The organism is Pseudovibrio sp. SCP20 (assembly GCF_057774105.1).
The window spans coordinates 285,563-497,857 of the sequence record NZ_JBYMDH010000005.1 but is presented as its reverse complement, the minus strand read 5'-3'; the positions used below and the strand labels follow the sequence as shown (position 1 = coordinate 497,857).

Annotated in this window: 165 protein-coding genes (1 of these 165 running past the window's edge); 72 read left to right on the top strand and 93 right to left on the bottom strand. The window is 50.7% G+C overall.

Annotated features, from left to right (window positions below; genetic code table 11):
* Positions 1-2,910 (top strand): calcium-binding protein (locus AC3CB2_RS20390; protein ID WP_488393239.1); only part of this gene is annotated, 2,910 nt, incomplete at its 5' end.
* 505 nt (positions 2,911-3,415) lie between these two features.
* On the top strand, positions 3,416-3,682 hold the full coding sequence (locus tag AC3CB2_RS20385) for a hypothetical protein (protein WP_352935160.1): 267 nt from the start codon (positions 3,416-3,418) through the stop codon (positions 3,680-3,682).
* Positions 3,683-3,796: 114 nt separating this feature from the next.
* Here the strand turns inward: AC3CB2_RS20385 and AC3CB2_RS20380 are convergent, their stop codons facing one another.
* The 9 genes from AC3CB2_RS20380 to AC3CB2_RS20340 all read right to left on the bottom strand — a co-directional run bounded on the left by AC3CB2_RS20380 (position 3,797) and on the right by AC3CB2_RS20340 (position 14,571).
* Positions 3,797-4,519 (bottom strand): helix-turn-helix domain-containing protein, encoded by a 723-nt coding sequence (locus AC3CB2_RS20380; protein ID WP_352935162.1) that lies wholly within the window; start codon positions 4,517-4,519, stop codon positions 3,797-3,799.
* Positions 4,520-4,691: 172 nt separating this feature from the next.
* Complete coding sequence (locus AC3CB2_RS20375; RefSeq protein WP_352935164.1) at positions 4,692-5,273, bottom strand: tyrosine-type recombinase/integrase; 582 nt, start codon at positions 5,271-5,273, stop codon at positions 4,692-4,694.
* A 138-nt stretch (positions 5,274-5,411) separates the two neighbouring features.
* Positions 5,412-5,831, bottom strand: a complete 420-nt coding sequence (locus tag AC3CB2_RS20370; RefSeq protein ID WP_352935165.1) for a hypothetical protein — start codon at positions 5,829-5,831, stop codon at positions 5,412-5,414.
* A gap of 319 nt (positions 5,832-6,150) precedes the next feature.
* On the bottom strand, positions 6,151-6,639 hold the full coding sequence (locus AC3CB2_RS20365; protein ID WP_352935167.1) for a MerR family transcriptional regulator: 489 nt from the start codon (positions 6,637-6,639) through the stop codon (positions 6,151-6,153).
* A 135-nt stretch (positions 6,640-6,774) separates the two neighbouring features.
* Positions 6,775-7,944 carry a glycosyltransferase family 2 protein gene (locus AC3CB2_RS20360; protein WP_352935169.1) on the bottom strand — a complete coding sequence of 390 codons (1,170 nt, stop codon included), beginning with the start codon at positions 7,942-7,944 and terminating at the stop codon, positions 6,775-6,777.
* 56 nt (positions 7,945-8,000) lie between these two features.
* Positions 8,001-10,109, bottom strand: a complete 2,109-nt coding sequence (locus AC3CB2_RS20355; protein WP_352935172.1) for a glycosyltransferase — start codon at positions 10,107-10,109, stop codon at positions 8,001-8,003.
* 13 nt (positions 10,110-10,122) lie between these two features.
* Positions 10,123-13,167, bottom strand: a complete 3,045-nt coding sequence (locus AC3CB2_RS20350) for a glycosyltransferase family 4 protein (protein WP_352935174.1) — start codon at positions 13,165-13,167, stop codon at positions 10,123-10,125.
* Complete coding sequence (locus AC3CB2_RS20345; RefSeq protein ID WP_352935177.1) at positions 13,157-14,137, bottom strand: NAD-dependent epimerase/dehydratase family protein; 981 nt, start codon at positions 14,135-14,137, stop codon at positions 13,157-13,159. The genes AC3CB2_RS20350 and AC3CB2_RS20345 overlap by 11 nt, the downstream gene beginning before the upstream one ends.
* An 11-nt stretch (positions 14,138-14,148) precedes the next feature.
* Complete coding sequence (locus AC3CB2_RS20340) at positions 14,149-14,571, bottom strand: Rossmann-fold NAD(P)-binding domain-containing protein (RefSeq protein WP_352935179.1); 423 nt, start codon at positions 14,569-14,571, stop codon at positions 14,149-14,151.
* Positions 14,572-14,773: 202 nt separating this feature from the next.
* Between AC3CB2_RS20340 and AC3CB2_RS20335 the strand changes: the two genes are divergently transcribed.
* The 5 genes from AC3CB2_RS20335 (at position 14,774) to AC3CB2_RS20315 (ending at position 23,054) form a co-directional block, all read left to right on the top strand.
* On the top strand, positions 14,774-16,108 hold the full coding sequence (locus tag AC3CB2_RS20335; protein ID WP_352935181.1) for a methyltransferase domain-containing protein: 1,335 nt from the start codon (positions 14,774-14,776) through the stop codon (positions 16,106-16,108).
* Positions 16,109-16,171: 63 nt separating this feature from the next.
* Positions 16,172-16,792 carry a hypothetical protein gene (locus AC3CB2_RS20330; protein ID WP_352935183.1) on the top strand — a complete coding sequence of 207 codons (621 nt, stop codon included), beginning with the start codon at positions 16,172-16,174 and terminating at the stop codon, positions 16,790-16,792.
* 12 nt (positions 16,793-16,804) lie between these two features.
* Positions 16,805-17,173: a hypothetical protein gene (locus AC3CB2_RS20325; RefSeq protein ID WP_352935186.1), complete on the top strand. Its 369-nt coding sequence runs from the start codon at positions 16,805-16,807 to the stop codon at positions 17,171-17,173.
* A 1,240-nt stretch (positions 17,174-18,413) separates the two neighbouring features.
* Positions 18,414-19,340 carry a LysR family transcriptional regulator gene (locus AC3CB2_RS20320; protein ID WP_352935188.1) on the top strand — a complete coding sequence of 309 codons (927 nt, stop codon included), beginning with the start codon at positions 18,414-18,416 and terminating at the stop codon, positions 19,338-19,340.
* Positions 19,341-19,511: 171 nt separating this feature from the next.
* Entirely contained in the window at positions 19,512-23,054 is a 3,543-nt protein-coding gene (locus tag AC3CB2_RS20315) for an HYR domain-containing protein (protein ID WP_352935190.1), read from the top strand.
* Between the two features lie 450 nt (positions 23,055-23,504).
* Here the strand turns inward: AC3CB2_RS20315 and AC3CB2_RS20310 are convergent, their stop codons facing one another.
* Together AC3CB2_RS20310 and AC3CB2_RS20305 are read right to left on the bottom strand one after the other, a co-directional pair.
* On the bottom strand, positions 23,505-24,176 hold the full coding sequence (locus AC3CB2_RS20310) for a response regulator (protein WP_352935192.1): 672 nt from the start codon (positions 24,174-24,176) through the stop codon (positions 23,505-23,507).
* On the bottom strand, positions 24,166-25,638 hold the full coding sequence (locus tag AC3CB2_RS20305) for an ATP-binding protein (protein WP_352935194.1): 1,473 nt from the start codon (positions 25,636-25,638) through the stop codon (positions 24,166-24,168). The genes AC3CB2_RS20310 and AC3CB2_RS20305 overlap by 11 nt, the downstream gene beginning before the upstream one ends.
* A 283-nt stretch (positions 25,639-25,921) precedes the next feature.
* Between AC3CB2_RS20305 and AC3CB2_RS20300 the strand changes: the two genes are divergently transcribed.
* The 3 genes from AC3CB2_RS20300 (at position 25,922) to AC3CB2_RS20290 (ending at position 33,961) form a co-directional block, all read left to right on the top strand.
* Positions 25,922-29,137 (top strand): autotransporter outer membrane beta-barrel domain-containing protein, encoded by a 3,216-nt coding sequence (locus AC3CB2_RS20300; protein WP_352935196.1) that lies wholly within the window; start codon positions 25,922-25,924, stop codon positions 29,135-29,137.
* Between the two features lie 648 nt (positions 29,138-29,785).
* Positions 29,786-30,901 carry an efflux RND transporter periplasmic adaptor subunit gene (locus AC3CB2_RS20295; RefSeq protein WP_352935198.1) on the top strand — a complete coding sequence of 372 codons (1,116 nt, stop codon included), beginning with the start codon at positions 29,786-29,788 and terminating at the stop codon, positions 30,899-30,901.
* A 9-nt stretch (positions 30,902-30,910) separates the two neighbouring features.
* The gene (locus tag AC3CB2_RS20290) at positions 30,911-33,961 is read left to right on the top strand and encodes an efflux RND transporter permease subunit (RefSeq protein ID WP_352935199.1); all 3,051 of its coding nucleotides are present in this window, start codon (positions 30,911-30,913) and stop codon (positions 33,959-33,961) included.
* A gap of 18 nt (positions 33,962-33,979) precedes the next feature.
* On the opposite strand, the gene AC3CB2_RS20285 is transcribed toward AC3CB2_RS20290, so the two are convergent.
* The 3 genes from AC3CB2_RS20285 to tssM form a co-directional block, all read right to left on the bottom strand.
* On the bottom strand, positions 33,980-34,531 hold the full coding sequence (locus AC3CB2_RS20285; protein ID WP_352935201.1) for a TetR/AcrR family transcriptional regulator: 552 nt from the start codon (positions 34,529-34,531) through the stop codon (positions 33,980-33,982).
* Between the two features lie 107 nt (positions 34,532-34,638).
* Positions 34,639-36,006, bottom strand: coding sequence for a TssA family type VI secretion system protein (locus AC3CB2_RS20280; protein WP_352935203.1), 1,368 nt, complete (start codon positions 36,004-36,006; stop codon positions 34,639-34,641).
* 62 nt (positions 36,007-36,068) lie between these two features.
* Positions 36,069-39,470 (bottom strand): type VI secretion system membrane subunit TssM, encoded by a 3,402-nt coding sequence (gene tssM / locus AC3CB2_RS20275; RefSeq protein WP_352935205.1) that lies wholly within the window; start codon positions 39,468-39,470, stop codon positions 36,069-36,071.
* Positions 39,471-39,926: 456 nt separating this feature from the next.
* Between tssM and tssB the strand changes: the two genes are divergently transcribed.
* From tssB to AC3CB2_RS20210, 13 genes are all read left to right on the top strand, one after another.
* A complete protein-coding gene (tssB, locus tag AC3CB2_RS20270) occupies positions 39,927-40,436 on the top strand; it encodes a type VI secretion system contractile sheath small subunit (RefSeq protein WP_008549395.1) in 510 nt (169 codons plus the stop codon).
* 97 nt (positions 40,437-40,533) lie between these two features.
* On the top strand, positions 40,534-42,027 hold the full coding sequence (gene tssC / locus AC3CB2_RS20265; protein ID WP_008548882.1) for a type VI secretion system contractile sheath large subunit: 1,494 nt from the start codon (positions 40,534-40,536) through the stop codon (positions 42,025-42,027).
* A gap of 9 nt (positions 42,028-42,036) precedes the next feature.
* Positions 42,037-42,495 (top strand): type VI secretion system baseplate subunit TssE, encoded by a 459-nt coding sequence (tssE, locus tag AC3CB2_RS20260; RefSeq protein ID WP_352935208.1) that lies wholly within the window; start codon positions 42,037-42,039, stop codon positions 42,493-42,495.
* 18 nt (positions 42,496-42,513) lie between these two features.
* Positions 42,514-44,301, top strand: a complete 1,788-nt coding sequence (tssF, locus tag AC3CB2_RS20255; RefSeq protein ID WP_352935210.1) for a type VI secretion system baseplate subunit TssF — start codon at positions 42,514-42,516, stop codon at positions 44,299-44,301.
* Positions 44,302-44,309: 8 nt separating this feature from the next.
* Positions 44,310-45,299 (top strand): type VI secretion system baseplate subunit TssG, encoded by a 990-nt coding sequence (gene tssG / locus AC3CB2_RS20250; RefSeq protein WP_352935213.1) that lies wholly within the window; start codon positions 44,310-44,312, stop codon positions 45,297-45,299.
* Between the two features lie 8 nt (positions 45,300-45,307).
* Positions 45,308-46,807 carry a type VI secretion system-associated FHA domain protein TagH gene (tagH, locus tag AC3CB2_RS20245; protein ID WP_352935215.1) on the top strand — a complete coding sequence of 500 codons (1,500 nt, stop codon included), beginning with the start codon at positions 45,308-45,310 and terminating at the stop codon, positions 46,805-46,807.
* Positions 46,808-46,872: 65 nt separating this feature from the next.
* Positions 46,873-47,433 (top strand): type VI secretion system lipoprotein TssJ, encoded by a 561-nt coding sequence (gene tssJ, locus AC3CB2_RS20240; protein ID WP_014284558.1) that lies wholly within the window; start codon positions 46,873-46,875, stop codon positions 47,431-47,433.
* A 29-nt stretch (positions 47,434-47,462) separates the two neighbouring features.
* The gene (gene tssK, locus AC3CB2_RS20235) at positions 47,463-48,812 is read left to right on the top strand and encodes a type VI secretion system baseplate subunit TssK (RefSeq protein WP_352935218.1); all 1,350 of its coding nucleotides are present in this window, start codon (positions 47,463-47,465) and stop codon (positions 48,810-48,812) included.
* A complete protein-coding gene (gene icmH / locus AC3CB2_RS20230; RefSeq protein ID WP_208998124.1) occupies positions 48,812-49,630 on the top strand; it encodes a type IVB secretion system protein IcmH/DotU in 819 nt (272 codons plus the stop codon). Before tssK ends, icmH begins: the two co-directional genes overlap by 1 nt.
* Before the next feature lie 15 nt (positions 49,631-49,645).
* Positions 49,646-52,351 carry a type VI secretion system ATPase TssH gene (tssH, locus tag AC3CB2_RS20225; protein ID WP_352935221.1) on the top strand — a complete coding sequence of 902 codons (2,706 nt, stop codon included), beginning with the start codon at positions 49,646-49,648 and terminating at the stop codon, positions 52,349-52,351.
* A 10-nt stretch (positions 52,352-52,361) separates the two neighbouring features.
* Complete coding sequence (locus tag AC3CB2_RS20220; RefSeq protein WP_352935223.1) at positions 52,362-53,927, top strand: sigma 54-interacting transcriptional regulator; 1,566 nt, start codon at positions 52,362-52,364, stop codon at positions 53,925-53,927.
* 2 nt (positions 53,928-53,929) lie between these two features.
* A complete protein-coding gene (locus tag AC3CB2_RS20215; RefSeq protein WP_352935225.1) occupies positions 53,930-54,787 on the top strand; it encodes a type VI secretion system-associated protein TagO in 858 nt (285 codons plus the stop codon).
* 30 nt (positions 54,788-54,817) lie between these two features.
* The gene (locus AC3CB2_RS20210) at positions 54,818-55,717 is read left to right on the top strand and encodes a pentapeptide repeat-containing protein (RefSeq protein WP_352935227.1); all 900 of its coding nucleotides are present in this window, start codon (positions 54,818-54,820) and stop codon (positions 55,715-55,717) included.
* Positions 55,718-55,757: 40 nt separating this feature from the next.
* On the opposite strand, the gene AC3CB2_RS20205 is transcribed toward AC3CB2_RS20210, so the two are convergent.
* The 12 genes from AC3CB2_RS20205 to AC3CB2_RS20150 all read right to left on the bottom strand — a co-directional run bounded on the left by AC3CB2_RS20205 (position 55,758) and on the right by AC3CB2_RS20150 (position 67,826).
* The gene (locus AC3CB2_RS20205) at positions 55,758-56,135 is read right to left on the bottom strand and encodes a hypothetical protein (protein ID WP_352935229.1); all 378 of its coding nucleotides are present in this window, start codon (positions 56,133-56,135) and stop codon (positions 55,758-55,760) included.
* On the bottom strand, positions 56,125-56,415 hold the full coding sequence (locus tag AC3CB2_RS20200) for a PAAR domain-containing protein (protein WP_075698272.1): 291 nt from the start codon (positions 56,413-56,415) through the stop codon (positions 56,125-56,127). Before AC3CB2_RS20200 ends, AC3CB2_RS20205 begins: the two co-directional genes overlap by 11 nt.
* Positions 56,416-56,529: 114 nt before the next feature.
* The gene (locus AC3CB2_RS20195; RefSeq protein ID WP_352935232.1) at positions 56,530-56,934 is read right to left on the bottom strand and encodes a hypothetical protein; all 405 of its coding nucleotides are present in this window, start codon (positions 56,932-56,934) and stop codon (positions 56,530-56,532) included.
* Positions 56,935-56,938: 4 nt separating this feature from the next.
* Positions 56,939-57,748 carry a PoNe immunity protein domain-containing protein gene (locus tag AC3CB2_RS20190; RefSeq protein WP_352935235.1) on the bottom strand — a complete coding sequence of 270 codons (810 nt, stop codon included), beginning with the start codon at positions 57,746-57,748 and terminating at the stop codon, positions 56,939-56,941.
* Complete coding sequence (locus AC3CB2_RS20185) at positions 57,749-59,263, bottom strand: hypothetical protein (protein WP_352935238.1); 1,515 nt, start codon at positions 59,261-59,263, stop codon at positions 57,749-57,751.
* Positions 59,263-59,634, bottom strand: coding sequence for a hypothetical protein (locus tag AC3CB2_RS20180; RefSeq protein ID WP_352935240.1), 372 nt, complete (start codon positions 59,632-59,634; stop codon positions 59,263-59,265). Before AC3CB2_RS20180 ends, AC3CB2_RS20185 begins: the two co-directional genes overlap by 1 nt.
* A gap of 8 nt (positions 59,635-59,642) precedes the next feature.
* Entirely contained in the window at positions 59,643-61,793 is a 2,151-nt protein-coding gene (locus AC3CB2_RS20175; protein WP_352935242.1) for a type VI secretion system Vgr family protein, read from the bottom strand.
* 75 nt (positions 61,794-61,868) lie between these two features.
* Positions 61,869-62,372 carry a hypothetical protein gene (locus AC3CB2_RS20170; protein WP_352935243.1) on the bottom strand — a complete coding sequence of 168 codons (504 nt, stop codon included), beginning with the start codon at positions 62,370-62,372 and terminating at the stop codon, positions 61,869-61,871.
* A 2-nt stretch (positions 62,373-62,374) separates the two neighbouring features.
* Positions 62,375-63,235 (bottom strand): hypothetical protein, encoded by an 861-nt coding sequence (locus tag AC3CB2_RS20165; RefSeq protein ID WP_352935244.1) that lies wholly within the window; start codon positions 63,233-63,235, stop codon positions 62,375-62,377.
* Positions 63,235-63,531, bottom strand: a complete 297-nt coding sequence (locus AC3CB2_RS20160) for a hypothetical protein (protein WP_352935246.1) — start codon at positions 63,529-63,531, stop codon at positions 63,235-63,237. Before AC3CB2_RS20160 ends, AC3CB2_RS20165 begins: the two co-directional genes overlap by 1 nt.
* A 111-nt stretch (positions 63,532-63,642) precedes the next feature.
* The gene (locus AC3CB2_RS20155; protein ID WP_008549198.1) at positions 63,643-64,158 is read right to left on the bottom strand and encodes an Hcp family type VI secretion system effector; all 516 of its coding nucleotides are present in this window, start codon (positions 64,156-64,158) and stop codon (positions 63,643-63,645) included.
* A 362-nt stretch (positions 64,159-64,520) separates the two neighbouring features.
* Positions 64,521-67,826, bottom strand: coding sequence for a capsular polysaccharide export protein, LipB/KpsS family (locus AC3CB2_RS20150; RefSeq protein WP_352935248.1), 3,306 nt, complete (start codon positions 67,824-67,826; stop codon positions 64,521-64,523).
* Positions 67,827-68,240: 414 nt separating this feature from the next.
* Here AC3CB2_RS20150 and AC3CB2_RS20145 point away from each other — a divergent pair, with 414 nt between their 5' ends.
* Positions 68,241-69,545, top strand: coding sequence for a radical SAM/SPASM domain-containing protein (locus AC3CB2_RS20145; protein WP_352935251.1), 1,305 nt, complete (start codon positions 68,241-68,243; stop codon positions 69,543-69,545).
* On the opposite strand, the gene AC3CB2_RS20140 is transcribed toward AC3CB2_RS20145, so the two are convergent.
* From AC3CB2_RS20140 to AC3CB2_RS20110, 7 genes are all read right to left on the bottom strand, one after another.
* A complete protein-coding gene (locus tag AC3CB2_RS20140) occupies positions 69,538-70,443 on the bottom strand; it encodes a sugar kinase (RefSeq protein WP_352935254.1) in 906 nt (301 codons plus the stop codon). The genes AC3CB2_RS20145 and AC3CB2_RS20140 overlap by 8 nt on opposite strands.
* A gap of 128 nt (positions 70,444-70,571) precedes the next feature.
* Positions 70,572-71,990: a glucuronate isomerase gene (gene uxaC / locus AC3CB2_RS20135; protein ID WP_352935256.1), complete on the bottom strand. Its 1,419-nt coding sequence runs from the start codon at positions 71,988-71,990 to the stop codon at positions 70,572-70,574.
* 41 nt (positions 71,991-72,031) lie between these two features.
* A complete protein-coding gene (locus AC3CB2_RS20130; RefSeq protein WP_352935259.1) occupies positions 72,032-73,501 on the bottom strand; it encodes a tagaturonate reductase in 1,470 nt (489 codons plus the stop codon).
* Between the two features lie 27 nt (positions 73,502-73,528).
* Entirely contained in the window at positions 73,529-74,995 is a 1,467-nt protein-coding gene (locus AC3CB2_RS20125) for a UxaA family hydrolase (protein ID WP_352935261.1), read from the bottom strand.
* A gap of 110 nt (positions 74,996-75,105) precedes the next feature.
* The gene (locus AC3CB2_RS20120) at positions 75,106-76,407 is read right to left on the bottom strand and encodes a TRAP transporter large permease (protein WP_352935263.1); all 1,302 of its coding nucleotides are present in this window, start codon (positions 76,405-76,407) and stop codon (positions 75,106-75,108) included.
* A complete protein-coding gene (locus AC3CB2_RS20115; protein WP_054784166.1) occupies positions 76,407-76,952 on the bottom strand; it encodes a TRAP transporter small permease in 546 nt (181 codons plus the stop codon). The genes AC3CB2_RS20120 and AC3CB2_RS20115 overlap by 1 nt, the downstream gene beginning before the upstream one ends.
* Positions 76,953-77,046: 94 nt before the next feature.
* Positions 77,047-78,039: a TRAP transporter substrate-binding protein gene (locus AC3CB2_RS20110; protein WP_352935265.1), complete on the bottom strand. Its 993-nt coding sequence runs from the start codon at positions 78,037-78,039 to the stop codon at positions 77,047-77,049.
* A 607-nt stretch (positions 78,040-78,646) separates the two neighbouring features.
* Here AC3CB2_RS20110 and AC3CB2_RS20105 point away from each other — a divergent pair.
* Positions 78,647-79,372, top strand: a complete 726-nt coding sequence (locus tag AC3CB2_RS20105; protein WP_352935268.1) for an FCD domain-containing protein — start codon at positions 78,647-78,649, stop codon at positions 79,370-79,372.
* Between the two features lie 83 nt (positions 79,373-79,455).
* Here the strand turns inward: AC3CB2_RS20105 and AC3CB2_RS20100 are convergent, their stop codons facing one another.
* The 3 genes from AC3CB2_RS20100 to AC3CB2_RS20090 form a co-directional block, all read right to left on the bottom strand.
* Positions 79,456-81,486 carry a methyl-accepting chemotaxis protein gene (locus tag AC3CB2_RS20100; RefSeq protein WP_352935271.1) on the bottom strand — a complete coding sequence of 677 codons (2,031 nt, stop codon included), beginning with the start codon at positions 81,484-81,486 and terminating at the stop codon, positions 79,456-79,458.
* Between the two features lie 199 nt (positions 81,487-81,685).
* Positions 81,686-83,272, bottom strand: coding sequence for an acyl CoA:acetate/3-ketoacid CoA transferase (locus tag AC3CB2_RS20095; protein ID WP_075701157.1), 1,587 nt, complete (start codon positions 83,270-83,272; stop codon positions 81,686-81,688).
* Positions 83,273-83,292: 20 nt separating this feature from the next.
* Entirely contained in the window at positions 83,293-84,033 is a 741-nt protein-coding gene (locus tag AC3CB2_RS20090) for an enoyl-CoA hydratase/isomerase family protein (RefSeq protein WP_352935274.1), read from the bottom strand.
* 199 nt (positions 84,034-84,232) lie between these two features.
* Here AC3CB2_RS20090 and pdxR point away from each other — a divergent pair, with 199 nt between their 5' ends.
* Positions 84,233-85,720 carry a MocR-like pyridoxine biosynthesis transcription factor PdxR gene (gene pdxR, locus AC3CB2_RS20085; protein WP_352935275.1) on the top strand — a complete coding sequence of 496 codons (1,488 nt, stop codon included), beginning with the start codon at positions 84,233-84,235 and terminating at the stop codon, positions 85,718-85,720.
* A gap of 33 nt (positions 85,721-85,753) precedes the next feature.
* Here pdxR and AC3CB2_RS20080 read toward each other — a convergent pair whose 3' ends face one another.
* Together AC3CB2_RS20080 and AC3CB2_RS20075 are read right to left on the bottom strand one after the other, a co-directional pair.
* Positions 85,754-87,367, bottom strand: coding sequence for a BCCT family transporter (locus tag AC3CB2_RS20080; protein ID WP_352935276.1), 1,614 nt, complete (start codon positions 87,365-87,367; stop codon positions 85,754-85,756).
* 155 nt (positions 87,368-87,522) lie between these two features.
* Positions 87,523-88,872 (bottom strand): FAD-dependent oxidoreductase, encoded by a 1,350-nt coding sequence (locus tag AC3CB2_RS20075; protein ID WP_352935278.1) that lies wholly within the window; start codon positions 88,870-88,872, stop codon positions 87,523-87,525.
* A 465-nt stretch (positions 88,873-89,337) separates the two neighbouring features.
* Here AC3CB2_RS20075 and AC3CB2_RS20070 point away from each other — a divergent pair, with 465 nt between their 5' ends.
* A complete protein-coding gene (locus AC3CB2_RS20070; protein ID WP_014290226.1) occupies positions 89,338-89,994 on the top strand; it encodes a GntR family transcriptional regulator in 657 nt (218 codons plus the stop codon).
* Between the two features lie 38 nt (positions 89,995-90,032).
* Here the strand turns inward: AC3CB2_RS20070 and AC3CB2_RS20065 are convergent, their stop codons facing one another.
* The 5 genes from AC3CB2_RS20065 to AC3CB2_RS20045 all read right to left on the bottom strand — a co-directional run bounded on the left by AC3CB2_RS20065 (position 90,033) and on the right by AC3CB2_RS20045 (position 99,599).
* Positions 90,033-91,340, bottom strand: coding sequence for a TRAP transporter large permease (locus tag AC3CB2_RS20065; RefSeq protein WP_352935280.1), 1,308 nt, complete (start codon positions 91,338-91,340; stop codon positions 90,033-90,035).
* A gap of 2 nt (positions 91,341-91,342) precedes the next feature.
* Positions 91,343-91,993 carry a TRAP transporter small permease gene (locus AC3CB2_RS20060; protein WP_352935282.1) on the bottom strand — a complete coding sequence of 217 codons (651 nt, stop codon included), beginning with the start codon at positions 91,991-91,993 and terminating at the stop codon, positions 91,343-91,345.
* Between the two features lie 52 nt (positions 91,994-92,045).
* Positions 92,046-93,056, bottom strand: coding sequence for a TRAP transporter substrate-binding protein DctP (gene dctP / locus AC3CB2_RS20055; protein WP_352935284.1), 1,011 nt, complete (start codon positions 93,054-93,056; stop codon positions 92,046-92,048).
* A gap of 446 nt (positions 93,057-93,502) precedes the next feature.
* Entirely contained in the window at positions 93,503-98,812 is a 5,310-nt protein-coding gene (locus AC3CB2_RS20050) for an autotransporter domain-containing protein (RefSeq protein WP_352935286.1), read from the bottom strand.
* A gap of 349 nt (positions 98,813-99,161) precedes the next feature.
* Positions 99,162-99,599: an RrF2 family transcriptional regulator gene (locus AC3CB2_RS20045; RefSeq protein WP_352935288.1), complete on the bottom strand. Its 438-nt coding sequence runs from the start codon at positions 99,597-99,599 to the stop codon at positions 99,162-99,164.
* A gap of 367 nt (positions 99,600-99,966) precedes the next feature.
* Here AC3CB2_RS20045 and AC3CB2_RS20040 point away from each other — a divergent pair, with 367 nt between their 5' ends.
* Together AC3CB2_RS20040 and AC3CB2_RS20035 are read left to right on the top strand one after the other, a co-directional pair.
* Entirely contained in the window at positions 99,967-100,188 is a 222-nt protein-coding gene (locus AC3CB2_RS20040) for a hypothetical protein (RefSeq protein WP_352935292.1), read from the top strand.
* 272 nt (positions 100,189-100,460) lie between these two features.
* The gene (locus tag AC3CB2_RS20035; protein ID WP_352935294.1) at positions 100,461-103,862 is read left to right on the top strand and encodes a hypothetical protein; all 3,402 of its coding nucleotides are present in this window, start codon (positions 100,461-100,463) and stop codon (positions 103,860-103,862) included.
* Positions 103,863-103,891: 29 nt separating this feature from the next.
* On the opposite strand, the gene AC3CB2_RS20030 is transcribed toward AC3CB2_RS20035, so the two are convergent.
* Positions 103,892-104,188 carry a DUF1330 domain-containing protein gene (locus tag AC3CB2_RS20030; RefSeq protein WP_352935295.1) on the bottom strand — a complete coding sequence of 99 codons (297 nt, stop codon included), beginning with the start codon at positions 104,186-104,188 and terminating at the stop codon, positions 103,892-103,894.
* Entirely contained in the window at positions 104,189-104,887 is a 699-nt protein-coding gene (locus AC3CB2_RS20025) for a GntR family transcriptional regulator (RefSeq protein ID WP_014284597.1), read from the bottom strand.
* Positions 104,888-104,999: 112 nt separating this feature from the next.
* Between AC3CB2_RS20025 and AC3CB2_RS20020 the strand changes: the two genes are divergently transcribed.
* The 9 genes from AC3CB2_RS20020 (at position 105,000) to AC3CB2_RS19980 (ending at position 114,270) form a co-directional block, all read left to right on the top strand.
* Positions 105,000-105,608, top strand: coding sequence for an amino acid synthesis family protein (locus AC3CB2_RS20020; protein ID WP_008549345.1), 609 nt, complete (start codon positions 105,000-105,002; stop codon positions 105,606-105,608).
* The gene (locus tag AC3CB2_RS20015) at positions 105,574-106,380 is read left to right on the top strand and encodes an alpha/beta fold hydrolase (RefSeq protein WP_352935298.1); all 807 of its coding nucleotides are present in this window, start codon (positions 105,574-105,576) and stop codon (positions 106,378-106,380) included. Before AC3CB2_RS20020 ends, AC3CB2_RS20015 begins: the two co-directional genes overlap by 35 nt.
* A gap of 17 nt (positions 106,381-106,397) precedes the next feature.
* On the top strand, positions 106,398-107,315 hold the full coding sequence (locus AC3CB2_RS20010; RefSeq protein WP_352935300.1) for a flavin reductase family protein: 918 nt from the start codon (positions 106,398-106,400) through the stop codon (positions 107,313-107,315).
* A gap of 3 nt (positions 107,316-107,318) precedes the next feature.
* The gene (locus AC3CB2_RS20005) at positions 107,319-108,365 is read left to right on the top strand and encodes an LLM class flavin-dependent oxidoreductase (RefSeq protein WP_008549425.1); all 1,047 of its coding nucleotides are present in this window, start codon (positions 107,319-107,321) and stop codon (positions 108,363-108,365) included.
* Complete coding sequence (locus tag AC3CB2_RS20000) at positions 108,365-109,831, top strand: aldehyde dehydrogenase (RefSeq protein ID WP_352935302.1); 1,467 nt, start codon at positions 108,365-108,367, stop codon at positions 109,829-109,831. The genes AC3CB2_RS20005 and AC3CB2_RS20000 overlap by 1 nt, the downstream gene beginning before the upstream one ends.
* A 104-nt stretch (positions 109,832-109,935) precedes the next feature.
* Positions 109,936-111,609, top strand: coding sequence for a BCCT family transporter (locus tag AC3CB2_RS19995; RefSeq protein WP_014284601.1), 1,674 nt, complete (start codon positions 109,936-109,938; stop codon positions 111,607-111,609).
* 109 nt (positions 111,610-111,718) lie between these two features.
* Positions 111,719-113,170, top strand: coding sequence for an NAD-dependent succinate-semialdehyde dehydrogenase (locus AC3CB2_RS19990; RefSeq protein WP_352935305.1), 1,452 nt, complete (start codon positions 111,719-111,721; stop codon positions 113,168-113,170).
* Between the two features lie 14 nt (positions 113,171-113,184).
* Entirely contained in the window at positions 113,185-113,562 is a 378-nt protein-coding gene (locus tag AC3CB2_RS19985; RefSeq protein WP_352936035.1) for a carboxymuconolactone decarboxylase family protein, read from the top strand.
* 159 nt (positions 113,563-113,721) lie between these two features.
* Positions 113,722-114,270, top strand: coding sequence for a thioredoxin family protein (locus tag AC3CB2_RS19980; protein WP_352935308.1), 549 nt, complete (start codon positions 113,722-113,724; stop codon positions 114,268-114,270).
* 166 nt (positions 114,271-114,436) lie between these two features.
* Here AC3CB2_RS19980 and AC3CB2_RS19975 read toward each other — a convergent pair whose 3' ends face one another.
* The 5 genes from AC3CB2_RS19975 to AC3CB2_RS19955 all read right to left on the bottom strand — a co-directional run bounded on the left by AC3CB2_RS19975 (position 114,437) and on the right by AC3CB2_RS19955 (position 119,370).
* Complete coding sequence (locus tag AC3CB2_RS19975; RefSeq protein WP_352935311.1) at positions 114,437-115,606, bottom strand: hypothetical protein; 1,170 nt, start codon at positions 115,604-115,606, stop codon at positions 114,437-114,439.
* 227 nt (positions 115,607-115,833) lie between these two features.
* Positions 115,834-117,162, bottom strand: a complete 1,329-nt coding sequence (locus AC3CB2_RS19970; RefSeq protein ID WP_014284608.1) for a TRAP transporter large permease — start codon at positions 117,160-117,162, stop codon at positions 115,834-115,836.
* A complete protein-coding gene (locus AC3CB2_RS19965; RefSeq protein ID WP_352935314.1) occupies positions 117,159-117,698 on the bottom strand; it encodes a TRAP transporter small permease subunit in 540 nt (179 codons plus the stop codon). Before AC3CB2_RS19965 ends, AC3CB2_RS19970 begins: the two co-directional genes overlap by 4 nt.
* A gap of 78 nt (positions 117,699-117,776) precedes the next feature.
* Positions 117,777-118,796, bottom strand: coding sequence for a TRAP transporter substrate-binding protein (locus AC3CB2_RS19960; protein ID WP_008549437.1), 1,020 nt, complete (start codon positions 118,794-118,796; stop codon positions 117,777-117,779).
* 43 nt (positions 118,797-118,839) lie between these two features.
* Positions 118,840-119,370 carry a gluconokinase gene (locus AC3CB2_RS19955; RefSeq protein ID WP_008549178.1) on the bottom strand — a complete coding sequence of 177 codons (531 nt, stop codon included), beginning with the start codon at positions 119,368-119,370 and terminating at the stop codon, positions 118,840-118,842.
* 110 nt (positions 119,371-119,480) lie between these two features.
* On the opposite strand from AC3CB2_RS19955, the gene gntR reads away from it, so the two are divergent.
* Positions 119,481-120,479, top strand: coding sequence for an HTH-type transcriptional regulator GntR (gene gntR / locus AC3CB2_RS19950; protein WP_008549262.1), 999 nt, complete (start codon positions 119,481-119,483; stop codon positions 120,477-120,479).
* Between the two features lie 27 nt (positions 120,480-120,506).
* On the opposite strand, the gene dld is transcribed toward gntR, so the two are convergent.
* The 3 genes from dld to AC3CB2_RS19935 form a co-directional block, all read right to left on the bottom strand.
* Positions 120,507-122,192: a D-lactate dehydrogenase gene (gene dld, locus AC3CB2_RS19945; RefSeq protein WP_352935319.1), complete on the bottom strand. Its 1,686-nt coding sequence runs from the start codon at positions 122,190-122,192 to the stop codon at positions 120,507-120,509.
* Between the two features lie 9 nt (positions 122,193-122,201).
* The gene (locus AC3CB2_RS19940; protein ID WP_352935322.1) at positions 122,202-124,268 is read right to left on the bottom strand and encodes a TRAP transporter large permease subunit; all 2,067 of its coding nucleotides are present in this window, start codon (positions 124,266-124,268) and stop codon (positions 122,202-122,204) included.
* 104 nt (positions 124,269-124,372) lie between these two features.
* Entirely contained in the window at positions 124,373-125,437 is a 1,065-nt protein-coding gene (locus tag AC3CB2_RS19935) for a TRAP transporter substrate-binding protein (RefSeq protein ID WP_008549002.1), read from the bottom strand.
* 339 nt (positions 125,438-125,776) lie between these two features.
* Between AC3CB2_RS19935 and AC3CB2_RS19930 the strand changes: the two genes are divergently transcribed.
* Entirely contained in the window at positions 125,777-126,562 is a 786-nt protein-coding gene (locus AC3CB2_RS19930) for a FadR/GntR family transcriptional regulator (RefSeq protein WP_352935325.1), read from the top strand.
* A 95-nt stretch (positions 126,563-126,657) separates the two neighbouring features.
* Here the strand turns inward: AC3CB2_RS19930 and AC3CB2_RS19925 are convergent, their stop codons facing one another.
* Positions 126,658-127,143, bottom strand: coding sequence for a DUF2478 domain-containing protein (locus AC3CB2_RS19925; RefSeq protein WP_352935328.1), 486 nt, complete (start codon positions 127,141-127,143; stop codon positions 126,658-126,660).
* Between the two features lie 177 nt (positions 127,144-127,320).
* Positions 127,321-128,583 (bottom strand): N-acyl amino acid synthase FeeM domain-containing protein, encoded by a 1,263-nt coding sequence (locus tag AC3CB2_RS19920; protein WP_425328962.1) that lies wholly within the window; start codon positions 128,581-128,583, stop codon positions 127,321-127,323.
* 268 nt (positions 128,584-128,851) lie between these two features.
* On the opposite strand from AC3CB2_RS19920, the gene AC3CB2_RS19915 reads away from it, so the two are divergent.
* The 6 genes from AC3CB2_RS19915 (at position 128,852) to AC3CB2_RS19890 (ending at position 135,811) form a co-directional block, all read left to right on the top strand.
* Positions 128,852-129,754, top strand: a complete 903-nt coding sequence (locus AC3CB2_RS19915; protein WP_014284616.1) for a ThiF family adenylyltransferase — start codon at positions 128,852-128,854, stop codon at positions 129,752-129,754.
* Between the two features lie 220 nt (positions 129,755-129,974).
* Complete coding sequence (locus AC3CB2_RS19910; RefSeq protein ID WP_352935335.1) at positions 129,975-130,964, top strand: ABC transporter substrate-binding protein; 990 nt, start codon at positions 129,975-129,977, stop codon at positions 130,962-130,964.
* An 81-nt stretch (positions 130,965-131,045) separates the two neighbouring features.
* Positions 131,046-131,828 carry an ABC transporter permease gene (locus tag AC3CB2_RS19905; protein ID WP_352935338.1) on the top strand — a complete coding sequence of 261 codons (783 nt, stop codon included), beginning with the start codon at positions 131,046-131,048 and terminating at the stop codon, positions 131,826-131,828.
* Positions 131,818-132,630: an ABC transporter ATP-binding protein gene (locus tag AC3CB2_RS19900; RefSeq protein WP_352935341.1), complete on the top strand. Its 813-nt coding sequence runs from the start codon at positions 131,818-131,820 to the stop codon at positions 132,628-132,630. Before AC3CB2_RS19905 ends, AC3CB2_RS19900 begins: the two co-directional genes overlap by 11 nt.
* Positions 132,627-133,817, top strand: coding sequence for an NnrS family protein (locus AC3CB2_RS19895; RefSeq protein WP_352935344.1), 1,191 nt, complete (start codon positions 132,627-132,629; stop codon positions 133,815-133,817). The genes AC3CB2_RS19900 and AC3CB2_RS19895 overlap by 4 nt, the downstream gene beginning before the upstream one ends.
* A gap of 152 nt (positions 133,818-133,969) precedes the next feature.
* The gene (locus AC3CB2_RS19890) at positions 133,970-135,811 is read left to right on the top strand and encodes a hypothetical protein (RefSeq protein WP_352935347.1); all 1,842 of its coding nucleotides are present in this window, start codon (positions 133,970-133,972) and stop codon (positions 135,809-135,811) included.
* Positions 135,812-135,835: 24 nt separating this feature from the next.
* Here the strand turns inward: AC3CB2_RS19890 and AC3CB2_RS19885 are convergent, their stop codons facing one another.
* Both AC3CB2_RS19885 and AC3CB2_RS19880 read right to left on the bottom strand, forming a co-directional pair.
* A complete protein-coding gene (locus AC3CB2_RS19885; protein WP_352935350.1) occupies positions 135,836-138,445 on the bottom strand; it encodes an ATP-binding protein in 2,610 nt (869 codons plus the stop codon).
* Positions 138,442-139,218, bottom strand: coding sequence for a response regulator (locus AC3CB2_RS19880; RefSeq protein WP_352935353.1), 777 nt, complete (start codon positions 139,216-139,218; stop codon positions 138,442-138,444). The genes AC3CB2_RS19885 and AC3CB2_RS19880 overlap by 4 nt, the downstream gene beginning before the upstream one ends.
* Before the next feature lie 313 nt (positions 139,219-139,531).
* On the opposite strand from AC3CB2_RS19880, the gene AC3CB2_RS19875 reads away from it, so the two are divergent.
* From AC3CB2_RS19875 to AC3CB2_RS19860, 4 genes are all read left to right on the top strand, one after another.
* Positions 139,532-140,554 (top strand): ABC transporter substrate-binding protein, encoded by a 1,023-nt coding sequence (locus AC3CB2_RS19875; protein WP_014284624.1) that lies wholly within the window; start codon positions 139,532-139,534, stop codon positions 140,552-140,554.
* Between the two features lie 98 nt (positions 140,555-140,652).
* Positions 140,653-142,860, top strand: coding sequence for an ABC transporter permease (locus AC3CB2_RS19870; RefSeq protein WP_352935356.1), 2,208 nt, complete (start codon positions 140,653-140,655; stop codon positions 142,858-142,860).
* A gap of 23 nt (positions 142,861-142,883) precedes the next feature.
* On the top strand, positions 142,884-143,954 hold the full coding sequence (locus tag AC3CB2_RS19865) for an ABC transporter ATP-binding protein (RefSeq protein WP_075701200.1): 1,071 nt from the start codon (positions 142,884-142,886) through the stop codon (positions 143,952-143,954).
* Between the two features lie 191 nt (positions 143,955-144,145).
* On the top strand, positions 144,146-145,237 hold the full coding sequence (locus AC3CB2_RS19860; protein WP_352935359.1) for a T6SS phospholipase effector Tle1-like catalytic domain-containing protein: 1,092 nt from the start codon (positions 144,146-144,148) through the stop codon (positions 145,235-145,237).
* A gap of 53 nt (positions 145,238-145,290) precedes the next feature.
* Here the strand turns inward: AC3CB2_RS19860 and AC3CB2_RS19855 are convergent, their stop codons facing one another.
* The 7 genes from AC3CB2_RS19855 to AC3CB2_RS19825 form a co-directional block, all read right to left on the bottom strand.
* Complete coding sequence (locus AC3CB2_RS19855) at positions 145,291-145,896, bottom strand: cytochrome b/b6 domain-containing protein (RefSeq protein ID WP_352935362.1); 606 nt, start codon at positions 145,894-145,896, stop codon at positions 145,291-145,293.
* 3 nt (positions 145,897-145,899) lie between these two features.
* On the bottom strand, positions 145,900-146,361 hold the full coding sequence (locus AC3CB2_RS19850; RefSeq protein ID WP_008549133.1) for a c-type cytochrome: 462 nt from the start codon (positions 146,359-146,361) through the stop codon (positions 145,900-145,902).
* Between the two features lie 265 nt (positions 146,362-146,626).
* On the bottom strand, positions 146,627-147,343 hold the full coding sequence (locus AC3CB2_RS19845) for an ATP-binding cassette domain-containing protein (RefSeq protein ID WP_014284631.1): 717 nt from the start codon (positions 147,341-147,343) through the stop codon (positions 146,627-146,629).
* A gap of 8 nt (positions 147,344-147,351) precedes the next feature.
* Positions 147,352-148,527 (bottom strand): FtsX-like permease family protein, encoded by a 1,176-nt coding sequence (locus AC3CB2_RS19840; protein WP_352935366.1) that lies wholly within the window; start codon positions 148,525-148,527, stop codon positions 147,352-147,354.
* Positions 148,524-149,753, bottom strand: a complete 1,230-nt coding sequence (locus AC3CB2_RS19835; protein WP_352935369.1) for an HlyD family efflux transporter periplasmic adaptor subunit — start codon at positions 149,751-149,753, stop codon at positions 148,524-148,526. The genes AC3CB2_RS19840 and AC3CB2_RS19835 overlap by 4 nt, the downstream gene beginning before the upstream one ends.
* A 180-nt stretch (positions 149,754-149,933) precedes the next feature.
* On the bottom strand, positions 149,934-151,616 hold the full coding sequence (locus AC3CB2_RS19830) for a methyl-accepting chemotaxis protein (RefSeq protein ID WP_352935372.1): 1,683 nt from the start codon (positions 151,614-151,616) through the stop codon (positions 149,934-149,936).
* A 12-nt stretch (positions 151,617-151,628) separates the two neighbouring features.
* On the bottom strand, positions 151,629-152,645 hold the full coding sequence (locus AC3CB2_RS19825) for a cytochrome-c peroxidase (RefSeq protein WP_425328963.1): 1,017 nt from the start codon (positions 152,643-152,645) through the stop codon (positions 151,629-151,631).
* Between the two features lie 551 nt (positions 152,646-153,196).
* Here AC3CB2_RS19825 and AC3CB2_RS19820 point away from each other — a divergent pair.
* A complete protein-coding gene (locus AC3CB2_RS19820) occupies positions 153,197-155,926 on the top strand; it encodes an autotransporter family protein (protein WP_352935375.1) in 2,730 nt (909 codons plus the stop codon).
* A 93-nt stretch (positions 155,927-156,019) separates the two neighbouring features.
* Positions 156,020-157,120 carry a TIGR03032 family protein gene (locus AC3CB2_RS19815; protein WP_352935378.1) on the top strand — a complete coding sequence of 367 codons (1,101 nt, stop codon included), beginning with the start codon at positions 156,020-156,022 and terminating at the stop codon, positions 157,118-157,120.
* A gap of 58 nt (positions 157,121-157,178) precedes the next feature.
* On the opposite strand, the gene AC3CB2_RS19810 is transcribed toward AC3CB2_RS19815, so the two are convergent.
* Genes AC3CB2_RS19810 through AC3CB2_RS19790 form a run of 5 tightly spaced genes read right to left on the bottom strand, consistent with a single transcriptional unit; the run spans position 157,179 to position 164,024 of the window.
* Positions 157,179-158,885, bottom strand: coding sequence for a dihydroxy-acid dehydratase (locus AC3CB2_RS19810; protein ID WP_352935381.1), 1,707 nt, complete (start codon positions 158,883-158,885; stop codon positions 157,179-157,181).
* Complete coding sequence (locus tag AC3CB2_RS19805) at positions 158,885-160,333, bottom strand: NAD-dependent succinate-semialdehyde dehydrogenase (protein ID WP_352935384.1); 1,449 nt, start codon at positions 160,331-160,333, stop codon at positions 158,885-158,887. The genes AC3CB2_RS19810 and AC3CB2_RS19805 overlap by 1 nt, the downstream gene beginning before the upstream one ends.
* 2 nt (positions 160,334-160,335) lie before the next feature.
* Positions 160,336-162,210, bottom strand: a complete 1,875-nt coding sequence (locus AC3CB2_RS19800; RefSeq protein ID WP_352935387.1) for a thiamine pyrophosphate-binding protein — start codon at positions 162,208-162,210, stop codon at positions 160,336-160,338.
* Positions 162,211-162,227: 17 nt separating this feature from the next.
* Positions 162,228-163,295 carry a Gfo/Idh/MocA family protein gene (locus tag AC3CB2_RS19795; RefSeq protein ID WP_014284641.1) on the bottom strand — a complete coding sequence of 356 codons (1,068 nt, stop codon included), beginning with the start codon at positions 163,293-163,295 and terminating at the stop codon, positions 162,228-162,230.
* A 3-nt stretch (positions 163,296-163,298) separates the two neighbouring features.
* Positions 163,299-164,024: an IclR family transcriptional regulator gene (locus AC3CB2_RS19790; protein WP_352935390.1), complete on the bottom strand. Its 726-nt coding sequence runs from the start codon at positions 164,022-164,024 to the stop codon at positions 163,299-163,301.
* A 280-nt stretch (positions 164,025-164,304) separates the two neighbouring features.
* On the opposite strand from AC3CB2_RS19790, the gene AC3CB2_RS19785 reads away from it, so the two are divergent.
* The 4 genes from AC3CB2_RS19785 to AC3CB2_RS19770 all read left to right on the top strand — a co-directional run bounded on the left by AC3CB2_RS19785 (position 164,305) and on the right by AC3CB2_RS19770 (position 168,522).
* The gene (locus tag AC3CB2_RS19785) at positions 164,305-165,576 is read left to right on the top strand and encodes an ABC transporter substrate-binding protein (protein ID WP_014284643.1); all 1,272 of its coding nucleotides are present in this window, start codon (positions 164,305-164,307) and stop codon (positions 165,574-165,576) included.
* A 126-nt stretch (positions 165,577-165,702) separates the two neighbouring features.
* A complete protein-coding gene (locus tag AC3CB2_RS19780) occupies positions 165,703-166,584 on the top strand; it encodes a carbohydrate ABC transporter permease (protein ID WP_352935394.1) in 882 nt (293 codons plus the stop codon).
* On the top strand, positions 166,577-167,455 hold the full coding sequence (locus tag AC3CB2_RS19775; protein ID WP_008548945.1) for a carbohydrate ABC transporter permease: 879 nt from the start codon (positions 166,577-166,579) through the stop codon (positions 167,453-167,455). Before AC3CB2_RS19780 ends, AC3CB2_RS19775 begins: the two co-directional genes overlap by 8 nt.
* Positions 167,456-167,466: 11 nt before the next feature.
* Positions 167,467-168,522, top strand: coding sequence for an ABC transporter ATP-binding protein (locus AC3CB2_RS19770; RefSeq protein ID WP_352935396.1), 1,056 nt, complete (start codon positions 167,467-167,469; stop codon positions 168,520-168,522).
* A 10-nt stretch (positions 168,523-168,532) separates the two neighbouring features.
* On the opposite strand, the gene mbfA is transcribed toward AC3CB2_RS19770, so the two are convergent.
* Positions 168,533-169,483 carry an iron exporter MbfA gene (mbfA, locus tag AC3CB2_RS19765; RefSeq protein ID WP_235861777.1) on the bottom strand — a complete coding sequence of 317 codons (951 nt, stop codon included), beginning with the start codon at positions 169,481-169,483 and terminating at the stop codon, positions 168,533-168,535.
* Between the two features lie 369 nt (positions 169,484-169,852).
* On the opposite strand from mbfA, the gene AC3CB2_RS19760 reads away from it, so the two are divergent.
* The gene (locus tag AC3CB2_RS19760; protein ID WP_352935399.1) at positions 169,853-172,156 is read left to right on the top strand and encodes a hypothetical protein; all 2,304 of its coding nucleotides are present in this window, start codon (positions 169,853-169,855) and stop codon (positions 172,154-172,156) included.
* 76 nt (positions 172,157-172,232) lie between these two features.
* Here the strand turns inward: AC3CB2_RS19760 and AC3CB2_RS19755 are convergent, their stop codons facing one another.
* Positions 172,233-173,132: an AEC family transporter gene (locus AC3CB2_RS19755; protein ID WP_352935402.1), complete on the bottom strand. Its 900-nt coding sequence runs from the start codon at positions 173,130-173,132 to the stop codon at positions 172,233-172,235.
* Positions 173,133-173,236: 104 nt separating this feature from the next.
* On the opposite strand from AC3CB2_RS19755, the gene AC3CB2_RS19750 reads away from it, so the two are divergent.
* From AC3CB2_RS19750 to AC3CB2_RS19740, 3 genes are all read left to right on the top strand, one after another.
* Positions 173,237-174,151 (top strand): LysR family transcriptional regulator, encoded by a 915-nt coding sequence (locus tag AC3CB2_RS19750; protein WP_352935403.1) that lies wholly within the window; start codon positions 173,237-173,239, stop codon positions 174,149-174,151.
* A gap of 311 nt (positions 174,152-174,462) precedes the next feature.
* Entirely contained in the window at positions 174,463-175,836 is a 1,374-nt protein-coding gene (locus tag AC3CB2_RS19745) for an alanine/glycine:cation symporter family protein (RefSeq protein WP_352935405.1), read from the top strand.
* A gap of 203 nt (positions 175,837-176,039) precedes the next feature.
* Positions 176,040-176,516: a GNAT family N-acetyltransferase gene (locus AC3CB2_RS19740; RefSeq protein ID WP_352935407.1), complete on the top strand. Its 477-nt coding sequence runs from the start codon at positions 176,040-176,042 to the stop codon at positions 176,514-176,516.
* A gap of 36 nt (positions 176,517-176,552) precedes the next feature.
* On the opposite strand, the gene AC3CB2_RS19735 is transcribed toward AC3CB2_RS19740, so the two are convergent.
* The 3 genes from AC3CB2_RS19735 to AC3CB2_RS19725 all read right to left on the bottom strand — a co-directional run bounded on the left by AC3CB2_RS19735 (position 176,553) and on the right by AC3CB2_RS19725 (position 178,493).
* A complete protein-coding gene (locus tag AC3CB2_RS19735) occupies positions 176,553-177,314 on the bottom strand; it encodes a hypothetical protein (RefSeq protein ID WP_352935408.1) in 762 nt (253 codons plus the stop codon).
* A 115-nt stretch (positions 177,315-177,429) separates the two neighbouring features.
* Positions 177,430-178,158 carry an RES family NAD+ phosphorylase gene (locus tag AC3CB2_RS19730; RefSeq protein WP_352935410.1) on the bottom strand — a complete coding sequence of 243 codons (729 nt, stop codon included), beginning with the start codon at positions 178,156-178,158 and terminating at the stop codon, positions 177,430-177,432.
* Positions 178,155-178,493, bottom strand: coding sequence for an MbcA/ParS/Xre antitoxin family protein (locus tag AC3CB2_RS19725; protein ID WP_008548976.1), 339 nt, complete (start codon positions 178,491-178,493; stop codon positions 178,155-178,157). The genes AC3CB2_RS19730 and AC3CB2_RS19725 overlap by 4 nt, the downstream gene beginning before the upstream one ends.
* 337 nt (positions 178,494-178,830) lie before the next feature.
* Here AC3CB2_RS19725 and AC3CB2_RS19720 point away from each other — a divergent pair, with 337 nt between their 5' ends.
* Complete coding sequence (locus AC3CB2_RS19720; protein ID WP_352935413.1) at positions 178,831-182,691, top strand: autotransporter domain-containing protein; 3,861 nt, start codon at positions 178,831-178,833, stop codon at positions 182,689-182,691.
* Between the two features lie 127 nt (positions 182,692-182,818).
* Here the strand turns inward: AC3CB2_RS19720 and AC3CB2_RS19715 are convergent, their stop codons facing one another.
* The gene (locus tag AC3CB2_RS19715; RefSeq protein ID WP_352935416.1) at positions 182,819-183,349 is read right to left on the bottom strand and encodes a YcnI family protein; all 531 of its coding nucleotides are present in this window, start codon (positions 183,347-183,349) and stop codon (positions 182,819-182,821) included.
* Between the two features lie 159 nt (positions 183,350-183,508).
* A complete protein-coding gene (locus AC3CB2_RS19710; RefSeq protein WP_352935419.1) occupies positions 183,509-184,798 on the bottom strand; it encodes a DJ-1/PfpI family protein in 1,290 nt (429 codons plus the stop codon).
* Between the two features lie 94 nt (positions 184,799-184,892).
* Between AC3CB2_RS19710 and AC3CB2_RS19705 the strand changes: the two genes are divergently transcribed.
* Complete coding sequence (locus AC3CB2_RS19705) at positions 184,893-185,441, top strand: TetR/AcrR family transcriptional regulator (RefSeq protein ID WP_352935421.1); 549 nt, start codon at positions 184,893-184,895, stop codon at positions 185,439-185,441.
* Between the two features lie 171 nt (positions 185,442-185,612).
* Here AC3CB2_RS19705 and AC3CB2_RS19700 read toward each other — a convergent pair whose 3' ends face one another.
* The 6 genes from AC3CB2_RS19700 to AC3CB2_RS19675 all read right to left on the bottom strand — a co-directional run bounded on the left by AC3CB2_RS19700 (position 185,613) and on the right by AC3CB2_RS19675 (position 190,101).
* Entirely contained in the window at positions 185,613-186,290 is a 678-nt protein-coding gene (locus tag AC3CB2_RS19700; RefSeq protein ID WP_352935423.1) for a type 1 glutamine amidotransferase domain-containing protein, read from the bottom strand.
* Between the two features lie 92 nt (positions 186,291-186,382).
* Entirely contained in the window at positions 186,383-187,414 is a 1,032-nt protein-coding gene (locus AC3CB2_RS19695) for an NADP-dependent oxidoreductase (RefSeq protein WP_352935426.1), read from the bottom strand.
* A 46-nt stretch (positions 187,415-187,460) separates the two neighbouring features.
* Complete coding sequence (locus tag AC3CB2_RS19690) at positions 187,461-187,874, bottom strand: Ohr family peroxiredoxin (protein ID WP_083417307.1); 414 nt, start codon at positions 187,872-187,874, stop codon at positions 187,461-187,463.
* A gap of 51 nt (positions 187,875-187,925) precedes the next feature.
* On the bottom strand, positions 187,926-188,519 hold the full coding sequence (locus tag AC3CB2_RS19685; RefSeq protein WP_008549271.1) for a TetR/AcrR family transcriptional regulator: 594 nt from the start codon (positions 188,517-188,519) through the stop codon (positions 187,926-187,928).
* 149 nt (positions 188,520-188,668) lie between these two features.
* Positions 188,669-189,277: a TetR/AcrR family transcriptional regulator gene (locus tag AC3CB2_RS19680; protein ID WP_054783666.1), complete on the bottom strand. Its 609-nt coding sequence runs from the start codon at positions 189,275-189,277 to the stop codon at positions 188,669-188,671.
* Between the two features lie 197 nt (positions 189,278-189,474).
* On the bottom strand, positions 189,475-190,101 hold the full coding sequence (locus AC3CB2_RS19675; RefSeq protein WP_352935430.1) for a class I SAM-dependent methyltransferase: 627 nt from the start codon (positions 190,099-190,101) through the stop codon (positions 189,475-189,477).
* 270 nt (positions 190,102-190,371) lie between these two features.
* Here AC3CB2_RS19675 and AC3CB2_RS19670 point away from each other — a divergent pair, with 270 nt between their 5' ends.
* The 3 genes from AC3CB2_RS19670 (at position 190,372) to AC3CB2_RS19660 (ending at position 192,966) form a co-directional block, all read left to right on the top strand.
* Positions 190,372-191,295 (top strand): alpha/beta hydrolase, encoded by a 924-nt coding sequence (locus AC3CB2_RS19670; RefSeq protein WP_352935432.1) that lies wholly within the window; start codon positions 190,372-190,374, stop codon positions 191,293-191,295.
* 12 nt (positions 191,296-191,307) lie between these two features.
* The gene (locus tag AC3CB2_RS19665; protein ID WP_352935435.1) at positions 191,308-192,237 is read left to right on the top strand and encodes a nuclear transport factor 2 family protein; all 930 of its coding nucleotides are present in this window, start codon (positions 191,308-191,310) and stop codon (positions 192,235-192,237) included.
* 69 nt (positions 192,238-192,306) lie between these two features.
* A complete protein-coding gene (locus tag AC3CB2_RS19660; protein ID WP_008549196.1) occupies positions 192,307-192,966 on the top strand; it encodes an SDR family NAD(P)-dependent oxidoreductase in 660 nt (219 codons plus the stop codon).
* 6 nt (positions 192,967-192,972) lie between these two features.
* Here AC3CB2_RS19660 and AC3CB2_RS19655 read toward each other — a convergent pair whose 3' ends face one another.
* On the bottom strand, positions 192,973-193,968 hold the full coding sequence (locus tag AC3CB2_RS19655) for a UDP-glucuronic acid decarboxylase family protein (protein WP_352935437.1): 996 nt from the start codon (positions 193,966-193,968) through the stop codon (positions 192,973-192,975).
* Between the two features lie 276 nt (positions 193,969-194,244).
* Here AC3CB2_RS19655 and AC3CB2_RS19650 point away from each other — a divergent pair, with 276 nt between their 5' ends.
* Positions 194,245-195,441, top strand: a complete 1,197-nt coding sequence (locus tag AC3CB2_RS19650; RefSeq protein WP_352935439.1) for a benzoate/H(+) symporter BenE family transporter — start codon at positions 194,245-194,247, stop codon at positions 195,439-195,441.
* 2 nt (positions 195,442-195,443) lie between these two features.
* Here AC3CB2_RS19650 and AC3CB2_RS19645 read toward each other — a convergent pair whose 3' ends face one another.
* The 6 genes from AC3CB2_RS19645 to AC3CB2_RS19620 all read right to left on the bottom strand — a co-directional run bounded on the left by AC3CB2_RS19645 (position 195,444) and on the right by AC3CB2_RS19620 (position 201,301).
* Positions 195,444-195,851 (bottom strand): GFA family protein, encoded by a 408-nt coding sequence (locus AC3CB2_RS19645; protein ID WP_352935442.1) that lies wholly within the window; start codon positions 195,849-195,851, stop codon positions 195,444-195,446.
* 133 nt (positions 195,852-195,984) lie between these two features.
* Entirely contained in the window at positions 195,985-196,845 is an 861-nt protein-coding gene (locus AC3CB2_RS19640; RefSeq protein WP_352935444.1) for an ATP-binding cassette domain-containing protein, read from the bottom strand.
* Between the two features lie 2 nt (positions 196,846-196,847).
* Positions 196,848-197,702, bottom strand: coding sequence for an ATP-binding cassette domain-containing protein (locus AC3CB2_RS19635; protein WP_008549061.1), 855 nt, complete (start codon positions 197,700-197,702; stop codon positions 196,848-196,850).
* Between the two features lie 11 nt (positions 197,703-197,713).
* The gene (locus tag AC3CB2_RS19630) at positions 197,714-198,643 is read right to left on the bottom strand and encodes an ABC transporter permease subunit (protein WP_008549445.1); all 930 of its coding nucleotides are present in this window, start codon (positions 198,641-198,643) and stop codon (positions 197,714-197,716) included.
* An 11-nt stretch (positions 198,644-198,654) separates the two neighbouring features.
* Positions 198,655-199,578, bottom strand: coding sequence for an oligopeptide ABC transporter permease OppB (gene oppB, locus AC3CB2_RS19625; RefSeq protein ID WP_037036634.1), 924 nt, complete (start codon positions 199,576-199,578; stop codon positions 198,655-198,657).
* Between the two features lie 94 nt (positions 199,579-199,672).
* Positions 199,673-201,301 carry a peptide ABC transporter substrate-binding protein gene (locus AC3CB2_RS19620; protein WP_352935448.1) on the bottom strand — a complete coding sequence of 543 codons (1,629 nt, stop codon included), beginning with the start codon at positions 201,299-201,301 and terminating at the stop codon, positions 199,673-199,675.
* A 498-nt stretch (positions 201,302-201,799) separates the two neighbouring features.
* On the opposite strand from AC3CB2_RS19620, the gene AC3CB2_RS19615 reads away from it, so the two are divergent.
* Positions 201,800-203,278: a UbiA family prenyltransferase gene (locus tag AC3CB2_RS19615; RefSeq protein WP_352935451.1), complete on the top strand. Its 1,479-nt coding sequence runs from the start codon at positions 201,800-201,802 to the stop codon at positions 203,276-203,278.
* Positions 203,278-203,718 (top strand): GtrA family protein, encoded by a 441-nt coding sequence (locus tag AC3CB2_RS19610; RefSeq protein ID WP_352935454.1) that lies wholly within the window; start codon positions 203,278-203,280, stop codon positions 203,716-203,718. The genes AC3CB2_RS19615 and AC3CB2_RS19610 overlap by 1 nt, the downstream gene beginning before the upstream one ends.
* Here the strand turns inward: AC3CB2_RS19610 and AC3CB2_RS19605 are convergent.
* The gene (locus AC3CB2_RS19605) at positions 203,715-204,956 is read right to left on the bottom strand and encodes a hypothetical protein (RefSeq protein WP_352935457.1); all 1,242 of its coding nucleotides are present in this window, start codon (positions 204,954-204,956) and stop codon (positions 203,715-203,717) included. The genes AC3CB2_RS19610 and AC3CB2_RS19605 overlap by 4 nt on opposite strands.
* Before the next feature lie 274 nt (positions 204,957-205,230).
* Between AC3CB2_RS19605 and AC3CB2_RS19600 the strand changes: the two genes are divergently transcribed.
* Positions 205,231-206,493 carry a multidrug effflux MFS transporter gene (locus AC3CB2_RS19600; RefSeq protein ID WP_352935460.1) on the top strand — a complete coding sequence of 421 codons (1,263 nt, stop codon included), beginning with the start codon at positions 205,231-205,233 and terminating at the stop codon, positions 206,491-206,493.
* A 29-nt stretch (positions 206,494-206,522) separates the two neighbouring features.
* Here the strand turns inward: AC3CB2_RS19600 and AC3CB2_RS19595 are convergent, their stop codons facing one another.
* The gene (locus AC3CB2_RS19595) at positions 206,523-206,909 is read right to left on the bottom strand and encodes a hypothetical protein (RefSeq protein WP_352935463.1); all 387 of its coding nucleotides are present in this window, start codon (positions 206,907-206,909) and stop codon (positions 206,523-206,525) included.
* A gap of 643 nt (positions 206,910-207,552) precedes the next feature.
* Between AC3CB2_RS19595 and AC3CB2_RS19590 the strand changes: the two genes are divergently transcribed.
* Positions 207,553-209,124 (top strand): cache domain-containing protein, encoded by a 1,572-nt coding sequence (locus AC3CB2_RS19590; protein WP_352935466.1) that lies wholly within the window; start codon positions 207,553-207,555, stop codon positions 209,122-209,124.
* Between the two features lie 32 nt (positions 209,125-209,156).
* On the opposite strand, the gene AC3CB2_RS19585 is transcribed toward AC3CB2_RS19590, so the two are convergent.
* On the bottom strand, positions 209,157-209,510 hold the full coding sequence (locus tag AC3CB2_RS19585) for a VOC family protein (protein WP_008549331.1): 354 nt from the start codon (positions 209,508-209,510) through the stop codon (positions 209,157-209,159).
* Between the two features lie 131 nt (positions 209,511-209,641).
* On the opposite strand from AC3CB2_RS19585, the gene AC3CB2_RS19580 reads away from it, so the two are divergent.
* Entirely contained in the window at positions 209,642-210,208 is a 567-nt protein-coding gene (locus tag AC3CB2_RS19580) for an invasion associated locus B family protein (protein ID WP_352935470.1), read from the top strand.
* Positions 210,209-210,225: 17 nt separating this feature from the next.
* Here the strand turns inward: AC3CB2_RS19580 and AC3CB2_RS19575 are convergent, their stop codons facing one another.
* Positions 210,226-210,546 carry a hypothetical protein gene (locus AC3CB2_RS19575; protein WP_352935473.1) on the bottom strand — a complete coding sequence of 107 codons (321 nt, stop codon included), beginning with the start codon at positions 210,544-210,546 and terminating at the stop codon, positions 210,226-210,228.
* A gap of 238 nt (positions 210,547-210,784) precedes the next feature.
* Between AC3CB2_RS19575 and AC3CB2_RS19570 the strand changes: the two genes are divergently transcribed.
* Positions 210,785-212,295, top strand: partial view of an ABC-F family ATP-binding cassette domain-containing protein gene (locus AC3CB2_RS19570; protein ID WP_425328965.1) — the 5' portion only. Its footprint extends 229 nt past the window's final position; the window shows 1,511 of its 1,740 coding nt (coding positions 1-1,511); the start codon lies at positions 210,785-210,787; its stop codon lies beyond the right edge, outside the window.

Below are 212,295 nucleotides of genomic sequence, written 5' to 3'. Positions count from 1 at the left end.
CACCTGACGGGTGATGGTGGTAACAACTTCCTTGAAGGCAATGCAGGCAATGATGAACTCCACGGCGGTGGAGGGTACGATATTCTTGTTGGCGGTCTGGGTAATGACACCTTGTACGGTGGTGTCGGGGACGATTCACTGGATGGTGGGTCCGGTGCAGATCATCTTGATGGTGGTGAAGGCAATGATGCAGCCAACTACTACAACGCTTCCACAGGTGTTCGTGTTGATCTGACTGATACTTCTCAAAACACAGGAGATGCATCTGGTGACCAGTATGTCTCCATTGAAAACCTTATTGGGAGTAACAATGGAGATGATCACCTGACGGGTGATGGTGGTAGCAACTTCCTTGAAGGCAATGCAGGCAATGATGAACTCCACGGTGGTGGAGGAAATGACACCCTCATCGGTGGAATAGGTAATGACACCTTGAACGGCGATGATGGTGATGACTTCCTCCGTGGAGGTGCCGGAGCTGACCATCTCGATGGTGGTGCAGGGGAAGATTGGGTCAGCTACACAGAGTACGGTGATACCGGGGAAACCTCCGTCATCAATTTGAGCACCGGTAAAGGTGAAAGTGGTGTTGCCGTCGGAGACACTTACCTCAATATCGAGAACGTAAATGGCAGTGATGGCTCCGATCACATATTTGGTTCAAATCAAGCCAATATTCTCGGAGGGCGTAAGGGTGATGATACTCTGGTCGGCTATGATGGCGATGATAAGCTGTATGGTGGTGATGGAGACGACTTCCTCCGAGGAGGCAATGGAGCCGACTATCTTGATGGCGGTGCAGGGGAAGATTGGGTTAGCTACACAGAGTATGGCAACACCGGGGAAACCTCTGTCATCAATTTAAGTACCGGTAAAGGTGAAAGTGGTGTCGCCGTCGGAGATACTTACCTCAATATCGAGAATGTGAATGGCAGTGATGGCTCCGATCACATAACAGGCTCAAATCATGCCAACATTCTTGGTGGTCGAAAGGGCAACGATACTCTGATTGGTAACGGAGGGGATGATACTCTTGTTGGCGGTCAGGGTAATGACACCTTGTATGGTGGTATCGGGGACGATTCATTGGATGGTGGATCCGGTGCAGATCATCTTGATGGTGGTGAAGGCAATGATGCAGCCAACTACTACAACGCTTCCACTGGTGTTCGTGTTGATCTGACTGATGCTTCTCAAAATACAGGAGATGCATCTGGTGACCAGTATGTCTCCATTGAAAACCTTATTGGGAGTAACAATGGAGATGATCACCTGACGGGTGATGGTGGTAACAACTTCCTTGAAGGCAATGCAGGCAATGATGAACTCCACGGCGGTGGAGGGTACGATATTCTTGTTGGCGGTCTGGGTAATGACACCATGTATGGCGATGATGGTGATGACTTCCTCCGTGGAGGTGCCGGAGCTGACCATCTCGATGGTGGTGCAGGGGAAGATTGGGTCAGCTACACAGAGTACGGTGATACCGGGGAAACCTCTGTCATCAATTTGAGCACCGGTAAAGGTGAAAGTGGTGTTGCCGTCGGAGACACTTACCTCAACATTGAGAATGTAAATGGCAGTGATGGCTCCGATTACATAATTGGTTCAGATCATGCCAACATTCTCAGTGGCCGAAAGGGCAACGATACTCTGATTGGTAACGGAGGTGATGATAAGCTTTATGGTGGTGATGGAGATGATACATACATCTTCAACCGTGGGTTCGGCAAAGACACTTTAATTGAAACCTCAGGGACGGATACCATCCGCTTTGGCGATGGCATTACTCTTTCTGATCTGAAACTTAACAGTACTAACGGTGAGCTTAAGGTCTATCTGATCGATCCTACGAACTCAGACCAATCTCTCAATGGTGTTGCTGATGTTCTCACAATCAGCAATTGGTCCAGTAATGCTTCGCCTATCGAGCGATTTGAATTTGCCGATGGGACAATTCTCTCCGAGCTCGATGTTGATACTGATGGTCGGATGCTGCTGCGAGGAGCTGGCCAAGTTTATGGTTCTGATGCTTCTGACGTTATCTATGGATCCCATTATCTTTATGACAATCCAGACGGTCTTCTAGGAAACGATGAACTACATGGCCTTGCAGGTAATGATAAGATCATTGGGGACTACGCTGCTATTACTGACCCTTACAGGAAATCGATCACAGCGAACTTTCGGGCTATATCCGAGTCGAAAGACAAGCTCTACGGTGGCGAAGGAGATGACATTCTTGATGGTGGTCTATATGACGATGAGCTCTATGGCGGATTTGGAGATGATATCCTGATCGGTGGCAGCGGAGCCGATGTCTTAAATGGAGGCTCTGGGTCTGACACTGCGGACTATAGGGGACACTCAGATGGTGTTCTCATCAACCTTGAAGATGGACTTCATTCTGGAGCAGCTTCTGGCGATACGCTACTAAGCATCGAGAATGTACGTGGTACCTATCGTGATGATGTCATCATTGGGAATAGTCAGGACAATGTCATCACTGGCTTTGGTGGTAACGACACTCTGACTGGCGGTGCAGGGAATGACACCCTGATTGGATCGGTCACCATTGACGGTGCTCAACTTGCAGGTGGGCCTGGTATCAGTGGTCCTATTGTCTACCACGGTGGCAATGATATGCTGACTGGCGGCCTTGGTACTGATGTCTTCGTATTTGGTGGTACGCGTTTTGGCAACGATACAATCACTGACTTCGAAGCTGGAGCAGGTTCAGGCGATACTATTCAGTTTAACAGTGAGACTTTCGCAGACTTCGATGCTGTAATTGCTGTGGCAAGAGAAGAGGGAAGTAGTGTCGTGATCACACTAGATGATGACAATTCTGTCACTCTGAACAACGTGTCAAAGTCAGAACTTCATGCTGATGACTTCCAGTTTGTCTAAATGACCAAAGGCCACGCTCGTCTAAGTTAAAACGAGCGTGGCTTTATTTCTTTATGAACTCTCTGGGTCCTTCCCAGCCCTTTCTCGTCCTGCGGGGAGTTCAGCAGGGCAGGGCTTGCGCTTGTGTGGGGTTTGCGGAGGCTTGGTGTTTATGTTCATGTTGTTGTTCTTATGTTCTAACCCCGCTAATCCTATGGGTTTATAGGATTTTTCACCTTCATCTCATTGACAGTTTAAACAATCCATCGCATGGTTTAAGCGAGGCTTCGAAACCTCGTAGAGCGGTCACCGCTGCCGTTTTGTTTGGCGGTCTTTTTGTGTCTGGAGTTAGGTCTTCAAACGCAAACTCTCGCTTATGGGCGGGAGGGCGGTGAATACAATACCCTTTGCGGGGGAATAAACCCGCCTGACTCTACCAGGTTTCGAACCTCCCGCTCGCCAGTGGGTTGTCGAAAGCCTTCCTGCTGAGCGGCTTGTTCAACAAGCCAGTAGAGAGGGCTTACTGATGACTGATACTGGAAAAGAGAAATGTGCCCATACGTCCCTTCGCAATGAAGTGGATCAGCTTCGCTTATCAAGCAATCACCTCAAAAACCTAGTTTATTCCATGAGCGTGGTGATGAGTGAGCGTATGGAACACACTCAGGAATATGAAGCGTTGCTGACGCTGTTTGATACTGTGCGCACTCACATCAATGATGTGCAGGAAAGCGGTGAGAAGATCTCAGAGCTGCTTGATCCCTGTGCACTGGAAATCTCTGAAAGCAAGTAAGTTGGAATGATGAGAGGCTTGCCTCTTAAGGAATATTCTGGCTTGGGAAGCGTAAGCTTCTCAGGCCTTTTTAGTATGTGGCTGATGAGGCAACCAAAGCACTGAGAAGGGCATTCAATGATGGAGCGCTGCTTGGCTGAGTTCTAATCGTTGCCTTTCTTTTGCAACTTCTTCTTTCAAGAACCAATGGCCTGTCTCGCCGTCATGCTTTGAGAGTTTTTGGGATAAGACCTTTTTATTTGAGGTCTTACAAAGAACCTCAAAGAGTGGGTCTGATACTGAGATAAACTTGGATGTTCGATTGAGTATCTGCTTTGCTGCTGCTTTTGCGCTAGATGACACTGATTGAAGTTCACCTGTATTATTATTTGTATATTTATCTTTATTTCGTGGTGCTCTCACGTCACCCTTTAGTTTCTCATTTTGGCACGCTTTTTGGTCTTTTTTGTCACTGCAACGGCGTTCTGGCAGTGAGTTTGGTGCGACCATAGGTGCTCTGCTGTCACGTTTTTCATCCGCTACATGGCAAAAGGCATAATGATTGCTTTGCCCGCGACCACGTGCGCGTTGAGCTTTAAAATATCCAGCTTGTTCTAGCTTCTTCAAAGCCCGGATCACCGTTCTTCTGCTGGTGCCTGCATCTTCTTCTAGGCGAGAGATGCTTGGCCAGGCATCTCCGGTCTTTGTATTAAAGTAATCACACAGCGCGATCCCCACGACCTTTTCTGATGCTGAAAAGTTATGGTCCCGGCACAGTTTGCTAATCCAGACAGCTTTATCGCTGTATTGGATGGTTAAGCTGTTACAATGTTGTATCTTACCAGTTGAGCCACTCATCATTTCCTCCCCCACTTCAGCAGGCGAGAAACCTTTGACAAAATTCGCCCTGTTATTTGACGTTTAAATAGTGGTTTGACGTTTTTTACGGATCTAAGCCATTGAAATTTAGACAAGAGTTCAGGATTGAAAATCCGCGTGTCGGTGGTTCGAATCCGCCTCCGGGCACCACTTATCTCCTTGAAATTGTTTGATAATAAGCCGAGCATTTGCTCTGCTTTTTCAAGGTTTGACACTTCTGCTCTAACTGCTTGCTGAACTCTTCCCCGCGCAGAGTTATTTCCTTCTCAAATCGAACAGCAATATCCGACATGCTTTTGCGCAAATCAGCTCCTTTGGCATAAAGCCGTGCCATCGCTTCTGTCTCATGTCCTAGCGCAGCGGCAAGGTCTCTGTCATTCAGCCCAATCTCCCGCAAAATGGTCGCCACCGTATGCCGCAGACCATAAAGAGTAAGGCCCGGCTCAATCAGGCTCTTGTCTTCTAATTGGATGCGTAGTTTGCGCCATGATGCTCTGAACCCCGAGACAGTCCATGATTGCCCTCTGGAGTTTGCGCAAAGCGTTGGCGCTTCGTGATCTGGCGCTTCATCAAGAGCTGCTTTCAAAGGTGCAATGACAGGCCAAAAGACCGGAGCCCCTGTTTTGGCTCGCCGGGTTGAGATGAAACCATTTTGGTATTGCTGTTTGGAAAGCGTAAGTGCGTCTTGCGGACCAAGTCCCGTATACATCATCAAGGTAAGGGCAGGGACCATTTGAGGAGATGCGTGTTTTAAAACGATCCTGCGCTCGTCATCTGTCCAGGGCCTGTTGGCGATGGGAGCGTTCTTGGGTTTGCGAATGGATTTAACCCCAAAAGCAGGGTTTTCCTTGATGAACCCACGTTCTTTGCCTCAAGAAAACAGAACAGAAAGCACTTGCTTTACATAGTTAGCAAAACGTCTCTTGCGCTGTTCCTCTGCTTTATCTCTGAGTTTGACAATGAAGGGTAAGGTAAAGCGGGTGAGGGGTGTGTTGTTGATTGGCGCCAGATAATCAAAGACCTTCTGGTAGTCCGACTTGGTGCGATCAGCCAACTCAAGAAAGGCAGAGCTAGCGCGATACTTGTCAATCAGATTGCCGAGCGTGCCCGGCCTGCTAGTATCAGTCACTGGCATCAAGCTTGTCAGTCGCTCGCATTCCGCCAGAAAGGCGGCGCTACTGATTGGCGCTTTTTCCAGATTGATCGCCTCTCCAGTCTTGCGATGATAACACCGCAGCTTGCCATGCTGGTTATTGAAGATCTTGAAGCCTTTAACCCGGATTGTCGTCATATCAAGCTCCAAGTTGATTGAGGAGATCATCATCAGGTGGACGGCTGTCTTCCTTCCAGCCTTCAATCCAGCGATCCAGATCCTTGACGTCCCAGACCTTGCGCCCTCCAGGAAGAAGAACAGCGGGAACCGGACAATTGGCCAGGAAGCTGGTTGCACTTAGACCGCAATAAGAAGCCGCAGAGCTCTCTTCAGCATGCGATACGGCTGGATACTCAAGTTCAACTGCGCTCTCGCCATATCGATCCCCTCTCGATCTTCAGGCTATAGATGTTTTGATGCCGATAGCATGGGCCTGTGATTTAATGAGCCAAAGCGATTACTCCCTTTCCTCACGAACCTTTGTGCAAGACACCAGCACTTTCAAAAACAAAGCACCACAATCGACAATATGATAGGCAGGCTGACGTTTTGAGCTTCGCATAATCTGAGTGATCGCCTCCAGAAGCTCTTCCAGTCCGAGATGCATCTCTATCTGAATATTTTCCTCATCCATTGCATTGTTGCAAAGGCAGAAAACACTACTTTCTGTGCCAAGAATACCAGACCATTTGTTGGCGAGCTGCTGTGAGACAGTCCCGGCAATCAGCTCTGCAATCGTATTTGTGCAGTGAGAGCGTACCATGTTGTGGTAGGTGGCAACCGCCATCAGGTCATTAAAAGTATATCGGGTCCAGCCTTGACGCTCGCCCTCAGGCATCAATTGCTTCCGCCGCCTCCAGACCCACAAGGTCTCAATATTCATCCCAACGATCTTGGCAACTTCGGACGCCGTATATGTACGGCTATAGGTGTTACTATCGGTCATCTACCATTTCAATTAACAATTACTACTATTCATCAAGGGTGAAGGCACAAGTTGGCAACCTTAAGTTTCCGATCGACTTCTCAATCTAAAAGCTGAGAAGCTGCATAGTTGTTAAAGGACTAAAGCAGAATGTTGTCAGTTGGGCTTTATGTTGCGTTGTCTAAGTTTGTACCAGAGTACCGCACGATATAATGCTGCCGGTAGTCTAATCAGGCCAGTTAGCAACCACCAAAATGACTCATAAATGGCTATTGTTTGCTCAGCTGATGCTTGCTTACAATTTGTACGTTCTGGGAAATGCTCATGACGCAGCAATCCGTGCCTAAAGAGAAGTGATCGCAGGGGTCTAGTCATTCTCCAGCTTAGAGAATTAGTTATGCGTTCTAGATTTTCTTCTAGTGTACTATCTGTAGCAGTTTTCTTACCTGTGAGAAGATTGAAGTAATGGGCTTTGGAACGGTTAACATCCTTCCACTTTGCAGTGAAGCCCATATTGGAAAGCCAATCGCTTTCCTTGAATGTGTCTTTATTGCGGAGAACCGTCGTATGCTGCGTAAGCAGTTTCTGATTGCGTATGATTGCCTTTGAGATTCGATATACATCAGCATTCATGCGATCTGGGTTTTCAAGTTCTTTTAAAAGGCGTTTCTCAAATCCCGCTCTATACTTGAAGTGAAACAGATGGCCACATGTGTCGCTTAACGGAACCGGGGTACACAAGTGCGTTGACCGAAGATATTGGAAGTCTGATTGCCAGTAAACAAGAGGTATCTTGTAAGATCTTACGCGATAGTTTTTTTTGCCAGACAGTTCCGCTCTGGCTGAAGAACGAAGCTCAAAAAATGGAAAAGCCAGAGACGGTTCTGCATGAAACTTAGAAAAAGGGACATAATTAGGTGTATTAGAAATGAGCTCATCTAGATCCATTGCACATTTGGGCGCACTGGTAAGATCATCACAAAAAAAGTCTATCAGAGGAGTATAAAGTGCAAATGCTAGCTCGTTTTGTAAGATGCTCGTTGTACCATCCATTGTTGGTTGAGGAGGCAGCAGAAACTCATCCGCGTCTACAACTGTTGTCCATTTATCCTTACAGTACTTACAGCCAATTTCATTGATCCAATCAACTCCAGCGTTTGCTTGCGGGTAGCCACCATTTTTTTCATAGAGTTGGACATCACCTTGTTGATGTAAAAACTGCAAAGAACCATCTGAACTCCCTGTATCAATAATGTAAAAGCAAGTAACTCCAATCGAGCGATAGTGATTTAGGAACGCTGGCAAAATATCAGCTTCGTCACGCATTACGCAGATCAACGGAAAATCTGTTTGGGTGGAGCTACTAAAGTGTTTACTGGGTCTCAAATTTTCACCCTAACAAAGTTACGTGCTTTTCGTAGTGCCGAACTTATTTTCCCTGGCCTATAAGACATTCTTGTCGTATTTGCTTTATTACCTATGTGTTGCGATGCATCAGATCGCAGCAAAAAAAGGCTTTTATCTTCAACATCCATATTGTTCAAAAAAGGTAATACCTGCTTAAAATCAGCTTCCTCTTTACTTTGATTTTTTAATTTCATACTGTCTGAACTTTGTCTGTAATAATACAATGGATCAGGGTAATAAGATACTTTCCGGTTATCTAGTATTAGTCGATTGTAAAACTCGATGTCATCTTTTCCTACTCGATATCCTTCAGAGTACCCTCCTGAAGCTGAGAAAACGGTCTTCTTAACAAGACATGTCGCGTCTCCAACGACATTCACCTTCGTCGCCCATGCCTTTGCTGGACCTACAAAGCGTATTTGTGTACCCAAGATACTATTGGCGGAATGAGGTTCCCCTTCACCGCTAAAACGTAGTGAGCTGCAAGTTATGCAATCAAGATCCGCAAAAATTGCTGCATTCACAAGCTTTTCTACCATTTCGGGCATCATGATATTGTCGTCATCGAAGAATAGAAGATACTCGCCTTTTGCAACTTGAGCAGCCTTATTCCGTGCTGCCCCTACGTATCGGTTCTTCTGATAAAGGATGCTCCACGACCTGTCCTTGTATCTTTGGGCAAGGGCCTTAAGTGTTGCACGTGCAAGCTGCGACCGACTACCATCATCAACGACTATCACCTCCACGTTTCGATAGGTTTGACGCTCAATGCTCTCTAAAGCTTGTGTTAGAAGATAGGGCCTCTCAAAATGAGTGATACAGATGCTAACCGGTGGATGGGTGTCTTTCCTTGCTGAGGCTGTCTTTGTTGTCGATTGGCTCTGCTGATGCCAGCCTCTCCAGACGGCTAGCGATCTCTTTAACCTGTTATGTTTCTCTGCTGGAGGAGGGAGGCGTTCTGTATAACGTTCAAGTCGGTCTGCTAACGACAGATGGTGTGGTTTAAACAGGACCGCTTTTTGAGAGTCTTCCTCGATTAGCTCGTGTGTCCCCCCAGTATTTGCAGCAATAAAGGGAATTCGCGCAGCTAAGCATTCATAAACAGCCAATGGAGAGTTTTCCAGTAATGACGGAATTACTGCTAAACGCCCTTCGGCACTTAAGTACTCGACGGCTTGAAGAGCATTATAGTTCGTTTTGAATGTGATTTTGGTTTGCCAATTCTTGCTGTTTTGCAGAATGAATTTTTGAGCATTAAACCTATGAGAATAACCACCAAGGAAAGTGATTGGCGGAACTGAAATACCTTTTGCAGCCAGGGCATTGAGAGCATTGACAAATAGTAAAATACCTTTGCGAGGTTCCAATCGACCAAAAAATACCCATTCACCCACATGAGAGTATTGTTTTCCAGTTACGCTGTTGAGATCTTCCAAAAACACGTTGGGCCAATAAAAACTTCTTGCAGGAAGTTTATAAAAGTTCCGATGCATCCAGTTCAGAAGATGTTGACTGCCGCAGATGAGAGTGTCAGCCATTTCCACGCTCTCTCGTTCCATGAAAACCCAACCAAGTTGACGGTATTCTTCCAGAAACTGCGAGTTTCCCTCCGCAGCCCAAAGTGTTGGAGACGAGCCTTTGACAACGAAGTGTAGGTTAAGGAATGCAATACCAAGTTTCTTAGCCAGTAACGCTACGTAACCCAAGCCACGCCATTCTGAAACATGCACCATGTCAAAATGTTTCTCGTGCTCTCGCAACCATTCATAGGCAGCATACGGAGGCGCCATAGTCTGGGCCATCTCAGTTTTTGCAAGCACCTGAGGAGCTACAGCGGAAAACTCAATGTCATATTCAGAAAAGAAATCGCGTGTGGCCCGCATTTTTTGCTGGTTCTTAGCGTGACCATTCACAAAGCAAATAGTTACGTGGTGCCCGATACGTTTTAAAAACACAGCCAAATGGAAGTATGCGGTACCAATGCCACCATTTTTTATTGGCCCGAAGATATCAGCGGTCACAATGCAAATGCGTTTATTCGTCATTGGGGCAGTCGCATTTATGTCCTGCTGTAGTTCGATCATCCAAGCGGCTTCCTCATTGTGCAACCAACATTTCCGAAAGATATTTTAGCTTACCATTGCGAACTATGCTGCCATCCTCTTTAACTTTTACTGTGACTTCGGCACTTTCATCTCTTGCTTCTTCGGGAACCAACAACATAAAGCCATGCTGAGCCAACTTTTTGTTTCGACTGCCAAATCTCTCAGCATAACGATCTGCTTTGGCTTCAGCCAAGACAACTCCGTTGACTTCCAAAACAACTGACATTTTTTTTGAAGTATCTCTTCTATCCCATGCCCAGCCTTCAACATGGGATGGGTTCAAGGCCAAAAGCTCCTTTGGCGGTATGGATGCTTTAATTGGAGACCCTGAATAACCACGGAGTAAGCGAAGAAATTTTCTCTTAAGTTTAAGCTTAGATAAAACGCGACCAACTGAGAGAAATGGCCTCCTCCTTTCTTGAAAACGCGCAGTTGCCACATCCAGGTTTGGTACTCCATGCTTTTCGGCGTCTAGTTTTGGTTGCAATTTTTTCGCAGCAATGCCTGGAATCTTAAAAAGAGCATCGTGCCGGCTAAACATGCTTTCGGCGGCATCTCGGTCTAAGATTACACCGCCTGAGACCGCCGCAAAAACATTCGTAGATAATTTGATAACTCGAATAAACTGAGTACGTGTTCTATCTTTATTTATTAAATGAAACTTGATGTTGTACCGCTCACCCTCTGGCCAATCCTTTGGGATATCGAAGAAATGCAACGTTGCTTCACCCGCTTGGCTTAGGAGTGACATTTGCTGTTCTGTTCCATTTACCGATAGAAAACGCTCCCCAGGGCCTATCGCTACACAGAGTATTGTCGATGCACTTTCATCCAATCCAAGTGCAACTTTGGACCATCTATTTCCTAGCTTGCGAGATCTATCTGCATGTACGAGCCAGACCGGCTCATCGTCTCTTCGTTTTTTATCCCGGTATAACTTGGGTTGGAACTTGAGGCTTTCACTACTGGTGTGAGGTAAAAGAGCTAACTTGCGATATGCGATATTGTCGTTTTCTATCAAGGGCATAGAGCGCAAGTATGAAGCATGTGCGTTATTTTGAATTATGTTTTCTAATTCAAATGGACTTGTTAATCGACATTCTGGAATAACTAAAAGGTCAATGCCGTGTTCTTTGCTTGCTCGCAGTACATACTCTTGTAAAAGCCCAAAGCGAAGGTCATATGGCTGCAGCCCGCCCAACTGCTTGATAAGATTCTTGGGAACACAGACTACACTTGCACCAACTGAGTTTCCAAACACCACCTCGGATACAACATCGCTTCCGATCGGCATAATAATTTTGTTGTCTGGCAGTTCTACAAAGCTAGAAATGAGTGTGTTTTGTTGGTGCTGGATCGCAACGCGTATATCGGCACAAAAATCTGAGGCAAAATGAACAGCTGTACCGTCACACAAAATACAAGCATCAGCTTCAGACACATCCATCGTGTGATTGAACGCTTCACCAGCCGGAAAGCCGATGAACCTGCATAATTTAGAACTTATGCCTCTATTTTGTAAATACTCGACGACTTCAAAACCCTCGTCTTCAAGTACTGGATCAGTAATCAAAACACTTACTGTATCAGGAGGGTCAGCTAACAGGCTTGTAACGAATGCCATTGCGCTTTCATTTTCACGCAACAGAACGATTACTTCTAAGTTCCCAATTAGGGATTTTTGTCGGTGCTCAGCATTGAACAGTGAGGGATCTATCAGTTTTGCTATGGAGTCATTTACAGATTTTTTATCGAATGTTTCTGCAAGGTAAGCATGAAAACCGTACCAAGTTTTCAAGTTCTCTTGATTACTAAAGCTAGCACGCGGAATTTGATGGCCATCTTTGAGAGCATGTTTCAAACGTTCCGCAAGCTGAAATGCAGTTGGTTCAATCAAGCAACTGGAATGGTCTCGTGAGTCAATAAGTTCAGATGTTCCGCCAACATTTGTCGCAATAAAAGGAACATTGTGCTCAAGCGTTTCATAAACAGCCATCGTAGAGTTTTCGATGAGCGATGGCATAACAGCAATCATGTCTCGAGAGCAAAGAAATGATAGTGCCTCTGGCTGATTGAGATCTGTTATACAGTTGACCTCACAGCTCCAATTTTTTGCTTTTCGTTTAATGAAGTCAGCTACTTTCTCATTATTTTGGTTTGGGAGCGCTTCACCGAATTTGCCGAGAAAGTTAACGGCCTTGGGTGCAATACCTTCTCGCTCTAAGAGATCAAGAGCTGTACAAAATAACTCAATGCCTTTTCGCATCTCCAACCGACCGAAAAACGTCAGTTCTTGAGTGTACACCTTCTCACCAGCCTGTCGTGAGGGCCGCTGATCGATAACATTTACTTCCGAAAAATCTAGAATATTTGGTTGCACATATGTGGATGAAGGAAGCCGGTAACCAACATGCCTCATGAAGCATAATAAATGCGCGCTGCCACCGATTACAATATCACCAAGTTCCACACACTTCTGCTCAGCAAAACTCGCTGGTAAGAGATCTCGTTTGGCAATGGGTTGCATCTGATAGTGGCGATTCCACAGGTGAGGTGAAGAGGTTTTAACGATAAAAAGCGTTTCTTGGAATGCAAGCCCCAGCTTTTTGGCCATCAACGCATAGATCAGGCCACCCCTCCATTCTGATGTATGGACCAGATCAAATTTCTTTTGCGTTTTAAGCCAATTATATGCTGCGTTATAGCGGCTCTGCCAATTTTGAGAGGGGCCAATAATAGTCTTTGCCGTGTGATGCAAGTAATGAAGAGACACACCAAACTCAGCAAAATGCTTAATCCAATGCTGAGGTGTTTCGTTTTCAACCCTTTCACCTTTGAGATAGAGAACGTGTACTTCATGGCCATGTGCTGCCAGCCCTTTGGCCAAATGGTAATATGTTGAAGCGATACCACCGTTTCGGACTGGTCCAAGGATCTCCTCCGTGGCAATACACACACGAAGTTTGCTTGTAGATGTGTAGCCTGCGTACTTTGCTAAGTTAGGAAAGCCCTCTACTGCAAATGCATCAACCTGCATAACTGGATACTCCGTACTCTTTGTTGCTTAGCAAGACTTTGGAGTTCTTTTGAAAATAGTCCCATGTTTCTCTAATGCCTGTGGTCAGGCTTGTCTGTGGTTGAAAGCCTAGATCTCTTTTGGCTTTTGTAATATCCGCGAAATTATGCAGGACTTCGCCCGCTCTAAAGTCACTGTAAGCAACTTCTAAGGTTTCATTCCGGCCAGTAACCCTTTTTAGTATCTGGATAATCTGATTAACGGACGTTGGCTTGCCGCTGCCGAGCTGGAAAGTCCCTTTTTTCTCAGACTTTAAAGCTTGAAAGATACCAAAGCAGAGATCTTTGACGAAGATATAGTCTCTGGTTTGACTACCGTCGCCATAAACATGACATTGTTCGTCGCTCAGAATAGATTTGATAAATGTTGCTATTACACTTCCCTTATGAGCAGAACGAGGTCCATAGACATTCGAAAACCGCAGGGACGTGATATCCATTCCGTAACTTTTTGAATAAGCGGAACAATATGCCTCTGCAGTAGCTTTGGAAGCTCCATAAGGAGAAGCTGGATTAGCGGGCATGCTTTCATGAACTGGTTGAGGCGCATCTCCAACAATTGCACCTCCTGTAGAAGCATTAACAAGACGCTTTATACCGTGTTTGCGCATAGCCTCTAGAACATTCATTGTTCCTATTACATTCACGTCAAAATTGTAAGTTGGGTTTTCAATGGAATCCATCACGCGCGTATCAGCCGCCAAATGTATCACCGCGTCAACACCGCTCATAGCGTCTTCTAGAGTACGTTGATCTCTAATGTCTCCGCGGACAAAATGATGGGGTACGCCTTCTAGAGAACTGGCTTTCCCAGTGACTTCACTATCTAAAACCACGATCTCGTGCGATATCATTTTGGAAGCTAATGTTCTGATTAGGTTCGAGCCAATAAAGCCACAGCCACCAGTTATCAGGATACGTTCGAACATCATTCGAAATCTCTTTAAAGCTGTTTGATGGTTTGTTGTTCTTGGGTATGCTTGGTCCAATAAGAAACGCATTGGATTTTGGAGTGATCAGCCCTATTGCGATAACCCTGAGTGATCTCAGTGACTTCCAAAAACTGCCTATCTTCCATGAGGATAGGCTTCCAGCCAAACGACCGCAGCTGGTCATTCCTGACTACGAAGCCATTCTCTTCTGCTTCATTTCGAGGATCTGGCAAGTAATCTATTTCGTATCCAGTTATTAGCTGAATATCTTTCGCCAAATTAGAAAGAGTGCGAGCCTCGGCCATTTGATTTATTATTGTTGGCCGGACTCCAGTGGCAGGAGGGGGCAAGATAACATCATGCGCGAGTTTACTTAGATGGAGAATAGTAGGGTGTTCGTAAAATTCATCGCCATCTAAAATAAATATCTTCATTTATCAACCTTCTCAAGAGGTTTAACTGAATGAGTAGATGTGTATTTCCTTTGGCTAAAATTCATGGTTGTTCATTATACAATTAATGCACAATAGTTAAGTCATTAAAGCGGATTCAAGTTCTTCGCAACTGTCGGTTTCTAAGGTAATTATTTTTGACATACATTTGACAGCTGCAGCCAAAGCTCCGATGGGGACACTGATGACTATAGAAGTGACTACCAGCTTAGATAAATTTGAGTTGGGTAAAAAAGCAGCTCTTGATGGTGAAATTGATAAAGCAAGAGATTTTCTGCGGCCGATCGCAGATGCTAATCCATATCATCCTGCAGTTTTCTTTTTGTGCCAAGTTGAATCCCGAAAAGGCATACTCAACAATTGCGAGAAGTATTGCCTGACATTTCTCTCCAAACATCCGCAACATGCTGGGATGCGAACAATCTCTGCTTTGCTACACATCGCAAAAGGAGACATAGGGCAAGCAGAAGTTGAGCTCAAAATTGCCTTAAATACAAATCCAAAACATCGGCGAGCTTTGAATATACGCCAGCAAGTAGTTTGGTTGCGAAGGCAAGAGGAAGCGCGCAATGCTCTTGAAAGCATTACTGCAGTCGAGGCTTCAAAACTCACTAAGCTTAAAGCAGCGAGACGTTTAAAAAAAATCTGCCCGGCTGATGATTGGGACAATCACGAGCTACAAGCTAAGGTGGCTTACTTCCATAATAGCATCGATATAAAACAAGCACTTAAAAGATTTGAACCAGAGTTAATCGAGAAAGCCGTTGAACTCGGTTATTGTACTTGGCCTAAAAAAATTCAGCGGCACGTTAAAGGAAAGCGCGTGCTAGATGTTGGTTGTGGCTTTGGCGGGTACGCATTTGGCTACCTATGTGCTGGTGCGAAGAGTTACACTGGGATCGATCCTGCAATGTCACTTAGTGATAAAAGGATGCGTAACAAGCGCATCAGGCAATGGGTAGAAGTCCCAAAGTCAGCACAAGAGATCGCAAGTACTATCGAAGATATTGAGTTACTCCAAACTTCAACACATGAGCTTCTTGGCAAGAACACATATGATGTAATTTGCCTTCACAATGTTACTGAGCATCTGTCGGATATCAGAAGTATATTTTCAGATATTGCAAAACTCTTGTCGAAAAATGGAAAACTCATTTATCTGCATCATAATTTTTATGGTTGGAGTGGGCATCATATGGCACCTCATAACCCTTCAGTACTAGACACCAATAATCCTGAGCACCTAAAGTTCTGTGATTGGAACCACATTAACATCGTCAAAGAATTATCCGAAGACCATTATTTGCATACCAATCTCAATCAACTACGGATTAGCGAAATGCAGAAGTTGACTGGGGACTTTTTCAAAATCAAGACTTGGGAGCTTCGTCCTTCACCTGACAATGTTCTGAAACGTTTAACACCAGAAGTTATAGAAAAAATTCAAGGTGTTTTACCAGATATTACGACAGAAGAGCTGGAGACAAATGTAGTTTTTTGCATTGCTAATGCCAGATAATTAACTTTGGTACCTGCAGGCGGCTTAGGTTGTAGGTGTAAGATTGCTTCAAGGAGAGTAACCTTGGTAAATTTTGCAATAGAAGACGCTTTAGAAAACCATAGAATCTATATTCACCCGAGTACTTCTTTTCTTAATTTGGATATTCCTAAAAATGTTCTTGAAACACCCGGTATGGTCTCTATAGCTGAACGCAAGATGCTCTACCTTCTGGCTAATCAAAACTACTCAGGGCGTGGTGCAGTCATTGATGCGGGAAGTTTTATGGGATCATCCGTTGTTTCACTTGCACAAGGCCTTCGTGATAATCTTAATCTGAAACAACTCATGTCATCTTTTAACCACCAATCCAAACCAATCAATAGCTATGAACTCGGTTATTTGCCGAAACCGGCAAATGGCTCGGACTTTGTGAGAAAATTTGGAGATGTTGAGTATCGCTTCGGAGACTCATTTCTTGGCATTCTGAAAGAGAGTATTGAGTCGTTTGAAGATATAATCGAGTTAAATATTGGTGGTTTCTGCGACTTTGATTGGCCTGATACTCCGATTGAACTTTGCTTCGTTGATCTTTGTAAAACGGCCAAACTCAATAGGCACGTCTCTGCTCATTTTTTGCCAAATCTCATCGAAGGTAACGCCTTTTTCGTAAACCAGGATTTCTTCTTTGATCGACTGCCCTAGATTAAAGTAACAATGGGTTATCTTCACGAATACTTTGAATGGTATGGTCAGGTATTTACCAGTTCAATTTACAAGAGTAAGAAAAAGATACCCAAAGAAGTTGCCGAGTTCGATCCTTTCACGGAAGCAAGCTTGGATGAGTGCCTTCGACTCCATGACCTACATCCCAATGTTCACCTAGAAGACCTAGACAAGTTTAGAATGGCGCTCTCGAAGGCATACTTGATTGCAATGAAAAACAAAACAGTAAACGCACTTGAATATCTTGAGAGTGTCGAAGAAGATTTTGAACACATATTGGATGATGAAGCTACAAATGATCGAGGTAATAAGTTTAGATTGAAGAGAGCAATCAGGCAAATTCAGAGAAGAATTGTTTAGCAGCTGATTTTCAATGAATAAAGATAAAACGAAGAGGATTTTTTGTTCCCAAAAGAGCTACAGGAAAACTATTGAGGTGAGGCTGCCTCAATCCATGATGGAACTACTCGGATGCCCGCTTCTGGCCCAAATTTCTAGTCATTTCTTGCATGTAGCAGCTGACCATTTGCGGACATTCGGGCACCCTAGCGGTATCCATGTTAGGTTTTGCTCTCAACCTTTAATCGTCCGCATTTAGCGGAGTGATGAAAGCAACAAGTGTCACTGTTAGATGAGCTTGAGCCTTTCCACAGATACAGACGAATGTAACTCGCACCTCAAATAGTGGTTGCAAATTCACTCATTCAGAAGACGGAACTGCTGAACCAGCCAATCAATCAACACAGACATCTGCTCTGAGCGTTCTTCATGGATACCTGATGGCAAAATAGTTCCGTACTCTGTACCATCGGGCCCAAAACCGTTAGGTGCGATAAGTCTTTCGTGAGAAATATCATCACACGACAAAATCTTTGGGGACAGAGCGACCCCTAGCCTGCAAGCTGCGGCTTCTACCATCAGGAAATGATGATCAAATAAACGGGTTTCTTTGGCTTAGGAGCATCAGAGTTCGCCCCTAGCCACTCCTGCCATTCATTTGGCGGATATACGCAGCCAAAGTAATATAAGTACCGCTTTCATAACTAGGTAGTTTTTCAAGGTGCACAACTGGTCCATTCTTCTCATCAGCCAGAGGAACAATCTGCCAGTTTGGAGATACAGGAAAATCTAATCCCCTGATTGCTAGCGATATGCCCTCACGCTCAAAATTAAGCGATCCGTCCCCCCACAGAAAGATGCACTGGGATATCTGGGTGTTTATCTTGAAAATTGCTGAGCCGCGGAATGAGCCAACACACAACTTTAACCATCGGTCGTTTTGATTAAATTTTTACTGTCGTTTAATTCGATCTATTTAGTACAATAAAGCAAGTAACCAATCCGCGAAATTGATTCCGATAGCTATGTAGTACTTGTGTGTATAGCTGATTTGTAAAAAGATATTTACGTAAAAAAATGATATATTTAAAGTTTTCATGTATCATGATGTGCAGGTGCAATAATTTGGATCGATACAATACTCGTTAGCAAGTTCTGGTTTGCTTTGACAACTTTGATATCACGTTGACTACCATTGTGTCGGGTAAATTATCTGTTCGACGATATTGATTATCTAAGTACTTTATTTTATTTACACCATATGCATAGTATTACTTTATTAAGATTAGAAATATTTCGCTCCGTTTACGAATCCGCGAGCATAACTGAAGCTGCTAATCGCCTCGGAGTATCTCAACCAACAGTCAGTCGTCAGCTCAAAGATTTTGAAGCAGCCAGCGGTTGTAAGTTTTTTCAGTATATTGGTGGACGCATGCAGCCGACCATGGCAGGCAGGAAACTATATGAAGAAAGCCGCCAAGTACAAGAAGGCATCTCCCGGGTCCAGGTATTATTAGACTCCATTAAATCTGGTACGAGCCAACCTATTGGTATCCGAAGTGTTTCTACTCTATGTGAATACATACTCCCCTCAGTAGTTGAAAAGCGGCTAAGGCGTGACCCACAAGAGCGTTTTGATATCGGTGTTGCTGGTGTTGCCGAGCAGATAAAGTCTTTACGTACATTTCTAATACAAGTCGGCTTTTTCTTCGGAGATGTAATTTGTGATGATTTAGAGAGAACGCTCATTGGGCACGGCTACTATGCCTTAAAAGCCAGAAAAGACCATCCACTTGCTTCATTTAAGCGAGTTTGCTGGGAGGATGTTGTATCTCTTGGTGACAATACACTAGCGCTACCATCCAATGGGCCAGTCTGTCAGCCATTATTTGACGCAGAACCAAGATTGAAATCGATAGGAGAGAAACGACTACTACTTCGCAATGTCAATCTAGCGGAACCATTCGCATCAAAAATGGGAGTTGCACGTTTAATAGATAGTTTTTCAGCTGGTTCTGAGACGAGCAATGATCACACTGTTTTGCCTGTTTATCCGATTGTTAAGTTTCCTGTCTGGGCTATTTTTGACCCTCGTGAAAGAGGAAATCAGCAAATACAATCCTTCATAGAAGAGGTGCGCCTAGCTGTAATGCATGAAACCAACCAGTTTGAATGTCAGTATCTATAACTATTTTGAATACACCTCTAAAAAATATTCGGTTTTTCAATCCGCTACAGAAACATAAGTTGGCTGCATCAGTACATATACTCAATACAATTTGAGTTAAGGGCAGTCAATCTTCTAAAGCTCAACTTCAAGCTTGGAATAGGCCCTTTCAGACTAAAGGTGCTCTAGAAAGTGTTTTGGAAGAAAACGTTGCCTAAATTTTGGGTGGCATTGGGTATTATTTGTAATTTTTCTGCTCCAGCCTTACCGTTCTCTATTATGGATAACGTTATTGACGACAAACCAGTCGGTAAATGTACCTCAACAAGAGTAATTCTTCCATCATTCCCAGAAGGTGGATATTATCGCTCTGCTTATGTGAAAATTGAGGGCGATGACGCGAATGGTCATAGTCAACTCAGGTATGCTGGCGGAAGCCGATTTAATAATAACACGCTTCACTCAGGCAACTCTATTACAAAAGATTATCTAGCTCACTGTCTTGGAGTGTCTGAGAGTAACATTATTGCGCTCAGCCAAAATGGAGCGGATGGCACCTTCATTGATGATCAATATATTGGCTATTCGTATACAATTGGTACTGACGAAAATGGAGTGAGTGCAGGTGTATACACTCACGACTATACGGCTAATAAATATAATGTAATAAATGCAAGTGTAAATGCGGATGTGCCTGCAGGCGTGCAACGGGAAATTGCATTTACTTTTCATGCTTCTGGAGGGCATTGGGATAAGGTTTATTGGATCGCTTATGTTGATCAGCAAAGCGACTGCCCCGGAAATAGAAGTAGCATTTCCCCATTTAGTTCGAAGTATGTACCAATTAATGATGAAAGTAAAAATGGAAAATACATTTGTGCTGAAGCGACAGATACATTTACGAGCGACTACGTTGTTAGTTCAAATAAAGTACTGGTAGACGCTAATGCTCCAACGCTGGCTGTAAACGATGTCGTACGTTCGACAGCGCCAGGACTCGCAGTTGCTTCTATAGATTTAAGCACTCTCGCCAGTGCTAATGATACTGTTGATGCCAGCCCACGCATAGACTTCAAAATTGATGGTAATTCTGTTTCTGGCACTCAAAACTTCCCAGTAGGAACAACCAGTATTTCTGCAAGAGCCATTGATCATGTGAATCGTAAATCTGCGTCTAAAACCTTCACAATTACAGTAGAGGATAATGAAGATCCTGTTTTGAGACTCCCATCGAATATTACTAGTAATACTGATAGTGGTCAGGCAACGGCAATAATTGACATTACGACGCTAGGGGCTACGGCTACTGATAACGCCGACCCCAATGTATCAATTAGCTATCATTTTGGCCCAACGCTAATTGGCGGGCCTTTTGCTTTTCCTGTAGGGCGAAACACGGTGAACGTTCAAGCAGAAGACGCAAGTGGCAATACTGCACATGGGAGCTTCATTTTAGAAGTGTTGGATGTTGAACAACCAACTATTTTGAAGCCCTCAAATATCTTGAGTGACACTGATGCTGGTAAATCAACAGCAGAAGTCAATGTTACAAACCATGCTGTGGTGACAGATAATGTACCGAGCGGAATTATAGTCACTTACAAATTGGGTTCCACAATTTTGACTGGGAACTATAATTTTCAGTTAGGTACAACAACCATTAATGTTGAGGCTAAGGACGCAGCAAACAACAGTGCAATTGCACAAACGTTTGATGTGATTATCAGCGATAATGAAATGCCTCAAATCACACCCCCACCTATGCAGGTATATGACGCTGTTCCACCCGCACAAACCGCAAGCTTAGATGTAACCACACTAGGCACAATAGTATCTGATAATGTAGGTATCGCAACAATTGTCTACCGGGTAGGCAATATTCAACTTACAGGGCCTTACCAATTTCCAATTGGCGATACTATCGTAACTATTGATGCAGTGGATCTCAACGGTAACACTGCCGCGCAAGCACAATTTACGGTACGAGTTCGCGATATAGACCCGCCGATAATTGCTCCCGTCGGAGATTTGTTCTTGCAAGTGGCCACAGGTAATAATTATGTCATCCATGATGTTACAAGTCTTGGCTCAGTAACGGACAACCACAGCAGCAATCTCTCAATCATCTATCGTGTTAACGGCAATATTATAAACGGACCATATACATTCTTACTTGGCTCAACCACTGTCACGATGGATGCAACAGACGGCTCCAATAACAACGCCCTGCAACAAAGCTTTACCGTAACCGTTCAAGACTCTGTTCCTCCAGATATGCCGGAAGTTCCTAATGTCTCATTTTCAACTGATGATGCAATCATTTTGGAGGGAAAGGCTGAACGGAATGCGCAGATTGTTGTCAGGTTTGCAGATGGTAAGCTCGTCAAAACCGTTGCAGATGATAGTGGATCCTATCTTGTCCAATCCGCCAACAATCAACAGAACGGCCAAATCACCATCCAAGCGATTGATGCAGGTGACAATAGATCGGCAATCAGAACTCTTGATGTAATCGTTCGTGGAGAGCCGATTACCGTCAGCTTCTCAGATGTACCAGAAGTCATTTCTGGAGGTGCAAGCTTCATCTTGCAAGTCACTTTCTCTGAAACAGTCTCAGGGTTTGAAGCTTCCGACTTTCTCTCCACCAATGCCCGTTTTTCTATCATTGGAAGCAATGCAGATGCGACTATTTACAGCGTCAGTGTTGAAACTTCAGGCACTGGCACTGTCGCCTTTTATCTGCCGGCTGGTGTTGTAAGCGGAACCCAGCGCAACACCAATCTTTCTTCTAAGCCTGTAAGCCTTTTGGACAGAACTCAAAGCGAAACCGTCAAAGTTGTCACTAGGCATGTATTTGATCGAGCCAATCAGCTACTCAAGCATCAACCTCAGATTTCTCCATTCCTAAGAAACAAAACTGCCGCTGCTAGTGCTAAGGCAACTTTTGATGGAGCCAAAGGTAGTGTCTCGGTTAATAATCTTTACAACATGCCAATCTGGATGCAAATGAGTGGCAGCCTAACGTCGAGTGATAACAGTAAGTCACTGTATTTATTCAATGCAACGGGCGCACATGGTTACATCCACCCAAACATCTTGTTGGGTGGCATGCTTGAACTGGATTACATACAACGTGAAGATGGGGCGGCGCGTTCGCAAGGAGTGGGGTGGCTTATTGGACCTTACTTTGCGGCACAGTTTGCTGATCAACCGCTATACTTAGATGGCAAGATTCTTTATGGCAAAACAAGGAACGAAATCCTACCTTTCAACACTTACTCTGATTGGTTTGATACAACACGGTTTCTCGCGCAAGTGCAGTTGAGCGGGGCTTGGTCTCAGAAAAACTCAACGTGGGAACCATTTTTGGATGCCTCCTATTTCTCTGAATTTGCTCAAGACTATACGGATAGTCTAGGGAATGATGTATACGGCCAAAACATTGAACTCGTTCAAGTGAAAACTGGCTTGAATTATGAGCATAGTCTTTCGGTGCAAACTGGCGAGTTTGTCATTCGTGGAGGACTTTCCGGTATCTGGAGTGCTACAAACAGCTCTCTGGGAGCAACGAGTGTAGTGCCTTCATATGAGGGCTGGCGAGGCTCTACTAAACTTGGATTATCTTATAAAACGGACCGCGATACACAAATCAACTTTGATGCCCAATATGATGGATTGAGTACAAAGGGATATAAGAGTTTGAGCCTAGGTTTGAGTATCAATCAGAAGTTTTGATGCTCACTTCCAATACAATGCCTTTAGGAAGGGGAGAAGCTTTTGTCCCTCTTTTCTTATGTTTCCGAATTACAAGATCTTCAAATGAATCGACTATCATATTGAACGATAAAACTGTCCTAAGCTCGATAGATTGTAGTGAAGGGCTGACCATTGATCCGATCTCACAACTGATCATGATTTATCTCAGTAGTGACCGTTTCCGGTCATTCGTGCACCCTTGCGGTATCCTTAGTCAGAATTTGCTCTCAACCTTTGGTGGCTTTCCTCTAGAAGACTGATGAAAGCACTAGGTGTCACATTTTGAAAGAGCATGAAGTCTCGAGGGCAAAGTTGCCACTTTCTGCACTGTCAAAGGAGAGTGCCTTTAACGGTCATTCGAACGTAAGCTTCCAATGCAGGCAGATAGTCATTCTCAGGAGTTAAAACACGGGCTGGGCATCGTGAGCCTTAGAACACATAGCCAACGCCATAGACTGAGCGAATGAGGTCGCCGTCAGCTCCGGCTTTCCTGAGTTTTGCGCGAACATTTTTAATATGGCTGTCAATGGTGCGGTCAAATATCTCAATGTCATCCGGGAACACGATTTCAATTAACTGAGCTCTCGAGAAGACGCGACCAGGATGGCGGAACAGCGTGTTTAAGAGCTGGAACTCTCTGCGGGTCAAATCGACTAGTTGGCCATTAAAATGAGTTGTCCAACCTTCTTCATTCATTCGCAATCCGTGATCTTGATGTTGCAACTCATGAACTTGAATGCGTCTTAATATTGCCTTTGCCCGTGCAACCAATTCACGGGGAGACCAAGGTTTGCAAACATAATCATCCGCACCCAGTTCAAGGCCAAACAACTTGTCCAACTCTTCAACACGGGCGCTTTCCAGAATAATTGGTACATTGCTCTGCGCGCGAAGTTCACGGCATACTGCCAAACCATCTTTGCCAGGTAACATTATATCAAGGATAACCAGATCCGGGTTTGCCTTCTGCACTTCTCTGACTGCATTTATTCCGCTGTGCAGCGTCGTCACTCGTGCTCCTTCATTCGTGAAGTAGTCTTCGAGAACAGAGGCAAGCGCAGGTTCATCCTCCACAATGAAGATGTGGCGATCATAAAGCATGTTTTGCAGTCCCATTCACAAGCGGCAATGTAACGGTGATGCGAAGCCCACCTAGATCTGAGCCATCACAGGTTATTTCACCCCCGTGGCCATCAATAATAGCTTTGCAGATAGAAAGACCAAGTCCCGCACCTCCTGAAGCACGAGAGCGACTACCTTCAACACGATAGAATCTGTCAAAAAGATGCTGCATTGCATCTGCTGAAGGAGCGGGGTTGCTATCTTCTACAATGAGCACGGCTTTTTCATCTGATCGGGAGAGTGATACATTCACCATACCGGGAGCATTTGTGTATCGCCGGGAGTTTTCTAGCAAATTCCCGAAAAGTTGATGCAGTCTTTTGGGGTCAGCGTCAATAATCAAATCTGTTTCAAGTTGGGTCGTCAGGTTCAACTCGGCATCTTCAAGGTAAGAGCGTGAGGCATTAATCGCTTCCGCAGTAAGTGTGGTCAGGTTCTGATGTTTCAGTAAGCGAACCAGCTTGCCTTCCCGAGCATAGGAGAGCATGCTTAACGCTTCAGTCAGATCTGAGATACGCATCACAGCTGAATGAAGTGTCGAGAAGGCACCAGTACTTGCCTTGCGAACACCGTCCTGAAGAGCTTCTATTTCAGCTCTTAAAATTGCCAGTGGTGTCTTAAGTTCATGAGAAGTATCGGAGATCCACTGGCGCTCCGCTTTTTCTTTTTTTTCGAGGCTTTCGCCAAGTACATTAAAGTCCTCAATAAGCTGGCCTAGTTCATCATTGCGAGACGTGCTCAATCGAATACTATAGTCTCCGTCAGCGAGTGACTGAGTGCTTTCAGCAAGCTTTTTGATTGGTGATGAAAGTTGCTTTGCAAGAATTGAAGCGACACCAGCTGATATGAGCAAAGCGAAAAGAGATGCATAAGTCAGGCTTTCAATTTGACCAGTTAGATAAATCCGGTCTGCAACTTCATTTCGTTTGATTGGTGGACGTATTCCAAGGTATCCAACCACTTTTCCTTTTTTGGGGCCTTTCTGAGCAACAATCGATTCAAACTGAGCTCCGTCACGAGGATCATCGCCACCGGCAATTAGTTCTCGATCTGAGTTTAGCAAAAATAGTCTGGGACCAACTTTGAGTGGATCTCTCGAGGGAGGCTCAAAGGTACCACCTCCAGCTAGAGGCCTCTCAGGCGGACGAGGGGGCAGTCCTTCTTTTATCCTGTGAGCTAGGATGACGCCTTTTGTATAATGCACCCAAGATCCCCCAGTGGGGCTAATTTCTGGCCAACCGCCATACTCAGCGTCATAGTCCTCCCCTAATGCCTCAACAAGCGGAGTGGTCGTTTCAAGCTCTGCATTCAACAAGTAGTGAGTAAATCCTGATCGCATTGACCACGTGACCATCACCACCATTATGAGAATAACAAGCAAAGCTGTCGCAGAAATTGCAACAAAAAGCTTCCCTCTCATCGAGAGACGATTCCAAGTCATTCTTCCAACTTTTGCCTGTTCGACGTGTTTTCTATTTGTTGGTCGACCGCACCCCTGAGCGCCCACCTCTGCGGTCGGTGTTTCAATAACTTATCTCACAATCTATTGAATTGAGGAAGGAGTATGAAGATTGCCCTCACCATGCATGCTGTATGAGTTTCTCTCCATATTCGCTGCACATTCCGAACCTACCCAATATCGCTAATTGTACTTAACCCATTACAAGGGGCGTCCGGTAACGAAAACTCCATTTCGCACAGGACGTATTTGGGCGAGCAGACCTATGAAATCGAAACATTATCTCTTAAGTGGTAGCGCTTCAGTTATTGCGCTGCTTATTGGAACTGGAGTGGCTAATGCGGATCTGACGATTACAACAGATCAGTCCTCTAGCGTTGTTTTTGATGACGATGACAGTATTCTGATAATCGAAGAAGGTGTTACTGTTGAAGACGATGATGAAACAATATCTGTTTCAGGTAAGAATGCTCAGATCATTAACAAAGGAATCTTACTTAGTGAAGAAGCTACACTATACATTGATGGTGGCGGAGACATCCAAGTAAATAACCTGGGAAATATTTCTGCACACGCAATTAATAATGATGAACTCAGAGCAGTACACGTCGATGAAACTGCAGACTCAGTCTTCATCTCCAACAGTGGTTCCATCAGCGTTTTTAATGAAATGGACTACGACGCCTGGGGAATACATATTGAGAATGCTAGTGGCCCGGTAACTATTGAAAATACCGGTGAGATATCCGTAGAGACGGCAGATGATTACTACACCCTGGGCATACACATTGAAAATGAAGGCGGTAATGACATAGGGGCTATTACCGTTTCCAACTCCGGCCGGATTTCTTCCATATCACTCGAAGACGACTCCTTTGGGGTCCATATTGAAAACGGTGAGTTTGGTGACGCTGTTAACAGCCTTGCTCTGATCAGTCTTACTAATGATGCTTCTGGCGAAGTTATCGTTAGCGGCGAAGAGGATGTGTTTTCCTTGCATCTGGAGAATTACTCTCAAACCGATATTCAAGGAATTAAAGTCGAGAATGCTGGCCTTCTTGAAGCAAATAGTCAGCCGGATACAAGTGGAGGAATTGTCTCTAAAGCATATGCAGAGGGTGTGATAGGATTTTCAAGTCTTTCTAATTCCGGAGAAATTTCCGCTTCGTCCTCAAACAAAGCCTATGGCATTTTTTCCGACATCTATGGAGAGTCAGGCACCGGAAAAATTTCGGCCTCAAACACAGGTTGTATAACAGCAACATCCTCCAGTGAAGATGCCCTTGGGATCAATCTCACAAGTGAAGTTTTTGGCAATGTAGATGGGTACTACATTGAAAATACTGGAAAAATCAGGGCGTCAGCAGGTGTAGATGCTTCTGGATTAAAACTGTACAATGAGGTCGATGGCGAAATCGGAGAAGTTGCTATCCTCAACTCCGGAGACTTGCTGATAAACGCAGTAGAAGATGCACAAGGCCTTAGTTCATTCCACCAGACAAACTCCGAACTGGGAAATGTTACCGTCAATAACTCGGGTACTGTTGAAGTTGAAGGCGGAGAGGATGCTCTTGGTCTCAACATGCTGAACTCTGCTGAAGGCGGGATTGGTGATGTTACTCTGACAAACTCCGGTTTCATTGATGGTCATGGGATTGAGGAAGCCTATGGCATTAATTTAATCAACTATACTGAAGGGAATATTGGTGAAATTCAGGTTTTGAACTCAGGTCGGATTTCAACCAGATCTTCCAATGACGCTCAGGGCGTCCAGATAGAAAACGAAACAGAAGGCGACAGTTCTGGCTTTTTGATTGCAAATAGTGGTGAGATTACAGCCCTTGCAAGTGATGATGCTAGAGGGATCATCATCGAAAACAGTGTTCAGGGGGCAAATAAGTTGCTTCAAATCATCAATTCAGGAGCAATTCTAGCGTCTTCTTCTGATGATACCGCTGGAGGAATTGATGTCACCAATGATAATTCTGGTGGAAGTGAAGGCGTTTTGATCACTAATACTGGTTCAATCCTAAGCGAAGCCGATGTTCAGGCCCGGGCTATTAATGTTCGTCATTATGATGAAACTGGTAGCATCTCAATTGTCAATGCAGGAACACTTGAGTCGAACGCCGGAGTTGGTGCTGGAGCAGGTATTGTTGCGATCAGCGATGCGCAGGAAGATGATATCTTTATCTCAAATAGCGGCACAGTGCATGCAACGGGAGAAGATTTCTCTACCGGCATTTATGCTTCACATGTTCAAGATCAGGATCAATCTATAACCTTGGTAAACTCTGGAAGAATTACCGGCGAGGCAGCATTGGAGCTGATCAGCAATGAAGTCAACCTACAGCTCGAAAATGGTTCGGTAATCGACGGCACGTTTTTTGTGAACGCCAATGAAATGGCCGTAAACATTGAGAACGGGCTGAATCTAGCACTTACCTATGAGACCCGTTCAGGAGTTTCTGATCCGGATGTGACCGTCAGCTCTGAAATGCCTGTCGTTCATGATGCGGTGCAGAACAAAATCTATTCTGCTGATCTGACCAGTCTGGCCTTACCGGGATATTATCTGCAAACATTGAGCAATGCTGCTCAAGGAACGGCTGAGCAGGGTATCAACTCAACATCTTCGTCTGAAGAAGATAGTACTCCCTTACTCTGGGGCAAAGCCTTCGGGGGCTATGAAACGCAATCCGCAAATGGTGAGAGTCCCGAAATCACACAGGCCTATGGCGGTTTGCTTTCAGGAGCATTCAGGCAAACGGGAGAACATACATTCGGGATCTTTGCTGGTGGTGTTTACAATACCCTCGAAAATCAACACAAGACACTGAAGCTTGATAGTCAGACAGCTGTTGTTGGTGTGCAAGCCAGAATAAACAAAGAGCGTTTCTGGGTCGATGCAACCATGATTGGTGGATACGCATGGTTCGATTCAGAACGCCAAGTCGCAAACAACACTGTTGCCGGTGGATTGGAAACAGCCAAAGCAGACTATTCCGGCTACTTGCTGGCCCCGTCTCTGGCATTGGGATTAAGGGTATCTGAGAGAGTTTCGCTAAGTACCCGCGGCCAATATGCCGGGCTCTTTGTTGGCGAGATTGATGAAACCGGCAGCGAAGCAAATCTGACTACTGAAGATTACAGTGCACAGGTAGCAAGTATCCGAGCGCAGATGGATGTTCAGGCCTACTCATCTGAAAATGAAAATGGCACATTCGAAAGTGCTCTGCGGTTTGGTGCTGATGCTTTCTTCGACTTGGGTACAAACTCTGAAAGTGTGCAGCTTGGAGGGCTACCTATCAACCTTCCTGATCTAGACCGTGATGCAATTACGGCTGGTTTTGCAGGGGTATCACTCAACTATGCTTCCAAAGATGGACTCTGGAGTGTGGGTGGAGATATTGAAGGACGCTTTGGTTCAGACACCTACGCCGACCTGCGCGGATCGCTGGGATTTAAACTACGTTTTTGATGCGCAATCAGTTGATGAACAGCAGAACGGAGCCCATGAGCGTTCTGCTGTTCAAAATTTAGATACGTTTCTTAGCGACTAAGTCACACAACATGGAAGCCAGACGAAACTGAACTGCATCAAATGAAATATCTGTAGAGAATCATCAAGAGTGCATCGGACTTATGCGAACATCTATAACGGTCATGGTTCAGGTATTGGAATACGAAGCGGTGGAGCATAAGCAGATATTTTGATAGCTCAGTCGCTGACGGAAGAAGCTGCAATTGTTAATTGGACTCCCTTGTTACTCAAATAGCACCACCGAAATCCAACTAGCAAAAATATCTTGCAATAAATACAAATGTATTTATAAAGATCTGTGTTAGCTAGCTCACTTCAGCTCCGGAGCGTCTCCAATCGCGAGGGACTAACAGCAGCTTTCTTGGATGACGGTAAATCCGCAAACCTGATCCAAAAGTACAGCGCCACCTCCTTCCCCAACGTAGGAGGTGGCGTAATTCTTGAGACCTGAGTGAGCTATATGTCATCAGGCGCGCAATTCATCGGTAGCTTTACAAGACAACAAAGCACCAATTTGCGCCGAAATAATAAATACATATGTATTTTATTTCGCTCAGTCCCTTGGCAATGTTAAGAGAGAGAAAGATGACAGTTGCACGCTGGTTTTTCGCTTTACTGGCTATCACCGGTCTCGTCGGTGGGCTTGGCTACATCAAGTTTACCCAAATCACTGAGGCTATTGCTCAAGCTGAGCTAATTCCGGAGCATTCTGAGGCAACAGAGGCGGTTCATCCGCAGAGTACTTTGTATGCACCTCAAACGCAGGTCATAGGTGAAGTTGTTGCGCCCAAGCAAGTTGAGCTACGCACCGAAATCTCTGGCCGAGTTGTAAAGCTAGGATTCAAACCTGGAGATTGGGTTGAGAAATATCAACTCCTCGTGCAGATGGATGTTTCGGAAGAAACAGCAGAGTTAGCTGCTGCAGAAGCAGATGTAGCACTTGCCACGATCAAGTTTGAAAGAGCTCAGAAGCTTCGTTCTACTGGAAGTGGGAGCCAAAGCGCGCTTGATAATGCACGTGCCTTGCTGGATACGTCAAAAGCCAAAGTAGGTCAGATCAAAAGTCGCATTCAGAAGAAGACCATCAAAGCGCCTTTTGCAGGAGAGACAAACACAACTGTCTTATCTGTCGGGGAGTTCTTAGGTGTCAATGAGCTGATAACTCAAGTGGTAGGCGATACTGACGACATCTGGATAGACTTCAAATTGCCTCAACACCAAATGGAACTAGCCATCGGTGATGAAGTTACGGCGATTGGAGCAGACGCTAAGCCGGTCACTGCTACTGTTATTCATCGTGATGCTGCAATATCTACAAGTACCAGAACGCGTGTTCATCGAGCCACTGTTTCTGCATCTGATCTGCAATTGATCCATGGTGCCTTTGTGGAGGTTCTCGTTCCAACAGCTCCTGCAAAGAACTATAGCACACTTCCCAGTTCATCCATTCAGTCTGATAGCTACGGTCAGTTTGTCTATGCGCTTGCGCAGGATGAACAGTCTGCTTATCGGGCGACACGCCAAGATGTTGCCGATCTTCATTATTTGGGTGAAACCGTTTTGGTTGGCCAAGGGGTTTCTCAGGGTGATCTTATCGCGACTGACGGTGGGTTTAAGTTGTCCCCCGGCATGCTTGTTGAGCTGATTACACCACAGACACAACAGCAAATTTCTTCTGTAATCTCTGCTGGCAAACACTAGGAGGGACCTATGGATATCTTTGTTAAAAAGCCCGTCCTAGCGATCGTAATTTCACTTCTGTTTGTCTTGTTGGGATTGGTATCAGCAGCGCGCCTGCCTGTTGTGCAGTTTCCAGTTATAGAAAGCTCTGCCATCGAAATCACAACTCGCTACACAGGTCTGGCCGCAAATGTCGTTCAGGGGTTTGTAACTGAGCCAGTAGAACGAGCAGCCATGAGCGTGCCGGGTGTGGACTATGTGGATTCCAAGACGGTTGCTGGTCAAAGCACAGTGACAGCGTGGCTGAAGATCAATGAGGATCGTACAGCTGCGTTGTCTGAGTTGACTGCTAACCTGAACAAAATCCGGTCTGACTTGCCGGTTGTCGCTGAAGAGCCTGTTATCTCACTCTTGCGAGCTGATCGGCCTTATGCCTCCTTCTATCTTGATGTCTCCTCAGATTACTGGAAACGCTTCGAGATTACAGACTATCTGACACGTAACGTCGTACCAGTGCTGTCTTCGATCGAGGGTGTTCAGCGCGCGAGAGTTGAAGGTGGGCGTGAGCCTGCACTCAGAATCTGGGTCGATCAGGTTCGATTAGCTGGTTACAATCTTTCCTCACAGGACCTGGTCAACGCTCTTGCCTCAAACAATGTCGTTGCGGCGATCGGTGATGTCAAAGGCGAAGAGCAGCAGTTCAACATTATAAGCAACTCAAACCTGAAACTTGCTCAGGACTTTGAGGAGTTGGCAATCAAGGATCTTAGTGGGTACACCCTGAAGCTCAAAGATATTGCCCGTGTTGAGCTCGGTGAGCGGCCTGGTATTGTCGAAACACGCTCAAACTTTGATGAACGTGTATTCCTCTCCGTCTGGCCTCTGCCAGGTGCAAATGAGATTGCCATTGGGGATACGCTCTATGAAAAGCTGGAGGAACTCAACGCCGGGTTTCCTGATGGCTTGCATGTCGGCATCGCATTCGACTCTACACTCGCAATGAGGGATTCCCTCTTTGAAATTGTGAAAACACTTGGTGAAACGGTCTTACTCGTCGGTCTCATCGTACTCATCCTGATGGGCTCCTTCAGAGCTTCACTTGTCCCTCTGACAGCAATTCCTGTCTCCTTGCTCGGGAGTGTTGCTGTGATGTACGCCCTTGGCTTCACGCTTAACATTTTGACGATCCTGGCAATCGTCCTTTCCGTCGGTCTCGTGGTGGATGATGCGATTGTCGTGGTTGAGAATGTTGCGCGGCATCGGCAGCAAGGCTTGTCTAAGCTTCAGGCCGCGCTAAAAAGCTCAAAAGAGCTGTTTTCACCGATCATTGCAATGACGCTGACGCTGGCGAGTGTCTTCTTGCCGATTGGCTTTGTAACTGGTTTGTCAGGAAGCCTGTTCCGGGAGTTTGCTTTTACGCTGGCCGCCGCTGTGCTCATCTCTGGTATTTTTGCTGTTACGCTTTCTCCAATCATGAGCGCCTATGTGGCCAGCCCACGTGGTAAGGAGACACGGTTCGCAGCCTTCATAGGTCGCTTGTTTGCTCGTGCTAGCAACTCCTATGGCAACTTGCTCATCCGGTTGCTGAACTGGCGCGCACAAATACTAACCTTCAGTTTTGTCTTTGCACTTCTCATGATCCCGTTTTTCATGTTCTCAGCCAAGGAGCTTGCGCCAATTGAAGATCAGGGGAACATCAACTTTATCGTACAGGCTCCTCCCGGAAGCACTCTGTCTGAAGTTTCCGAGAACCTGATACCGGCAATCGAAGCTGGAAAGCGCGTAGAAGGTGCAGGCGAAATCTGGCAGGTTCTGACAGCCAATGGTGGTTTTGGTGGCATAGAGCTCAGTGACTTCTTTGAGAGAGAGCAGAGCGTGCAAGAAATACTGCCAGGACTGTTCAATGAGCTCTCTCAGGTTTCAGGTCTGAAAGTGCTGCCTTTGCTGTTGCCTCCGCTGCCAACTGCTGGTCAGTTTGATGTTGAGCTGGTGATCAAAGGGCCTGACAGTTACGAAAACATGCTGAACTATGGCTACCAACTTGTTGGAGAAGCCTATCAAAGTGGCATGTTTATGTATGCTGACACTGATCTGAAAATTGATCGACCGCTTGTTAAGCTGAAACTCAATCACACAAGAATAGCTGATCTGGGCCTAACCTCGAAGAATGTCAGTGATCAGTTGTCTTTCATGCTGTCGGATCAATATCTTAACCGTTTTGATGCTGACGGTAAGGCTTATGTTGTTGTGCCAATGGTTGAGAAGGATGCCCGTTTGGCACCTGATCAGATCATGAACCTGCAGATCAAAGGGCCTGAGAGCACTTACATTCCTTTGTCTTCCATTGCTTCTTTGGAGGTTGCTGCAGCACCAAGGACACTTGGAAAGTTCAACCAGCAACGTTCTTTTAGGATACTCGGATCAGTGGTTCCGGGAACCACCAAAGCGCAAGCACTGGAGTTTATGGAGCAGAAAGCCAAGCAAATTCTCCCGGCTGGATACTCTTTGGATTACGCTGGCATATCCCGGCAGATTAAACAGGAAGGCAACAGTCTGATGTTTGTCCTTCTGGCTTCCATCGCGGTTGTTTATCTGGCCTTGAGCGTGCAGTTCAACAGCTTCAGAACTCCGCTCATCGTTGTTGTCGGCTCTGTGCCATTGGCTTTGTCAGCAGCTCTTGTGTTCACCTTCTTGGGGTTCACCTCCGTGAACATTTACTCACAAATTGGAGTGATCACACTTGTTGGACTAGTTGCCAAAAATGCAATTTTGATTGTTGAGTTCGCAAATGTTTTGGTCGAGCAGGGAAAGGATCTGACAACAGCGATCATTGAATCTGCAAAGACCAGACTGCGCCCTGTTATCATGACAACAGCAGCGACAGTTTTAGGTCACTTTCCTCTGGTGCTCGTTACGGGACCGGGTGCAGAAGCTCGCAACAGTATCGGCATAATTCTGGTGGCAGGTATGGTCATCGGTACAATGTTTACACTGATAACGCTGCCTTACATTTACTTGCTGTTCGCACCCAAACACTCAGCTTTGGCTGGTGTTGAACGAAACGAGCAGGTCGCTGTGTAAGGCTATCTGATGAAACTCTTAGGATGGGGTGTCGTTTTTGAACACTCCATCCAGATCATCCCAGACTTCGTCCCAATCATCTTCAGAAAGCGGTGTCAGTTGCATCGAGTGAATGACAATCATCGCTTCGCTTACAAGCAGGCGGAGACGTTCAAGGCGCTTCTGCTTGTCTTCAGAAGGTATCAAACTCAGCTTGTCCGCCATCCATTCATGAGAGGCTTCACGGTGCGCTTGTGTTTGCATGGTCAAAATCATCATGGCTGACATCTGCTGAGGTTGTTGCTTATGCTGCAACCGGGAGGCTGCAAGAAAAACATCCAGATCGCTGATATCACTGCGCGCGCGAGAACGTACTTCTTGCCTATAGCGCTCAAGGTCTTCATCCCACCGGTCAAACAATGCATCAATCAGCTGAGCCCGGGTGCCAAAGTTGGACTGTATCCCACCACGAGAAACCCCAGCTTCTGCTGCTACTGTGCCAATAGAAAGCGCGTGAGCCCCCTGGTTCTGAATAACCCTCTCAGCAGCATTCAGAAGTTCATTCCTATCAAGCTTTTGATACCGCGACATTCCAATCTCAACACACAGAATAGACCCTAAAAATACCCCTCCTATATGCACTAGTTTCCGGCCCGAAGCAAAACTGAAAGACGATGAATATCTTAAAGATCATACTCTCACCGCCGACTCTTGCGCGTGAGAACAGCTGCTCTTTTGAAGAACTCTGGATCCCAGTCGGTGATTGAGGTTTCTTCTACGGCGGATTGGAGGCGGAGGGTTTGGTCGGAGACGAGGGCGGAGAAGCCGGAGAGGGCGAGGTCTTCCAGCATTGCCAGTTCCATGAAGGCTTTTTGGCGGGGGGAGCGTTGGGATTTGTACTCGCCGTTCCATTTGGTTGCGAGTTTGGGATTGCTGACGAAGTCGGTCAGGCCTTTTTGCTCCTGCGGTGTGCTTAGTAGTTCGGGCGTATCGCTGTTCAGGGGCTTTGAGTTGAGCCATTCGGCTGTTTCTCCTTCGATGAAGGGCGTTCCATCATCAAAGCACAGCTCACGCAACTCTGGGACACGACTAACAAAATTCTGAGTGCTTTCAGTTATCGCGTTTGCGACCTGGTTGTGATCGGCTTTGAGTGCCAATTGTGCGGCGAGATACTGGCCTTCAATCCAAAAGGGCATGGAGAAAAGTGTCGTTTCCAGTTGGTGGATGATCGAAACATCTGGAGTGCCTTGCTTTAAGGCATCCCTATATTTGTCGCAGGTATCGATAGATATTGCCGGGATAATGGTCCGTGGTTCCGAGGTGATTTGCGGAGCACCTGTTATCTCTTGCCAACACGCGTGGCGGCGGAGTTGGTAGATGAAGGGCAGGGACGGGTCTTGCTTAAAGATGAGTGTACAGATCTCAGCTGTGAGGCGCTTAAAGGAACGAGCATCCATTGCTGTCGATGAGCCGATGCTTCCAGAACTTGTTGAATCTGTAGAGGTGCTGGAGCTGGTGGCTTTGCGTGCTTGCTCGTTCTCTTGCTGTTTTTTCTCCAGCTCTATGCGTTCTTGAAGAACTCGAAAATCTTTTACCAATCCATGGTCAAGCAAGAGCTCGTTTTTGATCAGCCGGGCAATACTTTCCTCAAGTTTATCAGCTTCTGATCCGGGTTTGCCGGGCAATGTATCCAGACTGAAAAGACCGCAAATGCGCCTGAGGATGAGCTCAAACCTACGATCTTCTTTGGGATGAAGCTCTGTCTTGGGTGTGGTTAAACATGCGTCGAGCGCTCTGATGCAACTGGCAAGTGCGCCACGTGTTTTCCGCGTCATTCTTGCCAGCAGGAGTGCTTCGAAAACGGCCAGACTCTTTTGCGTGTTTTGCAAAAGCTTGAGGGCTTCTCGCTCCACCAGGCTCCAATCGATCGAGCCATGGGAGAGTGTACCGCGCTTCATTAACTCGTCACTGACGGCATCGAAATCCGGGTGATCTTCAATATCATCTTCAAACCCTTCCGATATGGGCGAAAGGACGGCCTTTGCCAGATCATCATAGGATGTCACGAAGATGGAAGACGCAGCCGGAGCTGCCTCTTCAGAATTTGTATCTGTTGTGGTCATAGGCATCACATCTTTGCTGGCAGGATAAGGCCGGAGAGTGGCTGCTTGCGTGCCAGTGAACTGGCTCCTTTATGAAGCAAGGAGTATGTTGCTTTCTGCCCATTGAAGCTGAATTCGATCAGCGCGCCATTACTATCAAAGCCTTTTGTTGTGGCAAAATCCAGCAGTCGGAAGCCAGACCATGGCCCCTTAAAGGTGGTGGTGTGTGGCCGGCCTCGACCCGCAGGGAAGACTGATAGGCTGCTCTCAGCTTCATTTGTGAGAACATTCGGCCAGATCACCCGGATCGGGCGACGTGGGCCGTGGGAATAAGAGATGATCTGCCCTTCAATGTTCATCACGGCACGGCGGAGTTTTGCGGAAAGAGAGACTGGCTGAATGTTGTATTCCACACCGATCAGGCCTTCTGAGTTAAAGTAGCTTCTGCGCAGATCCAGAATGATCTTGAGATTATCCTGAAACTCCTTCGCGATGGCGAGATGGCGGCCATCAATGGTTTTGGGTTCCCCTGTTGCCTCATCAACAAACACGATCAAGTTCTTTTTGTAGAACGTTTCGATCTTGCCACCAGGGCCGAAGAAGCTTTCAAACTCTTCAAGAGGGATCTCTTGCTCTGCCTGCTTGTTGAAAGGATAGAGCTGCGCATAGTTGAGGTTATAATCTGCGTAGATTTCCTCGTTCCAGCTGCGTTGCAGTTCTTTCTTGGCTTCTTGCAGCAAGACCTTCCAGCTTTGATCAGCCAGTTTTGCGAAGAAGCGATTGAGTGGGCTTGGAAGATCAACGCCGATGCGTTTGAGTGTGTAGATTGGGTCTTCGCCTTGAAGATCAATTCTGGCTTTGGCGCGCGCCAATGCAACTTCGCCAGATCGTTCTCCAGCTTGGCGGATGTCTTTCAGATACTCATAGAGAGTATTAAGGGCCGCATCGAGGTCTTCTAGGTATGCCTTTTCACCCTCTTCAGCTTCCACCAATCCATTGAGATTAGAAAAAGCGCGGCGAACGCGGAGACCTTGTTCTCTATAGATGTCAAAGGGCAAATCAGAATTGACGGCTTGCTCGGCATTGAGCTCGATGAGTTTACTCTCGTAGATTTCTGTTTCACTCTTAACCCGATTGATGAGCCGATTAAGAGGTCTGTCTGGTCCAGTTAGTGTTTCCAGAATATCTACGGCGTGATCCAGATTTCTGAAGTCCGTAATTTCCAAACGGTTTAGAGCGTCATTCCAGTTGGAGATGTAGTTCGTTGCATAGCGGGATGCGATTTTGCGACGGAACTCTTTTAGGTCAGCCTGGGAATATTCCACGGTGTCCCGCTCGTCGGCCACCCAGGCATCTTCTACGGCGACGACGGAAAGGCCATCATTCATTTTGACGAAGTAGTCGAGATAAGCATCCTTTGTGAAAAACTGCTTTACCCCAATTGGTTGGTCGTCATGAGCGGTGTTGCCGGTTCCGCTGAAAACGATGTTGTATGCCGGCCCGATGTCGTTTCTGAAGTTCACGGGTGAAGCTAACTGTCTGTCACTGACTTGCTCGATATTACGGTAGAGACGCAGATCTCGCGGTACTTCTCTCAGATCTCTTTGAGAGGTCTCAACCAGATCTTTGTCCAGCTTCGCTTCTAGCCCGGCAGTTTCGATAGCAAAGACAAGGTGATCGCGCAGCGCTTTTTGTAGTTTGAGGTCGCCTTCAAACTGCTCCTGCCATTTCTGTTCCATCCAGGATTTAACGAGGAGCTCATTTCGCCGGGAAGCATCGCCCAGCATTAGGTAGACGCGCAACGCTTCCAGCCGTTCATTACTGTCTTTGCTGGTTTCGTCATTCCCAAGAGCTGCGATCTCGTTTCGGACATATGCTGCAACCTCTGGCAGGAAGTAGCGGGCCAACATATCGACGTAGGCTTTTTCAACTTCCGGGCCGATCTTATAGCCCTGATAAAGTGAGAGTTGGGATACAAGCCAGTTTCTGTCGCGATAATTTCCAAAGATGTCGCTTGCAGATGTGAGTGCACCAAGAGGGCGAATGTAGTTTTGTCCAGAGGCGTTCAGGTTCTTGTCAGGGCCTTGCTGAAACAATTCTTCGAAGCTCTCGGTTATATCGACGACCGCATCAGCTCGTGCTCGATTGTTTTCATAGCCGATCCAGTAGGTGCTGAAAAAGCCAACATAAAGAAGAGAAGCGGCAAGGCCTGATCCAACGAGAGCAAAGCGTTTGGCACGTTCGATCTTGATGTTGTCACCCGCCAGGCCAGCTTCTTTGAACACGACCTGATCAAAGAGCGAAGCAGAGAAGTACTGTTTGGATGGGCCGCTATGAATGGGTAGGATTGGGGCTGCGATTTCATATTTCTGCGAAGTTGCCAGTAAAACCGGATTTGTGGGAATGGCCTCCTGACGTGCAGAGGAAAAGAAGACACCGCGGATATGAGGAGCAGTTGAAAACTTATCCTGATGGAGGGCTTTCCCCAGAAAAGAGCTCAGTATGTTGCTCAGGCCGGCCATTTCGCGCGTGAACAAGTATAGCTGGCGCCTTTGATGCGCTGACCGCATTTCAGAAAGTCGGTCGACAACGGTGTTGTTGAGGTCATCAAGAAACTTGGCAAAGGCTGAATTGAACTCGTCCAACCACTTATCTTGATCACGGCCATCGTGAAGATCAAATGTAAAGCCGAACGGTTTTGCTCTTTCGGCAGCAGCCAGACATCCAATAAACTCATGGAAGCCATCAATCAGATCAAACTTTGTGAGGACCACGTGTACGGTGTAGCGAGTGCCGAGCACTTCTGTCATTTCGCTCAGGCGAGCGTGAACAAGGGCAGCTTTCGTTGTTCGTTCTTGCGAGCTGAGTGAAAGCAGTTCGGAGAGATCCAGACACAATACGACGCCATTGATCGGTCTGCGTGGCCGGTTATCCCGCAAAAGCTTTAGGAAACGGCGCCATAAACCGGAGTAATGCGTTTCTTTAGAGTCTGGTTGCTGGCCGTTTACATGTTCAACGAACTGGCCTGCGACATCAAAGAGAACAGCGTCATCAGTTACCCAGCAATCGACGTCTTTGGTTGGTTGAACATGTTTTGCATCTTCCTGAGAGAATAGGTGGGCGAGAGGGAACTTTAAGTTCGATTCAACGATCAGGGATGTCTTGCCTGAACTGGGAGAGCCCAACACGACGAACCAAGGAAGTGCGTAGAGGTTCTTTCCTTTCTTCCGTTCACCTTTGCCTGCCCAGTTTCTGCTGATTGTTTGGAGTGCCTGTGTGAAGCCGCGTTCAAACTCGTTCAGGTAGGATAGATCAGGTGTCTTTGGCTTTTCTTTTTTGTCTTTATTTTTACTTAAATCAATCTTTTTCTTCTTTATGCTTACATAAACTAAGTTACTCACGCCCCAAATGACAGAAAATATGGCCATTGCTACTGTTGCATAGATTAATTTTCTTTCGTCTGTTGGTGCGAAAGAGAAGATCGTATCCCTGAATAAAAATACGCATAAAAATAGTAAAATTAGAAATGTTAGGTTGATAAATATATATGACGTAGTTAATTTAATAATCGATAATAGTATTAATTTGATTATTGAAAGAGATCTAGCCATCACTACGCTTCTCTGATTGGTGTTAATAGGCGCGAATCACGTGTTGTGTTTGAATAATCTATTTGTTTCAGAATATTTACTTTGCTAATCAATATGACTAAAGTCTAATAATGCAACTTTTACTTTTCTGTTGTCGATCGTTTTTCTTTCCGATAGGCCTAAAGAAAATTTAGAGTCGAATTGGCGCTAAAGTGTTTAATTTTAGATTTGAGTATAATCTTAGGTAAATCCTAAGTTGTTTTCTGATTTTCTAAGAAGAGATGGGGAAGTTCTATGGCTGGCAAGGAAGGTTCTGTTGCGCCAAAAGAGCGAATTAATATTCGCTATGTTCCGGCAACTGGTGATCAGCAGGAAGAAGTTGAGCTGCCGCTGCGTCTAGTCATGCTGGGTGATTACAACGGTAAAGAAGATGACACGCCTCTTGAAGACCGCGAGCTGCTTTCCGTCGATAAAAATACCTTTGCATCGGTCATGAAAGAAGCTGGTCTGGAGCGTGAGCTGACAGTCAAAAACACCCTTGTTGAAGATGAGGATGCGCAGCTGGCTGTGAACTTGAAGTTCGAAGGCCTCAAAGATTTCGAGCCAGACTCCATTGTTAAACAAGTACCTGAACTTAAAAAGCTAATTGACCTTCGTGAGGCGCTGGTTGCTTTGAAAGGGCCGCTTGGAAACATACCGGCATTCCGTAACCGGCTCGAGCAGATTTTGCAGGACAAAGAGCAAAGGGAAAAGCTTTTGTCAGAGCTGGATGCAGTCGTGTCTTCTCAGGAAGAAACCAGCTGATTTCGAGCTGTTGCAAGTGAAGTTTCTGTAAAGCTGCGGAGCTCCATAGTTTTGATCCGCAAGTACTTTTCTAATTAAAAAACATGGATATGATGACATGGTAGATGTATCAGCCTCTGCCGGCCAGCCGGATGTTGCCGGTGCGGGCGCCGCGATTTCTCTTTTAGATCAGATTATGGAAGAAACGCGCATTCGCCCGGAAGACGAAGAAAGCTATTCCATAGCGCGCAGAGGCGTTGAGGCGTTTATTTCCGACCTCCTTTCCAGTCAGGAAGTTGATCAGCGGATCAATCGCGTTCTGGTCGACCGAATGATCTCTGAGTTGGACTTGAAAGTTTCCTCACAGCTGGACGAAATCCTTCATGATGAGAAGTTTCAGGAACTTGAATCTGCCTGGCGCGGACTGAAGCTGCTGGTTGATCGCACAGATTTCCGTGAAAACATCAAGATTGATGTGCTTTCTGTTTCCAAAGACAAGCTGCTGGAAGATTTTGAAACGAGCCCGGAAGTCGTACAATCCGGCCTTTACAAGCACGTCTATTCCAGTGGTTATGGCCAGTTTGGTGGTGAGCCTGTTGGCGCCATGATTGCGAACTATGACTTTGGTCCAGGTGCTCGCGATGTAAAACTGCTGCAGTTTGCTGCTTCTGTCGGTGCAATGGCACACGCTCCATTCCTTGCGGCTGCTGGTCCAAAGATGTTCGATGTTGACGAGTACGTGGACCTGCCTGCGCAGAAAGATTTGTTCTCCATCTATGAAGGGCCACGGTTCCGTAAATGGATGGGTTTCCGCCAGAGTGAAGACTCTCGTTATGTTGGCCTGACCTGTCCTCGTTTCTTGCTGCGTATGCCATATGACGCAGAAGAAAACCCGGTTAACTCCTTTGTTTACAACGAGAATGTAACTGAGGAGCACGAAAGTTACCTCTGGGGCAATACGTCGTTCCTGATGGCAACTCGTCTGACTGAAAGCTTTGCCAAGTATCGTTGGTGCCCGAACATCATTGGTCCTCAGTCTGGTGGTGCTGTTCACGATCTTCCAGTGCATGTGTTCGAAGCATTTGGTCAGCTTGAAGAGAAAATTCCGACAGAAGTTCTCGTCACAGACCGTCGCGAGTTTGAGCTTGCTGAGGAAGGCTTCATTGCGCTGACCATGCGCAAAGGCTCTGACAATGCTGCTTTCTTCTCGGCTAACTCAGCGCAGAAGCCAAAAATATTCCAGAACACCAAGGAAGGTAAAGAAGCAGAGACCAACTATAAGCTCGGCACGCAGCTTCCTTACATGATGATTGTGAACCGTCTGGCGCACTACATCAAAGTGCTGCAGCGTGAGCAGATTGGTTCCTGGAAAGAGCGTGAAGATCTGGAGCGTGAGCTGAACACGTGGCTTCGCCAGTACGTGGCCGATCAGGAGAACCCACCTCAAGATGTGCGTTCTCGTCGCCCATTGCGTGCTGCTGAAGTGATCGTTTCCGATGTCGAAGGTGATCCGGGTTGGTACCAGGTGTCTTTGAAGGTGCGTCCGCACTTCAAGTACATGGGTGCAAACTTTGAGCTGTCGCTCGTAGGTAAGCTGGACAAAGATAGCTAAGGCTGACCTATGAGAAAGCGCGAAGATACCGTTGTTTGGGACAGTAGACTTCGGACAGCTCGGGGCAGTTTGTTTGAGCGTTTGATTGCTGATGAGGAGGAGGTAGTTCCTCCTCAGAGCGTCGATTTGCTGGAAGCCAAAGTAAACTCGATCAAACGTCACTTGGCCAAACTGTTGAATGCCAGAGCAGGGGCTTCTGCTGCTACTCCGGATTTAGGGCTGGTGGACTTCAACCTGTCCAGTGTCGCGACCAACGATCTGACCCAACACATCGCAGCGTCTATTCGCCAATGCATCGAGAGATACGAGCCGCGGGTGAAGGTGCGATCAGTCCACTTTGTCCGTGATCCTGACAGGCCGTTAGAGCTGCGCTTCAAAGCAACGTTGCTCATGCCCGCCCTTAGCAAGGGAGAGCAGGTGCAAATCGATATCCTCATGAAAGACGGGCATGTCGCCCACATTGATTAGTCAAGCAGGCAACCAGCTGTGAAAGCTTCTTACTTTCAGGACGAACTGACTTATCTGCGCGAGAGCGGTCGGCTTTTCTCCGAGCGCAATCCGCGGCTGTCAAAGTATCTGTCTGATGCCTCCACGGATCCTGATGTGGAACGTTTGCTGGAAGGCTTCGCGTTCCTGACATCAAGATTGCGCGAGAAGCTGGATGATGAGCTGCCAGAGCTCACCCACTCGCTCGTGCAGTTGCTTATTCCAAACTTCCTGCGGGCGTTTCCTTCAACAACACTGATGCAGATGGTGCCCGTAGAAAAGGCGATTACAGAACGTCAGGTTCTACCCGCCGGCTCGCAAATTCTGTCGAAGCCAGTTGATGAGATTGCTTGTCCGTTTCAAACCACAGCAGATGTAACCGTTTACCCGCTTGATATCGTCGAGCAGGACGTTCAGCGCTCACGCGAGAGCACAGTCCTAACGCTTAAATTCCAGACACTATCTGGTTTGCCGTTGTCCCGGTTGAGCTTCCGTGATCTGCGTTTATGGATCGCAGGAGATGAAGTCGCTGCGCAGATGCTTTATCTGTGGCTGGGGCGATACCTTAAAGACATCAGTGTTTGCTTTGACTCCGAAGAAGCAGAGGATGGCGAAGTTACCCGCTATAAGCTACCGATCTCAGCGTTACAGCCGGGCAGTTTCGGGGGATCTGAGGCACTGCTCCCCAATGAGAACTCGGCCTATGAGGGATATCGCCTGCTGCAGGAGTACTTCGTCTTTCCTGCGAAGTTCCAATGCTATGATATCGATGGACTGGAACCGTTTTTCCGAAATCGCGAAGAGACAGATTTCTCTTTAGAACTCACGTTCTCCAGACCTCTGCCACCAGAGGTTAAAGTCCGACCTGGCACCTTCCGTCTTTACTGCGTGCCTGCGGTGAACCTGTTTGCCTATGATGCGGAGCCGATGAAGATCGATCATAGTCAGATGCGATATCCAATCAGGCCAACCGCCAATGGGCGTGGTGCGATCGATATCTTCTCTATCGACCGCATTATGAGTTGGCGCGCTGCAAAGGATCCAACAAGCGGGTCTCATCTGCGAGAATATCCATCTTTTGAATCTTTCCATCACGAAGTTGAACGGGCGGACGGCCTCACTCAGATTTATTATCGCTTGCGACTTCGCGAAGCCTTGGGCAAGCGCGGCATGGAGCATCTGGTTTCTTTCGTGCGCCATGACAATGAGCGCGCGATCCCGGAGCATGAAGTTCTGTCCGCTGACCTGAAGTGCTTCCATCCCAACCATGCGATGGAACTGGGAGCAGGGGATGTGTGTGAACCAACCGGTGAAACGCCAAGCTTTGTAACCTTCAAGAACTTGGGCCAGCCAACAGCGCCAGTTTATCCGCCACTGGATGGATCGCTCTACTGGAACCTCATTTCCAATCTTTCTCTCAATTACGTTTCTCTTCTTGAAAAAGAAGCGTTGAAGACCGTGATTGCGACCTACGATTTTCAGGCGCGCCTGAACCGGCAAGACGAGCGGGTCAGTAAACAGCGCATAGATGGCATTGTTTCGATTGAGACAAAGCCAGTCGACAAGCTATTTCGAGGGCAAGTTGTTCGAGGTTTGAAAACAGTTATGTCCCTCAATGAAGAGGCGTTTCAGAGTGAGGGCGAAATGTTCTTGTTCTGCAGTGTACTCGCAGAATTCTTTTCTCTCTATTCAAGTGTCAATTCGTTCCACGAACTCATCGTGAATGGAACGCAAAATAATGAAGTTTATCAATGGCCAGCGAAAATTGGGCGACAACCTCTGATTTAAGAGGCGACATGCAATTTAATGCTCGCAGTTGGTCCTTCTTCCAAGCTGTTGAGTTGATCCAGCGTTGCTATGACGAAAGCAATGAGGTTGGCACACATCTTTTGCCAAAAGATGAGAAGATCAACTTCAGTGTCATGCATTCTCTCGGCTTTCCGCTCTCTGATATTGCCAGCATCGAGAAACGAGATGAGGCAGAAGATGGTGACGAGTCGATCAGTTATGCTGACTTCAATATGGAAGTCACATTCCTTGGTCTGCATGGTTCAAGTTCGCCGCTGCCCTCTTACTATCAAGAGGTTATAGCCAAGTATGATGCGCAGGGCTCCTTGATGAAGGGGTTCTTTGATTTCTTCCATAACCGGCTTGTCGGCCTCCTGCACCGTTCCATGCGCAAGTATCGCTTTTATGTGCGTTATGAACCTGGGGCGTTGGATCCGTTCTCTCAATGGGTGTTCTGCATCTTCGGGCTTTCAGATCAGGAAGCTCGTCGTAAATCCCCGATCAATTGGGCACGCTTGCTCACATTTGCGGGTGTGTTGGCCTCCCGAAATCGCTCACCGGCTGCCATTGCCAGTGTCGTCTCACACGCCTTTTTTCATAAGGATGTTGAGGTGGAAGAATGGGTCGCGCGTAAGGTGGACATTCCTGCAGCTCAACGTTCTGAGCTAGGGCAGCACAATATGCTCCTGGGTGAAGACACCATTATCGGGGACAGCGTTTCCGATATCTCCAGCAAGTTCAATATCTTTATCAAGAACCTGAGTTTCGAGCGATTTCAGGATTTCCTCCCGCACGGGCGTGACTACAAGGCCCTGCGAGATCTGGTGGAGTTCATGCTGCGCGACCAGCATGCCTACGACATCAAATTGGAGCTCGCGCCCAAACAGGCCGCACCTGTTGAGCTTTCAGATGAATATCAAGGACGGCTGGGTTGGTCGACGTTTCTCGACAAAGGCGATGAGAGTCCTCGCGAAGTTCTCATTTCAGCGCGGTTGTAGGAGGTAAAATGAAGCTGGTTTTAGTCATCAACAACACCTCCACGCTAGAGAACGGCAGTAAAGCCACCGCCACGTTTGAGAAAACCGGCGGAAGCATCGGCTCTGGAGCGCAGTGCCACTGGCAACTGATGGATAGGCACAACTCCGTCTCCCGTGAGCATGTGCGCGTGTTCTTTCAGGATGGTGTCTATTGCGCAGAAGCCGTTGGTGATCAAGGGATCATCGTAAACGGTTCAAACCGACCAATCCCGTCCGGGCAACGCTTTCGCATTTCAGATGGTGATGTCTGGAAGGTTGGAGCGTTTAAACTGACAACCTATGTGGTCGCTGAAGGAAGTGAACTTGAGGACCACAGTGAGCAGTGGGCCGGCAGATTTGCAGCTATTGATACCATCGTGTCAGGGCATTTGCAGGATGAAGACGAACAGTCCCAAAGCAACATTGAATACATCCTGGCTGATCGCCTTGAGAGCGATCTGAGCGAAGACTTTTTCGCAAGCAATCAACGCTCCAACGCGCTTCTTTGTGATCCGGTTGAAGTTCTTGACCAACAGGATGAAGAAGGCCTGCCGGGAAATCAGGACCCTCTCTCCCAACTCAATCACGACAGTGAGCCAGAACAGCAAGAGCAGGATGAAGATCTTCTGGGCACGCTGGGATTGCAACCCGAATACAGCGGGAAGGCGGTGGGTATCGACGACCCTCAAGCACATCACCGCCTCATGATTATGCCCCAAGCAAAAGGAAACCACGCAATGTCCACGACGAGTACAGAGCCGGTTGACCCGGAAATGGATAGTTATCTTGAAACCCTGACGAACTCGGGCGGGCAGGAAATGCTGGTCAGCGATATTCAGGAGACCGAAAGCTGGCACGGATCGGTTTCTTTATCTGAAACGGGCGAAGAAGGCATGGTGGATCATGTAGTGCTGCGTCCACTCCTTTCAGCATTGGGACTACCGATTGGCGATATGAGTTTGCCTGAGGCAAACCGCATTACGCAGGAAGTTGGTGCGGCTTTAAAAACTGCGATTTCCGGTCTGATGTCCATTCACGCTCAGCAGTGGGAAGATCGGTCTTCCATGAACGACACCCACTTGCATCCGGTGGAAGACAACCCAATACGGCTGGCGCAAAGCCCTGAACAGGCAATCGAGGATTTGCTGCTTGTTCAAAGCCCAGTGCACCTGAATGCACCATCCGCCATTGAAGAGAGCCTCATGCAGATTGAATTGCATGAGAAGGCAAGCCGTATCGCTGCTGATGAAGCTCTGGAAGCCGTGCTGTTTGGTCTTTCACCTGAGAACTTGACCAAGCGCTTTGCGCGTTACAAAGGGCATGCGCCTCGTACAGGAGACCTCGATAGCTGGAACTGGCAGATGTACGAGCACTATTACAATGAAATGCGTTCCGGTCGGCAACGCGGACTAACCCGCATGTTTTGGGAGATCTTCCGTCAGGTTTACGATCGTGAGATGCGCAGCCATCAGCTCTGTGCTGCGGAGTAAGCGCGATGGCGGATCAGTACCCTCAATACCTTCAGCTTCCAGAATAAGAAGGCGGCAAGCAGAAAATGAACTGGGGTTGGACACAACACGCGCTCCTGAAAAAGAGCTTCCACTTGGTCTGCATGGTCGCAGCACTGTTGGTGTTGGGGGCATGCGAAGCGCAGAAGATACCTGAGAAGGTTTTCAAGGTGGTCATGGATCCGGGCATTCCAGTGGGAGAGCCTAAAGACCAGCCGAGCCTGATTGATGTCACCATTTTCTCTGAGCCGGGATCAAACAAGAACGATCTTGGTGAGAGTGTTCCCATTGATGTCTGGGTCTTTCAGCTGGGTGATGACGGCAAGTTGCTTCAATCCTCGTTTGAGGAGGCAACGGAAGACTATGAGAACGCTCTTGGAACCACCTTTGTTGACGTGAAAGAAGTTCAGGTCATGCCTGGGGAGTCAAAGGTTGTGACGGAACTGGAGCTGGACAAGGAAACGGTCTTCATCGGTCTGGTTGGTGGATATGCCAAACCTGAGAAGGTCGACTGGCGCGCTGTCGAGAAGGTCAAGCCCAAGGGAGAGACGTACAAGCTACTTGCTGTGATCAGCAGAAAAAAAATTATCACAAACCTGCATCGATAGGTTTGAGAGCAAATAGGTTTATTTAGATTATGTCACTGCGAAATCATGTAATTTGGCGAGATGGCTTGTTTTTAAAGCCCCACCATTTTCAGCAGCAACAGCGATACTTAGAGCATCTTATCCGCTCTCGCAGCGAAGCTATTGATCCTTACCAGCATGGGGTGAGCCGGTTGGAGATCAATAAGGAAAGCCTTCTGCATGGCAAGCTGCTCGTTGATTATGTGCTCGGCATTTTCCCCGATGGCACAACAATTGATGTACCCGGCGAGTCCATGGCACCTGCACCTTTGGATGTGAGCGGTGAAAATGTGGTGGGCCAGACCGTTTATCTGGCTTTGCCACTGCGTTCAAATGGTGTGCCAGAAGTTGAGGATCCACTCAATCCTCAGGACGCGACCAGAATGCGCGCCTTCTCTCAGGATGTGCGCAACAACACCAGCTCAGACACTGAACCTTTCATGGTGGATGTGGCGCAGTATCGTTTACGCCTGATGCTGGAACGCGAAGATCGCTCTGCTTTCACTTGCTTGCCGCTGACACGCATTAGGAACAAAAACTCGGATGGCAGCGTTGTGCTGGATGAGGAGTTCCTGCCAATGGCCTCGACCATCGATGCCCAGCCACGTTTGCGCAAAACGCTTGATGATCTGGTGGGATTGCTGAGGCAAAGAGCAACGCACATTTCAACGCGTATGGGCACGCCCGGTCAAAGGGGTGTCTCGGATGTATCCGACTTTCTCATGCTGCAAACGATCAACCGGCTCTGGCCTGAATTTCGACATACATCATCGCTTAAAGGCGTGCACCCAAGAGAGCTTTACAAGATCTTTTCCGGTGCCGCAGGAGAACTGGCGACATTCACCAATGAACAACGGATGCCGACATCCTGGCCTGCGTATCACCATGAAGAACCTCAGGTTTGTTTTGATCCGGTGATCAGCTCACTGCGGCAATCACTGTCAACGATCTTTGAAGCGAATGCGATTGCGCTGCCGTTGAACAAGCAGAAGTACGGGATCATTACATCTCCGCTCAATGATCGCTCACTGTTGAACTCAGCAATCTTTGTGGTTGCTGTGAAAGCAAGCATGGAGCTCGAAGAGCTGGCAAAATCCTTCCCGGCACAAACCAAAGTCTCTTCCATCGAGCGTATTCGTGAGCTGATCCATCTGCATTTGCCGGGTGTGGTTCTGCAGCGGTTGCCATCTCCTCCGCGGCAACTGCCTTATCATGCCGGGTTCTCTTACTTCCAGTTGGATGCCAACTCAGCAGGCTGGCAATACATTGAAAACGCGAGTGGTTTTGCCTTCCACATAGCCGGTGAGTTTGCTGATTTACAGCTGCAGTTCTGGGCTATTCGCAATGAAAGGACGGCATGATGAGTGAAGTCGCAAATCTGTTTGACGCTAGCGATCCTGAAGTTGCAGAGGATGTGCCTGTTGCAACAGCAGAAAGCGTTCCGCAGAACCTGAAAGATGTTTCTCCGAGGCCCGTTCAACACATCAGCTTTCCGATGCGGGGGCACAGCATCAATAAGATCATTGATGCGAGCCAATCATTGCTGGCATTGATCTCGCGTATCCCGGAAGTTTCAGAAAACAACAAGCTGGATTACCTCCATAAGGATGTTCGGGCAGAGATTGAATCTCTGGAACTTGAACTCCAGCGTGAAGGGTTTGATCGGGCGACTATTCTGGCTCACCGGTATTGCCTTTGTTCCGCAATTGATGAGGCGGTGATGTGCTCTCCATGGGGGCAGAACTCTGACTGGTCAGAGCGCAGCTTGCTGGCGCTGTTTCATAGCGAGACCTGGGGCGGAGAGAAGTTCTTTATCGTTCTTAGCAGGTTGATGCGAGATCCGGTTCGATACATTGAGTTGATTGAGTTCTTGTACGTGCTGCTCGGCCTCGGTTTTGAGGGCAAATACCGGGTCATGCACAACGGCAAGCTGCAACTTGAGGAAATCATGCGGGACGTTCGCCACATCATCCGTCAGGAACGAGGTGAGGGGACTTCTGAACTCGGTCAATCAGAAAATAAAATCATAGAAAAAGCGCATGTTGTTCATTGGCATACGCCTGTTTCCCTTGTTTGGATTAGCCTTTTTATTTTGTGCGCACTGACCTACGTCGGGTTTTATTGGCAGATCGACCAATACACCGACGGCGTTGTCACTCAACTGCGCGAAATGCTTTAGTTTTGGAGATCGGGTATGGCTCGACTGGAAATCAAGGCGCTGATTGAGCGTCTCAACCCGTGCTGTCGGCAGGCAATTGAAGAAGCTGCTAGCCTGTGCGTTTCAAACTCGCATCAGGAAGTAACAATTGAGCATTTCCTCATTTCTCTTGCTTCACAACCTGCGGTCGATTTTAGGCTTCTCGTACAAAGCCAGAATGTAGATGTCGACGTTTTGAACGAAGCATTTCGCGCGACATTCAATCGGTATCGCCGAGTTGAAGCCGACCGGACGCCAACCTTTTCACCGCTGCTTCAGGATTTGCTGCAAGATGCCTGGTTGATCGCTTCAGTAGAGCAAGGTGAAAAGACTGTGCGCTCTGGGGCTGTGCTGATTGCACTGCTGAACGACCGTGGTCGTTACATGCAGATGGACTACTATCCGCTGCTTGAACGCGTTTCTTCAGACACCTTGCTCCGACAGTTTGATGAACTAACTGCCGGTTCATTTGAGAAAGACCATCGTGCCGGGCAGGGTGCTGGCGGTGCGGCAGGTGCAGGCGATACCGCAGAAGGGTTTCTTCATAAATACGGAACCAACTTCACCCAGCTTGCGAAGGACGGGAAAATTGACCCGATCTTCTGCCGGGACAATGAGATCCGCCAGATCATTGAGATCCTGTGCCGTCGGCGCAAAAACAACCCGATTTGTGTGGGCGAAGCAGGCGTAGGTAAAACCGCACTCGCTGAAGGGCTTGCACTGCGCATCGCAAATGGTGAGGTGCCTGAAGACTTTGCCAATGTTGCGCTGTGGGGACTGGATGTTGGTGCCCTGCAGGCAGGCGCATCCATGAAAGGCGAGTTTGAAAAGCGCCTGAAGGGCGTGATCGATGAAGTGCGTTCCAGCGCTGAGCCGATCATTCTGTTCATTGATGAAGCTCATACTCTGATTGGGGCAGGGGGCGACCAAGGTGGTTCTGATGCCGCGAACCTTTTGAAACCAGCTCTTGCCAGAGGTGAGCTGAAAACAATCGCTGCAACAACCTGGACAGAGTACAAAAAGTACTTCGAAAAAGATCCTGCGCTCACCCGCCGCTTCCAGTTGGTGAAGCTGGATGAGCCGACCATTGATGAGGCGATCATCATCATGCGCGGGCTCAAAAAGGCCTATGAAGAAGCGCATGGCGTTTACATCACTGAAGAAGCTATCGGTGCTTCTGTTCGGCTGGCTGCGCGTTACATCACCGGTCGCCAACTGCCAGACAAAGCGATTGATGTTCTGGACACTGCCTGCGCTCGTGTCCGCGCTGGAGCCAACACTCCACCAGTAGAACTGCAGGATGTGGAGCAAAGCCTTCAAACCCTGAGCTGGGAGAGAGAAGGCCTGGAGCGCGATCAGCTCACAGCACCTTTAGAGCCTGAGCAACTGGAGCGTCTGAAGGCAATTGCGGATCAGATCAATGATCTTGAAGAACGCAAGCAGGAACTATCATCTCGCCTTGAAGCGCAGGTGGCGCTGGCTGAAAACTTTATCTCTGCGCGTGAAGACTTGTTCCAAAAACAGCCGGAAACGCTGGAAGAAGATACACTGGAGCAAGGCCGCGCTCTGCTCGCCAATCACAAAAATGCGCTGATAGTGGAAGCCGGTTCTGAGCCTCTCATTTCAGTCGAAGTGGGCTCTGCGGAAATTGCTGCCATTATAAGCGATTGGACGGGCATTCCGGTTAATTCCATGGTTCAGGATGACTACCATCGCCTTCTGACGCTTGCTGAAACCATGAAGAAAGCCATTAAAGGGCAGGACCACGCAATTGATGCCATCGAAGCGCGGTTGCGAGCATCACGGCTTGATCTGCATAAAAAAGGCCAGCCGTTGGGCGTGTTCTTCCTTGCAGGACCTTCAGGCGTGGGTAAGACAGAAACCGCGCTTGAGGTATCGCGCCGGCTGTTTGGTGGTGAGGAGTTCATCACAACCATCAACATGTCTGAGTATCAGGAACGTCATACGGTTTCCCGCTTGATTGGCTCACCTCCCGGTTATGTTGGATACGGAGAAGGCGGTGTCCTGACTGAAGCGATCCGCAAGAAACCATACTCCGTTGTGCTGCTTGATGAAGTTGAAAAGGCTGACCCCAACGTCCTTAATTTGTTTTATCAGGCCTTTGACAAAGGAGAACTGGCAGACGGGGAAGGCCGTCTCATAGATTGTCGCAATGTGGTGTTCTTCCTGACCAGCAATCTGGGCTCGGATCAGATCGAGAACTGGGTTGCAAATGCAGAAGACGGTCAGGTGCCAAGCCATGGCTCTATGCTGAAGTCTCTTACCCCGCTGTTTGCCCAACATTTCAAACCAGCGCTTTTGGCCCGCATGGAGCCTCTGGTTTACATGCCGCTTTCTGAAGAGGTGTTGGCCGACATCGTTCAGATGCGCCTGGATGACCTCATTGAACTGCTGAAAGAAACCCAAAAGATTGCTCTTACAATCACCGAGGCAGCATATGGCCGCGTGACGCAAATGTGCCGGGTCGCCTCAAACGGTGCGCGACTTGTTGATCAGGTCATCCAACGTCAACTGCTCCCCACTCTCTCCATTGAGATCTTGGAGGCAGGACATCGTGGCGAGCATATCGCTTCCATCACCATCGACTCTCCGGAAGAAGAGGGTGGTTTCTCTTTTTCTGCCGTTTTCCAGGAAGATGCGGTCGCTGAACCAACCGATGAAAACACATTGGAAGAGGCATAGAGGTGCGGGTATGGACACATCCTCTACAACAGACGCTCTTATGGCTTTCATGGCATGCAGATCAGAAAATGAGCTGCGTGCAAAGGTCCTGAAGACTATTCTGACGTCTACCAAAGCTCAGGCAGTTGCCGTGTACCTGCCGGATGTCACGGGCCGAAAACTAGTCCCTTTTGCTTGCGATGGTGGCTTGCCAGTGAGCCGACTGCCAGAGCTTGAGAATGAAGTTGGTACGGAGCGTGATGGAGTTCTGGATGCTTTGCAGACTGAGCCCTTTCATGAGGCGAAAACACAAGGCTTGAGCAAAGCCCTGTTTTGCCGACATGGTTCACTCATTGGGCATCGCCTCTTGCTGGAGAGTGCAGAACGAAACAACACGCATCAGCAGGTCTATGTTTTCTTGCTGATGCCTTCAGCAAGCATCACAACGCTTCAAAAAGACCACGCCGCAATGCACGTGTTGTGGCACTCGTATTTCCATCTTTCTCTTCTTCTGAACTCATTGGATACACTGCAGAAAGATGGCGAAACGCAAGCGGTTCAGTCCAAGGTGCAAAAGGGGCAGGTGGATGCAATGCTCTCTGAGAGCCTTGTGGGACGTTCGCCGCAAATTGTTCAAGTCAGAGAGAAGATCGCTCAGTTTGCGCAAACCAAGTATGCGATACTGGTGCAAGGTGAGACGGGGTCTGGTAAAGAAATTGTAGCTCGCTCTTTGCATCGTCTGTCTCAGTTCGCTGATGGGCCGTTTATAGCTGAAAACATCTCGGCATTGCCTGCAAACCTCATTGAAAGTGAGCTGTTCGGTTACAAAAAAGGCGCCTTCACCGGGGCAATGGAGAACAGAGATGGCTTGGTAAAACGTGCCTCAGGAGGCACTCTATTTCTGGATGAGATTGGCGATCTTTCCATGGATCTGCAGGTTAAGCTGCTCCGAATTTTGCAAGAGAAAAAGCTTCGGCCTTTGGGCAGTGACAAAGATGAGCCTGTTGACTTCCGTCTTGTGTGCGCAACTCACGTCAATCTGCGAGAGGCTATTGAGCAGGGCAAGTTCCGCGCTGACTTATTCTACCGCATCTCCCAACTTGCCATAGAGGTGCCACCACTGCGTATGCGTGACGGCGACAGTGTTCACCTTGCCCGCTACTTCCTTCAGGAGATCGCAGTGAGTGAGGGAGATACGCCAAAGACGTTGAGTTCCGAAGCGATGTCACTGCTGGAAGCTGCTGAACTAAAAGGCAACGTTCGCGAACTTCAGAACTGCATGATCAAAGCCGTCTTCCTTGCTTTTGGAACCGATGAAATCACAGGCACCATGCTGCGGCAGGCCATGGATGAGCAGATAACGTGTGCTCCAACTGTTCAGAGCAATGATGCTGCGCCGCAAGGCGAAACTGAAGAACTCATGTTGGCTGAAAAAGGACTTCGAACGGTTCTTTCTGATTTCGAACACCGCCTGTTGAGCAATGCCTACTCTCGCTTTGACGGCGATCGGCGGAAGATGGCTGACTTCCTGCAAATTCCAAAGCGAACTTTGGCGAACAAACTCAGCAGCTTCAAACTATCAAACGGTGGGGTTTGATCATGAAGACGAATAGATTTCACCGTTACTTAGCAAGCGTTGCTCTCGTGGGATTGCTGGTTACAACGCATCCTCTTTCAGCTGAAACCATTCAGATTGAGCAGCAAGCGCTTGAGCAATGCACGATGTCACTGGGGCGCGTTGATCGGCTGTCGTGCTTTGATCAGTTGCTTGGTACGCCTTTGGAAGTGCTTTCTGCGGCTGAGCCGCAAGCGGAGTTTATCGAAAAAGCAAATGCACCCGCCGGCCCTTTAGAACAGCAAGCAAAAGCGATGGAAAGAATGCGGCGGGCTGGTAACTCCAACTGGATGTTCCGCTTCGGGAAAATCGGCTACCCAGCCGTCTTTGAGTGGGAGGATATTCAGGAAGCAAAGCAGCCTGAAAAGACACTCAAGTCTCGTGAAGGTGTCGTGCCAGAAAAGATACAGGTACTCAGCACGAGAGAAGGTCAGCAGCCGGTTATCGAGCCTGGGGCAACCAATGTCTATCTCAGTATGAAAGCGCTGAAGTCAGTTGATGAAAGACAGGACCAACCCTCTGCGATCCTGCTGTTGTCTTGCGTTGAAGACATCACAACGGTTGCCTTGGTGCTGGATGAACCACATGCCAAACGACGGGTTCCGATCCGGGTGTTGTTGAGGGAGCAACGCATCGACAATGATGTGTGGCAGAGCGCGGAAAGCAAGCGCGTTTTGATCAGTCCTCGCGGCTTAACCAGTATCGCGCACATCAACCGATGGGCTCAGGTTGATCGGGTGCAGTTTGATGTTCTGTCGGATGATGGTTCACGCGCCTACCTCTTTGACCTGGCAAACCTTCGCGAAATGCTGCCGCCACTGCGTCAGGCATGCCATTGGTAACATTTGCTTTTTAAAACAGGTTTCATTTCAATGAAGTATAGTTTCCGTATTGCCGTAACGGTGGTCACCCTCGGTTTTCTCACCATCCCGGCCTACCTGATTTGCGACTACCTCAATCTCATCCCCGATGAATACTCGATGGTTCGAAACCTCGTGGTGCTGGCGGGCGGCAAGATTGAGATGTTCCGCGGTGAGTTGCCGGTGCCGAAAGGGGTGCCATACACCCCGATCGAGCAGACCTCAGTGTTCTATAACGTTGCTGCGGGCTTAAGTGCGTTATTTACCGTTTTTGTCGCGATTCCTGCGTTCTTATTGCTCGCTTATATTGCCAGCTCCGCTTTTGCCGCTGTGAAAGCAACACGGCGAAATTACGTTCTGGGCCAATTCACCAAAGCGGCCGAGCTTCTTGAATCGGGTAATGGAGCACTGCGTGAAGCGGGTATTGTAATCCTCTCCGAGATCGCAAAATCCAATCCTAAAGAGCACCATCAGGATGTCCTTCAGCTTCTGGCCGCACATATTCGCAGTGCTAGTTCATCGCAAAGGGCAAACCTGATGGCTGGCAAAGAACACGCCCGGGCGCGTGGGGAGTTGATTGCTTCAATTCAAAAGGTTTCCGAACTAAAGAAACTGCTCAAGAAGAAAGACCAGAGCATCCAGCTGGACCTGAGCGGGGCCTATTTCCGCGGCATGAAAAACAGCGGCCCACTGGCAGGAAAACTTGCCGCCAACGGACCTGACCTGAGCTACTGCTTGCTGGCCGATAGCGTCTTCGACGATGCCGACCTCACCAACGCCAACTTCTCAGATGCAAACGTAAGCCGCGCCCGCGTTGAAGAAAAATGGAAAACCCTGTTCTCAGTCGAACAATGGGCAAGCGTTCAAGTCATCAACGAAAAAGGCAAAGTCATCCGCCCTCCGATTAGTTAAGGGGGAAGGGGCGTGTAGGTGTTTGGGTGCTGCCGAACGATTAGCTCGTTCTGGCAAGACCCAAAGCGCGCTTTTGGCTATCAGTGAGAGCATCTTCAGGAACCGCAAGGGACCACGCCGTTTGAAAGGCCTGCTGTGTGGACCCCTCACACCAGGAAAGAGCGGCCGCGCCTAACGCTGTCCATCCAATCCCATCGCACATCTGTGCCCATCTCTTTGCCGGAAACTGTTCGAGCTGTTTGAGAAGGCTGAGATCGCTCGCATCAATACGGTTCTGGTTCTCCGCGCCACCTTCCATACCAGCTGAGGCGATCCACATAGGCTCACTGGCATGAAGACCCTGCCATACATCCACCGGAGTAAGGCCTTCTCCCAAATCGAAGGCCCCAATGTTAGAGTTCTCTTTATTAGCCGCCAATTTCAACATCTCCGGATCCCGCCGAGGCCGAGCCTCCGCACCCTACAGCATCCCCAACCCGGCACACTGCCTTGCCATTTACAAAGACAGTTCCGGAGCCGGCGCTCATGGAGCGTGGGTGGGGCGGACAGTTCCCGCAGCCATGTGGGATGACCCCGTCTCCGACACGAACAACTGCAATAGAGTTCACAAAGACATCGGGACTTCCAGCGGATGACGGCGTAGGCGGAAAACACCCATGCCCTGACGCAATATCACCTTTTCTATAAGCAGCTGGCATATATAAACCTCAAAATATTTGGAGTATTAAATCTCGACCCTCAACTTGCTTGTCTTTCCTATCGACAAATGGATTTTTCTTTTGGATTTGTGGTAATGGTTGATCGATGAAGCATTACTCACCAAGATTTGGGCGCAGCTTTTCAATCATATCGTCAATGTTCTTGAGAGTAACTTTCCAGCGCATCAGGTCATCATACTCAAAATCAGCTTGTACCTGACCGCTGTCTCTGTTGAACTGAAACAGCATTTTCATGAAACCTTTGTCTGCTTCTTTAGTGATCCAATCTCGATAGGAACGTACAGACGTTTCGATGCTATCTGGATCTATAGAAAAAGCGCAATAGTCACCATTTGGGTCATATGCATAGCCGAAATTCGAGCTGATATCTCCATCATTATCTAACTCGAATACTGCAGAAAATTCAGCCCAATTGAAATCCGGCTTGTTTTCAAGAAAGCTTTCATCTGAAATTATTTTCCGAGCAATGTTCCCAAGGTGCTGAAGGTTTTCACTCATTAAATTATCCTTTGAAATGGACTAGTTCATAAGGATAATCAGGGTGCTCTTTGAGGGGCGCGTCATCAATATTTAAAATCTTCGCAACTGCTGCTCCCATGAAACTCCAGTACCCTTTGAAATACTTGTTGTTGGGATTTTTATGTTCATTCTTGTTGTAATACTTTTCATCCTTCTGGCCTGCTTTTGCCCAGTTGGTTACATAATCCACTAGAGTTTCTTGCTGATGACTTTCATGTCGTGAGAAGCATTCGTAGATTGGGGCTTCAAATGTTTCCATGTAACATTGAGGGGCAACATTTGAAGCAGGAACATCATAGCTAAAGTATTTTGCAAACTCGTTCATCAAAGGAGAAATTCGAATTGGCTCCGGTGCATAATCCGCATCGTCTCCCTCTTGATCATACTCTACGGACATGTCATTTTGCAGTGAAAAATCAATAAAACGAGCACATAACTCCTTGGGTGCATCACCAAGAACCAAGAGTGGAAAGAGCTCGAAGCGATCCATAGATGTTATTATGCATTTTTGATCAAAAGATAAGCCCGTGGATGATGCGTAGTTGAATACATCGACTTTCTTTTGGAGTCCGGAAATAATATATTTAACTACCTGATCAACAGGAGTTCCAATATTATAAAGATTGATCGCAATATCGATGTCATAATCCGCAAACAAATCAGATCTATTTTGTCTGGCTTGCTCTGAGATATCGGCTCTCTTGAGGTAGTTTTTTGCTTTCTCAGAGCGCTCTTGCGAGTTTTGTATTTGCCATACAAAATAGTCTTTGGGTTTATATGAATTTCTCATCATTTATTTTTTCCTGAAGGGAATTTTATCTTTGTTTTCTAATGTTACATGGCCATTTTTATCGATACGTTGAACAACCGCTGCATGGTCAGATAAGACATCTTCCATCAAGTCTTCTGAAATTTCACCATTTTTAACCATAGTATTAAGGTGGTTCTTAATCCACTTTCTTGTGAGCTGGCTATTTCTTAGTTGGCTACCTAGTGCCTTTGCATCCGTAACAAAGTAATCAGGTGGTGGACTTGGGTTTTTGTAGATACCATCAATACCTCGGCCTTTGAAATTATCTCCCGTGATTTGGGTATCATCTCCGTTGACCTTTTCCCAACCTCGGTCCCGAGCATCTCTATCCGCTAAGGTTTCACCCCATTGACCTTTCCAGTTGTTATGTCGATTTCCCTGATTTCTCTTCAAACCAGCTGCTGCTCTTGCGTCATCAATCTTAACTTCATGATCGGAACGAAGGTCTGAAACTGGTTTCCAATCGCCATGCTTGTTCTTAATCATGGCTTCACCGTCAGAGGCGCGTCTCATCCCTTCTGGGTCATCTGGATTGCGATAGGAGCCGTCCTTCCAAACGTCTTCCTTCTTCTGCTGCCCGCTCTTACCGTTTTTACCTCCACCTTTGGGCTCTTCAACAGCAGGAGGTTTTTCTTTAGCTCGGCTAGCAGCATCATCAGATTTAGACCCAACGCCAAGCTTATCTTCGTCTAATACGTGGCGAATAATATCATCATTAATATCCGCATCTGGTAAGTCAAATTCGAGAACTTTACCGCTATCCGGTATAGCCTTTCCTGCCTGATGCAAGACACGAACGACTACACGGCTTGCAACGGCACTTACCCGGCGTGCAACGATTTTGACGCCGAGCATTACCCCACCAGTTGCGGCAGCTAGAACAACATCTATAGCCAACTCAGCAGCAAGAAATGCACCGTCAACCTGAAGTTTTCCGTAAGCGACAAGCAAACCTTTTTCGCGGAAATCGTGCCAAAACACATCCCATCGCTTTTTGCAATCTTCTCCAATTGAGGTAATGAAATCACTGCTGGCGTTAAAGAAGAACTTTTCTGGGTCTGTGTTAAGAAAGGTCTCCCCCGTTGTGTCCCATTGCTTTGCTATGTCGTCGTAACCCGCGGCATCTGCAGCTTCAGCTAAGCCTTTGTGCCAGTAACCTAGCGCTGTAGCAGCCGCATCAAGTGGACTAGTGTTCTCCCACCATGCTGTCCGTTTTGATCTTGCTAGAAGATTGGATAAATAACTCCCTGCCGTTTCAGCAATTGCTTTCCGGTACTCTTCTGTCGGTCCGTCAAGAATCCCTGCAATTACTCCAAGAACCTGTATTTCGGCGCACTTGGCCATTGCTTTTTGATAAATGTGCTCTCCAAGATCTGTTTTTGCTTCAAGCAAAAACTGGCTCAAAGGCATGTCTATGTACTCAGAGCCGCGCATGATTGAGCTTGCTTTGATCCCACTCAATGCTACGCCGCTCGAAGATGCCGAAGTTCCTGTCATTATCTTCGAGACCCTTCGAACTTATATTGATGCAGAAAGAACTTATCGAGGTAACGGGTGTGGTTTTTGTGTACTGATTTAATGTGCCGTGAGGTGCCTGCCATTTGCCCAACACCAAGACCGGTAGCAGCGATCGATTGTGCGAGAAGAGTGAGCATATCCTTATGCTCTGCTCCCATTGCACCATCACGTGTTACTTGCATTAAGCGCGTAACTATTAATCGTTGCGCTTGAGGGGAAAACTTTAGATCATCAGCAGAATGCTTTGGTGATAATGATAGGTCGGCTTCAAATTTTTTTCGAACTTTATCACGAACTGTTCTGCGTTTTTTGGCTCTTGTAGCCCACCCAGCTTCTCCGTAGTTTGTCATATTCCACCTCAGTTCAAGTTGATTTTGCCAGCCTTCATTGTGATCGAGTTCTTTGCCTCAATATTGATCGTTTCCGATGCCTCTATGGTGATTTGCTTTCCAGAAACATTGATGATGCCTTTTTCCGACATCAGAACTTTGGAATCGCCAACTGTGATTTCATAAAGTTTGCCAACTACGGTTGCTTTGTTTTGCCCAACTTCCTCGTATGACCCAATGCCGATAGACTGGTTGTGAATTCCACCAACAACCAACTGATAACCTCCGCCAACAGTGGTCGCTTTGCCTGCACCTACCACTTCGGTTGAGGACACCATCACTGTCTCTGCCTTGTTCTTGCCGACACCGATGATGAGGTTGCCTTCGCCCATGTTGAGACCGAATTTGCCGAGGGCTCCGGCGATGCCGCCGATTTTTTTGCCGAGAGCTTTTTCGACGGCCTGGAACTTCTCTGTGACGAATTTCTGAAGTTTGTTAGGGCCAACCATGAGGGTCATGTTGCCGCCAATCACTTCATGGTGGTTGTTGCCCACCTCGATTGACTTGTTGTGCCCGACGCTCTCTGACTGGTTTACATCAATGCGCTTTGCGCGATTGTTCTCGACGTGAATATCCTGATCTTTTTGCGCGTGGATGTAGATCTGCTCTTCGCCTGACTGATCTTCAAAACTGATCTCGTTGAACCCGTCGCCTTTATGACTGTCCGACCTGATGACCATCTTGGTCTTGTGGTCAGGCAGTTGGTAGGGCGACTTGTTATTGGCGTGGTAGGTTCTGCCGGTGATGATGGGTTGGTCGGGGTCACCTTCCAGAAAGTCCACGATCACTTCGTGGCCGATGCGGGGGATGGCGATGTGGCCCCAGCTGGCACCGGCCCAGTTGGAGGCGACGCGGATCCAGCAGGAGGAGGTGTCATTCTTCTTGCCATGCCGATCCCACGGGAACGAGACCTTCACGCGGCCATGTTCATCACAATAAATCTCTTCACCTTCAGGACCCGTCACATGCGCAATTTGCGGTCCGTCGACGAGTGGCTTTGCGCTTAGCTTAGGTCGATAGGGCAGTCGGGCTGGCATCACTTCAAACCCGGCGCTGTAAGTTGTCGCGCCCGCGCCTGCTTCCTCTCCCACAGCTTGCGGTTGGCTGCCTTGGTGGGAGACTGCGAGCAGATGATACTTGATGTTGTACTGGCCGTTTGGATGGTCTGTGAGGGCGAACTGATGGCCAGCCATTAGGTGAATGGCGTTGGTGGCTCCTTGTCCTGTGGTTGCCTCTACACGAGCCGCTTCCAGCCGGTGTTTTGTAAACGGCTTGCCCACACCGTCGGCTTTGTAGCGGCCAGGGTATTCATAAAGCGCGTAATCTCCAGCCGAGCCGTTATCTTCCCCACGCTGATGAGCATGCTGCTGATTGTAAGGCGGGTTTTTAAAAGTATAGTCACGCTGCATGAAACTGGTGGCTCTGAGCTGCTCTCGCAGAACAAAGCTGTTGCAATAGACACCTTTGACCGCTCCTCCAACTGTGCTGTTGTACTCCAGCGAAGGTTGGTCTGGCAGCTCGGAGACGATCTGCGGATTGTCTATGAAATGCAGCGTGTGCTGACCGTTGGCGCCATAGGTAAAGAAATACCAGATGCCTTCTTCAGCGGTAATGCGATCCAGAAACCCCAGATGACTTTCACGATACTGAACGCAATATTCCCGCGCCTCATGAGGTTCAGTCAGGTTCCACTTTACGTCTTCTACTCCATGCTCCTTCAGCAAAATCTTGGCGATCTCAGGGACGCTCTTCTTCTGAAAAATGCGGCAATCGGAGCCATGTGCCATACGATGCAGGCTGGGAAGCAGAGTGAGCGAGTAACTGGTGCGATGATGACCTTCATTGCCGCGAGCAATCTCAGAAACTACGCCGGACAGATGCCGCAGGCCTTCGTATTTATGATGAATAGTCAGTGTAGCTGGGGTATCCAGCAGCGCATGTAAATCCAAAGCATTGTTGGGGCTGGCTAGCTCAATATGGATCTGCGTAAGACCATTCAGGCGCTCGGAGGCCGAGAAGCCTGTAACCAGCAACTCAGCATCCGGATCAGCAGGAGCTGAAAACGTAAAAGCCAGATCTTGATCCTGATAGAGCTGGGGAATTTGAACAATCGCATTCATAACAATCTCACTGGCAAAAAGAAAAATAAAGCATTTGCAAAAGTACAGAGGTGGCTGAGAAGAGTGGGTGTAGCCCTAGTCTGGTGGGGGATAGGGTTTCCCATTGGAGGATGTTGGGGGGCACAACACGCCTGGGGCTACCAGTATTTCGTTTTCTCGCTGAAAATCATGCAGGAAAGTTCGATCGCAGCTTTGATAGCCCGCAAGTACGGCTTGTCCGCGCGCATAATCAGTGATCGCAATTCCAAGAAAAGCACCGCCGACAGCGACCGTTAAAAACGTGATTGAGAAGCTTTTGATGGATCGCTTTATCCAGTATTGCCCCCACGGGGTAATCGCCAAATGGCATAACGGGATACTCAAACCAGCAAGCGCCCAAGAGTTTTTCCCACGCAAAATCGTTAGAAGATCCGGCTGGATTTCAGGGGCATACAAAGCAGTGATCGTCGTGGAGAGAAAGAACCAGGTAGCCCAGATTCCAACAAGGTCAAAGACGGCCATCATGACGTGCACTCGACGTATATCTTTGCCTATCCATTCTCCTAGAGTAACAACCCTATCAATAAACCAACTAATCATTGTCACCGCCTGTAGATTTGATCATACAGATCTGGTCCATACAGATGCCAGATGGTTTCACGTTCCAGCTGGTGCCTAAAGCGATTGCTGCGGCGTTCGAACTCTTCCACCTTCTGACGCATCGCGACATGAGCGGCATGGATGATCACTCCAACCTCTTGAACTCCGCGCGCAACCGCCTTGCCAGTCCAATAAAGAGCCTCTCCAAGCTTTTCCTTGACGCCAGCGCTGTCAGCTAAGGCCGTCAGTGCAACTCCGACAAACAAACCAACAGCAATCGGGGCTCCCACTGTAGCAAATGCAACTGCAGCTATGCCGACTAGACCCTTTGCAGCTAGCATACCCGCTGCCATCGCGACTGTACCAATTGCAACATTAGTAATGAGACCGGCAAACAGTTCGTGATAGAGCTGCTCATCGCTCATGATGAACGTTATTACATCCAGCACCACGTAACAGGTGATCATTATGATCGCATTGGACCGGCCGGCAGACCTAAGCGCCTCTGGCCCCACTCCCAAAGCAACGACCTTTGGTGAAGCAGACAGGTATCGTGTGCCTTTCAAAGTCTCTCGCAAAGCGGAGTACCCCTTGAACACCACATAGGTCTTGCCGTTGACAGCCTTGGTATAATAGCGCCCGTTCAGGCCGATCTCTTTCAGAAGCGCCTGTCCGCCTTTCAAGTCTCTCAAGAGCACCGGCAGACTTGCCAAATCCAGCGCGCCACCTGTTGCCGCACCCAGATTCTTATGGGTATCGACAACGACCTGCGCAAAGAGCGTTATGTCCAGCACAACCGCTTCTTCCTGTCGCTGGTTTAATCGCTCTTCTGCCAATCTTTGCTCTGCCAGCGGATAGACCATCAGAATATCTCCTTGTGAGGCTTATCTCCTGGCTTGACCATCAGGCGATGGCCGGGAAATTGATCCAGAAAACCTCGGATCTCCAGCTCATCAGACAGATCTTCATTCATAACGTCCGCACTGCGTTTTGGTCGATCCCGACCTGCCAGAACCACATGAGCTGTTCCAGCCGGATCGCTCTGTTTGGGAGCGCCCTCTGCGCTTGATTCAACTTTCTGATGTCGCCACAACAGGTTGCGAAAGAAACTGGAAAGGTAGCCACGTTTTCTGGAGGTTTTGCCTGACACAAACCGCATACTGGAACTCCGCAGAGCCGATCAACAGACCGCCCTTGTAAACTTCACCCAAAGGCAGTGTCCGGGTCAAAGCTGACCCGGATCTGACCTCATACCATTTGGAAAACAGCGTTAAGCTGCTGGTGCACGCCAGTCGTCAGCACCGGAGGTGCCGGAGACGGTGTGTTCCCACATGATCTTGCGGTAGGAAAGTTCAATGGTCAGCAGCTGAGTGAAGTCAGCGTTTTTTGGATCCTGACAATGCGGCAGGTCACACTCGATGTTGGTGACCAGTGCGTCTTCCAAAGTGGTCGTGAAGAAGTGCTCCTGCTTGCCGGAAGAGTTGGTGCGATACCATTTCACTTCACACTTTGGCAGCATCTCACCAGTGCACAGGGCGTTGTACAGCAGAGGGATGGACTTGTTCATGGAGCAAGTGAATTTGAATGGTGTATGCACACGCTGACCTGCAGGCTGACCGGATTGTGGGTCACGCGGAATGATAACTGTATGATCAATCTGCTGCACCATGATTTCATCTTCATGGCCTTCCTGCCATACGTTACCGACTGAATCCTCGGTGAACGCACCTTGAGTAATTGGACCCTGGGTTGACCCTTCAATGCTGATATAAGCGGGAGTTGGCATTACATGCTCCTTAAAATCAATGAATAAACCCCATTCAATAAAAATGGGCAGCCCCGCCATTCCTCACTCAGCGGACGCTTGCCAACACTTCAGCAATTTATGTGCCAATCACAATTGGAGCTTTTATGATTTAATTTCGAAGTCTTATCTATTTGATATATTGGGAATTATTCAAAAAGATGGTTTACTGATCCGTCTAAGTTCAGTGTCTATTAATTGCATTAATTACAGAAGGAAGGCTTGGTTAGACCGTTTTTGGCCTAAGCTGAGCCGAAAATGGTTCTTTGCTAAGTTTCCGTTTTCTTCAAAGGATACTATCCAGGTCGGTTTTCATCCTTTCTCGAGGCAAATATGGTATTCAACTATCGAGGATGAAGTATTCTGCCAATAGCTCGATGATATGGATTCTTCAGGTTACGAAAAAATATGACTGGATCTGCTAGGTAAGCAGTCACGGCGCTTTCTCCACCAATTTTTCTGACGATTGGCGTAGCAATTGGGCAAATATACTGACGTCTCCAGTCTGTATTTCTAATGATATTTGTATGTATAGTATTCTTTGGTTCTTTTATACTTTCTATGGCTGCGTCTGCTTTGGAGTGTTCTCCGATAATTCCATCTATATCTATATTAAGAAGTTCATAAAAATACTTCCTGCCATTCATCTGCTTCTTATAACGTGGCTTGAAAATTATAAAATCTGAATACTTGGAGTGTATTTCTATGCTCAACAAGGTTCCTTGCTTTTCTATTTTGGGTTCCAGAGGCCCTTCAGCATCATAAATGTAGAACTCGCACTTATCATCCACATTGCCTGGTTCGTATTTAAACTGCAAAGTTATCTTTGTTTCATCTCTTTCAATAGGAATAGAAAAGCCACTGCAATAGTGGAAGGACTTAATCTTCCCTGACGATCTCTCCATTCCGAGACCAAGAATGCAAAACCGGTTTAGTTTCTCAAATATCCCAAATCGATTGAAGTTTATTTTTACACCTCCCAAGACCCTCTGCTGTATAGGAACGTGAGTGTTGTATATGTATTCATAAGTTGAATGCATTGTGCTGGGAGATATTAATTTAGAATATTTCGGATTAAGTCGGGATTTCTTTTCCGCAAGCGACTTAACCCATTGTTGCTCCAGTTTCTTCGCAACGTTACCGGCCAAAAAGTGCTTTTCAATTAATGAAAAGCCGCTTTTTCCAACTTGACTTCTCAGGTTTGGGTTGAGGGTTTTTTTCAAAACCTGAAACCATTCATCAGGATCTGATGTGTGAGTGAAAAAACCGTCTTCGTTATCATGGAGTATTTCAGCAAACCCCGTTTTGAAAGTAAATATGGGCTTAGCAAAAACCATGCCCTTAAGTAATCGGGAAGACAATCGATACTTATTGAAGGTGTCTGGAATTCCAGGGGCACATATTACATCACAAATTTTTATATAGTTAATGTACTCTCTGTCGCCTAGACGCCCTAATGATTTGAAGTGCTTGATCTTGCCCTCAAGATTTGTGTCTCCTTCATTTCCGCAAACCAGTAATGCAATCGGTTTAGGACTATATTTCTGAAGTTTTATCATTGATCGAATAAATAATTGATACTCTGCAGAGTACCGGTATACAGTTCCGTTTACAAAATATACGATGCTGTCCTCGGGTATTTTGAGCAACTCCAGTTTTCTTTTGCGGACCTCTTCCGAAACTGGAGACAAGTCAAAATTTTCCATTCTGAGGACAGGGGGTAGAAGATCACAAGGCTTATGAAATTTCCCCTCAAGCCTTTCCTGCATGGGATACCAAATCGCACTAAACCGATCAGCAGAATGGTACATTAAAGATCGTAGACATGGTTCAACCCAACGGTATGCCGATGGACTTGAAAAAGTTTTGATGAAGTTATCGAGATCAAGAAATTTCAGGAACTCAGCAATATCTTTTTCGAAAAGAAAAGGTTTATCTAAGCTATCCATTAAGGAAGGGTTCGGCTCTGGATAGTACTTACTGAATGGTTGAAACTCGTCGTCCTCGCCTTGAACTATAACCAATGGATTGTAGCTCATGATAATCTCAAGAGCAGCCCGAATTGGTTTAGTTCTTACGCCTACTTCAACTAGAATATTTGGCTGCAACTCATTAACAGCGTTTTTTATGGTTTCACTCAACAACTGTCCTTGGAACGATAGCCGCATCCATCGCACACCTTCATCATTTGGGATACAGGTGCCTTCAGATAAAACCAGAACTCTATGTCCTAACTTTACCAACTCTGCAGATAAATCCTGCAAATAGTACCCAGAGCCTCCCCAACTTGGAGAAGGATGTACTATTACAATCCTGAGCTGATTATCTTTTTCAAATTTTGGCGTTGTTGCTATCAGTGAATGCCGTTTGCCCGCGTCAAAGGTTAAATCTGATAGTCTAGGACTGATCTGCTTGGCAGTTTCAAGACTTGACTTGGAAGTATCTACTAGAAGCTTAAAAAGTAAGTAATGTAGAAAGTATAGACAAATTTCTAAATCGTCGTTCTCCAAAGGAGGTAAACTAAGAAAACTAGATAACTCATTTTGCAGGCTATCTGAGTTTTTTAGCGCAGTACAATTCGGCAATATTCCGTAAAACGATTTTCCTAATAGGAAGACATGTTTTCCTTTTGCAGCCATTTCTAAGCCGGATTGTGAGTTAATTACAATGCCAGCCGAGCATGCGTCCATTAAACGATATACATTCTCATTGTTTTCATCTCCAATAAACAGCACTAAATCATGGTCAGCGCATAAATTTTTCAATCGCCTTTTGTACTCTGTTTTATCTCCTGGGTGTGCCTTCACGATTAGCGGTTGTTGTAGCTTAATGCAGGCGTCAATAACTCTGCTGTAAGCTTCTAGGGAACTCTTGAAATGAGGGTTGTCATAGGTGACTACAGTGTCAATGAAACATTGTCCTAGAAGTAGCAGAGGTGTTTTATCGAAAGATGAGATGAAGGAGATCGTGTTTGATGAAAGCTCACTTTTGGGTTGGTTCCGGACTTTTCCTGAATAATTGTTTGTAATCCAGCTCTGAACTTTATGTCTTTCGTGATCTGCAAACTGTTCAATTTGGGAGCCCAACCTAGGCCAGTCTGACACAATAGAGAACTCGTTGCCAATGCGTCCAGCTGCATCGAAGTGAATTCTGTTTTTGTCGAATGAGAATTCTATAGCATAGGCGGGAATGTTGTTTTGTTTTGCTAGAGCTTGAAGTACTCGAGGTTCAATTAGCATCCCCCCCCAAACAACGACACAGCTGGGCCTCGTTCTGCGATAGATATCCATGCATACATCGATGCATGACATTGCCCGAGAATATATTTGTTCAACTTCTACAAGAAGTTCATCCGAGTAGTTTTCAAGAAATGCTGGGCACTCGTATCCAATACTGCCTTTACACAGTTCCCATAAGTTAAAATCTCTATATTCTAAGGAGTAAACAGTGTCTCGATCTAAGCTAACATGATTGTCAGAGAAGTCAGGTTTGTATGGAATATAAAATTCTCCAACAAGCTTTTCTCCAAAAACGCACACATCATATCCGAGTAAAGAAAGCGCGTTATGAACTTCAATCTTTACTGCTCCACCAGGCACAACCGTGTTGTCTAAAAGTATCATCTGATGTTCACCCTTAATCTCGGACATCGTGATTAAAGCTGCTATGTTTTCGGCTTCCAAGCCCTTTGATCTGGAGGTAATCCGGGAGCCGAAGCAAAGAATGAATAAAATTTGCCTTTGAGGGAAAGTCAGAGCGCAATTAGGTAACCAGCAATTATGTATTTAGTAATGCGTAAGCCTAAATTTCTTGACGTCACAAGGATTCAGAGTTTCAGATTATTAAACTGCTTATTTTAATACGGATGGCAAAAATTATTAAGTAATTGCAGAGTGCTCAGAGCATATAAAAAATAATACATGATTTTCAATTGTTGCATATAAAATGAATTGTGAGACTCTTAAGTACTCGGCTTAAGAGGAAATACTTTATCTGTTCTACGTCGTTCGGAAGCTGAGACGAACTCCAAATTTACGCCCTTATGCTGCGAGGAGTACTTTCAAATGTCGAGCGATGTTCTTAGCCAGATTAGTCAAAGCATATCTGATCCTTCATACCTAGATGAGACAAGTAAGCTTGAGAGAGAAGCAGTCAACTTGTTGGTGAAATATGCTCAATACTCACAGTTGGGCGATCAGCAACCGCCGCTTTCAGGTGAGTTGCTTGTTCAGGAAGCTAAGCAGTTTTTAAAGACATTATCAGAGTGGGAGGATGAGTTTGGAGAGTTGGATGTTTTATATAAAGCTGCCCGTAAAGAGATTGGCCTTCTTCGTAGTAAGGTGATGAAAGAAAGATTGCAAAAAGCCAATCTTCAGCGGACAAATAACATATTGAAACAAGCCTTTATACTGTCTACAGAAATGCGCGATGAGCATTTGTCAGAGATTAAGGATTTAGCCTTCGCAAGAGAGCTTTTTATCTCCACTGTAAAGATGGTTGAAATCGAGGTGTTTTCTTATTGCAACCGAGTTTGTTGGTTTTGCCCGAATGCCATTCACGATCGCCGTTCTGCAAACCATCATATGAAACACGAGACTTACATCAAGATTCTAGAAGATTTGCGATCATGTGATTTCGACAAACGAATAAGTTTTAGTCGATATAATGAGCCTTTGGCTGATCAATCTATTGTTGATAGACTTGCCGAAGCAAGAAGTTATCTGCCTAAAGCAATTTTGCATATAAATACAAATGGAGATTATCTTCACGAAGAGTACTTATCTAGACTATATGAGGCGGGTTTGCGATCTCTGAATGTGCAGATCTATTTAAACAATGAAGAAAAATATGATCACGAGAGAGTAAGGCAAAAGTTGGAGAAAAGAGTTTCTGATTTAGGGTTATCAGTAAACGATGTCAAAGATATCCCAAATACTTGGATAGAGGTTGTAGCACCTTACCGAGACATGAAACTTAGAATGTATGGTCGGAATTTTGACGTAAATGGGTGTGATCGGGGAGGTACTGTAGACGTTCAGAGTAAGAGACCACGAATTTCACCTTGTCGCTCGCCTTTCTATCACATGTACATTGATTACAACGGGTCAGTAATGCCCTGTTGTAATGTTAGATCAGATGTGCCTGAGCATAGACAATGCAAGCTAGGTGTAATGAGTAAAGATACTTCATTGTTTGAGATTTATGCAGGATCGAAAGCTGCAAGTTGGCGCCGGGCGATGGTGGGTTTCAGGCCCAAAAAAGGCGTATGCAGGAACTGCAACTTTAAAGAATTTGCAGACTCTATTGAAACACGAAAGGCGCAAGAGAGCATACTTAAAACCGCGCTGGATTTGGAAAAATCTATTTAATAGGTTGCTTAATGCCCCTTTGATTTTCACTCTCTTTTGCAAGCGCCCCTTTAAACTGAACCACTTTAGCCGCGATGGAATGAGCCTCTTTCGCTGCTTCAGATATTGTTCGCTCTAGTAATCTTGCTCCGACATATCCTGCTGCAAACGAGTCTCCCGCTCCGGTGGTGTCGACAGGGATGATGCCGTTTGGTGGGGAGGCGATGGCTTTCTCTCCGTCCTTCAAGATCAAGCAATCATTACCGCCATCTTTTACGACAACCTCTGTTGAACCCCATGAAGACCAAGTGGTTGCGATCATATCTTTTACTGTGTGTTCCCAAAGAGTGATGTGATCTTCCTTTGAGACAAGCGCGATATCAGCTAGCTTTGCGAGTTGTTTGTTGGTTTGGCGGCAAATGTCGTTATCAGGCCACAGGTCCGCCCGGTAGTTGGGGTCGTAGGCGATGAGGCAATGTGGTTTCACAATATGTAGCGCTTCAATCAGATTGTGTCGTTGTACTTCATCCAGAATGGCGAGCGATATACCGGAGAGGTACAGGCTGTCATAGGATACTAATAGCTCTGCAATTCTTGCGGAGTTCCAGCCATCAAACATATGACGGGCGGCAGATGCTGAGCGCCAATAATGGAAGTAACGCTCACCAGAAGCATCGTTTTCGATTATGTAAAGGCTAGGCGTTCGCCCCTCAATGAATTGAAGCGCATTCGTGCGGATGCCTTCGCTTTTAAATGCAGCAACCATTTTTTGACTGTATGTGTCACTTCCTACACCCGTAATATAAGAGACATCCAGTTCGTCGCTAAACAGACGCGCCAGATAAACTGCAGTATTGAAGGTGTCTCCAGCAAAAGACTGCTTGAACAAACCGTTTGCTGTCGGAGCAAGTTCCAGCATGCATTCTCCAATGCAAGCGATGGATTTTCTTTTTGAATTTAACATTAAGAGGCCCGTATGCAACATCAGCAAAAAGGTGGAATATTGAACAGCCAACGATGCCTGTGATCATGTTGGCTGTATCAATGTTAGAGAGCGATATTCAGTTCAAAATAGCGATTTGCATTGTTGAAACTGATATCCTGAACCATGCCACCAAGTAGCTTCATATCTTTTGGTGCTTCGCCATCAATCACCCAGGTGCCGATCATGTTACAGAGGATGCGACGGAAGTACTCGTGGCGGGTGTACGACAAGAAAGATCGACTATCTGTCAGCATTCCTATGAAACGTGACAGCAGGCCAAGTTGGGATAACTGCTCCATCTGACGCAACATGCCGTCTTTTTGGTCGTTAAACCACCAGCCAGACCCAAACTGGATTTTACCTGAGATCCCACCACCCTGGAAGTTACCGCACATGGTTGCAAGCACTTCATTGTCTCTTGGATTAAGCGCATAAAGGATCGTTTTCGGTAAAGCATCTTCTTCATCAAGCTTATTGAGCAGTCTGCTGAGTGGCTGCGCAATCAGGCCGTCATTGATGCTGTCGAAGCCAGTATCTGGTCCCAATAGGCCCAACATACGGGAGCTGTTATTACGAAGTGCACCAATGTGATACTGCATGGCCCAACCGCGGTGTGCATATTCTTTGCCCAGATAGATCAGGACAGCTGTTTTAAATGCTGCGGCTTCTTTTTCACTGACGAAGGAACCGGAAAGGCGGTTTGAAAGGATGTTGTTGAGCTCAGCTTCAGAAGCTTCTTCATAAACAACTGTATCGAGAGCATGATCGGAGATTGTGCAGCCGTGCGCTGCAAAGTGGTCTAGCCGCTTAGCCAGTGCAGCACACAAATCTGCGAAGCTATTGATTTCAGTATCAGACACTTCAGAGAGCTTGGCGAGGTAATCGACATAGCCTGTTGCGTTGATCAGAAATGACTTATCGGGGCGCCAGGATGGGTTCATCCTAATAGAAAAGCTATTGTCTTCCGCTGTTTTCTTATGCGCCCTTAGATCATCAATTGGATCGTCTGTTGTACCAACCATACGCACATTCATTTTTCTCATGATGGAGCGTGCTGAAAACTCCGGTGAGGCAAGCATTTCATTTGCACGGTTCCAGATATTCTCAGCTGTAGCGCCATTTAACAAACTATCATCAATTCCGAAGGGGCGGCGTAGTTCTAAATGTGTCCAGTGATAAAGCGGGTTGCCGATGGTTGCAGGTACAGTTTCAGCCCATTTCTGGAACTTTTCACGGTCAGATATGTCTTTGCCAGTGCAATACTTCTCTTCAACACCATTGGCACGCATAGCACGCCATTTGTAATGATCTCCTTTGAGCCAGATCTCTCCTAGATTTGCGAACTGATAGTCGTCAGCAACTTGCTCTGGTGGCAGATGGCAATGGTAATCAATGATCGGCATATCCTTCGCGAAGTCATGATAAAGCTCGCGTGCAACTTCAGAATGAAGAAGGAAATCGTCAGTTAGAAAAGTGTTCATTTTGATACTTTCAGCTGGAGAAATATCGAGATCTGGAACAGTTAGGAAGATGCAGCACCAGTCCAATCCGCTAGGCGATCAAGCGTGAATGGTTCAGTTTGAAGGAAAGCGAGCGCTTCAAGTATCAAAGCCACTAGAGCATCACTTGCAATAGACTTGCCCCAAAACGCCTCTTCACTGAGAAACGCTCGGATCATGGTGTCTGTGCCTTCTGTAACTTGCAGAGTGTTGAGTGTCTTAAAACGCTCGAGGACTTCGTCAGAGTCACGGGCAGGAAGCTCCTCAGCGTGCTTGAAAGCGCCGGTATAGAAAGTCAGCCACGCAGCAAGAGAAAGTGCCATGTATCGAGGAGGCTTGCCCTTGGCGGCAGTATAGCTTTCAAATTGCGGAAGATTTCGGGTTTGAAACTTTGCAATGCCATTGAGCGATATGTCATGCCAGCGATGCTTGATATATGGGTTGGAGAAGCGGCGCAGGACTTCGTCGCTAAATGCACTCAACTCGTCTTTCGGCAATGAGAGGAATGGGATGATTTCATCCTGCAACATACCTTCCAGAAATGCTCTGCCGACAGGATGTTCGATTGCTGACTGCACGGTTTCAGTTTGAGAAAGTAATGCGAGCGGACAAAAGCCAGTGTGAGCGCCATTGAGGATCGCCACCTTTCGCTCTTTGTAGCCATCTGCATTGGAAGTTATCAGTGTACTGTCGTCATACTCTCCCAAAGGCAAGAATAACTCAGGTTGATCTTCTCGTTTCTCGATAACAAGAAAATGAAAGAGCTCTGCTGTGACCATCAAAGGGTCTTCATAGCCAAGCTCTGCCTCAAATGTCTTCGCCTCATCACGAGGATAACCTGGAACAATGCGGTCGACGAGTGTGTTGTAAAATGCGGAATGTGTTCTGACCCAGTTGATAAACTCTGTAGGCAGATTCCAATCACGAGCATGCTGGAGGACAATCTCTTCAAGAGTGTCTCCGTTCTTTTCTATCAACTCACATGGCAAGAACTGAAAACCAAGCACGTCTGAGGCACCGCAGCTATTGAAGCGCTCCAGGAGTAGTCTCGTCACTTTTGCAGGAAATGAAACAGGAGGTTCATCCTGAAGCTTGCAGTCAGGCAGATAGGTGATGCCTGCTTCTGTAGTGTTGGAGATAACCGTCGTAAAGTCTGAGTTTCTCGCGAGGGCAAGAACCTCATTCCACTCACTGACTGCAGACATTTCTTTTCGAATGCATGCGACCTGACGAACATCAGAAACAGGTTTCCCATCCTGATCAACCCCACGAGTGATTGCGGTGTATGCGCCGTCAGTCTCATTGAGTGAGAATGGGATTCCACCGTCAATGGGCCGGACCACAACAACACCAAAGTCAGTACCTGCGCGTTCATTCATACGATCAATTTTCCAATCCATGAAAGCGCGTAGGAAGTTACCTTCTCCGAACTGGATCACTCTTGGTGTTGGGCGAGGACGACCTGCCAGGTTTTTCTCTGAGATACGGTTCATAAATCTATCTCCTTGTGATGTTTCCGGCTACAGAGTGACGCCCGTCTTGAAGATGACGATCTCTTGCATGCGATTGATTTCATTGAGTGTCTGTTTGCCGCTGGCGACTTGCATTAAGTAGTCTGCAAAGTCAGTGCACAGCTCATCCAAGCTCGTATCGTCGTGAATCAGCGTGCCTGCTGAAAAATCGATCCAGTGCTTTTTTCGATCAGCAAGCTCAGTGTTGGAAGCGACTTTTACGGTTGGAACGACAGTCCCAAGAGGATTGCCGCGGCCAGTTGTAAACAGCACCATATGACAGCCCGCGGCTGCCAGAGACGTGATCGCCGTTCCATCATTTCCGGGAGCTTCCAGAAGGTTTAGTCCGTTCTTGCTTAAGCGATCCTGATAGCGCAGTACGTCTGTAATGATCGAAGTACCTGCTTTCTGCGTGCAGCCAAGAGACTTCTCTTCTAACGTGGTGATCCCACCCTCTTTGTTGCCGGGCGATGGGTTCTCATAAATGGGCTGATCATGGTCGATGTAATACTGCTTGAAGTCATTAATCAGCGAAACGATGTCAGCAAACACGGACTGGTTTTCAGCGCGCTTCATCAAGATGCGTTCAGCACCAAACATTTCAGGTACTTCTGTAAGAACCGTGGCGCCACCTCTGCTGCAAAGCCAATCTGACAAAGCACCCAGCAATGGGTTCGCCGTTATGCCAGAGAACCCGTCGGAGCCTCCGCATTTCAAACCAATCCGCAAACGATCAACACCTACCGGCACACGTTTGTCGGAGCTCAGAATACCTGCAAGATCCTGCAAGTGGCGATATGCTGTTTCGAACTCATTTTCGGTTTCTTGGGCGACCATGCAGCGCAGGCGCGATTGATCGGACATCTCCAGGTTTTCGAGGAACTCGGTAAGCGTGTTGTTCTCACAGCCAAGCCCCATCACCAGAACGCCACCTGCATTCGGATGCATGACCAGATTTTGCAGGATAGTGCGCGTATTGACGTGATCATCGCCAAGCTGGGAGCATCCAAAAGGATGCGCCAATACAGTTACTTGGGTGCCTTCAGGAAGTTCTTCGCTGCGCTCAAACTGACGTGCAACGGCTTGGGCAACACCATTTACGCAGCCAACAAGTGGCACAATCCAAAGATCATTACGAATGCCAATGTCGCCGTTTGCTCGTTCAAATGCCAAAATTTGCGGAACTTTTATTTCACATTCCTGTTGCTCTGGTGCACCTGCGTATGTGTAAGTCTCGTCGGTTCCAAGTCCGGTCTTCAAGTTATGAGAGTGAATATGTTCTCCGCATTTGATTGCCGAGCGCGCACGTCCAATGGAAGCGCCATACTTGATGACATGCTCACCTTCAGCAATGTCAGCTCGCGCAATCTTGTGACCTGCAGGTATATCTTGAAGAAGGCTAACGCCTTCGATAATTTCATTTTTCTTGAATGACTTCAAAGCAACGAGAACAGTATCATCGCGATGAATTTGCATGTGGGATCTCACGGTGACTCCAGACCATGTCTATCCGTGCAACAAACACGGGCTTTTTCGTTGATTTTGAGGGAGGGGTTTGAAGGGTGACAGTGCACCCTTCATGCTGGTCAGTGCATGCCAAACAGACCCGGTAAGAAGAGTGAGAGCTCTGGAATGTAAATGATAGCTAGTAGTGCAATCAGCAGAGCACCAAAGAATGGCAGCATTGGTCGGATCATGTCGTGTAGTTTGACATCTGAAACCGAACAACCGACGAACAGCGCCGCTCCAACGGGTGGAGTGCACAAGCCGATACACAGGTTGGCGACCAACATGATCCCAAAATGCACTGGATCAATGCCCAGATCTTTTGCAATTGGCAGAAAGATTGGAGTGAAGATGAGAACGGCTGGTGTCATGTCCATGAACACACCAACGATCAACAAGATCACATTAATGATGAGCAAGATGACGATAGGGTTCTCAGAGATCGCCAGCAGTGCATCTGTAATCATATAAGGAATGTCGGCGCGGGTCATAACCCAGGACATGCCAATAGAAATTGCGATAAGCACCATCACGATCGATGTGGTGACGACAGCCTCCAAAAGCAGTTTTGGCAACTGATGGAGTTTGATTTCACGATATACGATCACAGAGAGAAAGAACGCATAAACTACCGCGATGGCTGAGGCTTCAGTTGCCGTAAACACGCCGCCCAAAATTCCCCCCATCACAATAATGACGAGCAAAAGGCTTGGTATCGCATCCCACGTCACTTTCAAGGCTTGCTTGAGAGTTGGGCGCTCGGCGACCGGATACCCGCGTCGTTTTGCGATGAAACTACCAACCATCATGAGGCTCAGCCCCATGAGAATACCCGGCAGGTAACCAGCCATAAATAGTGTTGCAACTGACACACCACCTGCAGTGAGTGCGTAAATGATCAATACGTTGGAGGGCGGTATGAGCAGACCAGTAATGCAGGAAGTGACGTTCACTGCAGCTGAATAAGCGGGATGATAGCCGGACTTCTTCTGCAATGGAGCCATCGTGCCACCAACCGCAGCTGCCGCCGCTGTTGCTGAGCCTGAGATCGACCCAAACAACATGTTCGCCATGACATTAACGTGTGCAAGCGAACCTGGCATACGGCCAACCAGGATCTGAGAGAAGTTTATCAGGCGTATAGCAATACCGCCGCTGTTCATCAGCACGCCAGCAAGAATGAAGAATGGAATTGCCAGAAGCGCAAAGCTATCCAATCCAGCGACCATGCGCTGACTAATGACGGCAAGGATTACCTCTAAAGGCATCATCATAGCACCGGCGATGATTGCAGAAACACCGAGAGAAAACGCAATCGGAACGCCTGTAAAGACAAGAAAGAAGAAAGACCCAAACAGAGCTAGAGCAACATACCATTCCATCACGCTACTCCATCCTGCTCGAATTCACGGGAGAGATTATGAGCAGCTATAGTTTTCTCGAAACCAAGTAAGTTCCGCAGTGCTTCAATGGCAAAGTGAAGAGAGTAAATCACGATTACGCCGCCGCTTAAGGGGAGAACAAGATAGATGTACTCCATTGGCAGCAGCATAGCCGGAGACAGTTGGCCCGTTGCCTGCACCTTGAGGAGCAGTCGCATGCCACCAAAAATCATTGTGGCAGCAGCAAAGCCTCCAACAACCAGATTGGAGTATGCCGTAAAGAGTAGCTTTTTGCGACCTGTCAATCGGCCAGTAAAAAGGTCAATCGCCAAATGACGCTGTGCCCCAACACAGTAAGCCCCGCCCAGTAAACCAACCCAAATCATCGAAAACCGAGCGATTTCATCGGTGAATGTGCTTGGTTGGCCAAGTATATAGCGGCTTACAACCTGCCAGGTGACACACACCACCAGCAGGGCCATGACGGATACGCTGAAAGCAGCAATGATCACGTCAATGAACTTTTTGAGTTTGTTTGGAAGCATCACGCCTCTCCAAAACAGGTATAAAGAGAGTGCAACTCAAGCGTTGCTGCTGAAAGATGGAGGGACACAGTGTGCCCCTCCAGGCATGTTGAAGTTATTTGCCAACAGCCTCGATGCGCTCAATCCAGGAGTATTTCTTTGGATCTTTCTTGGCATCGTCATACAGAGGCTGAAGAGCCGCACGGAATGGCGCTTTATCAACCTTGTAGAACGTTGCTCCTGATGCAGCAGCTTTCTCGCGAGAATTCTGAACTTCTTTATCCCAGAGAACTTGCTCATACTTTTCGGACATCTCAGCAGCCTTCATAAGGATTTCACGCTGTTCTTCTGAAAGAGCATCCCAAGTTTGCGTTGCGATCACGAGATAATCTGGAACCGAGGTATGACGGTCTTCAGAGTAGTGCTTTGCGACTTCCACGTGACGAGTTTGATAATAAGAAGGCTCGTTGTTTTCCGCCCCATCAATGACGCCTTGCTGCAATGCTGTATAGACTTCACCAAAAGAAATCGGAGCAGGAGAACCACCAAGTAACTCAATCATTTTATTGGTTGTTGGTGTTGAAACGACACGAATTTTCATACCTTTCATGTCTTCAGGAGACTGAATAGGTTTACCCGCATAAAAGCTACGCTCACCGGCTACGTAACCAGCAATTGGAAGGAAGCCTTTTTCCTTCGGCAGCTGCATCATTTCACGACCAACTTCACCAAAAAGGACTTGATTGAAGTGTTCTTTGGAGCGGAAAAGGTAAGGCATGCTGAAGACGGAGAATGCGCTTTCAAAAGATTCCATCTCACTAGCGGAGCCTTTTGTCATATCCAGTGCGCCTTGCTGAAGCATTTCGAGCGTTTCACGAGGGCCACCCATCTGACCACCCGGATAAATCCGAAGCTTCATTTTACCATCAGACAGCTCTTTCATGTCTTCAGCCATTTTTTCAAGCGTCTGCGCAACAACGTGGCTTGGGTCCAGATTGTGGGCCAGGCGCAAGGTCACTGCCTCCAGTGCATAAGCAGAAACAGAAGAAAATGCGGCAGGTAGAGCAACAACCAGGCCGAATGCTAGCTTTGAGTATTTATTAGTCATGTAATCCCAACTTCTTGGAAGAACCACTTCCCTCATAATGCTTAGCTAAATTGATCTATAGCAGTCCGAAACTAAGCGGATATGTGGTGAAATTGGTTCGACCAAAACCTCCGATACGAATTGGTAGAATTAATTTCCCATTGCGCTTACTCCGTCCAAAGAGTCTGGCGCTGACGGATTTGTTATACCAATAATCCGATGTTAGCAAATATAAATCCAAGAAAATGGGGTTATTAGGTAGTATGTTAAATATTGGTATGACAAATAATATCTATTAAAATCAATATTATATGTAGCAAATTGGTGAATTTTGTCGCAGCGGTTTACAGATTTCTCACAGATGTGGAATTGATGTCTAAAACCCGAAATGTAATACAATGATTTTTTGTTATACCAATTGAAGAGAGGAATGTTTTGTCTTAAAATCGAAGGCAAATTTTAGAGTGAGTTCTTTCCCATTGGCGAGAATGTTGTTTTTTAATCGCTGAATTTGATGAGAGCTAATCCCTGAAAGACAGCGTAAACCATTGGATTCTAGGAGACAGATCTTCGAGCTTATCTAGGGAAGTAAATGCTTCCGCAGTATGATCTTGGATCTGAAGTTTGAATGACAGAAGCTAATAATCGCCTGTACCGTATGATCGGCGAGCAACTCAAAGAAAAAATCAGAAATAAAGAATATGCTATTGGGGGGAAGTTGCCACCAGAGCGTACAATCTGTCAGGAGCTCGGTGTTAGTCGAACCGTGGTACGTGAAGCAATTATTATGCTGGAGATTGAGGGGATTGTCTCAGTACGCAAGGGCTCAGGAATTCATATTCTGAGTGATCAGCCTAAAAGGGTGGAGCAGGCTCCCGAGGAGCTCGATAGCATCCTCTCCCGAGTTTCAGCTGATTTGAAAAGTACTGGTCCTTTCGAATTGCTTGAAGCACGCCAAAACTATGAATGCATGATTGCAGAACTGGCAGCGATCAATGCAACGCAAAAAGACATAGAAGAACTCAGAAGAATCCAAAAAAACGCATTGGCGGAAGATCGCTCTCGCGATTCAAAGTGGGATAAAGAGTTTCACATCGCACTGGCCAGATCATCCTCTAACCCGGTTTTGGCAATGCTGGAGGAGATTCTGTGGCATGACCGCACAGCAAACCCACTTTGGCAAAACCTGCACACGCATATTGATGTGAACGACCTGAACAGCTGGCACCAGGAACACCAGCTAATCCTCGATGCTATCGAAGCCCGTGACCCCAAACGCGCCTACAACGCCATGTGGAACCACATAGAAAGCACCAAAAATACTCTCTACAAAGCCTCTTCTGCGTTGGAGTGAGGTTCGCTTTTCCGGTTTTTCTCAGCAAATGTTGTGGCGCGTTATTGGCGCCACAAATCTAAAGACAACTTTCTGCAACAGCCTTACACAGACTGCACTTTGTACAGGAAGTCGTCGATTTGCTCGCGCAGGCCAATGACTTCTTCTCGTACGGAAGAGGCTGTTTTGGAGACCAGATCAGAGGACTGGTTGGTTTTTTCAGCAGCTTGTGCCACCAGCACCATGTTTTCAGAAACGTTCTGTGTGCCCGTTGCCGCCTGATGTACGTTTTCGGTGATCTCAGCGGTGGCCGCGCCCTGTTGTTCTACAGAAGCGGCGATGTTGGAGGCGAACTCGTTGACCTGTCGGATGCTGGAGGTGATTTCCTGAATGGCTTCAACAGCATCCTTGGAGGAGCCTTGAATCTCAGCGATCTGCTGCGAGATCTCTTCAGTTGCTTTAGAGGTCTGGCTCGCCAGATCCTTCACCTCGGTTGCCACAACCGCAAAGCCCTTGCCCATCTCACCGGCGCGGGCTGCTTCAATTGTGGCGTTGAGTGCCAACAGGTTGGTTTGCTCGGCGATGTCCTGAATGAGGTTCACCACCTCACCAATGCGCTGCGCGGTGCTATCCAGATCCAACACTTTGGCATTGGTTGCTTGGGCTGCATCATTAGTCTTCGTGATCACCTTATTGGTTCGGGAAATCTGTTGCGCGATCTCTTCAATAGAGGCAGAGAGTTCTTCTGAGGCAGAGGCTACAGTCTGCACGTTTGTTGTTGCTTCCTCTGAGGCTGCTGAAGTTGCTGTGGTCTGAGCATTTGTGTCTTCTGCGATTTCTGCCAGTTCTTTAGAAGTCTGCTCCAGCTCGTTGAATCGGGCATGTATGATGCCAAGAGCTGTTTCTGCCATACCGGAAAAGTCCCCAATGAGCTTTGCAACTTCCTTCTGGCGGTTAGCTTCACGCTCGTGTTCTTTCTCAGCTTCCGACTGCAATGTCTGACGTTCCGACACAGCAGTAACGAAGATTTTCAGAGCATTTGCCATCTGGCCGATTTCATCAGAACGGCCAGTGTACTGCACTTCATCCTTCACATTGCCATCTGCCAGAGACTGCATTCTGCAGGTCAGGTTGACGATTGGGCGGGCGATGGAGTTGCCGATGAACCACAGGATGAGGCAGCCGATAAGACCAGCTGCGAATGCAAGGAGCAGGATAATGTTTCTGGTCGTCAAATAGCTTGCATGTAACTCCGCAGTCGTAACCGACATTCCTGCATACCAGTACTGATTGGTGGTTCCTATTCTGAACCGTTCAAGAACAAACTGCCGGTCATTTATCGTCTGCAGGTTCGGCTCATCTGTGACGCCGGCTATGATAGATTCAACCATTGTTCCAACGGGTTCACCAAGCAGTGTTTGATCTGTATGGCTCACCCAAAGGCCCTGTTCACTGATGACCGCCAGTCGACCACTTTCATAAAGATCATAGGCAGCCAACTTGCTTTTGAGCTTATGAAAATCGATGTCGACAATAACACCGCCGATGCTATTACCAGCGGTATCCAGAATTGGGGTTGTGATGGATGCAGACACAGTGTTCTCACCATCAACATCAAAGGTATAAGGCTCTGTAACGTATTGAGATCTTTGTCGGAGTGCAGCTTGGAACCATCGTTGCACCTCTGGCTTATCGATACCAGATACCCTGAAGCCAATCTGGCTATCCTTTAGATAAAAGTAAGGCGCGAACTGTCCGGATGGCGTTGAGTATTTGTCAGCCTGAAACTCAACATCTCTGCCAAGAACATTAGGCTCCAAGACAACGGCAATGCCGAGGACATCAGAGGTGTTCTTGAGTGCGGCGATAGTGAGATCTGCGATTGTATCGCGATCAGCATCACTTCTTTGGATCTGCTGAGCGAGTAATACAGCTAGATTGGTTGAAGTTACTTCCGCTTCACGGGTGACGTCTCTTGCCGTCACTGCCATTCCGTTGGCGAATGAAACGAAGAGCGCTTTGGTTTCCTGCTCCGAATGTTGCGAGTTGAGGTAGGTCGCAGTCGTGATGATCAAGGAAAACGACAAAAGAAGCACGACGACAGAGGCCAGAACGATACGGTAGCTGAGTTTCATTGGAATGGTCTTTGTGTGAAGCAGAGAGTCCAACGCTTCAGCCAGGTCAGCGGGGTTTGTGATGGCTTGGCTGGCTGAAGCGGGGAGAGAGTTTGTGGCACACAGGGGCAGTCAGCAGGGTTTTACAAACTCTCTGGGAGTTCCTTTTGGAAGGTCGGTGGAGTGGGCAACAAGCTTTCCCACTCCACGATGCTTTTGACTACTCGACGTAGTCTTCAGCAAAGAGTTCTGCATCCATGAGTGGGAGTGGCTCTGCAACTCTTGCAGGGGCGTAGTCCATCTGATCCAGAATCTGGGTCTGCAGGTCGATACCTGGTGCGATTTCAACCAGATGCAGACCGTCTTCATGCACTTCAAACACAGCACGTTCAGTGACGATCTTGGCTTGCTGGTTGCGCTTCACCACGCCCTCTTTCACCAGATAGGTGATGTGCTGGGCAGTCTCGACGAACTTCTTGATCTTGCCTTCTTTGACGATTTCAAGCTTGCCGTCTTTAACTGCGGTCTTCAGGCCTGCTGTTGTGAAGGTGCCGGTGAAGACCAGACGTTCAGCGTTGTGCGCGATGTTGATGAAGCCACCTGAACCCGGGTTCACCTTGCCGAACTTACTGACGTTGATGGTGCCTTTGGAGTCGAACTCAGCAAAGGCCAAGGCTGCGAACTTACACAGGCCACCTTCGATGACATCGAACTGAGTCAGGCCATCCACGAGCGCTTCCGGGTTTGCGTTCGCAGAGAACTGCCAGCCCATCATAACCACGCCGCCGTAAGAGCCGTGCTCTGTGGTGAACTGGTAGTCGTAGATTTCGTCGCCATCGAACTTGCCATCTTCAGCCATCACCAGCGGAATGTCGCCGGATGCACCAAAGCCGAGGATGCCGAGTTCGTGCTTCTTGGTTTCCCAGGATGCGCGGCGGGCAATGATCTTGTCGACACAAACAGGAGGACGTGGCAGTTCAGTCATCTCGATGCGGTTGAGGCCGAGGTAGTTGGCATCATAATCGATGTCGGTGACCATAGGCTGCTGAGCGCTATCTACCAGAACCACGTGATCCACCAGAGCGCCCGGCAGCTTCACGATGTTGGTCGGACGGCTGCCGCGGTCTACCTTGTTTTCTACCTGTGCAATGACAATACCGCCGGATGCGCGAACGGCTGTTGCAATTGCGATGTTGGAGGACAGCAGCGCTTCGTTCTCAAAAGACAGGTTGCCGTTGTCATCTGCACTGGTTGCACGCAGCAGGCCAACATGGATTGGGCGGGTTGGGTAGAACAGGTAGTCTTCGCCCTTGAATTTGATCTTCTCGACCAGACCGTCCTGAGAGCTTTCGGTGAACTTGCCACCACATACGTCCGGATCAACAAAGGTACCGATGCCGGTTTTGGTCAGGTAGCCTGGGCTGCGGCGCGCAACTTCGCGGAACCAATGCATGGAGGTGCCCATGGCCCAGCTGAAGCACTCGATCTCATTGTTCTGGATCATCTGCATCAGTTTTGGGCGTTCACCGGTTTCAGGGTGAACAGGGTTGAGCATGGAGCCTGCCATGATACGGCGCAGTAGGCCCTTCTTTGCGATATGGTCCATGCCGCCGATGTGCATGGCGTCGCCGGTGCCACATGGGAAGTAGAAATCCAGATTGTTTGGATGACCGGTTGCTTCAAAGCGATCAGAAATGCCTTTGAGCAGAACGTCTGGTGTGATCCAGCCAATCACGCCGGTGGAGGCAACGGTGTCGCCGTCTTTGATGACAGACAGAGCCTGTTCCAGGGTTGAAAATTTAGTCACAGCTAGCTCCCAGTGTTCTCTTATTTTTCGAATTTCTTGAAGGTTTCTTGCGCAGCTTCCATCTGGCAATGCTGGCGGAAGAGAGAATTCAGCTTGGCGTCTTCGGCCTCTCCATCCGCCAGACAAGCATTCAGATACCAGCGCTTTGTCGCTTGTACTGAAACCGGTGGAAGTGCTGCGAGTTCCTCAGCAATGGTACGGGCTGTCTCAAACAGGTCTTCCAGTGCAACCACTTCATCAACCAGACCGATGCGCAGTGCTTCTGTGGCGGTGATGAACTTGTAACCCCATGCAGCGCGCTGTGCGTGGCGCGGAGCCATACGTGCGTTCAGTGCATGGAAACCCCATGGAGTGATCCAGCCATTTGGCACTTCCATGCCTTTGAATTTCACGTTCTCTGCGGCGACGACCACATCACACGCTGCTGCGAGGAAGGCTCCGCCACCAACTGCATAGCCCTGTACGGCTGCGATGATTGGTTTTGGGCAGAGTGAAATGCGGCGTAGGAACGCTGCTTTGCGCTTTTCAACGTCGCAAATACCATCCAGATCCAATGCACCCAGTTCTGTCAGATCGCTGCCTGCACAAAAGGATGGATCAGCGCCAAAAATTATGGCTGCATTGATGGTATCGCAGGTTTCAACCCGCTCCAGGGCTGCATCCAGCAGATCCAGCATTTCTTTGTTTTGCGCATTGCGCTGTTTAGGCCGATTCAGCTGTATGTAGGCCACTTTGTTTTCGACAGAAAACTCAACTGACATAGTCTGCTCCCAAGTAATCCTGATCCGCTTTGCGCGGTTCAGCTTCCCGTTAATGTCAGAGGAGCTGGAGAGCGTTTGTGGTGCCTCTTAGCCCTTCTGAATTGAGAGGCAGTCTATTTTTGATTGTCATTTTATTTTATATACAGTAACTCTCTTCCATATATACAGTTGAGCTGAATGGATTTGGAAAGAGAAGAAAATGTACGCCAACCTGATCCGAATTGACCGAAATTCATCCGAGAGTTTGCAGACACAGATTCGGCGTCAGTTGGCGATTGCGATTGTTAACCGGCAGTTTCCTATTCATCGCCCCTTACCTTCAATACGCAAGCTTTCCAAAGACTTAGAGGTGAGTGTCACAACAGTTTCACTGGCCTATGAGAGCCTGAAGCAGGATGGGTTTGTGGAGAGCCGGGACCGGGCTGGCATCTACATTCGTGAGGATGCATTGCTCTCCAGTCAGGCTTCACAAGATCTGTATACATCACAGGCCAATAGTAGTGATACAGATGTGATTAAGATGGACTTCAACTCGCATTTTCGCGGGCGGAGTTTCAACATGCCTCGTGTGGTGAAGCCAAGTGACAGTCTCGTCCGGTTTCGCTTCCCGTTCATCTGCGGGCTGATCGATCCAAACCTGTTCCCCATTGCCAGCTGGCGCGAGTGTATTCGCGACTCTGTCAATGTGGTGGAGATGCGAAACTGGGCGACAGATTACTCCTCCATTGATGATGAGTTGCTTGTTGAGCAGCTGATGCAGCGTGTTCTGTCCAAGCGCGGGATCATTGCTCACCCGGAAGAAATTTTAATCACATTGGGAGGGCAGCAAGCGCTTTACCTTGCTGTAAAACTGCTGCTGCGGACAGGTGAGACGATCGGCATAGAAGATCCGGGATATCCGGACATTCTGAACATGGCACAGATGGAAAACCTGAATGTGCGCAGGCTGCCGATTGATAAAGGTGGGATGATCCTGAGTGATGAGATCAACCAATGCAAATGCCTTTACACCACACCGAGCCATCAGTTCCCGACAACGGTCACCATGCCTGTTGAGCGACGGGAAGAACTGCTGCGCATTACGGCGCAAAACCGTCAGTTCATCATTGAGGATGATTACGAGGCAGAGATCGCCTTCGACAAGACGCCGCCGCCTGCTCTCAAGAGTTTGGATCGATGTGGGAACGTGATTTATGCGGGCAGCCTGTCCAAGAGCCTGATGCCTGGGCTGCGCATTGGCTATCTGGTAGCAGACAGAGAGTTTATTCGCGAAGCCAAGGCGTTGCGACACCACATTCTGCGGCACCCACCCGTCAACAACCAGCGAAGTGTCGCCCTGTTCTTGCAACGGGGCTATTTTGACCGGTTCCTCGCAAAAATCTCGAATGAGTACAAAGCCAGATGCAAGACAATGCATCAGTCGCTTGAAGCGCACTTCCCGGGTGCTTCTGTATTGCCGGAGTTTGGTGGGGGAAGCATCTGGTTGAAATTGCCGGAAGACATTGATGCCGGGAAGCTGCAGCAGAAGGTGATGGAGTCCAGCGTTTACTTTGAAACGGGTGGCTTCACCTTTTCCAATCCAAGTGAGAACCTGAACCATATCCGTCTAGGATATTCGGTGATCGATAACGCGCTTATTCTGGAGGGAATTGAGCTGATTGCAAAAGCAGCCTTGAGGGAGAAGTAAAAGAGGCAGCGATTGCTGCCTCTTTCAGGGTTCTTAGAGTTCTGCGGTTTTCACCGTCAAAGATCCATCTTCATGCCGCTCGATGGCAGTGTATTTGGAGCGGAACAAGTGCGGGAAGTCTTTGCGGGCTGCCTTGACCATGCAGTAGGTCGCTAGGAAGCTGAGTGCTACGAGTGGCACCGTCGGCACCAGAGCCAGCGTGACAACCACATCCAGACCACCAACAAGGATCACACCGAAGCTGATTGCAATGATGATTGCGCACCAGATCAGGCGGGAAGACGTTGAAGGCTCAATGTCGCCGCTGATGTTCTTATTGGTCATGGATGCAAGGTTGCGGGTGCAAGCTTCGATCGTGGTGATCACGAAGATTGCCACCATCAAAAGATAGATTGGCACAGCCAGTGCTGGAAGCGGGGTGTTGCTCAATGCCAGCGCTACTGTGGACGGAATGCCGTGCTCATTGAAGTTTGCGGCAAGGTCAACAGTACCGGAAAGCTGAAGCTGAACAGCGAAAGCACCCAGAATTGCGAAGAACACGAAGGCAGACAGGGAGCCATAACCAACGCAGCCGAGCACAACGTTCTTCAGAGTTCTGCCTCGAGACACACATGCCACGAACAAGCCCATCTGAGGTGCATATGCGATGTACCAAGCCATGTAGAACACGCTCTGGTCCTGCGCATAGCCGTTAGACAGGCCATAGGTATCCGTCCAGGTGAACACGTGCGGCATCAGCTCCATTGCATTACCGAAGATGCTGGTAAAGCTGTTCATGATGTAAGCCGTTGGGCCAAACAGGATCATCGCACCCAGCACCACAACAACAAGCCAGCCATTGAAGTCTGAGAGCAGTTTCATCCCTTTCGAAATGGTTTTGGAAAGGGAGTACATGGTCAACGCGCCGAAGAAGAGCAGAACGCCGACTTCCACGAACATGGTGTGCTCGATGCCGATGAACACGGAGAGCAGACCAGCCAGCAGCGGAATAGCGAGACCAAGGGTCGTGCCGATACCACCGATAAGACCAAAAACAGCGAATGCATTGATTGCGGTGCCGATTGGTCCTTCAACCCGCTTTTGACCGAGGATTGGCTCAAAGCAAAGAGCGAAACGCTGAACCTTTGGCTTACGTGCAAACAAGAAGTACGCGAATGGAAGGCCGAGCGCCATGTAGCCTACCCAAAGGAACGGGCCCCAGTGGATCAGACCATAAGCAAGCGCATCTTCAGCAGCTTTTGCAGAGAATGGTTCTGCACCAGCAGGAGCAGAGGCCATGGTAATCATAGGCTCAACCATGGACCAGTTGACCACGCCGATACCGAAACCGGCTGCCAGGATCATGAAAGCCCAGCTTGAATCGTTAAAGGCTGGTTTATCGTCTGCATTGCCCAGCTTCACGTTGGCCAGTGGACCAAAAGCCACCCACGCCAGGAAGAACAGGCCAATGGTGCCATAAGCCATGTATGCCCAGCCAAAGCTGTGCGACACGAAATTATTGATTGCTGTGATGTAAGGATTGAGTGCCTCACCCATCAGGATCATCGGAATGATGATCGCAAGGCTGAAGAGTAGACTTGGCAAGAAAATGGACTTGTCCAAGCTGGGCTTAAGTATCTCCCCCTTATTTGTGGTTGGTTTTGTCATGGGTTCCTCCAAAGCCATAATATCTCTCCCGATGTTTGGCCTTCAGACAAGGGTTTCGGCAGCGTCAGGCCGCACGAGCCCCTTTGCAGGAAGCAGCATCCTTACGGCTACAGCTTCCTACAGTTACTTGTGGTCAGTTTGAATGTGACTAGGTGCTACAATGCGCTGTTATTCACGCGCATTTTCTGGCGGATTTGCTCCGGATCCAGATCTTTGTATTTCACTGCGCTTTCGAGTGAAATTTTGGTTGCGACAGCCGCTGCGTGCCCCATCTCAAAGCACTGAGCAGTCACGCGGGCAGATGCCAGCGCCTCATGCTCTGCGCTCAGGCAACGGCCAGCGACAATTGTATTTTCCAACTCCTCAGGAACAAGCGTGCCCCAAGGGATCTCGTAGTAATCGTTCATCAGCCAATGCAGCTTGCTCTGCTTGCCTGCATGCAACTCGATTGGCCAGGATGAGCGAGCGATGCCGTCCGCTGGCTTTTCGCAGTTCACGACCTGATCGTTTGTCAGTGTCTTGGTGCCACGGATCGTCCGGGTCTGGCGCACGCCGATCTCTGGCGGCATGTCGATCAGCTGTGTTTTCTCAAAGCCTTCAACGTTCTCCTTGAAGAAGGCATGATAGTCACGGGCTGAACGGCGGCCATAGATCTCCGCATAGGTTCGGTCAGCTGGATTGATGACATTCAGCATCCGGCCACCTTGCCCCGCAAGGCGGGTACAGTTCATCAAAAACACACCGTCTTGCGGTGTCGGGAAGACCCAGACCTTGTCCCGCGGCAGATGTCGCTCACCACTTGCGTTGACTTCGCGGATCTTCTCGGTGACCTCAGGCGGCGAAATGGTGTCCTCACCAAAGACCTTGTAAAAGCCTTCGGCTTCCACGTTAGACAGGCGGAACATCATGGTTGGGTTCTGGATGTTACCCTTGTCGCCATAAGAATGCTCGCATCCGGCCTTAGCCAGTACAGCTGCATCACCCGTCGCGTCAATGAAAGCCTTGGCTTTCAGGAAGGCGCTCCCCGCTGAACTTTCCAGTTTGATCGCTTTGATGCGTTGATCCTCTCTCATCACTTCAGTGATGAGGCAGTGATACAAACATGTTACACCAGCTTCTTCCAGCAAATCATCGGCCACCTCGCGCCAACGTAGTGGGTCGAATGTCAACACATGCGTGTTGCCGTAGATCTGGGGCTCTGTAACGCCCTGCTTGCCTTCTAGTCTCTGACGAAACTCTTCTGCAAAACCAAAGACGACCTGCTTAGGTGTTTTCTTGGCGATTTCATCCTGCGTCAGGTACAGGCCGCAGATCGTCCCAGACAAGCCTGCTGTCGCAGCGCCACCACAAAAGCCATTCTTCTCAACAAGGATTGTTTTAAGGCCTTCACGGGCGCTCATCACAGCCGCAGCAACACCTGCCGGGCCGCCTCCACACACCACAACGTCAGCCTCGTCCAACACCGGACTGTCGACTGCGCTTAATGCTAATTCCTTCCAAGCCATATCGCCACTCACATACAAGATAACATATTGTTATATAACGCTAATATGAGAGGATGAGCTGACTTATGAGCCCTCTCTTCCTAACTAACATATTGTGAAACACATCACGAAGAGCGGGCACTGACAAAAGTAGAAGAACGTACATACAGTCAGCTGAAATAGTCACTGACAGTGTTGTGGTGAGCAGTTTTGATTTCTCAATCACACAAAAATTGTCTTTACAAAACAGATAGATAAGCGAGTGATTGTCGGAGCAGTTGTTATGCCTTATGTATACAGATAGAAATTACACAGCAGTCATCTGTACATATACTTGCGCACAGCTAAGCACTATTACCAGATATACAGTTTGAAACTTATCCTAAGTACAAATGTGGAAATAAACAGATTGCTTCACTCGCAGATTCCATTGCTCTAGCTTCACCGCACGAATTTACATGCCAGCTTAAACAAGCGGAGCACCAGGTGTCTGATTTCCAAGCAACAACACAAGCAGCTTTTGCCAAGGCTGAGATAGAGCGCAAAGTCATTTTCAGGGAGCTGGATACAGAGCAGCTTTATTCAGAAAACAAGCTCTCTGCCATGTTACAGCTTGGGCGCACCCCCGTCAGAGAAGCACTTCAGGCTCTGGAACAGGAAGACATGCTGAAAGTGCATGCGCGAAAAGGCGTTGAGTTTCTGGAGATTTCAGCGGCGCAGCAACTCCAGCTTTTGGAAATCCGCAAAGAGATTGAACCCACTTGCATCAAGTATGCGATCCTGCGGGGAAGCAGCGAACACCGCGTTCATATGTTGCAACTGGCGCAAAACATTTTGGAAAGTGCGCAGGGCGATGAAGATGCCAGTCTGCTGGAGGCTTTGAGAGGCATTCACTTCGCCATTACCAATGCCAGCGGCAACCCGTACTTCCACCACGCGCTCGCCCGCGTACAGAGCCAATCCCGCCGGTTCTGGTTTGCCAATAAAACACGCGATGACACTATGGTCTGTAGCCAGTTCCATGCCGACATCATGCGTTCCGTTGCTATTGGAAATGAGATCGCCGCGAAGGAGCAGCTTTTGAAGCTTCACGAGTATCTTGCCGGAAGTGCGCTGAAAGTCATCAAACTCTCAGCTAACTGATCCTCTGCGATGCCAATCACCGCAGAGGATGTGATGGATTATATGTCGATACCCATGATCAGTCTTGGCAGAGCCAGCGACAGTTCCGGGAAGAAGGTGACGATGAGAACCATCGGCAAGTGTCCAAGCAGCAGGAATTTGAGTGTGATGCCCACGTACTTGTCCAGCGTGAGCTTGCTGACCCCGGCGGCCATATAGAGCATGGGCGCGCACGGTGGAGATACATTCCCCAGTCCCAGATTGGTGCCAACAATAGCGGCGAAGTGAATTGGGTGAACGCCAATCTCCGTTGCCACCGGAAGCAACACAATCGCCGCCAGCACACTGCCTGACACATCGTCAACGATCATACCAATGAGCAGGAGAATGAGATTGATTAGTAACAAGATCAGGATCTTGTTTTCCGTCAGCGAGATCAGCACCTCTGCCACCTCACGCGGCACCTGCTGCAGGATCATTGCCCGGCTCATCACAAACAAGAAGAACAACACTGCAATGATGGAACTCGTAGTGATCGCCGCCCGCACAAAGGCCGCAGGAATATCTTTGAAACTCAGCCCTTTATAGATGAACACCCCAACAACAATCGCATAAACCAGTGAGATTGCAGCAGCTTCTGTTGGCGTGGCAATACCGGAGTAGATCACTCCCAGCACCAGCAATGGCATCATCAGCGCCCAGAATGCCTTCAGCCCGCTGCTGGCAACATTCTGCGCCGCTTCCTTGAATGGCAAAGGCTCTTCAACCTGAATGGTATCCACCTTGCGCAGAAAGAAGAAGTTGAGGCCGATGTAAACCAGAGCCAACAAGACGCCCGGTATAACCGTCGACAGGAACGCAGCCCCAACGGACAAGCCACCCGTCACTGCAAACACAATCATTGGAATAGATGGCGGGATCATCAACGCCAGCACAGAAGAACACGCCACCAACGCCGTTGCGTGGCCAACCGGATAGCCTTCCTTCACCATCCGCGGGATCATAATCTGCCCAATCGCCGCAATGGCGGCAGATGACGAGCCTGAGATCGCACCGAATAAAGCACAGGTGATGACAGTCACCGCGCCAAGCCCACCTTTCATACGTCCGACAAACGCATTCACGAAACTGAGCAGGCGATCTGAGATGCCGCCTTCAGCCATCAGCGTTCCGGCCAGCACGAACAGGGGCAGTGCCAGCAGAGCGAAGCTGAGTGTGGTCTGATAGGCGTAAGGGATCAGGAAGGAAACGTTTGAGTCTGACGCAATACCGAACACCAGCGCGCCAACACCAAATGCAAATGCGATTGGCATTTCAGCCAGCAACAACACGACGATAAGCAGAAGAGAGGCAAGAAATATGAACATGATTAGCCCTTCTTCACGACTGACAGTCTTGTTTTAAGATCGATGGTCTGATTGATGGCCTGCAGTGAGAGGTAGATGATGGTGCCTGCAAACCCGATGATCATGGAGGCAGACCACAGCCCCTTTGGCCAGCGCATGTAAGAACTTGCCCGCCCACGCTCTATTTCAAAGATCGCGTACTTGCTGGCGTAGTATCCGAACACCAGACAGGCAGCAATGCTGGCCAGTGTCATAATCAAGCGGATGCTCTGGATTTTTCGCGGGCTTTTGATCAGCAGTGTCACGATACCACCGTGAATATGCTCACCATTGCGGGTCACATAGGCCAGCCCCAGAAAGTAAAACCAGGCCCCCATCAGCAGAGCCAACTCCTCAATGCCGACAAACGGCAGCGCAAACACATAGCGGAGCAGAACCTGCACAAACATGATTGCAGCAAGGCCTATGCCCATCAACACCAGACCAAAATACAGAGATCTTTCCAGAAGCCGCTCCGCTTTCAGCAGCCCAGTCATACCTCTGGATTGCGGACCTTCGGGAATTGCGGTGACATGATCCGGCGGTTCTGTTTCAGTAATTTCCGGATCATAGATGAATGAAGCGACCTGCACCGGCGCACGCGGGTGCTGTTTAGACTCGCGGTTCACGGTCATATGCCTCCCAACCGAAGACCGGAGCACGCTCCGGCCTTCTCTTCAATTATTATTAGTTTGCAGCAGCTTGACGGATTTGGCTCATGATCTCAGAGCCAATGATTTTTTCCATGGCTGGCCATTCCGTTTCATGAGCAATCTTGCGTGCAGCTGCCAGTTGGGCATCATCCAGTTCAACCACCTTGATCCCGGCATCTCTGGCTTTTTGCAGGAACTCTTCACTCTTTGCCTGCGCTTCTCCCCAAGACCACTCAAGTGTGGTGTCGATCGCAGTTTGCAGAGCTTCACGATCAGCTGTTTCAAGGCCTTCCCACCAATCCTTGTTCACCAGCCAGAAGGCGTGCTCGAAATAGTCATTGGTGAGGATGTTGGTTTCCAGGACGTCACGTAGTGAATACGTCTCAACCGCGGTTGAGAATGAACGCGCATCGACCGTGCCAAGCTGAAGGGCGGTGTAAACCTCAGCCAACGGGATTGGCACAGCAGAAAAACCCAGATTGTTGAAGCGTTCCACCGCCATCGGCAAGCCCGGAACACGGATCTTCAAACCATTGGCATCAGCAGGAAAGTTGATCGGAACCTTGCCAACGCCTTTGCGGATCACGACAGAACCAAAATCCGTTGGAATAATCCCGACCGCATGCAAGCCAAGTTCATGAAGAATACCGTTGTAGATATCCAGCATGTCTGAGCCCGGACCATAAAGCTTTTGCGCCTGTTCCCAGTTGGAAACCACATAGCCGAGGTAGGCAAGGTCCAATCGGCCATCAAACTCGGATGCACCCCATGTGAGGCTCATTGGCACCACACCTTGCATGGACTGCTCAAACAGAGAGGTCCAGTCACCAAGATCGCCGCCGGGGTGATAATCAATGTTGATGGCTTTGCCGTCCAGCTCTCCCATAAAACGCTCAGAAAGCGCGTGAAACACGTGATCCGTGTTCATCGCATGCGCCAGGATCAGGCTTTCCTCTGCTTGCGCCTGTCCGCCGGCCAATCCAGCCATGCCAAGTGACAAAGCCAATGCAGTTGTGCGTGAAAATCTCTTAAGTGCCCCAATCATATCCTCTCCCTTTCTAAAAGCAGCTTTTTATGTTGCTTCAGTCAAAGACCGCAGAACGGGAGACACGACACCTCATTTCCGGAAAGGATCCTCCCGGATGAACAAGACAAACATTTGCGAAGGTATGCAGACAGACTGATCCAGCATCAGTGCACTTGCTCATAGCTTAATTGAGCTCACCGACGACAGCCGCTGCGGGGTTTGCGCACTTGCCGACATCACCCCGGATCAGTTCTAGTTCTCTTCACACTCCTGCCACGATTCCCAACCAAAGCAAGTGAAGTGTCCAGCAAAACCAAGGCCCAATGCCTTAACTCCGCTCATCCTCTCCACCCCCAAACCATACCCCGCATCCGCATACCTGCTTATATACAGTTTGATTTTCCATTGGGTGCAACTGGATGGGTAATTTGAAAGTAAGATTCTGCGAGATGATTTCATCCCCTTCAATACTGGACAAACAATCTTGCGTTGGCGCCGTGGTCTACGGCTTCGTTGGAGAGGAGGCCGTAGTAGTTGACGTTGAGCTGGATGTACTCCGTGAGGTTGGATTGGAGGCCGGTTTCGATCAGGGCGACGTTGCGGGCGATTGGGACGCTTGCCACGGTGAACGGGTTGCCGCTGTCGATGAAGCTTTGGGTGTAGTCCAGCGTTTCAGCGGAGGCATATTGCCAGGCTGCCAGTCCGACGAAGCTGGTGTCACCGTAAAGGTAGTTGGAAAGATCAAACTCGCCGCGTGTTCCAAGTGTCAGGAAGGTGAGGGAGTTGGATTGGCTGTCGGCCTTCAGTGCTGCTGCACCGCCGCTTTCGTTAAAGCCAGGACCAGTGAGATAAGCGTAGGCAACACCAGCAAAAGGTTCCAGGTTGCCGTAAGCGCTTTCCAGCGTGTAGCCGAGCTCACCAAAGACCTGAACGGAACCGGCAAACTGATCAGCTGAAAGGGTTTCTTCCGGGAAGAGGGCCACATCGCGATCGGTTGCAATGTTGTACCATGTGCCGGCAACACCGCCGCGCAGTTTGACATCGTCGATCGGATTGGCGCTTGCGTAGCCGCCCACGCTGTAGCTGTCGCTGTCTGAAGACGCATCGATTGAGCTGATGTCGATAGAGGTTCGACCGAAGCCTGCAACCACACCCAGCTGTACCATATCGAAGTAGGTCGCATCAACACCGACCAGAACACCGCCGACGCTTCTGCCTGTGGTGCGGGCGTTGCCGTCTGAGAAGAACTCACCCCAGCTGCCGTAGACCTGACCCCACATCTCAAAGTCACCGACGGTGCGGGTGACCATGTCGTCGTCCACTTTGGAGGCGAAGGCGCTGTGAGCCTTGTAAAGCCGGTCATTGACCGCCTGCCGCAGGAAGCGGCTGTCAGCCAGCAGGATTGCTCGGGTTGAAGCATTGATCTCACCGGAGAGTGGATCAAGAAGCGCCTTGATTTGTGCGTTGTTCATTGGGGCAAGGTGTGTGAACAGATCACCGCTTTCGCTAATGGTATCCAGCGCCAGCGTGACGGAATGTTCGTTACGCGTTGTTGCCAGACCATTGAAGTTGTTGGAACTGCGGATGAACTGGATCGCAACGTCGTTGTCATCACCCGGGATGCCGTAGAGCACGTTGACATCCAGCATGAACATGTCATGGTTTACCGCATCGAAGGTGCCGGTTACGGGTTGGGTTCCCGGAGTTGAGAGATTGTCGATTATGACGAACTCATCGCCGATCTTCACGGGTGTTGGGCCCGAAACACTGATGAGATTTAGGGTCATGTCAGTGACATCAACGGAACCGCCTGCGCTCACAATGATCTGATCTGTATTTGCCGCACCCGTGTCCGGGTCTGAGCCGACCTCCATATCAAGAGTACCGCCGTTGGTAGTTGCACTCAGGCTGCCTACCGTGATTGTACCAAAGGACGCACCGGGAGATAGAACACCACCATCCAGAACGACGTTGTCAGTAACCTCGCCATATCCGGAGAGTGTACCGTCTGAGACGACGGTCAAGCTGCCATCCAGAATAGATGTGTCAGTTGCTGAGGTGCCAATCTGCAGTGTGCCGCCATGAATACGGGCGTTCACCAGTGACTTGGTGCCATCTGAAAGAATAAGAGTGCCAGCACCGTTCTTGACGAAGTTTCCTCCACCTGGCGAGGTGTTACCGGTCCAGGTGAGCGTGGAACCCGTATTGGCCATATCAATGGTGTTGTCGTTGTTTCTGAGCTGTAGCTTGGTCGTGTCGACAGTTTCATTGCCTGTGCCCAGATAGAACAAAGTGCCACCGTCAATGATCACGTCGCCAGAACCGATGGCTGAGGCGGAAAACCCTTCCAGACCAACTGTACCGGAAGCGATCTCGATATCAGCGGTGTAGCCGGAGTTGTCGCCCAGCAGGTTCACTTCACCCGGGCCAATGAATGTCACCTGATCAGAGCCCGTCAGACCGGACATAATGTTGATCTGCCCAACTACATCTGTGGTGCCGACCACGTTACCTGTGCCGGAAAATGCGAGTTCGTTGATGGTGACAGTTCCACCGCCTGTGTAGGTCAGGGTTGAAGAGTTGAGTGTGATACCAACATTGCCGTTGCCGATGTTCTCTGCTGCGTTGAACATGAGTTGGGCATCGGTAATTGAAAAATCACCTGACCAGGAACTGTTGGTCCCTGAAAGAGTAATGATTTCACCGCCGTCGATTGAGAGGTTGCCTGAACCGGAAAGGTTGGATGAGATTTCTAGGTTTACGGAAGCATCATCGATATCGATCGTGTTGCTTGTGCCATTGGCCAGCGCAAGGCGTGAGAGAATGACGTCGGTTACGCCCTGATAAAGCAAGTTACCATTGCTGAGAGTTGTCGTGCCAAGGCCAAGGCGGTCCGCATCTGTAAACTCAATGGAGCTGTTTCCCTGAACGATGAGACCGCCAGAGAAACTGTTGTCGCCCTGCAAGTTGACAGTGCCGCCAGACCCAATGGTGAGCGTACCCGGTGTGGCGCCACCATCGGTGATGTCGCCCGTCAATGTTAGGGTGCGCCCGGACTGTACATCAAGCGTGCCGTCGTTGTGCATCTCAATGTTGTTGGCGATGGTCGAGTTAGAACCGGAAACATAGCTTAAGTCACCGCCATAAAAGAGAACGGTGCCGCTGCCGATGTTGGCTGCTTCTCCAAACTGTGTGGTGCCTTCTGCCAAATCCAAGCCACCACTAAAGCTGCTGCCAGTGCCGCCAAGCACCAGTGTGCCTGCACCCAGCTTTTTCAGACGACCGGTGCCGTTGATGTCATTGCTGGCAGTGAGTGTATCGCCGGAACCAACTGTTATGGCGGAAGTGCCAGTCAGGTCGAAGCCGTTGGCGATCGTTGCGGTGGTGCCGTTAAAGGTGAGATTACCGTTGTCCAGCGTAATGTCGCCCGTGCCAAGATTGCTGGCGCTGGTGAAGCCGACAGTGCTGTTTTCCTGAACGGTCAGGCCAGCGGTAAACGTGTTTGTTCCGCCCAGATTGACTGTGCCGCCAGATCCGATGGTGAGCCCGCCCGGTGTGCCATCACCATCAGTGATATTGCCTGAAATGGTCAGCGTGCGGCCAGACTGCAGATCAATCGTGCTGTCATCAAACAGCTCAAGATTATTCGTGATCGTCGCAGATGTTCCGATGAAACTCAGGTTCCCGCTGTCCAGGCCAATATCACCGGTGCCCAGATCATTGGAGTCTGCAAAGCCAACCGTGCTGTTCTCCTGAATGACAAGACCGCCGGAGAATGTGTTGGATCCACGCAGATTGACTGTACCACCGGATCCGATGGTCAGTGTTGCAGGCGAACCTCCGCCGTCAATAACGTTGCCTGTGATGGTGAGCGTACGCCCGGATTGCACATCTAGCGTACCGTCATTGTGCATCTCAAATGTATTTGCAACGGTTGCATCTGAACCGGATACATAGCTCAGATCACCACCGTAAAAGATGATGTTTCCGGTGCCGATGTTGGCCGCTGCGCCAAACTGAACTGTGCCTTCGGCCAGATCTAATCCACCACTGAAACTGCTGCCCGCTCCACCAAGAACGAGTGTTCCGTCACCAAACTTTTTCAGACGGCCCGAACCGCTGATATCATTGCTGACAGTCAGCGTATCGCCGGTCCCGACGGTCATGGAGGATGTGCCGTCCAGATCAATCAGGTTGCTGATGGTCGCCGTTGTTCCGTTGAAGGTGAGGTTGCCGTTGTCCAGCTCAACAGTGCCGCTGCCTAGGTCATCAGAATCCGAGAAACCAACAGTACTGTTCTCCTGAACCACAAGGCCGCCGGAGAAGGTGTTGGTTCCCTGCAGATTGACCGTACCACCAGAGCCGATGGTCAGCTTGCCGGGTGAACTGCCGCCATTGACGATGTTGCCTGTGATTGTGAGAGTACGCCCGGACTGTACATCAAGCGTGCCGTTGTTGTGCATCTCAAATGTGTTGGAAATGGTCGCATCTGAGCCGGAAACAAAACTCAGATCACCGCCGTAGTAGATGATATGGCCGGAGCCGATACTGGCTGCGCTCCCAAACTGAACAGTTCCGTCAGCCAGATCCAGCCCACCGCTGAAGTTGCTGCCCGTTCCGCCCAGAACGAGGGTTCCGTCGCCGAGTTTTTTCAGGCGGCCTGAACCGGAGATGTCATTGCTGAGGGTGAGCGTATCGCCAGGCCCAACTTCCATGGAAGAGGTGCCGTCTAGATCAAACAGATTGTTGACCGTGGCGGTCGTTCCGTTGAAGGTGAGGTGGCCGTTGTTGAGCTCAATCGGGCCACTGCCAAGATTGGAGGCGCTGGAGAAAACAACCTCTGTGCCATCAATGTCGGCGCCGCCGGTCCAGGTGTTGTTGCCTGTCAGCGTGGTGATGCCATTGCCCTCAAACCGAACCTTGCCGTTGCCGATGATGTCTCCGGCAAGAGTTAGGTTGCTGTTGGAGGTTTCGAATGTGGCGTCATTCAATGCACCCACATTTGTGACTTCAATATCGCCGTTGACCGTTGTGCTGCCAATGGTCACCATTTTGCCGCCGACAAAGTCGAGATCTGCATTTCCTACCGCGTTGGTTCCGGTAAAGACGGCTGTCGCGTTTTCCTCAAAGAACATTTTGCCAGTAAACCGGCTGTTATTATTGGTTATCTGAGTGGTGCCGTTCTCAAAAAGGACTTCGCCTGCACCAGATGAGACAGAGACCAGATCTGCTATAAGATGATTTCCACCGGAGCTGGTGGTGTTGATCACAATCTTGGAGCCGTTCAGCATGTAAATGTCGTCTACCCTGAGGTAACCGGCGGAACGTGCAGCTGAGCCTTCTTCTCCACCAATGTTGATCGTTCCCTGGCCTTCCAAAACAATGTCGCCAGTTGGTGCAAAAAGCTGACCGCTCTCATAGAGATTTATAGTGCCTTCGTTGAAACCGTTTCCAACTTCTATGAATACAAAATTTCCTGACTGAGAGACTGACGCACCCTGATAAACGTTCAGTGTGCCGTTCGCATTTGCAACGCCGATCTCTACCAGTTGCCCGATGGGTACTGTTGTTCCGCTGAACACATTCAGTGTTCCATCAGCCCCGTTTTGACCAATGCGCAACCCATTTGTGCCATTGATTGAGAAGGGAGGATTGTTGATGGTGCCGGTAATCACCGTCTGAGCATCCGCCCGTTCCACCTGGAGGCTGAACAGGCAGGCAAACGCGAGACCCGCAAGAGCAGTTGTTCCGAGAAGACGCTCACTGTACCACATTTCAACCCTCACACATTTGCCAGCAACAGCAGTTCGGAGACAGTTGTTCGGTCGAGCACAGCCGTCACGGAAAGCTGCGCAGAGCAAAACGCAGCCTCAGTGTAAGTAATCGCATTAGTAATCTGTTAAGATTTCTTTGCGCTACACAAGTATGCTGTATTCGACTGAGGAGCCGTGAAGTGATACGCAAAACATTTTTCACAAACTGTAGATTAACTGAATCGAATATAGGTATTAATAGAGTTTTTATTTATTAAATTAGATTTAATTGTGAATTTGATTTGGCGTTGGTGAAATATTCCTACTTTAAAATTAATAGGCAAATCTCGATCTACTTCTGTTAATTTTGCTAGGTGGCCAAAACATCCGGCACAGCAAGTCCGGTTATTGCGCTTTCAATCGTCATTTCATCAAGCACATCCAGAAATGCGATGGAGGCGCGCTGCATCAAAGGTTTCAAGCGGCAAGAGGGCAGGAAGCAGCAATGAATTTCACCGCATTCGCTCTGACGCAAGCATTCAACAACGGCAAAGTCACTCTCAACAGCCCGGACAACATCCCCAACGCTGATATCCTTTGCCAGACGGCCAAGCTTGAAGCCACCGCCGCGGCCACGCAAGGTCTCCAGTATGCCCGCGCGAGAGAGTTGATTAACCAGTTTCATCACATGCCCGCGCGAAAAGCCTTGTTGCTGAACCACCTGATCGATGCGCTGAAGTGCATCTGGTTGCATGGCGCATTGCATCGTGAGTCGCAGAGCAAAATCGCTCGCCTGATTTAATCGCATCGTGAGGCTCCAAAGATATATCCACCGTATATCATATCTCTTCGCGTCTCTGAATACGAAAGATATAGAACCCTCAGCTTGCTGATATCACTCAGGAAATCGCGAGAATTACATGTTCATTGAGACTGAGAAGACAATCTCAGAGCTTAAAAGATGTAAATCATATATTTCATTTAAGCGGTGGTGTGATAAAGATATACGTGAAATAGATATTAAGAATCGCGGTGGAGCAGCTCGCGATGTGCAGCACGTGTCGTGATCTTTTCTGTTCTCAAACTCCCAGGAAAAGCGGCGCGTGCTGTGCTGCTCAGCATGCTCTCGCAACCTCAGCTCCACGCGAGTTTTTGCACATGTTCGGAGGTCAGCCATGTTACCCGCAATTGTTTTAGTGGCCGAAGGTCTTGTCGCTCTCTGGTTCCTGCTGTTTCTGACAATGATCACCAGCACTTATCTGGATGGAAAGGACTACGGAACTGCAATCAGGACCAGTGTTGAACAGGCCTTCTTCAAACACATCCGCAATTTTGTTGTTCTCGGCATCACAACAGCCTGCCTCTTCACCCTCGCCGAAGCCTTCGAGCTCGTCTGACGACGCAAAAGGAGAGCCCCATGAACCTCTACCCCTATCTCCCCGCCATCTTCATCTGGGCCATAGTCCCAGCCCCCCTCTGGATCTGGCTCTGCGTCTCTTGGTTTGTTTGAGAGGTGAGGGGAGGTTCTGCAGAGACGCCTGTCCGCCGAAGCCATCCCACACCCCATTTTATTAAATATTCGCTCGATAGAGGGGCATTAGTGAAACACTATCTCATGGCGTAAGTGATATCCCGCACTTAGGAAATATAGTGCGCCAAGAGGTCTGTTATGGCTGGTTCTGATACCCCTTCCGGTTCAAATGAAGCTACTGGTACTCCAAAACAATCCGGTGATGTTGATGCGTGGGCGAATGCCATGCTCAAGGTTTGCAGCATCGACCCTTCTGAGGCTGGTGTTGAAGCTGTCCAACCGGTTGAGACACCAACTTCTCCCCGTGATCTGAGAGATATTTCTCTGACGGCAATCAAGCAAGCCTTCAAGGATTTTGGTGCCATCACTGACAAGGCCCATCTTATTGTCGACCGTGAAGAGCTCAAAATTTTTGAGAGGTTTGAGCAAGAGGCCAACGATTCCCTGCTGGACGCAGAACAGCTGTTTGACGGCAAGGATTATACTAAGATTGACTATACGGGGATTGATGACAGTCTTCAAAACGCTCATCGCAGTATGGAGGGGATGCGCGCAGCGCTTGAGCGCGGATCTTCAACTGCAAACAGAATAGATGGTTACGTCCAGGAAGTCAGCGATCTGCTCAAAGAGGCTGGTACCTATTACAAGCAGCGTAGTAAGATTCCGTACGAAGAGCAGCTTTCCGACCTCTTAAGCTATCAAACTATGGTCGAGGCGCTCGGGCAGGAAGCCAAGCTGTTTCTCGCTGAAAACCGGGTTGCTGATGCGAAGGTAGCTATCGAGCAGATGAAGACCGCGATTGGCAACATGCCAAAGTGCTTTGATACGCCGAAAAATGCCAAGACTGCGAAGAAAGCAACACCAGATGAAGTCGAGTACGGTCTGGTTTCTGAGAATGCGCGCGCCTTCAAGGATGTTGAAGCCATTGGAGATGTGTTTGAAGAAGAGATTGCGCTCGCAGAGCGAGAAGATGCGATCTTCGCTTTGAACCAGAAGTTGGGAGCTGACCATAAACAGAACCAGTCAGGATGGTCAAAGGAGTCTGTAACTGAGTTTGAAAACACATATTTACTAGCTCAAAAGGCGCTTGATGGAGCTCAGGAGTTGGCGACGACAGATCTCTGGCTGGATTCAGATGTCAAAAAAACTCTGCCGCAGATTGATGCATTGCTTGAGACTGGTCGAACCATGCATATGCGCATGGTGAAAATTGGTCTGGCTGCGCAAGGGCTTAATACAGCTGAAGCTGATGAAGTCATTGCAGCAGATAAAGAATCCCAAGGTGATGTCTTCGAAAACCGCCTCGCCAGACTGACGAGTGATCTTGATAGCTTGAAGACAGCCCTCAATACGAGCAATGCAAACTGGCGGCCGATTTGTCAGGACGTGAATGGGGCAGAGTTTGATGCAATTTATCAGGCGTCAATTGGGCACCTTGAAAATGGAGTGGCCTGTGCGCAGGAGAGTCGAGACGATAAAGAGGCTCAATGTGAGCAGCTTCAGCAATGTGTCTCACAGGTCAAGTCCGGTCTGACGCAGATGCAGCAGCTTTTCGCAAAAGCTCAGGAAATCCGCAAAACGGACATTTCCGATATCAATGCCAGGGCAAAAGAATCTACTGAAAAGCTACAGAGTTTGGTTAAGCGTCGATCTGAGATTGACGCGTGGAGTGTGGATCTCAGTGCTTTTGATCAGGCAGGCACGTCAGCGGCAAAAGCATTGCAAGCTCTCAATGTTGCCGTAAAAGACAAAAGTGCGATCAGGGGAGCTGGCGAGTTGAGTGCGCTCAACAGCCATATTGCTGATCTGCAGGAAGCGTTTGACGCTGCCGCAATCGAAGTCGAGCGTGTCGGTGCGGATGTTAAGTTCCGGTTCAAGAACATCAAAAGTGTATTTGCCGGCCTGGCGGCGCGCAAAGAAGAGCTTAAGAAAAAGCCGAAGGAGTTTGCCGAGTTCTACAAGGCAAACAATGAGGCTTTCACGTTGATCGCACAGGATCAGGCTGTACTGTCTAGACAGGATAAGAAGGGTGCTGATGATCTGCTGGCCGATGTTGAAGTTGTGCTCGGCAAAATGCGGGCCTTGCTTGGCATGCCAGATGCCGGTGAAGGTGGTGTGCAGAATGATGCTTCAGGCCGCAGAGAAGAACTGCTGCAGGCGGTACGTGACAGATACAGCCAGCTGAAGCAGATTGAAAAGTGGGCCCGCGAGAACTCAGATTTGGAAGGCCACTACGCAGACTTTGCCGACACCTATGCTGATGCGGAAGAGCATTCCGACACTTTCAAGGTGGGCCTCATTGAACTTGGCAACATGGATCCTAAGGTCGTTGAAGCCGCCTTGCGTGCTATCGATAAAGACCTGGATAGCATGGACACGATCTTCCAGGCAGCCAAAGAGCAGATGGAGCAGTTTAAAGGCGCTGATGCTGTCGCTGACGAGTTGACTGAAAAAACGGATCTTCTCGAGCGTATCCGAGCTTACAATCCTCGCATCACAAAGTATGAGGACAACGCAGGCTTGTTCCAGGATGCGGGTGAAAAAGAGTTCTACAAAGGCACAATCGCCAACCTTAAAGAATGCTTGCTGACAGCCTCTGATTTTTATTACCGAGACGAGGAAGGAAAAAGTGAAGCTGAACTGGACAAGGTAGAAGTCTATTTTGACAGCCTTGATGAATCTCTAAAGCAAGCTACTGTGACCCGCAGGGAAGTGGATGAGTTCGAGCATATCGTTGATATGGCGAGCCAATCACTGGCTGATCTGAATGCCAGGGAAGAAAATCTAAAAACCCGCCCACAGCGCAATGCGTTCGTTCTGAACAGTGCTGAAGTGAAAAAGCTTATGGCTTTGGTTGATAAACATATCGGCCGTCAGGATATCAAGCCAATCCGAGACATCATTCCACTCCTGCAAGCCGCCGTTCAGAAAATGGAAGAGGACTTCCCGAAATCAAGAGGCGAGAAAGTCAAAGCCGCTCTTGGGAAAAAGAAGAAGGGCACCTTCGAAGACGAGCTGGCCGCTATGCAACAGCGCCAGGCTGCTGCTGAAGCAGAACGTGCCGCAGAAGAAGAACGCCGTGCAAACTCTGATGAGCATCTGAGCGAAGAAGAAAAGCAAGCCAAGGCTATTAAGCAGGCGATCTGGGATATGGAACAGATTGTCTATAAGGCCTGTGAGCTTATGGTCGGTTTGGACAAGAAGTTTGAAGCTTCGCAAAAGCAATTTGAGGTAAGGAAAAGTACTGCTCAAAGCGCAAAAGAGAAGCAGAAACTGGCTAAAGATAGAGCTTCATTGAAACCTTACTATCATGCTAGAGAAGCATTTAAGGCGCTTATTGTAGAGATCGGCCAGCTTCATCGCGATCAAAAGATTGAGGAAGCTTGGGCGCTCATTCCTAAGATCAAAGCAGCTGCTTTGAAGATGGAAGAGGTTTATCCAAAAACCAGATCCGAAAAAGCAAAAGCCGCACTCGGTAAAAAGAAGAAAAAAGACTTCTTCGGTGATGATATCGAGCCCAAAGGCGGCAAGAAGAAGTAACCCTACGATCTTCCAAGAGGCGTAGCTGTCTACGCCTCTTCCATCCCCTCCACGATCATAATATCCGCGAAAGCTGCGTGGGCTCTGTGGGATTTGGCGTGTTGGTATTCGGGGGAGTGGTAGCAGGCGAGGGCTTGGGTCATGGTGTCGAACTCGATGACCACGTTGCGGGGGTGGGCGGTGCCTTCTAGGTGTTCGGTTTTGCCGCCGCGGGCGAGGAAGCGGGCGCCGTATTTTTGGAAGGCGGCAGGGGCGGCCTTCGTGTAGTCGGCATAGGCCTCAGTGTTGGTCACTGTGACGTGGGCAATCCAATAGGCTTTTGGCATTTATTTTTCGCTCTTGCTCAGCTCGGCAGTCAGAAGGGTTTTGGCGATGTTGGCAGCTTCTGTCAGGTGCACCTTGATGGCCGCGGCTGCTGCATCGGCATCATTGGAATCGATCGCGGAGTAGATTTTTTCCATCCGCTTGTACCCGGCTTCATGACGGTCACGGGTTCCCAATGTCATTGCACGTAAGCGGCTGATGCGACCGTTGAGTCGCTGAACAACTTCCCATGCCACGTTCTGTCCACTGATCTCAAAAATACACTGATAGAACAGAGTTGTTGCCTCAAACAGATCATTGGTCTCGCCGCTGCTGTACGCGGATTTGAGCTGACCGAGGGCTTTGCCGAGTTTTTTCTTATCCCCATCTTTGGCCAGTTCTGCGCATTTCTGTGCGGCGCTGGTCTCCAGAAGCATGCGGATTTCATAGATCTGCTGCGCGTTTTCCCAATCCAGTTTTGCAACGATCGGGCCTTTATTTGGCAGGATTTCCACCAGCCCCTCAGCTTCGAGGTAACGGATGGTTTCCCTTACAACTGAGCGACTTACGCCCAGTTGGTCGCACAAAGGGCGTTCCACCAGACGGTCCCCAGACTGGAAGTGCCCGGCAATGATAGCGGCCCGCATTTTCTCAAGGGCCATGTCGCGAAGCGTCATTGTAGGACGCTCAATCTTCAAAGGATTATTTGCAGTCTCGATCATGGTCGCAATCTAGCCCGCGTTTACTTCATTCGCAAGAAGGTATTGACATTCGGTATTATGGTATACCATCTTATCACCATCGATTTTGTGAGTGGAATGAACGGAAGATCAAATGCCGGCAGAAATACGCAAGACGCTTCTTCATGTGGAAGACACGCTGATTGAGGGTGGCAAAAAAGCAGAGGTACCTTTGCGGATGATTGCTGCTGTGGCTGTCATCAAGAACCCATGGGCCGGACAGGGCTTCGTTGAGGATCTTCGCCCGGGCATCCATGATGTTGCGCCGGACGTTGGCAAGCTGCTGACAGACATGATCATCAACTTTGCCGGTTCTGGCGAAGCAGTTGAAGGCTATGGCAAAGCGGCTGTTGTTGGTGTGAACGGTGAAGTGGAGCACGCATCTGCGCTCATTCACACACTGCAGTTTGGCAATTTTTACCGTGAAGCTGTTGGCGCTAAAACCTATCTGGCGTTCTGTAACACTCGCGCTGGTGCCAACGCGCCGATCATGATCCCGCTGATGGACAAGAATGATGGTGGACGTCGGTCTCACTACCTGACCATTCAGCTGGCTATTCCGGATGCACCGGCCCCGGATGAGATCGTGATTGCACTGGGCGCTTCTCTGGCAGGCCGTCCGCACCACCGGATTGGTGATCGTTATCAGGATCTTAAGGAGCTAGGGCATGACGTTGACAACCCTGCAGCTGTCACATCCTAAAGGTACCGTCTGCTACCGCGAAGTAGGCGAAGGCGAGCCGCTCGTGCTGGTGCACGGCGTTGGCATGCAGGACGCCTCCTGGGGTCCGCAGGTCGAGTTCTTCGCTAAAACGCACCGCGTGATTGCTGTGAATATGCCAGGGCACGGAGGAAGCACTGCGCTTCCTCAAGGCTCTCTGCTGGAGGACTACGTAGAGTGGCTCCATGCTGTGATCAGCGCGCTGGGATTTGAGCAGGTAAATCTGGCGGGTCACTCCATGGGCGCGTTGATCAGCGGTGGTTACGCAGCAACGCATCCAGAACGCGTAAAACGCGTTGCTTTGTTGAACGGCGTTTACCGCAGAACACCTGAAGCCCGCAGTGCTGTGCAGGCGCGGGCCAAGGAGATTGCACAGGGCAATATCAACATCGACGGTCCGTTGAGCCGCTGGTTCGGGAACAGCGATGTTGAGTTGATCGCCAAGGAGCAGGTCGGCAACTGGCTGCGGGAGGTAGACCCGGTTGGATATGCGATCACTTACAATGCGTTTGCACATGGTGATGCAACCTATGCAGACAAATGGGAAGAGATCCGGTGTCCCGCTCTTTTGCTGACGGGCGATGGTGATCCGAACTCGACCAAGGAAATGGCCGTGGATATGGCGCAGGCTGCTCAGGACGGCATTGTCTGCATCATTGAAGGCCACCGTCACATGGTCAACCTGACGGCACCGGAAGAAGTCAACGCCGCGATGGCGAGCTGGTTGAAACAACCAATAAGAACAAACGGATAGAAAGGGAGATCTACCCGATGACAGCCATGGACCCACGGAGTTTGAGGAATGCGTTTGGGACATTCCTGACCGGCGTTACGGTAGTGACAGCCCATGGAGGAGATGGTGAGCCGCTTGGTTTTACCGCGAACTCCTTCTCAAGTGTTTCTCTGGACCCACCCTTGCTGCTGGTGTGTCTTGCAAAGAGTTCCAGCAACTATGATGCGCTGACAAATGCGTCCGGTTTCGCCGTTAATATTCTGGCTGAGACCCAGAAGGATGTGTCCAACACCTTCGCAAGCCGCGTTGAAGACCGCTTTGCGACCGTGGACTGGAAGGTTGGTCCAAATGGTGCACCAGTCATCTCCGATGTGGCGGCATGGTTCGATTGCTCCATGCACAATGTGGTTGATGCGGGTGATCATGCGATCCTGATTGGTGAAGTCAAAGCGTTTGATACTGGCGTTGCCAATGGTCTGGGTTATGCCCGTGGCGCCTACTTTACGGCGACGCAGGAAGTCAGCTCCATTCAGGTGGACAGCGAGACCATAATCAGCGCGCTTTTGGAACGAGACGGCAAACTGCTGTTTCTTGAAGATGATGCTGGGCAACTGCGTTTGCCAAGTCGCACGGCCAGCAAAGGCACCCCTACAAAAGAACTTGCTGCGCTCCTGGAAGAAGCCGGGATTCCTTCTTCTGTTGGCTTTATCTACTCCGTTTATGAGGACGAGAGCGCAAATGCCCAGCATCTGGCCTTTCACTGCAGCGCTGGCGAGGGAGACAGCAAAGTCGGGAGCTTCCTGTCGCTGACGGACGACGTGCTGGCACGGGTGAAAGATTCAGCAACGCAAACAATGCTCACCCGATTTGCGAGAGAGGCGCAAAAGGGCAACTTCGGCATTTATTTTGGAAATCAGGAAAGCGGCGAAGTGCGCAAAATCGCACTGGGAGAGTAAGCCATGAAATTTTCACTATTCATCCATCTGGAACGTATTTCAGCAGACGAAAGTCAGCAAAAGCTCTATGACGAGTTTCTGCAACTCTGTGAGATCGCTGACAAAGGCGGCATGCATGCGATCTGGACTGGTGAACACCATGGCATGAACTTCACCATTGCGCCTAACCCTTTCATTAATCTTGTAGACTTGGCACGGCGGACTGAAAATGTACGTCTTGGAACTGGAACAGTCATCGCGCCCTTCTGGCATCCAATCAAGCTGGCTGGCGAAGCTGCTATGGCGGACATCATTATGGACGGCCGTCTTGAGCTGGGTATCGCTCGTGGTGCTTACAGCTTCGAATATGAGCGGATGATGCCAGGTCTTGATGCATGGGAAGCTGGTCAGCGCATGCGTGAGCTGGTGCCTGCGGTCAAGAAGCTCTGGGAAGGCGACTACACCCACGAAGGTGAGTATTGGCAGTTCCCGAAAACCACCTCCGCGCCGCAGCCAATGCAGCAGCCACACCCACCAATCTGGGTGGCGGCTCGCGATCCAAACTCTCATGACTTTGCAGTTGCAAACGGCTGTAACGTTCAGGTGACTCCACTTTGGAATGGTGATGATGAAGTTGAAAGCCTCATGGAGCGCTTCAACGATGCTTGTGAGAAGAGCCCATCCGTTCCACGTCCAAAAATCATGCTGCTGCGCCATACATATGTTGGTGGTGATGATGCGGATGTTCAGCAGGGTGCTGAAGAGATCAACCGTTTCTACAACTACTTCGGTGCATGGTTCAAAAATGAGCGTCCAATCACTCAGGGTCTCATTGAGCCGCTGAGTGACGAAGATATTGCGAACCATCCGTTCTACAGCGCAGAGCAGATGCGTACGAACAACGTGATTGGCACCTCTGAGAAGGTCATCGAGCGCCTCAAGCACTACGAAGACCTTGGCTATGACGAGTACTCATTCTGGATTGATAGCGGCATGTCGTTTGAACGTAAGAAAGCGTCTCTTGAACGCTTCATCAACGACGTAATGCCTGCTTTCCAAAAGGATGCATGATGAAACGCTTCCAGCACTATATCGATGGTCGTTTTGAAGAGGGTTCAGCACAGTTTCAAAGTCTGGACCCGGCAACCGGTCAGCCTTGGGCAGAAATGCCTGAGGCGCGGACAGAGGATGTCAACCGGGCGGTTGCGGCGGCTGAACACGCCTTCTTTGATCCAAGCTGGAGCGGCCTGACCGCAACACAGCGCGGTAAGTTGCTCTACAAACTGGCAGATCTGGTTGAAGCCAATGCACCAAAGCTGGCTCAGCTGGAAACGCAGGATACCGGCAAGATCATCCGCGAAACCTCTGCGCAAGTGGCGTATGTGGCGGACTACTATCGCTATTATGCTGGTCTGGCAGATAAGATTGAAGGTGCTCACCTGCCAATCGACAAGCAGGATATGGAAGTTTGGCTGCGCCGTGAGCCTGTCGGCGTTGTGGCCGCGATTGTGCCATGGAACAACCAGCTCTTCCTGTCTGCAGTGAAGATTGGTCCGGCGCTTGCCGCTGGCTGTACGCTGATTGTAAAAGCATCGGAAGAAGGCCCGGCACCGCTTTTAGAGTTTGCCAAGCTGATTGAGGAAGCTGGCTTCCCGAAAGGCGTAGTCAACATCATCACCGGCTTTGGTCCGGAATGCGGTCAGGTGCTCACATCACACCCATCCGTTGCTCATGTAGCCTTCACTGGCGGCCCTGAAACCGCCAAGCATATCGTCCGCAACTCAGCAGAAAACCTTGCCAGCACTTCGTTGGAACTGGGCGGAAAGTCTCCGTTCATCGTGTTTGAAGATGCGGATATCGATAGCGCGGTCAATGCACAGATCTCCGGCATCTTTGCGGCAACCGGGCAAAGCTGTGTTGCTGGCTCTCGTCTGATTATCGCAAAGAGCATCAAGGATGAGTTTCTCGCTCGTTTGAAGGCGAAAGCTGAAGCTGTTGTCATCGGCCATCCGCAGGATATGGCAACTGAGGTTGGACCTCTGTGCAGTCAGCGGCAACGTGATCACATCAACGCTGTGATTAAAGCTTCTGTAGATGCTGGCGCCAAACTGCTGGCAGGCGGTGCAGATTGTGAGCGGGACGGGTTCTACTTCCCACCAACCATTCTGGATTGCTCGGAGGTGACGACTGCGCCTTGCGTGACAACCGAGTTGTTTGGCCCAGTGCTTTCTGTTCTCACCTTTGAGACAGAGGCTGAAGCTCTGCAGATGGCAAACGACACCAAGTTTGGCCTCGCATCAGGCATCTTCACGAAAAGCCTGACCCGCGCCCACCGCATGGTGAAAGGCATCCGCTCAGGCATCGTTTGGGTCAACACTTATCGCGCTGTTTCGCCAGTTGCTCCGTTTGGGGGGCAAGGCCTCTCCGGCCATGGCCGTGAAGGCGGGCTGCAGGCAGCGCTGGACTACACAACAGTCAAAACAGTCTGGCTGCGCACGTCAGATGATCCGATCCCGGATCCATTCGTGATGCGCTGAGACAAAGGAGAACCCCATCCATAACCCCAGTTAATGGGGCTGTAGATAAGCCGGAGTGGAACCCGGCACGGGCAATACGCCCGAACATAGCCAGGGAGGGAACGATGGCTACCGATAACAAGCAAGCTCAGGGAGAACTGAGTGTTGCTGAAACCGGTCTCTTTAAGGGGCTTCACAACGGAATGTCGATTGCGGCCAAAGCAATGGTCGCAGCATTCGTTGTGTTTACAATTCTGAACGTTGATTATGCTGGCCAGCTGTATGGGGCGGTACGCAGCTGGGTCGAGACAGCGCTGAGCTGGTACTACATCTCTTCAGTCATGATCATCTTCTTCATCTGTATCGGCCTGATGGTCAGTCGCTTCGGCTCCATTCGTTTGGGCGATGATGATGCACGTCCGGAATTCAGCAATTTCGCATGGTTTGCAATGCTGTTTTCCGCAAGTGTATCTATCGGCATCATGTTCTTCGGTGTTGCAGAACCGCTGTTCTACTTCGACAACTCCGCTGGCTGGGGCTACCCGAACAACCCGTTCGCGGATATGGCTGGCCATACTGAGATGAACATGGACCGCGCAGTGGATGCTGTGCGCGTAACCAACTTCCACTGGGGTCTGCATGGCTGGGCCATCTATACCATCACTGGTCTTTGTCTTGCGTACTTCTCATTCCGCAAGAAACTGCCGCTGACGTTCCGCAGTGCTCTTTATCCGATCCTCGGTGAGCGCATCTACGGTCCTGCTGGTCACGCCGTTGATCTGCTGGCAGTTTTCGGCACTGTTTTCGGCATCGCGACCTCCATGGGCCTTGGCGTAAACCAGATGGCAGCCGGTCTGAACGTGCTGTTTGGTATTGATCCTGGCACGCTTACCCAGATTGGGTTGGTGATCGGTATCTCCATCATCGCAACGCTCTCTGCTGTTTCCGGTATTGGCAAAGGCATTCGTATCCTGTCTGAGTGGAACATCGCTCTGACGCTGATTTTGATCCTGTTCTTTGCACTTGCTGGTCCATCTCAGTGGCTTGCGAGCTTCTTCCTGACGTCCGTCGGTGATTACATGTCTCACTTCCTGTCCATGGGTTTCTGGACTGCAAGCGAGCCGGGCGATGTGAAGTGGCAGGGTGGCTGGACCATGTTCTACTGGGGCTGGTGGCTGTCCTGGGCACCATTCGTGGGCATGTTCATCGCACGCATCAGCCGTGGTCGTACCATCCGTGAGTTCATGTTCGGCGCGATGCTTGTCCCAACTGTGATGGCCTTCCTTTGGATTACCATCTTCGGCGGCAACGCACTCTTCATCGAGATGAATGCTCCGGGCGGTGTAGGCACTGCAGGTCTGATTGACACCGTAAACAGCTGGAACCTTGGTGGCGCGCTCTATGGCACCATCGAGCAGATGACCTCCAACGGCACCATCAGCTGGCTGATCGCAGCACTGACCACCTTCCTGCTGGCGACTTGGTTCATCACGTCCTCTGACTCCGGCACTTTGGTGATCACCACCATCCTGTCCATGGGCAACGCACATCCACCAAAACAGCACCGCGTCATCTGGGGTGTTGCTCAGGGTGTTGTGGCTGCGGCCTTGCTTGTTGCCGGTGGTCTGTCTGCCTTGCAAACAGCGGCAATCGCAGCAGCTCTGCCGATCAGTGCACTGGTTGTGTTGATGGCATGGGGCATTGTGAAGTCCCTGATGCAGGACCCGAGTGCAATCGCAGATGAGCACAAAAAGCTGGCGCCGGATGGCACAACGCTTGATCGGGAACTACGAGCCTGACCCGATTTAACGGAAATTGAACAGTATGGGGGCCAAATCTTCTGGTCCCCATTCTTTTACGGCGTGATGAAAACCAGCGTGATTACAAGGAAAGACAAAAGGTGTCACCATGGACCTGAAGCTCAACAACCCCAACCTGCTGCAATCCGGTGCTTATATTGATGGCGGCTTTGTTTCGCGCCAGAAGACGTTCGCGGTCAACAACCCTTCAACGGGAGAGCTGATTGCCAACGTAGCCGATTGCTCCCGCGAGGATGTTGTTGACGCCATCAACGCAGCAAAAGTCGCCCAAAAAGCATGGGGCAAGCGCACTGGCAAAGAGCGCTCCCAGATCCTGCGTCGCTGGTTCGATCTTCTCATTGAAAATGCCGATGATCTTGCTGCGATCCTGACCGCAGAGATGGGTAAGCCTTTGGCGGAGTCAAAAGGCGAGATCCTTTACGGTGCCAGCTTCATCGAGTGGTTCTCCGAGGAAGCCAAACGCGTTTATGGCGATACCATTCCGGGCCATCAGGAAGACAAGCGCATTATGGTTATCAAACAACCGGTTGGTGTTGTTGGGGCGATCACCCCATGGAACTTCCCGAATGCCATGATCACCCGCAAAGCCGCACCAGCTCTGGCTGCTGGCTGTGCCATGATCGTGAAGCCTGCTGACGAAACTCCGCTCTCAGCGCTTGCCCTTGCACTTTTGGCCGAACAGGCAGGCATCCCAAAAGGCGTGCTGAGCATCCTGCCATCAACCGATGCTGTTGCTGTTGGCGAAGAGTTGTGCAGCAACGAGATTGTTCAGAAAATCAGTTTCACCGGCTCCACCAATGTGGGCCGCATCCTCATGCGCCAGAGCGCTGATCAGATCAAAAAGCTCTCACTGGAGCTTGGCGGCAACGCCCCGTTCATCGTGTTCAACGATGCGGATCTGGATAAGGCCGTTGAAGGCGCACTGATCTCCAAATTCCGCAATGCCGGCCAGACCTGCGTCTGCTCCAACCGCATTTACGTGCAGGATGGTGTCTATGAGGCTTTTGCCAAAAAACTGGCAGAAACAGTCTGCAATATGAAGGTCGGTGACGGCTTCGAGCCTGGCGTCACCATCGGCCCACTCATCACAGATGCAGCTGTCGAAAAAGTGGAATCCCACATCCGCAACGCGCTTGAAAATGGTGCAAAGGTCGTTTGTGGCGGCGGTCGCAGCGATAAAGGCGGTACTTTCTTCCAACCAACCGTCCTGTCTGATGTCACCAGCAAAATGGAAGTAGCAAGAGAAGAAACCTTCGGCCCTCTGGCACCTCTGTTCCGCTTTAAGGAAATCGATGAAGCCATTGAAGCGGCCAACAACACCGAGTTCGGGCTGGCCTCTTATTTCTACAGCAATGATCTGTCTACGGTCTACAAAGTGGCAGAAGAGCTGGAGTACGGCATGGTGGGTGTGAACACCGGCCTGATCTCAACGGAAGTGGCTCCATTTGGCGGCGTCAAGCAATCCGGCCTTGGCCGTGAAGGTTCCAAGTACGGCATCGAAGATTACGTCGAAATCAAATACATCTGCATCAGCGTTTAAGAGAGAAAGTGTATATGTCTGACCGGTTTGAAAAAGGCCTTGAGCAACGCAAGGCCACCCTTGGCGCTGACTATGTGGAAGCCAACTTGGCTAAAGCGGACGATTTCAACCGTCCGTTTCAGGAAGCCATGACCGAATGGTGCTGGGGCTTTGGCTGGGGAGATGAAGCCATCGACGCCCCAACCCGCAGCCTGATGAATCTGGCCATGATCGGCGCTCTGGGAAAAATGCACGAATGGGAACTCCACTGCAAAGGTGCTCTACGCAACGGCGTCACCAAAGAACAAATCCGCGCCGCCTGCCACATCGTAGCCATCTACGCCGGCGTCCCCGCCGGAGTAGACTGCTTCCGCAGTGCCAGGAAGGTACTGGAGGAAGCAGGGGAGTTGTGAGCCTTTAGGGTCGTGAGTGACTGAGGCACATTTCGCCGTTCAAACTTATGCTTACGCTCTGCGTTCATTTCCGTACGCAGAGCGTAGTTGACATTCTAGACACAGCTCGCAAGGTTATGAGAAGGTTCCGCAAGACAAACTGCTTAAGAGGACGGTACCGTGCTGCTGAACACGCCGATTTGTGACTTTGGTTGGAAGGCTCCGGATTTCACGCTTAAAGACGCTGACGGGCAGGGTTTTACGATGTCGGAACACATTGATGAGAACGGTCTGTTGATCGCATTTATCTGTAATCATTGCCCTTATGTTCAGGCGATTGGCGATCGGTTGGCAGCAGATACCAAGCTTCTGATGTCAGAAGGCTTTGGTGTACTGGCGGTCATGTCCAATGACTACAAATCGGTTCCGGCAGATTCCCCTCCTAAAATGAAAGAATTTGCGGAGCTCTATGGATTTGAGTTTCCGTACCTGATCGATGAAGATCAATCCATCGGCAAGACGTATGGTGCTGTATGCACGCCTGACTTCTTTGGTTTGAACAACAAAGGCGAACTCCAGTATCGCGGCCGTCTGGATGATGCAGGGTTTAATGACCCCACAGGACGAACACCCGAATTGCTTAACGCAATGCGTTTGGTTGCTGAAACTGGCTCTGGACCTAAAGATCAAGTGCCGAGCATGGGCTGTTCAATAAAATGGATCGATTAGTTCCATAATGTTGATTTTGCGAAATGGAGTCTATGGGTTTGGTTCTATGCAAACCCATAGCCTCTTCTAAAACGAGATCCTCACTAACATTGTCAGGATCTCATAGACGCTACATTTAGATATTGTGGAATCTGAAACAGACTTTTTTGCGTTAGCGAACTACGCTTCAAGCTCTTTTCTTAAAGATCGTTGGTGGCTCATATAGATGATCTTTTTGATCCTTTATAAGCTCTGCAAGAGGTTGCCTCCATGACCTTGGAATGCGCCCATTGATTGTGGGGTTGCCAACTCTTCCAGTAAAAGCAATTTGTCTACCGGGTACTCCATAAGTGCGATGAACTGAGTTTGATAGCTTCTTAGCATATTTGAGTGCCCAAGTTTCAGCGGTAAAAGGCACATTATCTTCAACGAGAGCTGAGAATGCGAGTGGTCCATAACTTGGTTGAAGCGCTAAGCCTTGCTCCTCCGCGGTTAGCCAGAAGCGTTGTAATGCTCGGCCAGCGTTGATGACTTCCACATCACTACGTCCAGTCTTGTCATCTCTCCAATGTAATGAAAAAAGCGCTGCACTGCGAAAGCCGCGCGAGACATCAAGCTCTAATGATGCACTTAACCAACCAAATAGATATCGGTTTAAGACACGAGTTCTCGTCCAAGTCTTGCTAGCCCATGGGATCATCGCTGATATTGGCTTGCTGAAACCTACAGATGAAATTGGCAGGCCCTTCTCCGGGTAATCTGTATCGAAGTGGACTCCTTTTTCTCTCATGATCATGCCTTCATGAATAGAGAAGAAGAGCTTACTTGCCATCATGTTGATAGCAATCACTCGCCATTTTGAACGCCAATCTTCACGCCAGTGGACTTCTACGCAAGAGCTAACTGCATTTGCTAGGTTTTGTTTTTGCTCCGTAGATAAGCGACTGGTTTTGTAAGGAAAGCGATTGGTTGTACGTCGCTCAATGTAATCCGAGAGTTTGTCCGAAACAGCTGATGTCTGCTCAGAAAATAAGACATCGACGTAGGAGTTTTGCCCCTCTGATTGATAGGTGTAAGTTGTTGACCATCCGTATTGAGAAGCCGCAATACTTATCGTTTCAATGAGCGTTCCGATAGCTATTAGTGTTGGGCGCCCTCCATACTCGTAAAGAACCTGCTCTGATGGCGGCGTGATGTGAACGCGAACGGCCTGCTTGCCCAACAACTCAAACTTCCATGGTTGGGCGTTGTCTCCGCTGGGAGCCCATCGTGCTCTATCAAGAATTTTGATGATCGGTGTTGCATCAGATCCGACGCTTGATGGGTTGCGCGAGTTATCATTTGTGCCGGGTAGCATGAATAAATCTCCTAAAGTAAGGACTTAGGAGCACAGTAATTTTGCTATGCTCATGAATGAAACAAAGAATTATTATTCAAATCATTCTGGCTACCAGAGGTATTCATTGCAATTATTGTGATGTATTAAGCTTAACAAATATCGTTAATATAATGTTTCCCACCTCAAAAAACAAAAGAAGCCTGCGCGGGGCGCAGGCTTCTTGTTCAGCGGTGTTATTATTGTTGTTAGCTGACTGCGATACCTGGGAAGATGATCAGCAGGGCTACGGCGACGATCTGGATCATGATGAAAGGCAGCAGGGCCTTGAAGATCTCGCCGAGGCTTATGTCGGGTGGTGCCACGCTTTTTAAGTAGAAAGCGGCGGGACCGAATGGTGGTGACAGGAAGCTCACCTGCATGTTCATGGCGAACACAACACCGAACCAGATTGGATCGTATCCAAGCTGTGAGACGATAGGCACGAAGATCGGCATGGTGAGCAATGCGATGCCAACCCAATCCAGGAACATGCCGAGCACGAACAGGATCAGCATCATGAATAAGATCACGATGGTTGGGTCATCAGAGATGCCAGTGATTAGTGCCTGAACGAAGCGAATGCCGCCCATCAGGTTGAACACGCCGACCAACGCGGATGCGCCTACACCAATCCATACGATCATACCGACGGTAGACAGCGTTTGCTTTGCTGCACCCATGATGAGTTTCAGGGTGAACTCACGGCGGATGATGGTGGAGATTGTTACGCCGAGCACGCCAATCGCAGAGGCTTCCGTCACACTGGCGATGCCGCCATAGATAGAGCCAAGCACGAAGACCACAACGAGGATCGGTAGGAACAGCCCCTTCAGAAGGCGGATCTTCTCGGAAAGTGGGATCTCCCCTGCTTCCGGGATCGGTGCGACTTCAGGGTTGGAGTAGGCGCGGATCAGAATATAGGCCGCATACATGGCTGCCAGCATCAGACCCGGGAAGAATGCTGCGGTGAACAGATCGCCAATGGAAACACTAGCCGTCAGGCCATAGATGATCAGCACGATGGATGGTGGGATCATGGTTCCCAAAGCACCACCTGCGCAGCACACACCGATGGCGAGTTTGCGATCATAACCAAGGCGTAGCATCTGTGGCAGGGCGATCACGCCGAGGAGAACCACCTCACCGCCGATGATGCCTGACATGGCCGCCAGAACAACAGCCACGAGCAGTGTCTGGATGGCGATGCCGCCACGAAGGCGCCCGCCGACCAGACGCATGGCGTCGAACAGATCCCTGGCGATGCCAGACCGATCAAGGATCGCGGCCATGAGCACGAACATGGGAACCGAGACGAAAACAAAAGAGTTCACAAAGCTGAAGATGCGGCTGACGATGAGCGGCACCGCGCCCGGGCCGAACCAGCCCAATGCGAAGATGAGAGCAACCAGCAGTGTGACGAACGCAAGAGGCATGCCCGTCAGCAGCAGGAGAAGCAATGAGCCGAACATCAGAAGCGTAGCCACCTCGATGCCCAGAGCTTTAAAATCCGGGATCAGGAAGAGTAAATCGGTCATTTTTTCTTAGCGTAGTTGACGGCCAGAATTGCAAATTGCAGGCACATAAGAATGAGGATGCCAAGCAGGAACAGTTTCAGTAGCCCTGGTGTTGGCGGGTTCCATGCCGAGCCGGATGTCTCCAAGCGAAAGTCGCCGGAAGGTGTCCAGATTGCGCGCTTCACAACGAGCCAGCCTGCCCAGGAGAACAAGGCACTGGCGAGCGCACAGGCAACGGAAATGGCAACGTTGAAAACGCGCCGCATTTCGGGAGAAAGTGCATCATAAATGAGAACCACACGGATGTGCTTGTTCGTAGATGCGCAGTAAAGACCACCAAACAGGAATGTTGTCGCCGTCAAAAAGATAACGGTTTCATGGGCCCAGGTGGTAGGTGAGTTAAACAGGTATCGCATTGCGACTTCCACAATCAGAATTGCAGCAGACAATACGATTGTGAGTGAAAACAGCGTGCCGAGTCTTGCTATTACGCTCCCGAACAGACCTGCTTCAGGTATGGCCTTCTGGCCTTTGTCCTTATCTTCTTGATCTGACATTCACCTTGCCTCCCCCGCTAGGTACCGAACCGTCGGGGAATTTGACGGTCCGGTATGTTTCACGCGATTAAAATCGGCTTACTCAGCAAGCAGACCTTGCTCTTTCAGGTAAGCAGACAGTACCGCGTAAACGCGTTTTGCGTTCTCAGATTTTTCAGCAACTTTTTCCCACTGAGAGCGTGCGATTGTACGGAACTTAGCACGTTCTTCTGCAGACCAGTTGTGAACGGTGATGTTTGGATCTGCAATAGCTTCTGCCACTGCAACAGCATCACGCATGGAAAGCTGAGCGGTGATGTCACGTGCGTAGTCACGAACGGACATTTCCAGGATTGCCTGAATGTCAGCTGGCATTGTGTCCCATGTTGCTTTGTTCATGGAAACTTCAACCAGTGGCATGGAGTGGAAGCCTGGGTATACTGGATGGCCAGCTACGCCGTGCATGCCCTGCTGGTGGTTGGTGGAGAACACAGTGTAGTCAGCTGCGTCGATCACGCCTTTATCCAGAGCGGTGAACACTTCAGAACCTGGCAGGTTCACAGGTGCTGCGCCAGCTGCTGCGAATACGTTCTGTACCAGACCTTCCGGTGCGCGCATTTTCAGACCCTTGAGGTCTTCAACGCCGTTCAGTGGAACTTTGGAAATGAAAGCTTCAAGACCTGGGGTTGTTGCACCGATGAACTGAAGACCATATGGGTTCAGCAGTTCGTTCATCAGCTGCTTACCACCACCGTACTCCATGAAGTTCAGCATTTCGGAAGGAGAACCGTAAGCACCAACTGGGTTAGCAATCAGACCGAAAGCAGCGTCTTTACCGGTGAAGTAAGAGGTGTCGGTGATGTGACCGTCGATGATGCCTGCAGCAACAGCGTCCTGGGTTTCAGTGTGCTGAACGATGGTGCCTACTGGCAGCATTTCGATGTTCACACGGTCGTTGGTGAGAACGCCAACACGCTTTGCCCAAGCCTGCTGCAGTTCAAAGTTTGGGTTACCAGCTGGGTCAGAAGACTGGAAACGCAGCGAAAAATCTGCTGCAAGTGCCGTGGTTGCGGTGGATGCTGCAATCACTGCTGCAGCTGCAAATTTCAAAAGTTTCATACTCACAGTACCTCCCTGAAGAGTATTCAGTATATTGGTGACCTCAGGCCACAGTTTCCGGCATGATTTGGCGCAAAATTTGATTGATGATTTCAGTTTTAGCGCCACTCACATCGATGTTTATGTGCAGCTCGTCAGATGACGGAGGCTGCAGGATTTCCAGTTGGCTGTCGAGCAGCTCAAGCGGCATGAAATGATCCTGCCGATTCACCATTCTTTCGCGAATGAGATCTTTTGATCCTGAAAGGAAGATAAAACAGGCATGAGGCACGTAACTGCGGATGATATCGCGGTACGACCGCTTAAGAGCGGAGCATGCAACAACAACAGCAGGTGTTGCCTCTTGCTTGGACAGGTCAACAATCGCTTGTGAAAGATCGTTCAGCCAAGGCCGGCGCATTTCATCCGTTAACGGATGCCCCCGGCCCATTGCTTCAATATTGTCTTCAGGATGAAAATCATCGGCCTCGACATAGGTCGCCGGTAAACACGTAGCCAAAGCGCGTGCCACTGAAGTTTTTCCGACGCCACAAACACCCATGACGACAAATACTGATTTTTTATAGTCTTCCACGGCCCTAGTTTTCCTCCTAAGAGAATTTGATCATAAATGATTGCGCAATCATTTTGCAAGGGGTATCTGAAATATCTAAAAAGGCGCTCAGGAATAGGGAGTATTTTTTGATGCCAAAACCGACGCTTGTAGATGTTGGACGAGAAGCTGGAGTTAGCGCAATCACAGTTTCCCGCGCTCTTCGCTCACCGGAAAAGGTGTCGGAGGCTTTGCGCGCCAAAGTTGAAATTGCTGTGAAAAAACTTGGCTATGTGCCGAACCAGTCTGCTTCTACTCTAGCGTCAAATAAGTCCAGTTCCATCGTGGTCATGGTCCCTTCCATCTCGAACAACGTGTTCACAGATGTGCTCGGGGGAATCAGCGACTCACTGTATGGATCGCGCTTCAACATGCAGATCGGTTACACCAACTACGACTCGCTGGAAGAAGAGCGTATCCTGCGTTCGTTCCTGAACCCTACTCCCTCAGGTGTGATTATTTCCGGTATCGAGCAAACCCCCGAAACCAAGCAGATGCTTGAAAATGCAGGTGTTCCTGTTGTTCAGATTATGGACATCAGTGAAGATCCAATCGACAAGATCGTGGGGTTCTCTCACGACAAGGCAGCTGAAACGGCAACGCAGCACCTCATCGATTCTGGCTACAAAAACATCGGCTTTATGGGTGCGCAGATGGATCCTCGTGCTCAAAAGCGTCTGGCAGGTTTCAAGAAGGCGATCAAAGCCAATGGTGAGCTGCAGGAAAAGAGCATCGCGGTAACCAACAAGCCCTCCAATGTACAACTAGGGGGTACATTGTTCGGCAAGCTGACATCGCAATTTCCAGAGTGTGATGCGGTTTTGTGCAACAACGATGACTTGGCGATTGGTGTTTTGTTTGAGTGTCAGCGTCGTGGGATCAAGGTACCGGAAGAGTTCGGCATTTGCGGCTTTAACGACCTAGGCGTCTCATCAGAAACCGTTCCGAGCGTTACATCGGTATCAACAAATTTGCGTGAAATCGGTCGATTGGCCGGTGCAATGGTGATTGGCAAAGAAGATGCGCCGACTGATCCAATTGTTGACTTGAGCTATCATATCTGCGTGCGCGAGAGTACCAGAAGGTCTTAGACCAGAGCAGTCACTCTGGCCCTTTGATCAGTGATAGTGTTTGCAGCGGGATGTTTTACCCAGTCCCGGATTGAAGCTGTTTGTCGGGTCGATTGATTTGTAAAACTCGACCAGATCCGGTTTGGCTTTGTAGATGTGTCCGACATTATGTTCTGCCGGATACTCCGCACCACGAGTGTCCAGAATCTCAAGCATTTCCTGCTTGAGTGCCGCCACATCAACGCCCTTCTTCACGATGTAATCCTGATGAAGCACATGGCACATGAAGTGCCCGTAATAGAGCCGGTGGATCAGTTTGTCTTCGATGTGGTCAGGCAGTTGTTCAAACCAGCTGCGATCATCGCGGCGCAGAGCAATATCCAGTGCGAGAATATCTTCAGCAGCATCACCATGAACGGCTTTGTAGCGCACTGCTGCTCCGGCAGCGGCAAAGCGGTGAAGCGCTGCCATCTTGCCTTCGGTGGCATCACACTCAAAATAGCCCCCTGAGCGAGATGCAAAGAAGTCTTTCAGGAAGCCCCCTGCCTCATCAATCCCTTCATCGCTCATCTTCAGGATGAGATGATGTTCGTAGTCTTGACGATACTGGGTCATGCGCTCTGGCAGCACACTCGGCCAGATTTTCGCCAGCACCTGCATGAAGCGATCTGTCAGGTTCTTTGGCAGGAAGCTGATCTTGTTCAGATAAGCATCCATCGCACCTTTCAGCGCAAAGAACATGGGTAAGCGATCCGTACCAAGATGATTGATCATCACCACGGTGTCTTTGCCGTACTTCTCTGAGATGTCGAAGGCTTCACGGTGCATGTATTCCGCGGAAACCGGCAGGTTCTGGAAATGCGAGAGGATATGGCGGCGCAGTTCAGTCAATTCAGCCGGATCATTGGTGCCGATGTAGAAAGTCTTTTCTGCGCCAGCTTTGGGGAACGTATCCAGACGAACAGCAAACACACCCAGCTTACCTGCGCAACCGCTGGCCTCATAAAGGCGACGCTTGTCAGCGTTGAAGCGGGCTGGGGTTGAGGCATTCACTTCCCGAACACGGCTGTGATACTCGCTATCAGAAGCTTTCTGGTTGGTGTCCTTCACATCTGCGGATGTGTAATTACTGTTTTCCAGATTAGTGAGGATCTCTTCAGCGGAGTCGCCAAGTTCTATGCCGAGGTGATTGACCAGCACCAGCTCACCGTTGGCGTTGAGCTGCGCAAAAAGGGAAAGCTCGGTGTAAGACGGGCCGCGGTTGACCAACGAGCCGCCGGAGTTGTTGCAAACACCGCCAATGATGGAAGCACCGATACAGGATGATCCAATGACCGAATGGGCCTGACGACCGAGTGGTTCCAGCAGTTTCTCCAATTCGAACAAGGTTGAGCCGGGAAAGCTGATGATCTGCTTGCCGCCATCCAGTGGCTGGATTTGGGTCATACGGTTGGTGTTGATGAGCACTACATCGCGCTCGTAGACACCCTTCGGTGTCGAGCCTTCTGTGAGACCCGTGTTGGCCGCCTGCATGATGACGATCTTATCCGCCGCAACACAGGCTTCCAGGACTTTCCATTGCTCTAGCAATGTGCCGGGGCGGACAACTGCGATGGCCTCCCCTTCTCCAGAGCGGAACCCTTTACGGAACCGCTCTGTTTTCTTTGGGTCGCTGAGAACGTGGCGGCTGCCAACGATGATCTCAAACTGCTTGATCAGTTCTGCGTTGGTCATCACGACATCCTAGTAGGCGACGGATGGAAGCCATGTGGCCAACGGAGGCATGTAGTACACCAGCATCAGACCCAACAACTGCAGCAGCACGAATGGAATGATACCGCGGTAGATGTCAGTCAGCTTGATCTCTGGAGGACACACGCCCTTCAGGTAGAACAAGGCGAAGCCAACGGGCGGTGTCAGGAACGAGGTCTGCAGGGTTACTGCCACAAGGATCACGAACCAGATCAGCGCAGGCTCATCAATCACACCATAGCCGCCAATGTCGAGACCAAGGCCGTTGATGATTGGACGCATCAGAGGCAGCACAATCAGGGTGATCTCGATCCAGTCCAGAACGAAGCCGAGCAGGAAGACGATGAACAGGATGAACAGAACCGTTCCGTTTGCACCGAAACCTGTAGAGGCCACCATCTCTTCGATCAGTGCATCACCGCCCATCTCACGCAGCACGTAAGAGAAGATGGTTGCGCCCAGGAAAATCGCGAAGATGTAAGCGGTGGTGTTGAAGGTGGACTTCAGCACGTTGACCAGCTTGCGGAATGTGAGCTTGCGGTAGCCAAGAGCCAGCAGGGTTGCACCCAAAGCACCGATACCGGAGGCTTCAGTCGGAGTGGTCAGGCCTGCGAAGATGGAACCAAGCACAGCGAGGATCAGCAACAGAGTAGGCAGTGCTGCGATCAGAACATCCTTGATCGCATGCCAATCTGGAGCCTTTGCACCTTCTGGCACAGGAGCTGCATCACGCTTCACCAAAGCAATCACGAAGATGTACAGCAGGTACAGCATGCCAATGATGATGCCGGGGAACACCGCCGCCATGAACAGATCACCTACGGACAGAGCCATCTGATCTGCCATGATCACCAGCATGATAGACGGTGGAATAAGAATACCCAGAGTGCCAGATGCAGACACCACACCTGCTGCGAGTGACTTGGAGTACTTCTGCTGCATCATGGATGGCAGAGACAGCACGCCGAGCAGCACAACGGATGCACCGATGATGCCAGTGGAGGCTGCAAGGATGATACCGATCAGCGTAACCGTGATGGCAAGGCCACCGCGCACTGTACCAAACAGCTTCTGCATGGAAGTCATCAGGCGCTCAGCCACACCACTTTCATCCAGCATTAGGCCCATGAAGATGAACATCGGCAGCGCCACGAGCACGGCGTTGGACATGGTCGCATAAACACGGTTCACGGTTGCGCCCAGTGTCAGGTAGTCGAGGCCAGTGAACGTGCTTTCCAGGCCAGTCCACGCCATGTGGTCGTTATCAAACAGGTAAGCTAGACCGCAATAAGCGATGCCGACACCTGCCAGCACCCAGGCAACAGGGTAGCCGGAGAAGAGCAGCGCAATGAAGGTGAGGAACATTGCGATGACGAGCTTCTCTTCGGTGGTCTCCACGAGGAAAGACAGGCCGTAAGCAACTACAGCAAAGCCAAGGAATGCGAGGAGGATGAGGCGGATGCCCTTCCCTTTTCGCTCGCTCTCACTGTTGACCCAGATTGCGTGAACGTCGTGAATAAGGCGGGCGAGCGCTGCAACTCCAAGAAGGACAAAGCTTAAGGGGATGATTGCTTTGAAGGCCCAACGCGCAGGCAAGCCTGTTGGGCTGGAGGAGCGTTCGCCAACGCGGAAACTGTCGTAGAAATAGTCGTAGCCCTGATCCACCATCAGATAGATGAATGGAACCAGCAGCGCCAGAATACCAACAATCTCGATGATGCGCTGAGTACGTGGGCTCAGCTGCATGTGCAGCAGGTCAACGCGTACGTGGCTGTCTGTCACCAGTGCGTAGGAAATGCCCACCATGGTCACCAGACCGTAGAGGTGCCATTGCAGTTCATCGAGCTTAGGGAAGTTGTAGTTAAACAGGTAGCGCATTGTTACCTGAGTGACGATTGCGAGGATCAGGAACAGGTTGGCCCACATAACCACGTGGCCAACGCCCTTTACAAAGTGATCCAGTGCAACGGCTATGGGTTGTTTGTCAGTGTCTTCGTGCTCGAGAATTTCTTCAAAGAGCTCAATTGGATCTGAAGTGTCCTGAGGATTTTTTATCATAGCATTCACTCTTGCAGGTCAACGCCGCAACTATCTGGGCTGGAAGGCTGAGGCCAATAGCAAAAAAGGGAGCGGCAAAAGGGGGAGCCGCTCCCAAGTTTTTATTATTTACGCGGCAGGAACGCGTTTTCTTTCCAGATTTTGTAGTTGTCGCGGAACTGGTTCAGGTCAGCCAGAACCTTCGCGAAGAACGCATCGTTCGCAGCTTCTTCCTGAGCAACTTCGTCCCAGGTTGAGCGGAACACGTCGAGCATTTCAGGAGACCACTGCTTGATCTGAACGCCATTGTTGTTGACGTTGTCGAGCAGAGCTTCATGCTGGATTGCTTCACCTTCTGCAAAGCTGTCAGTCACAGATGCCTTACAGGCGTTCTCGATGATTGCTCTGTTGGTGTCGCTGGTTTTGTTCCAGACGTCTTTGTTGATCAGCAGCTCAAAGACAGTTGCCTGCTGGTGCCAGCCTGGGAAGTAATTATACTTTACCAGTTTGTGGAAGCCGAGGCGTGCATCAATCGCTGGCATGGAGAACTCTGTCGCGTCGATCGCGCCTTTTTCAAGCGCCGGGAAGATCTCGCCACCTGGCAGCAGGGAAGTTGCAACGCCGAGTTTCTGCATCACCTTACCGCCAAGACCGAAGAAACGCATCTTCAGACCTTTGAGGTCTTCTGGGGAGTTGATCTCTTTGGAGAACCAGCCGGATGTCTCAGGAGCGATGATCGCACATGGCAGAACTTTTACGTTGTAGCCAGCCTGATCGTACATTTCCTGGTAAAGGGATAGGCCGTTACCATAGTAGAGCCATGCAGCGTATTCACCAGCTTCCGGGCCGAAAGGAACGGCAGAAAACAGCGGAGCAGCTGGGATTTTACCTGCCCAGTAACCTGCTGTGGTGTAACCGGAGTTGATCTTGCCGGAAGAAACGGCGTCGAGAATTTCGAATGGTGGAACCAGCTTGCCCGGCTCATACACCTTCATTTTGATAGAGCCGCCAGACATCAGCTTCAGCTGGTCAGCGACGCGAGGAATTGGGCTACCCAGACCTGGCAGAGAGGTTGAGAAAGCGATTGGCGTCTTGAGCAGCAGTTTGTCGGCTGCATTCGCAATTGGAGCTGCGAGCACAGATGCAGCGACAGAGGCGGCGAGAGCAAGGCTTAAGACAGATTTTTTCATGTTTCCTCCAAATGGCATTCGGCTGCTAAACGCGCTTTTGCGCTGTCCTCCCAAGCAGCTGATTGCTGGTAAATAATATTGACCTCTAAAATAAATCAAGAAATATATTTTGCGGTTTTAGCCATTTTTCGGGCTTGACACGCGTGTAAATACTAATGGTGCGGTTGCGTATAATTTTTGGAATTTTGTGCTTAAGGAATGGAAATTAAGCGGTAAAACAACGTATTAGTGCGTAATACATGCTTTGATATATCAATATTGTGGCTCTCTGGCCTCTTCCTCTTGAATTGGAAAATAAAATCGACCAATATTGGATTTGTGTCCGGCAGGAAGTGTAAAATGGTGTCTGTAGATAATCTTTTTGAGCCGATCGATCACGATACAGTGGTGGATTCTGTAACTGAACAGATCGAGGGTCTCATTCTGGCCGGTGTGCTGAAAGAAGGTACGAAACTGCCTTCTGAAAGGGACATTTCAGAGCGGATGGGTGTGTCTCGTCCCAAGGTTCGCGAAGCGCTGAAGCGACTGGAAGATTCCAATCTCATTACCATTCGCCATGGAGAAGGATCGTTCATCGCGCCTTTGATCAGCGCGGCAATGAGTCCTGCTCTGATCAACCTGATCAGCCGAAATCAGACGGCCTTCTACGATTATCTCGAATATCGCCGGGTTCAGGAGGGTTTTGCAGCTCGTTTGGCTGCGGAGCGTGCAACGAAACTGGATCTTGAGCGCCTAGAGGTGATCCTCGAAAACCTGCGGGATGCGCAGACTCGGGCGGATGATATCGCCTCAAAAAAGAACGATATCGCCTTCCATCTCGCAATCGTTGACGCCAGTCACAACGCCATGCTCATTCATATGATGTCTTCCATCTATGAGCTGACACAAAAAGGTGTCTTCTATAACCGCGAGTTTCTGCGGTCGATTGATGGTACAGGTGAGCAACTGCTGGAGCAGCACGAGGAAATTGGCCGCGCGATCTTCAGTCGTAATGGTGCTAAGTCAGAAGAAGCTGCGCATCGCCATATCGACTTCGTGGAGACGTCTTTCCGTTTGGGGCAGGATCAGCAACGCCGCGAACTCATCTCTTCAAAACTCTATGCTCTGCAAAGAGGTGAAGAATAATTACCACTGTTACGTATTGGGAAGCTCTGCTGCTCCCCACGCAGTGAAGGATCATTCGCAAGCGTGCCTCACGAATGATCTTGAGGATATGGTGCCTAGCGGTTCTCAATCCATGCTTTCAGGTCGGCAACGTTTGGCTCAACAAACTCCGCCATGCCGCCAGAGAACTCTTTAAAGGCATCGATGTTGATGTCATTCGTGCCGACGAGCACTGATGCACCGCTTTCCAGCGCTTTTACAATCAGATCTCTGAAGCCGCTGCCATTGGCTTCCTGTTCGCCAAACTTGTTCAGGATGAACACATCAAACGGCTGATCAATGCGCTGAGACACCTCGCCGGCTGCTTGCGCAAGGGCGGATGTGTCCAGTCGGCAACCGGAAGATTCCTTGCCGAGAGATTGGGTGATCGAGATCTGTGGGCCATCTGGCAGGACGAGCACGTCCATGTCGCAGCGGTGACGATCTTCATTCACTGTTTCTGCCTGCACGATACCGCAAGTCCGTATGCCGTCTTCCCGAAGTTTCTCAGAAAGTTCTGTCAGCACCAGTTTTCCTTTTGGTAGGGTGTAAGCAATTCTCATCTGGGGTCTTCCTTGCGCTTCTGTTTTTTCAGCTATGTGAAAACTCTCATATCAAACTGTAATAATCCTAGTTTGATCTACGCAAGGTTACCCCTGCGGCGAATGCGCACAATCTTCTTTCCAAGGCAGACTTTGCGCATTCATTGCAGGACGAAAAGTGTGGCTACTGTCTCTAGTCTAGCCGACGTGTGCCAGTTCTGGTGGGTGAAAAGCCTCAGCAAAGATATCTGTCAGGCGTGCTGGTGCCTTTGGTGATGTCGCATTGTTGAGTAGTTCCCTAACTTGTGGGGATGAGTTCGGGTCGAAACGAACAATCGCATTCGGTCCGCCAGTCAGCGTGATGGATTGTACCTTTATAGGCGATTGTGCGTAGGTGCCAAGAAGCAGCCTGAGCTCCTTTGCATTCAGTAGCTCATAAGGCTTGGGCGTGGTCAGGTGAACTCTATCGGTTTCGATGCGCCGCAGGATAACTGGTGTTTCCAAGTTGGATCTGAGGCGTACAAGACCTGCTATGTCTGTGTCTATAAGCGCTGAGGTCACCTCCTGTGCACCGAAAAGGTGATCGTACTCACGTGTAGGGTAATGGTGCCGGAGTAGTTTTAGCTCATCTCGTGTCAGCGAAACTGCGCCCTGGATTGGGCCATGAAGGAAGTGCTCCAACTCTTTTGCGCTCCAGCGATTACCGTCATAAGCTGACGACACTTTGCTTAGCTTTTGAAAGCTGTCGAACTCATATTCCATATAGTATTTGAAGAGGTTGCGCTCATCGGGAGTATCGCCATAGACTCTCTGATAGTCGGCATGCATCTCAGTGAAGTTGAGATAAGCCCCGGTTGCTGTTGTGCCATTCACGTAGTCGAACGCATCAATCACTTCGTGGCTTAAGCGTCGGAAGAGCAGAAGTGCCTCGTAGAAATCCATGTGCTTTGGAGTGCAGGCCATGACTAGATCGTGGATGCCCAAATCCTCTCTTGCAACCTGAAACATGTACTTCAGCAAGGCATGAATGAGTGAGCCTTCCTGAGAGCGGTAATCTGGGTGAACTGTGAGTGAGGATGCTTCAGCGATGCGCCGATCCCACTTCGCGATGTGATCCAGAGTAAAAATCTGCTCAACAGGCAGTTCTTCTTGAGACTTTACGATAACTGTGGTGGTTGCGATGACGGTATCACCCTGTTTTGCGATGAGAGTATAGCTGGATGGGAGGATGTAGTAGGGCGTGAACCTGTAGCCCGTACCGTCCTCCTTCATGTAACCCACCTGGGTATAAGAGTCGTAGAGTAACTTGCAGACCTGGGTGAGCTCTTCAGGTGTATCTGCTTGTTTGAAAATGACGCCTGCGGGAGGGCTGTTTTGCAGCTTTACCCTTCTCCGGAAAATGGAAAACTTTCGCGATCTGGCCGCTTCATGATTTGCGCAGTGCTGATTTGTATTGATCATGCTCAATCACCTTTACTTGAACAATCTCGCTTGTTGCAGAATAAAAATTGAAATTACCTAAAGTTATAATTCTGCAATGCTTTGATGAATCTGAATAGAATAAAAATAATATTAACGTTAATATTATAATTAACATTGACAAATACTTGTTATGACAAAAATATGCTTAGTTGGGTTGTGTTTTAAATTTAAGCGCAATCGATAAATTATATTACTGAGCGCGATGAGCACTTGGATTGAATTCACGTTTTATTTGTGGAGGAAGGCATTGACTGTTTTAGCTGCATCCCAAGTTCATGAGGTATCACCGGTCGCAAATACCGGATTTTCCTATGAAGCTGCATTTTCCAGAAACATCGGATGGGTCACTGAAGAGGAGCAACAACTGCTTCGAGGCAAGCGGGTTGCCATTGCGGGAATGGGTGGTGTCGGTGGTATCCACGCCGTTACACTGGCGCGTCTGGGCATTGGTGCGTTCAGTGTCGCAGATTTTGATCACTTCGATATCGTTAACTTCAATCGCCAGATTGGCGCAACCGTCAGCACACTTCAGGAGCCGAAGGTCTCGGTGATGTCTGAGCAAGTGCGAAACATCAACCCGGAGGCGGATCTTCGCGTGTTTCCTGATGGCGTAACAGATGAGAATATCGATGCCTTCCTTGAAGGCGTAGACATGTTCGTTGATGGGTTCGATTTCTTCGTGCTTGGCATGCGACGCAAAGTGTTTGCGAAGTGTCGTGAACTCGGCATCCCGGCTGTGACTGCCGCGCCTCTTGGTATGGGGACAGCCTATCTATGCTTCACACCGGATGGCATGAGCTTTGAGGACTACTTCCAGTTTGAAGGCGAAGACGAGCTGCATCAGTACTTCAAGTTCCTGCTCGGCCTTGCCCCAAGTGCGTTACACCGTCATTCATTGGTTGATACCTCTCAATTGAACCTGAGTGAGGAACGCGGCCCTTCGACGGCTGCCGGGTGTCAGTTGGCTGCAGGAGTTGTGGGAGCGCAGGCTGTGAAGCTGCTGCTTGGTCGTGGGCCTTTGAAGCCTGCCCCTTGGTACCATCACTTTGATGCCTATGAGGGTAAGTTCGTCACCAAGCGCCTCCCCTCCGGAAATGGCAACTTCTTCCAGAAACTGAAGCTTAAGAAAACGATGAAGCTGTTTTCTTAGGAGTAATCCTCTGAGTTTTGGTGCGCGCAGGTTGAAGCCAATCTTGCGCGCATTTTATTTTTGAAGATTTTGGAGCATTGCGCGATTTAATATGAGTTAAAATCTCATATTATTGACTTTCGTCAAATAAGAACGTCCGGGAACGTGATCTACAGTTCTTGCAACTCATTCGCATTTGCGAACTGCCCGTTTTCTATCCCGTTTCGATGGAAGCCCCGTAATGATCACACGTCGTTCTTTTTTGAGCCATTCTGCTGGCTTTGCTGCCGCCGCCTCAATTGGCGGAACTTTGCCAATTATGGCAAATGCAGCTGCGCCAAGCCTATCCCTTTATGGGCCTCCGGTCGGTCCATCTGTTGTGCTTTCTTACATTGCCAACAAAGGTTTGCTGTCTGAGTACACGTCAAAGGTGGATTTCTCCGTCTATAAGTCACCAGATGTTCTGCGTGCAGGCTTTGTTTCCGGTGATTGGAAACTGGCAGGTACTCCATCTTATGTGGCGGCGAACCTTTCCAACAAAGGTCTTCCGGTCAAGATGCTCAACATCATGACCTGGGGCATGCTCTATGTGCTCAGCTATGATGGCTCTGTGAAGTCTCCGGCTGATCTGGCGGGTGAGAAGATTGGCATGTTCTTCCGGAATGACATGCCGGACCTCGTGTTTGGTCGTGTCATGCAGCAGAACGGCCTGTCTGAAGGCAAAGACTACACGCTACATTATGTCAGCACTCCGTTCGAGGCGCTGCAGCTCCTGCTTTCGGGCCGTATCAAACATTGCGTTCTGCCAGAACCAGCAGCAACTGCTGGTATGGTGAAAGGCAAAAAGCTTGGTAAGAATATCCATCGCTCAATCGATCTGGCGAGTGAATGGGCTTCTGTCACCGGCGGTAAAGGCCGTTTCCCGATGGCAGGGATGATGGTGCATGACGACCTGTTGAATGCACAGCCAGAGCTGATCGAAGGTTTCCATAAGGCCTGCATTGAAGGCACCGAATGGGTTAAGGCAAATCCGAAGGAAGCAGCGGCAGTCGCTGCCGAAAACATTAAGCTTCCCGCACCAGTGATCGCCAAATCGGTGCCGCACACGCACCTGACAGCAAAACGCGCCAAAGACATTCAGGCAGAGCTGGAGCAATTCTACTCCATTCTGGCAGAGAAGAATCCTTCCATCATTGGCGGGAAGCTTCCAAGCGCGGACTTCTATCTCTAGCTAAGTTGGCTCGGCAGGCCGCTCAAAGGTTACGGTCAACTGGTCTGCTGAGCCCTTTAAAGAACAACGAGAAAATGCCTCATGATCCATCACATGCTATCAACGCTGCTCAATAAACTTTGGAGTGGGTGGGGCACACTTGCCGGTGTGTTTCTCATATTTGCGTTGTGGCAGATTGGATTTGAGGCATTCGGCTCTCTGGTACTACCCGCGCCTATGGAAGCACTTGGCCAGCTGATCGATCTGGTCGCATTGCCTTCCGGTTTTGAGTACATTCTGATTACTGCAAAGCGCGCCTTCGCTGGCTTCTTGCTGGCCAGCGCTTTCGGCATCTCCTTTGGATTGATTGCCGGTTGGTCCAACACGCTTTCTCTGCTGTGTAAGCCATTTATCACCGTCGCTCTCGGCGTCCCTCCCATCGCGTGGATCGTCCTTGCCTTGCTGTGGTTTGGAGGGGATGACGGAACACCGATCTTCACCGTCTTCATCTCCACGCTTCCGCTCATTTTCGCGGGAGCTTTGCAAGGCGTGCGGATGCGGGAGAAAGAGCTGGACGAAATGGCACAGAGCTTTCATGTGCCGCTGATACAGCGGTTCTGGCAGGTGCAAGCGCCACAGATCGTTTCCTACCTCTTTCCGGCATGGGCAACAGCGTTGGGGTTGAGCTGGAAAGTGGTGGTGATGGCAGAGCTGCTCTCCAGCACACGCGGGATAGGTGCCGGGCTGGCAGAAGCACGCGTAAACATCGACACCGCCTCCACCATGGCATGGATCGTGGTTGTTGTAGGCCTGTTGCTGGTGATCGAAGGCACGTTGCTTAATCCTGTCAAAGACTATGTGGAGGGCTGGAAGCATGCCGAATGAAACTGCTCCCCTGCTCTCTGTCGTGCCAACCACGTCAGTTGACCCAAAACCATCAGTCCTGTCCGTTACGGTGAAAGACCACCGGTACCATCCACTACAACAAACACTGGCACCATGCACGCTGGAGCTTGCCAAGGGCGAAGTTGTCAGCATCATCGGCCCGTCTGGATGCGGAAAGTCCACTTTCCTTCGCATTGCTGCTGGATTGATTGAAGCCAGTGAAGGCAAAATCTCAAACGCCTCAAAGCGGACAGCCATCCTGTTTCAGGAGCATAGGCTGCTGCCATGGAAGAGCTTGCTCAACAACATCAGTTTCGGATTACAGGGCCAGAAGCTAACTAAGTTTCAGCGTATGAAAAAGGCGCGTGAAGTGGCGTACGCCATGGGCTTCTCTGAGGATGATCTGATCAAGTATCCCTCAGAGCTCTCTGGCGGTATGCGCCAGCGTGGAGCCTTGGCCCGTGCCTTGGCGGTGGAGCCCGATTTGCTGTTTCTGGATGAGCCATTCAGTGTGCTCGATATTGGTCGCCGTCGTGACCTTTATCGGCAGGTGCTGCACGAGGTGGATCAGAAACATTGTTCCGTTTTGATGGTGACCCACGATGTGACAGAGGCACTGGCTTTGAGTGATCGTGTCCTCATTATGGCGCCAGATCCGGGCCATTTTGCCAAAGAGTACGAAGTGCCATTGCCGCGTTCTGAGCGTACACGCCGAAACCTGATGGATCTGGAAGCAGGTCTGCTGGCAGATGACCGCATCGCTAGCCTGTTTAACATGAGCAATTGGGAGAAACTGGTATGACTGATGTCGTGCGTATGCCAGAGCATAAAGCCTCCTTTTTCGATGCTCCTGTGTTTTCAGAAGGGTTTCGGGTTTTCTTCCCGTTAACGGCGCTTTATGCGTTGTTTTCAATCGCTATGTGGGGCCTCGTTCTGGCGGATGTTCTGCCAGTGCCTTTTGATGCCGACCCGCTGTTGTTCCATCAATATGAGATGTTCTTTGGTCTGTTCGCTGGTGCAATGGCAGGCTTTCTGACGACAGCCGTGCCTTCCTGGTCGAACACACCAAAGATAGCTGGAGCTGAACTCGCCGGCCTTGGAGCCTTGTGGCTGGCTGGCCGAGCGGCTTTCTGGACGCTCGATATTTTCCCGAGCGCCATTGTTTTCGGGATTCAGGCTCTCTTCCCTGCAGCCTTGCTTGTCGTGGTGTTGCCAAGACTGCTGCAAGCAAAGATGCGTCACCTCATGTGGCCCGTTTTGATGCTTTGTGCTGCACAGCTTGTTTGTTTTTGGGAGTATACCGAGCTTGGCGTGCTTAATCAGGGGCTTGCGATTGCTGAAGGTGCATTCGTACTGATGGTTTTGACTGCTCTTGCACCGGTCTCCATGGTGATTGTGAATGATGCGCTTTCACCTCGTGAAGATGGTGCGGTGTTTATTCCTCGCCCGCCAATGAGACGCGCGGCGCTGTTTTGCATCACTGCATTCACACTTGCCAAGGCGCTGGGTGTTTCGGATGCCTTGCAAGGATGGTTGGCACTGGCGTCAGCATGTGCCGTTTTGAATATACTACAGGATTGGCATCAGGCCGGATCACTGAGAACGCCATTCTCAAAAGTGCTTTATCTGGTCTACTGGTTCTTCGGAATTGGCTTTGCGTTAGAGGCCGGTGGGTTGCTGGGAGTGCTGTCTGCAGGCTCCTATGTTTCCGGGCAGCATATGATCTTTATCGGCGGCTTGTCTCTGGCGACATTCATGGTTCTGACCATCGCAGGGCTGCGTCACGCAGGTTATTCCTTGCAGCTGCCTAAGGTGTTGGGGGGGGCGATCCTGTCCCTCATTGGAGCCTGTCTGGTTCGCTCTCTCGGACCGCTCCTCGTACCCGATTTGGATGTTATGCAGATTGCCTGGAGCTTGTTCGCATTAGCCTTCGGGCTCTACCTGATCCACTTTCTGCCAATTGTCTTTCGAGAAAACGTTGATGTGTAGGAGGTAACTATCGATGCTTTTGCTAACCAAACTGCTTGAACCGAAGAAACATGGTCTTTTTGAAAGTCCTGTTTTAAATGTCACTTCCCCCCGGCACGATGTCGCTAATGTGTATGGCAAGAACATTAGTATAAATGCCAAGGAACATTTTCATGACACTCGGAGTTTCATCCTCTCAGCACCCGTCGATTACTCCGGCTCAGGGCAACCACAGTTCATCGATACCATCTGGTCAGCAGAACGTTGTTGAGACCGTCTCTCATAAGCAAGCTGAACTTAAAAAAGATGTCGCTCATGTTTTGCACGATGCCAGTAAAGTTTTAAGCGCAGAAGTAATTAAGGAAACCAATCGTACTTCGCCTTCAATTTTTGGTGTGAAAGCGCTTTATAAAATAGTCTCATCTGTCATTAGTAAGATTGAACATTTTCTACACGCTGAGAAAGGCTCCATAGAAGGGAAGATATTTAAAACCTCGGAGTACTTTCAGGATCTGCAAGGACTGAAACAAGATCTCGGGAAACTTAATGATGCACTTCGGGATCTCGACAATCTCACTGCTGACATTAAGCAAGGCACTGTAGATGTTAAGAGCGCGAAAGAGCTGCTCGTTGCAAAACTTCAAGCAATCGAAACCGCTACAGATGCGTGTCAATGCAACATCAGATATGACCATGCGGAGCATGATAATCCGGTGGAGTCTGACAGCAGAGATAAGTTCTTGGGAGAAGTAGTCCGGGTTATTTCTTCAATTGGTGGAACAGCCTTTCAGGAGGCACAAGCTATCTCGGAACAAGAGTTCGCGACTACAGCCGAACTTCTCAGCGCATTGGGGCGGTCTGATTTCTCAGAAGCTTTAAGTGAAGCTATCTCTCATGAGAATGTGAAACTGTCCGATCTGAACGACTACACACTGCTTGAGAACAAAGCAAAGAGCACTTTGCAACAGGCCGAAAAGCTGTTTGAGAACGTTCGTGATGTGTCGTTTGAGGATGCTCCCCCAACCTACCAGTCTCTGCAGCTTCAGGATTTGCGTGCAGCAGCAAACCAACTTGACGACGAAATCCAATTGCAGAACCAGGATCTTTATCGTCAGAAGCTCTATAGTGAAGATCGGCATGAGTACCTGTCTTTACAAACGAATGAGCTGAATGAGCTGATCAGGAAGGTTGAACATAAAATTGAACCGACAACTCCTGAAGAAGTGTCAGCTCCGCCTAAGGAAGATCGTGTGCGTTACGGCTCTGCTCACACGACGGCAACGCACAGAAGTAATGTTGATGCACGTGAGAAACCTGCTGGTGTAAATCCAGATTTCTACTGCGAAAAGCAACAGAACCAATACTGCCTGAAGCATGCTTTGAATGCTTGTCTTGGGTTTGAAGCCGTGACCGTCGATGATCTGGTTGATCAACAAGTGGCAGGCTTCATCGAGGGATACAAGCAGAAGTCTGAAGAGGCTTTCCTCCGGGAAGCTTCCAATTACTTGCGTCGTAAACCTGCAGAACTGCAACGTGAGTTCCATCGTGATCCACTAAAGCTTTATCGGGAAACAGCCGCCGCAGAGTTTGCAATGTTCAATGGGCATTCCCCTGCTGATCATATTCGTCGACATGGGTCGGAGGCTAGCTTTGGGGTCGATATTGTTAATGCAAAACGTGACACACTTGGCGTCCCTGAGTTTAAATCCACTTGGTTAATTGAGCCAAAGGATGAAGCTAAGTTGAATCAGAATGTTGCAAGCCTGACGAAGATTATTGGTGAGACTGACCGATTGGTCTTTGGTCAAGGTGGTCATTTTGTTGCACTTCGCAAAAATGAACACGGTGATTGGTTCGAAGTTGATAGCCTATCTGATGGTGCGAAACGTGTTGATCCTGTTGAGTACTACAAAACTCGCGTTGCACGAGATGGAACGGTGCCGATCCTCCATTTCTCAGCTGAAGTAACATTTCAAAAAGAAGAAGGGTTATCTTCCAATAGATTCTACGCCTGATCACATCAGAAGTACTGATTGATTTCAGTGCTTTGTGAAGCCGCCCATGTTGAAGCGTTGCAGCTGTTGGTGCAGCGCTTCGGCGAGTTCTTCCTTGGTGTAGGGCTTGGCGAGGCGGGTGATTTTTTCGAGGCTCTCGCCTTCTGGTTCCAATGCTTTGGGGAACCGGCCTGACGTGACAACTACCTTTTGGTCTGCGCACGCTTTGATGCTGGCCTCAGCCAGATCCCAACCGGTTTTGCCGTCTTCCAGTTGGACGTCAGTGAACAGGACATCGAAGAACGTTCCGTTATCGATCAGCACCTTAGCTGAGCCATAGCTGTTGGCTTCAATGCACACCAAACCCATCTCCTGCAGCATGGTTTTTGCGCGTAGCAGGGTTTGCAGATCGTCCTCAACCAGCAAAATACGATAGGGCTTGTCAAAGGTGATTGCTGTGTTGGGTACCAACTCCTCAACTGGCGCCTGCGGGATGACGAGGGTGACTGTTGTGCCCTCCCCTTTCTCACTGGTGATGCCCATTTCACCGCCGGATTGCTTGATGAAGCCGAACACCATACTTAGACCAAGACCTGAGCCTGCTGACGTTCTACGGGTGGTGAAGAACGGCTCGTACACTCGGTCCAGCGTCTCTTGATCCATGCCGCAACCATTGTCAGTCACGCTGATGGAGACGCTTTCCATACCGTTGACCTCAACCCGTATGGAGATGGTACCATCCTCTGCAATCGCGTGCGAACTGTTGATGCACAGGTTGAGCAGAGCGCTTTCCAGTTGGCCCGGATCGATGCGGACGTAAGTCTCTTCCTCTGGCAGGTCCGTGGTCAAAATAATCCGCTCATCTACACTGAGGGAGATGATCTCGGCAACACTCTCAATGAGATGGTTGATCTCGATGACTTCCGGCTCAAGGTGCTGTTTACGTGCGAAGGCGAGCAGTCGTTGTGTGAGGTTGGTGGCCATCTCCACAGCGCTGTGAATGCGTTGGATGTTCCCTCTTAGATCAATCAGCTTGTCACTCTTGCGCTCAATGATGCCTACGCTGCCAGAGATGCTAGTGAGGATATTGTTAAAGTCATGGGCCACTTCACCCGTCAGCTGGCCAAGACTCTCCAGCTTTTGCTTCTGTCGCGCCTGCTCCTGCACAAAACGTCGGTCTGTTGCATCCGAGAATGACCAGACAGCCCCACCTTCCGGTAGGGGGCTCTTGCGCACTTCGATCAGGATCCCGTCATCATGGATCAACTCAGCGAACCGGAAGCGGCTGCCATGGGGGCGTACATTCGCGTCTTTCCAGCGAAAGCCTGAGTTCTGGATGAGGATACGGATGTCCTTTGCCGCTTTGATGTCGGTTTCTTTGATGCGGAGAGTTTCTGCAAGGCGCGGATTCCAGGCTGTCATATCCAACGCGTCGTTGGTCAGCACCAGCCCTTCAGCGATGCAGTTAAAGGTTGTCTCGAACAGCTCTGTCTTGCGCTGTAGCTGACCGTAGATGCGTCTCAAACGAATGGAGTTGGCGCGGAAGATCCGGAAGGAGTGCAGCAGCCGTGTGATCTCATCGTCCTGTCTGGCCGGACGCGGCAGTACGGTGGAATGATCCCCCTTTGCCAGATTGGACATGGCGCGGGAGATGCGGTTGATGTTTTTGGTAACGTATCCTGCAATATAGTGCGCTGAGATCAGTGCCAGAATGATGCTGGCTATCCCGGTGACCAGAACGACAAGCTGGGCGCTGGAGATGTAGGAGTAGGTTTCCTGTCGCTGCTTGGCGATCTCCTCACCAGACAAACGTACAAACTCAGCAACAAGCTGGTTGATTGTCTGAGCGCTGGATTTGATTTTGAAAAGAGCGTTGCGCGCTTCCAGTTGCCCAGCCATAGCCAGATGGCGGGTGGCATAAAGCCCGGTTTCATCTTCTGCGATGGCTTTCAGAGCTTGGATTGCTTGCTGAACCTCTGGCGCTGGCATCCCATCAAGATCCGTCATCTGCACGTGATAGCGGCGTCGCAGTTCTCCGAGGCTGAGGAAGTCGGTGACGTGGGCTGCAGAGATCAACAGATTGGCAGCTTGTCCAATCCCTTGCCATGCTTTGCGTTCCTCTGCGCTCTGGTAAAACGTGGAGGAGTTTTTGACGGCCAGACGTTCCATCTTTGTCAGGTCTACAAGAACGCGGCGCACCTGATCTTCAGACTCGCTGATCTGCTGAGCCGCGTTGACTAGCACAGCCACTTGTGAGCGCATGAGGGAGAGGTTCTTCTGCACTTCTGGCAGAAAACGCCCAAGGCTTCCTTCCTGACGAGAGAGCGGAAAGTTGTCGCGATACTGTTGTTCAGCCTTGCTCAGCTCCACCAGCAAGCGGGAGCCTTCGTTTTCGATCTGATAGACGGAGGAAAGGTTTAGAATGAACGGGGCAGAACTGACCAGACCAGCGGATTTGTTGGCAAGCTGGAGGGAGCTTGCAATGGCTTCAATGGTTTTCTGATAATGCCCAACGAGTTTCACATTGGCCTGATCCAGCCAATACCACGCGATGGACCCAGCAAACAAAGTTGCGAAGGTTAGTAGCGTGATGGCTGCAAGTAGGCGTGTTTTGATGGAAAGCAGAGCTTTCACGCGTTGGGGCAGAAAGGTCATGGCAGATCTACAGCCGCATCTTCCAGTGCGAAGACATAACCTTTGCCACGGCGGGTTTGCAAAAACACTGGCTTGGAAGGATTAGCCTCAATCTTTCTCCGCAAACGTAGGATCAGCACATCAACTGTACGATCCATGTAGCGAGAGAGATCACCGCCCAGATGCTCCAGCAGCTCAACCCGATCTATTGGTCGGTTCGGGTTTTCGATGAGGAACTCTAGCAGGCGTAACTCGGAGTTTGTCAGGTTTACTTCCCGCAGGTTCGTATCCAGCAAACGCCGTTCATCGCAGATGAAGGAGAGCTCGCCGAGTGGAATGATCCCAGCACTTGAAGCTTGTGGAGCCGGTGCTGTAGCAACAGTTGGCTTAGGTTCAGCCGGAACGTTGCGTTTGTAACGACGCAGCACCGCACGAATGCGCGCTATGAGCTCACGCGGATTGAATGGCTTCATCAGGAAGTCATCGGCACCGGTTTCCAGCCCAACGATCTTGTCTACCTCGTCGCCGGTGCCAGTCAGCAGGATGATTGGAAAGTCATAGGACGTGCGCAGGCGTTGCGCCAGCATCATGCCGCTCTCACCGTCCAGTTTCAGATCGATGATTGCCAGATCAAGGCTTTCCAGTTCTTTCAGCTCTATAAGGTCTTTGCTCCCATGGCACGGCAGTGCCTGAAACCCATACTCGTGCAGCAACTCCTGCAACACCTCACGGATAGCCGGATCGTCATCGACGACAGCTACCTTTGAGGGTGACCTATCCCAACTCTCGGTCATTGACGTAACCTTCCTCGCAACCCGTACCATGCTCCCAGACGCATACTCGGAGGTCGTTTTTGATTTTCTTCAGATTGCGGCGACAATGCACGGGAAAGTGCCTTGTCATCAATAATTCTAATATTTCATATGTAACTCATTTCTGTAATAAATGTAACATTTAAAATATATATCTGCTAAATGAGAACATACTTAACGGTAAATCATAAGCGTTCCTGTGATGTTTCATGTAATTTTCAAATCAAGTTACGTGATGATGTGGGTGTACTTATAAGTTATTACACTTACATGCGTTTTAACTTGGGAGAAGATAATGAAAAACGCTCTTTTAGGTGGTCTTGCTGCTGTTGGCCTCCTTGCTGCACTTCCTGCAACAGCTTCTGCAGAAGAACTCAACATGGTCTGCGGTGCTGAGCAGGACTGGTGTGAACTGATGGCTCGTGGTTTTGAGGAAGAAACCGGCAATGAAGTTCTGATGGTTCGTAAGAGCACCGGCGAAACCCTCGCTCAGGTGCGTGCAGAAGCAAGCAACCCTAAAATCGACGTTTGGTGGGGCGGCACCGGCGATCCACACCTGATCGCAGCGTTTGAAGGCCTGACACAGGATCCTGGCGTTGACACCAGCGAGCTGCTTGGCTGGGCATCCAACATGCACAAGATCTCCAACGGTGGCACCGTGGGCATCTACGCAGGCGCTCTGGGCATTGCATACAACTCTGAAGTTCTGGAAGAGCGCGGCCTGCCAGCACCAGCTTGCTGGAAAGACCTGACCAACCCAGCATATGCGGGCGAAATTCAGGTAGCGAACCCGAACAGCTCTGGCACCGCTTACACTGAACTGGCAACATTCGTTCAGCTGTTTGGTGAAGACGAAGCTTATCGTCTGCTGACTGAAATCGGCAAGAACGTGAACCAGTACACCAAGTCTGGTTCTGCACCAAGCAAAGCTGCGGCGCGCGGTGAAACCACCATCTCCATCGGCTTCATGCACGATATGGTGAAACTGGCAGGTTCCGGCTTCCCGCTGAAGATCGTGGCACCTTGTGAAGGTACTGGTTACGAAGTGGGTGCTGTGAGTGTGATCAAAGGTGCGAAGCACCCTGAACTGGCAAAACAGTTCGTTGAATACGCACTGCGTCCAGATGTTCAGTCCCGTTCTGTAGAAGTGAAATCTTTCCAGGTTCCTTCCAACTCTAAAGCATCCGTTGCTCCTGAGTCCCCAGATCTGGCAAGCATCAAGCTGATCGACTACGATTTTGCAACATACGGTGAGCGTTCTACTCGTGAACGTCTTCTGAAGCGCTGGAACGAAGAAGTTAAAAACGCTTCTCACTAAGTAAATCAAGCGCTGAAGGGCGGATCCGTCCGCCCTTCCCTTACATGCATTGCTTCGTATTCGCGCTTGCGCCAATACAAAACTCTCGGATCAACATCATGCGAAAGACAATTGCGCTCTGGCTCGCCGCCGGAATAGTGGGATTTTGCATATTTCCCTGGTACTCAGTAGATAGCGGCTTTTGGTCTTTTAGCTGGTTGTTCAGCGAATTCCTCAGCGAAGACGCCGCACCTGCCCTCTTCCAAGCTCTGCTTTATGGCCGCTGGTGGTTTGTTCCATTGGCACTGGCATTCGTGGGCATTGCCCTGTCGTTTGCTGTGCTGAAAGATGAACGTACCCGTGCAAAAGCCCTTGTTATTCTGTCCATTACAGGCATCGTTCTGTTGTTTGCGCAGGGCTTTGCAATTGGCAGAACCGGCCCTGAACTGTTCAATGATGCGCTTAACTTCGGTTCAGCTGCGTCTGGACAGATTGGCTTTGGTGCCGGTGCCCTGCTCACCGCTGGCGCTCTGCTCTTCATTCTCACCACCAGTATTTCAGGTCTAGGTCAGGGCCGCGGTGATGCGTTCATCGTTGGCAGCATCGGCCTCATCATTGCGCTGGTCGTGACTTTCGTCTTCTATCCGGTCTCCCAAATCCTGATCCGCGCTTTTGAAGCATCAGATGGCAGTTTTGATATTACGGCCTTCTTTACCCGCTTCTTCTCCAGCGATATCTGGAGCCTTGCCTGCCTTGCTGGCGGCAAGACCTGCGGACCGGCATGGAACTCTGTTTTCCTCGCAGTGCTCACCGGTGCTGGTACAACCCTCCTCGGTCTCGCTTTTGCGTTGATTGCGACCAAAACCGCGTTTCCTGCGAAAAAGCTGCTGCGCGTTCTCACCATCATTCCAATCATCACTCCTCCCTTTGTGATTGGTCTTGCGCTGATCCTTATGTTCGGCCGTGCTGGTGTAGTGACAGATGTGCTGCATGAGATGTTCGACATCTCCAAGAGCCGGTGGCTCTACGGCTTCTCCGGCATTTATCTCGCGCAGCTGCTTTCCTTTACGCCGATCGCGTTCCTTGTGCTGATTGGAGTGGTTGAGGGCGTCAGCCCATCCATGGAAGAAGCCTCTCAGACGCTGAACGCAACCCAGTGGCAAACGTTCAAGAACGTCACCTGGCCTTTGATGCGCCCGGGTCTGGCAAATGCCTTCTTGCTCGGCTTCATTGAAAGTATCGCCGACTTCGGTAACCCTCTGGTTCTGGGCGGCAACTACAACGTCTTGTCTACCGAGATCTACTTTGCGATTGTGGGTGCTGTGGCTGATCCATCCCGTGCAGCTGTCCTCGCTGTCGTGCTGCTTATGCTCACTCTGTCCGCCTTCATCGCGCAGCGTCTCTGGCTCGGCAAGAAGTCTTACGCAACTGTGACCGGTAAGGCCGACTCTGGTCAGCACTCTCCGCTGAACCCGGCTCTGAAATGGGCTTGCTACGGCTTCGCACTTCCTTGGGCAGCGTTTACCGCAGTTGTGTACTCCATGATTGTGTTTGGTAGCTTCGTGAAGCTTTGGGGTTACGACAACACCTTCACGCTGGATCATTACATCCGTGCGTTCTCCGTCAGCTTCAACAACGGCATTCGCTGGACCGGTGTGGCTTGGGACAGCTACTTCACCACGCTGACCATCTCCACCATCGCAGCCCCACTCACCGCTGTTGTGGGTCTACTCACTGCTTATCTGCTGGTGCGCCAGAAGTTTGCTGGCAAGAACATGTTCGAGTTCAGCACAATGCTCAGCTTTGCAATTCCGGGCACTGTGATTGGTGTGGCTTACATCATGGCCTTCAACACACCACCAATCGAGCTGACCGGTACCAGCATCATCCTGATCATCGTGTTTGTGTTCCGCAACATGCCAGTGGGTGTACGTGGTGGCATCGCGGCTATGTCCCAGCTGGATAAGAGCCTGGATGAAGCGTCCATCACCCTTGGTGCAAACAGCTTTACCACTGTTCGCAAAGTCATCCTGCCTCTGATGGGACCAGCGATCCTTGCTGCACTAGCATACAGCTTCGTTCGCGCCATCACTTCTGTGAGCGCGGTGATCTTCCTGGTGAGCGCGCGCCACAACATGGCAACGTCGTTCATCGTGGGCCGTGTTGAACATGGTGAGTACGGCATCGCGATTGCGTACTCCTCCGTGTTGATCATCACCATGCTTGTAGCAATCTTGCTGCTGCAGGTCGTCATTGGCCAGCGCAAGCTGCGTCGTCAGAACCGTCTGCAAACCTCTAACAAGAACAAAGAGCTGGCTTCAGCTTAATCCTAGAGTTTCTGGAGTAAATCATGTCTATTATGCAAAAAGCAGGCTCTGTACAGTTCCGGGATGTTGTCAAAAAATACGGTTCTGTCACCGCACTGAAGCCTCTCAATCTGGACATTCAGCAGGGTGAGCTTGTCACTCTGCTGGGGCCAAGTGGTTGCGGTAAAACCACCACCCTGCGTCTCATCGCAGGTCTGGAAGCGGCTACTGAAGGCACCATCTACATCGGCGGCAAGGATGTCACTCACCTGACTGCGACCTACCGCAATGTCTCTATGGTGTTCCAGTCCTACGCCTTGTTCCCGCACATGAGCGTTGTCGATAACGTGTCCTATGGTCTGCGCGTCAACAAGGTGCCAGCCAAGGAAGCCAAAGCCAAAGCCGAAGAAGGCCTGGCAATGGTCGGACTGGCTGGCTACGGCGAACGTCTTCCATCCGAGCTTTCCGGTGGTCAGCAGCAGCGTGTAGCGGTTGCCCGTGCTGTGGTGCTGGAGCCAGAAGTTCTGCTGCTGGATGAACCGCTCTCTAACCTTGATGCGAAGCTGCGGCGTCACGTGCGTGAAGAGATCCGCGAGATCCAGCAGAAGCTTGGTCTAACTGCTGTCTACGTGACGCACGATCAGGAAGAAGCAATGGCGGTCTCTGACCGCATCATCGTGATGAACAAAGCAGAGATTGCACAGTCCGGCACACCACGTGAGCTCTACAACCAGCCAAACTCAGCGTTTATCGCTGACTTTATTGGTGACGCAAACGTGGTGGACTGTGAAATTGCAGGTTTCGGCGAAGGCACCGTTTCGCTGAATGTTGGTGGGGCAACTGTTGTGCTGCCTTACTCCGGACCGGCATGTCAGCACGGAAAGCTGGCGATCCGTCCGGAAGGAATCTCCGTATCTCAGAATGCGACCAATGGAATTGCTGCTGGCGTCTCCTATGCAGCTTATCTCGGCAACCAGATCCAGTACTCCCTCAACACTGGTATGGGCAAGCTGTTCGCCATTGATCACAATCTGAGCGCAACCGTGGTTCCAACAGGTACAGAAGCCTTCATCCACCTGAAAGAAGAGGGGCTGGCCTTTTTGCCAGAAGCATAAGGGCTAGGACGGCCACCTCCATCCGAACCCTCTCTTCTCAAACAGAAGCCCGGAGATCCCCCTCTCCGGGCTTCTTTACGTCTGGCTCATGAGAATATGCGGGGTGCATGAGGTGTGGATACCCGCATAAGCTGTACTTACCTGCGATTGCTCGTTAGGTTTATGTGGCCCTGCAGTTTTGGGAGGTGGCGATGGCGAAGAACATAGTGGTGTTTTCAGATGGGACCGGTCAGGAAGGTGGCGATGGTCCGGATACGAACGTCTATAAGCTCTTCAAAATTTGCGAAAACAGAACCAAGCGACAGGTCTTGTTTTACGATCGTGGCCTGGGGACCAAAGCCCATCGCTCTCGCATCACACGGTTTTTGGGCAATGCCACGGGTTTTGGCATCAGCAAGAACCTAAAGGAATGCTATCAGTTCATTTTCGAGAACTATCAGGCGAAGGATAAGATTTACCTGTTTGGCTTCAGCCGCGGCGCCACCACCGTGCGCAGTCTTGCAGGTTTCATCGAGATGTTTGGCATCCTCCCGAAATCCCGCCCCGAACTGATCAACCAAGCCTACAAAATCTATCAGATCAGTGATGGCCACGAACGAAAAGCAAAAGCGCAGGAGTTTCGTGAGAAGCACCACAATATGTGGGCGGAGATTGAGTTCATCGGCGTGTGGGACACCGTTGCGGCGCTCGGCCTGCCATGGAAGCCGCTTTCAGCTGCCATCAACAAACTCCCCGGCTTCAAACACGAGTTCCATGACCTGACTTTGCCCGCAGCGGTGAAGAATGCCTACCACGCTCTGTCAATTGATGATGAGCGTGAGGTGTTTCATCCCGTTTTGTGGAACGAGAGCACAGCTCCCAACCAGATTATGCAGCAGACGTGGTTTGCAGGTGTGCATACGGATGTTGGGGGAGGCTATGAAGATTCCCGTCTTTCCGACATCACCTTCAACTGGATGCTGGGGCATGCGGAGCGCAACGGTCTGCGCATTCACGAAGGCAGCCGCAAAGCAGTGATTGCTAAGATGAACCCGGATGAAACCGGCACCATCCATAACCCGCGTGAGGGTATCTTTGAGTACATCTATAAAGTGAAGCAGCGTGTGTGGCCGAGGCTGGACCTGAACGCCAGAGAGCGTGGGCAGCCACATGTTCACCCAAGTGTGTTGAAGCGGGTTAATAATCCTGAGATGAACTACAAGCCGTGGATGATGGAGAAGAACCCGATTGAAGAGCCTCTGATCAAACGGACGGCTCAGGCGCGAGAAACAGAGGCGACTTAGTCATGAAAAAGCCGGAGCAGATGTTTCCGCTCCGGCCTGAAATTTTGCGTTGATCACTTGGCTTTTCGGTGACCTGTAATCATTGGTGTGACGAGGTCTTCCCTCTTCCAGAAACGGTAGAAGAAGATAGCTGCCACATGCAGGATCACCAGAATAAGCGTTGCGCGGGCCAGAATGCCATGCCACGCCAATGCGGTGCGGGCGCTGTCGATGCCCACCCATGAAGCGAATGGCCCTACATTGATGTAGTCTTCCGGATCCACGAACAATCCAAGCGCCGCCTGTGCTCCGATGACACCCAGCAAAAGGAAAACGAACAGGCCGCCGAGCGGGTTATGTCCTTTCCAGTTGCTTGCCCGCCGTTTTGGCAGTTTGGCGATGTAACAGAACAGTGCTTTGGGGCTATAAATGAAGCTTGAGAAACGGGCTGTCTCTGACCCGATGAAACCCCAAATCAGACGGAACGCAATGAGCGCGAGCACTGCATAGCCAAACCAGAAGTGCAGCGTCATCACGTCAGGCCCGAACTTGCCCAAACCCCACGCGGCGGCCACACAGCCTGCAAAGAGCCAGTGGAACAGGCGCAGCGGCAGATCCCAGATACGGGTGCCTTTTTTCTCCTGCGTTTCCAAAGGATGATCAGTGCTCGCAGTCGTCATTTCTTAAAAGTCCTTCGCACGGAATTCTTTGTGGCAGCCTTTGCAGGTACCGCCCAGTTGGCCGAGTGCTTTGCCCAGTGCAGGACGACCTTCGCCAGCGACTTCGTTGAGTGCGACAAGTGCCTGATAGAAATCTTTTCCTTTGGCCTGATAGCCAGCCATATCTTCCCAGATCACTGGGCGAGCACGGGTTTTGCCTGGCAGGTCAGCGTTTGAGGTGCCTGGCATGTAAAGGCCTGCTGCGTTGTAGCTTGCAACTGTCATCATGTTGCCTGCAGCTGCTTTTGCTTTCTCGGCGCTGTATTCAACTTCGCCTTTGGCCATCGCCGCCAGCGCGCCCATGTCATGTCCAAGCAGAGTGAAGTAAGCACGGCGTGCGTCGACCACGTCTTCCTTGTTGGCATCGGCTGCATAAGCCGTCGTTGCAGTCATAGCGACCAGTGCGGTGATCAATAGTTTACGCATGGATTTCTCCGTGTTTGGTGATTGGAAAGTATTTGATGAGGTTTGGTTGGTTTTGTTTGTCTTATTGGAAATATAGATTTCTTATCTGATTGAAAATCAGATCGGATCTCTTATGTATTCCTGCTGTATCTATGTATATGCCCGTATAAGCCGCGTTTGTGCTTGTCTTCGCTGAGAATAGATGAGCAAAACAACGCTTCAATGGGAATGTTGTAATAGTTTGTCGCAAGGTGTAACGGGCACCTGCAGGTTTTGATTGGCGAGATCATGCCGGCACAGCCTCCTCAACCAGATGCCCTTCATCCATGGTGAGAATACGGTCCGCCAGCTGCAGGATACGGTTGTCATGGGTGACCATTACGGTGGTGATGCCACGCTTATCGCCCAGCTCCTTCAGCAGCTCGACAACCGTCAGGCCGGTGTCCTTATCCAGTGCCGCTGTTGGTTCATCTGCGAACACGATATCCGGAGAGGAAACCAGTGCACGTGCAATAGCAACGCGTTGTTTTTGGCCGCCGGAAAGATGCGCTGGCAGGTAGTCGAGCCGGTCTTCCAGCCCCAGCAAACTCAGCATGTGCCGCGCCGCTTTTTCCTGCTGCGCAGCATCCACGGTCGCCTTCACTCCGCTCTGGTGCACTTGAAGGCCCATCAGCACGTTTTGTGTTGCGGTCAGGCTCTCATGCAGGTTGTGGGCCTGAAAGATAAAGCCGAGCCGACGGCGCAGCATAATCTTCATGGTCTCATCCGCGCCATGCAGCTCATGCCCCAGTAAAGAAAGCTGACCCTTTTGTACGTCGCGCAAGCAGCCCATCAGAGTCAGCAATGTTGTTTTGCCGGAACCTGATGGCCCCATCAGGACTGTCAGGCTGCCCTTTTCGATTTCAAAGTTGACGTCAAAGATCGCCTGTTTACGCGCTTCCCCTTCACCAAACCAATGGCTGAGGCCAGAAACGCTGATCGGGGCATGTGGTGTGTATGTCATGCGGCCCCCTAGAACAGATCAGCCGGATCAGCATGTGCCAATCGACGTGTTGCGATGGTTCCGGAAAGGGCGCAGGCCGCGAGTGTGCCAACAAACACGATCAGCGCACGAGCCAGTGTTAATCCCACAGGCAGTCCAGACTTCAGCGCCAGCATTTTGTAAATGCCCGTTGCTGCCAGTGCGCCGGGGAAGAATCCAAGCACGGCAAGGATCATGGCTTCTTCAAAGATGATGCAGAGGAAGAACCCCTGGCTGAAACCCATGGCTTTGAAGGTGGCGTATTCTTTCAGATGATCAGCCACATCGGTGCTGAGAACCTGATAAACAATAACGATCCCTACAAGCACGCCAATGATGGTGCCAAACCCGAAGATGATGCCGACTGGCTTTTCTGAGGTCTGGTAGGCTTGCTCATCTGCTGCCGCCTTGTCAAAGCTTCTGATTTTCAGCGTATCTATCGGCAGAACCTGCTTCAGCAGCTCAACAGCCCGCTCAACAGAGGCTCCGGGTTGTACTTTCAGCAGGATATGGTCTGGTGCGCCAGAACTGCGTGAGGGAGACAGGCGCAGGACGCTTTGGTCGGACATCACCAGATTACCATCGGCACTAAAACCAGCGCCGATCTGCAAGGTACCGATCAGTTTGATCTGGCGGTTGTTCATTTCAAAGATTGCGGGCGTTTCCGGTGAGAGTGAGTTGAAGAACTCTTCCGTTCCACCCCGGGTCTTACGATCAACCAGCGCCGTATCTGGCAAAGCCAGTTGCAGGAACTGTGGGCGCAGCACAGGTGCCATAAAGTCGATGGCTTCAATAGGAAGACCCACCAACTGCAAACCCGCAATCTGATCTTCCTGCACACGCCAGTCGACTTTGGTGATGTAAACTGGCGCAGCTGAAGCCACCTCCGGCACCGTCAGTGCTTGCAGCATATGCACTCGTGCAACGTTACCGCCTTCAGTCAGAGATTTGGCATCGGAGGCAGAGATGAGAATATCCGCCTCAAACAGCTCGTAGGGCTGCAAGGTAGACCCAGTCAGCGCGCCCATCATGCCGAGTTGCACGAACACCAAAACGTTGGCGAAGGCAACACCCGCCAGAGCCGCAGCGAAGCGCCCTTTATTGTGTGTCAGCTGCAACCAGCCTATGGGCAAACGGCCCAGCAGCCATGTGAGAAAGCGGGTCACTTGGTGTCCCTCTCAGATGCAGGCTGAAAGTAGCCGAGGATTTCCAGATTGGTCAGGTTTGCTGCTAGCTCAGAGGATGTCTCATCCAGTGTGACGACAACCGTCACCACACGTGCATCGGTGTTTGCAGCTGGATCGACGCTGATGATGTTCTGGCGTCCAACAATCAGGCCGATCTCTGTCAATGTCCCACGCAGTTCCTGCGCCAGAGCTTCGGCCCGCAAAACCACCACATCACCAATGTTCAGGCGTCCGATCTGGTTCTGGTAGATCTCCATCTCAGCGGTCATCTCGCGAGTGTTGCCGAACTCGATCAGGCCCGCAGAAGATGGCCGCTCGCCGGGTTGCACCAGCAGGTCAAGAACAGTGCCATCAAAGGGTGCGCGAACGATGGATTTCTCTAGATTCACTTCAGCTGTACGCAGAGCGATCTGAGCGGACTGAAGCTTGCGTTTGGCAAGTTCCACATCTGCCTGAGAGATATCTGCCGTGCTGCTGTATCGCTTGAGCGTCGCTTCTTTGCGGGCTACATCTAGTAACGCGCTTTCTGCTTCCGCCTTTGCGCGATCCAGTTGAGCCTCTGTCACAACCTTGCGGGCAAACAAGGACTTTGTGCGTTCCAGTTCGACGCGTGCCAGATCCGCATTGGTTTTGGCACGGTTCAGGTCTGCTTCGTTCTCAACCTGACTGGCTTTGATGGAAAGCTGAACTTGGCTGAGCGAGGCTTCAGAAACTGCTACCTCAGCTTTTGCTGCTTCAACACTTGCCTCCAAAGACGGACGATTGTCGAGGGATGCCAGGATAGTACCCTTCTCAACCCAATCTCCGACTGAAACAGGAAGGTCCGCAATGCGGGCGTCCCCTGCTCCAAATGGCAGAGCGATTGTCGACACGCCGTCCCGAGGGATCAACTTGCCAAGCGCGACGACAGCACCAGCTTCCAGTGCTTTGATGTCTTCTGGTGTAACGGTTGTATTGATGGGAACAGCGATTTTCTGATCACTTCCCCCTCCCGGTTCAAGGCCCGTCATTTCATAGAACAGGCGCAGGCCAGCGGGTTGGAAGTACATGCCCATGACACCACCAGTGAACATGATGGTGATGAAAACGGGAATGAGCAGAATAATCCGCTTAAACGGTAAGCCCTTGCGTGCCTTACCGGAAATAGAAGAAATGCCAGTGTCTTCCAAAGGCAAATCTTTGTTTGGCGCATTGTGATGGGTCACAGGGCCACCTCTGCTGTGACTTGTTAGTTATTACTTTCTAATATTCTAATATGAAGATCGCGCAACCCAAAAAATGTACAGATTTGTAACACAGGTGGATTTTGGGTTTTGGGAGCGGAAGGGGATGCCTGGAAAGTGCCCGAGCTGTCTTAGTGGACAGCCCGGTTGATCTTAATTCAATTAAGCTGAAGCAGCCTGAAGCGTGGTTTCTTCTTCTGCGATGCGGATGAGGAAGCTGTCGACTTCAGCGGAGAGGTCGTTGGTGACCTGCTCCAGTAGAGCGGAGGACTGGTTGGCTGCACCTGCCTCACTGGTGGTCTCGTTGATGGCACCGCTCACGGAAACAACATTGCTGGCTGCTTTGGCGGTTCCATCAGACGCTGCCTGAACAGCTTCTGCGATTTCCGCTGTCGCCATCTGCTGTTGTTCAACTGCATCGGAAATGGATGAGGTCAGCTCGCTGATCTCCTTTACAGCTGCGGTGATGGAGCCAATGGCCTCTACCGTGCTGCGGGTTGAACTCTGGATGCCGTTGATCTGGGCTGAAATCTCCTCAGTTGCATGGGCCGTTTGGCTTGCCAGTGTCTTCACCTCAGTCGCCACCACAGCAAAGCCCTTGCCTGCATCACCTGCGCGTGCGGCTTCAATGGTCGCGTTCAGAGCCAGCAGGTTAGTTTGCTCAGCGATGTCACGGATCAGGTTGAGTACAGTGCCGATTTGCTCGGCGGACTTAGCCAGTGCAATGACCTCGTTGTCCGTGTTCTGTGCGATCTGAGAGGTGGATGCCACCAGTGTGTTGGCGCGCGTGGACTGGTTGGAAATTTTCTGGATGGAAACAGCCAGTTCTTCCGCTGCTGCAGCCACAGTTTCTACGTTTTGAGAGGCGCTTGCAGAAGCTTCTCCAGCGCTGTTCGCTTGCTGGGTCGCCTGATTGGCCACGTCAAACAAACGTTCAGACGAGCTGCGCATTTCCATGGACTGGTTGGAAAGCATGGAGACGTTCCGCTCCAGAACTACTCGGAACTGCTCGACAACCTCTTCCTTCTTCTGCTGACGGGTCAACTCACGGGAGCGCTCTGTTTTCGCTTGTTCTTCCAGATCACGGCGGGCAATGGCGTTTTCGCGGAATACAATCACCGCGTCTTGCATCTTGCCGATCTCATCTTTGCGGGCAGCCAGATTGAGGTCTACATCCACGGCACCGGAAGCTAGCTCCCCCATCTTAGAGGTCAGGGCCACAATTGGCTTGCTCAGACCATTTGCCAGCCACAGAGCAAAGCCAAGGCCGGCAAGGCCAACAACCAACGCAAAGCTGAGGGAGATGATGTTCACCCGGCGCGCATCCGCATTGGCCTGTGCCAGAGCGGATTGGCTGGCAGAGACGGTGGAAGACACAATCGCATTGATAGAGCCGCGCAGAGCCTGATTGTGGCGCTCGATCTTCTCTTTGGTTGGGATCATGCGGGATGGCGTGATGCCGAGCAGGATCGCAGCGTCCTTGCTCCAGTTTTTAAAAGCTGTTTGCGCAGAGGTCACGGCCTGGCGCATCTCATCATTGAGCGCTACATCAAGCGTCTGCTCAATATCCATACCCAAAGATGCGTTGATATCATTGAACTCGCGGCGGAACTCTTCCGGCTCAATGAAGGTCGTCATAGCCAGTGCTGTATCAACGACTTCCTTGGCGTGCTCAAAGTCATTCACGATGGTGAAGGAAAGCCGCTGTGCTTCCAGTGCTTTGAGTGTGACCCGGCCAAGGTTCTCGCGACCTTCTGCTGCCTGCCAGACGAGGAAGGCCATCAGGGCCATTGCAACGATGATGAGACTGAGGATCGGAATGAAGATTTTGTAGCGAATGGTCATGGATTCCGGCCCTTAGTTCGGCAGCGTTGGCATTGGCGTTTCGGTGCGCTCAGCAGTCAGCGAAACGAGGAAGTTCTTGAGGTCTTCCACTTCCTGCTCAGACAGGTCCAGCGGGCGCACATGCTCGGATCGGGATGGGCGCTCAATGCCGCCAGTATTGTAGTGGGCGATCATGGTTTCCAGATCAGGAATGCTGCCATTGTGGGTAAACGGGGCACGATACGTCAGATTGCGCAGGCCCGGAGTTTTGAAGGCAAACTGGGCTTTTGGATTGTCTTCCTCATAAAGCCCGCGGCCAATGTCTTCTGTCGGTGTGCCGATGTCGTGGAACTTGTTGTCGGTGAAGTTCCAACCGGAGTGACACGGCGCGCAGTTGGCTTTGTCGTTGAACAACTCGAACCCGCGCTTAGCAGAGGCAGAGATGGCCCCTTCATCGCCTTCGACCCAGCGATCAAACGGTGCCCAACCGGAAACCACGGTGCGTTCATATGTTGCGATGGCGGTGAGCACGGTGTCACGCGTGATCCCCTCATTCGGGAATACGGAGCCGAACCATTTGTTGTAGCCCGGAATTTCATCAAGGACCTCGACGATGGTCTCGAACTTGCCGTCCATCTCTTCCGGGTTGGTGATTGGACCGGCAGCCTGCTCTTCCAGCGTTTCTGCGCGGCCATCCCAGAACATAGGCGAAACCCAGGCGGCATTCAGCACAGTTGGAGCTTGGCGTCCCAGATGTGTATTGGCGGATCCAACAGCGGTAGGCACCGGAACCTCGTAGCCAAACGATGGGTTATGACAGCTGACGCAGTTGATGTTTTTGTTGCCAGATAAACGCGGATCAAAGAACAGCATTTTGCCGAGCGTCGCCATCTGCGGTGAGTAAGGCGCGCTGTCTGGAAACGGGATTTCCAGTGGTCGGCGATACTGTTCTTTGAGTGAATTAATGTCTGCAGCACTCAGAGGAGATGCGGTTAGCCCCAACACGACGGCAGCAGACAGACTGCCTACAACTCTTCCTAGAAACAACACAATGCTCTCCCCTAAGCAAATATAAGGGAGATCCCCTAGCTGAAGAGGCGTTAATGAATGCTTTATCGATTGTTTTGATTGGGTACCCTCACCGATATGTGAAGTGAAGTTTAGCTGGCTTTCCACTGAAACTGGAAAACTCCTTGTTTCTATAGGATGTTATACGCTTATCCGGTTTTGAAGTTCACGCGATGGATTTGCTTTCCTGATTTTAATGCTGACGTTAAAGTGCGTGCTGCATGCGTAATACGACAAGATCGACAACGTGATTCAATCAGAATCTCGACTTCGCCTCGTCAGTTGAGTCCAACTGAACCTGTGCCCTCAATTTTCAAAGATTGCGACCTGCCAGATGCATGGTCAGCCTAGACGTTAACTCATTGTTTTTGGAATCGTTTGGCCTGTGCTCAGCGGTGAGCCAGCCGTTGAGCCTGTCTAAGCGATCCAAGCGTAACTGCCCGGCATACATTGCACGATTTGGCGGGTAGAGTTTTGTGCTCGGCGTATTTCGAGAAGTTTAAGTGCCTTAGTTCAGTAGTCTGAGGGTTTAAATGCGCGGCACCGTCACATCAGTAAAGTCACAGCGAGTGGTATCTTCCAGCAGGCTCTACCAGTCCCTCCTCCTCTCCACCGCGCTTATCGCCTTGCCAATTGCAACCACTGTTCCCACAAGAGCGCAATCAGTCTCCCCGCAGCCACAATGCCAGATCAGCGGGACGACGGTGACGTGTTCCGGTGATTTGTCCGTTGGCGTGGATGTTCAGGGTGGCGCAGGTGGAGCCTACACCACCCTGATTATTGAAGATGTGACGAGCAATATCACGCCCTCCTTCTTTCTGCCGGGCATTCAGTTTGATTCCAATGGCAACATCACGATCAACAGTGATACCGGTGATTTTTTCATCGCAACAGATGGCCGAAACGCAATTGAGATAGACCCAGATGGCGGGAACGTCTCCCTCACGCACACTGGTGATATTCAGACAATAAGTCAGTATGCCTCTGGTGTTGAGGTGAGAGACGCTGATGCCGTGACGATTACTCAGAGCGGCGATATTACAACGGACGGCTATTACAGCCGGGGCATTGAAGTTGTTTTGTCTCAAGAGATTACGATCACCCATACCGGTGATATCACCACTACTGGCAACATGTATGCTCAAGGGATTTATGCCACCACGCAAGGTGGCAGTACTGGTGCCATAACCATCTCTCAGACCGGCAATGTCGATACATTGGATACATCAAGTACAGCCTTGTTTGCACGTTCTGATGGGACAGGAGATGTTAGCATCACGCATGTTGGAACGCTGACCACCGCTGGCAACGACTCGCGCGGTATTTTTGCACGTGCTCGCGGTGTTGGGGCCGTTACGATTGACCAGAGCGGCACAATTACAACAAGTGGCAACTCAGCGCACGGTATTATGGTGTATTCAGAAAACACCGCCACTGTAACCCACAGCGGAACGATCAATGCTAATGGGGCGAGCTCGGATGGGATACTTATTTCAGATGGTCTTGCACCTGCGAGTACTTTTCAGGTCAACCTGACCAACAGCACCATCAATGCACAGTCGTTTGGCATCAACATTCAGACAGTCGGTGATACCACCTTCACGCTTACCGGCACCAATGCCATCTCCGGTGTGGTGGACGATATCAAAGGCGGTGCCGGAGATGATACGATCAATAACTCCGGCACGTTGACCTCCACCAATGGCATCGATCTTGATGCCGGGACCAACGCCTTCAATAACCTGAGTGGCGCGCGTTTCAACTCTGGAGACGAAGTCATTTTGGGAGCGGGCAATCTGCTGACAAACGCCGGGATTCTCTCGCCCGGCGGGGATGCCAGTATTCAGGAAACGGATATCACCGGCGATTTCCAGAATGAGGCCTCTTCGACCTACATGGTCACCTTCAATGCGGATATGACGGCGAGTGACACACTGGATGTTTCCGGCACAGCCACATTGAATGGTGGTGTAGTGCAAACCAGTGGGGCAACATTTGCGCCGGTTGGTGCGTTCACCATTGTGGATGCAGCAGGAGGCGTTACGGGAACGTTTGATAGTGTGGTCGATACCTTGTTTATCGACTGGGAGCTGAACTATGGAGCGACTGCCGTCACGCTGACGGCAACTGCACTGGCCAACAACTTCTGCGGTTTGGCAGGCAACGAAAACCAGCGTTCCGTAGCCTGTGTTGGGTTGGACAGTCTGCCGCTTTCAGATCCATTGCCGCAGGCGGTGCTGGGCCTTTCTAACGGAGCTCAGGCACAGGCTGCTTATGATGATCTTTCCGGGGAGATTTATGCCTCCATTCAAGGGGCGTTGGTTGAGAACAACTATCGCCGCATGGCGTTGATCAACAACCGTATACGGAATGCAGATGCTTCTCTTGGCGCGATCTCAGCGTCTCTCGCGCCTGAACAGGATCCGCTTGACCCTGAAAAAGAGCGCCGCAACGGTCTTTGGGGCATTGGTTATGGGGCGTGGTCCAACACATTCAGCACAAGCGACACAGCCTCACTGGACAACAGTCTGGGCGGCTTGCTCTTCGGGTATGATCGTGAGTTCGATGACAATTTTCTGGCAGGTGTTCTGGGTGGATACGGGCGCACCAATGTGAAGCAGGATGCGCGCTCGTCCAGCGGGTCAGCGACCACATGGTCCATCGGGATTTATGGTGAGACTGATGTGAAGGACGTGGGCTTTGTTCTGGCGGGCATCTACAACTGGCACTTCCTTGAAGGGGCAAGGACGGTTGATTTCTCTACGATCGATGAGCGGGAGCATAGCAGCTACAACGGACGCGGCTGGCAGTTCTATGCTGAGGCAAACTACGAGTTTCCTTTGATTGATGCCTTTGTGTTTGAGCCATTCTTTGGTGTGTCTTACATCGATGTGCGCACAGACGGTTTTACTGAGGATGGCGGCATTGCAGCGCTCACGAAACAAGGCGGTAGTTTTGATAGTACCTTCACCAATCTGGGTGTGAGGGGCGCTTACAACGTTTTTGATTGGGTCAACGTCAACGCTTCTCTCAGCTGGCGACATGCCTATGGGGATGTCGACCCGTCAGCGCTGTTGGCCTTCGGTGGCAGCACGGCGTTCGGCGTGGATGGCGCTCCCATCTCACAAGATGCCTTTGAGCTGGAAGCCGGGATTGATGCGCGGGCGACGGAAAACGTATTCCTGAATGCGGAGTACAATGGCCAGTTTGGTGACAACGCGACGATCCATGTGATTGAGCTGGATTTCACCATCAGGTTCTGATGCTCAAACATGTCCAACCCCAAGATCTGCCTGAGGTTTAGGTAGTGCAAAGCCCTTATAGTTGCTTAAGCTCGCAACACATAAGGGGATGAGATGAGCGCTGCATCAGAACAAGCAGGCCAGGCAACGGAAACGCCGGTTCGGTTGGGGCCGGGTGATATCGCCTGTTCACGAGGGTTGGCAACATGGCTCAGTACTCATCAGGTATCGTTGGTGCTTTCCTCTTACCAGACCGGACAGTTGTTTCTGGTGGGTGTGAAACCCAGTGGCGGCATTCACTTTCATGCGGTGGGCACAAATCGTGCCATGGGTCTGTGGGCGGAACCGCAGACGTTGATCCTTGCGACCGCCAATCAGGTCATTCGCTTTGAGAATATTCTGGAAGAGAACCAGCGTATTGGAGATGCAGACAAGTACTATGTGCCCCGTGTCGCGCACACGACTGGTGATCTAGACATCCATGACATTGTGAAACTGAAGGATGGCAGCATCGTCTTTGCCAACACCATGTATTCCTGCCTGTCTACCTTGCATTCGGTACACTCCTTTGCTCCTTGGTGGACACCGGATTTCATCTCAAAACTTGCGGCGGAAGACCGGTGTCACCTCAATGGCATTGCACTTCGTGGTGGTAAACCGGCCTATGTGACCATGGTGAGCCGTGCGGATGTGGTCAATGGTTGGCGAGATCGACGGGATCTCGGGGGCTGCATCATCGATGTGCGCAGTAATGAGGTGGTGACAGAAAACCTCTCCATGCCTCACTCCCCACGCTGGCATCAGGGCAAATTGTGGGTGGTGAACTCAGGTACTGGTCATCTGGGCTGGGTGGACACGGCGAATGGGGCGTTTCAAGAAGTTTGCTTCCTGCCCGGGTTCGCGCGCGGGCTATCATTTCACAATGGTCATGCCATCGTGGGGCTCTCGCTTCCGCGTGATGGATCGTTCAAGGGCCTGCCGCTGGATGATGAGTTGAAGAGAAGGGATGCCGACCCATGGTGCGGTGTGCAGATTGTTAATCTAGATACTGGCGATGTGGTGGAGTGGATCCGTTTCAGCGGTGTGGTGAAGGAAATGCTGGATGTCTGCACGCTGCCAGGTGTCCGCCTGCCATCAGCGGCCTCGCCCACGTCGCCGGAAGTGAGCAACCTTCGGACCATCGCAAGCTCTTCTAAACACGTGGAACCTGCTTAAGGCTCGGTGAGTGAATGTGAGCAGAGATTTCCCTGCTCACTTGCTCTAATCAGTTCGCTTAGACTTTCTGCAAGAAGTCGAAGTCGCAGCCCTTTGTCGCAGGCAGAACTGTATTGTGATACAGCTGCTTGTAGCCGCGGGCTGGTTCCGGGTTTGGTGAGGTGAAGGCCGCGCGGCGACGCTCCAATTCTTCTTCTGACACCAGCAGGTCGATGCTCTTGTTTTGAGCGGACAGGCGGATGCGGTCACCGTTCTGTACCAGAGCCAATGGTCCGCCCAGATCCGCTTCCGGCGTTACATGCAGAACGATGGTGCCGAATGCCGTGCCACTCATGCGGGCATCGGAGATGCGGACCATATCCTTTACGCCAGCGCGGGCCAGCTTTTTCGGGATTGGCAGATACCCTGCCTCCGGCATGCCCGATGGGCTGCGTGGGCCTGCGTTTTGCAGCACCATCACGTCATCGGCGTTGATGTCCAGATCTGGGTCATCAATGCGATTGGCAAGGTCTTCCAGAGAAGAGAACACAACCGCCCTGCCCTCATGCTCCAGCAGTTCAGGCGTAGCAGCCGCGCGCTTCAGGATTGCGCCTTCCGGTGCCAATGAACCTGTCAGTGCAATCAGGCCGCCTTGAGGGTCAACCGGATTATCGGCAGTGCGGATCACACTGTGGTCGATCGGGTCAGCCTTTGGAGTATCCAGACGCTCACCCAGACTTACACCCTCAATATTGATCGGGCTGCGATGTACCTTGTCTTTGATCGCTTCCAGAACCCCGTCCAAACCGCCTGCACTATGGAAGTCTTCCATGTACCCCTGACCAACCGGCTTCAGGTCTACAACAACCGGTGTCTCATCGGAAAGCTGGTTCATGCGGTCCAGTGAGATATCGATACCGAGGCGACCGGCAACAGCGGTCAGGTGGATGATCGCGTTGGTGGAGCCGGACACAGCAAGCAGAACACGCAGGGCATTCTCGACCGCTTCACGCGTCATGATTTTGTCTGGCGTCAGAGCGTTCTCTGAGAGTGCCATTTGAGCTGCCACAACACCTGTTTCTTCTGCATTGCGCAGGCGGTCTGCGTGGACAGCCGGAATGCCCGCGGAGCCCGGCAGGATCATGCCAAGGGTTTCGGCAATCACAGCCATGGAGCTGGCGGTGCCCATCACGGCACAGGTGCCCGCAGTGGTCGCAAGGCGACCTTCAATCTGGTTGATCTCCTGCTCATCTACCGTACCCGCGCGGTACTGCGCCCAGAAGCGGCGGCAGTCAGTGCATGCGCCGAGGCGTTCGCCCTTGTGGCGACCTGTCATCATAGGCCCAGCCACAACCATAGTGGCTGGCTTGCCAGCGGATGCCGCGCCCATCAGCAGGGCTGGAACGGTCTTGTCGCAGCCGCCCATCAGAACCACGGAATCCATTGGCTGCGCAGTGATCATCTCTTCCACGGCCATGGCCATCATATTGCGATAGACCATGGAGGTCGGGCTCAGGAACACCTCGCCCAAGGACATGATCGGGAACGGCACCGGCAGTGCACCGGAGGCGAGTACGCCGCGCTTGATGGCTTCCAGCATCTCAGGGAAATGCCTGTGGCAGTTGTTAAAACCGCTTTCGGTGTAGCAGATGCCGACGATTGGCTTGTCGAGGCTAGCATCCGTGTAGCCCATGGATTTGGCGAAGGAACGGCGCAGGTAGCGGGCAAAGCCCTTGTCGCCATAGTTTGTCAGGCCGTTTTCCAGCCCCTGTACTTTTTTGCTCATCAGATCTCTCGGGAGATTAGCAGGTGGCGGGTGTATTTCGGCACGAGGTAATCCATGATGCCGAGCGAGCCGCCCTCGCGGCCAAAGCCACTTTCCTTGTTGCCACCAAATGGCGCTTCTGCAGTTGCCAGCAGTGTTTCGTTGATACCGACCATGCCTGCTTCCAGCCGCTCAGCGGTTTTGATTGCCAAAGCACTGTCATAGGAGAACACATAGGCCGCCAGACCAAATGGTGTATTGTTGGCGCGTTCGATCACGTCTTCCACGTCGTCGAAGGTGGAGATCGGCGCGACTGGAGCGAAAGGCTCTTCGATCATGATCGCGGCCTCATCCGGCACATTCATCAGAACCGTCGGCTCAAGGAAACTGCCCTCCGGTAGGTTTTCCGGCTGTTGGCCACCTGCGAGCAACTCGGCGCCCTTGGCGATAGCATCTTCAGTCAGGCGTAGTGCATGGTCGACGGCACGCTGGCGAATGAGCGGGCCAGTGGTGACGCCCTCTTCCAACCCATCACCCACCACCAGAGATTTGGCGTAGCGAGCGAACTCTTCTGCGAACTCCTTTGCGATGGAAGAATGCACATAGAACCGGCTTGGCGAAATGCAAACCTGCCCGCAGTTGCGGAATTTGGTGGCGGCCAGTTTCTGTGCTGCTGCGATCGGATCAAAGTCTTTATGGATGACCACTGGTGCGTGGCCGCCCAGTTCCATGGTGACTTTCTTCATGCCATCTGCGCACTGCCGCATCACGTCTTTGCCCACGGGCACAGACCCAGTCAGTGACACTTTGCGGATTTCTGGTGCGTTGATCAGTGCAGGCGCAAGCGTGCGGCTGTCACCTGTCAGGATAGCCAGAGCTCCCGGCATCAGGCCAGCATCCATCAGCGCCTGACCAATGGCAAAGCACGGGCCAGCGGCTTCAGAAGCCGGACGAGCGATAACAGTACATCCAGCGGCCAGTGCTGCCGCGATCTTGCGGGCTGGCAGAAGTGCCGGGAAGTTCCAAGCGGACAGCGCCAGAGACGGGCCAACCGGCTGGTAGTTTACAGTCAGCCGCTCATCTGCGTTGCGGCCCGGAATGGTCTGGCCGTAGATGCGCTTGGCTTCTTCGGCGTACCATTCAAACTGATCCGCCGCTGCTCCGGTTTCGCCAACAGCTTCGGCTAGTGGTTTGCCGGTTTCTGTGCTCATCACGCGGGCGATATCTTGAGTGCGTTCGCGGATCAGGTCTGCGGCTTTACGCAGAACCTTGGCGCGTTCCCATGCTGGAACCGCTGCCCATTTTGGGAAGGTGTCCTTCGCCAGTTTCAGTGCGGAGGCAATGTCGTCTGTGCTGGCCGCGGCGATGGTACCGATGGTTTTGCCGGTGACCGGGCTATGCACATCGCGGGTGTCACCAGTGCTGGCAGCCATCCACTCTCCACCAATAAGAAGTTTCGCATCTGTCATGATTAAATGCTCATTTTCAAATATTTGTCCTGAACGTCATCGCACCAGTTGCCAACGTTCCAGTTGCCATAAGCGCCCATGCCGCCAATCGGGTTTTCGCCGTGATAAACCGGCACATGCACCACGCTGAGGCCATTATGTGCTCTGGCTTTCTCAAGAGCTTCGCTCAGATCTTCCGCGCTGTGACCACCAGAAATAGCCAGCACACCCTCGACCGCATTGGCCATGGCGATGTAATCGACAGCCACGCCGTCATTGGTGCGGTAGTCGTTGCCGTATTGGGCGAGCTGAAGGTGGCTGATGGCGGCCATGCGACGGTTGTCGAAGATGATGACCGTGCCATGCACGCCATGCTCCACGCCATCAATCAGCACTTGCGGATTCATCATGAAGGAGCCATCTCCGGTGAAGGCGACAGAGTATCTGCCCTCCTCCGCCACGCCGCCTGCAATGAGAGCGGAGACGGCAAAGCCCATGTAGGAGGCGCCGGTTTCGGTGATGGTTTCACCAACACGGTCGTCTTCCACCACCTGAAAGCCATTGGCCTGCACATCGCCTGCATCAAAGAACTTGATGGCATCGTGCTTCTTGCAGAAGTCAGCTGCTGCTTTGATGGCCTGAGGCTGGGTCATCACACCGCGATGCCAAACCGGGTCGTCTATCGCGCCTGCGGCATAGCGGTCTGATTTGAAGGCAGTCCACTCGCCCTTCTTGGCAACACAGTCTTTCAGCCACTCGGCTTTGTTGCTGACCCCGCCTTTGGCGAGCTCTGAAAGCAGCAGTTTCACCACTTCGCCAATGTCACCATTCAAAGCCGTGGTGTGGGCGTAGTGCTGCACATCCACCGGGTCGGCGTTGATGTTGATGACGTGTTTTGCATTTGGCCAGCCCATGCCAGAGCAGTCACTCTGGCAAACAGCGCGGGAACCGATGGCAACCAGAAGCTCAGCCTCCTGCATGGCATAGTTGCCACTGATAGAGCCTTTGGAGCCACCCACATGCATGTTCTGCGGATGTGAATCTGGCAGAATACCCAGTGAGCCCGGAGCCTCCACCACCACTGCGCCAGAAGCTTCTGCCAGTGCGCGGACTTGCGAAGCGAACGGGCGAGAACCGCCGCCTGCTTTGATGGCGACTTTGCCAGTGGTCTTCAGCAGTTCCACGGCTTCCAGCAGGTTATGGTCCGCTGCCGGAATGGTTGGCTCATAAGTTGGAATAGTCGGCAGGCTGTCCAGCCGGATATCCAGTTTCTGAGGCTGCGTGTTCAAAGGCAGGTTCAGGTAGAACGGGGCAGCTTTGAACGGATGATAGACGCAGCTGGCGCCCATGCGCAGTGCATTGCGCAGAGCTTCCGGCGTGTGCAGCGTGTAGGCTTGTGACATGGCCGAGGTGATCTGCTGGAACAGGCCTTGCTGCGGTTTTGGCACCTGCTGCATGTTGTAGCCTTCGCCATAGGTCGTCTCATCACCATAGATGTGATAGAGACCAATGCCGTTGGAGGCTGCTGCCAGTGACCCAGCCATGGCCTGAAGAGCACCGGGGCCGATGGAAGTCACCACCGCGCACACCTCGCCATACACCCAGCGCAGTGCTGTGCCGGCATGGGCCATTTCCACCTCATTGCGGAACTGCCATGTGCGCACGAGACCAGCATCCTCATAGATGCGCAGCACCTCACCCAGCTCGGTGGAGCCGTGGCCGAAGATTGCCAGATACTTGGTAACGCCTTGCCGCATCAGGCCCAGAACCAGCGCTTCGGAGAGCGTCATGGTCACCTGCTCTGCAAAATGACCATTGGCGATGGCGGCATCCAGACCGCCCTGACTTTTCAGCCAGTTGGCTCGCTCTTGCATGCTGGTGGGAACAGATAAAGACATGTCTGTACTCCCGCTGCTTAGAAGCTGATTGTCTGGCCTGTGCGTGCAGATTCTTCTGCCGCCAGCGCAAAGCTTAAGACATCACGGCCCTGCCGCGCTGTCAGAATGGGGTCGCCGCCCTCAGTGATGGCATCAAGGTAATGGCGTGTGGAGTTGACGAAGCTCTGCTCCCAGCCCGCATAGATATCGCGGTACTCGGTGACGTTGCCTTCGCGGTAATGCACCAGTGGTGCCGGATCTCCGATGGAACCGTGGCCGCAGTTAATCCAGAGAACGCCTTGCGTTCCGGTGATCTCAACACGGTCATCCTGCGCGTAATGCTTGGTCGCGATCTCCAGCTCAGGGGAGTAAACCACTTCCAGATTGCCGATTTTGTTGCCGGGGAAGCGGAAAGAGACCATGGACGGAGCGTCCAGATAGATGCCTTTGAACACCTCGGTCTGGCCGATGAAGGCGTGCACGTCAGACGGCATGCCCATGAAGTGCCAGGCTAGGGCGAACTTGTGGTGGCCGTCATCAAACACCAGCGGGCCGCCGCCAGCCATGTCTTTCATCTGCCGCCACGCATTGGCTGCTGCTGGCACCTTCCAGGCGGTTTTACTTTTGCCCGGATTGGACTTGATGCGGATGGAAATCGGGTCTCCAATCGCGCCCGCATCCACCAGTTCTTTGGCTTTTAAGACAGGAGGATGGAAGATGAAGTTTTCGAAGATCTTGAAAGGGCGATCATAGCCGTCAACGGCCTCTACCAGCGTGTTGGCCTCTTCCATGTTCATGCACATGGGCTTTTGCAGAGAGACCATTTTGCCAGCGTTGATCGCGTCCAGCGCGGCTTGCAAATGCAAATGGTGTGGCAGCAGAATCTCGACCAGATCGATATCCGGACGAGCCAGAATCTCTTTGTAGTCGTCACTGATGATCGGGTCATCAATGCCCCATGCCTCTGCCTGAGACTGGGCCTGCTTTACGTTTCGATCACACAAGGCAACAATATTGCCTTTCGGGTTCTGCTTATACTCAATGGCATGCAAATCCGAAATGCGACCTGTGCCCAGAATGGCAACGCGAACCGGCTGGTTCCCCATCCCTTACTCCCTCATAAAACACATTTTCTCGACAAGCGCACCGAGCTCCTCAAATCGCTTGTCATTAATTCGAACTGTCGGTCCTGACACGCCGATCGCGGCGATCATCACCCCATGCTCATCAAAAACCGGTCCCGCCACGCAGCGGATGCCGGAGGTAAATTCTTCGTCGTCAATCGCGTATCCGCGATCTCTGCTTTTGGAGATTTCGGCTGCCAGTGCCTTATGGTCGGTCAGGGTTGCAGGGGTGAACTGCTTCAGCTCCTGCTCTGCCTGCGCATCACCAAAGGCCAGAAAGGCCTTGCCAAGGGCGGTGCAGTGCAGTGGGCCAAGAGAACCGATGGGGTGATCGACCTTGAGCGGGAGCTCAGAATCGATTTTATCCACATACCAGACCTGCGAACTGGCCAGAACAGCCATATGCGAGCACTCTCCCGTCTCGCGTGTGAGCTGTTTCAGGACAGGTTGCCACTGCTGCCGTGTTGCGACAATTGCCTCCGCCGTCGGCCCAGATCCTTGGGAACTGGTCATTTTTTCGCTTGCTGCGTAGCGTCGGTCAGTCCCTTGCGTAGCGTAACCGCATGCAACCAAAGTACGCAGAATATGCGTCGCATTGGACTTGTCGACACCAAGGTAACTCGCGATATCCGTAAGCCGCAAAGGTTTAGCCTGCTCAACAAGGTAGTCGAGCGTCTGAAGTCCACGGGATAGCGATTGTAAAAGGCGCAACGTCAATCTCCACTAACACGCTGGAATAAGTTGAAATATGGACAACTAATTACACAAAGTTAAACATAGGGCAACAGAATTCCTGCGTCTGGCTTCAGAATTGACACAGGTTTTACAGGAGTGCAAGAGGCCGTATACGTATTTTTGTACAAAATAAGCTTGACATTTTGCGAAATGCGCGGCGAAATGGGACGTATATTCAGTTTTGTTGCACATATGGCAACTTATTGATGAAATGATTTTGTAAAACATATGCAAACTCTTGGGAGGGGATTGAAATATGAATAAGCGCAGAAGGCAACTTTTGCTTGCTGCGGTGCTTGCGCCTGTTATGGCGACAGCATCCATGGTTCCATCATTTGCAGCAGACGAAGTCACCATTTCTCACTACTTCACCGGTGAGCTGGGCCAGAAAGGCCTGAAAGAGATTCTGGATGGCTTCAAAGCCAAGTCCGGCATCACTGTTAAAGACAGCCCAATCGGTCACGAAGACTTCAAAACCGGTATTCTGGTGCGTGCGGCGGGCAACGCACTGCCAGACGTCTTTTCTTATTGGGCTGGTGCGCGCACGCAGTTTGTCATTGATGCAGGTGATCTGCGTCCAATCGACGGCATGTGGGACAAGGCTGGTCTGGACAACGTGGTCGCCAAGTCTGTTGCGGACGGTGCAACCAAGTATGACGGCAAGCGTTATCTGGTGCCATTCGGCTACCACTACTCCGGTCTGTTCTTTAACAAAGCTGTTATGGAAAAGGCTGGCATCACGGAAGCTCCTAAAACATGGGAAGAGTTCCTCGCAGCCTGTGAGAAGCTGAAGGCAAACGGCGTGACCCCTATCGCGCTGGGTTCCAAGAACCGCTGGCCTGCACAGTTCTGGTTTGACTATCTGATCCTTCGTACCGCGGGTCCTGACTACCGCGCAAAGCTCATGAACGGCACAGCCTCTTATGCCGATCCTGAAGTGAAGAAGGCGATGGATCTCTGGAAGAGCATGGTCGACAAAGGCTACTTTGTTGAAAATGCAAACGCAGACAGCTGGACAGATGCCTCTGACAAGGTTGCCCGCGGTGATGCAGCCATGACCCTGATGGGCACATGGATCACTGGCTACTGGAACTCCATCGGTCTGAAGCCGGGTGAAGACTATGACTTCTACCCATTCCCGGAAGTGACAGCTGGTGTGCCTAACGCCGTGGTTGGTCCGGTTGACGGTCTGGTGATCTCCGCAAATGCGAAGAACCCGGAAGGTGCTGAGCAGCTGCTTGAGTATCTGGTGTCCGATCCGGAAGCACAGGCCAAGTGGGCCAACATTCAGGGCGCTCTGTCTGCTAACGTGAATGTTGCAAAGTCCAACTACAACGCTGTGATGCTCAAAGCACTCGATACCATCGATGCAGCGCAGACCTTCGCGTTCAACTATGACCTGTCCACGCCTCCACCAGTGGCGGAAGTTGGCTTGTCCATGTTTGCTCGCTTCATGGATGACCCATCCAACGTGGATACCATTCTGGATGAAACTCAGGCCAGCGCTGCAAGCGCATTTGCCGAGTAAACATCGCAATCCAAACAGAGCCGGTCGCAACTGGTTTGCGGTCGGCTTGCCTCTATAACATCGAGCATATCGCTGGTCTTGCAGCAGGATATGCGCCATCTGAGGCAGGCTTTTTCTGAGACGGGTATGAATCAAAGCAACACATTCTGGCGCGTTGCCCTTTTGGCGCTCCCCCTCAGCGTATTCGCGCTGATCATCATCTGGCCGCTCCTAAGCTCGTTCTATTACGGCTTTACCAACTGGAACGGTTTCAGTGACACCTATGATTTCGTTGGCTTTGAGAATTTCGGGAAGCTGTTTTCCGATCGCCTCTTCATGTCTGCGGCAATAAATACGATTATCTGGATGGCCATCGCGGTGGTGCTTCCAACGGTTCTTGGCCTTACGCTGGCGCTGCTCATCGACAGCCATGTGCCCGGTGGCCCGATCTTCAAAACCATCTTCTATCTGCCAATTTGCTTGTCTGCCGTGGTGGTTGGTCAGGTCTGGGTCTGGATCTATCAGCCGGACTGGGGTCTTCTGAACACCATCATCGAGTACGTCACCAACGACCGTTTCAACTACGCATGGCTGGCGAAACCGGACAGTGCGCTTTACTCGGTCATCGTGGCCTGGTCCTGGCAGGCAACCGGCCTGTCCATGGTGATCTACCTTGCAGGTCTTACAGCTATTCCGGGTGACTTGCTGGAAGTGTGTGAGCTGGAAGGTGCGACCACATGGCAGCGCATTCGCCACGTTATTCTTCCCTTGCTGACACCAGCCACGGTGGTTGTTGTTGCGCTAAGCGTGATCAACTCGCTGAAGGGCTTTGATATTCTGTACATCATGACTGGCGGCGGGCCGTTCAACAGCTCCGATACGCTGGCCATGCATATGTATAACGAGAGCTTCAAGAAGTACCTGATGGGCTATGGCAGTGCCATTTCCGTCGTGCTGTTCCTCGTCGCGCTGACCATCATTCGCCTCTATTTCAAACAGCTTAAAAAGGTGGACGAGATCTATGGCTGATACGGCTACTCTGGGCAGCACCAGCGGCGATTATGTAGCGCCGAAGCGGTTCAATCCGTGGCCCGTTGTCATCTTCATCTGCCTGTTTACGCTGGCAATCCTGTTTCTTGCGCCAACCTTTGGCGTGCTGCTCTCTTCCGTTAAAACAACGCGGGACATCGCGCTGGGGGATCTTTGGGCGATCCCAAGTAGCATGTACTGGGGCAACTATGTTGAGGTGCTGAGCAATCCGGCCGTGCATGGCTACATGCTCAACACGTTCCTCGTGGCAGCACCGGCAACGGCGTTTTCCATCGCGCTTGGTGTGCTTGCGGGGTACGTGTTTGCCAAGCTTCCGTTCAAGGGCAGTGACTTGGTGTTTCTGCTGGTGGTATCGGGCATGTTCTTCCCGCCGCAGGTGATCCTGATCCCGCTGTTCCGTCTGTTCAACCTGATGGGGCTGATTGATACGCTGTGGCCGATGATCATCGTGCACACGGCGCTGGGTATCCCGATCTGCACCCTGCTGATGCGCAACTTCTTTGCCACCGTGCCGAACCCGCTGCGCGAAGCGGCTATTCTGGAAGGCGCCAGCGAGTGGCAGGTGCTGACCAAGATTGCGCTGCCCATCAGTCTGCCAGCCATTGCGGTGCTGGCGACGCTTCAATTCACCTGGATCTGGAACGATTTCCTCTGGCCGCTGATCTTCACCCAGTCGGATGAGAAACGCACCATCATGCTGGGGCTCGTGTTCATGAAGGGCCAATACTCCGTTGCCTGGGGCATTCAGGGCGCCATGTCGCTGATCGCCAGCCTGCCAACGCTGATCGTATTCCTGTTCTTCCAGCGCTACTTCATCAAAGGCATGACCATGGGTGCCGTGAAAGGATAATCGGGGACATTATGAGTAGTTTGTCACTGAAAAACATCAAGAAGTCATACGGCCAACATGAGGTCATCCATGGGGTGGATCTTGAGGTCGAAAAGGGTGAGTTCATCGTCTTCGTTGGCCCATCCGGCTGCGGTAAGTCCACCATGCTGCGCATGATCTCCGGTCTGGAGGAAGTCACATCCGGCCAGATCTCCATCGCGGACAAGGATGTAACTCGCGCCCATCCGTCCAAACGTGAAATTGCGATGGTGTTCCAGTCCTACGCGCTGTTTCCGCATATGAGTGTTGCGGACAACATCAGCTTTGGTTTGCGCCTTGGCAAAACGCCAAAGGATGAGGTGAAGCGCCGCGTGAATGAAGTGGCCGATACGCTGCAGATCACGCATCTGCTGGAGCGCTTCCCGCGTCAGCTCTCTGGTGGGCAGCGTCAGCGCGTGGCTATTGGCCGCGCGATCATCCGCAATCCGCAGGTGTTCCTGTTTGATGAGCCGCTCTCCAATCTGGACGCCGCCCTGCGTGTGCAGATGCGTTTGGAGATCGCCCGCCTGCACAAGCGTCTTGGTGCGACGATCATCTATGTGACCCACGACCAGACCGAGGCGATGACTCTTGCGGACCGGATTGTGGTGTTCAACCACGGTGTGATTGAGCAGGTTGGACGTCCGATTGATCTGTATGAGCGCCCAGCCAACAAGTTCGTGGCTGGGTTCCTTGGGGCTCCATCCATGAACTTCATCGGAGCAACCGCACAGCAAGGTGCAATCCAGTTGGATGGCTTCAACATCACCGATGCGCAGAAGGCCCATGCCAATGGGGCGATTACGCTCGGCATCCGTCCGGAGCACATGCGTATCTCTGACACAGAGGCCTGCGATTTCTCCGCGAAGGTGGAACTGGTTGAGGAGCTGGGGTCAGAGTCCCTCGCCTACCTGCAAACCAGCTTCTCCTCTGATCCGCTGACCATGCGGGTGGACCACTCCATCACTGTGCGTGAAGGGGATGTGCTGCCGGTTTCAGTGAACCGCGAGTTCCTGCATGTGTTTGAGGAAGGTGGGGCCTCCCTGTAAAGCAGGGTAGCTACCCGCCGCCAATGAGTACACCTGCGGCAAACACCAGTGAGCCGCCAAGGACAACCTGAAACGTCGCCCGCAAGAGCGGCGTTTCCATGTATTTGCTCTGGATCCATGCAATGGCGCAGAGCTCGACAGCCACAACAAAGAACGCGATGGAGGTGGCTATCCAGAACTCGCTGATGAGATAAGGGATGGTGTGCCCCAGCCCGCCAATGGCTGTCATCACCCCGGAGGCCAGCCCGCGCAGTGTGGGGGAGCCGCGCCCTGAGATCTGCCCGTCATCAGAAACCGCTTCCGTAAAGCCCATAGAGATGCCCGCGCCGATGGAGGCGGCAAGGCCAACCAGAAACGTGGTCCATGTGTTCCCCGTAGCGAACGCGGTGGCAAACACGGGGGCGAGTGTGGAGACGGAACCATCCATCAATCCGGCCAGACCTGGCTGAATGAGCGTTAGCACCAATTTGCGATGCGCCGTCTCGTCCTCGCTCTCCGCTTCCGTCTCCATGTGTGACTGGGTCAGGAAACGGGCTTTGTCCTGATGGCTTGCTTCAACAGCCGCCAAGTCTCCTAATAGACGCCGTGTATCTGCATCCGTGCTTCTCTTCTCCGCGTTCTCGTAGAAGGTCCGTGAGGCGGTCTCCATATTCTCTGAGATGTGACGGATCTGGTCGAGGGTCAGGTGCGCAGACAACCACGTGGGTTTGCGGGCATAGAAGCCGGAGACATGCTCGCGGCGGATCAGCGGGATGGTGTCGCCGAAGCGCTTCTGGTGCAGTTCTATTAAGGAGATGCGGTGCTGGTCTTCTTCATTCGCCATTTCTGAGAAGATGGCTGCTGTACCCGGATAGTCTTCATGCAATCTGGCAGCAAAGCCGCGGTAGATGCGGGCGTCGTCTTCTTCTGAGGAGATGGCGAGGGCAAGAACCTGCTGCTCACTCAGATCAGAAAATCGCATGCGTGACGTCAGATACAACATCCGTGATGGTCCAGTTGTTCCGGTTTCGGCAGATCCTAAGCAGGTTTCATTGCAAACAGGCAGTTTCAGCCCCTCAAATGAGAGGCAAATTTGAGGGGTCTGGCCGCTGAAATCAGGAGAATTGGGCAATGCTTCCGTGATTGTGCTATCAACGGATGTGATTGATGTTTTTGGGAAAATGTGATCGCCCAATCGGATCTAAATGAAGATCTCGATCGCATTTGAGCAGAGCGGTTTAACCAGTCTTAACTTATTATACTAAAGTCGATTACGTGCCTTAAAATAAACGGATAGGAGGAGCACAACTTTATTAGCCAATAACAAAACTTAGTTAGCAGGAGACGTGTCATGCCTGTAAATAAGTTGAATGCTGAACAACACGATTGGGCCAAGGCTGTTTACCAAAACATGCATTGGAACTTCCCCGAGGAAGAAGGGGATGAAACCAATCTGACAGCGCAAGCCTCAAACGAGCAGGCCAACGGCGTGAATGGCACTCATGACCAGCGCAATGGCTCTGCCGAACCGGATTTGAGCGACTATGTCGTCGTCGACACTCCTCCTCCAGAACGACAAAATGGCTCCAAGCCTAGTCCTGTCCATGCTGTCTTTGAGGAAATTGGCCTCCCACAATCCGAAACACTCCGCGAGCAACTGGGTCGATTACGTGACTTCCAGCAGAAGAGGGAAGCCTTCTTAAAAGATCCGCTTGCCACAGCTTATGCTGACCCTGCAGCTGCCAAATGGGAGCATCATGTGAAAGATGTTCTGGGTATGACTCAGGAAAAAGCTGATGAAATGGTCAAGCAGCAGTTCACTCGTGATCTGAAGAAAGACCTAAAGGATGAATCCCGGAGTGTCACCAAGGAGATCTTTGACTCTCAGGCTGATGATCCTCGCTTCACCGAGTTCCTGCAAAACGCAGCCAACTCCAATCCTAAGCAGCTGACCCCGGCACACCGCGAGATGCTGGTGTTCATGAGTCAGAACATGGTCAAGCTCGGCAACTCCCTCGTGAAGGACGTCAATGAACTGTATCGCCAGCACGCCTTCGGTAAGGCCATGAGCGATACCATAGACAATGCGAAGGAAAATGCCGTTTCTGACAGTGAGCGACAAAAGCTGGAAGAAATAGAACAGGAAGTTATTGAGTACCGTATGGCTGTTGCACGGCAGTTGGGTATGGCCCTGAACACCACCAATGATGTGCAGTCCGCCATCAGCTTTGGTGAAACCGTCAACTCCGCCGTTGATGAACTCGCCGAACAGAACGATCGTGCACTGAACGCCGCATCTGGCCTTGCAAAGATGGCAAGGAACATGGTCAACGACCACCTCGCCCAAACAAACAGTCCTCGCAAGACCATGAAGTGGGTTGAAACTCAGCCATGGGCAAAGCTCGTTGATATCGATATCACCACCAAGGGTGACTACTTCAACATTGAAGCCGAGCTGCGGGACAACAGTCCGCAGAACGAAGACACTGATGGTCTTGATATCGACGAAAACACCGATCTGGCACAGCGGAACCTTTCAAAAGAAAAGCTCATGTACAATCCTGAGCTCATCTTCAACGGTTTGCGCTCACCGGAAATGATGGCCGCCCTGACCAGCAAGGCCACGGGTGAAGCCAGTAATGACGATATCCCATTTGTCGAAAAGCCAAGTGATCTGGCAATGAATTGGGGTGAAACCCTTGCCCGCGCCCAAGAAGGTGGCCGGGACATCAGCGATCAGCTGCCTGATTACATGACTTTGAAGCAAGTGCGCTATCACGACATCAAGAAGGGCTTCTTCTCAAACACCGATACCGTGAAGACCGCCTGGGTGGTTGAACAGAAACCAACTTCCGACACAGTTGCGGAAGTGAACCTGATCAACAATCTGCCACGAGCCATCGCGGGTGATCTCGGAGATCTGGCTTTAAACATGTCCGATCTGCGGGAAGACCAGACGAAGAAGAACGATGACATTCAGAACAAGCGGAGCCATCTAGATGACTTCCTCAGCTCCAAGGGTGATGGCCTGCTGCAAAGCTATGGTAATGCGCATGATGCAATCAGCAGCTTGCAAGACCACGCAATGCAGGAAGTCATGGCCAAGATGAGCAATGGCACAAGCATCCGTAAGATCCTGAGATGGGCAAAGGAACAGCCTTGGTCAGCCATGTTCCGTGTTGAAATCACGCCAATGGAAGGTGGCAAGAAGGATCAGTACAACGTGGTCGTCAAGGAAGTTGAACATGGCACCACGGAAGCAAACAGTGTTGTGCTGAACGAGCCAACAGAACGAGACAAGGAAAACGCCGGTAACATCGCAGATGAAGAAGATCAGGCCTTTGGTGAAGACCTGCATGGTTTGAGTGGTGCGCTGAAGGCTCTGCTGAACCCATCCGTCTATAAACAGCTGATCTCCAAACCTACCGGTGAAAACAGCGACGGAATGCCAGTCGTTGAAGAACCCACCAAGTTGGCACGGGATTGGGCGGAGCTTATTCAAAAGTCTGCCGGCCCCGGTGCAAGCTTGCCGGACTATCTGGAACTTCGCCAGGTGAAGTACCGTGTCCGCTCCTTCCTGCCATGGAAGAGAAACAAGCTGGAAGCTTGCTGGGTTCTGGAATTCAAGCCTACGGCTTTTAAACAAGCCGCTTAACAGAGCCTCCCATGCTCTGACCTTATAAACCTTCCTTATCTAATGGCTGGGCTCTGCGGTTTGCCGCAGGGCCCTTTTACATGCTGGTCTGCAGCGTGATCCAAAGCGGCAGGCTGATGCAGGAGAGCAAGGTGGATTGGGCGATCAGCGTTGCAGGCTGGCGGCAATCAGCGCCAAAAGCGGCGGCCAGCACATGGGCGGCTGAAGCGGTGGGCAAAGCTGCGAACAACACCAGCACGGATGCCTGTTCTTTTGGAATGGCAAAGCTGTGCACCACAAACCAGGCAATGCAAGGCAAGGCCAGCAGTTTAATGGAGTTCAGCCCGCCGGTATAAATATCCAGCTTCATCAGCCCCTGCCAATCAAGTGTCGCTCCAATCGCCAACAATGCTAGGGGGATGGCAGCCAGAGCCAGTTGATTGAGACCTTCCGAAAGGACTGAGGGAAGCGGATACCCACTCAAGCCCACCGCAACACCGCCAAGGGCGGCCAGAAAGAATGGATTGAGAGCCACCTTTCCAACCGCCTTGCGCAGACCAAGACCTTTGCCCATGGAAAGAGCTGTCACAGCCATCAGGTTCGCCATTGGCACCGCAAAGCCAATGGCAATGGCCATCAGAGAAGCGCTGTCCGCGTCCAGCGCGTTGATGGCCACAAACCCGATTGCTGTGTTGAACCGCCATGCCGTTTGCCAGCCAGCGGCAAAATCCAGAAACCGATCCGGACCAAACGGGCGCAGCAACCACCCCAACAACAACCCGACACCCAAAATACCCCAAACGCCCAATCCGATGATGGCTGCATCATCCAGATTGATGGGCCGGGCTGCCGCTGCTGAAAACATCAGTGCCGGAAACAGCAGCTGAAAGTTCAGCGTATCAATGCCCCGCCACACTGTCTGATCCAGTCGTTTGCCAAACACGCCGCCCAGAGCCAGCAAGCCCAGACTTGGCAGCAATGCCATCGCGATCCCCATAGGCTCTCTCCTCACGGTTTGGCTGGTCTTTCCTGTTGCTATGTCTTAGACTAATGAGAATAGATAAGATAATAAGCTGAGCTTATGATGTGTAATAGCAGCCTATGACCAAAGCTGACGGACCCAACAATTTCGCAACCCGCCTGCCGGAACTGGCCGTGCGTGCCCTGCCTCTGGTGCAGACCGTTGGTTCTGTTACCAAGACGGCGCATCGGTTGGGTGTCAGTCAGTCTGCGGTGAGCCAGTCCATTGCAGAACTGGAGAAGCGGCTTGGGGTGAAGGTGCTTCGCCGCGGCGCGCAGCCGGTGCAGTTGACGGATGAAGGCAAGCTGATCGTGCAGTATGCGCTGAGTGTGCAGGCTGCGGAAGAAAATGCCCTCGCCCGTATCAATGACCTGCGCCAGAATAAAGGGGGGCGCGTTCGTATCGGTTCCTCCGGCCCCTCTGCCTCCACCCGTCTGCTGCCAGATGTGATGAAACGCTTCTCCCGCCTCTATCCGGGCATCGCGCTGGAACTGCGGGAGGCGCAGGATCAGGAGATCATCGCCGCATTGCGTCGTGGAGAGGTGGATGTGGCCGTCGTACCGGGACTGGATGGTGATGAAGAGTTCGAGAGCATCCCTATCGCCTGTGACCGACTTGTCGGCATTGTTGCCCGTGATATGAAGTTGCCACCTCAGATGACCGCTGAGGACTTTCAGCGCCAGCCCTTTATTATGACCAAGGGCGGCAGTGAGCCTCTGGTGCGTAAATGGTTCAGCCGCTCAGATACAGAACCGCGCGTGGATCACTCCATTCAGCAGATCACATCCATTTTGGCAGTCGTCCGGTCCGGCCTTGCCTGCTCCATCATCGCGGAGCTCGCACTGCCCGAACATCTGGAAGGTGTGATGGCCCTGCCTCTTGATCCCCCTGCCCCGCGCAGTCTCTTCCTAACCCGCCTGCCAACGACCCCCACCAACAGTGCCGTCACCCGCTTCTGGGATTTTGCGGAAAATGAGATCTACCAAGAAGAATAATCTTCCTTCCCTTAACGGAATACGCGGATACCCTTATCTTAGTTAATGAGAATGTGCTCATAAATTACAAAATGGGGGATGAATTTTGCGTTTTTGTACCGACTGGTCGGTTGAAATCGATATTTTCTTCCCGTTAGGCGGGAATTTTTCACCAAAAATTTTCGTGATTACCATAGGTAACCCACTATCTCACGCAATAAGTCATTGATATATAGCAAAAAACTTTGAAATAGTTCTATTGTACATGTATTCCCTATGCATGCTGAGGATGTAAGCTAAATCATAATAAAAATCATGGTGGGAGGCTAACCATGGAAACAATGACGAATATCCTAGGCGAAATTAATTCTATCGTTTGGGGCCCTGTGATGCTTATAGCCATTCTCGGGGTTGGACTTTTCCTCCAGATCGGACTCAAACTAATGCCCATCTTTAAGTTGGGCACGGGCTTTAGCCTGCTCTGGAAAGGTCGACAAGGCGCAGGTGGTGGCGAAATCAGCCCCTTCAACGCGCTGATGACTTCTCTTTCAGCAACAATCGGGACCGGTAACATCGCAGGCGTAGCGACTGCAGTGTTCCTCGGCGGACCTGGCGCACTCTTCTGGATGTGGATGACCGCTCTTGTGGGCATGGCCACCAAATATGCAGAAGCTGTTTGTGCGGTGAAATACCGTGAGCGTGACAACGCTGGTAACTATGTCGGCGGTCCGATGTACTACATCAAAAACGGTCTGGGCCGTAAGTGGTACTGGCTTGCTCCAACCTTTGCCGCGTTTGGCGCAGTTGCTGCGTTCGGCATCGGCAACGGCGTACAGGCTAACAGTGTTGCGAACGTTCTGAATGAAAACTTCGCTATTCCGGCACAGGCGACCGCAGTTATTCTGATGGTGCTCACCGCTGCAGTTATTCTGGGAGGGGTAACTCGCATTGGTAACGTTGCTGGTAAGCTGGTTCCATTCATGGCTGTTGCTTACATCACTGCTGGTCTGGTTGTTCTGATCCTGAACATCGATTCCATCGGTTCTGCTCTGCAGCTGGTCTTCGCTCAGGCATTCACCTCCACTGCTGCTGAAGGTGGCTTTGCTGGTGCTGCTGTGTGGGCGGCTATCCGCTTTGGTGTTGCCCGCGGCGTATTCTCCAACGAAGCTGGTCTGGGTTCTGCACCAATCGCTCACGCGGTTGCTGAAACCAAGAGCCCTGTAAACCAGGGTCTGATCGCGATGCTCGGCACGTTCATCGACACCATCATCGTATGTACCATTACTGGTCTTGCGATTGTGGCATCCGGCGTGTGGACCTCCGGTTCCTCCGGTGCAGCGCTCACCTCTCTGGCGTTTGAGACATCTCTGCCGGGCGTTGGTGGTTACATCATCGCAATTTCACTCTCCGTGTTCGCGTTCACCACCATCCTGGGCTGGAGCTTCTACGGTGAGAAGTGCATTGGCTTCTTCTTCGGCCCTCGTGCTCTGAAGCCATACCGCATCCTCTGGGTTGTTGCGATCTACTTCGGTGCGACTGCAGAGCTCAGCTTCATCTGGCTGCTGGCTGACACGCTCAACGCAATGATGGCTATTCCAAACCTCATCGCGCTGGCTCTTCTCAGCCCGATTGTCTTCAAGCTGACCAAGGAGTTCTTCTCCGAAGACGGCGAACCAGAAGGCGCAGAAGAAGCACCTGCTGAATAACAGAAAACACAGTTTTCAAGAAAATGGCCCGGTTCACCGCCGGGCCATTTTTGTGTGTGCAGATGGATGGGAGGCTGTGAACTTGGCAGGACTATTCAGGCAAGGTGAGTATGTTTGCAGCGCAGGCGTTTGACAGAAGTGAAACCGCTACCGCACAGATGTACAATTGTTTCATGTCTTTTTGAGTCGGTGTCATCTGCGCCATGATCAATACGCTCCAACTCACAGAACTCACCTGCAAAACAGAGTGCGTGAAGCTCTGCGACGAGATTCTCTCCGAACTGCCGGACTGGTTCGGGCCGTTTGAGGTCTACAAAGACTATCTGGAGGATGTGAAAACACGTCCTGTTTTTGTAGCTGAGGTTGGAAATGAGAAGGTCGGCCTCATGGCCTTAACGCAGACCAGCGCGGCCTGCGTTGATATCCATCTGTTGGCGATCCGATCAGGGCACCATAGTGCCGGCATTGGCCGGGCATTTGTTGAGTTGGCAATGCGCTATGCAAAAGAGCACGGCGCCAGTTTCCTGACTGTCAAAACACTCGGACCTTCCCGCGAGAATGCTGCTTATGCCAAGACGAGGAAGTTTTACGCGTCTGTCGGGTTCGAGCCTCTGGAAGAGTTTATCGACTTCTGGGGCAAAGACGTGCCGATGTTGCTGCAGTGTCAACGTGTTATGTGATCCCTGCCTATCCTTGAAGCAGGGACCAGATAGGTTCTACTTCCACCATGCATCTGGGGAGGTGTAGGCGTCGTAGGTGTTGTTGTTCCGTTCCCATTGATATTGGGCGGAATCATAGGCAGACATGGACTCCAGCTTGGCATCCGGATTGGTTTTCTGCGCGTCAAACAGATCTTCATGAGCTTTTGTGAGCAAGCTGACGACCGGGTCATCAGAGAAAAGATCATTTTCCTTGCCATTTGAAAGCCGTTTGTAATTGGCCTGCGCGCTCGCCTTGTTGACCGCCCACTCAAAGGTTGCTTTCTCTTCCTCTGAGCTTTCCTTTTCAAGATACTCCAGAAGCGACAGATAGTTATCAGCGGTTGGCTCCGCATCAGGATCGCTCTTGTTGAGTGCATTTTCCAGCTGCTCTTCCATCACCAGCTCAGCGGCTTTGATCTCTTCATTAGAGAAGTAACCGTTGTCGTTGTTGGCGATCTGAAAGAGCGTTGCTCGGTCAAACTTCAGATCGTCAAAGATCTCTTTGCGAAACGCCTCGATGTCGTCCTTGTACTTGGCAGAGGTGGTGTCCAGATCGCCATAGCGCTCAGTCAGTTTCGCCCGGGCATCAACAGCGTTGTCCGGCATGGACGTTACGTCCACCTTGGTGGAACTCTTCTCTGAATCATCATCCTTCGGTTGCGCGATTTGCGTCGCGCGGGCCGCGAACGATGTGGTGCCACTGCTCACAAACTTGGCAACGCTGTAATTGGAAATGCTGTAGGAGGATCCGCCTCCGCCGAAAATGCTCAAAATCACTATCCTTTAAAAATCAATTGTCGTGATGCTAGCCGCCGAAACCTGCGCAGCGCTTGCTGTTGAGGTACGTGCTATCACCTGATTTCGGTTGTGAGTATGATGTGTTCCGGCAGGCCTAATCGGCAATCTCAAAGACTTCGCCGGAGTTCAGATCCTTAATCATATCAATGGCCTCCCCACTCCAGTGGTAACTGAAATGGCGTGCCTGAACAGGGGCTTCAATCACATCCGGATAGAAGGCCGCGATACACATGCCGCCTTCATCGCGTACGCTGGGGTAAAGAATGCCGTCGCCACCATCTTCCAGCAGCTTGCGGGCAAAGTTTTGGGAGGCGGAGTAATCATCGGGATGCAGAAGCACATCAAAGCGGGGATCTGTTACGTCCGCCAGTTTTGCATCCACACTGCCAATCAGCTCACGCATCTGCGCAATCCAGCCCGGAGCCTCCTGTGTGGCAGCATAAAAATTGCCGGTGTGGTGGACGGTTTCAAAGAGCGCAGTTTCAAAGGACTTGGCTGCGTAAAACGCGCCATAGGTTCCATCATGAAAGCGCCCTGCTCTGTCCGGAGAGGCATGGGTGAACGGAGCCATCAGGTAGGAAGCGCCCGTTCCATTCACGCGGCGCTCTACGGGCACAAGATCCAGATTGCCTATGGTCACTGCTAGGCGTGGGTTTGTGCGGCTTTCAGCTGCGGCCAGCAACTCCCAGTCTGCCGGATCAGCAATGTCTTCAAACAAATCTATGGGTGGGTAAGCCGAGTTGACCAGACGATAATATTTGGGCCAACTGACATGTGTTTCTGGAGCTTTCAGATCCGTCTCCACCAGAGTTAACGTGGTCACCAGTTGCCTCGCTGCGCATCAAGATATCTGCGCACGCGCATCAAATCAGTCAATTGCCCGCCCAGCATAATCTCAAGAGCAGTTTTTCCGCCGAAATCCGTGTTAGGCCGCTTCACCCAGCCATATCCGCGGTTCGGATCGCTGAACAACAAACGCAGGGCTTTATGAATGCCGAGAAGGTTGGAAAGGCGCGCGGCAAGGTCAACACTTACGCGGCCATAATGCTTGGTCTTCCAGCGTTGATAGGTACGCTTGGCAATGTCGCCCAGCAACAAGGTGGCTTGCTCATCAGTCAACTGCCAGCGATCAAACAGGTTGATCACGGCCCGCTGCATGGCATGGACCTCTTCCTCCGTGAACTTAGGTCCACCAGGCGCCAAAGGCTGCTCAATCTTTCGAAGACTAGGCATCGTCCCTCTCATCCAACCAACAAACACTGAAAATGCCATATGGCATTATATTATGATTATCATGCCAAATGTCAAGATTTTGAGCTTGTTTTCGCGCGAATGACGATCTGCGACAAAACCCTGAGTGGCATATTATTCAAGTACATCCTACTATACGCAAGATCTAATATAAGCGTGGATGACCAAGCGTCCGCCTTGATGCGTGATGCCTGCAACTATAATTATCGATAAAAATACGAATAATTACAGTTGGGGTGGGGCCGTGACTTATAAATCTCGCAGTTTGAGCAGTGTTTCCATATGCACGCTCGTTTTAAGCAATGTTTTGGTTCCAGCTGCTGTGGCGCAGACGGTGAATATTACCGTACCCAACAGCGCTCCAAATGATGCATCTCTGGATACTCAGGTCATCACAGGACCTCTTTCTAACTACTCAGGGGAACTGCAGGTCGAAGTCGTTGGCGGTGAAGCCTCCGGTACAGGAGCGACAGCGGAAGTAACAATACGCGGTATTCGCTACGATATCACCGGAGACAATACAGGCAATATCTCGGTTGATGTCCGCGGCGGAAGTGCGGATAGCAGTACCAGTGCAAATTCAGGTGCAACTGCTGCGATTACAATTGATGGTGTTGAAGGCACTCTGGAAAAGGACAATCTCGGAGCAATTTCGGTCAAGGGCACCAGTCAAAACGCCGTCACATCGGGCACTGGCAAAGCCAGTGTAAAGGTGAACGTGAAGGCCATCGATGACCGACTGATGGGCGACAATCTGGGGACACTCTCCAGTTTTGCTCAGGCGGGTACTGCCACAGCTCTTGGCAGCGGCAATGCAGATGCAAGCGTCGAAGGCTTTGGAACTTACCTTGATGTTGAGGGCGACAATGTCGGTACCATCAAAGCAGAAGGCTACGCCGGAACTGCGAAAACTGGCACAGGCATCGCCTACGCAGATGCTGACATCACGGGCATTGACGAAGATCTGGAAGGCGAGAATAGAGGCCTGATCGACATTATTTCAAAAGGTGGGCAGGCAACCTCTGAGAGTGCAGGAAATGTTGACGTATATGCCCTGGCCATCGGTGTGAAAGGGTATGCGGACGCGAACAGGGGCTCCATTCTTGTTCTTGCCGACAATAGAAATGCCAGTGCGATCACAGCAAGTGGAGAAGCCAAGGCAGCGGCTGATGCCTATGGTCTTTATGGAGACCTTCAAACAAGCAACACCGGTTTGATTGATGTGGTCGCAAGAGCTGGCCAGTCAAAGACCGATGGCAGTGCCACCGCAAACTCTAAGGCGCTGGCAGTCGGTGTGAATGGTTTCGTTGATGCGAATAGCGGTTCTATTCTTGTTGATGCTGATAACCGAACTGCAACAGCAAAATCGGCTGGAGGGGAAGCCAATGCCGCAGCTGATGCCTTTGGCGTTCAGGGAAACCTACAGGCTGAGAATACGGGCCGGATAAGTGTGTATTCGAGCGCCGGTCAGTCAGAGACTGTTGGCAGCGGAACCGCAAGTTCGGCAACACTTGCAGCTGGTGTAAAGGGTTCCATTGATGCGAACAGTGGCCTCATTTTTGTGAGGGCTGCCGGAGAAGCTTCAAAAACGACCTCGGAAAACGGATCTGCCGATGCATCTGCGATCGCGTCTGGCACGAAAGCTAATCTGAATGGCGATAACACGGGTGAGATTAATGTCCTCGCGCATGCCGGAACCGCTTCTGGGCTTCAAGCCAATGCAAATGCGTTTGCGTTTGGCGTTGAAAACACGCTCCAAGGCAACAACTCAGGTGTCATCCGTATTGAAGCGCTTGCTGGAACTGCGGGGAGTGATGGAGCCTCTGGCGATGGGGCCGATGCAATTGCCAGTGCTGTGGGCGTCAATAATTACATAAGAGGCAGTAACAGCGGCACTGTATACGCACGCGGTGTTGCCGGAAAAGCAACGGCTGAAGGGGCGCTTTCAGCTGAGGCCACGGCAAATGTGTATGCGGTCAACAATGGGGTGGAAGGAGAGAACTCAGGCTCGCTGATTGCCCTCGGATATGGTGGCACAGCAGAAGCGAAAGGGAGCGGGAACGCATCCTCGCATACCAGTGTCATGGGCCTCTTTGGCCGCCTGGATGGCTCGAACACAGGAACAGTTTTCGCTGAGACACGAGGCGGAACCGCAATTGCTCACGGTTCAGGCAGTGCCAGTGCCTCAGCAGAGGCTATCGGTGTCTACCTTGGCATCAGAGATACTGGCGCAGGTGAACAGCCCGATAATCTGGGTGTTGTCAGAGCATTAGGTACTGGTGGAACCGCGAGTTCTGTTGGTGGCCCAGCTTATGGCTATGCAGATGTAACGGGTCTTGATGGCTCGCTTGGCGGTGAGAATAAAGGCCTGATCGAAGCTTTGGCGGTTGGAAAGTCCGCAACAACGCAAGCGAATATGATCGCAAATGCAGAAGGCCTTGCCGTCGGGATCAAAGGCGATGCCGAAGCAAACAGCGGAACCATCTTTGTGCATGCCACTGGCGGTAAAGCTGAGAGCGGTGATGCTGCTCAAGCCAATGGCGGCGCACGCGCTTTCGGTATCGGCTATGTCGAAGGCACAACGCGCTACGGTATCGAAGGTGATTTTACCAACTCAAGCCTCATTGATGTAAAGGCGGTTGCTGGCACCGCAAACGACGTTCAGGATAAAGCCATTGCATATGGCGTGGTGCTCAAGGGTGACGCAACGCTCGACAATAGCGGTTTGATCCTGGCATCGGCGACCGGTGGTGCGGGGTCTGAAGCCTATCAGGTGCATGCTGGGTCCAATGCGTTGACTGTGACCTCCTACGGTATTCTCTTCCAGGACGATATGGAGGAAAACTTCGGCGGTACTATTCAAGCTGATGATCTGGCCAATGTGACGTTCAACAGTGCCACACTTCACGTTCATCATTCCAACAGCACAAAGGTCAACGAGGCCTATGAAGTGCCGGATCTTGTTGCCGGTAAGGATGTTCAGCAGTTCACCACGCTCAATACGGATGGTATTGTTGGCTACGGTTGGGGCGCAGAGATTGTTGAGAGCAGCTGGAACACCAAGGATCAGCAGATCATCTTCAGATACGCGCCGAAGGTCTCCAGCCCGCAGTTGGTTGCACAGCAACAGCTCGGCGTGATTGATGCGACGCAGCGGGTTGGTGCACGGTTGCTGAATGATCTGATGCTTGGGCAAGAAGCTGCCGAGAGCGAAGGTCTGCTGCTTTCCTATGACGGACAACCGACATCAGACGCAGCAAAGGCTGTTGCGGATATGGCGGGTGTAAAGCAGCCGGTTGAGCAGTATGGCGTGTTCTACGCAGCCCCACTACATCTTTACCAGAACAACGGTTTTGAGGAACTCGGTTACTCCGCCCACACAACTGGCGTTCTGACAGGCTATAACCGTGTTGTTTCTTCTGAACTGATTATCGGTGCCAATGCTTTTTATGGTCATAGCGCACTGGAGTTTGATGGTGTTTATGATCAGGCCAAAGAGAGCGTGGATACCTACGGCTTTGGCGTTCAGGGTGCGTACCGCATGGATGATGTGCTCTTCAATGCGCAGAGCACCTTCTATCACACCAGCAACACCTACAAGGACAGCTCTGTTCGAGCCAAAGAAAGCTACACCAGTCAGAACCTGCTGACCCGCGTCGCGGCACAATACATCTGGGAGTATGGCAACAACACCTTCAGGCCGGAACTTGGGCTGAGCCATCTCTGGCACTCCCGTTGGGCATTCTCGGTTGACAATCAGAATGCACCGGATGTTCGCTATGATGCGGTCAGCAATCATCAGTTCTCCGTTGATGCGTCCCTTGGCTGGACGGGCGCCTATGAGCTCGAAGTAGGTGAGTTGAAGGCCAATGTGCGCGCTGGCCTGCGTCAGATCCTCGGTGATGGTGGCTTTGAAGATACCCTGCGGTCCGGCACTAACGGTGTCGCGTACGTGACAAATGATGTTGACCAGACACTAGCCCGCGTTTCAGCCTCACTGGACTACACCAAAGGCAACTTCGGGGCATCTGTTGGTGTGCTCGGCGAGTACGGCGAAAATACAACTGACACAGCCTTCTTCGGCCGCATGTCCTACAAGTTCTGATCGCCCACAAACAAAAGCATGCTGGAGCTTGGCTTGGGGCTCCAGCATGCGGCTGGGGGAAAGGCTTAACGCGACTGCCCGGGCCTGTTCCGCCAGCATTTCCGCTAAGTTGTGAAAGTCAGCTGGTTTAGTGGGAGTGCTCGGATGGTTTGGTCAGGTGCACGCCGGGGGCTGGGCGTTTCAGGTCGTGGCTGTTCTGGCCTTCTGCGGGAAGTTCGACCCATGCGTTTTCGCCGTCAGCGCATTCCTGCGTGGTTTTGAAGTAGAGAGTTTGGCCGGGAGTTAGCGTTTTATGCAGTTTGCCGCGGAAGACGAACTCGTCGTAGTGCTCGTGCTGCAGGGTGCCGGTCCAGGTGATCTGCCTGACGCCTTCTTTGAGAGTTCTGCCATAATACTCGTAGCTCTTGGCATAGGGGCCGGTTTGAGTTTCCAGTTTCCATCCGGCTTTGGGCATCGGCTTGACGGAAACCACGCCTTCAGGAATTTCTACGCGCACCTTCAGTGTTGGCTGGCCATCACAGCCGTGACCAATGCGGATCACGCCCTTATAGGTGCTGCCGACCTCCGCCTCTTTCTGTTCCAGCGTTGCGTGCGCAAAAGCGCCGGAGGAAGCTGCAATCATGGTGAGTGAGAGGAGGGATAAACTAAGCTTTTTCATAGAGTTACTTTCGGTGTGAATGGTGTGCTCTGACAGAAAAACGGCACAGGAAGGCTCAGGCGCGCAGGTGTCTGTCAGACCAACTGTGCGCTGTTTGCTTCTTGCGAAGGGGAACCGTCAGAAGCTAATCAATTGTTTTTATTGGCTCTCAGCTTCGGCTTAAGGGTGTGAGGCGACGTATTTGGCTCCTTTGCGGCCTGTGGCGAGGTAGAGCGGTAAGGAAGGAGAAAACAGGTACTTGCCGAAGAGTGCCATGAGTTTGCCAGCCTTTTCCGGAGAGCCCACGTTGAACACCGGATTGGGTGCAAATTGCAGCACCTGCTGTTCAATGTGGTGGGCGACGTCTTTGCCATAGACATCCTGCACCGCTCTCAGGGCGACCTCATAGGAACCGATGGCCGGTCCTGCGCTGTAGAACTTGCCGTCATAGGCCACTTCGGTGCCGCTGGATTTGGCGCCCAGCTTATCTAGCAGCGGGGTGTGGTGGTAGTTGGAGGTGGCGGTTTTGCCATTCAGCAAGCCAGTAGTGGCATAAACCAGCGTGCCTGCACACACGGAGATCATGCCCTTCGCATTTGGCTCCTGCCGACGGATAAAATCCAGTAACCGCGTATCTTTCAGCAGAAACGGTTGTGTTGCGCCCATGATCACAAAATCAACTTGCGGGCAGTCTTCAAAGCTGGTGGTTGGCACCACCTTTGGGCCAAGAAGACATTGCACCGGCGTTTTATCATGGGAGACCACATGAAGCGTTGAGTTGGGGAACGCACTCAACACCTCCACCGCCCCCAGGTAGTCTGGCAAATAACAACCTGAGGGCAGTGCCATTGCGATGGTTGGAGCATCGCAATCTGCCAGATCCACCAGCCTGCTTGGCGTGTGGGCGGTGTACTGGCAGTGGGGATCGTATTCCAGCGTCAGCTCTGCAAACCTGGCAAAGCGGGTGCCGCGTAGTTTTTCCAGCACCATGAAGGCGGCTTCGATCATGCCGGTGGAATGGCCTGCGGTGTGGAACTTGCCGTCCACCACGGCTCTACGTTCAAGCACCGGCTTTGCGCCGTAGTCTGCCAGCAGTGCAGTGCCATGATCATCCGCCGTTGCTGCTTTGCCCTCCAACACATCCGCCTTAGCAAGGGCAACGACACCGCCGCTGGACGCCACAACGTGCGAAACACGGGCGCATTGATCTGTCAGGAAAGCATGGAGCGCCGGATCATCCTGAGCAGCCTCGGGAATATCGGGAATGACGAGCACATCCAATGGTGCGCGGTCCTGAAAGTCGGCATTGGGCACAAGGGTCATGCCATGTTGGCCAGTTACAGGTGTTTTGGAAGGCGCGATGATTGAGCTACGGTTGAGTGGATGAATGCCCAGAACAGCCTGCATCTCGCCCAGTTCGGATTCATTGAACCCGGGCATTGCGATATAACCGACACGGTAGCGTTTCATGGGTACTCTCCTTTTCCCTCAACCGGACGCGTCCGACCAAAGATTCTTGTCACTCAATTTTGACAAGTTATATAAAAAATGTAAAAAGAGTCAAATGGCATCGATGATCAACCATATGCCCGTGGTCGAGCTGCTCAGCCACTACGGGATTCAGAAGGCGACCATGGGTAATCTGGCAGAGGCTGTCGGGTGCACGCGGCAGACGTTGTACAACCGGTTCAAGACCAAGGACCAAGTGCGCGACTGGGCGCTGCTGGAGTTCATGCGGGAGGTCAACGAAACGGCAATTACTGTTTTGGACAATGCCCCGGCAGACGCCGCACTGGATGCAATCCTGGAAGCGTTTGAGCGCTGGGGTGGTGATCACGTCGCCATGGTGCGTAGCTCACCCCATGGTGTCGACATTCTGGAAGGTGGCATGCAGCTGATCGCCTCCAAGACAGAAACGCCCATCGATCGTTTTGAACAACGCTTAGAAAAATTCATCGAAAGCAGGCATCTCTCCCCTACTCCGGCGGAGACAACCATGGTGCTGGTGATGGCGGCCAAAGGGGTATTTGTCTCCTGCGCGGACGCAAAAGACTACTCGGAAAAAATGGAGGCGGTGGTCAAAGCTCTGCTCGGTGCAGTACAGACTGTTTGAGCGGCGTTAATTTCACACAGGAACGCACGAAAAACCGAAAGAACGCAAAGCAACGCACATTTCAACGCAAACAGAAACGGCGAACTTTATGCCCCTCCTGAAAGCGGCACGAAAAAAGCCGATGCAGAGCATAAGTCTGCACCGGCTTTGAAACTGTTTGGGTCTGCCGGGTTAGCGCAGGCGGGCCAGAACGGCGTTGGCAGCTGCTTCTGAGGACGCCGGGTTCTGACCGGAGATGAGATTGCCATCTTCCAGAATGAAGGAACCCCAGTCCGGACCTTTCTCGTAGAGCGCGCCTTTTTCCTGCAAGGCATCTTCCACCAGCAGCGGTACAACATCAGTCAGCTGAACGGCATCTTCTTCGGTGTTGGAAAAGCCAGTGACCTTTTTGCCCTTCACCAGAGCGGAGCCATCCGCCGCCTTCGCGTTGACCAGAGCAGCGGAGGCGTGACAGACGACGCCAACGGGCTTGTCTGCAGAGTTCAGCTGCTCGATCAATGAGATAGAGGCAGCATTGTCCACCAGATCCCAAAGCGGGCCATGACCGCCCGGATAGAACACGGCATCAAATGCATCAGCGGAGACGCTCTCCAGTTTCACAGTGTTTGCCAGGGCTTCATTGGCGGCGTTGTCTGCCTTAAAGCGATCGGTAGCCGGTGTCTGGAAGTCTGGCAGGTCGCTTTTCGGGTCCAGCGGTGGCTGGCCACCAGCGGGAGATGCCAGAGTGATTGTCGCGCCAGCGTCTTTGAAGACGTAATAAGGTGCCGCGAGTTCTTCCAGCCAGAAGCCGGTCTTCTCGCCTGTGTTGCCCAACTTGTCGTGGGATGTGAGGACCATTAGCACGTTCATTGTGATCTACCTTTCAACAGGCATGGGGGGAGTGGTCACCAGTGCCCGAAGGCACTGATGTTAGTGTTGTTTTTACTGTTCTCGTTTAGAGGTTAGTCGCCGACTTTTACGACAACTTTGCCGAAGTTTTTCCCTTCGAGGAGGCCCATGAATGCGTCCGGGGCATTCTCCAAGCCATCTACCATTTGTTCGCGGTACTTCACTTTACCCTGCGCAATCCACTGCTGCATATCCGCTGCGAACTTAGGGTAAAGATTTGGGAAACTGTCGAAGATGATGAAGCCCTGCATACGGATCTTTTTCACCAGCAAAGTGCCCATCAGCATGCCGATCCGGTCCGGACCATCCGGCAGGCTGGTTGCGTTGTACTGGGAGATCAGGCCGCACAGCGGAATACGTGCATGCGGGTTGAGCAGCGGCAGAACCGCATCAAACACAGCACCGCCAACGTTTTCAAAATAAACGTCAATTCCGTCCGGGCACGCGTCTTTCAGGTCCTGCGCAAAGGTTGGGGAGTTGCGATCGAGGCAGACGTCAAAGCCCAGATTTTCAACGGCGTGCTTGCACTTTTCAGCGCCGCCCGCGATGCCAACAACACGGCAGCCTTTGATCTTGCCGATCTGGCCAACAGTTGCGCCAACAGGGCCGGTTGCTGCTGCAACAGCAATGGTTTCGCCTGGTTTCGGCTCGCCGATTTCCAGAAGACCTGCATAGGCTGTGAAGCCCGGCATGCCCATGATGCCAAGCGCCCAGGATGGCATTGCGGGCTCTTTGCCAAGATTGAAAACCATCTCGCCTTTGGAAATTGAATAGTCCTGCCAACCACCTAGGCTCACCACCCAGTCGCCTTCTGCAAAGCCCTTCAGGTTGGATTTCACCACCACAGACACAGTGCCGCCCACCATTGGAGCGCCAATCTCCACCGGGTCAGCATAGGATTTGGCATCACTCATGCGGCCACGCATGTATGGATCCAGCGAGAGATAAACCGTACGCAGCAGCATCTCGCCCTCACCTGGCGTTGGGATCGCAGCATCTTCCAGGCGGAAATTCTGAGATGTCGGAGCCCCGACAGGACGTTCCGCCAGCACAATCTGGCGGTTTACTTCTGTATTCTGCGGCATTTCAGGTTCCTCAATTAATGATAGTAATGCTTTGTTTTTATTGATTTTATGAGTTTAATTTGGTGAACACGCGCACATCCACATTGCCACAAATGGCGTTGGAGTACGGGCAAAGCGTATGGGCTGTGTGGATCACATCTTCAGCCTGCTCACGGGTAAGGCCGGAGAACTCAAGATGCAGATCAATGTCCAGCACAAAGCCGCCCTCGTCCTTCTCGATGACATTGCCTTCGGCACGCACCTCAACCGCGTTGAGCGGATATTCCTTATGGCCGGAGACCATTTTGAGGGAGTGTTCAAAGCAGGAAGCATAGCCTACGGCAAAGAGCTCCTCCGGCGTTACACCTGGCCCCTCCACTCCTGGCGGGGTCACTCGAATTTTCGCAGCTTCGTCGCTCAACGTCGGGCTACCGGAGCGTCCGTTCTCTGCTTTAGTGTCTGATTCATAGAAGACTTTCATATCTTCACCTTAGATTTTGGACTGGCGTTTGGGTCTTACGGGTTGATGGCGTTATGCAGCAGGCAGCATGATTTCAGTGACCTCCAGTGCTTTCTGGAGTGGTGTTTTTTCTCTTGTGACCTTCCCGATGAGGCTGGCACCCAGCCACATCTGGTAGAGCATCTGTGCTGTCATTCTTGCATTCAGTTTTGGAGCGATGGATCCTTCTTGAACACCCGCTTCGATAACGTCTCCAAGACGCCTCTCGACTTGTGCGGTCATTCGGGCCAGCAGTTCTCTCATATCTTCAGAAATGTCTGCGATCTCGGCGCTCAGCTTCACGATCAAGCAGTGCTTGGATGCATCCTCTGAATGCTGGTAGTTCTCCCAGAGGTGCCAGTACTGAAACAGCTTTTCTCGCATGTTCAGCGCGTCTGTTTCAAACAGCGCGTCCAAGCTCTTCATATACTCATCTAGGTATTGCTGAACCAATACGCAACCGAAGTGCTCTTTGGATTCGAAGTAATGATAAAACGAGCCTTTCGGAACTCCGGCAGTTTTCAGCAGTACGCTCAGGCCCATGCTGGAAAAACCCTGCTCTGCTATCAACTTACGACCGGTTTCCAAGATGTGTTGACGGGTGGCTTCACTCTTCTTCATCTTCATAAGGAGTGTTTTAATTAAAAATAGACCGGTCGTCTAGTGCCCTTCGCATTATCCCTGATGACGTCTCTTCACATTGACTTCATGACGGGAAATGTCAGGCGGGGATAAGCCTCAGGTTGTGCGTGCTGAAGGTTTGGGCCGGGGCGCAGTTATGCCCGCAGCCCCTCTTCCATGATCGCCCACGAGTTGTCGAAGCGCTGCTCAAAGTCAGTAGACTCCTCCAACCGCGAAATGATCAGGGTACCTTCCACAAGCGCAATGATGGCTTCCACCACATCTTGCTCGTTCTTCTTCTTGATGGTTCCCTGCTCAATGCCTTCGCGCACCAGTTTGGCAAGACGGGCTTTGATCTGCCCGAAGAACCGGCGCAGAACCACCTTGGCCACGTTGTGGCGATAGAACTCAAACCAGATCGCAGTGATAACCTTATGAGTTCGCAGGAAAATCAGCGATGTCTTGCAGATGTAGTAGATCTGCTCCAGCTGGGTTGCATCAGGGTCCTCATGCCCTTCCAGCTGCATGCGCAGGTCGTCTTCATAGGTGGTGATGTACTCCGCGAGCACTTCATCCTTGGTTGGAAAGATGCTCGTGACGTCCTTAACCTTCAGGCCGGCGTTGGCCGCAATATCTGCGTAAGTGGTTTCAAAATAACCGAATTTTTCAAAGCAGCAGATCGCGGCTTCCAGAATTGCTGACTTGGAGACTGGGGCTGGAGAGTTCTCTGAATACCCTGCATGGGTGCTGTCCGTGTCACTCATAACCTGCCTCTTTTCCACGTCTACGCCTGCTACTTTTGTGTGTGAGCAAGCAGTCTGATTAGAAACCCATGATGGAACAACACTTTGCCAAGATGATGGTAAATCGGCATCTATGAATTCTGATAAAGATCGAGCGCTTGCTGAATTCGGCTGTTTTAATAATGAGTTACGTGGTGCTCAAGTCGGTCTTTTACATATTACGCTACGCGCTTGAACACGCTCGTCTGGAATTTTTGCTGGTTTTTCTTCGGCGTAACATGAGTGTGTTCCTGCGTTGCAATCTGCTCAAAAACACCCGGCGCAAGTGCCTCCAGTTTTTCATTGAGGGACTGGGAAGAATAGCGCTGCACAGGAAGGCCGGAACACTTCTCTGGCCCATCCTCAGCAAAAGTGGAAATGATAGCAATGCCTCCAACAGGAACGGACTTAACCAACGCTTCTATATAGGCTTTCTGGTCCTGCTCGTTGGTGAGGAAATGAAACACCGCACGGTCATGCCAGACCTGATAGGTGCTTTCTGGTGTCCACTTGGTGACGTCCGCTGCAATCCACTCCACATCATCAGCCACGCCGCCCAGGCGCTCTTTGCCTGCTTCCAGCACCACTGAGGAGATGTCCAGAACTGCCAGCGGACCATAGCCTGCAGCGTGCAAAATGCTGGTCAGCTTGGAGGCGCCGCCACCCACGTCGATGAAGCTCTGGCCCAGCTTGAGATAGCTGATAACGAGTTGATAAGACAGCGTTGGCTGGTTTTCATACCATGTCAGCTGCTCTTCCTGGCGGGCATCATAAACCGCGTTCCAATGTGCAACTTTCTCGTTCATTTCGGGCCTCGCCTTTGCAACAGGGCATATATGGGAGTAGCCGGCTAAGAAAGCAACATGTAATTTAGATAATTCTAATCTACAATCAATGTATTGCGGTCATTACCCAGCGTCTTCCTTCTGTCCGCTAGGAGTTTAAGCGATTTTGCCCTGTCTCTGCAGTCACGTTTTTACGATGCGGACAAGCCCATGTTGCCTGTTAAAGGCATTTTTCCAGTCAACGGGCGATCTTAAGCGCCAGTGACGGTGCGCAGAACCAAGGATCGATACATGCCTGAACGGAAGAAACTTGAGAGCAATCTGGATAAGGTGGAAGTGCGGCAGGTGGAGTTTGAATGCCACGGCGAAAAGCTGCACGGGGATCTCTATCTTCCTAAGAAACGTCCGCCTTTTGGCAAACTTCCCGGCGTTGTGGTAACGGGCGCATGGACATCCGTGAAGGAGCAAATGTCCGGCCTTTATGCATCAGAACTGGCCATGCGCGGGTTCGTGGCGCTTGCGTTTGATTTCCGCGGCTGGGGGCTTTCCGCCCATGACGGCAAGACCAAGTATCTGGAAGATCCGGCCCGCAAAACGGACGATATCCGTGCGGCGATCGACTTCATGGGCCGCTGTCCGGAAGTTGACCCCGATAGAATCTGCGGCCTCGGCATCTGTGCATCTGCGGGGTATATGAGCGCGGCGACGGGTGGAAACAGGCATGTGCATTCACTGGCCCTGGTTGCGCCGTGGCTGCATAATTCAGAAATTGTTTCAGAGGTTTATGGCGGTGCAGAAGGCGTCAGCGAATTGCTCAAGGTCGGTCGGGATGCTCTGACCCACGAAGAGCCGCGCTACATCGTGGCAGCCAGCAAAGTGGACGATACAGCGCTGATGTTCGATGTGGAGTATTACACCGAGGAAGATCGCGGCCTGATCCCCGAGTTCGACAACAAGTTCAACCTGGCCTCCTGGGAAGCGTGGCTGACGTTTGATGGCGTACACACCGCAGAAAAGCAGAACCAGCCAACCCTGATCGTGCACAGCGAAGCAGCGGCCATCCCGAAAGGTGCAAGGGAGTTTGCACGGCGAATGGGTGACAGAGCGACGACGCTTTGGTTTGAGGATGTGACGCAGTTTGACTTCTACGACAAGGCCCAACCCATTGATCGCGCATTGGAAGCTGTTGCCGAGCACTTCCTTTCAACGATGTGAGTAGGATCTTCTATGAGTGACCCCTCCGAACTAGAACTGGCCAAGGATGTCGCCGCCATAACCTCGGTTATTGAAGGCGTGGTCAACTGTTTTGATCGGGGGGATTATGAGAGCCTTGCCACGCTCTACAGCGATCATGTGGAGATGGATTACAGCTCCTTGTTCGGCGGTACCGCTCATAAGAAAACGCGGGAACAACAGCTGATGGACTGGGCTGGTTTGCTGCCGGGTTTTGACCTTGTCCGCCATTCCCTTGCTGACTTCAACGTGCGCATTGAAGAAGGCATCGCGATCACCACTTGCTCTGTGGTTGGGCAGCTTTATCTGGGGGAGAAGGTTTGGGAAGTGGAAGGCCTCTATCAGTTCCGCTTGCACAAACGCAGCAACCACTGGCGCATCTTCAAGCAACGCTTTGTTTTGAAAACTGAAAACGGCAACGGAGATATCGTCGAGACCGCGAAAGACCGTGCCAAAGGCCACCCTCCTCCGTTCGTAAAACGCCGCAAGGCACAGGCTGCTGTTGTTCGGTTCTTAAAGGCCTTGGAAAACAAGGATATGGACGCGCTGGCGGACGTGTGGTCGGAAAAGGCCGTGCAGGATATGCCTTATTCGCCCGATGGTTTTCCCGATGTGGTGGAAGGTAAGAGCAACCTCATCAAGCACTACAGCGCCTGGCCGGAGAATGCGGGGGAAGCGGATTTTACCTCCAATCTCAAATTTTACCCCATGATATCGCCGGAATGGGTGTTTGCGGAGTTCACCGGCGAGGTGGAGATCCTGACGACAGGGCGGGAGTACAATCAGATCTATGGCGGTTTGTTCCATGTGCCCCATGGCAAGATTCAGTATTACCGTGAGTACTTTAATCCCGAACCCTTCCGCTTTGCCTATGACATTGAAGAGGGAAAAGAGCCGGATAGCTTCCCAACCAGTGAACCTTGATGATAATATAAAAATGAATCACTTTCTAAATTAAGTGACGCCAAACAAGAACTGCAGCAGAGGTGCCAGATGGCCAGACGTGCGTTGATTACCGGTGGTAACAGAGGCATTGGGTATGCCATCGCAAAAGGATTGAAGAAAGAAGGCCTTGAGGTCATCATCGGCTCGCGCAATGCGGAAGCAGGTGCTGAAGCGGCCAAAGAGATTGGCTGCGGGCATGTGCAGTTGGATGTGACCGATCTACGCTCTATCGAGCAAGCCTATGATGATATTGGGGTTATTGACGTTCTGGTGAACAACGCGGGTGTGCTTTACGAAGAGCCCATGCTGGAAAATCCGCGCCAGTTTGAACAGAGCATGCAGGTGATGGTGCACGGTCCCTATCACATGATACGACGCGCAGCGCCTTCCATGATCGACCGGCAATACGGGCGTATTGTGAACATGAGCTCTGAATGGGGCTCATTTGCAGAAGGATTAGGCGGACCCGGCGCTTACGGTGTCGCCAAAGCCGCGCTGAACGCGTTGACGCTTGCGCTCTCCCGTGAACTGCCATCCTGCGTCAAGATCAACTCCATGTGCCCTGGCTGGGTTCAAACTCGCATGGGCGGCAGCGCAGCGACCCGCACACCAGAACAAGGTGCAGAAACGGCTATTTGGTTAGCGACCCTGCCGGAAGCTGGACCAAACGGTGGCTTCTTCAGCGATCATCATCCAATGGACTGGTAATGCCTTCTACTCGGCTGGGATCAGCTTCACTGCCTCTGCTTCTCCGTGTTTGGAGAGTAGCTGCTCAAAATACTGGATTGTCTTGCCTAGCCCTTCCCGTAGCTCCGTGGTTGGACGCCACCCCAGATAATCTCTGGCGCGGGTGATATCTGGTTTGCGCTGGAGCGGATCATCCTGAGGAAGTGGCTCCCTGATGATCCGGGACTTGGACCCGGTTAGCTCCAGCACAAGCTCAGCAAGCTGCTTGATGGTGAATTCCTTGGGATTGCCGATGTTGATCGGCATGGAGATATGATCTGGCGCGTTCATCAGCTTGATCATGCCATCTACCAGATCATCGCGATAACAGAACGAACGGGTCTGCATGCCATCGCCGTAGAGCGTGATGGGTTTGTTCATGAGCGCCTGCATGATGAAATTCGATACCACACGACCATCATTGGGGTGCATGCGTGGCCCGTAGGTATTGAAGATGCGCATGACCCGGATGTTGATGTTGTTTTGCCGGTAGTAATCGTAAAACAGCGTCTCCGCGCAGCGTTTTCCCTCGTCATAACAAGAGCGTATGCCGATGGGGTTCACATTCCCCCAATACTCCTCCGGCTGCGGATGAACCTGAGGATCGCCATAGATCTCCGAGGTCGAGGCCTGCAGGATCTTGGCCTTCACCCGCTTGGCGAGTCCCAGCATGTTGATCGCCCCAAGCACGCTGGTCTTCGTGGTCTGCACAGGGTCAAACTGGTAGTGCACGGGAGAGGCTGGGCAGGCGAGATTATAGATCTCGTCAACTTCCACAAACAGCGGCTGACACACATCGTGGCGCAGCAACTCAAAGCGCTTGTGGTCTAGCAGGTGCTCCACATTCATGCGGGTGCCGGTGAAGAAGTTGTCCAGACACAGCACCTCATGCCCTGCTTCCAAAAGCTTCTCACTGAGATAGGAACCGAGAAAACCGGATCCACCTGTCACAAGAATTCTGCGCCGATCATCAAGTGAGAACATGTGGCCTATCCGCAATATTGTCAGAGATGGGAAAAGCCTATCAGCCTGCCTTGCGAGGTAAATATTGAAAAACCTCCACCGATAATTGGGAGTGTTTTCAAAGAGATGCCGCTCTACACGCTTTTGTTGAGCAAATTTCAAATAAATGTGCTGGTTGAAGACTTGCTCACAGCCACATGGCTGTTAGCATTGTACGTAGATTTCCTCACGCCTCGCGTGACTTCTCTGTTCCCCAATCTTGAGAGGTTCACGCCAACACTATGTTGCAGGGCTCTAATGAATTCCTCCTTTTCGGCTAGTGCCACCAGCGCTGGCATCCTTTCCGCATTCGTTGGTTTTGCAAGTTCTTTTGCTATTGTTTTGCACGGCCTGAGCGGTGTTGGTGCCACTGCTGAACAGGCGACCTCCGGATTGATGGCGCTTGCAATCGCCATGGGCCTGTGCGGAATCGTCTTCAGCCTTTGGAAGCACATCCCGATCTCAGTGGCATGGTCCACGCCAAGCGCGGCTTTGTTGGCAACCTCTGGGTTGCCTGAAGGCGGCTTTGCGGCGGCTGTGGGCGCGTTTGTATTTGCAGGTGTGCTCGTGGTCATCACAGGGCTTTGGAAGCCTCTGGGGTGCATTGTGGGGTTTATCCCGGTCACGCTCGCGCAAGCGATGCTGGCGGGCGTTATCCTGCCACTGTGTCTGGTGCCATTCGAGGCCGTTGCTGAGATCCCTGCTCTTGCCCTACCTGTCGTCATCGCGTGGTTTATCGCCGGTCAGGTCAACAAGCTTCTCGCGGTTCCCGCAGCTTTGCTGGCATTCCTCGTGGTTCTGTACTTTCATGCGGACACTTCAGCGCTCGGATCGCTGGAAGTGGTTCAGGCCCCTGTTTTCGTTATGCCAGAGTTCTCCTGGGCTGCTTTGATTGGCATTGGTATCCCGATTTACATCGTGACCATGGCTTCGCAGAACATTCCCGGTGTCTCCATTCTGCGGTCTTTCGGCTATCAACCGGTTCCGGGACCATTGTTCAGCTGGACTGGCGTAGGCTCCGTTCTCAGTGCACCATTTGGCGGTCACGGGATCAGCCTGGCGGCCATTACTGCTGCGATCTGCGCCAATGAAGATGCGCACAAAGACCCCGCTAAGCGCTACTGGTCCGCAGTGGTCGCGGGCGTTGTCTATATCGTGTTCGGTGTGTTTTCAGCCGGTTTCGTCGGAGTTGTCGAACTAGCACCGCGCATTCTGATCGGTGGCGTGGCAGGGCTGGCGCTGATTGGTACGCTGACCGTCTCAGTACAAGGTATGTTGAAAGAAGCTGAAGGCAGAGAGCCAGCAATCCTGACGTTCCTGATTACAGCGTCCGGCCTGTCCTTCTTCGGCATCGGGGCCGCATTCTGGGGACTGCTGGTGGGTATGGGTCTGAAGTTCTGGATGGATTGGAAGCAGCGCGGCCTGCAGGTGGAGCAGGCCACGAAGAGAGTCTGAAGTTACTTAGGCAACTCGTCGAACTTGGTTACGTCTTCCAGCTTCTCATCCCAGTTGGCTTTGCTGTCCACGAAGATATGCGCAGTTGGTTCCGCGGAAACAGGTGTGTCTAAGGATCCTGCCGGGACAACGATGAAGCTGTTCTCACGATCATATGTCGGGACAGGAGAGCCGCAGCTTTCGCAGAAGCTTCTACGATGGCGGCTGGACGGCACATTGTAGGACTTAATAGCTTCTTCCCCGGCGCTGCAGGTGAAATCAGCATCGAATGCAAAGAGATTGGAACCATGAGCTGACCCGGTTCCCTTCCGGCAATGGCTGCAATGGCAAAAGAAGAACTTCTTGAAAGTGGCTTGAATCTCAAACTGAACGGTCCCGCATAGGCAGGAGCCTTTATGTGTTTCGCGCATAATGATGGCCTTGAGGGGCAGAGAAATGGAATGGAGCTGCACTTTGGCAGCGTGTCTTTTCAATTGCAAAGCATAAAAAAACGGCGGAGCCTTTGCCCCGCCGTCTGTTGTATCATTGATACATAATTGTGTTTTAGGCGCTTGCTTCCGCCGCACGGCGCTCTGCAATGCGCTTACGCTCAGCGATTGGGTCTGGGATCGGTACCGCGTTGATGAGCTCTTTGGTGTAAGGGCTCTGTGGGTTGTGGATCACGTCGTGAGCTTCGCCGATCTCAGCGATGTCACCGAACTCCAGAACCATGATACGGTTACTGATGTGCTTCACCACACTGAGGTCGTGCGCAATAAACAACAGGGACAGTCCCAGCTCTTGCTGCAGATCCATCAGCAGGTTCACCACCTGCGCCTGAACAGATACGTCGAGCGCAGAAACCGGCTCATCACAGATGATCATCTTCGGGTTGGTGATCAACGCACGGGCGATACCGATACGTTGACACTGACCGCCAGAGAATTCATGCGGATAGCGGTTGATCATGCGGGCAGACAGACCCACCTTCTCCATCAGCTCACGAACGCGTTTTTTAACTTCGTCCTTTGAGGTCTGCGGGAAGTGCGTCTTCAGCGGCTCAGCGATGATCTGGCCAGCTGTCAGACGTGGGTTCAAAGACGCGAGAGGATCCTGGAAGATCATCTGGATTTCCTTGCGGATACCCAGCAGTTCCTTCTCGTTCATCTTCATCAGGTCGCGGCCCTGCCAGAACACTTCGCCGCCCTGAGACGGGATCATGCGAATGATCGCGCGGGCGAGTGTCGACTTACCACAGCCGGATTCACCCACGATGCCGAGGGTTTCACCTTCTGCCAGATCAAAGGAAACACCTTTAACCGCGCGCAGAATGTCTGGCTGATGCCAAGGCAGAGCGTTTTGCTTCTTGATTTTGAATTCCACCCGCATGTCGCGAACGGATAAGATTGGCTCTTTCGTGCTCAAAATTAGCCCTCCGCCATTTGGGATTCAAAGCTGCGGTCCAGCGTCATCAAACGGTCTTCGTCCTGATCCAGACGAGGAACAGCACTCAGCAGACCCTTGGTGTATGGATGGCTTGGTTTGCCGAAGATATCAACGGTAGAGCCCTGCTCCATCACCTCACCCTTATACATCACCATAGTGCGCTCACAGGAGCCTGCCACGATGCCAAGGTTATGGGTAATCAGAACAATTGCCATGTGGAACTCTTCCTGAAGTTCCACCAGAAGGTCCATGATGCGCGCCTGAACAGTCACGTCGAGCGCTGTTGTCGGCTCATCTGCAATCAGCAGCTTCGGACGGCAGAGCAGAGACATCGCGATCATCACACGCTGGCGCATACCACCGGAGAACTCGTGCGGGTAAAGGTGAATGCGGTTCTTTGCATTCGGGATCTTCACCGCTTCCAGCATACGCACACATTCAGCAATCGCATCTTTTTTCTTCATGCGTTTGCCGTCTGGCGAGTTGTAGATCAGCGTTTCAGCCATCTGGTCTGAAATACGAAGGTAAGGGTTCAGGGAGGTCATCGGATCCTGAAAGATCATTGCGATCTCATTGGAGCGAAGCTTGTTCATCTCCTCATGAGAAAGGCCAATAACTTCCTGTCCCTGATACTTGATTGATCCGGAAACTTGCGCGTTGTGCGGCAAAAGCCCCATAGTCGCGAAGGCGGTCTGGCTTTTACCAGATCCGGATTCACCAACGATCGCGAGAGTTTCGCCCTTGTCGATCGTCAGGTTTACGTTTCTTACGGCTTCCACCAGTCCGTCAGGAGTGTCGTAGGTGATCCGTAGGTTTTGGATATCCAGAAGTGCCACGATTTCACCTCCTACCGGTCTTTAGGGTCAAGCGCGTCGCGCAGACCGTCGCCGATAAAGAAAAAGCTGAACAGAGTGATGATGAAGAAGAACATTGGGAATGCCAGCTGCCACAAAGTGCCATACTGCATGGTTCCCGCGCCTTCCGCGATCAATGCACCCCAGCTGGTGTTCGGCTCCTGAACACCCAGACCAAGGAAGGAAATGAAGCTCTCGGTCAGGATCATCTGTGGAACCAGAAGGGTCGCATATACAACAACAACACCCAACAGGTTCGGCACGATGTGACGAAGAATAATCGTGATTGGCTTTACGCCTGTCGCGATAGCAGCTTCCACGAACTCCTTGTTCTTCAGCGTCAGGGTCTGACCGCGTGCAATACGGGACATGTCGAGCCAAGAAATAAGGCCTATACCCACGAAGAGCATGAAGATGGAACGTCCAAACACAACCAGCAGTAGGATCAGAACGAACATGTAAGGGATGGACTGCAGAATATCGACGATACGCATCATCACGTTGTCGACCTTGCCGCCAGTGTAGCCAGCGATCGCGCCATAAAGAGTACCAACGACCACTGCGATCAGAGCGCCGATCACGCCAACCATCAGAGAAATCTGGGTACCCTGAACAACACGCGCGAACAAGTCGCGGCCAAGCTCGTCAGCACCAAAATAGTGGCCATTTTCAATGCTTGGAGCACCGAGTTCTGCAATCTGGCCCAGAACACCCCAGTCGATCTCTTCGTTAGACCACGCGGCAATCAAATGACCGAAGGTGGAAAATGCGAGAACGCCAATGAGAATGATCAGGCTGACAAGAGCAGCTTTGTTTTTGAGGAAGCGGCGGCGCGCATCTGCGAAGAGCGAACGACCTTGCACTTCATCCTGAGCAGCCAGATTATCTGCCAGCTGCTCCATTTTTTGAACATCTACCATCATGTGCTCAGCCCTCAGTATCTAATCTTCGGGTCGACCCATGCATACAGGATGTCGACAATGAGATTGAAGAGAATGGTGAGACCGCCAACGAGGATGGTGATACCCATCATCACTGCATAGTCTCGGTTGAGTGCAGAGTTCACGTAGAACTGACCAATACCACCAGTAGAGAAGTACATGTCGATGATAACGGAACCTGTGATCATGGAAACGAACGCAGGGCCGAGATAGGACATGACTGGCAGCAGAGCAGGCTTGAGGGCGTGCTTGAAGATGATAACCCTGTACGGCAGGCCTTTCGCCATCGCTGTGCGAATGAAGTTTGTGTGCAGCACTTCCAGCATGGAAGAGCGGGTCAAACGAGCGACAGATGCCATATAACTGGTCGAAAGCGCGATCACAGGCAGGATCAAGTGGTTCCACTGGCCGTCGTTCCAGCCACCGCCTGGCAACCAGCCAAGCCACAGGGTGAAGGTGAGAACGAGGATTGGTGCCATAACGAAGTTAGGCAGTACCTGTGCGCCGATAGAAACACCAACTGCAAAGTAGTCAAGCCAGCTGTTCTGTTTGAGCGCTGCTGCGATACCAAGCGCGCCTCCAACAAGGACAGCCACAGCGAATGACAGGAAGCCGTAGGTCAGAGTGACCGGGAAGCCATTTGCAATGATGTCGTTAACACTTCGGTCCTTGTACTTAAAGGATGGGCCGAAGTCGAATTCCGTAATGATTCCACCAATATAGTTGATGATCTGAACGTATATTGGATTGTTAAGGCCGTACTTGGCCTCAATGTTTGCAAGAACCGCAGGTGGGAGCGGGCGCTCGGATGTGAATGGGCCGCCGGGTGCCGCATGCATGAGCAGGAATGAGATGACTATGAGCAGCAGCAATGTAGGAATTGCAATCGCCACTCTTCGTAGGATGTAGCTGAGCATTGTTATTAGTGTCTCGTATGAAGAACGGGTGTTTCAGCAACAAAAACATGCAAAAACACCGGTGTCAGAAACACCGGTGTTCTTGATTGCTGAATTACTTCGCAACCTTGTAGAGGTTTTTCGCGTACCAGTTCTGCTCAGCGTTTTTGATCGGCCAGTTTTTCAACTGTGCGTTCATCATGTAAACGTTGGTGTAGTGGTAGATCGGAATGATTGGCATTTCAGCTGCCATGATCTCTTCTACACGAGTGTAGTTTGGCTGAGGATCAGCTGCAGACTTTGCACCTTCCAGCAGTTCGTCAACTTCTGCGTTAACAAACTTACCGTCGTTGTAGCCGGACTCGGAGTCCATCAGGTCAAGGAAGGTAGAAGCTTCGTTGTAGTCACCGCACCATGCGCCACGAGCAAGCTCGAAGTTCTGGTTGCCACGCTCATTCAGGAATGTCTTCCATTCCATGTTGTTCATGTTGACTTTAACGCCGAGCTTCTGCTTCCACATCTGGGTCATCGCGATAGCGATTTTCTTGTGGCCTTCAGAAGTGTTGTACACCAGATCGAACTCAAGTGGGTTGTCTTTGGTGAAGCCAGCAGCTTCCATCAGTTCTTTAGCTTTTGCGTCACGCTCAGCCTGAGACCAACCAGCAAAGTCAACTTTTGGTACGTCGAAGCCAGCGGTTACTGCAGGAGTGAAGGTGTAAGCTTGGAACTGACCACCCTGAAGAACAGCGTCGGTGATTACGCGACGGTCAAGAGCGTATGCCAGAGCCTTACGTACACGAACGTCCTTGAACTCTTCCGGACCGGAATCGGACAGGTTGAAGGTGTAGTAGTAAGAGCAGAGACGTGGGAAGACCACTGCCTGATCTGGGTACTCTTTCTGAAGACGTGGGAACTGACCAGCTGGAACTTCAGTACGGTCGGTTTCACCTGCCAGGTAACGGGTCAGAGCGATGTTTTCATCGTTGATTACAAGAGTTTCAACCTTGTCGATGATGGTCGCGTCGTTATCCCAGTAGTTGGTGTTACGTTCCATGATAGCAGTTTCCTGCGGAACGTGCTTCACCAGCTTGTATGCACCGTTGGAAACGATGTTTTCAGGCTTTGTCCATTCAGCACCATGTGCTTCGATCGCCCAGGAAGGGGATGGGAAAGTACTGGAGTGAGTGGTCATCGCTGCGAAGTAAGGCAGAGGCTTGGTCAGCTTAACTTCGAGAGTGTGATCGTCTACAGCTTTGATGCCCAGCTCTTCAGGCTTCATTTCGCCCTTAACGATTGCATCAGCATTTTCTACGGACATCAGCTCAGCGTACCACTGGTACGGAGAAGCCAGTTCTGGGCTTGCAAGGCGGCGCCATGCGAATACGAAGTCGCCAGCTGTTACAGGCTTACCATCAGACCACTTTGCGTTGTCGCGCAGTTTGAAGGTGTATGTCAGCTTGTCATCAGAAACGGTGTGGCTCAGAGCAACACCTGGTACCAGGTTGCCGAGGTTATCCTGGTTGTACAGACCTTCAAACAGGTTACGTGCGATCTCGGAGCCGGATACGTCTTCGTTGACCTGTGGGTCGAAAGAAGAGTGCTCGTCAAGAATACGGTAAGTGAAAGTCTGGTCGTCAGCGAGCTTCTCGCCTGTTTCTGGATGAACACCCGCAGCAAATGCAGAGGTAGAGAGCAATGCGGTGCCTACTACGCTCGCCAAAAGAGCGCTTTTGCTGAATTTCATCTAGGAATCTCCTCACTACATCGGTCGCCTGTTCCCCAACAGCGCCGACTTGGATACATTTCTCAATAGGATCTGGAGTTCACCTCAATTGAAGGGCAAACCCAAAAAATTGCATATTTTCCTGAGAGCAACGCAAAATAGAAATTATTTCGCCGTTTAGCAGCTCCCCACGAGTGGCTTTATGCTCAGTTCCCCTCGCTGCTGGCAGATACGCATATCCCGGTACGCACTCTAACGTAGTTTTTATCTTATTCAATTGTATTCTTCGCAAGAAATGCCCGCTGCATCATATCCTGGGGGAAATCTAGTTAGAACGATAGGCTAGGAAGCTTGCACATTCCTAGGTTTTTGAAGCTTTTTAGGTAGTTTTGCGACCAATAAAATTTCCAAAGAAAAATATCTGAATCAATCAGAATGACTATTAACCAAAATTGCGAGTAATTAGTTAGGTATTCATAACCCATACTCTTTGCAGGGCAGAGTCTTCGGGTGGGGCATATGGAAGAAATTCAGAGAGTTCACAGGGCAGCGGATCCTGAATTACAACCTCCGCTCATATTAGATCTTGATCACACGCTGATAAGAACAGATTGCTTTTTCGAAGCGCTCATTCTGTTCCTAAAATCAAACCCATTGAATTTATTCATCGTTTTGCAGTGGCTTTTCCATGGGAGAGCCTATGTCAAGCAACAGCTGGCGATCCGAGTAGATTTAAAAATCGATAATCTCCCCTTAAATGAGGATGTTGTTGCCTATGCGCGGGCGGAAGCGGCCAAAGGGCGTAAGGTTCACATGGCGACGGCCGCTGATGAACTATTAGCGCTCGCAATTGCTGATCGACTCGGCTTTGTCGAAGAAGTGCATGCAAGCAATGGCAAGATTAATCTGAAGGCGGAAAGCAAAGCGGATTATCTTAAAATCCGCTTTCCCGAAGGCTTTGCATACGCGGGTGATAGCCTCTCTGACCTTCCTGTGTTCAAGAAGGCAGTGCAGTCGCTGATCGTCCACCCTTCCAGCTCATTTTCTCAAAAGGCTGAGGATTGTGGCGCGGTTGAAACGACTTTCGCCCGGCCAGATGGTTTCTGGAAGCCCTTTCTGAAAAGCCTGCGCCTTCATCAATGGGCAAAGAATTCGCTGCTTTTCATTCCTCTCATCCTAGGCGGACAGGCTCTGAACCCAGCAGCCTGGGGGAGTGCCTTCCTTGGCTTTGTCGCGCTCGGCATTTTGGCCAGCTCGACTTACTTGCTTAATGATCTTTGGGACCTCGAAGCTGATCGTCAGCATTGGAGCAAAAAGTCCCGACCTTTGGCCTCTGGCAAGTTGAAGATCGCCCACGCTATATTCGCCATCCCAGTCGGACTGCTCCTGAGCTTCAGTATCGCTGCTGCTTTGGGGCCTTTCGTCGTGTTGGGATGCTTCTGTTATCTCGTCTCAACGGTTGCTTACTCATTCTATTTAAAGCGTGTGCCTCTTCTTGATACAGCAGTCCTCGCGATGCTTTTCACCATGCGGCTTGGCATTGGTGTTACGCTCGTTGATGTGCCGCCCTCCCCTTGGCTCTTCGTCTTTTCTATGTATCTGTTCCTCTCTTTGTCACTGGCAAAGAGGCACACAGAGTTGGGCCGTCATGTAGAGGCCGGAACTAATGGCGAGATGTCTGGGCGGGGCTATCAGAACAAAGATCTCCCCGTTCTGTTGGCTCTTGGTGCGGCGAGTGGGTTAGCGGCGACGCTGGTTATGGTGCTATATCTGACCAATGAAGCATTTAGCGCAGACTTCTATTCAGCTCCTGCCCTCTTGTGGGGCATGCCGCCGATCCTGTTCCTCTGGCTGGGGCGTGTCTGGCTTAAATGCCAGCGATTGGAGCTGAATGACGATCCGGTGGTCTTTGCATTGAAAGATCGGCAAAGCCTGATGCTTGGAGGTGTTCTCGGCCTGATGTTTATAAGCGCTTGGTTTGGAGGCTACTTGCTCTGATGGTTGCTGCACGCCTTGCTGCGCTCAAATCCTCTTATGAGACGAGCCCTGAGTTTCGTCAGATCGTCCGCTTTCTGTTTGCGGGCGGTTTTGCTGCCTTCGTGAACTGGCTTTTGCGGATTGGCCTTTCGGTCTTCTTGCCGTTCTGGCTTGCAGTCCTGCTAGCTTACTTTATTGGCATGAGCGTTGGTTACACGCTTTATAAGCACTTTGTGTTTGTCAGAGCAGAGAAGCCTGAGAGCGTCAGACGGCAGGTTCTCATCTTTCTAGGAGTGAACCTGTTCTCTGCTGTAATCGTGCTTGGGCTATCCGTTGGCGTGAATGAAGTGTTGCGGACAGCACTCCCTCTCTTCATCGCTCAGGCGCTTGCCCATGGTTTTGCGATCGCTGTTGGTGCTGTCACCAACTACCTTGGTCACAAGGTGATCACCTTCCGCTAAGCATTGGCGACAAAAGCCAGCGCTTGCATGGCCACGTTCAGGAACAGCGCTTGCACCACCAGAAGTGCAAAAATGCCAAGATTTTCACGTTGAACAGTTCTCACTACAAACAACATCATGAGCGGCAGCCAATCCAGCACATAGCGCTGGACGGAATACTGAGAGAAGCCGTTGGAGTGATAGAAGAGTGTCACACCGGCGATAAGTGTAATCGTGAGTGCCGCAAAGAGATACTCCCGATCCCATTTAGCCAGAAAGAAATAAAGCAGGAACGGCGCGCCGATAAAGAGTGCGATGCCTTTGTCTCCAAAACTACTCATCTCGGTCAGGTATTTACCCGAGAACTCTATGTCAGGCCCTTGTACGAAAAAGTGCATCAGGTTGAAGAGCAGATAGTCTCTATGGAACAGGCCAAACTCCTGTACCCTGTCCTCAATCCATTCTGCAGAAGGGTCTCCAAGCGCATCCCACTCCGGCGGGAAGATATAGGCATAACCCGTCTGCATGGGGTCGCCGAAGCGCGCGTAATTATAAGCGAAGTAAATGCCGATGGCGATGGCCGGGAAAATAGCCAGCTTGAGCAGGCGCTTGATGCTCTCTGCGTTGATCGCAAAGATGGATCTGTCAGGCGGGGTCATCAGAACGAAGAAGAACGGCATGTAAAGAATGCTCATCTGCCGCGTCAGGAATGCAAGGCCAATGAACAAGCCAACCAGCCACGCGCTTCGCTTCACCAGAGCAGACCAGATGGCAAGTGACGTCAACATGGCAGCGACCGCTTGAGCGAAGAACCAGACCCCATCAGACCGAAGTACTACATATTGCAGCGGTGTCGCAAACAGGAAGGCAGCAACCAGCAGAAGAGCAAGGCGATAATCCCTCTGATATTGCCTAGTGATCTGCCACCAAACCAATCCGGTTATGACGAAACACAGCACACCCAGTGCAATGAAGTGATGAAAGCTGATACCAAAGACAGCCACAAACGGCAGTGCGATCAGTGCGGGAACGGGCGGAAAAATCACGAAGATCTTTTCTTCAAAGAGTGCGCAATCCAGATCAAAACAACGCGCAGCATCAAACCGGCCCTGCAAGAAAGCATCTGCTAAAAGTGCATAGGAGTTGCTTTCCGGTTGTTCGCCTAGCAACCGAAACGCAATAGCTGCCAGAAGAATAAAGATCAGCCCACCCAGCACAGCAGTGAGAAGTGCGCCTCTAAATCGCTCAATTAAAATCATGATGCCCCCAAAATATGGGAGAGTAATAGCATCAAGAATCCTAGTGTCTTCTTAAAGTCTTGCAAATCGCGCTAATGCAGTTGACCGAGAACCCAGCTGGAACACGTCAAAGCCGTTCATTGGTTTCAACTCATCTCATTTCTTGATTTCACATTTGTTGCCTGATAGGTGAGAGATATTGCTCCCACAGATTATGCCGTGATCACGGTAGGTCCTGCGCTCTGGGTTTTAGACTGAACCTGCAAAACAGCCAGGATGAAACAGGAATATCCAGATGTCGGACTCTCCGAAAACCGCAGGTGCGAGCCTGGGAACGGTTGAATTTGTTGCCCTTATGGCCACGCTGACCAGCCTGACTGCACTCTCTATTGATGCAGTGTTGCCTGCTTTTACGGTCATCGGAGAAGATCTGCAGCTTGAAAACTCAAACAACGTTCAGTTCATTATTTCTGCGCTGTTTCTTGGGCTCAGCGTCGGGCAGTTTTTCTTTGGTCCGGTATCAGACCGCTTTGGTCGCAAACCTGCTGTTTATGCAGGCTCAGTGGTGTTTGCGCTTGGAGCTGTTCTCGCAGCCACGGCAACATCTCTTCCCATGATGCTGTTTGGAAGGCTGCTGCAAGGTATTGGAGCAAGTGCGCATCGGACTGTAGTGATGGCGATTATCCGCGACAAGTATGTTGGCGCGGAGATGGCACGCATCCTGTCTTTCGTAACAGCTGTGTTTATTATTGTGCCCACATTAGCACCGTTGGTCGGTCAGGGCATTCTGTTTGCTGCTGGGTGGCGTGCGATCTTTGTCATCATGCTGATTATGGCTTCTGTTGGATGTATCTGGCTCGCGGTTCGCCAGCCTGAAACACTAAAGCCAGAGAACCGCCGCACGATCACCCCGAAAGTACTTTGGCAAGGCCTGGAGGAAGTCGTCAGCCACAAGGCGACACTGCTTTATACCGCCGCCTCTGGCTTCGTGTTCGGCACCATGATGACCTACCTCAGCACAGCGCAGCCGATGTTTGCTGACATCTACGACGTGCATGAGACCTTCCCGCTGTACTTCTCCGGAATTGCAGTGGTGTTTGGCATGGCATCCATTGTTAATGGCCGCATCGTGCGCCGTATTGGGTTGCAAAACATGTGCCGCGCCGCGCTTGGCATCCAGATTATCGCCAGCCTTGCCTTTGCACTGTACCTGCTGTTTGTCGATAGCACCCCTGCTCTGTGGCTGTTCATGACCTATCTGTCTTTTGCGTTCTTTTGTCAGCCAATGCTGAACGGCAACCTCAATGCGATGTCTATGGAGCCTCTTGGCCATATTGCTGGCTTGGCTGCCACGCTGATTGGTGCGTCCACCACGTTTATCGCGCTCATTCTTTCAGTGCTGGTTGGTCGTTTTTATGATCAGACCCTGCTGCCACTCTCCTTCGCATTCTGCGTGTTTGGTGGGATTGCGCTGGTTCTGGTGGTTCTAGGCGCACGGGTGCAGAAAGCTGAAAAGATCGCATCTTCAAATGCGATCTCTGCAGAAGCCAGCGCTTAAGCGCTCAAAAAAGCAAATTGGATTGCCGGCTATTTCTTCTTCGGAAGTGTTCTCATCCAGGAGACAGCCGGCATTTCTACGTTTGAGCCGGGATACCAGTTGTCACGAACTTCTTCGTGGCCTTCTTTGGTACACACGATCTGTGCGTCTTTGTACTCCTCAGGAATAACCAGTTGGCCGGGGCTCTTCACATGCAGATTTTCTGCAAAGCCATCCAGAATGCACTGTGCGCCTGACGGCTTGGTTTCAATGGAGACCACATAGGCATCAGAAGGTGGTTTGGAAGGATCCGGCCCGAATACGTTGGATTGGCATGCGGCGAGCAAAGCTGCGGATGCAACAATAACTCCGACAGATGCTCCCTTTGAAACAAGGGAACTGAAAGAACCAATTTCTGATGGTTTGGCGGTCCGCACGCGAATCTCCTGAAAATCTGGATTGCGCTTGGAAGCTACGCTTATTCGCTGAGCAGGGTGAATCCCCAAAATCACCCCCACAAATAATAGAGGTAAGCCTTCAGAGCAGTCCGATGGTTAGCTGGAGAAGGATTTGCTGCGGGTCTGCTTGCTTAATCAATTTATCAACAACTTTTAAGTGTAAATTATCATTAGAATAGTTTTAGTTGAAGGTTCGTCATTTCAAGCATAAAGGGTTTTCACTACTTCACCCAAAGCCTGAAGAAAACTATTTCATTTCAACTCTCATAACACACATCTGAATTTATGCATGGGTTTTAAAGTATTTTATTTATTAGAAAATGCTGATTGAAGCTTCTCTCAACATAATTAATAAATCTATTAGAAATTTAACTAATATATCTGAATGGGTTAAGCGGGAATATATAAAGCAAATTACTGCATTTCGGCTGCGTCTATTTCGTTAATTACCAAACAATATCAGAGATGTAATTTCAAATGTGATTATTGATATTGGGCGGAGCTAGCGATGGCCTCTTTTATGCCACGCACCCTTAGGGCGAGAATTTGGGGTGCTCTTGGAATCTTATTTCTATGTTTCTTAATAGGTACAGCGTTTCAATCCTATGTACTTTACCAAAGCTTGCTCACGGCGAAGAACCGTGAACTGACCTCGATTATTACTGCAGCAAATTCAATTACTCGGCAGTATTATGAACGTGAGGTGGACGGCACGCTTAGCCGTGAGGAGGCTCAGGCTGCGGCATCAGCATCTCTCAAAGCGCTGCGTTACGACGGCAAAGAGTACGTCTTTGTTTTCAGCTATGATTACGACGGCGTCATGCACCCGTTCAATGCTTCGTTCCTTGGCGCAAACCAACGCAACACCAAGGATGGAGACGGCAAGCCGTTTGTTCTGGAGATGGTGGATGCTGCCAAGCAAAACGGCAGCGGTTATGTCACTTACAACTACATCAACGAGCATGGCGAGGCGAACCCAAAGCTCAGCTATGTTGAGAGCTTCCCAGAATGGGAATGGGTGATCGGCACCGGCGTACAGAAAAGCAAGCTGTTCATGAACCTGGAAGAGGCCATTTCGAAACCTCTCCTGATCCTCGGTCCTTTGCTGCTTGGTTCCCTGATCATCGGGCTCTTGCTGGGCAAACGCGTGGCCGCGGCTGTAGATTGGCTATGTTCCAGCCTGCTGAAGCTTTCCAGCGGCAATCTGAATTTTGAGAGTGTCTATAACAACTCTCAAGATGAGCTGGGTGACGTCTCCCGTGCGTTGACAAAGTTCCGGGACCAAGCTGAGCAGCAACAGCAAATGGAAGCTGAAACGCGCAAGAACTACGAAGCTAATCTGGAACGTGAGAAGCTCGTTATGAATGCGGTGGAAGACTTCCGCAGTACATACTCCAGCGCTGTTGGTGTGCTGAACAGCCTGGCCGAAAGAATGCGCGGAACCGCCCTCTCCTTCCGCCAGTTTGCGCAGAACTCAGAGGAAGGTGCGATCTCAGCCACCACAGGTGCACAGCAGGCCTCTGCCAGCGTTCAAAGCGTTGCGGCAGCTTCTGAAGAACTGACAGCCTCCATTCAGGAGATCCGCGATCAGGTCAACCGCACCGTGAGCTTCGTTGGTAACACAAAGGCGACGGCGGCCAATTGTCAGGAAGATGCTGTCGTGCTGCAAAAGCTGAACTTGGATGTCAGCGAGTTTCTTGAGCAAATCAAAGGCATCTCCAACAAAACCAAGTTACTGGCTCTGAACGCGACCATAGAAGCAGCGCGTGCCGGTGCTCATGGAGCTGGCTTTGCCGTGGTGGCCACTGAGGTGAAGGATCTGGCGGAGCAAACAGAAAAAGCAGCTGAGGAGCTGGAAGCGCACGTTCTCTCGGCTTCCAGCCGCACAGAAAGCAATGTTGCCTCGCTGGAGCGGATTGGTGAGGAAGTTGAGCAGGTTGTCAGCTACATGACGGCGATCAGCTGCTCAGTCGAGCAGCAGCAGTCTTCGACCGAAGAGATCAGCCGCAGCTCGCAAGCCTCCGCTCAGGGAACAGAGGCTGCAACGGCGAACTTTGAGATGGTTGCCAATGCGGCGGGCGAAACCCGCACGCAGGCCGAAGAACTGCAACGCAGTGCTGACGACATCTCAGAGCATATTGATCAACTGAACAAGCAAACAGAGCAGTTTCTGCTCAAAGTACAGCAAGTTTGATGCCTTGAAGGGGAGAGCTGAGTGCTCTCCTCTTACTTGTCGGACCAGACAGCTAGCTCATTGTTGTTTGGATCAAGAAAATGGAACCGGCGTCCACCTGGGAAGGAAAAGATCTCACGGCAGATCTTGGCGCCGTTTTCTTCCAGCTTTGCCTGCAATCCTTCCAGATCTTCTGCATAGAGCACAACAAGGGCCGCACCGCTCGCAGCTGAAGATGACATATCGGCCTTGTAGAACCCGCCGTCAAAGTCGCCATCGTTGAACGCGGCATATTCTGGTCCGTAGTCCTCAAACTTCCAACCTAATGCATTGCCATAAAACGCTTTTGCGGCTTCCAGATCAGCAGCTGGAAGCTCGATGTAATTGATTTTGCCTGACTTGGTCATACTAAATTCCTTCGGAAAACAGGGAGCGGCTACATGAGAACTCTCCTGCAAATCTCCAATATTGCAACAGATTTGGAATGGTGAGATAGATAACTCAGTCCTATCGTTATAGTTGTAAGCAAGATATTGAAATGAAGATTTTCAGTTTTCCCCTTTGTACAATTGCAGCTCTTGCGATGGGAGCTGTTGCAATTCTTGGCCCAATATCAGGCTTTGCTCAAACCGCTGCAAAACCGGAGGCCGCTGTTCAAAGCAGCCCTAAAGTCAGCAGACAGCAGCATGGGGATTGGCTGCTGGAGTGTTATGACCCCGCAGTGAATGGCATGAGTTGCCAGATCAAGCAACGTGTGGTGCATAACGAAAGCGGCCAGACCATCATGCAGATGACGCTCAGCCATAATCCGAAAGACAATGCCGATATCGTGCAGTACGTACTGCCGCTGGATTTTCTGCTTGCGCCGGGTGTTGGCGTAAATGTGGGGGATTATCAGGCCGTAGCCCGTGTCACTCGCTGTACCGCGCAGGGCTGTATTATTGAAGGCAAAACAGAAGATACCTTTATCAAGGCCATGAAAGCGGCAACGGAGCAAGGGCGCTTTATCATGATGTCCCGAGCAGGCAAGAAGGTCGGTATCAACTTCTCTGCCACGGGTTTCACAAAAGCCTACAACGAGATGAAAGAGCAAAACACCAAGTAACGAGCTCTTTCAGCGCCTTATTGGGCCGCGAGGCAATTCCATTCACCACGTGAGCTCATCACCGCAATGGCACCTGCGACGCTGCAATGAGAAACCTCTGACTTTGCCAGGTGCAATTTTGAAGTTGGGTTCGGGTTTACAAGATAAGCAAGTCCAATTGCAGCGGTCAGGGCAAAGATACAAGCAGCTACGCAAAAGAGCATGCCCATGTTCCAGTTGGATGCAGGCAGGTGAGCAGAGGTCATCATCTCAGGTTCAGGTCTTTCATTTCGGAAAACGTTCAACGCGATTGCGCCGATGTGCTTTGCTGCAATATAGAATACTCCTGCAATATGCATGTGAGGGAAATCCCCGTGTTTGCCTCGGTTATTCAAGGGATTTTCACCGTTTTTCATCGAAATGTGTGACGTGAAAACCTCTGTGCTCTCGTAAGTTGAGGTGCCCTTGCTGCATTACACCTCGTGTGCTCTTGGAAGCCTTGCGGTTTTTCTCTAATCCCTTTCTGAGTGTTTGTGTGTTGGGAGGCACGGTCCTGTGGCGAAGTCCAGTGGCAATCCATTGATAACCGGCAGTGGCCTGTGGCAGCAGTCGCCCGAACGGGTGCTGTTTGAGAACCTTTCCTTCGGACTGAATGCGGGTGATCGCATCGGCCTTGTCGGGCATAACGGCTGTGGCAAGTCTACGTTTTTGAACATCCTTGCGGGCCGCGGTGAGCCGAGCGAAGGCAGTATTTCTGTCTCCCGGGCCGCTATTGTTTCCTGCGTGGAGCAGCATCTCCCAAAACATCTTCTGGAGCTGAGCCTTGCTGAAGCCGTGCGCGATGCCTTGTCGGATGACAAGCGGGACTGGATGGATTGGAAGGTGGAGGTGATCCTGCCGGAAATGGGGTTTGAGCCGCATCAGTCTGAGGTGCTCTGTAAAGATCTCAGCGGTGGGCAGATGACGCGTTTGATGTTGGCTCGTGCACTGATGACAGAGCCAAACCTGCTGCTTCTTGACGAGCCAAGCAACCATCTGGATCTGCCGACAATCATGTGGCTGGAGAGCTTCCTGAAATCCTGGAAGGGCAGCTTCCTGATGATTTCGCACGACGCTACACTGCTGGATTCTGTCACCAATCGCACGTGGATCCTGCAGGACCGCAAGCTCCACGCGTTTGATCTGCCTTGTACAAAAGCCCTTGAAGAACATGAGGTTCTGACAAAAGCGCGGATTGCGCGGCGCGAGGCTGAGGAAAAGGAGATCAAGCGGGTCGAAGCAAGCGCCAAACGCATCGCAGAATGGGGTCGCACCTTCGACAACGAAGATCTGTCGCGCAAGGCAAAGTCCATGGAGAAGATGGTTGACCGCATGAAGGACGACCAGACAGAGGCCGTTGAGGTCTATCCATGGAACCTGTCCATTGCGGGGGAAACCATTCAGGCTGATCGTCTGGTACAGCTCAAAGATCTGGATGTGACGCCGCCAGTGGCTGATGTGTTCCTCTATCGTATTGATGATATCGCCGTCCGTCCTGGAGATCGGATTGCGGTGATGGGCGCAAACGGAACCGGTAAGTCCAGCTTGCTGCGCTGTTGCTGGGAGAAGCGACAGAGTGAGGACGGTGAGGTTCGGGTTCATCCGCGCTGTCGGATTGCGTTTTATGATCAAACGCTTCAACAGTTACCGGGTGAGTCCAATCTCGTTGAGGGGATGGTGGCTGTCGGTGAAGCGCTCGGTGTAGACTTGCGCGTGCCAGACTGTGAGAAGACCATCATTGCAGCTGGTTTCAAATACAATCAGTTGCAGCAGAAGGTCTCAAAACTCAGTGGTGGGGAGCGTGCGCGCTTGTTGCTTGTCTCGCTGTCTCAGGTGCAGGCCAACCTGATGATGCTTGATGAGCCAACCAACCACCTTGATCTTTACGGCCGCAATGAACTTTCCCATCAGCTTCAGTCATTTGGTGGCTCATTCCTACTCGTCTCACATGATCGCCATCTGGTGGAAGCGACTTGTAACCGGTTCTGGGTGGTCCAGAACGGTCGATTGCAGGAAGTCAACGATGTGGATGCTGCCTACGCGCTGATTGCGGAAACTCAGGTGAAGCC

What these genes read in the sequence shown, in the direction of transcription:
- AC3CB2_RS20355 (WP_352935172.1), bottom strand. Translation starts at nt 10,109, where the DNA reads ATGATCGAACTACAGCAGGACATAAATGCGACTGCCCCAATGACGAAT.
- AC3CB2_RS19960 (WP_008549437.1), bottom strand. Translation starts at nt 118,796, where the DNA reads ATGAAACTTTTGAAATTTGCAGCTGCAGCAGTGATTGCAGCATCCACC.
- AC3CB2_RS20305 (WP_352935194.1), bottom strand. Translation starts at nt 25,638, where the DNA reads ATGACTTGGAATCGTCTCTCGATGAGAGGGAAGCTTTTTGTTGCAATT.
- AC3CB2_RS20125 (WP_352935261.1), bottom strand. Translation starts at nt 74,995, where the DNA reads ATGCAAATTCATCGCGATGATACTGTTCTCGTTGCTTTGAAGTCATTC.
- AC3CB2_RS19600 (WP_352935460.1), top strand. Translation starts at nt 205,231, where the DNA reads ATGTCGGACTCTCCGAAAACCGCAGGTGCGAGCCTGGGAACGGTTGAA.
- AC3CB2_RS20215 (WP_352935225.1), top strand. Translation starts at nt 53,930, where the DNA reads ATGAAGACGAATAGATTTCACCGTTACTTAGCAAGCGTTGCTCTCGTG.
- AC3CB2_RS20120 (WP_352935263.1), bottom strand. Translation starts at nt 76,407, where the DNA reads ATGGAATGGTATGTTGCTCTAGCTCTGTTTGGGTCTTTCTTCTTTCTT.
- AC3CB2_RS19785 (WP_014284643.1), top strand. Translation starts at nt 164,305, where the DNA reads ATGAATAAGCGCAGAAGGCAACTTTTGCTTGCTGCGGTGCTTGCGCCT.
- tssE (WP_352935208.1), top strand. Translation starts at nt 42,037, where the DNA reads ATGAGAAAGCGCGAAGATACCGTTGTTTGGGACAGTAGACTTCGGACA.
- AC3CB2_RS20335 (WP_352935181.1), top strand. Translation starts at nt 14,774, where the DNA reads ATGACTATAGAAGTGACTACCAGCTTAGATAAATTTGAGTTGGGTAAA.
- AC3CB2_RS20200 (WP_075698272.1), bottom strand. Translation starts at nt 56,415, where the DNA reads ATGCCAGCTGCTTATAGAAAAGGTGATATTGCGTCAGGGCATGGGTGT.
- AC3CB2_RS20000 (WP_352935302.1), top strand. Translation starts at nt 108,365, where the DNA reads ATGAAACGCTTCCAGCACTATATCGATGGTCGTTTTGAAGAGGGTTCA.
- AC3CB2_RS20165 (WP_352935244.1), bottom strand. Translation starts at nt 63,235, where the DNA reads ATGGTCTATCCGCTGGCAGAGCAAAGATTGGCAGAAGAGCGATTAAAC.
- AC3CB2_RS19795 (WP_014284641.1), bottom strand. Translation starts at nt 163,295, where the DNA reads ATGGGGAACCAGCCGGTTCGCGTTGCCATTCTGGGCACAGGTCGCATT.
- AC3CB2_RS20340 (WP_352935179.1), bottom strand. Translation starts at nt 14,571, where the DNA reads ATGAAGATATTTATTTTAGATGGCGATGAATTTTACGAACACCCTACT.
- AC3CB2_RS19970 (WP_014284608.1), bottom strand. Translation starts at nt 117,162, where the DNA reads ATGACCGATTTACTCTTCCTGATCCCGGATTTTAAAGCTCTGGGCATC.
- AC3CB2_RS19920 (WP_425328962.1), bottom strand. Translation starts at nt 128,583, where the DNA reads ATGATCAATACAAATCAGCACTGCGCAAATCATGAAGCGGCCAGATCG.
- AC3CB2_RS20190 (WP_352935235.1), bottom strand. Translation starts at nt 57,748, where the DNA reads ATGATGAGAAATTCATATAAACCCAAAGACTATTTTGTATGGCAAATA.
- tssJ (WP_014284558.1), top strand. Translation starts at nt 46,873, where the DNA reads ATGAACTGGGGTTGGACACAACACGCGCTCCTGAAAAAGAGCTTCCAC.
- mbfA (WP_235861777.1), bottom strand. Translation starts at nt 169,483, where the DNA reads ATGCGATTTTCTGATCTGAGTGAGCAGCAGGTTCTTGCCCTCGCCATC.
- AC3CB2_RS20005 (WP_008549425.1), top strand. Translation starts at nt 107,319, where the DNA reads ATGAAATTTTCACTATTCATCCATCTGGAACGTATTTCAGCAGACGAA.
- AC3CB2_RS20110 (WP_352935265.1), bottom strand. Translation starts at nt 78,039, where the DNA reads ATGACTAATAAATACTCAAAGCTAGCATTCGGCCTGGTTGTTGCTCTA.
- AC3CB2_RS20020 (WP_008549345.1), top strand. Translation starts at nt 105,000, where the DNA reads ATGCCGGCAGAAATACGCAAGACGCTTCTTCATGTGGAAGACACGCTG.
- AC3CB2_RS19705 (WP_352935421.1), top strand. Translation starts at nt 184,893, where the DNA reads ATGGCATCGATGATCAACCATATGCCCGTGGTCGAGCTGCTCAGCCAC.
- AC3CB2_RS19695 (WP_352935426.1), bottom strand. Translation starts at nt 187,414, where the DNA reads ATGCCGCAGAATACAGAAGTAAACCGCCAGATTGTGCTGGCGGAACGT.
- AC3CB2_RS19775 (WP_008548945.1), top strand. Translation starts at nt 166,577, where the DNA reads ATGGCTGATACGGCTACTCTGGGCAGCACCAGCGGCGATTATGTAGCG.
- AC3CB2_RS19820 (WP_352935375.1), top strand. Translation starts at nt 153,197, where the DNA reads ATGCGCGGCACCGTCACATCAGTAAAGTCACAGCGAGTGGTATCTTCC.
- AC3CB2_RS20100 (WP_352935271.1), bottom strand. Translation starts at nt 81,486, where the DNA reads ATGAAACTCAGCTACCGTATCGTTCTGGCCTCTGTCGTCGTGCTTCTT.
- AC3CB2_RS19740 (WP_352935407.1), top strand. Translation starts at nt 176,040, where the DNA reads ATGATCAATACGCTCCAACTCACAGAACTCACCTGCAAAACAGAGTGC.
- AC3CB2_RS19830 (WP_352935372.1), bottom strand. Translation starts at nt 151,616, where the DNA reads ATGACCATTCGCTACAAAATCTTCATTCCGATCCTCAGTCTCATCATC.
- AC3CB2_RS19585 (WP_008549331.1), bottom strand. Translation starts at nt 209,510, where the DNA reads ATGACCAAGTCAGGCAAAATCAATTACATCGAGCTTCCAGCTGCTGAT.
- AC3CB2_RS20290 (WP_352935199.1), top strand. Translation starts at nt 30,911, where the DNA reads ATGGATATCTTTGTTAAAAAGCCCGTCCTAGCGATCGTAATTTCACTT.
- AC3CB2_RS19800 (WP_352935387.1), bottom strand. Translation starts at nt 162,210, where the DNA reads ATGTCTTTATCTGTTCCCACCAGCATGCAAGAGCGAGCCAACTGGCTG.
- AC3CB2_RS20320 (WP_352935188.1), top strand. Translation starts at nt 18,414, where the DNA reads ATGCATAGTATTACTTTATTAAGATTAGAAATATTTCGCTCCGTTTAC.
- AC3CB2_RS19805 (WP_352935384.1), bottom strand. Translation starts at nt 160,333, where the DNA reads ATGACAGATGCGAAACTTCTTATTGGTGGAGAGTGGATGGCTGCCAGC.
- AC3CB2_RS20210 (WP_352935227.1), top strand. Translation starts at nt 54,818, where the DNA reads ATGAAGTATAGTTTCCGTATTGCCGTAACGGTGGTCACCCTCGGTTTT.
- AC3CB2_RS19655 (WP_352935437.1), bottom strand. Translation starts at nt 193,968, where the DNA reads ATGTTCTCACTTGATGATCGGCGCAGAATTCTTGTGACAGGTGGATCC.
- AC3CB2_RS19760 (WP_352935399.1), top strand. Translation starts at nt 169,853, where the DNA reads ATGCCTGTAAATAAGTTGAATGCTGAACAACACGATTGGGCCAAGGCT.
- AC3CB2_RS20285 (WP_352935201.1), bottom strand. Translation starts at nt 34,531, where the DNA reads ATGTCGCGGTATCAAAAGCTTGATAGGAATGAACTTCTGAATGCTGCT.
- AC3CB2_RS19685 (WP_008549271.1), bottom strand. Translation starts at nt 188,519, where the DNA reads ATGAAGATGAAGAAGAGTGAAGCCACCCGTCAACACATCTTGGAAACC.
- gntR (WP_008549262.1), top strand. Translation starts at nt 119,481, where the DNA reads ATGCCAAAACCGACGCTTGTAGATGTTGGACGAGAAGCTGGAGTTAGC.
- AC3CB2_RS19675 (WP_352935430.1), bottom strand. Translation starts at nt 190,101, where the DNA reads ATGAACGAGAAAGTTGCACATTGGAACGCGGTTTATGATGCCCGCCAG.
- AC3CB2_RS20295 (WP_352935198.1), top strand. Translation starts at nt 29,786, where the DNA reads ATGACAGTTGCACGCTGGTTTTTCGCTTTACTGGCTATCACCGGTCTC.
- AC3CB2_RS20195 (WP_352935232.1), bottom strand. Translation starts at nt 56,934, where the DNA reads ATGAGTGAAAACCTTCAGCACCTTGGGAACATTGCTCGGAAAATAATT.
- AC3CB2_RS20365 (WP_352935167.1), bottom strand. Translation starts at nt 6,639, where the DNA reads ATGACCGATAGTAACACCTATAGCCGTACATATACGGCGTCCGAAGTT.
- AC3CB2_RS19630 (WP_008549445.1), bottom strand. Translation starts at nt 198,643, where the DNA reads ATGATGGTAGATGTTCAAAAAATGGAGCAGCTGGCAGATAATCTGGCT.
- tssH (WP_352935221.1), top strand. Translation starts at nt 49,646, where the DNA reads ATGGCTCGACTGGAAATCAAGGCGCTGATTGAGCGTCTCAACCCGTGC.
- AC3CB2_RS19755 (WP_352935402.1), bottom strand. Translation starts at nt 173,132, where the DNA reads ATGGGGATCGCGATGGCATTGCTGCCAAGTCTGGGCTTGCTGGCTCTG.
- AC3CB2_RS19660 (WP_008549196.1), top strand. Translation starts at nt 192,307, where the DNA reads ATGGCCAGACGTGCGTTGATTACCGGTGGTAACAGAGGCATTGGGTAT.
- AC3CB2_RS19885 (WP_352935350.1), bottom strand. Translation starts at nt 138,445, where the DNA reads ATGACCTTTCTGCCCCAACGCGTGAAAGCTCTGCTTTCCATCAAAACA.
- tssM (WP_352935205.1), bottom strand. Translation starts at nt 39,470, where the DNA reads ATGGCCATATTTTCTGTCATTTGGGGCGTGAGTAACTTAGTTTATGTA.
- tagH (WP_352935215.1), top strand. Translation starts at nt 45,308, where the DNA reads ATGAAGCTGGTTTTAGTCATCAACAACACCTCCACGCTAGAGAACGGC.
- AC3CB2_RS19645 (WP_352935442.1), bottom strand. Translation starts at nt 195,851, where the DNA reads ATGCGCGAAACACATAAAGGCTCCTGCCTATGCGGGACCGTTCAGTTT.
- dctP (WP_352935284.1), bottom strand. Translation starts at nt 93,056, where the DNA reads ATGATTGGGGCACTTAAGAGATTTTCACGCACAACTGCATTGGCTTTG.
- tssC (WP_008548882.1), top strand. Translation starts at nt 40,534, where the DNA reads ATGGTAGATGTATCAGCCTCTGCCGGCCAGCCGGATGTTGCCGGTGCG.
- AC3CB2_RS20385 (WP_352935160.1), top strand. Translation starts at nt 3,416, where the DNA reads ATGACTGATACTGGAAAAGAGAAATGTGCCCATACGTCCCTTCGCAAT.
- pdxR (WP_352935275.1), top strand. Translation starts at nt 84,233, where the DNA reads ATGTACGCCAACCTGATCCGAATTGACCGAAATTCATCCGAGAGTTTG.
- tssB (WP_008549395.1), top strand. Translation starts at nt 39,927, where the DNA reads ATGGCTGGCAAGGAAGGTTCTGTTGCGCCAAAAGAGCGAATTAATATT.
- AC3CB2_RS19905 (WP_352935338.1), top strand. Translation starts at nt 131,046, where the DNA reads ATGATCCATCACATGCTATCAACGCTGCTCAATAAACTTTGGAGTGGG.
- AC3CB2_RS20075 (WP_352935278.1), bottom strand. Translation starts at nt 88,872, where the DNA reads ATGGCTTGGAAGGAATTAGCATTAAGCGCAGTCGACAGTCCGGTGTTG.
- AC3CB2_RS19995 (WP_014284601.1), top strand. Translation starts at nt 109,936, where the DNA reads ATGGCTACCGATAACAAGCAAGCTCAGGGAGAACTGAGTGTTGCTGAA.
- AC3CB2_RS20220 (WP_352935223.1), top strand. Translation starts at nt 52,362, where the DNA reads ATGGACACATCCTCTACAACAGACGCTCTTATGGCTTTCATGGCATGC.
- AC3CB2_RS19860 (WP_352935359.1), top strand. Translation starts at nt 144,146, where the DNA reads ATGGCGAAGAACATAGTGGTGTTTTCAGATGGGACCGGTCAGGAAGGT.
- AC3CB2_RS19890 (WP_352935347.1), top strand. Translation starts at nt 133,970, where the DNA reads ATGACACTCGGAGTTTCATCCTCTCAGCACCCGTCGATTACTCCGGCT.
- AC3CB2_RS20180 (WP_352935240.1), bottom strand. Translation starts at nt 59,634, where the DNA reads ATGACAAACTACGGAGAAGCTGGGTGGGCTACAAGAGCCAAAAAACGC.
- AC3CB2_RS19910 (WP_352935335.1), top strand. Translation starts at nt 129,975, where the DNA reads ATGATCACACGTCGTTCTTTTTTGAGCCATTCTGCTGGCTTTGCTGCC.
- AC3CB2_RS20310 (WP_352935192.1), bottom strand. Translation starts at nt 24,176, where the DNA reads ATGCTTTATGATCGCCACATCTTCATTGTGGAGGATGAACCTGCGCTT.
- AC3CB2_RS19985 (WP_352936035.1), top strand. Translation starts at nt 113,185, where the DNA reads ATGTCTGACCGGTTTGAAAAAGGCCTTGAGCAACGCAAGGCCACCCTT.
- AC3CB2_RS19925 (WP_352935328.1), bottom strand. Translation starts at nt 127,143, where the DNA reads ATGAGAATTGCTTACACCCTACCAAAAGGAAAACTGGTGCTGACAGAA.
- AC3CB2_RS19750 (WP_352935403.1), top strand. Translation starts at nt 173,237, where the DNA reads ATGACCAAAGCTGACGGACCCAACAATTTCGCAACCCGCCTGCCGGAA.
- AC3CB2_RS19990 (WP_352935305.1), top strand. Translation starts at nt 111,719, where the DNA reads ATGGACCTGAAGCTCAACAACCCCAACCTGCTGCAATCCGGTGCTTAT.
- AC3CB2_RS20035 (WP_352935294.1), top strand. Translation starts at nt 100,461, where the DNA reads ATGGCTGGTTCTGATACCCCTTCCGGTTCAAATGAAGCTACTGGTACT.
- uxaC (WP_352935256.1), bottom strand. Translation starts at nt 71,990, where the DNA reads ATGAACACTTTTCTAACTGACGATTTCCTTCTTCATTCTGAAGTTGCA.
- AC3CB2_RS20325 (WP_352935186.1), top strand. Translation starts at nt 16,805, where the DNA reads ATGGGTTATCTTCACGAATACTTTGAATGGTATGGTCAGGTATTTACC.
- tssK (WP_352935218.1), top strand. Translation starts at nt 47,463, where the DNA reads ATGTCACTGCGAAATCATGTAATTTGGCGAGATGGCTTGTTTTTAAAG.
- AC3CB2_RS19850 (WP_008549133.1), bottom strand. Translation starts at nt 146,361, where the DNA reads ATGCGTAAACTATTGATCACCGCACTGGTCGCTATGACTGCAACGACG.
- AC3CB2_RS19975 (WP_352935311.1), bottom strand. Translation starts at nt 115,606, where the DNA reads ATGCTACCCGGCACAAATGATAACTCGCGCAACCCATCAAGCGTCGGA.
- AC3CB2_RS19650 (WP_352935439.1), top strand. Translation starts at nt 194,245, where the DNA reads ATGAATTCCTCCTTTTCGGCTAGTGCCACCAGCGCTGGCATCCTTTCC.
- dld (WP_352935319.1), bottom strand. Translation starts at nt 122,192, where the DNA reads ATGACCAACGCAGAACTGATCAAGCAGTTTGAGATCATCGTTGGCAGC.
- AC3CB2_RS19815 (WP_352935378.1), top strand. Translation starts at nt 156,020, where the DNA reads ATGAGCGCTGCATCAGAACAAGCAGGCCAGGCAACGGAAACGCCGGTT.
- AC3CB2_RS19770 (WP_352935396.1), top strand. Translation starts at nt 167,467, where the DNA reads ATGAGTAGTTTGTCACTGAAAAACATCAAGAAGTCATACGGCCAACAT.
- AC3CB2_RS19940 (WP_352935322.1), bottom strand. Translation starts at nt 124,268, where the DNA reads ATGATAAAAAATCCTCAGGACACTTCAGATCCAATTGAGCTCTTTGAA.
- AC3CB2_RS19930 (WP_352935325.1), top strand. Translation starts at nt 125,777, where the DNA reads ATGGTGTCTGTAGATAATCTTTTTGAGCCGATCGATCACGATACAGTG.
- AC3CB2_RS19710 (WP_352935419.1), bottom strand. Translation starts at nt 184,798, where the DNA reads ATGAAACGCTACCGTGTCGGTTATATCGCAATGCCCGGGTTCAATGAA.
- AC3CB2_RS19690 (WP_083417307.1), bottom strand. Translation starts at nt 187,874, where the DNA reads ATGAAAGTCTTCTATGAATCAGACACTAAAGCAGAGAACGGACGCTCC.
- AC3CB2_RS20380 (WP_352935162.1), bottom strand. Translation starts at nt 4,519, where the DNA reads ATGAGTGGCTCAACTGGTAAGATACAACATTGTAACAGCTTAACCATC.
- AC3CB2_RS20025 (WP_014284597.1), bottom strand. Translation starts at nt 104,887, where the DNA reads ATGATCGAGACTGCAAATAATCCTTTGAAGATTGAGCGTCCTACAATG.
- AC3CB2_RS20160 (WP_352935246.1), bottom strand. Translation starts at nt 63,531, where the DNA reads ATGCGGTTTGTGTCAGGCAAAACCTCCAGAAAACGTGGCTACCTTTCC.
- AC3CB2_RS19875 (WP_014284624.1), top strand. Translation starts at nt 139,532, where the DNA reads ATGAAAAACGCTCTTTTAGGTGGTCTTGCTGCTGTTGGCCTCCTTGCT.
- AC3CB2_RS20060 (WP_352935282.1), bottom strand. Translation starts at nt 91,993, where the DNA reads ATGACCGTGAACCGCGAGTCTAAACAGCACCCGCGTGCGCCGGTGCAG.
- tssG (WP_352935213.1), top strand. Translation starts at nt 44,310, where the DNA reads ATGCAATTTAATGCTCGCAGTTGGTCCTTCTTCCAAGCTGTTGAGTTG.
- AC3CB2_RS19855 (WP_352935362.1), bottom strand. Translation starts at nt 145,896, where the DNA reads ATGACGACTGCGAGCACTGATCATCCTTTGGAAACGCAGGAGAAAAAA.
- AC3CB2_RS19870 (WP_352935356.1), top strand. Translation starts at nt 140,653, where the DNA reads ATGCGAAAGACAATTGCGCTCTGGCTCGCCGCCGGAATAGTGGGATTT.
- AC3CB2_RS19965 (WP_352935314.1), bottom strand. Translation starts at nt 117,698, where the DNA reads ATGTCAGATCAAGAAGATAAGGACAAAGGCCAGAAGGCCATACCTGAA.
- AC3CB2_RS20050 (WP_352935286.1), bottom strand. Translation starts at nt 98,812, where the DNA reads ATGTGGTACAGTGAGCGTCTTCTCGGAACAACTGCTCTTGCGGGTCTC.
- AC3CB2_RS19620 (WP_352935448.1), bottom strand. Translation starts at nt 201,301, where the DNA reads ATGAAATTCAGCAAAAGCGCTCTTTTGGCGAGCGTAGTAGGCACCGCA.
- AC3CB2_RS20150 (WP_352935248.1), bottom strand. Translation starts at nt 67,826, where the DNA reads ATGTCCGAGATTAAGGGTGAACATCAGATGATACTTTTAGACAACACG.
- oppB (WP_037036634.1), bottom strand. Translation starts at nt 199,578, where the DNA reads ATGCTCAGCTACATCCTACGAAGAGTGGCGATTGCAATTCCTACATTG.
- AC3CB2_RS19615 (WP_352935451.1), top strand. Translation starts at nt 201,800, where the DNA reads ATGGAAGAAATTCAGAGAGTTCACAGGGCAGCGGATCCTGAATTACAA.
- AC3CB2_RS20370 (WP_352935165.1), bottom strand. Translation starts at nt 5,831, where the DNA reads ATGACGACAATCCGGGTTAAAGGCTTCAAGATCTTCAATAACCAGCAT.
- AC3CB2_RS20155 (WP_008549198.1), bottom strand. Translation starts at nt 64,158, where the DNA reads ATGCCAACTCCCGCTTATATCAGCATTGAAGGGTCAACCCAGGGTCCA.
- AC3CB2_RS20030 (WP_352935295.1), bottom strand. Translation starts at nt 104,188, where the DNA reads ATGCCAAAAGCCTATTGGATTGCCCACGTCACAGTGACCAACACTGAG.
- AC3CB2_RS20040 (WP_352935292.1), top strand. Translation starts at nt 99,967, where the DNA reads ATGTTACCCGCAATTGTTTTAGTGGCCGAAGGTCTTGTCGCTCTCTGG.
- AC3CB2_RS20080 (WP_352935276.1), bottom strand. Translation starts at nt 87,367, where the DNA reads ATGACAAAACCAACCACAAATAAGGGGGAGATACTTAAGCCCAGCTTG.
- AC3CB2_RS19580 (WP_352935470.1), top strand. Translation starts at nt 209,642, where the DNA reads ATGAAGATTTTCAGTTTTCCCCTTTGTACAATTGCAGCTCTTGCGATG.
- AC3CB2_RS20145 (WP_352935251.1), top strand. Translation starts at nt 68,241, where the DNA reads ATGTCGAGCGATGTTCTTAGCCAGATTAGTCAAAGCATATCTGATCCT.
- AC3CB2_RS19680 (WP_054783666.1), bottom strand. Translation starts at nt 189,277, where the DNA reads ATGAGTGACACGGACAGCACCCATGCAGGGTATTCAGAGAACTCTCCA.
- AC3CB2_RS20375 (WP_352935164.1), bottom strand. Translation starts at nt 5,273, where the DNA reads ATGGTCCCTGCCCTTACCTTGATGATGTATACGGGACTTGGTCCGCAA.
- AC3CB2_RS19935 (WP_008549002.1), bottom strand. Translation starts at nt 125,437, where the DNA reads ATGAAAAAATCTGTCTTAAGCCTTGCTCTCGCCGCCTCTGTCGCTGCA.
- AC3CB2_RS19865 (WP_075701200.1), top strand. Translation starts at nt 142,884, where the DNA reads ATGTCTATTATGCAAAAAGCAGGCTCTGTACAGTTCCGGGATGTTGTC.
- AC3CB2_RS19665 (WP_352935435.1), top strand. Translation starts at nt 191,308, where the DNA reads ATGAGTGACCCCTCCGAACTAGAACTGGCCAAGGATGTCGCCGCCATA.
- AC3CB2_RS19700 (WP_352935423.1), bottom strand. Translation starts at nt 186,290, where the DNA reads ATGAACGTGCTAATGGTCCTCACATCCCACGACAAGTTGGGCAACACA.
- AC3CB2_RS20015 (WP_352935298.1), top strand. Translation starts at nt 105,574, where the DNA reads ATGACGTTGACAACCCTGCAGCTGTCACATCCTAAAGGTACCGTCTGC.
- AC3CB2_RS20350 (WP_352935174.1), bottom strand. Translation starts at nt 13,167, where the DNA reads ATGCAGGTTGATGCATTTGCAGTAGAGGGCTTTCCTAACTTAGCAAAG.
- AC3CB2_RS20090 (WP_352935274.1), bottom strand. Translation starts at nt 84,033, where the DNA reads ATGTCAGTTGAGTTTTCTGTCGAAAACAAAGTGGCCTACATACAGCTG.
- AC3CB2_RS20140 (WP_352935254.1), bottom strand. Translation starts at nt 70,443, where the DNA reads ATGCTGGAACTTGCTCCGACAGCAAACGGTTTGTTCAAGCAGTCTTTT.
- AC3CB2_RS19670 (WP_352935432.1), top strand. Translation starts at nt 190,372, where the DNA reads ATGCCTGAACGGAAGAAACTTGAGAGCAATCTGGATAAGGTGGAAGTG.
- AC3CB2_RS19845 (WP_014284631.1), bottom strand. Translation starts at nt 147,343, where the DNA reads ATGACATACACACCACATGCCCCGATCAGCGTTTCTGGCCTCAGCCAT.
- AC3CB2_RS19725 (WP_008548976.1), bottom strand. Translation starts at nt 178,493, where the DNA reads ATGCAGCGGGCCGTGATCAACCTGTTTGATCGCTGGCAGTTGACTGAT.
- icmH (WP_208998124.1), top strand. Translation starts at nt 48,812, where the DNA reads ATGAGTGAAGTCGCAAATCTGTTTGACGCTAGCGATCCTGAAGTTGCA.
- AC3CB2_RS20065 (WP_352935280.1), bottom strand. Translation starts at nt 91,340, where the DNA reads ATGTTCATATTTCTTGCCTCTCTTCTGCTTATCGTCGTGTTGTTGCTG.
- AC3CB2_RS20360 (WP_352935169.1), bottom strand. Translation starts at nt 7,944, where the DNA reads ATGCGTGACGAAGCTGATATTTTGCCAGCGTTCCTAAATCACTATCGC.
- AC3CB2_RS19895 (WP_352935344.1), top strand. Translation starts at nt 132,627, where the DNA reads ATGACTGATGTCGTGCGTATGCCAGAGCATAAAGCCTCCTTTTTCGAT.
- AC3CB2_RS20115 (WP_054784166.1), bottom strand. Translation starts at nt 76,952, where the DNA reads ATGCTTCCAAACAAACTCAAAAAGTTCATTGACGTGATCATTGCTGCT.
- AC3CB2_RS19575 (WP_352935473.1), bottom strand. Translation starts at nt 210,546, where the DNA reads ATGCATATTGCAGGAGTATTCTATATTGCAGCAAAGCACATCGGCGCA.
- AC3CB2_RS19610 (WP_352935454.1), top strand. Translation starts at nt 203,278, where the DNA reads ATGGTTGCTGCACGCCTTGCTGCGCTCAAATCCTCTTATGAGACGAGC.
- AC3CB2_RS20045 (WP_352935288.1), bottom strand. Translation starts at nt 99,599, where the DNA reads ATGCGATTAAATCAGGCGAGCGATTTTGCTCTGCGACTCACGATGCAA.
- AC3CB2_RS20345 (WP_352935177.1), bottom strand. Translation starts at nt 14,137, where the DNA reads ATGATGTTCGAACGTATCCTGATAACTGGTGGCTGTGGCTTTATTGGC.
- AC3CB2_RS20300 (WP_352935196.1), top strand. Translation starts at nt 25,922, where the DNA reads ATGAAATCGAAACATTATCTCTTAAGTGGTAGCGCTTCAGTTATTGCG.
- AC3CB2_RS20105 (WP_352935268.1), top strand. Translation starts at nt 78,647, where the DNA reads ATGACAGAAGCTAATAATCGCCTGTACCGTATGATCGGCGAGCAACTC.
- AC3CB2_RS20010 (WP_352935300.1), top strand. Translation starts at nt 106,398, where the DNA reads ATGACAGCCATGGACCCACGGAGTTTGAGGAATGCGTTTGGGACATTC.
- AC3CB2_RS19605 (WP_352935457.1), bottom strand. Translation starts at nt 204,956, where the DNA reads ATGATTTTAATTGAGCGATTTAGAGGCGCACTTCTCACTGCTGTGCTG.
- AC3CB2_RS19780 (WP_352935394.1), top strand. Translation starts at nt 165,703, where the DNA reads ATGAATCAAAGCAACACATTCTGGCGCGTTGCCCTTTTGGCGCTCCCC.
- AC3CB2_RS20130 (WP_352935259.1), bottom strand. Translation starts at nt 73,501, where the DNA reads ATGAACCGTATCTCAGAGAAAAACCTGGCAGGTCGTCCTCGCCCAACA.
- AC3CB2_RS19745 (WP_352935405.1), top strand. Translation starts at nt 174,463, where the DNA reads ATGGAAACAATGACGAATATCCTAGGCGAAATTAATTCTATCGTTTGG.
- AC3CB2_RS20170 (WP_352935243.1), bottom strand. Translation starts at nt 62,372, where the DNA reads ATGATTAGTTGGTTTATTGATAGGGTTGTTACTCTAGGAGAATGGATA.
- AC3CB2_RS19810 (WP_352935381.1), bottom strand. Translation starts at nt 158,885, where the DNA reads ATGAGCAAAAAAGTACAGGGGCTGGAAAACGGCCTGACAAACTATGGC.
- AC3CB2_RS20185 (WP_352935238.1), bottom strand. Translation starts at nt 59,263, where the DNA reads ATGACAGGAACTTCGGCATCTTCGAGCGGCGTAGCATTGAGTGGGATC.
- AC3CB2_RS19880 (WP_352935353.1), bottom strand. Translation starts at nt 139,218, where the DNA reads ATGACCGAGAGTTGGGATAGGTCACCCTCAAAGGTAGCTGTCGTCGAT.
- AC3CB2_RS19715 (WP_352935416.1), bottom strand. Translation starts at nt 183,349, where the DNA reads ATGAAAAAGCTTAGTTTATCCCTCCTCTCACTCACCATGATTGCAGCT.
- AC3CB2_RS19900 (WP_352935341.1), top strand. Translation starts at nt 131,818, where the DNA reads ATGCCGAATGAAACTGCTCCCCTGCTCTCTGTCGTGCCAACCACGTCA.
- AC3CB2_RS20175 (WP_352935242.1), bottom strand. Translation starts at nt 61,793, where the DNA reads ATGAATGCGATTGTTCAAATTCCCCAGCTCTATCAGGATCAAGATCTG.